We start from the raw sequence: 230,686 nt of genomic DNA, 5'->3' as shown, positions 1-230,686 counted from the left end.
GTACACCGGGCCGAATACCGAGGACACTCCAGCCATCGTCGAGGCGACGGCTTTCAGCGGCGGCATCGTGATCGCTCAGGTCAACGAGATCGTTGATGTGCTGCCGCGGGTTGATATCCCGGCCGACTGGGTTAGTTTTGTGGTGCCAGCACCGACGCCGCACTATATCGAACCACTATTTACACGCGATCCGGCACAGATTTCGGACATTCAGATTCTGATGGCGATGATGGCGATCAAAGGTATCTACGCCGAATACGAGGTGCAGCGACTCAATCACGGTATCGGTTTTGATACTGCCGCGATCGAGTTGATCCTGCCGACCTATGCCGCGTCGCTCGGTCTGAAAGGGAAGATCTGCAAGCACTGGGCGCTCAATCCGCATCCGGCATTGATACCCGCAATTGAGGCCGGCTTTGTCGAGTCGATCCACTCCTTCGGCTCCGAACTTGGCATGGAAGAGTACATTCGCGCCCGTTCCGACGTGTTCTTTGTCGGCCCTGACGGTTCAATGCGTAGCAATCGTGCGTTCAGCCAGATGGCCGGTCATTACGCCTGTGACATGTTCATCGGTTCGACCCTACAGATCGATTTGCAGGGAAATTCGTCGACCGCTACAGCAGGTCGCATCGCTGGCTTCGGCGGTGCACCTAACATGGGCGCCGATGCCCGTGGTCGGCGCCACGCCAGTCCGGCCTGGTTGAAAGCCGGACGCGAGGCGCGTGACGGAAAAAATTTGATGCCGCGTGGGCAAAAGCTAGTGGTACAGATTGTCGAGACTTTCCGCGAGCATATGCAACCGGCGTTTGTCGAGCGCCTTGATGCCTGGGAACTGGCCGAGCAAGCCGACATGGCGATTCCACCAGTCATGATTTATGGCGAAGACGTCAGCCACATCCTGACGGAAGAGGGGCTGGCCAACCTGTTGTTGTGTCGCACCGACGAAGAGCGGGAGCAGGCAGTGCGCGGCGTTGCCGGTTTTACCCAGATCGGCCTCGGGCGCGATAAGCGCATGGTGGAGAACCTGCGCGACCGCGGCATCATCCAGCGGCCGGAAGATCTCGGTATCGACAAGCGATTGGCGACACGCGATCTGCTGGCAGCAAAAAACATGAAAGACCTGGTGCGCGCTTCGGGTGGTTTGTACGATCCGCCAAAGCGCTTCAGGAACTGGTAAAGGCATGCAATGGAAACCTTGAATTTTCGTTTTGAACACGGCCAGCGCCGCTTGCCAGTCGTACCGCAACTATCGGGCGTGGTCAGCTCCGGCAATCTGGAAGTCCTGGTTGAGTCGGCAGCTTTGAATGGCGCCTGCATGATTGAAATCAGGACTGCGGCGCGCGGTTTTGCGCCGATCTGGGAGGCAGTGTTGGGCGACTTCCAGCAACGCTGGCAACTGACCGATGTGCGTATCGCGATCAACGACATGGGAGCGACGCCGGCGGTGGTCAGCCTGCGACTCGACCAGGCGCTGCAAGCGATGACCGGGAGCGCGCCATGAGCAGCTATCTGGAAGCGAACGCGCGTGAACGATTGCAAGCCTTGCTGGATAGTGGCAGTTTCATTGAGTTTTTGCCGCCAGCACTGCGCATTGTCAGCCCGCATCTGGGCCAGCTGGACGCACCAGTGTCGTTTGATGATGGGGTGGTGATTGGTCGCGGCCGCCTGCATGGCGAGCATGTATTCGTCGCAGCGCAAGAAGGTGGATTCATGGGCGGAGCCGTGGGTGAGGTACATGGCGCCAAGCTGACCGGCTTGCTGCAATTGGCTCTGACGGAACGCCCCTATGCAGTGCTACTGCTACTGGAAACCGGCGGCGTCCGTCTACATGAAGCTAACGCCGGGCTGATTGCGGTATCCGAGGTGATGCGCGCATTGCTGGAAGTGCGCGCCGCCGGTATTCCAGTGATCGTGCTGGTTGGCGGCTCCAATGGCTGCTTCGGCGGCATGGGCATCACCGCCCGTTGCGCCAATGCCATCGTGATGTCGGAAGAAGGACGGTTGGCGATGTCGGGACCGGAAGTGATTGAAACTGCTAATGGCGTTGAGGAGTTCGACGCGCGCGATCGTGCTCTGGTGTGGCGCACCACTGGTGGCAAGCACCGCTATTTGTTGGGGGATTGCCAGATGTTGGTGGCCGATAATGTCGGCGCTTTCCGGCAGACTGCATTCGAACTGGCGCAGCAATGCCATGCCGATGCCGCCACTATTCCATTGACGCTGGCCGCACTGGAAGCGGAACAAAATTTGCTACAGCAGCGTATCAGCTCCTTCGGACAGGCCGCCGATCCGCTTGAGATATGGACGCAGCTCGGCATCGCTGATGCAGCCGGTTTACCGATGATGGAAGCCGACGCGTTCACTGCGGTTGCCGCCGACGTGCGGATGGGAGCATAAACATGGAATGGAAAAATCTGGCGGCGGCGCTATTCCCCGACGGTCACAATATTGTTGAGCAAGATCAGTTTTTATCCGGTAGTGGACAAGTCGATGGTGAAACCGTGGCAGTCATTGGCACCACCGGTCACGCCGCCATCGGCGTCGAGATCGCATTGTTGCAGGCGCAAGCGGTGTTGGCCACTGTGCGCGAGCATCCGCAACGCGCTATCGTGATCCTGGTCGATACCCAAGGGCAGCGTCTACGCCACCGCGATGAAATGCTCGGCATCAACAGCTACATGGCGCATCTGGCGAAGTGTCTCGACCTGGCGCGTCGCCAGCGGCACAAGATTGTCGGTCTAGTCTATGACCAGGCATTGTCTGGTGGCTTCATCACCAGCGGATTGATGGCCGATTCCTGTTACGCGTTGCCCGAGGCGACCATCCGTGTGATGGGTTTGCCGGCAATGGCAAGGATTACCAAAGTGTCGGAAGAACGGCTGACGGAACTGGCAAAAAGCAATCCGGTGTTTGCTCCTGGGGCAATCAATTATCTGCATATGGGCGGCATCGAGGAAATCTGGCATGACGACCTGGCGCAGCGATTGATACAGGCTTTACGGTCGGCCGATTCGCAAGACAATCGCAGTGCGGCTGGGCTGAAACGCGGCGGTCGCACTATGGCCTTCAAGGTGGCGCAAGCAGTAATCGACGATGCTAGCGCGTCATAGTCTGGTTTGGCTCAGCAGTGTCGGTTGGCAGCGCGCTACGGAGGCCGTGGCACCGGCGCAGCGAGCAGCGCTGGAGCAATGGCACCGCGCTGATTGGCCAGTGGTGTTGCGGCGCCAGGAGCCGGATACGATGGTCGATCAGGTTTGTCTCGGATTACCGTTACCGCCTAATGCTGAAGGTGACAAGATACGGATTCCATTCAAGGTTGAGCTGGGCGCGATTCAACGAATTGAACAGCCGCTGGCGTTGCAGGCCGCACTGACGCATGCGCCGTCCAAGTGGCTGACACCCTTACATGCGTTTGCCGAAAGTTGTCATCGGATCGGCATATTGATGCGGATTTATGGTTCCTGGTCTTGGCAGATACTGACGCAGCAAACCTATTTGACTCCGACATCCGATATCGATTTGCTGTTTGTGCCGAGGAACGCGCACGAATTTTCCTGCGGACTGGCCCTGCTGGCGCAATACGCTGCATGCCTGCCATTGGATGGCGAAGTTATTTTCCCCGACGGTCAGGCAGTGGCCTGGAAGGAGTGCCTGCTGGCTTTACCTAAAGCCAGTCAAAACAAGGTGCTGGTTAAGAGCGAGACCACGGTCAGGCTAGTAACTCTATCGACCTTGATCGACAGTCTCGAAGGTGTGGCTTCGGCATGAGCTCTTGCGATCACTCTGATTTGCGAGGACTCGCATCCGTATCTAACTGGCGCCACCAGGACATGCTGCAGCGGCAGAGCATACGCAACCAGCGTGTGTTTTGTCTCGCAGTCGCGCGATTGGCAGTGCGAAGTTTGTATCGCGAATTGCAGCTTTATCCCAAACCTGGCCTGGTGTCGCCGATTGATTCCGGAAGCCACGCCGACATGACCGCCGTCACATTTATGCGCAGCCTGTTTGCGTTGCGCCATTATTTCATTCGCATTACCGACGCAGGTGTCAATGGCGCTGGATTTGCCACGTTGCGGCAACTCGGAATTGAAGCCGAGCAGACTATGCTGCGCGCCACCGCAGGCGTCAATACGCATCGCGGGGCGATTTTCAGCCTCGGCCTGTTATGCGCGGCGACCGGATACTGCCGCGGCCAAGGTACGCCACTGTCGGCGGCGGCGATCCGTTCCGCGCTGCTGAGGCAATGGGGCGATGCACTGAATGGTCACATGCACGGTGCGACAAGTGCTTCGCACGGCAAGCAGGTGGCTGAGCACTACGCGGTTAGCGGTGCTGCCGAGGAGGCGGCTCTTGGTTTTCCATCGCTATTCGAGCTGGCGCTGCCGCGTTTCCTAAAGACGCTGAACACAGGTCGTGACTACGAATCGGCCGCCATCGATACCTTGTTTACGCTGATGGCGCATATCAACGACACCAATACCTATCATCGGGGTGGTCTGAACGGCGCCAAAAAAGTCAAAGAGCGGGCGCGGCAATTCCTGGAAGCCGGTGGCAGCGCTGCAAATAATTGGCGAGAACATGCAATTAGTTGCCATTTGGAATTTATTCAGGATAAGCTGTCGCCCGGTGGCGCAGCCGACCTACTGGCGGCCACTTTTTTATTGCACGAGCTTAGTTACCTGTGGTGATTCGCAGTGCTTATCCAACTGCTCGCTTGTTGTTGCCTATAAACATAATTATGAACAACGTACTTGAATTAACTTAAGTATTGATAAATATCTTTGGAGAGTAAATGAAAGCGCATCAGAAGTTGTCTTTGGTTGTCGGTATCGGGCTGCTCGGTTTATTCATGGTTGGTAGCGCAAATGCAGAGCCGGGCATAACCAGCAATACGATTGTGATTGGTCAATCGGCAGGTTTTACGGGAACTGCCGGGGATGAGGTTAAGCAGGCTACCGCCGGCGCACAACTATATTTTGACACCGTCAACAAGCAGGGTGGCGTGTTTGGTCGCAAAATCGTACTAGAGTCGATGGATGATGGCTTTGAACCAAAGCGGACTATCGAGAATACACACAAGCTGCTGACTGAAAAAAATGCCTTTGCGTTGTTTTTGTACCGCGGCACACCGACCACCGAATCGATACTATCGACCATCACCGACGCCAAGGTGCCGCTGATAGCGCCGGTAACCGGTGCCACTTCATTGCATGAGCCGCTGCAGCATTATGTGTTTAACGTTCGATCGAGATATCGCCAGGAAGTCATCACCGACATTGAACAGCTCAAAGGCATGGGACTGATGAGGTATTCGGTTCTGGTGTCGAACGACTCATTCGGTAACGATGCGCTGGAAGGGGTGAAACAGGCAATCAAGAAGTTTAATCTTCCAGATCCGGTGATCGCCAGTTATGAGCGTAATACCGTAGCGGTGGAAGCGGCCGTGAAGAAGATTTTTGCCTCTAACCCGCAAGCGGTGCTGCTGATTTGCACTGCCAAGCCATGCGCGGCGTTCATCAAGGAATATCGCTTGGCTGGTGGTAATCAGCAATTGGTTACACTATCAAACGTCAGCTCAAAGGCATTCGTGCAAAGCCTGGGTAAGGATGCCCGCGGTATCGGCATGACCCAAGTGTTCCCGAGCCCGGATAGCCCGGTTACTGCCATCTCTAAAGAATTCATAACGGCGGTAAAAAACCACAGTGAATTATCTGATTCGTATCCTGCGATGGAAGGCTACATTTCTGCCAAAGTTCTGGTCGAAGGATTGCGCCGCACCGGCAATAAGCCTACGCGCGAAGGTCTGGTCAGTGCGCTGGAAAGCATGGGCGGATATGATTTGGGTGGCTTGTCGCTGAAATACGGTCCATCCAGCCACGACGGCTTAAATTTCATCGAGCTGACGGTCATCAGCAAGGGTGGCTACGTAATGCGATAAGATTCAATTAAGCAAAGCGAAAGGGGGAGATCAACAATGATGCCGCGTCTGGCAATTCTGTGCCCGGGGCAAGGCGGCCAGCATTCGGCGATGTTCGACCTGCTGCGCGCCGATCCGCGCACTGCTGCGTTGCCGGATCAATGGTTATCGGAGGCCGATCTCGGACAACCACTGACGCGGATCTTGACTGACGACTCCCTATTGTTTTCCAATCGCCTCGCGCAGCCGCTGATTGTGGCGGCGTCGCTGGCGGCCTGGTCGGCGCTCAAAGATTTTGTGCCGATACCTGAATTGGTGGCTGGTTACAGCATAGGCGAGCTCGCTGCCCATGCCATAGCCGGCGTAGTTGCTCCACAGCCGGCTATCAGGTTAGCGGCGTTGCGTGCTAATCTGATGGATGTCTGTGCGCAGCAATCGCCGCGCCAGGTACTATTTGCCGTCAGCGGTATCGAGGTCTGCGCCGTGGCCACCTTGGTCGCGCCGTTGCAGCTTTATGTGGCGATCGAGATCGATGTCGATAGCTGTATCGTCGGTGGTTATTATCACGATCTCCGCATTATCACCGACGACATTATTCGGCTCGGCGGCCGGATAAACGTGCTGCCGGTAACGGTGGCGTCACACACGCCACTGATGAACGCAGCAGTCGCGCCATTTGCGGAAGAACTGCGAACGCAGTTATGCTGCGATCCGCAGCTGCCCGTACTGTCAGGTTTGTCCGGCGAAATCGTGACAAAAAAGGAGCAAGCCGTATCTGTTTTGTCTAGTCAAATAGCGCAAACGATACATTGGAACGCGTGCATGGATGCCTGCGCCGAACATCGGATTACGGCGGCGCTGGAACTGGGCCCCGGCGCGGCGCTTTCGCGCATGCTGCAGGCACGTCATCCACACATCGCGTGTCGTTCCGTGAGTGAATTTCGGACTTTGCAAGGCGTGCTCAACTGGCTGGAACGTTTATGAGCTTCCAAAGGATTAACATTTCTGCGATGCGATGCGGATCAAACGTTTATTTTTACTGGATAACTATTCGCTTGACGACCAATTGTTAAGTGCTCTCTACTTGCGGCACCGCAAGTCGTTTGTAGCGAAAAAATGCTCCATTTATCGGAGCATTTTTGTTTTATAAATACACTTTCTTTTGTTCGAAAAGATCTAGATCGAGGTCAAGTTTTTCTTAACGCCTTTTCAATTTTTTGATCCGTCTTGTATTGGCTTAAAGCATATACAGCCCAGATTGTTGCTGGAATCCAGCCTACTAATGTGATTTGCAAGATGAGGCAAAAAATGCCGGCAAAAGGCCGGCCTATGGTGAAGAACGTTAGCCAAGGCAAGATAAAAGCAATTAGTAATCTCATATTTAATATCCAGATTTAACGAAGATTTAGGTTGGTAATAAAGAGCCGCACGACTAAGGGCGATTCGCATTTTACTTGGCTTTTTTCATGCCCGGCCAGTTGTGATCCATCTCGCCCAGCTTTCTGATCCATTTCGTTTTGCTGTTGCAGCTGCTTTTTCATGCGCGTAAGTAACGCAACGATGTTGAATATCCCAGCTATTTTTGTTTTGTTCGCAGATCGCATATCGTGCATGTGGGCTGCCATTTTCAATGGTGTGGTAATAGGGGTGATCGTCATCGTAAGCTTGCAGGCCTACACTGCCCGGATTAACCACGAGTCTTTCATTGGAAAGTGCATGAGTGCGTGGTTTATGGGAGTGCCCGCAAATGATTAAACTGTGTTGTATTCCCTCAGCAAAAAACGCAATTCTATTCGCACTCGCGAGGCGACTGCCATGTTCATCTACTTCCTCTAGAAAATAAGTGTGATCGGAGGAGGGCGTTCCGTGGCACATGAAAATATCAGTAGTAATTTCTAATGTCGGCGGTAGTAAGCTTAACCAGGTTTGATGCGTTGAAGTCGTATGATCGAAGGCAAATTGATCGGCGTTTTTTTGTTCGTCGGCAGTTGTTACATGATGGCACCTGGCGAGCAATTGTCGTTCGTGATTACCTGCAATGGTAGGTAAATTCAACGAAATTAATACATCAGCGGTGGCGGCAGGCTCTAAACAACCGGAGAGAATATCGCCAGCATTAACGATTAAATCGACACCTTGTTTTTTGATATCAGCAAGCACAGCCTCCAATGCCCAGATATTGCCGTGTATGTCCGAAAGCACTGCGATTTTCATTTGTATTGTCCAAAATACTTTTGATCGTCGAAAAAAAATAAGCGTGATCCAATTATATTGAATCACGCTTACTCCGTGTATTTAAGGCAAATTTACAAAAAAATTACATAATATTAATGCGGATAATCAGCATAAAAATCAAAGCACATCGCTAGCATGATCTGCCAATCGTGAACGCTCGCCACGTGCCAACGTCACATGACCACTATGCGACCAGCCTTTGAAACGGTCGACCACATAAGTTAATCCGCTTGATCCTTCAGTCAGGTAAGGCGTATCAATCTGCGCGATGTTTCCTAAGCAAATGATTTTGGTTCCAGGGCCAGCACGAGTAACCAGAGTTTTCATTTGTTTCGGCGTCAAGTTTTGTGCTTCGTCGATGATCAAAAATTTATTGACGAAAGTACGGCCGCGCATGAAGTTGAGCGACTTGATCTTGATGCGAGAACGGATCAGATCTTGCGTTGCAGCACGTCCCCATTCACCAGCATCAGAATCGGATTTGTTCAACACTTCCAGATTGTCGTCGAAGGCACCCATCCATGGTCCCATTTTTTCTTCTTCCGTACCTGGCAAGAAGCCGATATCTTCGCCGACCGGTACGGTGACACGGGTGACGATGATTTCGTTATAGGTTTTGGTTTCCAAGACTTGTGCCAATCCTGCTGCCAATGCCAGCAAAGTTTTACCAGTGCCTGCTTGCCCCAGCAAAGTGACAAAGTCACAGTCCGGATTCATTAACAGATTCAAGGCAAAATTTTGCTCGCGATTGCGTGCGGTAACTCCCCATACACTGTTTTTGGTATGGGCATAATCACGCAGCGTTTGTAGTACTGCAGTCTTGCCATTGATTTGCGCTACTTGGCCATAGAATGCAGGTTCACCATTTTTAGGTTCGATGAAAACGAACTGGTTCACCAGTAGTGAAGGCACTAATGGTCCGGTCAGGCGGTAAAACGTATAACCTGTACCAAATTTATTTTCTTGCCAGGATTCGATGCCTTTGCCGTGTTTGACCCAGAAGTCATCCGGTAATTGCTGTATGCCTGAATACAGCAAATCGGTATCTTCCAGCACATGGTCATTGAAATAATCTTCTGCTGGCAAGCCCATTGCGCGGGCCTTGATCCGCATGTTGATGTCTTTGGACACCAGCACCACAGGGCGATCCGGTGTCTCAATTTCGAGCCCGCGAACGACACCTAGAATTTGATTGTCCGCTTTACCGACCGGCAGGCCTTCAGGTAATGCCGCATTTTGCAGTTTGGTCTGGAAGAACAAGCGGCCTTTAGCATCTTTGTTGCCGAGCTTGGACAACAGGATGCCTTGATCGATTTCATGATCTGCAACGTTGCTCACTAATGCATCCAGTGAACGTGATACTTGACGCGCATTGCGCGCCACTTCTGACATTCCTTTTTTATGGTTGTCGAGTTCCTCCAACGTCACCATAGGCAAATAAATATCGTGTTCTTCAAAGCGGAACAGCGATGTTGGGTCGTGCATCAATACATTGGTGTCGAGTACAAATAATTTGGTGACCCCCGATTTGTCAGCAGCACGACTGGTACTGGATTTAGAGCGTGTTTCGGTTGGTTTGCTGGCTTGTTCTGCCGCAGTTTTCGATTTGGACTTGGATGTTTTGTCCGTTTGACGCGCTTCAACTATGCGCGCAACAACGGGCAATGGTGTGGCTTCAACGGGTTTAATTTTATTCCGCGCTTGTGGAGCCGCGCTAATGGATGTAACACGAGCGATGGGTTCGACTGCGGCGATATGGGGTTTAACGGCTTTGCCAGCCTCTGCTTTTGGGTAATCCGCAACGGATAATAGGGCAGCGGGTTTGGTTGGTACTTTTGGTAATGGCATAAAAACCTCGCTTTAGTGGTGACGCTTCAGTGATTAAAAATAGTCCGTTTTGATAATGGCACGAACCAGTCCATCCGTGATCAGTCTAGCGTGAAAATGAAGCGTAAAAAAATAAAAAAGATTTATATCAATTTAATCATTGAAAATCCTCCAACACTGATCAAATTACAAATTGAAAAGTAAAAAGCCGCTTGAGAAGGCCTAAGGCCTTGTTCTCAAACGGCTTTGCTAAGAGTGCGTTATTCAATTCAGGTTGCTATCCAAGGGTTAAGCAAGGAATTTAAGTAAATCAAGTAAATCGTTAAGCAAGTGTTTTCACAAATTCCAGCACATCAGCAACGTGTCCAGGGACTTTCACTCCACGCCATTCTTTCACCAATTTACCATTGCCGTCAATCACAAATGTGCTGCGTTCTATACCGCGCACTTGCTTACCATACATATTTTTCATCTTCATGACATTGAACATGTTGCATAGCGTTTCGTCAGGATCGGAAATTAAATCGAAAGGCATTTCTAGCTTGGCCTTGAAATTCTCATGCGAACGCAAGCTATCACGGCTAATGCCGAACAAATGGGTATTGTGCTGTTGAAATTCTGGATACAAATCGCGAAATTGAATGCCTTCGGTAGTGCAGCCTGGCGTATTGTCTTTAGGGTAAAAGTAGAGCACCAGATTTTTACCTTGATAATTTGATAGGGTAAACGTCTGATCGCCAGTCATTGCAGCGGAAAACTCAGGTACTGTCTTATTAAGTATGGATGGTTGTTCTGCCACTTTATTATCCTGTTCTTGGAAAATGCTGACGCAATTATTCATGTATTGCTAGTGCAGAAAAATGTTAAGTAAGACCAAGCAGCTGCTTGATCACACCTATAGAGCAATCAGTAACTCAGGAACCACAAGTCGAGTTATTGATAGGTTGCATTATCATTTCCCCAGAACGCCCTGGCAATTCAGCCCATGTCAGCGGTAAGGTTGGTAAGGTCTGATTTTTTACCTGTTGGTAGTAATCTTCCATTGATACCAGATCGTAGCCTTGAGCACGCCAACCTTGTAGCAACTGCTCGAATATGGGGGCAAGTTTTTGACCTTCAAGCTCGGCATGCAAGGTAAATACGTGATCCCGTGGCTCGGCGGTCAGCTTCAATATATGCGCAGCGATGTTGGATGCATCTAATTCCGTACCATTGAAGCTGCGGCCAAGTAACTCATCCAAAGTCGGTAACGTGGTTGGCAACTGTATGCACTGCAGGGTTTTGCCATTGACACTTAAACGATGCGGGCCAGCAGCAGGATCGGCCAAATCACCCGCATCTGTCAACATGGCACGGCCATCGGACGAGTAGGCGATGTTGAACGTTTCTAGCTGTTCAAATGCAAAAGGATTCATTTGCCAGCCAGCTGCGCCGTGAGTTCTTGGGGCTACGCCAAAGACATGTTTGAAGCGGTCAAATGCGCGTTGCATGGTGGCTTGCGTCCATGCCGCATCTCGTTGTCTGACGTGATCCTGCCAGACACGATGATCCCAGGTGTGGATGCCGCACTCAAAGCCCGCCGTTTGCACCGCTTGCATGTAACTGGCGCAGGTTTTTCCTATATCGGGCGCCGGCAATAAAACACCGTACATCAAGGTTTTGAGACCGTAATGTTCGACTACAGAAGTGCGGGAAACTTTACTGAAGAAGCCGGGGCGAAACACTTGTTTCAATGCCCAGCCGGTGTGGTCAGGTCCGAGCGAAAATAAAAATGTCGCACGTGCTTGATATTTTGTCAGAAGACGTACCAGATTAGGTACGCCTTCACGTGTGCCGCGATAAGTGTCGGCATCGATTTTAAGAGTTAATAGAGGCAAGTTAGTTTTAATCCATCAATCCACGTGCTTCCGCTACATGGGTACGGTAAGCATCAAAGATATTGCGCAAGGTTTCGCCCATAGTAGTGGTCGGTTTCCAATTGAGTTCATCACAGGTATTGGTGATTTTTGGAACGCGATTTTGCACGTCTTGATAGCCTTTACCGTAATACGCGGTAGAAGTCGTTTCGACGATTTGTACTTTTTTCGCAGAATCAGCATATTCCGGATAAGTCGCAGCCAATTTCAACATCATATCGGCCAAGTCACGGATCGAATAATTATTGACTGGATTACCAATGTTGTAGATTTTGCCGCTTGCGACACCGTCTTTGTTGTCGATGATTTTCATCAGAGCATCAATGCCATCGCCGATGTGTGTGAAGGCGCGCTTTTGTTGACCGCCATCGACTAACGAAATGTTTTCGCCGCGAACAATGTGACCAAAGAATTGTGTCACAACGCGTGAACTACCTTCTTTTGGCGTATGGATAGAATCCAGGCCAGCGCCAATCCAGTTAAACGGACGGAATAAGGTAAAGTTGAGTTTATCTTTTTCTTCCATGCCATAACCCCAGATCACGCGATCCATCAGTTGTTTGGCGCAAGAATAAATCCAGCGTGGTTTGTTGATTGGGCCGCAGATCAATTCGGATTCTTCAGAATCAAATTCTTCGTCGTGACACATGCCATAGACTTCAGATGTCGACGGGAAAACCAAATGTTTGCCATATTTTGCGGCTGAGCGCACGATAGGCAGATTGGCTTCAAAGTCCAGCTCAAATACGCGCAGCGGATTGGTGACGTAAGTCGATGGCGTCGCAATTGCTACCAGCGGCAAAATCACATCACATTTTTTAACATGATATTCGACCCATTCTTTATTGATGGTGATATCACCTTCAAAGAAATGCATGCGTGATTTGTATTCTTCATTTTCTAACAAATCAGTGATGCGATCAGTCATCATGTCCATGCCGTAGACGTGCCAATCGGTGGTTTCCAGAATCCGTTTGGATAAATGATGACCGATGAAACCGTTAACGCCGAGGATGAGGACTTTTTTCATATGTATTCTTCTTGGTAAGTATTGCTAAATATTATTTAATGAATATTATTTACTGTTTTTGCTGGAGAATCGCTTGCAGCATCGCTGCAGAAACAGATTTTCCATCAGATGTAAGTTGGTGAATCAACAGCGCGTGACCGTCGCCGCAAACGCCGAAAATGCAATTATCCACTACTGCTAAGCCGATAGGCAAATTTGATAGCAGATTTAATGTATCACTATTTAGCAAACGCGCATTTTCAATCACGAATGTTTGTTGGTTGATAACAGTCCATGCGCCCGGGTAGGGCGGCGCGACGGCGCGATATAGGTTATATACCTGTTGTGCCGATTGTTGCCAATTGATTTGTCCATCCTCTGGCTTGCGGCCTCCAAAATAACTACCTTGTGAAAGGTCATTGGGAAGTTGTGGCGTTTGCCCAGCCAGCATCGCCGGTAATACGCGCCAAAGCGTCTGTTCTGCCGCCACCACTACTTTGCCAAATACTTCATGCGCAGTATCGTCGGGCAAAATCGGCACTGATGTTTGGGCAACGATGGCACCGGCATCTGGTTTAGCGGCCATTTCATGCAAAGTTGCGCCGGTTTCTGTTTCACCATGCAGTACCGCCCAATTGATAGGTACGCGACCGCGGTATTTAGGCAGTAAGGAACCATGCATGTTGTAAGCGCCATGTTTAGCTAGCGCCAGCAAATTGACCGGCAGCATATGACGGTAATAGAAGCTGAAAATAAAGTCGGGCTGCAGCGTTGCAACTTGCGATAACAATTCGGGTATGCGCGGATCGTTTGGCGCTATCGTCGGAATGCCATGCTCAAGGCAAAGCGCAGCTACCGACTCGAACCAAATCGTTTCTTGCGGATTGTCTTCATGGGTAATCACCAATTTGACATCAACTCCACGCGCCAGCAGGACTTTCAGACAGCGCACACCAACATTGTGATAAGCGAATACGACGGCGGTTTTGATTGTGTCACTCATAACATGATTCTCACGATGCATCTTTATCTTCGGCAGATGACTGCTCTAATGTCGCTTGGACCACATAGCGCGGACGTGCGCGTACTTGCTGATAAATGCGACCAACATATTCGCCGACTAAACCGATTCCAAATAGTAGTACGCCAATCAAGAAAAAATTGATCGCAAACAGTGTGAAAACACCTTGTACCTCTGCACCCACTATAAAGCGACGTATTAACATCCCGATAAATAATGCGGCAGAAGCGAAGGCTAACAAGCCGCCCGCAAGCGAAAAAATCTGTAATGGGACCAAGGAGAAGCCGGTTATCAGATCGAAATTGAGACGGATCAAGCTATAAAATGAATACTTGGATTCGCCTGCAGAGCGCTCTTCATGCTCCACAATAATCTCAGTTGGTTTGCGTGAAAAAGTGTAGGCCAACGCCGGCACGAAGGTATTCACTTCTTTGCATTGATTAATCATATCAACCACATTGCGGCTATAAGCGCGCAACATATTGCCTTGGTCGGTCATCTTGATATGGGTAACTTTTTCGCGCAAAAGATTCATTGCTTTAGAAGCAATAGTGCGCCAGGCAGAATCTTGTCGTTCGCGGCGAATGGAGCCAACGTAATCGTAACCTTCATGCACTTTGGCGATGAGATTGCCGATTTCTTCCGGTGGATTCTGTAAGTCAGCGTCCAGTGTTACGACGATATCCCCACGGCTAGCTTCAAAGCCGGCCAGGATAGCCATGTGTTGGCCAAAATTCCCGCTAAATAACACTACACGCGTAACGTCCGGGCGGAGTCGAAATTGATCCGCAAGAATCGCAGCCGAGGCATCACGGCTGCCATCATTGACGAATACGATTTCATACGTCTTGCCCAATGCATCCAATGCCGGATACAGGCGCGCGAATAATTTGGCGAGACCGGATTCTTCGTTATAAACCGGGATAACAACGCTCAGTTCTGGTTTCATGAGTCTTAGAAAAATATAATTGTTGTTGCGGTTTTAGTGCGCGAGTACCGATTTTACCGCGTCTACAGCACGCTCGACATCGCTGGTGGTCATTACATTAAACATCGGCAATGTAACAATCAAGCGTCCTACTTTTTCTGCAATCGGGAACATGCCTTCTTTGAAGCCGCGTTCACGATACATTTTCAGCAAATGGATAGCGGGATAATGATAACCAATGCCGATGCCGCGTTCTTGCATTTGTTCCATGAATGTGGCGCGGGCAGGGCGACCATCTTTGCGTTCAGGCAGTACCAATTGGAACATATGCCAGTTACTATTTTCAAAATCAGGCACTGGCAATTGCGCGCCATATTTTTGTTCAAAATCACTGCCTAAACAAGCAAAATAATGTTGCGCCAGTTTTTTGCGATGTGCGGTAATGGCTTCTATGTGCGCAAATTGTCCAAGGCCGATGGCGGCTGCTACATCGGTCATGTTAAATTTTCCACCTAAGACATCAACATCCAGCCCATCAAATCCGGTGCGAGTGACACCTTGGAGGCGATATTTTTCTGCTAATCGCGCTTCATCAGCATTGTTCAACACCAGGCAACCGCCTTCGGAGCAGGTGATGTTTTTATTGGCTTGAAAACTAAATGAGCCAAAATCGCCAAAAGCACCAATGCGTTGGTTTTTCCAGGTAGAGCCAATTGCTTGCGCCGCATCTTCGACGATGCGTAAATTATGCTTTTTGGCGATGGCGTATAACCTGTCCATGTCGACCGGTAAGCCAGACAAGTACACCGGAATAATCGCTTTCGTGCGTGGCGTAATCGCTGCCTCTACTTTATCCAGATCGATATTGCGGGTAACCGGATCAATGTCAGCAAATACTGGTGTAGCACCGGTTTCGATGATGACATTGGCGGTGGCGACCCATGAAATGGGTGTGGTGATCACTTCATCGCCAACACCGATGCCGGCTATGCGCAAGGCAATTTCCATCGTGCAGGTGCCGGAGTTAAAAGTACGTACCGGACGACCGCCAAAGTACTCTGATAACTGCTGTTCAAAGGCCTGTACTTTAGGACCGCTGGTAATCCAGCCGGAACGTAATACATCACTTACAGCGGCAATGGTGGCTTCGTCAATGGTAGGTTTGGAAAATGGTAAAAATGGTAGTTGGCTCATGAGATCTTGTCCAAAAAATATCGTAAGTAAAGCGGAGTCTAAAGCGCAATTAGACTCGCCGCATTGAGTGATTAGCTACGCGCCAATAATGCTACACCAACAATAATGATCGCTATCGCGAGCAAACGTTGTAGCGATACCGCTTCACCCAGAAAATACCAGGCGCCGACAGCGCTGATAATGTAGCCCAGCGACAGCATTGGATAAGCAATCGTTACATCTACGCGCGACAGACCAATGATCCAGACGATGAGTGAAATTGCATAACAGGCCAGACCGGCAAGTATCGGCAATTGGCTCACCAGTTTGATGCCAGTGGCAAACCAGTTTTGCGGCGTCAGACTGATAACGCCAACGGCATTGGTTCCGGCTTTCAAAAACAACTGTGCGGCTGCGTTTAAACAAATACCTGTAAAAAGAAAAATAAAAGCGGTGATGTTCATGTGTCCTCAATAAGCTGACGGTGCTGGTGCAGGGGTAGCTTCGTCGGTAGAGGCTGTTCCTGGTGCTTCAGTGGCTTTGTTTGTGTTGGCTGGCACAACAGGCGTGATGTTGTTATTCACCACCACCACACGGCGTGGGTCTTGTGCAATCACTCGCATAGGCACACCTTGCTGTTTTAACTCCGCGTAATTTTCCGGGCGGATGATGGCCATGTCTTTTTTACCGGCAGCCTGATCCTCAGTCCATTTTGTGACGAACCCAGCTATGGTAGGAATCCACAATTGCGGCTCTTGCTTGAGACCGAATTCCAGTTCATCCATATGCTGCACCATGGTCATGGTCCGGCGTAGATAAAATGGCAATGATTGTTCATATTTGCCGACCACGAATAATTGCGTATCCGGTGTCAACTCTGCTTTGATGGCAGGGAGGAGGTCAACACCAGCAGAGTAGCGTCCTTGCGCGTCATGGCCATACATCAGGGCCTGACCACCAATGAAGCCGCTGACAGCAAGGGCAACGATCGCCCATTCTTTTTGACGGCGCGACAACATCAATGCCGCAATTGCGCCAATAGTGGCAATCACTGAGGCTGCAAATACCCAAGGTACATGCGCTTCCATCAATGGTTTTGAAAATGCATCTTTGGCTAGTGTTGGGATTTTCCATGCCAGCGCCATGCCGATTACGCCCGGAATTAAGAGTAACCAGGCAGAAGCATTAATCGCTTTGTTCGATGCTTTGTCCAAGTGGCAAGCGATCAGCAATGCCAGTGATGGAAAAATCGGCAAAATGTATGACGGCAGTTTGGAGTCAGAAATGCTGAAAAAGAAGAAGATGAACAACGTCCAGATCAACAGCATCTTTTTCGGCTGAAAGCCGGAGTCGGCACTGCGTTCATGCGCGCCATTCCACAAACTTTGGACCAATACGCCCAGCCAAGGAATGATGCCCAGCACCAAAAGAGGCACGAAATAATAAGGCGGACCGTAACGGTGATGGATTTTACTAGTGAAGCGTTCGAAGTGTTCGTGGATGAAAAAGAAATAAGGAAATTCCGGATTCTTAAGCGAAATGAGGACAAACCAAGGCGTCGCGATAACAAAGAAAAGTATCAATCCTTTGATCAAGTGCAAACGCTTCCAGATACCCCAGTCGCGCGAAAATAGCGTGTAGAGCACCAGTACAGCGCCCGGTAAGACAATGCCAATCAAGCCTTTTGACAAGACCGCCAGCGCCATCCCAGCCCAGCACAACAGCATGTAATTGCGCTGCTCTGTTTTGGTTGCATCGCTACGCTGTGCCAGCAACAATCCGGCCAGCGAGATCGTCATCATGCCAGACAGGCCCATATCGAGCGTATTGATATGGCCCAGGCCAGCCCAAAAAAAGCTCGAACCAAGTACTAGAGCTGCGAAGAAGCCGACGCGCTCAGAAAATACTTTGCGACCAGTAAATGCAACCAGCACCACGCCCAATAGGCCACATAAGCCCGTCCATAGGCGGGCTTGCCACTCACCCAGACCAAAAACCTCGAATGTGAGTGCATTCATCCACGTTTGCAGTGGCGGTTTCTCAAAATATTTGATACCGTTTAAGCGCAAAGTAATCCAGTCGCCTGTAGCGACCATTTCCCTTGCCATTTCGGCATAACGTCCTTCGTCGGTCGGCACCAGAGTGCGCGCACCCAGCATATAGAACCAGATTATGCAAAATAAGAGAAAAAGCAGCCAGACAAAGGTTTTGGATTTATGCAGTTCACGCATCTTTTGAGTTTTCCTCTGATTGTGTGTTTGAGGCGTCAACATCGCTGTTAACATCGGTGTTAAAAATGAGTGCCAGTGCAACCTTGCGACCTTCTGCCATCAAGATATTGTAAGTGCGACAAGCAGCTTGATTGTCCATGCATTCAACCCCAATACGGCGATCGGTCAGCACGGTGGTGAGCTTAGGGTGGACGAAGCGCTGTTTTAATCCAGTGCCCAATATCACGACGTCGGGATTGGTACTGGCGATGTGCGCGAAATGTTCTGCATGCAAGCGTTCAAAGCCAGGCACAGGCCACGCCACGGGAGCGGTTTCCGGCAGCACCAGCAAACTAAATGTAAAGCGCTGTGCGTTGATTTCCACACCATGATCGTCATAGGCGGTCACAGTTTGGTATTGTTGGGTGGCGGTGTGGTGAAGTTTCATAGGTTCTTCATCTGATTGCGAGCATGCCTGCTTATTGAATGTGTTAATAACAATAGCTTATGACAACAATCAGCGCGGCAGTTTCCGTAAAATGACAAATAAAGTGCTGCATTGTAGCGTTTTCCGCATGCTCAGAAGTGTGTTTACATAAATATCTGAATAGAAATTAAGTGTAGACGAAATTTATTAGCGTTTTGCCTGAGAGATACAAAACTGGGCATACGACGCGCTTGCATGCAACTTGCACGACAATTAGTCGATAATTTGGTTGATAAAGCTCTATGCTTTCGGCAGAATGACTGGTTCTGCCCATTATTTAAGAAACGCCCCTAACAGCTAAGGATTGCATTGTGCGCCCGATTCAGAAATCGAAAAAACTAGATGACGTATGTTATGACATCCGTGGCCCTGTGCTTGAAAAAGCGCGCCAGATGGAAGAAGAGGGTCATAAGATCATCAAGCTGAACATTGGCAATCTGGCTGTGTTCGGTTTCGAGCCGCCGGATGAAATCGTGCAGGATATGATCCGTAACATGGGCAACGCTTCTGGCTATACCGACTCCAAAGGCATGTTTGCGCCACGTAAATCGGTGATGCATTACACCCAGCAAAAGAACATCAAAGGCGTCAAGATTGAGGATATCTACCTCGGTAATGGCGCGTCGGAACTGATCGTAATGAGCATGAATGCCTTGCTCAATACCGGCGATGAAGTATTGGTGCCGTGGCCGGATTATCCGTTGTGGACAGCGGCGGTCAGCCTTTCCGGCGGCACACCGCGTCATTACATCTGTGACGAGCAGAACGATTGGTTCCCAGATATCGAAGATATCAAAAGCAAGATCAACGCCAACACACGTGCAATAGTTGTCATTAATCCGAACAATCCTACCGGCGCTTTATATCCGGATGCGTTGTTGCAGCAAATTGTTGATTTGGCGCGCGAGCATCAATTGATTGTTTTTGCCGATGAAATTTACGACAAAGTCCTATACGACGGCCAAACGCATACCTCAATTGCCTCTCTGGCGGATGATGTATTGTTTGTTACCTTCAATGGCTTGTCGAAAAACTACCGTTCTTGCGGTTATCGTGCTGGCTGGATGGTGGTGTCGGGCGAGAAGAAACATGCTAAAGGCTATATTGAAGGTTTGAATATATTGGCCTCTATGCGCCTGTGTGCCAATGCGCCAGGTCAGTTTGCGATTCAAACTGCGTTGGGCGGCTATCAAAGTATTAATGATCTGGTTGCGCCTGGCGGCCGTTTAACCCGACAACGCGATATTGCACATAAATTGTTGACCGATATTCCTGGCGTGACTTGCGTCAAACCTAAGGCTGCGCTTTATATGTTCCCGCGTCTGGATCCACAGATGTATCCGATCGCAGACGATCAGGATTTTGCTTATCAATTGCTGTCGGAAGAGAAAGTGTTAATCGTACAAGGTACAGGATTTAACTGCCCGACCCCGGATCACTTCCGTTTAGTGTTTTTGCCTAATCCTGAAGACTTGACGGTAGCAGTCGGTCGCATTGCGCACTTCCTGGAAGGTTATCGCAAGCGGCACGGTAAGATTTAGTTCATATAGCATGTTGCCTCTCCTGCTTGCCGGTGAAGGGCGTTAACTTTAGTTGTTATTCATTTACGGATAGTAAAGATCATGAAATCCATCAAAGTAGGTTTGCTTGGCATAGGCACTGTCGGTTCCGGCACGTTTAACGTATTAAAGCGTAACCAGCAAGAAATTGCTGCGCGCGCTGGCCGTGGCATTGAAATTACGATGGTGGCTGATCTCAACACCGAGCGCGCCAAAGAATTGACCAACAATGAAGTAGAAGTGGTCAGTGATGCCAACCTCGTCGTCAATAATCCAGACATCGACATCGTCATCGAATTGATAGGTGGATATGGTATCGCCAAGGATTTAGTTTTGAAGGCAATTGCCAATGGCAAGCACGTAGTCACTGCGAACAAAGCGCTGATCGCTACCCACGGCAATGAAATTTTTAAAGCGGCACAAGAAAAAAACGTGATGGTCGCTTTTGAGGCTGCGGTCGCTGGTGGCATTCCCATCATCAAAGCGCTGCGCGAAGGCTTGACCGCAAATAGCATCGAATGGATTGCCGGCATCATTAATGGCACCACCAATTTCATCTTGTCCGAAATGCGTGACAAGGGTTTGGACTTTGACATTGTGCTGAAAGAAGCACAGCGTTTGGGCTATGCCGAAGCTGATCCGACTTTCGATATTGAAGGTGTCGACGCCGCACATAAATTGACGATCATGGCTTCTATTGCATTCGGTATTCCGGTGCAGTTCGACAAAGCGCATGTGGAAGGTATTACTAAATTGCAGGCAACCGATATTCGCTACGCCGAGCAACTCGGCTATCGTATCAAGCTGCTCGGTATTACCAAGCGCACTGATGCCGGGATTGAATTGCGTGTGCATCCAACGTTGATTCCAGCTAGCCGTTTGATTGCCAATGTAGAAGGTGCAATGAACGCCGTACTGGTGCGCGGTGACGCGGTGGGTGAGACGCTGTATTACGGCAAAGGTGCAGGCGCAGAGCCAACCGCCTCGGCAGTGATCGCTGATTTGGTCGATATCACACGCTTGGCAACTGCTGATCCAGAACATCGCGTACCGCATTTGGCATTCCAACCAGATGCCATGGCCGACACCAAAATTTTACCGATGGCTGAGATCACCACCAGCTATTATTTACGTATGCATGTCACTGACCAGGCTGGTGTGCTGGCGGATGTCACGCGTATCTTGGCCGATTCATCGATATCTATTGACGCTATGCTGCAAAAAGAGCCGGCAGACGGCGAAACTCAGACCGATATCATTATGCTGACGCATAAAACGCAAGAAAAGAACGTCGAAACTGCCATCGCTAAAATTGAAAATTTAGCGACAGTAGTAGGTAAGGTTACTAAAATTCGTTTAGAAGAGCTGAACTAACGAACGTTAAACCAGTTCTTTCGACGTGCTTTGATTGAAAAAAGAGGTTGGCGCAAGTCGACCTCTTTTGCTAAGTAAAATGGCTGAAATTAGAAGGGAAATTTATGCGTAATCCTATGTGTAAAGTTATGCTCGCTGTATGTTTGTTCTGCCCGATCTTTGCTTTCGCAGATGCCTCGTCAGAGACTCAACCCAAGCCAGCTATGCAAGACGATCAGCAGCTAGCATTGCCGTCGCGCGAGCAAGTGCAGGCGCAATTGGAAGATCCCTGCGTCACGCAACGTAACACTGGCGAAATGGAACAATGTTCGAAGACACAGTTTGCGCAGGCCGAAAAAGAATTGAATCTGGCGTATCAAGTGCTGTTGAAAAAATTGTCACTCCCTGATGAGGCTGATCTTAAATATTCACTCGTCAAAAAACAGCTGGTGACGGCACAAAGAGCGTGGCTGACTTTCCGTGAAAATGATTGCAGGGCACTGGAAACGTACAACGCTGGCGGCTCGATACGCTCCATTGCCTATCTAAATTGTATGGTGAGCCATACTGAAGAACGCACTAAGGATTTACAAGAATTTATTCCGGGCGGATTATAATTTTTGTCAGCAACTCTTCTCACTCTTTGCCAATATCGCGAAGAAATTCGTAAAAGTCGCTTCCTGGCCCAAGCTGCGCCAATTAGCAGTGCGGAGGAGGCGCAAGCCTTTATCTCGCAGTACAGTGACCTTACTGCTTCGCATAATTGCTGGGCATGGAAATGCGGTCAACAATATCGCTTCAGCGATGCGGGCGAACCCAGTGGCACGGCAGGGCGGCCGATTTTGGCCGCCATAGAAACGCAAGACTGGGATCAGTGCGTCATCGTCGTTACTCGCTGGTATGGCGGCATACAACTAGGCACAGGTGGGTTGGCGCGTGCATATGGTGGCAGTGCTGCCAAGTGTTTGCAGTTGGCTGAGCGCTGCGAAATCATCCAACGGCAACGCGTCACTTTTCATTGCAGCTTTGCGTTATTACCAGTGCTCAAAGCGCGCGTGATGGAATTGAACGCGCTAATTGAGTCTGAAACCTTTGATGCGCACGGCGCGCAAATGATCTTGGCTGTGCCCGATGACGTACTGCCAGCTTTACAACAAATGCTGGCGGATCTCAGTCGTGGGCAAATCCAATTCAGCAAGTTGTGATGCGGGATGCATCACCTCATTAGCAAAAACACATAAAAACATTAAAAATCGTTCAAATGCATGGCTTTTGGCGACTAACTGTCTGTTTTATGTAGCAGTCGGAAATAGTATGCTTGATTTTTGATTGATTTTGGGAAACTATGGCAAGGTCTCAATAATGCTTTATTTGTGTGGATACCTTGTTTTTAAACGTTACTCAAGGAATGATCATAATGAAGATAAATAAATTGAATCTTGCTCTATTGGCCTTGTTCTGTACTTTGGCCTTGAACGCTTCAGCACAAAGCTCCACCATGACGTACAACCCATCCTGGTATGTAGAGGGGCAAGCAACATTGCTTGATGCCTATACCGGTTTCCTGAATGGCCAAGATAAGAATGCTCCAGGTGTTGGTTTGAGCGTTGGCCGAGCATTATCCCCAGACTGGGATGTGCAACTTGGCACCACTTACTCGCGCTACAGCAAAGACGGCGGCACCTATAAACAAAATACCTTGGGCGTCGATGCCTTGTACCTGTTTTCGCGTAGCGCCTGGCAACCCTATTTACTAGTTGGTGGTGGGGCTGAATATGATAAAAGCAATTATTATAGTTACGAAGCATCCAAAACTTCGCCGTACTTGAACGCTGGTCTTGGCTTGCGTTATGCATTCAGTGACCAATGGGCCGTGGATGCAAACATCCACGCTGCACATGCATTTTTAAGCAGCAATAACAATTTCAACACGCGTGACAGCGGTGGAGCTAACACACTGAAGTTGGGCATAGGCTTGATGTACACCTTTGGCAGAATGCCTGCCGCTGCGCCTGTCGTAGCAGCGGCGCCAGTAATGGCCCCGATGGCACCACCACCGCCTCCGGCGCCGCGCTTCGAAAAAATCACGTTGTCGTCGACTAGTTTGTTCGCTTTTGATAGTGACAAGTTACGCTTGCCACAACCGGAACTGGATAAATTTGCCAGTGTGATGGCATCGAATAATCAAATCGGCAATGTCAGTATTACTGGCTACACTGATCGTCTTGGCTCTGATCAATATAATCTAAGATTGTCACAGCGCCGTGCAGAGACTGTGAAAGCTTATCTGGTTAGTCACGGTGTTGATGCATCTCGTTTGACCGCGATTGGCAAAGGAAAAAGCAATCCAGTAGTTCAGTGTAATCAGAAAAATAAAGCAGAACTCATTAAGTGTCTGGAGCCAAACCGCCGAGTTGAATTGGAAGATATTACGATTGAAAGACAGGTGAATTAAGCAGCTGCGCAATTTTACAAAGTAACGATGCCCGATGTAGTTTGTCGGGCATTTTGTTTTTATAGATTGATGTGAAATAAACTATAAGTCTTGATGGTTGCGGATTACTTCTTAGGAAGCCATTGTTTAAATGGCGCAATATCCAATCCGGGCTTCACCCACCAGACTTTGCGCGCCACATCCCATTGTGCGCCTAATGCTTTAACGATATCTCTATCCGCATAGGCAACCGCCAGATCAATACGCGTTGGTTGCACGATGGCGCGCGACTGATTTTGTTCGACCGCTGCATCGGCCTGTGTTTTAGAAGACGGCAATGCCATGCGTTGAATGAATGCGCTGCGGTTGTTGCCATCGCTGGGTGAAATCAACGTCAGACGTAGTTGTGCTCGTGTGATGCCAACATAGAACAGATTTTCTTCTTCCTTATGGTCTTTCATCAAATTGGGAAACTCACCGTTTTCCAGGAATGGCAAAATAACGTGATTGAATTCCTTGCCCTTGGCATTGGTTACGCAGTCAAGTACGACCAAATCTTTGCTTTTTCTTGATGTGAAAAAACTATCCACGAGCGTGATCCATTCGGAAAATTCCCGCAAACTTTTTTTCGATTGTTGCGCCGCTTCGATGAAACCATCAATGGATTTTGAAACGATGGCGGCATCGTAAGGGTTAATGTAGATACGCTTGGCGACTGCTTTTAAATCCATGCGATTACACACCTCGGCAAGGGCAATCGCGGCAGATGTTACTGGCGGGAGTTCTTTCATGTAGTTGACTGCATCAACTATCGCTGCCTTTTTTCCGGTTGCGTCTCGTTCAAATCTGCCGCTGAAGAAACCGCGCAACAGGCTAGGTACCTCTGATACATCACGTATGTCGTAGCCCATTTCCGCGGGGACGTATTCAAGCTCGCCAAAAAGTATCAGTGAGTCGATGATTTCTTTGCGCACCGCCATTGATTTTACGGTGGATAGATTGTCTAGCGCGATGGCGATCATGCCGCGCAAGAAAAGAATTTCGTCGCACTGAAGATAGCTCTGCATGCTAAGCGTTCGATAACCTATCTTTGCATGTACTAATGCGTTTTCGATGGCGATAGCCTGATGTCGATCGCGTAGCAAAATCGCACAAGTGTCTAATGGATATTTCTCAGATTTCCATTTGTTAATGGCATCCACAACGCGATCAGCACAGCTGCTGTCATTTTCTGCACTATCGTTGGCGCCGTAATGAAGTTGTTTGATTTCTGTATGCAACGGCAGATTGGAATCTACTTTTTTATTTTTAAACTCGCCTGTGGCATAGGCCAAATGTGGGCCATGACGATATGTCATGGTGAGTGGTAAACGCACGGTGCCGGGAAAAAGGTCATTGAAGCGGTGGCGCAAAAACATGGCATCTGCACCAAGCTTTGAATAGATGACCTGATCCTTATCGCCGGCACCGACGAAATAGAGTTTATCCATGCCGAGCAGGGCGACTAAAATTTGAAACGATGCTTCATTCAAATCGTGCAATTCATCACAAACGACTAGGCCAAAATGCGGCAGGGCATTTTGAGTTTCAGGGTTGAGCACCAAATTGCGTGCAAGATCGTACGTTGCATCAAACGCGCCTCTAAACAAAATTTCGTCGCTATTTCCCAAGCGAATATTTTCATATTCCAGAGTTGTTAAGTAATCAGTCAATGGCACATCGAGTTGCCGGGCTATTTCCTCTAAGCCCATATCCTGAACATCAATTTCTAGCGACAACGTCGCTTTCAGTTGCAACTGACATGCAATGAATTGGCTAATAGCGATGTTATGGGTGCGGATATCTAAAAAGTCGACTTGCCCCAGGTAATGTTGACTGACGCGGCGAATCGCTTCTAGGACAACCAGCTTTTGATCTTTCTCCGAAATGTGCGGGGGAATATCCTCTTCCAGGTTGCGCAGTACTGTTTCCGCAAATTCTTCAAACGTGTGCACGCGCAGCAGCGCGATTGTTGCTTGTGGGATGCCCAGGTCCAGCAACCGCGTTTTCATGACATCTTTCGCTTCCGGCGTAAACGTGAGAGCCAGAATCTTTTCAGGCGGCAGGCCACGCGCAATCGCCTCACCGATTCTGAGCGCTAAAGTGGTCGTTTTAGCCGCACCAGCATTTGCCTCAATCAACGTCACCTTGCGTTGAGATAATTGAATGGCGAGTTGTTCTTCTGTGGGAATCAAGCCATGCGGTGTGAAGCGCACGGGGTTGGTGTTGTTCATTATTACCAGGTCCGGTGGTGTTACAGGGCTGTTCAACGCCAAAATCAAGAAACCCGTCAAGAAATCCGTCGTCCTCGCGAACGCGGGGATCCAAATTACGTTTTCAATTTCAATTGCAACATGGATTCCCGCGTTCGCGGGAACGACGAATTGACATTAAGGGAGCATTGAACAGCCCTGGATGGTGTTAGGTGAGGTGGTCGGTGGTTCCGTGTTTAGTTCTGCGGCGATTGTCACCGCAAATTTCACTCTAAATTCTGCACCTGCTCCCGCATCTGATCTATCAATAACTTCAATTCCATAGACGCGTCAGCCAATTCCTTAATCGCAGCTTTGGAGCCGACGGTGTTGGCTTCGCGGTTCAGTTCTTGCATCATGAAATCGAGACGTTTGCCAACTTGGCCACCTTTTTTCAGGATGTGGCGAGTTTCACTCAAGTGTGCCGCCAGGCGTGACAGTTCTTCGGCGATGTCGATGCGGATGCCATAGAGGGTTACCTCCTGACGAATTCTATCCAGCACTTCTTCTCGTGACGCTACCGGGCTTGCATTCTCTGCGCTTGTTTGTTGCGCCAATCCCAGCGCTTCTTGCATGCGGGTGATGGCTTTTTGCTGGAATTGGGCGATCACTTGCGGCACTAGCGGTGTAATGCGTTGAACGATCGCTTCCATGGTGTCGATACGGCTGACAATGGCCGCGCTCAATGCTGCGCCTTCACGGGCACGGGACTCAACAAAGGCATCCAGTGTTGTCGCCAATGTGGCGATCACGTCAGCTTGTAGGCTTTCCTGGCTAATGTTGGCTTCTTCGATGACACCTGGCCAGCGTAATATTTCGCCAACAGATAGCGGTTTGGCATCGGTGAACTGTTTTTCTATGGTCTTTTGTAAATCCATTAAGTTGGCCAAGACGGTGCTGTTCAGAGCCTGGCTGTTACCGGTATCGGCTTTACGGCCAAAACTCAGGCGGCACTCTACTTTGCCGCGATTTACCCGTGCCATGATTGCCTCGCGCAGCGCCGGCTCTACCGAGCGCAAGTCATCGTTGAGGCGAAATTGCAGGTCGAGGAAGCGCGAATTGACGCTTTTCAGTTCGACTGTAATCGTACCAAAGGCGCTTTCACGTGTATTGACGGCATAGCCAGTCATACTGAAGGGGGTCAGAGAGTTGTTCAAAATGCGATCCTTTTTTGTTTCTTCTTTACAATTTTATGAATAATCAAGACAATCTCACACTAATTGAAGTGTGCAAAACAAAAAGCAAAACCTAACTAGAGGAATAGTATGGCTGCACAAAATAATGCCCCATTGCCCGATGGGCTCAAAATTGCGGGATATCGCATTGTAAAGAAGATTGCATCCGGTGGCTTCAGTATTGTGTACCTCGCGTATGACGAAGATGGCAATGCGGTTGCGATTAAAGAATATTTGCCAAGTTCATTGGCATTACGTCAATGGGGCGAGCTGGCACCTGCGATTCCTCCGGAAAATCTGCCGACTTTTCGCATCGGTCTGAAGTGTTTTTTTGAAGAGGGCCGTGCATTAGCCAATATTACGCATCCCAATGTGGTCAGCGTCTTGAATTTCTTTCGCGCTAATGAAACAGTCTACATGGTGATGGCGTATGAGTCTGGTCGCTCACTACAAGAACATATTGTGCGACGCCGTGAGAAGGGCGAGAAGCCGCTGGTATCCGAGAAATTTATCCGCAAGATGTTTCGCCATGTGATGAACGGCTTGCGCGAAGTGCATACGCATAAGTTGCTACATCTGGATTTGAAGCCAGCGAATATTTATTTGCGTGCTGACGGCACGCCGATTTTGCTCGACTTCGGTGCTGCCAGACAGACTTTGCGCACTGATGCACCTAAGCTTTATCCCATGTATACGCCGGGCTTCGCGCCGATCGAGCTGTATGAAAGAAATGGCAATCTGGGGCCGTGGACAGACATTTACAGTATAGGTGCATCGATTTTTGCCTGTATGGTGGGCGCACCTCCGCAACCAGCGGATCAGCGTAAAACCAGTGACAAGATGGAAGGGCATTTGCGTAAATTAGAGGGTATCTATTCTGCCGAATTAATTCAGGTAGTGCGTTGGAGTCTGATGTTAGACCCGATGCAGCGCCCGCAAAGTGTGTTTGCCTTGCAAAGAGCATTAGCGATGCCAGTGGTAGAAGAAAAGGTCACGCTGACTGATCAAGTGAAACGCAAAGTGCGTGGCATGTTTTTTACCCATTTAGATTTCCGCTCCATGCTTCGCAAGCAAGAAGCGCCGTTGAATACGATGATTCAAGAGAACACCCAGTAGACTTCTTTTGTAACCTACTGCGAGAATCAAGATTGCGTCTGTGATGCTCACCGTACCTGGGTACGGCTGCAAGGTTTTAACATCGTCGGCATAATCTTGACCCGCTCGCTACGGTTTCGAAAGGAGTCTGGTAAGCGCCGATTAATATATCAACTAAAGAATTTGCATGCGATTTTCTGTTTATCAAGAAAGCCACATTGGCGGCCGTAAAGTCAATCAAGATCGAATGGGTTATAGCTTTACACGCGATGCGTTGTTATTGTTATTAACGGATGGCATGGGCGGTCATTTGCATGGGGAAATCGCGGCAAATATTGCGATGCAAACCATCGGTGCGTTATTCCAAAAAAATGCTCAGCCTTATATCAAAAAACCAGAACGGTTTTTGGAGGACAGTTTTATTGCTGCTCATATGGAAATTCATCGTTTCCACGAAGTGCATAAACTGGCCGAAACGCCAAGGACCACGGTAGTTGCCTGTCTGATTCAGCACAACAGTGCGTTTTGGGCGCACTGCGGCGATTCGCGTTTGTACTGGATGCGACAGGGGCAGATTTTGGCGCGTACGCGTGATCACTCGCGGATAGAAACCTTAATTGCGCAGGGCAAAGTCGATCCATCGGAACGCGCGACGCATCCTGATCGGAATAAGTTATTTAATTGTCTGGGCGCGACCAATATGCCAATGGTCGAACTCTCGCGCCGTGTCAGCCTGCAGGCCGGTGACGTGATGTTACTGTGTTCGGACGGACTGTGGTCGATGTTGCCAGATCATTTGATGGCGCAACGTTTGCAAAGCAATACGATAGTACGTGCGGTCCCTGATTTGATTTCGAGTGCGGTTGGTATTGCCGGCAAACACAGCGATAATGTCACTGCATTGGCATTGGCGTGGGGCAGCAATGGCAATATAGATGATCCTTTGACATCAATAGCGACACACACCTTGCCAATTGGCAGTTTAACCACGACAATTCAGGCCCCGCGCATTTCGGCCACCGACGAGACTGATGCATTTGACGATGTGGATATAGAGAAGGCGATAGAAGAGATTCGCGGCGCGATTGAAAAATCCAATAACGTCACTATGCCGAGCGGCGCAGCGTTGAAATCAAGCGATGCGCAAGACTACACAAAAAAATAGCTGAAGATAGGTGAAATGGGCTTCGTGTATTTCATCCATCATTAAGCTCAGATTGTCGGCTCTGTTCATTGAGCAGGCCTGACGATTAAACAAACAAGGAACTAATGATGTCATCTATTACACGCCCCAGCGGACGCTCTGCTGACTCGTTGCGCGAAGTGCGTCTGACACGCAACTATACCAAGCACGCTGAAGGTTCAGTATTGGTCGAATTCGGTGATACCAAAGTGATTTGCACAGCTAGCCTGGAAGATAAAGTACCTGGATTCTTGAAGGGTAAAGGGCAGGGCTGGCTGACCGCGGAATATGGCATGCTGCCACGCTCGACCAATACCAGAATGGACAGAGAAGCTGCACGCGGCAAACAATCGGGCCGCACTCAGGAAATTCAACGTTTAATCGGCCGCTCTTTGCGTGCTGCGTTTGATCTGGAAGCTTTCGGCGAACGCACTCTGCATCTTGATTGTGACGTGATTCAAGCTGATGGCGGTACCCGTACTGCCGCGATTACCGGTGCCATGGTGGCGGCATATGATGCATTTTCCACGTTGGTGGAAAGCAAAGCAATCAGCGCAATGCCGCTCAAGCATTTTGTGGCAGCGATTTCGGTCGGGGTATATCAAGGCTCACCAGTACTGGATTTGGATTATCTGGAAGATTCCGGTTGTGATACCGATATGAATGTTGTGATGACCGATGCCGGTCACTTTATTGAAGTGCAGGGTACGGCAGAAGGTGCAGCATTTGATCGGGCAACGTTGAATAGTTTGCTGGAGTTGGCGCAAGCGGGGATTACTGATTTGATTGCCTTACAACGAAAAACTCTGGGTTTGAGATAATACCGTAAGGGCGTAACGGGCAAGACTCGGCCACGCCCGTGGTATTTCGTATCTATCGTATCTATTAACCTCATCTCAACAGTCGTTGATAATTTCCAGGACACGCCAAACCGTGCCCGACCACTCCCTCTATGAACACTCTGATTTTGGCGTCGAATAACGCTGGCAAATTAAAAGAATTCGGGCAGCTACTGGCCACCGTCGGTTTCGACGTCCATCCACAAGGTGAATTTAACGTCCCCGAAGCAGATGAACCTTACCTGACGTTTGTTGAAAATGCGCTGACCAAAGCGCGCCATGCCGCGCGTCTGACTGGTAAGCCCGCTTTAGCAGATGATTCCGGCGTTTGCGTGAATGCTTTGCACGGCGCACCAGGTGTATTGTCAGCACGTTATGCTGGCGAACCGAAATCAGACGCAGCAAATAATCGCAAATTGATCGCTGATCTGGCGCAGCACACCGATAAATCGGCTTACTATTATTGCGTTCTGGTCTTTGTTCGTCATGCCGACGATCCGCAGCCGGTGATTGCCGATGGGTGCTGGCACGGCCAGATGATCGCGGAGCCACGCGGCGAAGGTGGTTTTGGTTATGATGCGCATTTTTTCTTGCCGGCATTGGGGAAAACAGCAGCGGAACTAAGCGCCATTGAAAAAAATGCAATATCGCATCGCGGCCAGGCTTTGCGTGCGTTGGTCGAGAAATTACGATGATTCCTATTAAACCAATTGGTAACGTCGGTAAGTTAGCCGATAAGCCAAACGCAATAAAGACTGAGGGTAAATTAGACGGTGCAGCGCAAGCTGCGCTGGCCTATTTGCAGCCGGGCGCGTTGCATCTGAGTGCTTTGCCGCCGTTGTCGCTCTACGTACACTTCCCGTGGTGCGTTAAAAAATGTCCTTATTGCGATTTCAATTCGCATGAGGCGCAGGGTGGAATCGGATTCCCCGAGGAAGAATATCTGGCGGCATTACGTGCTGATTTAGAAAGTGCCTTGCCGCTGATTTGGGGACGCAAGATTTACTCCATTTTTATCGGTGGCGGCACGCCCAGCCTGATGTCAGCTGCGGGTTTGGACAAGTTGATGTCGGATATCCGTTCCTTGCTGCCATTGGATGGCGCAGCAGAGATCACGATGGAAGCCAATCCAGGCACCTTTGAGGTCGAAAAATTCAAATCATATCGGCAGAGCGGCATCAACCGTTTGTCGATTGGCATTCAAAGTTTTAATGGCCGTCATCTGCAAGCATTGGGTCGGATTCACGATGACGGCGAAGCGCGTCGTGCGGTAGAAATAGCGCAAAAAACTTTCGATAATTTTAATCTTGATCTGATGTACGCCTTGCCATCGCAGACCTTGGCAGAAGCGCAGCAAGACGTCAGTACCGCGATTAACTTCGCACCGCCGCATTTGTCTTTGTACCATCTGACATTGGAACCGAATACGTATTTTGCCAAATATCCACCGGTCGTCCCCGATGATGATGCCAGCGCTGAAATGCAAGACATGATCGCAGAACTCACCACAAATGCCGGTTATGGGCATTACGAGGTTTCGGCTTATGCGCAAGCTGGCCGTCAGGCGCGTCACAATTTGAATTACTGGCAGTTTGGTGATTATCTGGGTATTGGCGCAGGCGCTCATTCCAAGCTATCTTTCCCGCATCGCGTGATTCGGCAAATGCGTTATAAGCAGCCGAAAACCTATCTTGAGCAAACGCGTTTGGGGAATGTGATTCAGGAAGAAACCGAAATCGCTCGTGGCGAACTTGGCTTCGAATTCATGCTCAATGCATTGCGCCTGAATGCTGGCTTCGAGCCGAATTTATTCGCCGAACGCACTGGCATGTCTATCAATGTGATTGAAAAAGCATTAAATGACGCAGAGGCCAAAGGTCTGCTCTATCGCGATCATCAGGTTATCAAGCCAACTGCTTTGGGTGAGCGTTTCCTCAACGATCTGCAACAAATGTTTTTGCAAGACTAGATTCTTCCCTCCTATTGGCTTTCTGCCAGTTCCCATCGAATTGTAAGAGTAACGGCAATACGGTTATGCATGCTGACCGTATTGCTGTTGTAAATTTTCAACTAATTTGCCCTTCGCGCCTGTTGTCAGCATTTTGTCAGCTTTCCATCAGGTTGCTGACAGGATTCATTGTTAATCTGCTGTTGTTCCATGCTGTTGTCATAATGACCGATTAGCATGAACATTCTCTATCCCTTCTATTTCACTGTGTTGTCCGATGGCGGATGGCGTTAACCCGCGATGCTTACTTTGCAAAAAAAGCAAAAGTTTGCATTTTTACGTAGCTCCGAATTTAAAAGTCTCATCATGCAAAATAATTTCTCCCAGCATAAAAAGAACCTCCTGATATTCGCCGTGATTGTTTTAGCAATTATTGGTGTCGCGTGGATGCTGTTTGGCGGCGCACGTAAAAATGCGCATGCGTCAGCGGACAACGGTCCTGTGGAGATGATGATCCGCAAAGGCGATCAGATCGTTATTCCGGCCAATTCACCATTGCGCACCAGAGTCAAGGTGCAAGATGTGGCGGTATCGGATGCCGCGCACGTGCTGGAAATACCAGCACAAGTTGAAGCAGATCCGGCGCGCACAATTAATATCTTGCCGCCGGTTGCGGGTAAAGTGCTCGAGCTAAAAGTGGGTTTGGGCGATCACGTACAAAAAGGGCAATTGCTGTTGGTGTTGGCTTCCGGCGATTTTGCGCAGGCAACGTCGGATGTACAAAAAGCACGCGATGCTTTGCAACTGGCAAAAAAAACCTTGGATCGTCAACGTGGTGTGCAGGATGCTGGCGGTGGTGCAGTTAAAGATTTGGAAGGTGCGCAAAGTAGCTATGTGCAAGCGGAGTCCGAGTTTACGCGTGCCGATACCCGGCTGAAATCGTTGAGTACTGCCGGTGCAGTAGCCGTCGGCAGCGGACCGCGGCTCAATATCGTGGCACCGGAATCCGGCACTATCTCTGCGTTATCGATAGGCGTGGGGCAAAGTGCAAATGATCCGACCGCAAGCATGATGACGATCGCCAATCTGGACAAAGTGTGGATTACTGCGAATGTGCCAGAGAACATGATCTCGGCGGTACGCAAAGGGCAAACGGTTGACATGAGCTTGCCAGCCTATCCAGGTCAAAAATTCCAGGGTCAGGTGGCTTTCATCAGTGATATTTTGCAGCCAGATACACGCCGCACTCTGGTACGCATTAGCGTTTCCAACACGGACAAAAAATTCAAGTCGAACATGTTTGCCAATGCCGCATTTTCGGTAACGCAGAATGCTGAGCCGATAGTGCCGACTTCAGCATTATTGATGAATAACGATGACACGACCGTGTTTGTCGAAACTGCGCCGTGGACGTTTGTGCGTCATGCGGTGGTGACCGGCCACGAAGAAAACGGGCAAATACGCATTCAAAGCGGTGTGAATGCCGGTGATCGCGTTGTGGTGGCAGGCGGAGTTTTGCTAAATGATTAACAATATTGTCCGCTACTGCCTGCAAAAGCGTTATGCAGTGATTTTGGTGACGGTGTTGGTGGCACTGTTTGGTTATTACTCCTGGACTCGGATGGCGGTTGAAGCGTATCCGGAATTGGCCGATGTTACGGCGCAAGTGACAACGCAAGCCCCGGGTTTGGCTGCTGAAGAAATCGAGCAGCAGATCACTATTCCATTAGAGCGCCAATTAAGCGGCACGCCGGGATTAGTTCATATGCGCTCATCAAGCACGTTTGGCTTATCGCTGATTACGCTGACATTTAAAGATGGCGCTGAAGACTATTGGGAACGTCAACGTGTCACAGAGCGTATGACGCAAGCAACGCTGCCTGCTGGAATTACTCCCAGTCTGGATGCGGTGACAGGCCCTGCTGGCGAAATTTATCGTTATACCTTGGAATCAGATACCAAAAATTTGATGGAGTTGTCCGAGATTCAGCGTTGGATTGTGATACCGGAGTTGCAGCAGGTACCTGGTATTGCGGGTGTCAATAATTTCGGTGGCATGACGATGGAATATCAGCTGGAAGTCGACCCCAAACAATTGCAACATTACGGTGTCGCGCTGGCGGATGTGACGACGGCGATTAATAACAATAATGCTAATGCAGGCGGCAGTCGGATTTCGCGTGGCGAACAGGGCTATGTCGTACGCGGTATAGGCTTGATGCGCAGCCTGACTGATCTGGGTAATGTGGTGGTGAAGCAGGTCAATGGCGTACCAGTATTGGTACGTGATCTCGGCAAACTACAATACAGTCATCAAGAGCGTCAAGGCATTCTGGGCAAGAATAATAATCCCGATACGATAGAAGGTATTGTCCAGTTATTGAAGTATCAAAATGCATCTGAGGTGATCAAGGATGTGCATGCCAAAGTGGCTGAACTGCAGAAGCGCCTGACACCGATGGGTGTCAAGATAGTGCCCTACATTGATCGCAGCGACATGATCGATTTGACTGTCCAGAAAGTTAGTCACACGGTGATGGAGGGTATCGGTCTGGTTTGTATTGTATTGATCCTGTTTCTCGGTAGTCCACGCAGTGCCCTGGTTGCGGCAGTGACGATACCGTTGGCTTTGGTGGCTGTGTTCATCATGATGTATATCACCAAGATGCCGGCGAATTTATTCTCGTTAGGCGCGATTGACTTCGGGATTATCGTGGACGGTGCAATCGTGGTGACGGAGGCGATCTTGCGGCGCCGTGAAGCCAAGCCGACCGAAGAGTTGACGGAAGTCGATGTGCGTGATGCGACCACTGAAGTAATACGGCCGATTTTCTTTGCAACCTTGATCATTATTGCCGCCTATTTGCCGCTATTTGCGTTCGAACGGGCTGAAGGAAAGTTATTGTCGCCGATTGCGCTGACGGTGAGTTATGCCTTGATTGGTGCCTTGTTGTCCAGTCTGGTGTTGGTACCGGGTTTAGCCTATATGGCATTGCGTAAGCCACGTAAGATTTTTCATAACAAGCCATTGGAATGGCTGACCGCAGGTTATAGAAAAACCTTAGCAGCTTTGTTGAATAACCCCGTTATTTCGTTCGGCATTGGCGGTGTGGCACTGGCGGCTGTGATCGCTTTGGGTTCGACAATTGGGCATGAATTCATGCCGAATATGGATGAAGGAACGCTTTGGCTGCAAGTGCAAATGCCATCGGGTTTGTCTTTGGAGAAAAGCAGCGAAATGGCAGGTGAATTGCGTCGCACTTTATTGGCGTTTCCAGAGGTGTCATATGCCATCACGCAAATGGGGCGTAGCGATGACGGTACGGATCCATGGACGCCATCACATATCGAAGTACCTGTTGGATTGACGCCGTATGACACTTGGGCGAATGGTGAGACCAAGGACGAATTTGTACATCGCTTGAATAAACGCCTGCAACAATTGCCGGGTTTTTCCATAGGTATCAGTCAACCGATTAGCGATGGTGTCAACGATGCTGTCGGGGGTGCGCATAGCCCGTTGGTGATCCGTATTTATGGCGATGATTTCAAAGAATTGCGCCGCATCGGTGGTCAGATTGTGGATGTTTTGCATGGCGTAAAAGGCACGGCCAATGCCGCCATATTCCAGGAACCGCCGGTGCCGCAGATAGCGATTGATATTGACAGAGCTGCCGCTGCGCGGTTGGGAATTAATGTGGCCGATATTGCCAATTTAATTCAGAACGGTATTGGTGGTGCGCCGATATCGCAGATGTACGTAGCAGATCGCGTGCATAACATCACAGTGCGCTTTCCTAAGGATACTCGTAATAGTCCCGAGGCATTGGGCAATTTACTATTGACCTCATCCGGTGGGGCACAGATCCCGCTATCACAAGTGGCGAATATTCATACCACCACGGGAGAAAGCACGATTGCGCACGAAAGTACGCACAGACAGTTAACCATCAGTTTGGATTATGCGGATAGAGATTTGCTGTCGTACTACAAAGACGCCAAGGCGCAGGTGGAGCAAAAAGTGCATTTCGATAAAAATCAATATCGACTGGAGTGGGCGGGACAATTCGAAAATCAGGAAAGAGCACAAGCGCGCCTAGAGTTGGTATTTGGTCTGGTGTTGGCGCTGATGGCGGTGATTCTTTATGCCGGTTTTGGCAAATTGCGGCAGGCATTGCTGATTTTGGGTGTGGTGCCATTGGCCGCTTTAGGCGGGTTAATTGCGTTGCATGTAACTGGCAATACCATCAACGTCGCTACGGGGGTCGGATTCATCGCCTTGTTTGGTGTCGCTGTACAGAACGGCATCATCATGGTGTCGAACATTAATCGTGTGCGTACTCAAGGAACGCCGTTGAGGGAAGCCGTGCTGGCCGGCGCATTTGAACGTTTCCGTCCGGTGTTAATGACCGCTACCGTCGCTTCCCTAGGCATGCTGCCAGCAGCGATGGCCACCGGCGTTGGTACTGATGTGCAACGCGGCTTGGCGACAGTGGTGGTAGGTGGTTTGGTGGTGGCGACTTTGCTGACTTTATTTATTTTGCCGGCGTTTTATTACACGCTAGAACGATGGGTAGAAAGCCGTCGCGGCACCAGTGCAGCCGTTGATGGTCGTTAAGAGAGGATAGAAAAATGAACAAAATAAAACATCGTCCACTCGTTGCTGCTGTCGTGTTGGCATTGTCCGCATTGTCAGGTTGTGCCGTCGGCCCCGATTTTAAACAACCGGATGCGCCAGCAGTGCAGGGCTATACCAAGGAACCGTTGGTGACTAAAACTGCTGCAGCCGATACGCAAGCCGGAGAGGCGCAGCAGTTTGTTGAAGGCAAAGATATTCCGGCACAGTGGTGGACTTTATTTGAATCTGCGCCATTGAATGCGGTAATAGAACAAGCGATTAAAAACAGTCCTACTCTGGAAGCAGCAAAAGCCGCTTTGCGTGCTGCACAAGAGCAGGTTGCCGTGCAAAATGGCGCGTTCTATCCTAGTGTGAATGCCAGCCTGACACCAAGTCGTCAGAGAGTGACGACCGCTGTTGCAGCAGGAACGCCGCCACTATTCAATCTGCAGACTGCGCAGGTCAGTGTGGCGTATACCTTTGATGCCTTTGGTGCGAATCGTCGCCAGGTTGAAGGGTTGGAAGCGCAAGCCGCGCAGCAACGGATGGAATTGGAGGCCGCTTATCTGACGCTCACTTCAAACGTGGCGGCGGCAGCGGTGCAGGAAGCGGCGCTACGTGCGCAAATTTCAGCGACGCGGAAAATCATTACATCGCAGGAAAAATTGCTAGTTATATTGCAACGTCAATATAAGCTTGGTGATGTGGCGCAAGCCGATGTGCTGGCACAGGAGGCTGCGTTGGCGCAAACGAAGGCGACTTTGCCACCGTTACAAAAATCGCTGGCGCAGCAACGCGATTTATTGACGGCCTTGGCCGGGCGTTTCCCCAGCGATGAGCTAGATGAGAAATTTGAGCTGTCGCAATTGCATTTGCCGCAACAGTTGCCAGTAAGCTTGCCATCAAATCTGGTGCGTCAGCGACCTGATATTCGTGCTGCCGAGGAGCAATTGCATGCTGCCAGTGCAGCAGTCGGTGTAGCAACGGCGAATATGTTGCCGCAACTAACCTTGAGTGCCAACATCGGCAGCGCCGCTGCAACATTGGGAAGCTTATTTACTTCCGGTACGGGGTTGTGGAGTGTAGCAGGTGGTTTGACACAACCGCTATTTGCTGGCGGTGAGTTATTGCATAAAAAACGCGCGGCAGTCGCATTGTTAGAGCAGGCGGATGCACAGTATCGCAGTACGGTAATTCAGGCGTTTCAAAATGTAGCCGATAGCTTGCGTGCGTTGCAATACGATGCGGACGCATTGCAAACGCAGGCTGTTGCAGAGCGTGCTGCAGCGAAAAGTTTGACGATTGCACAGCGTTCTGTAGAGCTGGGTGCGACCACACCGCAGACTTTGTTGCAGGCTCAACAAACTTACCAGCAAACAGTGATTAATCTGGCGCAAGCACAAGCGGCGCGGTATGCCGATACGGTGGCGTTGTTTCAAGCATTAGGTGGTGGTTGGTGGAATCAGAGTGTTGATCGCCCTGACCATGTCGCTACCGCAGCTCCATGAAAATATAGGAGTCAAATTAAGTAAGATCAAACGATCATTTTGAAAACACCCCCGTCATTCCCGCGAATGCGGGAATCCACGCTACGCAATTTGGATCCCCGCGTTCGCGAGGATGACGGCCATTTTTTCTAATTGGTTGTATTTAATATTACTCGCCGTCGGAGGTCTCGGGAGCATTCGGCTTTTGCGATAGTGCTGACAGTCTACTTGCCATTCAGGCGATGATCATATCGCCGAGCATCACTGGGCGTCAGCACAATTCTATCTATTTCAATGTTGCTAAATGAGAAATGTGGCAAATGTGCGCTACAGGAATTTATAATTGCTTCGAAAAGTGGCCGACGGAATTGCGGCTAGTTCTCTTAAATTTTTGCTGGCGACTTCTGTTCATCTTATAAAATTCTGGTATCATCAACAGAGGTTTATAGTAATGTTAACTATCATCTGTAAGAGCGAGAAAGGCATCCTGGTTATGACACCGCGAACTACCACCACAATCTGTGCGCGACACTAGTCGAGGTCTTTTTCATCTTATTAGTTTGAAAAATACGCGCGGCTAGCCCGCGTTTTTTTTCGTCTGCGTTTTTGTAACGCTTCCCAATTTTGCATTTCAATTTATAGCTAGCCATTAATTAGTGGCTACGTGGAGTTAAAAAATGATTTCAGTTCAACTTCCTGATGGTTCGCAGCGTCAATTTGAAGCACCAGTGACCGTTGCGCAAGTCGCAGCCTCTATTGGCGCAGGCCTGGCAAAAGCAGCTTTGGCAGGTAAGGTCGACGGTGTGGTGGTCGATACTTCATATTTGATCGATCACGATATTAAGCTGGCCATCATTACTGACAAAGATCCAGAGGGATTGGATGTCATTCGCCATTCGACTGCGCATTTGTTGGCGTATGCAGTGAAAGAATTGTTTCCTGATGCGCAAGTAACTATCGGGCCAGTGATTGAAAATGGCTTCTACTACGACTTTGCGTACAAACGCCCGTTCACACCAGAAGACTTGGTGGCGATTGAAAAGAAGATGGGCGAATTGGCGAAAAAAGATGAACCGGTAACACGTAAAGTTTTGCCGCGCGATGAGGCGGTCGCGTATTTCAAATCTATCGGTGAAGCGTATAAAGCAGAGATTATTGAATCGATTCCCGCTGATCAAGATGTTTCTTTGTACACAGAGGGTGCTTTTACTGATTTGTGCCGCGGACCACACGTTCCATCAACTGGCAAGTTGAAAGTATTCAAGCTGATGAAGTTGGCAGGTGCGTATTGGCGCGGCGATGCTAAAAATGAAATGTTGCAACGCGTATACGGCACTGCATGGGCTAAAAAGGAAGAGCAAGAGGCCTATCTGCACATGCTGGAAGAGGCGGAAAAACGCGATCATCGCAAGCTAGGTCGCGCGCTGGATTTATTCCACTTTCAGGATGAAGCGCCTGGCATGATTTTCTGGCATCCAAAAGGCTGGACTATATGGCAGCAAGTTGAGCAGTACATGCGTCGTGTGTATCAGGATAGTGGTTATCAGGAAGTGAAAGCGCCGCAGATTCTCGATCGTACTTTGTGGGAAAAGACCGGTCATTGGGAAAATTATCGTGACAATATGTTCACTACCGATTCGGAAAATCGCAGTTATGCGTTGAAGCCGATGAATTGCCCGGGTCATGTACAAATTTTCAATGCAAATTTGCATAGTTATCGTGATTTGCCGCTGCGCTTCGGCGAATTCGGCCAATGTCATCGTAATGAGCCTTCAGGCGCCTTGCACGGCATGATGCGGGTGCGTGGCTTTACGCAGGATGATGGTCATATTTTCTGCACAGAAGAACAAGTGCAAGATGAGGTCGCGGCTTTCGATAAAGTCGTGCGCGATGTGTACTCTAAATTCGGTTTTACTGATATCGCCGTCAAACTGGCTTTGCGTCCTGAAAAACGGGTTGGTGAAGATGCGGTCTGGGATAAGGCCGAAAATGCACTGCGCGAAGCGATTCGTGCTTCAGGTACTGAATGGGAAGAGTTGCCAGGTGAGGGCGCATTTTACGGCCCGAAAATTGAATACCACCTGAAGGATTCGATTGGGCGTTCTTGGCAATGCGGCACGATGCAGGTTGATTTCTCGATGCCAGGGCGTTTAGGTGCGGAATATGTCACTGAAGACAATGGCCGCAAAGTGCCGGTGATGTTGCATCGCGCGATTGTGGGTTCATTGGAGCGCTTTATCGGTATGTTGATAGAAAATCATGCTGGTGCGATGCCATTGTGGCTGGCGCCAGTGCAAGTTGTCGTTTTGAATATTTCCGAATCGCAAGCCGAATATGTGCAAAATGTTGTACAAACACTGAAAAAACAAGGGTTTAGAGTAGAGTCTGATTTGCGTAATGAGAAGATTACCTATAAAATACGCCAGCATTCTTTGCAGAAACCGCCTTATATCCTTGTCGTAGGTGATAAAGAGCGTGATGCAAATACAGTGGCCGTGCGTGCGCGAGGCAACGTCGATCTGGGTGTCATGCCGATTGATGTACTGGTTGAGCGTCTCAAAACTGAGATTGAAACCAAAGCCTAAGCGAGTTCTCCTAACGGGGCTCGCAGCGTGGGAGCACGGCTTATTCATTTGATTTTTAAAGGAAATTGCAATAGCTACGGACAAATCACAACATCGCATCAATGGTGAAGTTACTGCGCCAGAATTGCGTTTAAGCGGAGTAGATAACGAACCACTCGGTATCGTCTCTTCGGCAGAAGCCCTGCGTTTAGCAGAAGAAGCGAACGTTGATCTGGTGGAGATCGCGCCAAATGCGGTGCCTCCGGTAGCGCGTCTGATGGATTATGGTAAGTTTAAATACCAAGAGCAGAAGAAAGCGCACGAAGTCAAACTGAAGCAAAAAGTGGTTGTGGTGAAGGAAGTTAAATTCCGTCCCGGCACTGATGATGGCGATTACAACATCAAATTGCGTAATTTGACTAAGTTTCTGGAAGATGGCGACAAAACCAAAATCACACTACGCTTCCGCGGTCGTGAAATGGCTCACCAAGAAATTGGTATGCGTATGCTAGAACGTCTGAAAGCTGATCTGGAACCATTTGGCCAAGTTGAGCAGTGGCCAAAAATGGAAGGTCGTCAGATGGTGATGATGCTAGGTCCTAAGAAGAAGAAATAAATTTTGTGATGGCTTGAAAGAGAATTCAATCAAGTTATCCAAAAAGCGTCAGTTCGGTATGCATATACCGTTCTGTTGCGAAATCTGATGACGGAACAAAGTCATTGGGTTTAAACAAGTGAGAGCAGGCATCCAAGTGCAGCGAATTGTTGCCACCTGCAATCATGTTAAAAGAGGACTGTCATAAAAGACAGTGAATGTTATGCCAAAAATGAAAACGAAAAGCAGTGCTAAAAAGCGCTTTCGTGTCCGTCCGGGTGGTACTGTTAAACGCGGTCAAGCGTTCAAACGTCACATCTTGACTAAGAAAACTACCAAGAACAAACGTCAGTTGCGCGGTTCCGTCGGTGTCCATGATACAAACATGGCTTCCGTTACCCGCATGATGCCAACCGCTTAACCTCACACTATTAAGGAGTTATTATGCCTAGAGTAAAACGTGGGGTTACAGCTCGTGCCCGTCATAAAAAAGTTCTTGCCCTTGCTAAGGGTTACCGCGGCCGCCGCAGTAAGGTTTATCGTGTTGCCAAGCAAGCAGTTATGCGCGCTGGTCAATACGCTTACCGTGATCGTCGTAACAAGAAACGCGTATTCCGTGCATTGTGGATCGCCCGTATCAACGCCGCTTCACGTGAGCATGGCGTTACATACAGCGTATTCATGAACGGTTTGAAGCGCGCTTCAATCGAACTGGATCGTAAAGTTCTGGCCGATATGGCAGTGATGGACAAGCCAGCGTTTGCTGCGATTGTCAATCAAGTCAAAGCCAAAATCGCTGCGTAATTATTATTTAATTATGTAGTTTTGCCGGTGTGAATTATGCTGGCAATCTCTAGCGGGGCTGAGGTCAACACCTTTGCCCCGCTTGTGTTTTCAAGAGCAATTTTTATTCCCTTGTTCTATTTCTAAAGCGCGGTTATTTATTAATATAAATGTGCTTTGAAAATCGAATCAGTTTCCGAGAGGCAGAAGACACTGTATGAACTCCTTAGAACAATTAGTAATTCAAGCACAAACCGATTTTGCAGAGGCGCCGGATGCAGCAGCACTGGAAAATGCAAAAGCCAAATATCTAGGCAAAACCGGTCAAATCACCGAGCAAATGAAAGCGCTCGGCAAGTTAGATCCGGAACAGCGTAAAACGCAAGGCGCGGTCATCAACGTTGCCAAACAACAGATTGAGAACGCACTGACGGCACGCCGTGATGCTTTGGCTAACGCGCAAATGGAAGAGCGCTTAAATGCTGAAGCGATCGACGTCACGTTGCCCGGCCGTGGACGCGGTGTTGGCGGTATTCACCCCGTGATGCGCACCTGGCAACGCGTTGAGGAGATTTTCCGCTCCATCGGTTTTGATGTGGCAGACGGCCCGGAAATTGAAAATGACTGGACCAACTTTACGGCATTGAACAGTCCGGAAAATCATCCTGCACGGTCAATGCAAGACACTTTTTACATTGATGGCAAAGACTCTGACGGCAAGCAGCTATTGCTGCGTACGCATACCAGCCCGATGCAAGTACGTTATGCCCGCATGAACAAGCCACCGATCAAGGTCATCGCGCCAGGTCGTACTTATCGCGTCGATAGCGATGCTACGCATTCGCCGATGTTTCATCAGGTTGAAGGTTTGTGGATTGGCGAAGATATCAGTTTTGCCGATCTGAAAGGCGTGTACCTGAACTTCGTCAAAGCTTTCTTTGAGACAGACGATTTGCAAGTGCGTTTCCGCCCATCTTATTTCCCATTTACTGAGCCGTCAGCTGAGATCGATATCGCTTTTGGCAGCGGTCCGCTAAAAGGACGCTGGCTGGAAGTGTCCGGTGCTGGTCAGGTGCACCCTAACGTGGTGCGTAATATGGGCTTGGATCCTGAACAGTTCATCGGCTTCGCTTTTGGTTCCGGTTTGGAACGTCTGACGATGCTGCGTTATGGTATTAACGATTTGCGCTTGTTTTACGAAGGCGATCTACGCTTCCTCAAGCAATTTAATTAATACTGCATTGTTCCTTTTCCTGCCTACAGGAGAAGGACTTAGACTACATCACTAAAAGTTTTTGAAGGTTTCCTATGCAATTCTCTGAAAGCTGGCTGCGTACCATGGTCGATCCGAAGATGACTTCGGCCGAACTATCCCATTTACTGACCATGTCGGGTCTTGAAGTAGAAGAGGTTGAACCAGTCGCACCACCGTTTACGCATATCGTGGTGGGTCATGTACTGGAGACAGCGAAACATCCGAACGCTGATCGATTGAATGTGTGCCAGGTCGATGTTGGCACTGGTACTACTTTGACCATAGTCTGCGGTGCACCTAACGTGCGCCCGGGCCTTAAAGTCCCTTGTGCGATGGTGGGCGCGGTGTTGCCGCCGGGTGCCGATGGCAAACCGTTTGAAATCAAGCTAGGTCAATTGCGTGGCGTTGAGTCGCAAGGGATGTTGTGTTCAGCGCGTGAGTTAAAACTATCTGAAGACCACGGCGGTTTGTTAGAACTGCCTGACGATGCGCCGGTCGGTCAGAATTTCCGCGATTATTACGAACTCAATGATTTGAAGTTCACGATCAAGTTAACGCCGAATAAGGCCGATTGCTTATCAGTGCTTGGTGTTGCACGTGAAGTTTCTGCGTTGACTGGTATCGAGTTAAAACAGCCGACTTTCAAAAAAGTTGACGTGACGACGACGGAAGTGTTGCCGGTCAAAATTTCAGCCCCTGATTTATGCGGCCGTTTTTCTGGACGTGTCATTCGTGGTCTAAACGCAAAGGCTGAGACGCCACATTGGATGAAGCAGCGTTTGGAGCGCAGCGGTCAGCGTTCGGTGTCGGCATTGGTTGATATTTCGAATTATGTGATGCTGGAATTAGGGCGACCTTCACACGTGTTCGATCTGGATAAAATCCATGGCGGTTTGGATATACGCTGGGGTAAAGCCGGCGAAGAGTTGAAGCTGTTGAATGGTAATACGGTCAAGGTCGATGACTGGATAGGCGTGATTGCTGATGACAAAGAACTCGAATCGTTGGCCGGTATCATGGGTGGTGACGCGACTGCCGTTTCGCTGGAAACCCAAAATATCTATCTGGAAGCCGCTTTCTGGTTTCCGCAAGCGATACAAGGGCGGGCGCGCCGTTTCAATTTCTCAACCGACGCAGCGCATCGCTTTGAGCGCGGCGTTGATTTCGCGACGACGGTGGAACATATCGAGCGTATTACCGCTCTGTTGATCGATATTTGCGGCACAGCCCAGACGCAAGTTGGCCCTATCGATGATCAAAGTCCTAATTTGCCGAAGCGTGCGCCAGTTAGTGTGCGGACTGCTCGCGCAGTCAAAGTGATAGGCGTGCCATTAACCGATGCATTGATTGCAGATATTTTCACGCGCCTGGGATTGAGCTTCACGCAAGAGCCCGGAGTGTTTTCTGTGACGCCGCCGTCATATCGTTTCGATATCGAAATCGAAGAAGATTTGATCGAGGAAATCGTCCGCGTTTACGGCTTTGAAAATATTCCTGCGTTGCCGCCAGTGGCCGCAAGTGCGATGTTGGCCGATCCGGAAAATACGCGCTCGCTGTTTGCGATCAGCCATAAATTGGCGGCATTGGATTACCAGGAAGTGATTAATTTCAGTTTTGTTGAGGAAGCATGGGAGGCTGATTTTGCGGCTAACTTGCAACCGATCAAATTGCTTAACCCGATTGCAAGTCAGCTAAGTGTGATGCGTTCGACGCTGATTGCCAATCTGGTTGCCAATGTTAAATACAATCTGAATCGCAAAGTTAGCCGTGTACGGGTTTTTGAAACCGGCACGATATTTTTACGCAGCAAAGAAACACAGGATGGCCCTCTATCGGTTGCCGGTTTTGATCAGCCTAAACGCGTTGCTGCACTGGCATATGGTGCGCAAGTGGAGGAGCAGTGGGGCCAGGCTACACGTGCGATTGACTTCTTTGACGTTAAAGCAGATTTGGAAGCGTTATTCGCGCCGACGGTTTTGCATTTTACTAAAATCGATCATCCAGCCTTGCATCCAGGCCGCTCAGCGCAAGTGCAGTGTGGCGATAAGGTTGTGGGCTTCATCGGTGAATTGCACCCGCGTCTGCAGCAAAAATATGAGTTGCCATTAGCGCCAGTATTGTTCGAAGTTGATGCCAGCGCTTTGCAGCAACGCGTAGTGCCAAGCTATCGCGAGATTTCCAAGTTCCCGGCTGTGGTTCGTGACTTGGCCGTGGTAGTCAAACAAGCAATTCCTGCGCAGGATTTACTAGATATTTTCGCTCGTGAGCAAAAAAACAATGCAGCATGCAAAATCTTGCAAGCCTTTGTTTTATTTGATGAATATCATGGGAAAGGGTTGGAAAATGACGAAAAAAGTCTTGCTTTCCGGTTTACCTTGCAAGATACTGAAAACACCCTGCAAGACGATGCTGTTGACGCTGCGATGAATGTTTTGATCACAGCCATCAGCAAGCTTGATGGTGCAAAATTACGCACTTGATATCGTAATTAAAATGATACTGAAGTGAAAGCCATGTTGAAAAACCATGGTTTTCGTATAAAAATAACATTGGCAATGTGTGCTTAATGCTGAGACTGAAAGTGTTGAGGCAGAGAGCGCACAGAAGATCAAAAACGACAGGGTGAGAATAACTGAATGAACGATATGCCAGCAGTCGAATTTGAGTCCATATTGGATGCCGATCTGAATCGGGCAATGCGGGAAGCTCAAGCCCGCTCACAGGCCGAAAAAGATCTACCAACCTTAACTAAGGCAGAATTGGCAGAACTTTTGTTCGAACAAGTTGGTCTGAACAAACGTGAAGCCAAGGACATGGTCGAAACTTTTTTCGATGAAATCCGTAAAACCTTGGAACGTGGCGAAGCGGTCAAATTGTCTGGTTTTGGTAATTTTCAGTTACGCGATAAACCGCAGCGCCCTGGTCGTAATCCTAAAACGGGCGAAGAAATACCGATTACCGCACGACGGGTCGTTACTTTTCATGCCAGCCAAAAATTAAAAGGCATGGTGGATGAGGCTGCAGTTGGCGTTACTCCAGCAACGCAGACGTTTTCATCTACCCTTTAAACTAATCTTTAATGTTGGTTAATTTATTCCACTAATCCATGACCGATCGAATTAGTAAGTCTGAACTTATCGTTTTACCGCCGATTCCGACTAAACGCTATTTCACCATTGGTGAAGTGAGCGATTTGTGTGGCGTCAAACCGCATGTGCTGCGCTATTGGGAACAAGAATTTACGCAACTGAAACCTGTAAAGCGCCGCGGCAATCGCCGTTATTATCAGCATCATGAAGTGCTACTGATACGCCATATTCGGGAGCTGTTGTACGAACAAGGTTTTACCATTAGCGGTGCGCGCAACAAACTTGACGACCGTTTAGGTCAAGCAGAAAAAGATTCAATCGCGGCTTCGCAAGAAGCGGCGCAAAATAAAATAAATCTGATCGAAGTTCATCACGAACTCGAACAAATTTTGGAATTGCTAACGGTGCCGTCAGTGCCTGAGGTGCGTCCGTAAATTAAAATAACACTACCAAGGATGACATCGTCTCAGTCATCCTTGCTTCCTCAGATTGCCCGCCATGCTACATGATCCACGTTTCCCCAATCTCTTCATTCTTGATCATCCATTGATTCAGCATAAGCTGACGCATATGCGCATGAAAGATACCTCGACGCGCACTTTCCGTCAGTTGCTGCGTGAAATTACGCAATTGATGGGATATGAAATTACACGTGATTTACCCCTTACCACTCAGCGCATAGAGACGCCTATACAAAGTATGGACGCACCTATCATTGCCGGTCGTAAGTTAGCGATCGTGCCGGTTTTACGTGCCGGGATTGGTATGAGTGACGGCTTGCTTGATTTGATTCCCTCGGCGCGTGTTGGCCATATTGGTGTTTATCGGGATCCAGAGACATTGGAGCCTGTAGAGTATTTGGTGCGCCTGCCCGATCTGGCCGAGCGTACATTTATACTCTGTGATCCTATGGTGGCAACCGGCAATTCGGCGGTATATGCGGTTAATGTGTTGAAGCAGCGCGGCGTGACTGATGCACAAATTATTTTTCTGGCGTTGGTGGCTGCACCGGAAGGCGTCAAGGTTTTTCAAGATGCGCATCCGCACGTTAAGTTATATGTCGCTGGCTTGGATAATCGTCTGGACGAACATGCGTACATCGTTCCGGGCTTGGGTGATGCAGGGGACCGAATATTCGGCACCAAGTAAAAATGGTGGGGAAAAAAACAAGGGCACGGTATATCCATGCCCTTATTTTTTGCTGTATCAGCATATCTTAAGTAATAGCAAATAATCGATTTAAAAATTATCGCCGTCATCCTCGCGAACGCGGGGATCCAAGTTACGTAAGATGGATTCCCGCGTTCGCGAGGATGACGAGGGTATTTTTGAAATAATTATTTGGCCTTAGTTAATTAAGCAGATTTCAATAACTTCAAGACTTCCTGTGCGACAGCCACCGATGAGCCAGGATTTTGTCCTGTCACCAAATTACCATCAACCTGTACATAGCTGCTCCAGTCGGGGCCTTTGCTATATATTCCACCGAGTTTTTTAAATTCAGCTTCAACTAAAAATGGCACGACATCAGTCAATCCGACAGCCGCTTCTTCACTGTCAGAAAAACCAGTGACATGCTTTCCCTTTACTAGTGGAGTACCGTCGCTAGCTTGGACATGACGTAATACACCAGGTGCGTGGCATACAGCCGATACTGGTTTGCCAGCGGCGTACATGGTTTCAATTAACGCTTTTGAATCTTTGTCTTCGGCCAAATCCCATAGCGGACCATGACCGCCAGGGTAAAACACGGCATCGTATGCATCCGCTTTTACCGTTGATAACTTGATGGTTGTTGCCAATGCTGTTTTGGCGGCGTCATCTTTACGGAAGCGTTCAGTTGCTTCTGTCTGCGCATCAGGTTCATCACTCTTAGGATCAAGCGGAGGCTGGCCACCCTTTGGTGAGGCCAGCGTAATAGTACTGCCAGCATCCAAAAATGCGTAGTAGGGTGCCGCGAATTCCTCTAGCCAGAAACCGGTTTTTTTACCGGTATTGCCGAGTTGGTCGTGTGAGGTTAATACCATTAGTATTTTCATGAGGTTTTCCTGTTTCAAAATGGTTGGGAGTGCCAATTAGCCTGCGACATTAACAATAACCTTGCCGAAATTTTTGCCTTCCAGCAGGCCAAGGAAAGCTTGCGGTGCATTTTCCAAGCCAGTGACAATATCTTCACGAAACTTGATTTTTCCTTCTTTGAGCCACGTGCTCATATCGCTTAAAAATGCACTCTGGCGTGTTGCATAGTGATCAAAAATAATCAGGCCCTGCATTTTGATACGTTTGGTCAGTATGGCACGCATCAACAATGGCAATTGATCGGGGCCATCGCCCACGTCTGTAGCATTGTATTGTGCGATTAATCCACACACGGTTACGCGCGCAGCGACATTCAATAAAGGCAGCACTGCTGCGAATACCGGGCCACCAACATTTTCAAAATAAACATCGATTCCCTTGGCGCAGGCCTTCGCTAATTGTTGCGGAAAGTCAGCGCTGCGATGGTCTATACAGGCATCAAAACCAAGCTCTTCAACCGCATAACGGCATTTGTCCGCGCCACCGGCAATGCCGACTACGCGGCAGCCCTTTAGTTTGGCAATTTGCCCGACGACCGAACCGACCGCGCCAGTTGCTGCAGCGACCACGACTGTTTCTCCCGCTTTTGGTTGGCCAATGTCAAGCAAACCAACGTACGCCGTGAAACCTGGCATGCCAAGTACGCCTAGAGCGTAAGATGGCTTTTCCATGTTTGGATCTAGCTTGGTCAGGCCTGTGCCATCGGAGAGTGCATAGTCTTGCCAGCCACTTTGGCTTAGCACGAGGTCGCCAGCTTTAAAGTCAGGATGCTGCGACGCTTCGACGCGTGCGACGGTTCCTGCGCCCATTACCTCGTCGATCGCAACTGGTGCAACATATGACGGGCCATCGCTCATACGGCCGCGCATGTAGGGATCTAAGGAAAGATACGTAACGCGCAACAAAACTTGGCCAGTGGCTGGAGTAGGGATGGCCGTTTCTTCTAAGCGAAAATTACTTAAGGTTGGCGTGCCGTGAGGGCGGGAGGCGAGAACAACGCGACGATTGATAGTGTTGTTTTGTGTCATGGCTAATTCCTTTTGGTTAAATAAGGTAACGAACTATTAAATTAGACCGGTCGTCTAATTTGAGTTTAAAAGAAAGTCACGTGATACTTGCTACTTAATTAAGTTACTTGCATTACGTTGATTGCGGGTACTGCTTAATTATGAATTTGAAGGAGGTTTTAGAATTTCAGTGGTACACAACATTGCATTTTCCATTGCAATGCTATTTCGTTGCAATTTCGCCAGCAAACTAGCGCCTAACCACATTTGATAGAGCATTTGTGCCGTCTTATCAGGATCAAGATGCGCCGACAGAGATCCGTCATTAATGCCTTCAGTAATTACTTCCGCTAATTGTGTCATTATTTCTTGCGTACCATCGCGCAATATCTGGCGCATATCATCGGATAAGTCGGCAACCTCTGCACTTAACTTGACAACCAGACATTTTTCTTTGGCGCTGCAACTTACTTGCATGGCTTGCCAGCCGCGCCAATACTTCATCAGACGTTCGCGTGCAGTGTGGGGGGGATTTGACGATGCGTGATCTGAATTTGGTCGAAAGAGCGTTTCTAAGGCCAAAAAATAATCGTCAAAATATTGCTGTATTAGGGCGCAGCCGTATTGTTCTTTAGAGCCAAAGTAATGATAAAACGACCCTTTGGGAATATCCGCGGCAGTGAGAATTTCGCTCAAACCAACACCGGCAAAGCCTTTGACGGCAATGATCTGTTGGCCTGCATCAAGGATATGACGCTTAGTTGTATCGTAGTCTGGTCGCATGACAAGTATATTATTTTAAATTAGACCAGTCGTCTAGTGATTTTTAAAATGATCTCCTATGAAATATAAAGCTTATACGCAATACTTGCGTATAAATATGCTTATATCCGTTATCCTATAAGTGTTTATCTTGTACTTATTATCCTCAATGACATCACGCGCTAACCATCATCTTGATACTTACTTGTTACGTGTTCTACACACTTTGCTGGTTGAAAAGAGTGTGTCGCGTACTGCCATCAAATTAGGCCAGTCACAACCGACTATCAGCAACACGCTGAAACGTCTGCGTGAATTGACGGGTGACGCCATTCTGGTACGCGGTAAAACCGGCATGGTGCCGACCGAGCGTGGTGAAGAGTTGTTGGCGCTCGCTAAGCAAGGCTTGGATGTCTTTGAAAAGATAGGCGCTCCGATTGCCGCTTTTGCGCCGGGAAGTACTGCGCGCGTATTTCATATCGGTACGCCAGACTATCTCAATGTCCTGCTGATTCCATCCATCATCGAGCAGGTGAGGCGCCGTGCACCGGGCGCTAGCCTGATGGTGCATGCTTTGGATGCCGGACTTGATTATGCGAATGCTTTGGAGGCAGGTCGTCTTGACCTGGTGATTGGTAACTGGCCGGACCCACCAGAGCATTTGCACTTGTCGCAGCTATTTGAGGATGAAGTGGTGTGCATGATGCATCGTGATCATCCGGTGGCAAAAAAGGGGCTGACACTCAAATATTATGTGGAAATGCCGCATCTGGCGCCAACCCCGTATATTGAAGGTCATCGCAGCAGTATTGATGCAGCACTGGCTGAACAAGGATTAAAGCGAAATATCCAGGTAGCGATTCCTTATTTTGCTTTGGTCCCGCACGTGTTGGCTAAATCGGATTTGATCTTTACTACTGGGCGTCAGTTTGCCAATCAATTCATTGAAGACTGGCCTGTGAGCGTTTTTCCATTGCCATTCGAGATGCCAAAAATGCGCTTCTACATGCTATGGCATGCGCGTTCTCATGTAGCGCCGGACGTCGTGTGGTTACGCCGGTTAATTTCTGAAGTGGCAGTTGGATTGGGGATGGCCGCAGCTTAATGTCGGATGTTGCGGACAGCAATAATCCAACCAACGTCATTCCCGCGAACGCGGGAATCCATATTGCTCAAGTAATGTGGCGTAATTGTTTTCAAATTCTATGATGCGTCGCCCTAGCGAAAACAGGGTATCCATCGTCCGTTTAAGTAGTTTTGCATTGTGTAAAATGGATTCCCGCGTTCGCGGGAATGACTGCGGTGTGTGCGTTACATTATTTGGTATTTCGAAATTTCAAGTTAAATGTCGGTCCACATCCGCAACAGATTATGATAACTGCCAGTCAACTGCACTAAAGCAGCAGTATCCGCGCCGCTCTGTGTCAAGCGTTGAATCGCGCTGTCAAGATCGAACAACAGCGTGCGCTGAGCGTCATCCCTGATCATGCTTTGAATCCAGAAAAAGGATGCCAGTCGTGTGCCGCGTGTAATAGGATTAACTTGGTGCAGGCTGGTTGCCGGATACAGAATCATATGACCAGCGGCCAGCTTGACCGGGTGCACGCCATAGGTATCTTCGATCATCAACTCACCGCCATCATAGTCGGCTGGATCAGTCAAAAATAAAGTGGCTGAAATGTCCGTGCGAATCTTGGCGCGACTGCCTGGTATCAGGCGGATCGCACCATCCACATGACTGCCAAATTGCATGCCGCCCCGATATTGATTGAACATCGGAGGATAGACGTGATTGGGCAGGGCGGCGCTGATAAATTGCGGATGACGCTCCAGCGCTTCAAGAATGACATCGCCCAACTCGACTGCTACTGCCGAATGCTCATCAATTTGCAAATTATGTTTAACTTGTGCGCCCTGATGACCAGCTGTCACACGGCCGTCCACCCATGCGTCGCCGGCATGATGTAATTTGTCTCGAACCAAGCGAAGTTGTTCGGCATTTAATACATGGGGAATGTGTAGCAACATAATTTATTCGATAGCTTTAAATCTGATGCAAATCGTAGGATGGATTACGTACAACGGTACCCATCCTACTTTATTTTCTGGTTAAAAACGATAAGTAACGGTGACCATGCCAGTACGTCCGATACCAGGCACTGCGCGACCACCATCGGACGGTATCAATGCATCGTAATACTGTTTGTTAGTCAGATTGAGCAAGTTTACACGCACATCGTATTTAGGCTGATGATAAGCCACGGTTGCATCCCAGCGGGTATAACCGCCAGCGGAAACCACGTTGGTATTGCTGGCATAGCGTTGCGACATATAGACCATCCCACCGCCGTATTCCCATTCTTTGTTGACGTTGTACGTGCTCCATAAGGTGACATTGTGGCGTGGCGTATTGGCCAACACTTTGCCCTGTGAACCATCCAATGCTGAGGCCTTAATAATGAAAGGATTGAGTTTGGTATAGCCACCCATCACTTGCCATTTTTTAGTCAGATGACCAACCAGGCCTAATTCATAACCCGTTACCCGGACATTCCCATCCAGCGTGTACACACCAGTGGAAACCTGAGTACGCGCATTATCTTGTTCGATATTAAAGGCCGCAGCGGTGAGCGAAAGGTTATCGTCCAGCACATTCCATTTGGCGCCGACTTCATATGTTTTGTTTGTTACCGGGGCCAGATTTTGTTGGCCCGAGGTGACAGTCAATTGTTCCAGCGATGGATCGAATGACGTGCCGTAGGAAACATAGTATGACTGCCAATCAGTCGGTTGATAAATAATCCCACCGCGCACACTGGTAAAGTCAACGGTTTGATCGACATGGGCTGGCAAGCTAATGGAGTTGCTTAAGCTAGCTTGATAACGATCCCAGCGCACACCACCGACCAATTTCCATTGCTTGGTTAGCTCAACAGTGTCATTGACATAGGCACCGAATGAGTTAGCGGTGGACTCAACCAAATTGCCGATGCTGGTGGTAACGCTGGACGGGGTCGACATATAAACCGGATCAATCAGCGACACCACAGGCATGTTATTGCGGGTGTAGCCTTGATTATTGTAGGTGTCGCGGCTTAATTCGACACCAGCGATCATGGTGTGCTTGATGCTGCCAGTATCGAATTTGGCAATCAGGTCAGTTTGGTTATCTAGCGATTGATCATGAATATTCCGGTCATGACTTTGCAATTGCACTGACAGCTGACTCATCGGCAGGTTGGTGTAATTGCCGGTGGTTGCTGTTGGCAGCGGCGTAAATACGCTGCCAACCAATGTGCCGACTTTTTGTGCCGCAGTTTCACGTGCATCGGTGATGTAATTGCTAAATTGTGTTTGATTGCGCAAGGTCAGGTTGTCATTAATCTTGTGCTCAATACGTGCGCTGACGATGGCAACATCTTGCACCGTTTTATCATCTGTCAGGCCGTAATAAGTATTTCTCGGTACATTCACCGGATGACCATTAAGTGATTGCACACCGTAATCAGGCATGTCGGAATTGTGCGAAATCATGGCTGATAAGGTGACTTCCGTCGGCGTGCCGATCCCAAAACGCAATGATGGTGCGATACCGAAATCTTGATTAGTCATCTCATCGCGGGTGGTCTTGACATCTTGCGCCATCATTTCAACACGGAATGCAGAGGTGTCCGATAATTGGCGATTAAAGTCGCCAGTAGTGCGAACGCCGCCATTGGTGTCGACGGTTGCCGTGATTTGATTGGCGTCATTCAGCATTGGCTTTTTGCTGACTTGATTGATGACGCCACCAGTTGAGCCACGGCCAAAGAGCATTGATGATGGGCCTTTTAACACCTCGACAGAATCCAGGTAATAAGTGTCGCGATAATACTGACCGCGATCACGTGCGCCATCCAGATACATATCGGTACGCGCAGTAAAACCGCGCAAATTAATGTTATTGCCGATCTGACCACCTTCAGCACCGCCGATGGTAATCCCCGGAACATTGCGCAATGCCTCTTGCAAAGAAGCCACGCCTTGTGCATCCAGCACCGCGCGGTTGACTACATTGACCGTTTGCGCAATATCACGCGTAGCAGTCGGCGTTTTCCCACCGATCGTACTTTTCCCTGCTTCGTAATCGTTAATCGGCTTGCTATCTTTAATAATGATTTGTGGCAGCACTTCAACGGCTGGACTTGTCTGGGCTAAGGCAATTTGCGGGAGAGTGAATGGCGCTGCAAAAAGTGTGACGATGGTCGCGGCTAACGGGGTGAGGCGGTGATTCATTACTATCCTTATTGAGCCTATTTGCGCTGTATTCGATGCGCATGATAGGGGAATTTATTTTGTTGGGACGACAAGAATGGCCGCGAACAGAAGCAGTTATCTGCAATCTGCGTAGCCAAAGCACGAATATAAATAATAATGATTCTCATTGCAATAAAAGATTTCTTGAAATCAATGAAAACTGATGATGCCGTTGCTTATTACCGACGCTTGGCGCATTTTTTAAAGAAGAAATAAATAGATCTTGCGCAACGGAGAAGATGAAGGTCCTGCTTTTGTGCTTGCTCGCCAACTTCAAGAAGTGAAAAAAGAAAATTTCTGATCGGATGGGTTGATAGATTAATTGTCCAAAATAAGCACAAATCTTAGGGTTTTTCTGTTCTGAAGAGTCGTCACAACGTGAGTATTAATTTGCTAGAGCATCCTCAAACTCTCCTTTCGAAAAATAGCGATTGACAAGGAGATTCCCAGATCCTATGATTAACCCATAAAAGAAACGTTGTTTTATATATGGAACAAATCATGTGGAAAAACATTTGTAAGGCGAGTGAGTTAGATCAAGATCAAGGCGTCTCGGTCACCGTTGAGGGTAAAGAGATCGGTGTATTCCTGGTCGATGAAAAACCTTACGCTATCGCCGATATTTGCCCTCACGCTTATGCGCGATTGAGCCAGGGTTTTGTGGATGGGGATACGGTCGAATGTCCGTTGCATGAGGCGGTTTTTGAAATTAAAACCGGAAAATGCACAAAAGGACCGGGTAGCGATGTGACCATCTATCCGATTCAAATCGTGGATGGTCAGGTTCAGATTCAGCTCTAGCATCAGATTTGCAAGCGGTAGCGCACGAATAATAAAAATCGCGCACCAAAATCGGTATTTCACAATCATCCTGTCAGGAGACAAATATGGACTTCAATCCCAACCTTCGCCCGTGGAGCGCGCCGCAACCAAATAACGTTGCCGGCAAGGGGCAAATCGAAAAGCCAGGCACAGCCACCAATCTGGTTTGGCAGCATCGCGCCGCGTTGCCAACGGATTACGAAAATGCTCTTGGTGATGCTTTGCTGAAGTGTTTTGAGTCAGGTGCAGAAACCTTGCCAGCAGTCGTCGACCATTTGAATGTACAGGGTATTCGTACGATGGACGGCCAGCAGTGGACTGAAGTATCACTGGCCGCTCAGTTGCACAGTCTTGCAGCATAACTAACAAGCACACCAAGTATCCCAAGCATCCGAAAAAGTTGGAGGACACAGCATGAGTGAAGTAACGACAACAACACAATCCGCAGCGCAAGCACTGGTTAATCGCGGCCTGAAAAATTACTGGTATCCGGTTGCCGCAAGCTGGCAAGTCAATAGTGCGCCTATCGGCGTCACACGTCTGAGCGAAAATATCGTGCTTTGGCGCGATGGCAAAAATCAAGTGCACGCATTGGAAGATCGCTGTCCGCATCGCGGCGCACGTTTGTCATTAGGTTGGAATTTAGGTGAGCGTATTGCTTGCTGGTATCACGGTATTGAAATCAACAGCAAGGGTACCGTCGAAAAGGTGCCGGCGGTAAATGCGTGCCCGCTTGAAGGCAAAACTTGCATCAAATCGTATCCGGTGGAAGAGCGCAACGGCGCGATTTTTCTCTGGTTTGGCGATGAGCTGCATCCAGAGCCTACACCATTGAACTTGCCTGAAGAAATGGCTTCTGACGAATGGTCATCCTTCCTTTGCTTGTCTAACTGGAAGTGCAATTATCGCTACGCGATCGACAATGTGATGGATCCTATGCATGGCGCTTATTTGCACGCGACATCACATTCGATGGCAGAGGGCGACAAACAAGCCGACATGCGTGTTCGTAAAACTGATACCGGCATCATGTTTGAAAAAGTCAATCAACGTGACATGAATTTCGATTGGGTTGAGCTGGGCGAAACCGGCACGATGTGGCTGCGTTTGAGTATCCCTTACAAGAAGAAATTCGGCCCCGGTGGCAGCTTCTACATCATCGGTTTTGCTGTGCCAGTGGATGAAGAAAATTGTCAGGTCTATTTCTGGCGCTGCCGTAAAGTGCAAGGCTGGCAGCGTGATGCATGGCGTTTCCTGTACAAAAATCGTCTGGAAGGTTTGCATTGGGACGTGCTGGAACAAGATCGTGCCGTGTTGGAAAATATGATTCCTGATGCGCGCAACAACGAATTTTTGTACCAGCATGATATCGGTGTGACACGTACACGCCGCATGCTGGAACAAAAGGCCAGTGCGCAGTTAGAGGCTTTGGCGGCACACCGTGAACTTAGTGCCCAACAAAAATCTGAAGAAACACAACAAAATAATGCTTGATCATTCATCTGCACAGCTTGCTGGAAAACGCATTCTCATTACCGGCGCAGCCCGCGGTTTGGGTGCTGAATTTGCGCGTGCCGCAGGCAAAGCCGGTGCTCAAATTGTATTAGCTGATATCTTGACAGAACAAGGTGAGGCAACTGCAGCGCGGTTGCGTGAAGAAGGAATTACAGCGCACTTTGTCGCGCTGGATTTGAATTCGCCCGATTCTGTTATTGCTTGTGCTGATCGCGCAGCAACGTTATTAGGCGGCTTGGATGGCCTGATTAACAATGGCGCGATTACGAATTCCGGTGGCAAAACACTGGAGCAGCTGGAAGTTGACATGTGGGATCGTGTGATGCAAGTCAACGTGCGAGGCACTTGGCTGATGACACGCGCGGTGTTACCACATTTACGCAAAACCGGTGGCGGCAACGTCATCAATATTGCTTCCGATACCGCAATGTGGGGTGCGCCTAATTTACTGGCGTATGTTGCCAGCAAAGGTGCGGTGATCGCTATGACACGCTCTCTGGCGCGCGAATTGGGTGCCGATCATGTTGTTGTCAATGCTATCGCGCCCGGCTTAACCGATGTAGAAGCGACTGCCTATGTTCCTGCGGAACGCCATCAATATTATCTGCAGGGACGCGCAATTCAACGGCCACAAGTGCCAGAAGATGTGAGTGGCACGGTATTGTTTTTATTGTCTGACGCCGCACGCTTTGTCACTGGGCAGTTGTTGCCGGTCAATGGCGGTTTTGTGATGAATTAATGGTGTTCCTGTCTATTAGTATGTTCAAGAGTTGTTGCAAAAATTAGGAGATGAAAATGGCTGAAATGGATCAAAAACTACCATCGTGGGAAAAGAAACCTGAACACAGTTTTCAACAATGGATGGAATCACGTGTAGCTAGTCACTCAACCCGCCGTTATGACTGGGATGCGTTGAAGTTTCAAGCAGATTACGACCCTAAATATCGTCGCGCACAAATGCGTTATGTCGGCACCGGCGGTACAGGCGTGGCAAAAGATACGAATGTGATTCCTTCAGAGCATTTCACGTTTTCCACCATGATCATCCCGGCCGGGAACGAAGGCCCGATGCACTTACATACGGACGTGGAAGAAATTTTCTTCGTCCTGCGCGGGAAAATCAAAGTCATGTGCGAAAAAGACGGCGAGACTTGGGAAACAATTATTACAGATCGCGATGTGATCTCGATTCCTCCAGGCGTCTATCGTGGTGAAATCAATATAGGCGAGGAAGATGCATTGATGTGCGTGATGCTGGGTTCGCCTGCACCAATACGCCCAACATACCCGGCTGATCATCCGCTGGCGCAAATCAAGCGTGATTAATTGTAGTGACCGAGCGCAATAACTGAGTGTAGATAAACGATCATCATGAGCATCTTTCACGACTTACTCGACCGCTTTCCGGAGCAGCGATGCATCACTAAACTTGGTGTCGTTGGCTATCGTGAAGCTGGCACAGCCAACAATCGCCTGCCGATAGTGCTGTTGCACGGTATCGGTTCGGGTGCGGCATCGTGGGTGTGTCAGTTAGATGTTCTTGGTCGTGATCATCATGTGCTGGCATGGGATGCGCCGGGTTACGGCGCAACTACACCGGTCGACGCAGCACAGCCACAAGCCGACGATTACGGCCAGAAATTGGCAGCGTGGCTGGATGCAATGAACATCGAACGTTGCATTTTGGTTGCCCATTCTCTTGGCGCGATCATGGCAAGTGCATTTGCGGGTCGTTTTCCGCAACAAGTACAGGGTTTGTTATTGCTATCGCCAGCGATTGGATATGGCAAAGACTTAGCGTTGGTCCGCTCAGAAAAGCGGGATAGCCGTTTGCGCATGGCGGCCGAATTAGGAATGGAAGGCATGGCAGAAAAGCGTTCCGCCAACTTGCTGTCGGCAAACGCCGGCGTGGCCGAGCGGGAGTGGATCCGCTGGAACATGGCGCGCATTCCCGCAGCAGGTTATGCACAGGCGACACATCTTTTGGCGAATGCTGACGTACCGGAAAGTATCGCTACGTATGATGGCCCGCTCAGCATTGCCGTAGGCAGCGCCGACGCGATTACGCCGCCTGAAAAATGTCAGCAGCTGGCGGCACAGTTGCAAGGAGCAGAACGCTCAGTACCTTTTTATATTTTCGATAATGCCGGTCATGCCTGCTATGTCGAAGATGCAAAAGCAGTCACACAATTTATAAACGAATTTGCAGCAACAGTGATTTCAATATTACGCAATGAAAGTCATGCATGACCATGCAAAACACAAAACCGGCGGACTCAGAAACTGACGCCGACCGCAAATATACCGTCCCAGGTTTGGAGCGCGGCTTGCGCATCTTGATGGAATTTTCAGCACGTGAACCAGTATTGAGTGCGCCTGAAATTGCGCGACGTCTGGATATCCCACGCTCAACTGTATTTCGTATTTTACAAACTCTGGAATCACTAGGTTTTCTCGAGCGCGGACAAGACGAACGCTATTTCCGTTTGGGCGTTGCGGTGTTGCGTTTGGGTTTTGACTATCTCAATTCTTTAGAGTTGACGGATCTGGGCTTACCTATCATCACGCGTTTGCGTGACAGTTCTGGATATTCCAGTCAGATCGTGATTCGCGATGATCGTCATGTTGTGTTTGTTGCCAAAGCCGCCAGTCACGATTCGTATTTTAGTACTGTCAACGTAGGAACGCGATTGCCTGCGCACGCTACCGTGCTTGGACGTGTGCTGTTGGGGGATCTGAGCCTGGAAGAACTTAAGACGGTATTCCCAGAAAAACACTTACAGCGCTTTACCGAATTTACACCTGACACCGTTGAGGAACTATACCAACGCGTGCAGGAAGATGCGCAGCGCGGTTATGCGATTAGTCAGTCCTTTTTTGAAAAAGGCATTTCGGTTATCACTGCGCCTGTACGCAATGACAGCGGCAAGATAGTCGCCGCAATTAGTCTGACCTTGCCAGTGCCGATGATAGATCAGGAGCGTTTGGCCCAACAACATTTAGTGGATGATCTGGTCGCAGCAGCGATGGAGTTATCGCGTCAATTGAATTATCGCGGTGACGCTAAAAAAACGACGCATCCGTTTGAAAAAGCATTGGGACTTAGGTGAGCAAAAAATGATGAATAGCAATATGCAAGGCAAAACTGTTGTCATTACCGGCGGCTCTTCTGGCATCGGTTTAGCCACAGTTGAATGTTTTATCGCCGCGGGCGCGAACGTTGCCTTTTGTGGTCGTGATGAAACGCGTTTGCGCAGTGCAGAAAAGCAGTTGCGTGAAAAATTTCCAGATGCAGCCTTGTTTGCTGCGTCATGTGATGTCTTAAAAGCCGATCAGATCAATGCATTTGCAGAACAAGTTCAGCAACACTTTGGCGGTGTTGCGATGCTGGTCAACAATGCCGGTCAAGGTCGCGTCTCGACATTCGCCAACACCACTGATGATGCCTGGCGTGAAGAACTGGAATTGAAGTATTTCAGCATCATTAATCCAACCCGCGCTTTCTTGCCATTGCTGGAGCAAGCGTCACAAGCATCCATTGTTTGTGTCAACTCGTTGTTGGCACTGCAGCCAGAGCCGCACATGGTGGCCACTTCTTCAGCGCGCGCCGGCGTGTTGAGTCTGGTGCATTCGATGGCGGTAGAGTTTGCGCCAAAAAAAATCAGAGTTAATTCTATCCTGGTGGGCTTGGTGGAGTCTGGTCAATGGCGTCGACGTTATGCCTCGGAAGCCGCACCCGGCCAAAGCTGGGAAGACTGGACCGCTGAACTGGCGCATAAAAAACATATACACCTTGGACGTCTCGGCAAGCCTGAAGAAGCCGCGTCTGCAATTTTTTTCCTGGCCAGTCCGATGTCTTCGTACACGACCGGCAGTCATATTGATGTTTCTGGAGGCTTAGCGCGACATGTCTGATTTATCTACAATTAAAAATACAACGACAGTTGGCGATCAAATCGCAGCATTTCTTGAACAATGCGATGTCAAGGTCGCTTTCGGTGTGATCTCTATCCACAACATGCCGATCCTTGATGCGATTGGTCGTCGTGAAAAAATCCGTTATGTGCCTGCCCGCGGCGAAGCCGGTAGCGTCAACATGGCAGATGCTTGCGCTCGCGTTACTGGCAACATCGGTGTTGCGTTTACTAGCACCGGCACGGCCGCAGGCAATGCCGCTGGCGCAATGGTGGAAGCACTGACAGCAGGTTCGCCTGTGTTGCATATCACCGGACAAATTGAAACACCTTATCTGGACCAGGATTTGGCTTACATTCACGAAGCGCCGGATCAATTGACGATGCTCAAAGCGATCTCAAAAGCAGCATTTCGTGTCCGTACGGTAGATACCGCATTGGCGACAGTGCGTGAAGCGGTCCGTGTTGCGTTGACTGCACCTACCGGTCCGGTCAGCGTTGAAATTCCTATCGATATCCAAGCTGCCTTGGTTGAAATGCCTACCGATCTGGCACCACGATTGAGCGGCACTTACGCCTTAGATGATGCGCGTGTGCAGCAATTGGCGGACATTTTGGCAAGTGCAAAACGCCCTTTGTTATGGTTGGGCGGCGGTGCGCGAGGTGCTGGGAAAGCGGTAGAGCGCCTGATGAAATTAGGCTTTGGTGTGGTCAGCAGCGTGCAAGGTCGCGGTATCGTTCCAGAAGATCACGCGATGACATTGGGCGCCTACAACGTGCAATCGAATGTTGAAAAATTCTATCAAAGCTGTGATGCGATGGTGGTGGTAGGTTCACGTTTGCGCGGCAATGAGACACTGAAGTATCAACTGAAGTTGCCACAAAATCTATATCGTATCGATGCTGATGGACGTGCAGACAATCGCGGGTATCGCAATCAGTTATTCATTCATGGCGATGCGCAAGCGACGCTTAATGCGCTGGCCGATAAGTTGGAGGGCAAGCTTAAGGTTGATAGTGCATTTCCATCCGATTTAGCTGCTGTCAAAGTTGTTGCGGTTGAAAATTTAGCAGAAGGCCTGGGTCCTTATCGTGTGTTGATGTCGGCTTTGCAAAAGGCGGTTGGCCGTGATTATCAATGGGTGCGTGATGTAACGATTTCCAACAGTACTTGGGGTAACCGCGGTTTGCAAATTTTCCAACCTCGTGATGGTGTACATGCGCTTGGCGGCGGTATTGGGCAAGGCGTGCAAATGGGTATTGGCGCGGCCCTGGCAAATCCATCCCGTAAAACGGTTTGTATCGTTGGCGATGGTGGTTTACAGGTGAATATCGGCGAACTATGCACTGCTGTGCAAGAGCAAGCCAACATGACCATTTTATTGATGAACGATGGTGGCTATGGCGTCATCAAAAATATTCAAGATACGACATACGGCGGTCGTCGCCATTGTGTAGAAATCGGCCAACCAGAGTTCACTCAATATTGTGCGAGTCTGCAATTGCCACATGTGAAGGTGAGCGATCTTGCCAATATTGATGCTGCGTTGAAAACCGCCCTGGCGCATAACGGCCCTTATGTGATTGAGGTTGATATGTTGTCCATTGGTGGATTTGCCAGCAAGTTTGCCGGGCCACCGATCCGTAAAGATTGATTTCACCAACTTCATTTTCGAACGAAAAACATAAGGATTTACCATGTTAAATGTGACGATGATAGGTTTCGGTGCGATCGGTTGCACGGTATTTAAAGTGATAAAAAATGATGCCGAAGTGCGCATTTCACAAATCGTTGTTCATAACGAGGAAATGCGTGCCGAAGTGCAAGCCAAAGTTGGTGACAACGTAGTGGTCGTGAGCCGCATTAGCGATTTGCCGCAGCGTCCCGAATTTGTTTTGGAGTGCGCAGGCCATGCCGCATTGACCGCTTGTGTGCTGCCCTTGCTGGCATCAGGTGTGGATTGTGCTTTGGTCTCGATCGGGGCGCTGGCATCCGACGGCATGCAGGAAAAGTTGGAAGCGGCGGCACGTCAGGGTAAGGCAACTATTACGTTAATGTCTGGCGCGATTGGCGGTATTGACGCGATATCGGCTGCCAAATTTGGCGGTCTGGATGAAGTGCTCTATACCGGACGTAAGCCAGCGTTAAGCTGGATCGGCACGCCAGCGGAAGAGTTGTTCAAGTTGGCAGAACTATCAGAAGCTACCGTTATTTTTCGCGGTAACGCACGTGAAGCGGCGCAGCTTTATCCTAAAAATGCCAACGTTGCGGCCACTTTGGCGATCGCAGGCCTTGGTTTAGATCATACCAAGGTGACTTTGATTGCCGATCCTGCTGCTACGCAAAATATCCACACCATTGAAGCACGTGGCGTGTTTGGCCAAATGAAGATGGAAATACAAGGCAATCCGCTGCCGGAGAATCCTAAAACTTCAGCATTGACGGCTTATAGCATTATTCGCGCTATAAAAAATCGGGTGCGGCCGGTCGTAATCTAATCCGGAGCGATGCCTCTCGCCCGTTAGAGGGAGAGAGGAAAAAAGCGCGGGACATGTCGTAAAAAGAAAGAGACAAACAAATGAAAACCTTACCCATCTTTATCGGCGGTGAATGGAAACTCGGCCGTGGCGCAATTTACACGTCGATTTATCCTGCCGATCAAAGCGTCAACGCTGATGTCGCTGGCGCAGATTTGAACGATGTGGAAGAGGCCATTCAAGCCGCTGATGCCGCCTGGCGTCGCGACAACTGGCGTGGTTTAAAGCCGCATGAACGTGCCGCAGTTCTATACCGTATTGCAGCTGGCATTCGCGCACGACACGAAGAGCTGGCACAATTACAGCGCCGCGATAACGGCAAGCCTATAAATGAAACGCGCGTATTGGTTACCAGTGCTGCGAATACGTTTCAGTACTTTGCGGCGTGTCTGGAAACGCTGGAAGATGCGCTCACGCCTAGTCGTGGTGACTATTTGACCATGAGCACGCACGAGCCGATTGGCGTGGTGGTAGCAATTACGCCATGGAATTCACCGATTGCCAGCGAAGCGCAAAAACTTGCTCCGGCATTGGCAGCGGGTAATGCGGTCGTACTTAAACCGGCTGAAATGACGCCGCTGTTAGCGTTGGAGTTGGCCAAAATTTGCGAAGCCGCCGGTGTGCCAAAAGGCGTGCTGAGTGTCTTGCCGGGCAAAGGTTCTGTGATAGGTGATGCGCTGGTCAATCATCCATTAGTCAAAAAAGTATCGTTCACCGGTGGTACCAATGTCGGGCGTGGTATTGCTCGTCTGGCGGCAGAAAAGCTGATGCCTGTTTCGCTGGAATTGGGTGGAAAATCACCGACCATGGTGTTTGCAGACGCTGATCTTGATCATGCTGTAAACGGTGTGTTATATGGCATTTTTAGTTCATCAGGCGAGGCGTGCATTGCTGGTTCGCGCCTGTTCGTGGAGCGTCCTATCTATCAGGAGTTTATGCAGCGCTTGGTCGCCGGAGCAGAGAAGCTGCGCGTCGGCAACCCTGAGAGCGAAAGCACGCAGATGGGGCCGTTGATCAGTGCCGCACACAGACAAAGTATAGAGCGATACGTCGATATTGGTCAGAGTGAAGGCGGTAAGTTGTTGACCGGCGGTAAACGCCCACAAGGTGCAGAATTTGATCGGGGATTTTTCTATAGTCCTACCATCATAGAAGGTCTTACTAATCAGTCGCAAATGTGCCAGGAAGAGATTTTTGGCCCGGTCTTGGCTGCTATGCCGTTCGATGATGAAGCGACTTTATTGACTGAGGCGAACGATAGTGTGTTTGGTTTGGCTGCCGGCATTTGGACCCAGGATTACAAGCGAGCGTGGCGTGTTGGCCGTGCGGTGGATGCGGGCACGGTGTGGATAAATACGTATAAATTATTTTCGATCACGACGCCTTTCACAGGGCGTAAAGAAAGTGGTATGGGACGTGAAAAAGGACATCGCGGGATTCTTGAATACAGCCAGCAAAAAAGTATGTATTGGGGTTTGAACGAAGCGCCCATGGCTTGGGCTAATTGATTTTGCGGTTGTGATGCAGGGGTAGGGTAGGCACGTTTGTCTGCCCACGCGGTATTAATCCGAGGAACCTATGACAGACGCAGGCCTGCGCTGTTATCTCTGACGTTAATGCCTTTCCTCCCTGGAGTCTCCGGATGGACAGAACAGCGTGCCTACCCAACTTTTGGAACAGCTGTTGCAGATATTTTGAAAGAAAAAAATGAGCATATTGGGTATTGAGCAAATTACTTACGGTGTGGAAGATCACGCCGCGTGTCAGAAATTCTTTGCAGATTGGGGTTTGAAGCCTGTTGAGAAGAGTGCTGACGGTGCAATCTTTGAAACGCTCAATGGCTGTCGCGTTGTGCTGTCCGATATCAATGACCCAACTCTTCCCCCGGCTTTTGAAGCTGGTCCAACCTTGCGTGAAGTGGTGTGGGGCGTAGCAAATAAAGCCGATCTTGATCTCGTTCGCGCAAAGTTAGTTGGTCAACCTGGATACGTCAGTACTGAAAATAGCGTGAGCTGCCTGGACCCAAGCGGTATGGCGATTCGGGTGCAAGTGACGCAAAAGCGCGCGATTGATGTAAAGGGTTCGCCAAGTAATACTTGGGATGCCAACAATCGAATTGATACGCCGGCAGCAATTTATGAAAGAGCTGAACCGGTCGAAGTCGGTCATGTAGTGTTTTTTACCAATTGTATCGCTGCCCAAGAAAAGTTTTATCACGACTTATTGGGTTTTGAGACTTCGGATCGCTATCCAGATCGTGGTGTGTTTATGCGCTGCGCTCCACACGGTGGTCATCACGATCTCTTCTTGTTGCAACTTCCAAATGGCAAAGTCGGCTTGAATCACGTTGCCTTTACCGTTCGCGATATTCATGAAGTATTTGGTGGTGGTTTGCATATCAGCCGCTGCGGCTGGGATACGCAATTGGGACCGGGCCGTCATCCGATTTCATCTGCTTATTTTTGGTATTTCAACAATCCTGCTGGCGGTTTGATCGAATATTACGCGGACGAAGATATCTTGACGCCAGCTTGGCAAGCGCGCGAATTTGAACCGGGCCCGACCAGATTTGCAGAGTGGGCGATTGATGGCGGTATTGATGGTAATACGCGTCGCCAGCACAACGTAAAAGCGGTTGACGGTAAGTTTATGACGGATACCAAGAAGGGTTAAGGCGATGGAAAAGCCAAACACAATTGTTGTCATTGGCGGTGGCCAGGCAGCTGGCTGGGTGTTGAAAACCTTGCGGGCAGAAGGCTTTGCCGGTCGTTTGCTGATGATCGCAGCCGAACCGCATGCGCCTTATGAGCGGCCGCCGCTATCGAAAGCGGTATTAGCTGGCACGGCATCGCTGAGCTCCGTTCAGCTGATTTCTGACGAAGAATTTCAAGCACTTAACGTTGAATGCATCCAGCCAGACGAAGCTATCAGCATAGATCGGATTACACGTACCGTGCATTGTCGCAGTAGCCGCAGCGTGAACTACGATCAATTGGTGCTGGCCACCGGCGGTGAGGCACGCAGATTATCTGAAGGTGTCACGAACAATGCTCATGTTCATTATCTGCGCACACTGAGTGACGCAAGCGCATTGCGGGTGGCATTGGACGGCAAGCGCCAATTGGTAGTGATTGGTGGTGGCTGGATTGGCTTGGAAGTGGCTGCCACTGCGCGCAAGTTGGGATTGGAGGTCACGGTTGTCGAGGCATTTGAACGACTATGCGCACGCGCTGCGCCATTACAGATTTCCGCTGTGCTGCAAGCCCTGCACGAAAAAAATGGCGTAAAGATTCTGCTTAACTCGCAACTGGAAAACTTATCCGACCTTGATGGAACGATTTCGGTGCAATTAAAAGACGGTAGCGTTTTGACAGCTGATGTCGTCGTTGCTGGTATCGGTCAAACACCCAACGTTGACCTGGCGTTGACATGTGGCCTGGAGGTGGATAACGGCATAGTGGTGGATAACCAAGGCCGTACGTCCGATTCACTGATTTTCTCTTGTGGCGATGTTGCTAACCAACCGCATCATTTGTCAGATGGTCGTTTGCGTCTGGAGTCTTGGGCGAACGCCCAAAATCAGGCAGTCGTCGTTGCTAAAGCGATGCTTGGCAGTGATGAGATTCATGCCGAGGCACCGTGGTTTTGGTCGGATCAATATGATTTGAATCTGCAAATTTTAGGATTCGCACCAGCAGATGCAGAAGTGGTCGTGCGAGGCGATCTTGACGCTGCAAATGCCACGTTATTTTTCTTCAAAGATGATGTGTTGTGTAGCGCGATTGCTTTGAATAACGGCCGCGATATCAAAGTCGCCAAGCGTTGGATGGCACAGGGCAAAATAATTGACAGGGAAATTTTGCAAGATGTGTCAAAACCACTTAAGCCTTAGTTAAAAAAGGTGTGGATTGATTTTAATAAAAGTAGCCTGATTAGCCTCAGGCGCATAGGAGAAGTTGTATGAGTGAGCAGCGTCAGATCGATGTGCAGAATTTCATCGACGAAAAGTCTTTTTCAGGCTATCAAATTTTAATTTTCATTTTTTGCTTTTTGATCGTTGCTGCTGACGGTCTTGATACGGTGATTTTGGGGCCTTTGGTTCCGGCGCTGATGCACGATTGGGGCGTAACACGGATGGAATTGGCACCAGTGTTTACTGCGGCATTGATTGGCTTGGCGATTGGTTCAATGGGCGGGGGAATATTGGCTGATAAATTTGGCCGTCGTAAAGTGTTGATTGTTTCGGTATTTATGTTCAGCATTTTCTCCCTAGCTTCCGCGTTTGCTGGTGGCGTTGTCGAAATGACGCTGTTGCGGTTTTTGACCGGTATCGGCTTAGGTGCAGCGATGTCGAATGCGGTGACATTGATGTCTGAATACACGCCGCAGCGCATCCGATCACGTATCGTCAATACCGTGTTCATGGGTTTTGTAGTCGGCGCCTGGGCCGGCGGTTATCTGGCTGCGTGGTTAGTGCCGCATTTCGGTTGGCATAGTTTGTTTTATGTCGGAGGTTTGGTGCCTCTGGCCCTGAGCTTTGCAATGTTCCTACTACCTGAGTCGCCGCGCTTTATGGTGGTACAAAACTGGCCTCAGAAAAAAATTGCTCGTGTTCTGAACAAAATTTCCCCAAATTCGGTCACCGTAAACGATAAATTTACGATTGTTTTGCCGCCGCAAGTGGATGGCAAGTCGGCACTGTCAGTGATTTTTTCTGAAAAATATCTGTTCGGGACCATTTGTTTATGGATCACGCTGTTCATGGGGATGGTGATTTTTTACTTTGTCACGAGCTGGATGCCGGTGATCGTTAAAGATGCCGGGTTTACTTTGGCTGACGGTGCCAAAATCATGGCGCTATATCCATTAGGCGGCCTGATCGGAGGCATTGTTGTTGGTTATTTTATGGATAAATTTAATCCCCATAAAGCCATTGCCGCTTCCTATTTACTCGGTGCGATTTTCATAGGCGCGATAGGTTTTGGATTCCATGACCTGACTGTATTGAGTTCATTGGTCTTTGTTGCCGGTATGTTCATGAGCAGCGCCCAAGGTTCAATGCCAACGCTCGCAGCCGCTTTTTATCCGACAGTAGGACGCGCAACCGGTGTTTCATGGATGCTTGGGATCAGCAGACTTGGTTCGATTCTCGGCGCAGCTGGCGGCAGTTTGGTACTCGGCCTTGGTTTAAGTTTGAACGTTGTGTTTATCTTATTGGCGATTCCCGGAGTGATTGCTGCAATTGCTTTGATGTTCAAGGGAGGTCATATGCACCGCCAGCAAGAATTACTAAAACAACAGACTCAAGCAGCCTGAGACCATGAATTTGGTTGTGAGCCGCGGTTAACGCCGTGGCGATTTAAATAGGACTTTCGTCCGCATTATAAAAATATTGGAGATAGTAAATGAAACAAGTGACTTGGCTGAAATTATCAGCCATTGCGGGTGCTGCTGCGTCTTTGGTTTGCATGTCGTCAGCGTATGCTGATGTGAATGTGACGAGTAACGTAACAATCTACGGTAGTCTGGATGCCGGGCCAACCTACGTCAGCAACGCGGGTGCCGGAGCAAAAACCATACTTGATTACGGTGGATTGCAACCTGATCGTATCGGTTTTCGTGGCATAGAAAATCTTGGCGATGGATATTCTGCGGTATTTAAATTGGAAAATGGTTTTTCCACTAGTACGGGAGCGATGATACGTCCCGGCGTACTTTTCAATCGTATGTCGTATGTGGGTATTGCCAATCAACAGGTCGGAACGCTGACTTTGGGGCATCAAACTACTATCATGTTTGACATGCTTGATCCATTGAGTACAGGTTATATATTGGGAAGTTTTTATGCTTTCCATCCTGGCAATTTGGATGACCTGGCTAATATCGGTACACCTGATAATGTCATTAAATTTACCAGCGCTAACTTTAGTGGATTGACTGCTGCCGCAATGATCGGTTTGGGTGGACAAGCGGGGGATAGCTCTACAAATCGGGTGCTCGGTTTTGGTGCCAATTATGTTAACGGTCCGTTGAAAATTGGTGCTGCCTATAACAGTGCCAATAACAAGGTACTGACTCTTGAATCTTCAATGGGTTTAACTTCATTGGCCGGTCAGGATTTTGCGGCAACTGGCGGGACTATGCCGACTAATAACGTCCGTAATATGGGCTTAGGTGCGAGTTATGACACTGGGCCAGTATTGTTGCATACGCTGTTTACGCAAACCAGAATTGAAGGTTTGGTGGGGTCAGCAAAAATGAATAATGCTGAGTTGGGTGCGAATTTCCGTATTACGCCGGTGTATTCGTTTAACTTGGGTTATACCTATTCCAAGCTGGATGATATGAAGTGGAATCAATTCAACTTGAATAACGTGTATTCCTTATCCAAGCGTACCGAGGTGTATTTGCAAGGGACGTTGCAGAAGGCTTCTGGTCAAACTGATACTGGGGAAAGTACTTTGGCTGCGATTAATACGGCGGGGATTTCTTCTAATCAGAATCAGGCTACTTTGAGGTTGGGTGTGCATCATTCGTTTTGATTGACTGATGATGTAGCTTCTGCGGTGGTCACTCCGTGGTTCCGGCAATGTCGGGGGGGAGCCCGACAGCCACTTGCTTTCTTTGCTTCGCCAAAAAAATAAGCACAGAAAGGGCGGGAGCACTGCTCCTGCCAGAGTCGTCACTCGTCTTTGACGAGTGGTCCCCAAATATGTCTTCCCTCATTCGGGAGGAAAGACCAACTCGCCTTCGGCTCAGACATGTCTTCCCTCTTTATCCGAATGAGGGGCAGCATATTTGGCAACGTCCAATGCGGGGTACTTCAAAATCAGCTTCAACGTCACAAGCAACAGTCTTGTTGCTTGTGACGTTGATGATTTTCTCGTTTATTCCTTAGAAAAATCCACGTCAGGTCTTATCGGCATTTTGCGTGAGGTCGCACGCGCGTATTGTGGGGGCCAGGATGTCAGGTCGTTGAGTTCATTTGCTGCGTGTAGTGGCCAGTATGGATCACGTAATAGCTCACGTGCCAGCAATACTAAATCGGCTTGCCCTGTATGCAGAATATGTTCCGCTTGAATCGCGGAGGTGATCATGCCGACCGCGCCACTTGGGATGTCAGCTTCTTTTCTGACGCGTTCTGCAAATTGTGTTTGATAGCCGGGGCCGACGGGGATGTTGGCCAGGATGTTGCCGCCACTTGATACATCCACCAGATCGACGCCGGCAGTGCGTAGCAGACGACTCAGAGCCACGGTTTCATCTGCGTTCCAGCCGCCTTCTACCCAGTCGGTTGCCGACAGACGAACGAATAGCGGTAAATCTTGCGGCCATACGGCGCGTACTGCGGTGGTTACTTCCATCACTAAACGAATGCGATTGTCGAAGCTGCCGCCGTATTGGTCGGTACGCGTGTTGCTGATTGGGGATAAAAATTGGTGTAGCAGATAGCCATGTGCGGCATGGATCTCTACTATTTTAAAACCTGCGGTGAGCGCGCGTTTTGCTGCCGCGACGAAGGCTTGCACCACGCCTTGAATTTCTTCTGCGGTTAATGCATGCGGCGTGTCATAGGTTGGGTCAAATGCTAATGCAGATGGCCCTACTGTCGGCCAGCCGCCTGAAGTAGTTGGTACGTAACCTTGCTGTTCTTCCCATGGACGATACACACTGGCTTTGCGGCCGGCATGAGCCAGTTGAATCCCTGCAACAGTGCCTTGCTGTTCCAGAAAGTGGGTAATGCGACGCAATGGGGCGATGTGTTCATCTTTCCAGATTCCCAAATCTTGCGGTGATATGCGTCCTTCTGGAACGATGGCTGCAGCTTCAGTAATGATCAATCCGGCACCACCGACAGCGCGGGAACCCAGATGCACTAAATGCCAATCATTGGCAAATCCATCTTTTGAAGAATATTGGCACATCGGTGCCACTGCAATGCGATTTGGCAGGCTGACGCTACGTAAGGTCAACGGGGAAAAAAGTTTGCTCATTTATAGCTCCTAAAAATCATGTGTGAGGGATTTTTCTCCCGCTTTCGCAAGCGGGAGAAGGGAGTGATCAGGAATTAGCGGATTGATGGTTGACTATCAGTATTAAATTGCAGTGCGGCCAGGCTGGCATATAAACCACCTTGTGCAACCAGCGATGCATGCGTACCGGTCTCTACGATATGGCCATGTTCCAGCACGATGATACGATCGGCTCGTTGTACGGTGGCTAAACGGTGGGCAATGACCAGCGTGGTGCGGCCAACCATGGCCGCTTCCAGCGCGCCTTGGACTACGCGTTCCGACTCAGCGTCAAGTGCGCTAGTGGCTTCATCTAGCAATAGTAACGGCGGATTTTTCAACAATGCGCGAGCAATGGCAATGCGTTGACGCTGGCCGCCGGATAAGCGCACACCGCGCTCACCTAAGAATGATTGGTAGCCATTTGGCAGACGTTGGATGAATTCGTCTGCTGCGGCCATTTTTGCGGCAGCGATAACTTCGTCGTCACTAGCGCCAACGCGACCATAGCGAATGTTATCCATTGCATTGGCAGAAAAAATCACCGTATCTTGCGGCACGATGCCGATAGCATTGCGCAAGGTGTGCAGACTGAGCGATTTAATATCAACGCCATCAAGTTTGATGGTTCCTTGTTGCGGATCGTAAAAGCGCATCAACAATTGGAATAACGTGGTTTTCCCCGCACCTGAAGGGCCAACAATGGCAATGGTTTCGCCCGGATTGATACTCAGAGAAAAATGCGTCAACGATAAGGTGTCTGGGCGAGAAGGGTAATGGAACGCCACATCGTCAAGTATTAATGCCGCGCCTTGCGCAGTCCGTGGCGGCAACGCCGCTGGATGTGATGCCGATTGCACTGGCGATTTGGCTGCCAACAATTCCAACAGACGTTCGGCAGCACCGGCAGCACGTTGGGTGTCGCCCATGACTTCCGATAATGCGCCGATGGAGCTGGCAACCAGTGCCGCATATAGAATGAATTGGCCCAGTTCGCCACCGCTCATGCGCCCCTGAATCACTGCATGCGCGCCTAACCATAAGACGAACACAATCGCGCCAAAGGTCAATAAAATCGCCATCATGGTCAGTAATGAACGTGCACGTATGCGTTGCAGGGCGGTCTGAAATGAATGTTCAATCGCACCACTGAAGCGCTGCGATTCGATGGTTTCATGGGTATATGCCTGGACGGTCGGCATCGCATTCAAAATTTCGCCCGCCATCGCTGAAGCATCGGCGACACGGTCTTGCGAAGCCCGTGATAATTTGCGTACACGACGGCCAAACATAATAATCGGCAGTACCACCAAGGCCAGCATGACGATAATGATGACGCTCAGTTTGGCGCTACTGACGAACAGCATGATCAAGCCACCGGCAAACAACAAGCCATTGCGTAAAGCCATCGAAATGCTGGTGCCGACTAATGTCTGAATCAATGTGGTGTCGGCTGTGAGGCGCGATAACACTTCACCGGTTTTGGTGGTTTCAAAAAATTGCGGGCTTTGTGTCACCACATGCGAATACACCGCGCTGCGTAAATCAGCGGTAACCCGCTCACCCAACCAAGACACCATATAAAACCGCGCTGCAGCGGCAACCCCCATTACACAGGCAACGCCGAACAAGGCAAGAAAATACAGATCAATATGCGTAGGGTTGCTGATACCTTTACCACCGAAACCCAAATCTATCATTTGCCGAAAAGCATATGGAATCGCCAATGTCGCACCGGCCGCAACGATCAATGCCAGACCTGCCAAGACAAACTGACGCTTGTAGGGAGAAAGAAAAGGGATCAAGCCAGCTAGTGTCGCCAAGCTACGCTTTTGTGGTTCTTTGATAGTTGTGGTGTCGGTCATGTTTTGCAAAGGTTGATGCTGATGGATGACGATTGCTAATCGTTGAGTTGATTAGATAGACTCTAAAGACAGCCGCTAGTGTAGTGGATGTTGCGACGCAATGTTCAATTGCAAGTGGATTTGTCAGAACTAAGTCTGCAGCGATAATGACCTTTTCCCCCAATATTAGATATGATGGCAATCTTGCAGTATGTTTCTAGAAAAAAATTTATTCCTACATTTGGAGCGGTTAATGGCTATTACTTCCAGCACTTTTAGCGTTTCTCGTTGTTTGCGAAATATTACTTTTATGTTTGGTTTGCTAGGTTTATTGATGGTATCCAACGTTGCCAGGGCTTCATTATTCGGGAACGATATCAAGGGTTCCGGTAACATTAAGGAGCAAACGCGCGAAGTCGGTCATTTCAACGCGCTTAGCCTGGGGCTGCCTGCAGATGTACAACTGCGTCAGGGCAATACGGAGCGCGTGACCATTTCGACGGATGACAACATATTGCCGCTGGTTGAAACCGTGGTTGAGCATGGTGTGCTGAAAATTCAGCCGGCCCACGAACACACCAGTTTTTCATCCACCAAACTCATCGTGATCGTCGAAGCAAAGGATATTAATAATATTTCCATTGGTGGCTCTGGCACCATTGTTGCCGACAAACTGAATGCGCCGCGGTTAAGCGTCGCGATAGGTGGCTCCGGTATCGTGCAAATTAGTGGATTGAATAGTGATGCGCTCTCAATTTCTCTTGGTGGAAGTGGTGGCTTTAAGGCGTCAGGTATCGCCAATTCGATAGCTGCCACTATTGGCGGCTCTGGTAGCGTACTCATGGGACATCTGGAGGCGAAGACCGTGGAAGTCACCTTAGGTGGTTCCGGCCATGCAATTGTGTGGGCGAAGAGTGCGCTCAGACTCATGATCGCTGGCTCAGGGAGTGTTGACTACTATGGCGATCCTGCAGTTTCCAGATCGGTATTCGGTTCCGGTCAGGTGACGCAATTGGGTGCGTCGCCGGAATAATCTAATGTAAATGAAGGTGAGTGCAACTTGGCATAGATACTAGAAGTTTCTATACGATTTTTATACGCGCTCACCTAAATGCTCACTTAGAAAATCAACAAAAACGCGAACTGCGGGGATTAAGCCGCGTTGCGTTGGATAAACCACTTGTACACTGCCGGAGGGCAGAGACCATGCGGGAAGTACATGTACTAATGTACCTAGTTCAAATTCTTTAAGGCAGTATTCGCCAGGCAGCGTAGTGATGCCTAAACCATGTAACGCGACTTCTTTGCGGACATTAAAATCTTCGATTGCTAATCTTGGTTCAACAACGATAGCGGCATGCGCGTTGTCCGGTCCGGTGAACGAGAGGCGCATGCGCCGATCTTGATCGACAGCACCTAGTATTGGGAGTTTTGAGAGATCTTTGGGGTGCGCCAAGGCACCGGATTGTGCCATCAGCGCCGGCGCTGCCACCAGATAATCGCTGGTAGTACGCAAGCGACGTGTTGCAAGATTCGGATCTTCATCTCCTGTTATGCGTGCTCGGACGGCGACGTCTATTCCTTCTTCCAATAAATTGATACGTCGGTTGCTCAGGATAAAGTCCAGTCTGACTTTGGGGTACTTTTCCAAAAATAGTATTACCAGCGTTTCCAGGCCCATTTTCGCGATTGCTGTCGGACAACTAACACGTACCAGACCGTTGGGTTCGGCGAGTGAACTGGTAATGGTAAGTTGTGCGGCTTCAGCCGCAGCAATGACTTCCTGACAATGTTGATAGAAGCGCTGACCAAGATCTGTGAGAGTGATGGAACGCGTATTTCTCTGCAGCAGACGAGCATTCAAACGTTGTTCTAATTCCGCGACGCGGCGTGATAAGCGTGATTTAGGCACCCCCAAAGCACGGCTGGCGGCGCTAAATCCACCGTGTTCAACAACGCTGGCGAAAAAAAATAAGTCGTTTAAATCTTGCATGATAATTACTTATTTCCTTTATTGTCCTATGTGTAGAACAATATATCCTAATTTCGATGGCTAGTTCTATTTGTGCTTCATGTGTAGTCTTTCACTTAGACCAACGCAACATTGACGAATATAAAGGAACTCATCATGAAATTACTCCATATCGACTCCAGCATCCTCGGCGATGCATCAGCTTCACGCCAATTATCACGTGAGGTGGCGGATGCAATAAAAGCTTCAGAATCGGCAGCTAATGTGACTTATCGCGATTTAAGCAAAGACCTCACTGCGCATCTTTCAGGCGCAACATTCGCGGCCAAAGGTACGCCAGCGGATCAGCGTGATGCAGCGCAGGCACGCGAAGTGGCATTGAGCGAAACAATACTGCGGGAGTTTATGGACGCCGACGTAATCGTGCTTGGCGCACCAATGTATAACTTCACCATACCGACACAGCTCAAATCCTGGATAGATCAAATCAGTGTGGCTGGCGTGACTTTCCGTTATACCGAAAACGGTCCAGAAGGTTTGGCCAAGGGAAAACGCGTTGTGATTGTCGCGACTTCAGGCGGTATCCATGCAGGCAAACCTACCGGGATTGCGCATGTAGATTATCTTAAATTGGTGCTCAATTTCTTGGGAATTACCGACATTGAGGTAGTAAATGCTGAAGGCTTGAATTACGGCGAAGAAATGAAAGCGAATGGCTTGGCAGCTGCGCGCACTGAGATAGAGCGGTTAGCAAACCTTTCCCCTGCGCTGGCTTAATCTTCATCCAGGCAGTCAACATAAAGCGTGCATCAGCTTTTGTCTGGTGCACGCTTGGCTTTATGTCAGCCACATATATGACGGTAATCGTATGCGGCTGTTTTATTCAGTGGGCGCTATGGATCGCAAAGGCCGCTGATGAAAAACGCTGGTTGAAAATCATGCGACAGCTTTACTGACTACACCATCTTGATTCGCCGCATGGCTGGCGATTTCTATTTGCCGATTTACTGCGCTGAAGACAGCTTTGAATGACGCTGTCAGGATGTTGGCATCAATCCCAACGCCGAAGCCGGTCGGCGCGTCGTTGAGGCGCAGTTCTATATAGCTGGCCGCTTGCGCATCGGCGCCGGCGCTGATCGCGTGTTCATGAAAATCCATGACTTTGATGTTCAGCCCCAAAGCGTTGACGAATGCAGCGATTGGCCCATTACCGCTGCCAGTTACGGTTTGCGCCTGCCCATCACACAAGATATCGACGGCGATCTGAATCGTTTCGGAAGCACTCGTATCTTCCTTGATACGATGTCCGACGTAGCTGTAAGGCGCATGTTGGTCCAAATATTCTTGTTTGAAAATGCGGTAAATATCTCCGCCAGTAATTTCTTTACCTGTTTCATCTGCCGCTTTTTGGATAGCGCGGCTAAATTCAATTTGCAATCGTCGTGGCATAGCCAAGCCATGCTCTTGCTCCAACAAATACGCCATGCCGCCTTTACCTGATTGACTATTGATGCGAATTACCGCGTCGTAGCTACGGCCAAGATCGGCCGGATCAATTGGCAAGTAAGGAATTTCCCAAATGGCATCGGCTTGTTGTGCGGCGAAACCCTTTTTAATAGCGTCCTGGTGTGAACCAGAAAATGCCGTAAAGACCAGATCGCCAACATAAGGATGACGCGGGTGTACCGGGATTTGATTACAGTCTTCAACGCAATGACGGATGGAGTCGATGTCAGAAAAATCTAAACCGGGATTGACGCCTTGCGTGTACAAATTTAATGCCACCGTAACCAAATCGACATTGCCTGTGCGTTCGCCATTACCGAATAAGCAGCCCTCGACCCGATCTGCACCAGCCATTACGGCCAATTCTGCAGCCGCAACACCAGTGCCACGGTCATTGTGTGGATGGACGCTGATGATAGTGGCGTCGCGGCGGGCCAAATTGCGATGCATCCATTCGATTTGATCTGCAAATACATTCGGCGTACTGCACTCGACTGTGGTTGGTAAGTTGAGGATGATCTTGCGGGTTGGTGAAGCTTCCCAGGCATCGACTACGGCATCGCAGACTTCTTTGGAGAAATCTAATTCGGCCAAGCTGAAGGTTTCTGGTGAGTATTCATAGCGCCATTCGGTTTCAGGGCGGGCGTCGGTTAACTCTTTGATCAAACGGGTTCCGGAGACGGCGATTTCTTTGACTTCTTCGCGGCTTTTATTAAAAACAATACGACGCCATGCCGGTGCAATCGGATTGTAGAGATGGACTATCGCTTGTTTGGCACCTTGCAATGATTCAACTGTGCGGCGAATCAAGTCTTCACGCGATTGCGTCAAGACGATGATGGTGACGTCGTCAGGAATATGTTTTTCTTCGATCAATTGGCGAACAAAGTCGAAATCTGTTTGCGAGCCGGAAGGAAAGCCCACTTCGATTTCTTTGAGGCCGACTTTAACCAAGAGCTGGAAGAAACGCAGCTTACGATCAGCATCCATCGGTTCAATCAAAGCTTGATTGCCATCGCGCAAATCGGTACTCATCCAGATCGGCGGTGTGCTAATGACTTGATTCGGCCAAGTGCGGTCGGTCAATGGAATAGGCGGAAACGGGCGATATTTCGCCGCAGGATTTTGCAACATCATGGAGCACCTCTGGTAATGAGATAAATGAATAGGGAAATACGGAAGTGCGAGAGTGGCGGCTGGCTGCCTGACTGCCACTCGAAAATTAACGCGAGGCCAGGCAACCGATCGGTAGCGGTAGTAGTAGTGCTAGTAGGGTATTAATGCGGAGTGAGGTGAATTGCATAATGAAGTCCGTAGTTCCTGCTGTTTGTTCTACAAGTGATTTATTTTTTGCTGCTGACGGTGTTTTGTCAGAATGTCCCGTTGTTCAGGGAAGAAAAATCAGGGTGCGCTTACTTAGTTTAGTAGAGCTAGTAGCGACGACCCTAGCAGCATTGCTGGTAGGGAACCAGTAATGTGTAGTAGAGAGCAGGATAGGGATTTTGCGGAGTTCATTGAGCCAATATAGAGGAATTACTCAAAGTCTGTCAAGTTTTCTTCGTTTTTATTTAAGGCCAAATATGCCAATTAATCCAATGATAATCAGATAAAGCGCAATCACAGTACTCAGCAGACGCGGCACGCAAAGGATCAAAACGCCAGCGATGAGCGAAACAACAGGGGTGAGGTGAAGATGGAGATTCATGACGGTCCTTGAAAAAAAACGGCTTGGCGATGCAAAAAAGAATGTGCATTGGCTAATGCCGATAAAGACACTCAGCCAACATACGCAATAATTTAGCATTATTTTTCAGTTGATCACAAATCGATGTGAATTAAAAAATGTGCAAAAAGCTATTACGTACATAGATGGCCGGACATTCCCTTCCCGGGGAATTCAGTTAAGCGATCGTACTTACTCGATCGCCATAGATTAAACGCGCAATAAAGGAGGGCCGGGACGAGGAGGGAATTGCTTTGCCCGACGTTGTGGTGTGTTCGGCAACCTGTTCAGCAATGTGCGTCCACTGCTCGGATAATTGCTGACATGTTGCGCGTAGCACAGGTGTTAGGCAAGGTAGCTCGGAAAGGGCATGCAAATGATGTTCTATCATTTCCGCCGCTTGCGTTTGAGCAGAGGTTGTTCCGGCAGCTTGTTGATTTACTGTGATGTAGCGCGATATACGCTGTAATACGGCGGATAACAGCATTTCCGGCGGCGTGTCGATGGCGTTGATATCAATCAGGATTGCATTTTGGGCTATAGAAGCAGGGGTGGATGTCAGATGGGTACTCAACATAGACTCCTTGGTTTTCAGGTTTCATTGGGGGCGATTCTTAGCACGCTGACCGAGCCGGGTATTTTGCCTGTAATACTCACTGCTTTCCCACAGCTGCGCATCGTGACGATCCGCTTGTCTGGATAGCTTTAGCCGAGTTTGTGCGTATTAGAGCAGCCCGCCGATCCAACTTTTAAATAATAATGATTCTCATTTATATTATTGAGCTTTAAAATACAAAAAGCAAGTTTTTTTGGTTTGTATCGCTCTAGGGCGTCTAACAATCTGCATGTAAATATTTGTGAGAATCATTGCCGATAATTCCCTTCGGCACGTCTATCCGCTACAATCAAATATTATTCTTTTCGTATATACGCACTTCATCATGATTATTCAGGGCAGCATAGTTGCAATCGTTACTCCCATGCATCCAAACGGCGATCTCGATTTGCCGAGTTTACGAAAGCTGGTTGATTGGCACATAGCGGAAGGTACTGATGCGATTTGCATCGTCGGCACGACTGGTGAATCGCCAACGGTCACGGTGGAAGAGCATGTTAAGTTAATCGAAGTTGCTGTTGAACATGCGGCTAAGCGCATCCCTATTATTGCGGGCGCCGGTGGCAACTCCACAGTAGAGGCCATCAATTTATCGCAACGCGCCAAAGAAGTTGGCGCCGATGCAATCCTGCAAGTAGTCCCTTATTACAATAAGCCGACGCAAGAAGGCATGTATCAGCACTTTAAGAAAATTGCTGAAGCTGTTGATTTGCCCATTATTTTGTACAATGTTCCGGGCCGTACCGTTGCTGACATGAGCAATGAGACTATTTTGCGTTTGGCGCAAATACCTAACATCATTGGCGTGAAAGATGCCACCGGAAATATTGCGCGTGGTTTTGACTTAATCCGTTTGGCGCCTGCTGATTTTGCGGTGTTTTCTGGTGACGATGCTACTGCAATGGCGCTGATGTTTGCTGGCGGTAAAGGTAATATTTCGGTAACTGCCAACGTTGCACCGCGCGAAATGCATCTATTGTGCGTTGCTGCAATGAAGGGCGATGTGCCTGAAGCGGTTAAAATCAATAACAAGATGTTACCATTACATAACAAATTGTTCATTGAACCCAATCCAATTCCAGTTAAGTGGGCGTTGGCTGAAATGGGCTTGATTTCTTCTGGCATGCGTTTGCCACTGGTACAATTGTCGGCTGAATTTGAGCCCGCAGTGCGTGCCGCCATGAGTGAATCTGGTATTTTAAAGTAAGCTCACAGTAAACCCGGACAACCTTAAGCGGTCAGTAAGGTTGTAAATAAGTGCGCTGACAGGCGCTTTTAGATTTTTTTCGTTCCACTTATACTGTATTCACATGACTATTCGTAAGAACATCCCTTCCGTTTTTCGTACAAACAGCTTTACTCAACGCAGTCTTGTCATTGGATTGGCGCTTGCCGGTTTAGCAGGATGCAGTTCACTCACTACGGTATTGGAACCAGATCGTATCGATTATAAAAGCGCTGGCAAAGTCCAGGCGCCAAAACTCGATATTCCACCTGATTTGACCCAATTGCAGCGTGAAAATCGTTATGCGGTTCCTGAAGCTAATTCAGGTACGGCAACTGCTTCGGGTTATAACCTGGAGCAAGGTACCAAGGTAGCCGCTCCGGTTGACGTGGTTGCGCCAAATACAGCGCCTGAAGCGAAAATTGTGCGTGATGGTTCTGAGCGTTGGCTGGTAGTCAACGAATCTCCAGAAAAACTATGGCCGCAAGTTAAAGATTTTTGGCAGGATTCAGGTTTCTTGATCAATACAGAAAATGCTGAAACCGGCGTTATGGAAACTGACTGGGCTGAAAATCGTGCAAAAATCCCGCAGGATTTTGTTCGTAATACACTTGGTAAGGTATTCGATTCACTTTACTCCACGGGTGAGCGCGATAAATTCCGTACCCGTTTAGAGCGTGGTCCAAACGGCACGACCGAAATTTTCATCAGCCATCGTGGTGCTGAAGAAGTACTGACTGGAACGGCGAAAGAAACCAGCGTGTGGACAGCCCGTCCAGCGGATCCGCAACTGGAAGCTGAGTTCTTGTCACGTTTGATGGCACGCCTGAGCGCAGTCGACGTAGCTAAAGCTAAAGCTGCAGTGGTCGATGCCCCAATGATGCAAGCGCGCTCGGTCTTTAACAAAGCTCCTGCCGGAGCAAGTAATGTCGTGATTGCTGAAAGCTTTGACCGCGCATGGCGTCGTGTCGGTTTGGCGTTGGATCGTGTCGGCTTTACGGTAGAAGATCGTAATCGTGACCAGGGTATTTATTTTGTCCGTTACGTTGATCAGGCAAAAGATGCTAAGGATAAAAAGCCAGAAGGTTTCTTTGCGAAAATATTTACCAGTTCGTCAAAACCAGATGATAAAGCAGAGCGTTATCGCGTAGTGATCAAAGGCGTTGGCGATAATAGTCAGGTAACGGTAGAGAATAACGACGGTCAACCAGAAACTTCTCCAGCAGGCGATAAGATCCTGAACTTGCTGAATGAAGAATTGAAGTAATCTTCTGTGATTAAGTAGAAAATAAGTACAAAAAACCCACAACCTTGGTTGTGGGTTTTTTTATATGTAATACCAAATAATCGATTCGAAAAATACCTCCGTCATCCTCGCGAACGCGGGGATCCAAGTTGCGCAACATGGATTCCCGCGTCCGCGGGAACGACGAGGTCATTTTTAAATTATAAAAGATGCAAAGCTTATGAAATACGACCATCCCGGACTTCAAAAACCTCTTCCCCAAATGCCTTCACATCTGCAGGATCATGGGTGATGATAAGCATAGGCACATTCAATTGCAGCTGGAGTTGACTCAGCTCATTGCGCATACGCTCTCGCAAGCTTGAGTCGAGGGCCGAAAATGGTTCGTCCAATAATAAGATATCTGGTTCTGATACCAAGGCACGCGCCAGCGCAACGCGCTGACGCTGGCCGCCGGAGAGTTGATGTGGGTAGCTGTTGATTGTTACTTGCAACTCAAACAGTTTTAACCACTTCAGCACGACAGGATGATTATTTGCAAAATGACGAAGCGGGTTTAGCCAATTTTTGCGCAAGCCAAAAGCAATATTTTGCGCTACCGTCAGGTGTGGGAATAGTGCGTAATCTTGAAATAAATAAGCTACGTTACGCTGTTGTGGCGGCAAACAAATAGCTTTGTCGTGATCGAACAGCGTACGCTGATGCAATGTAATGTTGCCCTGGTCTGGTTTCAATAAACCAGCGACTGCCAGCAAGGTAAGGCTTTTTCCGGCGCCGGACGGGCCAAATAAAACGATACGATTGCTATTCGCCGTAAAGCGGATATCGAGATGAAAGTGACGCTCATCTGCTTGCAAATGCTTTTGAATATTGATGCTGAGCGTCATAGAGGTATTATTTCGATCTAAAATTTTCGACGATGGCTTTTAGGCAGTAAGCGACCAGCGATCAGCAACAACAGTACGCAAGTAACTGAAGTAATGAGAACCATGATAGCGGCGGTATTGTCGTCACCAGCTTGTACCGCCTCATAAATCGCGATTGATAGAGTTTGGGTACGTCCTGGTAGATTACCAGCGATCATCAACGTCGCACCAAATTCACCGAATGCTCTGGCAAATGACAGTAAAACGCCGGCCATAATACCTTTTGATGCCAACGGCAGTGTGACGCGGAAAAATACGGCAACTTCGGAAATACCTAATACACGTGCCGCATTTTGCAACTGAGGGTCAATATCTTCGAAGGCAGCACGGGCCGATTTTAATACCAGAGGAAAGGCTACTATGGTGGAGGCGATAACTGCGCCTTGCCAGGTGAAGACCAGCTCTATTCCCCATTTTTGCAGCCACTCGCCAACGATGCCACGGCGTCCAAAAACCACCAATAAGTAATAACCAAGTACGGTTGGCGGCAACACCAGCGGCAACGTCAAAATCGAATCGACCAAGTCTCTTGCAGGAGAGCGCCAACGTGCCAACCCATAAGCCGCAGCAACGCCAAAAAACAGATTCAGTAGCGTGGCCCAACCTGCGACTTTGAGAGATAGCGCTAGTGGTATCCACACGTTATCCATGTTGCATCGGTCCTGTCTTACTGAAATCTGTTTTGCTTGGCGCATGCCAGGCGGCGCTGCATTGCGCTTCGATCACAAACGACATCAAGGGGCTAAGAATCCATATTTAGCCAATGTTGCCTGGCCTGTGCTGGATAAAACATAGTCTACAAACTGCTTTGCAGTTTCTGCTTGCTTAGTGTCTTTAGTGATAGCAATCGGATAGCTAATCGGTGTAGTCAATGGAATTTGAAGCGCTACCTTGACTTTGTCTTTCATGATTGCGGCATCGGTTGAAAATACAAAACCCGCATCAACCTCGCCACGCGCTACATAGTCCAGGCATTGCCGTACGTTTTGAGCGGGAATACCTTTGGCCGTCACAGCGTCCCATAACTTTGCATTTTCCAACGCTGCCTTGGCATAACGACCGACCGGAACCGACGCCGGGTTGCCGTAAGCGATGCGTTTAATGGCTGGCTGGTTTAAATCTTGTAGCGTTTTGATGGATTGCTGGCTATCTGTCGGCACAATCAGAACCAATTGATTATTGGCGAAATTTTTGCGACTGTTTTCTTGTATGGCCTTTTCAGTTACGGCTTTGTCCATTGCTTCCTGATCGGCAGAGGCGAACACATCGGCAGGAGCGCCCTTAACAATTTGTTGTAGCAGGACGTCTGAAGCAGCAAAATTCAGAACAACTTTCGTTTTTGGGTGCTTTGCCTCAAAATCTGTGGCAATTTCTTTGAAAGCATTCGTTAAACTAGAAGCAGCCGATACGACCAAATCATCAGCATGCGCCGCAGTCATTGATGTCAACAATAAGCCACCGGCCATAACGACGAGAGCGCGTTTGAATTTTGATAGCATGAAATTTCCCGAATGATGAGTTTTAGCGAATGATGTGAGCCAACGATTTGTGCCTATATAAGTGCTAGTGAGCATAGCGAAAAGACAGCAATTACACAATGCCTGGTTGAATATAAGAATCATTTCGTTTTTGAGGTTTCTCCAATGAGATAATGAAAAATTGAAAGCGTTTTAGCCGAAGTCTCTATGTCCATCATAAAAAACAAGCCGTTTTACTATTCTCATTATTTCAAATTCAGTTATTTCTTTGCATTGATGCTGTTGCTCAGTGCATGCCAGCATATTCAGCAGAGTCAATCACTTTCTGAAGGACAGATCAGTGCTAGCGAAAGTCAGAAAATTGATCATTTATTGATGTTGATCAATCAACGTCTGGAAGTGGCAGTGGTGGTGGCGAAGGCAAAATGGCATTCTGGCGCGGCGATTGATGATCCTCTACGCGAAGCAAGTATTCTCAATGCTGTCGCTGCGCAGGCGCGTGCGACCAGTGATCTTGATAGTGTATTTGTACGTGGTTTTTTTCAAGATCAATTCGATGCAGGCAAAATTATTCAACAGCATTTGATTTCAGGTTGGCGGCAAAATCCACCATCAACGCCGTTTGATGTACCTGATCTGGCGCGCGATGTACGTCCGGTTCTCGATCAACTCAATCCGCAATTGATAACAGCACTTCAGGATAGTCGGCCACTACTCAAAAATCCCCGAGTGCAAGCTATACTCGCAGAGCACGCGCAAATTTTTATACATGCTGATGCTGAAATCAGGCAGCAAGTAATCCAGAAGGCGCTTCAAACACTCTTAAGCAATCCCGCATAAGTATTTATAGCTTGTTGTCCCGCCTTGTCGTACTGCAGTACTGCCTGCGGCTGGGACGCCTAGTCTACATACTTATGCGGAATTACTTAGCCGAGTAAAATAAATATAAAGAGAGACAGGATTTGCGATGACACAGACAGCGACAGAGAAAACAGCGGCGCATGCAACAACGCAGACAGGGCATTATTCACTGAATGAACGTCAGCAAAAAATATTGCAGTACGTTCAACGTGAAAGTTTCGTCACTGTAGAAAATCTGGCAAATCGTTTTCAGATCACTCAGCAAACCATACGTCGCGATATTAATATGCTGTCCGATTTGAATTTGCTGCAACGTTATCATGGTGGCGTAGGTTTGCCTTCCAGCGCAGAAAATATTGCCTATGGTACGCGCCAAGGTTTGCAATCAGAGGAAAAACGCCGTATAGCAGCATTGGTCGCCGAGCATATTCCAGATCAGGCAACGCTATTCATCAATATTGGCACTACGACTGAAGAAGTCGCCAAAGCCTTAAGTCGGCGCCGTAATTTGCGTGTTATCACGAATAATCTCAACGTTGCCGCGATCATGAGTGGATATCCCGGATGCGAAGTCATTATTGCCGGTGGCGTGGTGCGTGCCCGCGATTTAGGCGTTACCGGGGAGGAAACCATCGACTTTATCCAACGTTTCAAAGTCGATTTTGGCATCATCGGCATTTCCAGCATAGATGCAGACGGCACATTGCGCGATTTCGACTATCGAGAAGTGCGGGTGGCGGAGGCCATCATTGCTCATTCGCGCACCGTTTTTTTGGTGGCGGATCATTCAAAATTTATGCGTCCGGCGCTGGTGCGTTTGGGAGAGCTATCTAAAGTCGATGCTCTATTTACAGACCGTCCAGTTCCGGCTGAAATGATCGATGTATTTAATGCAGCAAAAATTGATGTGTTTGTGGCCGATAAAACGGCATAGTGACACCGTATGCTGCGCAGCAATTGAATAATCGTAATTTCGGATACAATCGACGACCTTCATTTTCTTCTCAAGACATACAGCAATGATGCTTCGCTAAGTGTCTTTATCCCATGAATTTACAATCCAAGTTGCCGATTTCTTCACGCTATATTCTTGCCGTTCTGATGCTATTGCCGATGGCCGCCTGTAAAACAGTGCCGCCAGCCGCAGTAGTGCCTGTACCTGTGGTGCAAAAAGAAGCGCCGCGTCATATTAAGGTAGGTTTAGCATTGGGTGGTGGTGCCGCGCGCGGTTTTGCCCATATCGGCGTGATTAAAGTGCTGGAAGCAAATGGCATCGTTCCTGATGTTGTGGTCGGCACTAGTGCGGGTAGTGTGGTTGGTGCCTTATACGCAGCTGGTAACGATGGCTTCGCTTTGCAAAAAATGGCATTGAAAATGGATGAATCGGCGTTTACCGATTGGTCTATTCCTTTGTTTTCCAAACTGAGCGGCGTGCTAAAAGGTGAGGGTGTACAAAATTACGTAAATAGAGCGGTCAACAATACACCCATAGAAAAACTGAAAATTCCGTTTGGTGCCGTTGCGACTGACCTCAATTCAGGCGCCCCGATCTTATTTCGACGCGGCAATACTGGCCTGGCGGTACGCGCCTCATCTTCAGTGCCGGGTGTTTTCCAGCCGGTCAAAATCTCAGGCCATGAATATGTCGATGGTGGTTTGGTCGCGCCAGTGCCGGTGCGCTATGCAAAAGAAATGGGTGCTGACTTTGTGATTGCCGTCAATATTTCTGCTGCGCCAGAGGCGCAAAGTGGTTCGAGCTCGTTGGGCGTGCTGCTACAAACTTTCGCCATTATGGGAAAAACCATTAATGAGAAAGAGTTGAAGAATGCTGATGTCGTGATTACTCCAGCTTTAAATGGTATGAAGGGCAATGATTTCGCTTCACGCAACACGGCGATTATGGCGGGAGAACAAGCTGCAATCGCAGCGATGCCGATGATTAAAAAGAAATTACAAGAGATGCGCGGCGGGTGAGTTTTGCCCGAGTCCTAGGAAGTTCTGATGAAATAAAAAAATCCACATTGAATGTGGATTTTTTTATGGGGAAAGCATTGATATAGCGCTTATTCCTGAACCTTCGCATTGTTGAACTGCGCCGTCGTAATCCCTGTTACCGACTCAGAATCCAGATCGCTAATGCGGCGCGCACCATTAAAGCGGCTTTTCCAGTAACTGATATCCATATCCTCGATGCGTACTGCAGCACCTGTGCGCGGTGCATGGATAAATTTGTTGTTGCCCAGGTAGATGCCGACATGCGAGAAGCTGCGTCGCAGAGTGTTATAAAACACCAAATCGCCTGGCTTTAAATCTTGTTGTGAAACTTTTGCACCTTCGCGGCTCAATTCGGCGGCGGTGCGCGGCAAATCAATGCCGAGCGCTTCTTTGAATACATAACGGACCAAGCCGCTGCAATCAAGACCTGTTTGAGGTGTATTGCCACCATATTTGTAATGAATGCCAATTAAATTCATGGCACTTTGACCCAGCTCAGAGGCGCGGTCTGTGAATTGCTGGAGGCGATTACGAGGGGCTGGAGGAGGCGTGTCCAAGTCAGTGATGTCGCTTGCCCAAACTGGGCTGGCAATTGCGCAACTGGCGACTAATGAACCCATCAGTACAAGGCGAGAAACTAACTGCGGAAAAACTGGTTTAATCGTCATTATCTTTTGAGGCAGGATCAATTAATCTAAAGCTATGTTAGTGTGAAGAGTTCCTTATTAGTTCATACCAACGTTAAGTTCGGTTTAAACAAAATAGCAAAGGTAAAACTCAAGATGCATAACAAGACGACAATTATGACTGCAAGTTCTAAAATAACGTACAAAAAACTGAATGTTTTACATTGTTCCACACTTTAATTTCTTTGTGGAATTATTTTTCCGATCTTTTCTATCATTGAGATAGATAGGATGTATCTCACTCCTTACTCAAGTACAATTCTCTCCGCGAGTAATAGCACGCTAAGTATTCATTTTATTTACAGACACAAAGCAAGATTAGGAGAGAAGTATGAAATCGAAACAAATTCTGACGTTGGACGACATTAAAAAAATTGCCGGTGCAGCAGAAGCGGAAGCTAAAGCGAATAACTGGGCGGTTACTATTTCTATCGTCGATGATGGTGGTCATTTGTTATGGTTGCAACGCTTAGATGGCGCAGCGCCAATTTCAGCCCACATTGCGCCGGCAAAAGCAAAGACTGCTGCTTTGGGTCAACGCGAATCAAAAATTTATGAAGATATGATCAACAATGGTCGTTTCTCATTCATCACCGCACCGAATCTGGAAGGCTTGTTAGAAGGCGGCGTTCCTATCGTAGTCAATGGTGAATACCTGGGCGCAGTCGGCGTGTCTGGCGTTAAATCGACAGAAGATGTACAGATTGCTAAAGCTGGGATTGCGGCCTTAGCGGCGTAATTGCCAGTTTATTTTGTAAATGAATAAGTAAATGAGTAAATAAATACGTAATTTCCAAACTTCACTTGCATCGACCTACTGCAGAAATGAGGCGCGAATCTGCCGTAGGTCTGAAATCCTCATCTTTCTTCATGCGCCGCTTCTTTCTGCCCACCCCTGTTTTTACTCGTATTAGGCTCACTTCATGACCTCAGGCATTATTGCGTTGGTATTGTGCGCGGCGTTATTGCACGCTTCCTGGAATGCCATGCTGAAAAGCAGCGGCGATCGACTTTGGTCCATTACCTTGATGACAGTGGGAGCGGCTTTGGGCGCGTTGCCTCTGGTGTTGTGGTTACCTTTGCCTGCGGTAGCAAGTTGGCCTTACATCGCCATGTCGGTAGGGCTGCACGTAGGCTATAACTTGTTTCTGGTACGGGCTTATCGCGCTGGTGATTTTGGACAGTCTTATCCGATTGCGCGTGGCTCATCTCCTTTGTTGGTGTCGCTCGGGGCGGCGCTGTTCGCCGGGGAGAGTTTAGGAATATTGACCTTGCTTGGGGTTGTACTTATCTCACTTGGCATCATCAGTTTATCCAACATTAGCTTTAGAAAAAAAGTGACTGGTGATGCGACCGTAAATCTGCAACTTAAGCAAAGCGGTAGCAAAATAGAAGGACCGTTGGCCGCATTTGCGACTGGTGTATTTATTGCCGCATATACAGTAGTCGATGGCTTGGGCTCACGCGCTGCCGGTCATGTTGGCGCATATACAGGCTGGATGTTTCTGCTGGATGGAATACCGTTGGTGGTGATCTATACCTATTTACATAGGCGCTTTCCGATTTCATTACGTACTCGGGAAACGTGGAATGCGCTTGGCGGCGGCGTCATGTCTTTGTTTGCTTACGGTATTGTCATTTGGGCGATTACATTGGCCCCTATGGGGCCGGTTTCAGCATTGCGTGAAACCTCAGTATTATTTGCTGCGTTAATTGCCCGTTTCTTTTTAGGAGAGGCATTGACAGTGCGTCGCATGTTGGCCTGCAGCGTGATTGCTTTTGGCGCGGTGATTTTGGGGTGGAGTGCATGATTTGTCACCCGGTAGTGAAGCACGGCGAAATAATCACTTTGAAAATATCCGCGTCATTCCCCGATTCGCAGGCTTAAAATCACCGTCATCCTCGCGAACGCGGGGATCCAAGTTACGATCTCAATAAAGTAAAGGACAAATCTCTTCCATTTTTGCCTTTCGTAAAATGGATCCCCGCGTTCGCGAGGATGACGGGGGTGTTTTTCAAATCAATTGTTGGTATTGCGAGCTCAATAAAAAACGGCCACTGGAATTTCCAGTGGCCGTTTTCACATTGCATCGAATTACGTTAGCTGTCGATTAACGGTCGCCAAACGAGCGACGTGCACCACCAGCGCCTTCACTAGAGCGGTTACCTTTGTAACCACCACCAGTACCACCAGCGCCATCTCTGCGCGGAGCGCCTGGCTTACTGAAGGTGCGACCGCCGCCACCGCCTGGTTTGCGGTTATCGCCAGGTTTCCAGCCACCTGGTTTATGAGCGCTACGTGATGGCGCTGCGCTGCGTTTAGGTTCGAAACCTACAACGACATCAACAGGGATCACTTGCTTGGTAAAGCGCTCAATACGCTTAACGTTCATGCCTTCGGCATGATTAACCAACGATACCGCAACACCATTACGACCAGCTCGGCCAGTACGACCGATACGATGAACGTAATCTTCCGGGAATTTTGGTAAATCGTAGTTGAATACGTGCGTGATTGCTGGAACATCGATACCGCGTGCAGCAACGTCAGTGGCAACCAGCACACGAACTTGTCCGCGGCGCAGACTGTCCAAAGTGCGGTTACGCGCACCTTGATGCATGTCGCCATGCAAGGCCGCAGCAGCGAAACCAGCGATGTTTAAACGATCTGCGATCGTGTCTGCATCACGTTTAGTCGCGGTGAACACGACTGCCTGATCCATGGTTTCATCGCGCAATAAATGATCCAGCAAACGATTTTTGTGCGACAGATCGTCGACAAAGTGGACCTTTTGTTGAATGTTTTCATGTTTGGTAGCTGAACCAGCAACCTGAATGACCATCGGATCTTTGGTGATGCGTTTGGCCATGTTACCAACCACGCCATCAAGCGTCGCTGAGAACAACATGGTTTGACGAGTAGCAGGCGTGTTATCAACGATTTTTTCGATATCGTCGATGAAACCCATGTCCAGCATGCGATCAGCTTCGTCCAATACCAGAATTTCCAGTTGGGAGAAATCGATCTTGCCTGATTCCATGTGATCGATCAAACGACCTGGTGTAGCAACCAGGATTTCCGGGTTTTTTGCCAGCAATTGCATTTGCTTAGGGTAAGGCATACCACCAAGAATAGAAATTGCACGGACATTTCTCATGAAAGAGCCGTATTTTGTGGTAGCAGTCGTTACTTGCAATGCCAATTCACGCGTTGGCGTCAGCACCAGCATTTTCGGCTGAGCTGCTTTGAAACGTGGACGCTCGCCGCGGGCGCGCGATGCTTGCATTTCTTGATTAGGTGTTTTGCCAGCGCCGCCAGTTTGTTGTGCTGATGCAAATTTATGCAGTGAAGGCAACATGAAAGCTGCGGTTTTGCCGGAGCCAGTTTGTGAGGAAACCATCAGATCGCGACCGGCGATGGCTGCTGGGATTGCTTGTTCTTGGACATTTGTCGGTTTAGTGTAGCCAGCTTCATTCAAAGCCTGGATAACGGACGCGTGTAAGCCTAGTGATTCAAAAGTCATTATTTTCTTTCGTAAAGATCAGTGTCTCTCTGCTATGCATTTATAAATTAATTGCATAAACGAATTGCATCAATACAGAGAGCGCAAGAAAGCAACGCCAACCAACGAAATGACTCAGAAAAATACAAAGAAATTTCGGCACAAAAGCTTTGCGCCGGGACGGTGTCAACGAAACGACGACACACAAGGCGGGAGGGCTTTTACAATGCTATGTTCCGACTAATTGATATCATTAGGGCCAGAACATGCTTAGGCTTGCGAAGCTACTTATTTTTATTGCAATCAACTCCAGCGAAATTACATCGTTCACGCTTAGAGGATTGTTGTTTGCGCCCGATATTGCAACGCAGCAGCGAATGATACAGTATTTTTAACCTTGACGCACGTATTGAGATACATTGTTAATGAATAAGGATACACATCCCGAGGTAGAGTTGTTTTGTATGGAGATTTTTTGCTCTTCGGCTACAATTTGATTTTTTATAATTTTGCCATCACCGAGAGGGGAATTTATATGGACGACAATAACAGCGAACAAAAAGCAGCACTGGGTATTATTTGGGCCATCGTTGGCATTGTGGTCATATGCATACTTGGTTTGGCTGCCTACTTCGGCATCAATGGCGCACCAAAGGGGACTGTTCGCGCGGATGTCGCCAATTCTATGGCCAGTGCAGTGTCAAGTACTGCTAATGCGGCACCTGCCACTGCTGAAGCTGCTGTTGCGAATGCTGTTGGTGCAAACGGCGCAAATGGCGCAAGTGCATCAGCAACAGCAGTGACTAATGGCAGCGGTAACGCGACAGCAGTGGCAGTCGGTGCCGACGGTGCGCCGGGCGCACCGGCCCAAGTTGTTGCTGTAACTATTGAAGTCGTTAGAATTTTCTTTGCTGAAGGTAAGTCTGCGGTGCCGACGGCGGCCGCAACTGATTTATCTTCAATTGCCACTTACATGAAAGAGCATCCGGAAGCCAAGGCAAGCATCTCCGGCTTTAATGACGCCAGCGGCAATGCTGACGTGAATGCTGAAGTGTCTAAAAATCGTGCCAAGGCTGTGCGTGACACATTGAGTGCCGCAGGCGTTTCAACAGATCGTATCGAATTGGAAAAGCCGCAAGCAACAACGGCTGGCGATACCGCGGCAGCGCGCCGAGTGGAAGTGACTGTGCATAATTAAAGCGTGAAACTAAGATCGAGCAACAAAAAAACCTCTGACCTGGACAGGTTCAGAGGTTTTTTTATGGAAAGCGTATTTACTCAGGCACTTACTCAGCTTCGGCAATCCCGCCGACTACATGTGAAAAGCCACCATCTACATAGGTGATTTCACCTGTAATGCCACTGGAAAGATCTGAGAGCAAGAATGCAGACGCATTGCCGACATCTTCCAGTGTGACATTGCGACGCAAAGGCGCGTGATCAGCAACAAAACCCAGGATTTTACCGAAGCCTTTGATGCCACTGGCCGCCAATGTCTTGATTGGGCCAGCAGAAATGCCGTTTACTCGCACGCCCTTTGGTCCTAAAGAGTCGGCCAGATAGCGGACGGAGGCTTCCAGTGACGCTTTGGCCAGTCCCATGGTGTTGTAGTTGGGAACCACGCGCTCAGAACCCAGATAGGTCAATGTCAGTAGCGCAGAGTTCGGGCGCAACATAGGCAACGCCGCTTTAGCCATCGCCGGGAAGCTATACGCGGAAATGTCATGCGCAATCTTGAAGCCTTCGCGTGAGAAGCCTTCAAGGAAATCGCCGGCAATCGCTTCTGCAGGCGCATAACCAATCGCATGCACCAAGCCATCCAGATGATCCCAGGATTTGCCGAGATCAGCGAATAGGGCATTGATTTGTTCATCACTGCCAACGTCGCAATCAAAAATCAATTCGCTGCCGAATTCCGCTGCAAATTTTGTAATGCGATCTTTGAAACGATCACCAACGTAGGTAAATGCCAATTCCGCACCTTCGCGTTTGCATGCCTGGGCAATGCCATAAGCGATAGAGCGGTTGGACAGCAGACCAGTGATGAGAATTTTTTTTCCTTGCAGGAATGCCATGTTGACTCCAGATATGCGCACCAATACTTCTTCATCAACTTAGTAAACAGTTTAGCTGAGTACTAGTTTATTGACGCAAGCTGGTGGCGCGGGTTGCAATGAGGCGCGTTTTAGCGCGAGCAGGGCAAGATTGTAGAGGGGATTGCCGCAACTGGCAATTTGCTTGAGAGGTGCAGTCGGCACATAGAATGCGTCGACTGCACATCATTCATTACTTGCGCGAGCCTTTTGCGTCAGCTAACACCACTGTCTTGCCTTTTTTGTTGCTGGTAGCCGCGACTTTTTTATTGCCGGTTTTAGCAGTGGTTTTAGCAGTACTAGCAACAACTTTGGTTTTGCTAGTGTTACGTTCCTTGCGACTGCTGGCAACAACCTCTTTGCGCTCTTTAGCGGAATGCTTGCTATTGCTTCCTTTGCTGCTTTCTTTATAGGTCATGCTGACCTTGCGTATGCTGCCTTTATCCTCGTTGTCGCTGGAAGCAATTGTGTTGGCGAACCGATTAGGCACTTGCAAATGCAAGCTTTGACCGCGATTGACGCTGTTGTGGCGCAGGTTATTCCATGATTTAACTTGGTTGATACTGACGCCATAGCGGCTTGCGATTGAGCCTAAAGTGTCGTGCTTGCCGACCTTGACGTAAATCCGGCGTGTTTCCGGAACATCGGGAGTCACTGCCATCGTGGCGTTATCTGCCACTTCAGCGGTGATGTCGCTATTTGAGTTTTCAGTCTTGGGCACCAAAATCGTGGAGCCTGCTTTCAATACCATGCGCGGAGGGATGTGATTGACTTCGCGGATGACTTCCGGGGTGGTATCAAACTTTGCTGCAATCGCTTCAATGCGCTCTCTGGCGTTGCCTACCGTATGCGCCGTCCAGGATGAAAACGATTGTGTCCATTTCAACATGTTTTTCTTAAATTTTTCTGCATTACTTTGTGGCAGCAAAATTTTGGTATCAGCACTGCCGATAATGACGGGGCGTTTAAATTGCGGATTGAGGGCCTTAAAATCGTCTAGCGGCAACTCCGCCAGCTGCGCGGCGACGGTAACGTCAATGTCGCGGGTTTTGCCGATGGTCACAAAATAAGGTTCATTGTCGATCTTCGGCAGGACAATGTTGTAACTTTCTGGTGACGCAATAATATTTTTAACCGCTTGCAGCTTTGGCACATAGTTGCGCGTTTCTGCTGGCATCAAAGGCGACAGGCTGGCGAAGTCGGTCGGCAGCCCAGCCGCTTGGTTTTTGTCGATAGCGCGCTGGACTGAGCCTTGGCCCCAGTTGTATGCAGCAAGCGCCAATTGCCAATCGCCAAACATGGCATACAGCGATTGCAGATAAGTCAGTGCTGCGTCGGTGGAGGCCAACACATCGCGACGCTCGTCCTTAAACATATCTTGTTTAAGATTGAAATCGCGCCCGGTCGCAGGCATAAACTGCCACAAGCCAACGGCTTTGGCGCTGGAAGAAGCTTGTGGATTAAACGAAGACTCAATAAATGGCAGCAGTGCCAATTCGGTCGGCATGCCACGCTTTTCCAACTCTTGTACTACGTGAAACAGATAAGGCGAGGCGCGGATGGTGGTGCGTTGAAAATAATCCGGACGATCACTGTAATATTGGGTTTGTTTGGCAACCAGATCGTTATCTAAGTCTGGGATGCTGAAGCCTTTACGAATACGTGCCCAAACATCAACTTGTTGCATTCCCAATACGCCGGAATCCGGGTTATTGGGATCAATCATGCTATAACTTGGGGTGTAAATGGAAATGTCGTTGGCGTGAACCAAAAGTGGGGTGCCGAAAAATGCAAAAGCGGCAAGCGCCAGGGTCTTAATTTTGAATTGCATGGGATTTTGTTCGTATTTTGTACATAATCGTACCTAAGCGGCTGTCATCAACCGGTAATGAAAGAGTTAAAGCGCAGTGTACGTAACTGGCTTTTGTCGCGTCAAGCAAAAATTGCACTAATTTTAAGCACAAAATCGGTTGCCTCGATAGTTTCATAAGTGTTTGATTTATAGAGTTATTGCTCCAGGAGTTCTGATATAGGTAGGCTATTGCTCAACGCCTGCATTGAGTGCTGTAATTTGGTCATGTTTTCTTTGTTATTTTCAGGAAATTGTTGCTTTATTTGCTTGAAATCAGTCGCAGTATCCCAACTTGCTATTCATTAGATTAATTTGGAGAGAACTATGCGTTTTGACAAACTTACAACGAAATTGCAGGAAGCGATTGCTGATGCCCAAAGCCAGGCGGTTGGCAATGACAATCAATATATCGAACCATTACATGCGCTGATCGCCTTGCTCAATCAAGATGACGGTAGTGCACGTTCGCTGTTGCAGCGAGCCGGTGTGAACGTTGCTGCTTTATCGACTGCCCTAAAAGCAGCGCTGGAACGTTTGCCTAAAGTGTCAGGCAACGCTGGCGAAATGCAAATAGGCCGCGATCTGTTGGCTTTGCTCAATCTGGCAGATAAAGAAGCGCAGAAACGCGGCGATCAATTCATCGCCAGCGAGATGCTGTTACTTGGCTTGCTAGACGATAAATCCGACGCTGGCAAACTGGCGCGTGAAAACGGCTTAACCCGCAAAGCGTTGGAAGCGGCGATTAATGCAGTACGCGGTGGCGACAATGTGGCTTCACAAGATGGCGAAGGTCAACGGGAAGCGTTGAAAAAATATACGTTAGATCTGACTGAGCGTGCGCGCTTAGGTAAGCTTGATCCAGTGATTGGCCGCGATGACGAAATTCGTCGGGCGATACAAATATTACAGCGTCGCAGCAAAAATAACCCAGTCCTGATTGGCGAACCTGGCGTCGGTAAAACTGCCATCGTCGAAGGTTTGGCGCAGCGTATCGTCAATGGTGAAGTGCCGGACAGCCTGAAGTCGAAACGCGTTTTGTCGTTAGACATGGCGTCATTGCTGGCCGGTGCAAAATTCCGTGGTGAATTTGAAGAGCGCCTGAAAGCCGTACTGAAAGAAATCTCGTTAGACGAAGGGCAAACCATCGTTTTCATCGATGAGCTGCACACCATGGTCGGCGCCGGTAAAGCTGAAGGCGCAATGGATGCCGGGAATATGCTGAAACCCGCTTTAGCGCGTGGTGAATTGCATTGCGTTGGCGCGACCACGTTGGATGAATATCGTAAATACATTGAAAAAGACGCCGCACTGGAACGTCGTTTTCAGAAAGTTATCGTTGGCGAACCTAGCGTTGAAGCGACGATTGCGATTCTGCGCGGCTTACAGGAAAAATACGAAGTCCATCATGGCGTTGATATCACGGATCCCGCTATTGTCGCCGCGGCCGAGCTGTCGCATCGCTACATCACGGACCGCTTTTTACCGGATAAGGCGATTGATTTGATCGATGAAGCGGCCGCTAAAATCAAGATTGAAATTGACTCCAAGCCCGAAGTGATGGACAAGCTGGATCGACGCGTGATTCAACTGAAAATCGAACGTGAAGCCATTAAGAAAGAAAAAGACGAAGCATCGCAAAAACGCCTGGCTCTGATCGAGGAAGAAATCGAAAAGCTGGAACGCGAATACGCTGATCTGGAAGAAATCTGGAAGTCAGAAAAAGCCAGCGCGCAGGGCAGTCAGCATCTGAGAGAAGAGATCGAAAAATTGCGCCTTCAAATTGAAGACGCAACCCGTAATAGCGATTGGCAAAAAGTGTCTGAGTTGAAATACGGCAAACTTAATGAGCTAGAAAAAGCATTGGAAGCCCAGTCTAAACAAGACGAGTTTGCGAATGCGCACCCAGAAAGCAATCCAAAGCCAACCTTGGTGCGCACGCAGGTGGGCGCGGAGGAAATTGCTGAGATCGTTTCGCGCGCCACTGGTATTCCCGTATCAAAAATGATGCAAGGTGACCGCGATAAATTGTTGCGCATGGAAGATGAATTGCATCGACGCGTAGTTGGTCAGGATGAGGCGATAGCTGCGGTGTCGGATGCCATTCGTCGGTCACGCGCGGGTTTGAGCGATCCGGATAAACCATATGGTTCCTTCATGTTTTTAGGCCCGACTGGTGTCGGTAAAACTGAATTGTGCAAGGCGTTGGCGGGATTTTTGTTTGATACCCAAGATGCCATGATACGTATCGACATGAGCGAATTCATGGAGAAGCATTCCGTGGCGCGTTTGATCGGCGCACCACCTGGCTATGTTGGCTATGAGGAGGGCGGCTACCTGACTGAATTGGTACGGCGCAAACCTTATAGCGTGATTTTGCTCGATGAAATCGAGAAGGCGCATCCGGATGTCTTTAATGTGTTGCTACAAGTATTAGACGATGGACGTATGACCGATGGGCAAGGCCGTACAGTGGATTTCAAAAATACGGTGATCGTTATGACATCGAATTTAGGATCACATCGTATTCAGGCAATGGAAGGCAGCGATCCATCGGTAGTCAAGATGGAAGTGATGGGTGAAGTGCGTAGCCATTTCCGTCCAGAGTTCATCAATCGTATCGATGAAATCGTTGTATTCCATGCTTTGGATGAGAAAAACATTGGAGCTATCGCCAAGATACAGTTAAGCATTTTGGAGCAACGACTGGCAAAAATGGATATCACTATGGATATCTCAGAAGCTGGTTTGCAAAAAATTGCAGAAGCTGGATTTGATCCGGTGTACGGTGCACGCCCATTGAAACGGGCGATCCAACAGCAGATCGAAAATCCTTTGTCCAAACAAATGTTGGAAGGGAAATTCGGTCCGAAAGATACCGTGCATATCCATGTTCATAACGGCGAACTTGTTTTTGATAAAGGCGAGCCGAGCGCATAAGAGACTGAATTAAACAACAATCTCGTATGCTATTGTCTGGGCTGAAATGATGGATGAGCAATCCATCATTCCAGCCCAATTTTTATTAAGGACCTTCAAATGTTTACAACGTGTGATATCTGTGACGACAACGAGTCCAAATTAAGCACTGGCAATCTCAGCGTCTTACCACCAATTTTCCAGCGCTTCGGCCAGCAAGTGAAATTTTGCGGTCCAGCCCGCACCGTGAAAGTATTTGAAGACAACGTTTTGGTGCGCGCCGCACTGGAAACCCAAGGCAATGGACAAGTTTTGGTGGTCGATGGCGGCGGTAGTTTACGCTGCGCACTGGTCGGGGGAAAGCTGGGCAAGTTAGCCGAAGAAAACGGCTGGGCAGGGATAGTCGTCAATGGTTGCGTTCGTGACTCGGTTGAGTTGGATGCATGTAATGTGGGCATACGCGCACTTGCTACGCATCCAAAGCGCAGCGTTCGATTAGGTGCCGGTGAAAAGGATCTGCAGGTATCCATTGCGAATATCGCAATCAATTCTGGTGACTGGATCTATGTCGACGCTGATGGCGTGGTGGTGAGTCGTGAAAAGCTACATGGCTGACAACAAATGATCACTCTTTGATTGGCTCTGACCAACATTTTCATCGTAGTCATGTCTAAGGTGGAGTTTTCGCATGCGCGGCGATGTCGCTGATTGTCTCTCTGATCATGACGGATATCAAAGTAAGCTCGTGCATTGTGCAGAACTAACCGACACCTTTCGGTGAAAGTATCGATTCGGTTGCTGCAATCGACCCGCTAAAAGCAATAGGTGCGCCGCTGACGAAATGCAGGCGCATGTCAACTACAAGTTCAGCTTGGTTGACACGCCGCTGACGGATATTGATCTGTGTATGCAATCGGTGCGCAATACCGTGCGAACGCTGCGTAACGAAACCACTATCGCAGCGAAAACTATCGAAGCAGAAAACCGGTGACTGCCCAGTCTGTCGGACAGGCCAGAGGGTTCATAAAGCTATATAGGTACTAGTGGAAATGCTTCGCAACATATGGTGTTTCACATTTTATGCGCCTAAAAAGACCAATGTGCGATTCTTACTCTTATTCCTCTCGTTTCAGCTGTGGGGCTTGCCTGACGTCTATGGCCAGAGCATGCGTGGCTGCGATCCGAGCCGCATGCTCGTAAATCCCGGTCATAAAGGCCATCGTACGCGTCGCGTTTTTAAGTTGTTCGTCGGAGTCGGCCATTGTGCTGGTTAGTGAGATCAGTAACGCGCGTCGATTCTCGGCGAAATTCTCCGTGACCTTGCGACCATGCTCGGTTACCTGATAGCGCACCCCGCGACGCAGCCCTTTTGTACTAACTTCCTTTTCGATTAACTTTTGTGACTGCAATTTGCGCAGCGAATACTGTAAGGCCGATAAATCGTCCCGATTCAGCACGCGTGCTATCTCGGTAACGGATTTCGGTCGATCTTTCATTCTAAGAACATGTAGAACGGCATTATCGAAGCCGCTCCATTCCTGAGCGGTACCGGCAGCCAGGCACTCGGATTGCCATCTCTGGAACGCCTCTTCCATTCGCAATACACAGAATTCAAATTCCGTGACGGCGATTTCGTGGTCGGTGGTTGCAAGATGCCAATGTAGATCAAAATCTGAAGCGGCAGGACGTGCCATTAATTACTCCGAGAACGTTATGTCCGATGATTCTATGGCAAGACATGTCGCTTTTCCAGAACTATCTATATTGCCGCCAGCATATACAGTAGATAGGAGTCTCTCGAAAATCTGAGAGCAAGGCAACGCCGCCCGAGCCCTCCCGTTGACAGACATCGTCGTCAATGACCACCAAATTTTTATCGATACGGACCTTGGTTGCGCTCGGCAAGCAGGGCTACGAGTGGTAATTGCATATTCAATACTTCTCCGAAGGAATGCTGCGTCGCAATATCAAAAGGGCTTGCAGCTAAAAATTTTTAGGTTTAAATTAAAGCGTAAATTAAATTGCAAATTAAAGTGTAATTTACATTTTAAATTAAAAAATATGGAGACTAAATAATGAATGTTCAACAATCAGTTAACAGCATGTTTCGGCGCGATCAATTTCTTTTGGGAACGTTTGCGTCTAATTGTTCGAGTGGGATGTCGGTCACCAAGGTGCCTGAGCGCTGGAACAATTCCTGGGACAACAATTTACAGCTGGCACGTATGCTGGACGACGCCGGGATCGACTTCATGTTGCCGATTGCGCGCTGGATCGGTTATGGCGGCGAAACCAATTTCCACGGTAATGTACTGGAAACAATTACATGGGCTGCCGGTTTGCTAAGCCAGACACGGCAAATCACAGTCTTTGCGACCGTGCATACGGCAGCCAACAATCCGGTTGTCGTAGCGAAACAGATTGCAACACTGGACCAGATCAGTGGCGGGCGGGCGGGCTTAAATATTGTCGCCGGTTGGAACCAGCCAGAGTACGAAGCATTGGGATTGGATCTGCCTAGCGGTCATGAAGCGCGGTACGCTTACGCGCAAGATTGGTACGACGTGATTCAGAAATTGTGGAGCGATTCCGGTACTTTCGATTGGGATAGTTCGTTTTTCAACTTGAAAAAAGTACACGCAGACCCGAAGCCCTATGCTGGCACGCCGCCAATTCTTAACGCCGCCGGTTCCGGCGAAGGGCGCGCCTTTGCGATGCAAAACGCCAATTTCCTTTTCACTCCAGCGATTGATCTGAATCGTTCACGTGATGAAATCAAGCAACTCAAGAACGAGGCCCTCAACAAGGGGAAAAATATCGATGTACTGACTTTTTCGCATGTCGTGTGCCGTCCGACAGAGGCAGAGGCCAAAGAGTACCTTGAGCATTTTGGTAGAAACAACGTCGATTGGCCTGCAGTCGACAATCTGATGAACCTCCAGTTTGCTCATGCGTATTCCTTCCCGCATGACCTACTTGCCCAGATTCGAGACCGAATGGCGATCGGACACGGCGGTTTCCCGCTGGTTGGCACGCCCGAGCAAGTCGCCGATGGCATCATTTCATTGCATGAAGCGGGTTTTCGCGGGACTACGTTGTCATTTGTCGATTACGTGAAAGAGTTTCCTTACTTCCGCGATAACGTTTTACCAATTTTGGTTAAACGCGGATTGCGCCAGGACGCTGTTCGTGTGGCTACATGAGCCGAGGTCAATATGAAATCCAATAATTGCACTAGCGTTGGGGATCAGGCAGCGACCGCAACCGCCGATCTTTTTCGCTCAGCAATGCGACATATGGCGGGCGCAGTATGCGTGGTGACGGTTGGTAAGGGCGAGGATCGTTCCGGCTTGACCGCGACCTCCGTCGTCTCGTTGTCCGTCGATCCGCCCTCCTTGATGGTGTGTGTCAACCGCGATTCGTCGTCATGGCCGCTACTAAGTCGCTATCCGCATTTCGGGGTCAGCGTGCTGGCTCCGAATCAGCGCTATCTTGCCGACCAGTTTGCCGGCAAGGGCGGTATGACGGGGGCTGCCCGATATGCCAAGGGGGACTGGGTAACTCTGGCTACCGGTGCATTGGTGTTGAAAGATGCGCAAATCGCGTTCGATTGCAGTGTTGACGAAATGATCGACCGGAATACGCATTCAATTGTGATTGGCCGAGTTCAAGCGGTGATTGCCGCTCCGGAACCGGACGACGCGCTGGTCTATTGGCGGGGCCGCTACGGAACGGTACAGCCCTGCTGAACCGGACTTGCGAGTCGTGTCGAAATCTTAGTTTGAGCAAGTCTTTGTAACCGGCTCGACTCGCGCGATGTGCCTCACTCTTTGTTGTTGCCGCCCGGGTTTGGTCCGTCATGGCCATTCAGAGTTGAGGAAATCTCCAAGTACGGCAGTCGCGGTCCGGTGTGGTATTGGAGTAACTTTTTTTGCGATGAGCACACAGGAACCTGTTTTGATGCTCCGGTCGCATTGCCCTTCCGGGCACGCACTTCTGTATAACTCAAGACTGCACCATAGCGTTTGCCGCCACCATTGCACGCTTATCAGATTGTTTGAATGATCAAAATGTAATAGGTTATTGATATCTGTTACATATGGTAATCGATGGTCGCACAGCTGTGCTCCGGTTGTCAGCGCACCTCCAAATCCAAGAATCGTCGCATACCTGTTTTAACTTGCTTATCGTGATGCCTGTTAGACTCTCGCAATTCATCGCTACTAAGTTCTAATACATCATTGTGACTACTCCTCCATTTTCGACACTTTCCCTTCTTTCCCCAGCCATGCTGAGCAATCTCAGCAACCTTGGCTATCACAACATGACTGCAATTCAAGCGCAGAGCTTGCCGGTGATACTTGATCGACACGATCTGATTGCACAAGCTAAAACCGGCAGCGGTAAAACTGCGGCTTTTGGAATTGGCATTTTGCATAAACTTAATCCGTCGTATTTTGCGATTCAAGGTTTGGTGCTGTGTCCAACCCGCGAACTGGCCGATCAGGTCGGACAAGAGTTGCGACGTTTGGCGCGCTTTACCGACAATGTCAAAATTTTGACTTTGTGCGGTGGTTCACCGATGGGCCCGCAAATCGGTTCGTTGGAGCACGGCGCGCACATTGTAGTCGGCACACCGGGACGGATTCGTGATCATATCGGTCGTGGCAGCATCGATCTTTCCAAGGTCCAGACGCTGGTGCTAGATGAAGCCGATCGCATGGTCGATATGGGCTTTTACGAGGAAATTTCCGGCATCGTCAGCGCTTGCCCGGCGCGCCGCCAAACCTTGTTGTTCTCAGCGACTTATCCAGATGATATTCGTAAAGCCAGCGCGGAATTTTTGCGCAATCCGGTCGAAGTAAAAATTGAGGCGCAACATAGCGCCAATCAAATTGAACAACGTTTTTATCCGGTGACTGCGGATGGCCGCAATGCGGCTGTAGCAGCTTTGCTGCATCATTTCAAACCGGTTTCAACCATCGCGTTTTGCAATACCAAAATTCATTGTCGTGAGTTGGCAGAACAATTACGCGATCAGGGATTTAGCGCAGTTGCTTTGTACGGTGATTTGGAACAGCGTGAGCGCGATGAAATTTTGCTGCAATTTGCCAATCAGAGTTGTTCAGTCCTGGTCGCTACGGATGTTGCTGCGCGCGGTTTGGATATTCAAAGCCTGGATGCTGTGATCAATGTGGATGTTTCCAAAGATACCGAAGTTCATATTCACCGCATTGGACGTACCGGCCGCGGCCATGCTCAAGGCCTGGCATTGAATTTATGTGCGCCGAATGAGAAAAAATGGGTCAGGCTGATTGAGGAATATCAAAACGGACCAGTAACCTGGTTTGATCTGGAGGCATTAACACCGGCCGATGGCGAAGCGTTACCTGCGCCGATGGTCACACTTTGCATCATGGGCGGTAAAAAAGACAAGCTGCGTCCGGGCGATTTGTTGGGCGCATTGACTGGCGATGTCGGTTTGAAAAAAGAACAAGTCGGCAAGATTAATGTCTTTGAATTCATGACCTATGTGGCGTTGGAACGGAGTATTGCGCAACACGCTTTTCGTCGCTTGAGTAGCGGTAATATCAAAGGCCGCCAGTTTAAGATGCGCTTTCTGTCCGAGTGATGAATGGGTAATGCATTTGTCATGACTACGTAAGAACTACAGCAGAAAATAGATAGACAAATGGCATGATATTAAATAGCATGCCCGCAATTAAATTCAATGTTGTCAATTGTAGATTGAGCAAGTATTGGACGTAAATAAGGAGATTGCGGTATGAGTTTTATCATTGTTCTTTTGGCTTTGCTGTTTTTGATGTTTGTTGCGTATCGCGGCTACAGCGTTATTTTGTTTGCACCAGTTGCGGCATTGGGCGCTGTTTTACTGACCGATCCTTCCATGGTGGCGCCGATGTTTACCGGCGTCTTTATGGACAAAATGGTGGGTTTCGTCAAACTTTACTTCCCGGTGTTTTTGCTGGGTGCAGTGTTTGGCAAGGTGATTGAGTTATCAGGCTTCTCCAAAGCCATCGTCTCCAGCGTGATCAAGTTGGTTGGACGGCAACGGGCCATGCTGTCGATTGTGCTGGTGTGTGCCTTGCTTACTTACGGTGGCGTTTCCTTGTTTGTAGTGGTGTTTGCGGTTTATCCATTTGCTGCAGAGATGTTCCGTCAAGGTAATATCCCCAAGCGTCTGATACCAGGCACGATTGCGTTGGGCGCATTCACTTTTACGATGGATTCTTTGCCCGGCACACCACAGATTCAAAACATTATTCCCACTACTTTTTTCGGCACTAACACTTGGGCAGCGCCATGGTTAGGTGTGATCGGTGCGGTCTTTATTTTGGTGGTCGGGCTGATCTATCTGGAGTGGTGCCGCCGTCGTGCTGCTGCTAATGATGAAGGTTATGGCACCAATTTGCTGAATGAACCAGAGCAAATTGCAGATGATAAATTGGTGAATCCTTTGATTGCATTGCTACCGTTAGTGGTGGTTGGAGTGATGAACAAAGTATTCACGGTCTGGATTCCAATCTGGTACGGTCCTACGCACGAAATGACATTGGCAGGGACCACTAAACCGATCACCACCCAAGTCTCAAGCGTGGTGGCGATCTGGGCTGTGGAAGCAGCGTTGTTGCTGGGGATTTTGACGGTGTTTCTTTTTGCTTTTAAAGCAGTTAAGGCGAAATTTGCGGAAGGCAGCAAAGCAGCGGTTAGTGGCGCTTTGTTAGCATCGATGAATACCGCATCTGAATACGGTTTTGGAGCAGTGATAGCTGGCTTGCCAGGCTTTATCGTGATCGCCAATGCCTTGAAATCTATTCCGAATCCGCTGGTGAATGAAGCCGTGACGGTGACGGCTTTGGCAGGGATAACTGGCTCCGCATCCGGTGGTTTGAGTATCGCTTTGGCAGCGATGTCGCATACGTTTATTGAAAATGCACAAGCGGCGGGTATCCCGTTAGAAGTATTCCACCGCGTCGCGGCGATGGCCAGTGGCGGGATGGATACCTTACCGCACAACGGTGCTGTCATTACCTTGTTGGCGGTTACCGGGTTGTCGCACCGACAGTCATATAAAGATATTTTTGTGATTACTATGATCAAGACGATTGCGGTGTTTGTAGTGATTGCGACTTATTATTTAACCGGAATCGTGTAAAACAAAGATTTGCCGATTTTTTAGCGGTTGACGATCTTAAAATTGCATTAGAAAAAGCAAAGCCGAAAAGTATTAATATTACTTTTCGGCTTTTTGCATTTTTAAAAGGTTTTGATGAGTATTATTATTAAATGGATATAAAATAAACAATTAATTTCATTGCGAGTATAACCATGACGACACTCACCATCAACGGCAAACAGCATGATGTCGCATTGCCCGACGACACGCCGATTCTCTGGACCTTACGCGACAATATCGGTTTAACGGGGACAAAATTTGGTTGTGGTATGGCTTTATGCGGTGCCTGTACAGTGCATCTTGATGGAGAGCCGATACGATCATGTGTCACACCGATTAGTGCAGCGGCAGGCAAAAAAATCACCACCATTGAAGCCATGAGTGACGACAGCGTTGGTTATGCAGTGCAGCAAGCGTGGATTGCCTTAGGCGTGCCGCAATGCGGATATTGTCAGGCCGGTCAAATTATGTCAGCCACGGCTTTACTTAAAACGAATGCCAAACCGACAGACAAAGATATTGATGACGCGATGAGCGGCAACATCTGTCGTTGCGGAACTTACACTCGCATCAAAGCGGCTATTAAGCAGGCCGCTGCTACACATACCGCAAGCAAAGGAGGCGCAAAATGAGCGCCGCCTTCGATCTTGAATCTACAGAAAGTCTTCCTTTAAATGGCATCAGTCGCCGTGACTGGCTTAAAGGTGTCGGTGCATTATCTGGCCTGGCGTTGACGGTTGGTGTGACAGGTATTGTTCGTGCTGCAGACGTTGCGATGCCAGAAAAGAAATATGGTGGCGCTGCGATGCCGGGTGGCACAGTCGATAACCCCTTGGTGTTTGTTTCCATTGCCGCCGACGGTATTGTCACCATCATCGCCCATCGTTCGGAAATGGGGCAAGGGATACGGACTAGTTTGCCATTGGTGGTGGCCGATGAACTGGAAGCCGATTGGAGCCGCGTACGCGTGATACAAGCCGTGGCTGATGAAAGCCGCTACGGCAATCAAAATACCGATGGTTCGCGCAGTATGCGTCACTTCTTTATGCCTATGCGCCGGGTCGGCGCTACTGCACGCGTGATGCTGGAAACGGCAGCGGCAACGCGTTGGAATGTGCCCGTTTCAGAAGTCGCCGCGAAAAATCATGTTGTGCATCATGCGAAAACCGGGCGTCAGTTGGGCTATGGCGAATTGGCAATGGAAGCAGCCAAGCTAGGGTTGCCCGCACCTGCTGTAGTCCACTTAAAAGATGCTGCAGAATTCCGTTATATCGGTAAAGTAAAATTTGATAGCATCGATTTTCATAACATTGTCACTGGCAACACCCAATACGGTATCGACACTCGCCTGGACGGTATGGTGTATGCGGTGATTGCGCGTCCGCCAGTGTTTGGCGGAAAGGTTGCGAGTTTTGATGCAACCGAGGCGAAAAAAGTGCCGGGCGTACTACGCGTGATAGAGCTGAAGGGGAGTCCACCGCCGGCCCTATTTAATCCTTTGGGCGGTATAGCTGTTATTGCCAGCAACACCTGGGCTGCAATCAAGGGAAGGGACGCATTAAAGATCACTTGGGATAATAAAGACGCTGGCAATAATGCAAATTACGACTCAGCGACTTTCAAAGCGACCTTGCAAGATGCTGCTCGCAAGAGCGCCAAAGTGATGCGCAATGATGGCGATGTGATGGCAGTATTGGATAAAGCCAAGAATGCAAATAAGCTGATCGCTGCGGAATACTATATTCCTCATTTGGCGCATGCCACGATGGAGCCGCCTGCTGCAACAGCGCGCATCGCCAATGGCAAATGCGAAGTGTGGGCCTGTGTTCAGGATCCGCAAGCGGCTCGTGAAACAGTGGCCAAGCGACTAGGCTGGAAGGCAGAGAATGTCCAGGTCAACGTTACTTTGCTGGGCGGCGGTTTCGGCCGTAAGTCGAAACCGGATTATGCGGCAGAAGCAGCATTGTTATCACAAGCAATGGACGGTAAGCCAGTCAAAGTGACATGGACACGCGAAGATGATTTGCGTCACGATTATTACCATACGGTCTCGCTAGAACATTTGGAAAGCACAATGGACGCGAACGGAAAACCGCAGGCGTGGTTACATCGTTCTGCCGCGCCAACGATCGCTTCGACGTTTGTAGCTGGCGCAAAAGGGGAGTCGGCATCGGAACTAGGGATGGGTGCTATCAACATTCCGTTTGTCATTCCGAATATTCGTATCGAAGCGCCAGAAGTTGAAGCGCATACCCGAATTGGCTGGTTTCGGTCGGTATACAACATTCCTCATGCGTTTGCAGTCCAATCATTCGTCGCAGAATTGGCGGCCGCAGCAAAGCGCGATCACAAAGATTTTTTGCTAGAGTTGATCGGCCCGGCACGCAAAATCAATCCGGCGGAAATGTCTGATAAGACTAACTATGGTGAGTCACCAACGTTATATCCATTAGACGCTGGCCGTATGCGACAAGTGGTTGAGCGCGCAACCAAGGAAGCTGGCTGGGGCAAGAAAATGGCAAAAGGCAGCGGTCAAGGTTTAGCCGTGACTTATAGTTTCATGAGTTACGCCGCCGCAGTGGTGGAAGTGGTGGTTAGTGACAATGGCGACATCAGCATTCCACGGGTTGATGTGGCGATTGATTGCGGCCCTGCGATTACGCCAGATCGAATTCGCTCTCAGGTTGAAGGTGCTTGCATCATGGGTTTGAGCTTGGCATTGTCTGGTGAAATCACATTCAAAGACGGCGCAGCGGTTCAGGGGAATTTCCATGAGTACGATGTGATGCGCGCATTCTCAGCACCAAAAGAAATTCATGTGCATATCATTGAGCATCCGTTTGATCTGCCTTTGGGAGGTGTCGGTGAACCAGCAACACCACCGATTGCACCAGCTTTATGCAATGCGATTTTTGCAGCAGTTGGCAAGCGGATACGTGATTTGCCGATTCGGGATCAAGCGAAAAAAGCAGTGTGAGGCGAGCGTGATGTAGCGTGAACGGGGTTTGTGCTACATCATATGTATTAGCTTGCTTTACCACATATGATGTGACGGATCTTATCGAGACTTGCTCTCCATTGAATGACCGGAATCGGTGGCGGAAGCTGACAGTCGCGAATCTGAGTAATAGGTTATCGCCCGCTTTCAGACAGGCGATAACCAATACTCAATACTACTTGGACGCCGCCGCAGCGCTGCCCATTTTTTCGTGTGCCTGTTCGATAGTAAAGCTCGCCGCTTTTTGTCTCGGCGGGAATTCCTTGAATGTCGACATGAACGCGCCAACAATAGCCTGTGCTGCGAAAAGGCGGTAGCCCTTTGTCATGAACCAGTCGTAGTAGGTATTGGAAGTGATATCAGCGCGTTCCAATGGGTCAGTGCGCAGGTTGAAGGCTTTGGGCGTCCGCAGGACGACAAAGGGCTCCATCCAAATTTTGAGAGTTCCCTCGACGCGTTGCTCCATGAATACGAACTTCCAGTTGTTCATCCGGATTGCGACCAGATTGCCATCATCGTCGAAGTACATGAACTCTTCGCGCGGACTCTTCACGCCCTCTGTGGTCAGGAAAGGCAAGAGGTTGTAGCCGTCGATGTGCACCTTGAACTTCTTGTCGCCGGCAGTGTGCCCCTTTTTGCACTTTTCAATGATGTCCGGCTCACCGGCAATGGCCAGGAAGGTTGGAAGCCAGTCGTGATGCTGAACGATTTCATTAGATATGAAACCTGCAGGAACCTTGCCAGGCCAGCGTATAAGCTTAGGAATGCGAAATGCGCCTTCCCAGTTCGTATCTTTTTCGCTGCGGAACGGTGTCATACCAGCATCTGGCCAAGAGTTCATGTGCGGGCCGTTGTCGGTCGAGTACATAACGAAGGTATCTTCGGCAATTCCGAGTTCGTCCAGCAGATCGAGCAACTCGCCGACGTGTCTGTCGTGGTCGATCATTGTGTCGTGGTACGGTGACTGACTTTCCCCAGCTTGACCCACGTGTTCGGGTTTCGGATGTGTACGGAAATGCATGTGGGTGGTATTAACCCAGCAAAAGAACGGGTTTTCGTCATTCGCATGACGTGTGATGAAGTCCTTTGCACCACCGATGATTTCGTCGTCGATGGTTTCCATGCGCTTTTTCGTGAGAGGGCCTGTGTCCTCGATAATCTGTTTGCCGACGCGGCCCCAGCGTGGCTCTTCGGTGGCATCGTCTTTATCTGTTGCCTTGCACTTGAGAACGCCTCGCGGCAGAAACTTGGCACGGAATTTCGGATCTTTCGGATAGTCCGGATCTTCTGGGTCTTCCTCCGCATTCAGGTGATAGAGGTTGCCAAAAAATTCATCGAATCCGTGCACGGTCGGCAGGTATTTGTTCATGTCGCCAAGATGATTCTTGCCGAACTGTCCGGTTGAATAGCCCAGCGGCTTCAGAAGCTCGGCAATTGTCGCGTCTTCCGGCTGCAGTCCGCTGTCGGCGCCCGGCATACCGACCTTTGACAGCCCGGTGCGGTGTACGCTCTGACCGGTGATGAACGAAGATCGGCCGGCGGTACAACTCTGTTCACCATACGAATCCGTGAACATCATGCCTTCCTTGGCTATGCGATCAATGTTGGGCGTTTTGTAGCCCATCACGCCATGGCTGTAACAAGACAGGTTGTAGATGCCGATATCATCGCCCCAGATCACGAGAATGTTGGGTTTCTTGCCGCCAGCCTTTTTTTTCGATTTTGATTCCATCAGACACTCCTTACGTGTTTGGATTTCGATTGTGTTTTGATAACCGTACCAAGAGGCGAGCGCAAGCCACCGTGAGGAACTATGCACGTCGAAAATCTGCATGTCATTTGTACAAACGTGCAGTGTCTGCTGCCCTTCGGTGCAGGTAAGCTGGCCTGTCGCGGCTGACATCCCAAAAGAAATATTTAAACAATGAACGTCTGGTTGTCGATAGTCTGAACGTTCGCACAGGGTCGTAATCCGACATTAAACCGTCGGCCAATTGGATCGATGCAGGCACCCGGCGCCTGCGTAGCCAAACATGGGGGTTTGCACGGAGAGATGAGTAAACAAAGCATGCACCTGCAGTCACGGCGGCGCTGGTTAGATTGAATCTTTAATATGACAGAAATATCGTACAACTCGGTTCAGTCGTTGGATAGTCAGGGGGGATAGGGTGCTCGAAGAGACGGCCGCCCAATTACACAACTGATTGGGATGAGCTGCCGAAGAAGAGGAAGAGTGGGAGTAACTACGCTTCCGTTCTGTGTCAGAAAGTCAGAAGCAAAAAATACGCCGCTTGTTGCGCAATGCAATCGCACAACAAGCTTGTTTCTCATGCAAATCGAAATTACATCTCGGTGCCAAGTGCACGCAGATAGCAAATATCCCACTCACTTTCGCCGGTTTCAACAAAACCATGCGACTGATAAAAGTGATTGGAGCGGCTACCCTTGAGCGCGCTTACTTGTATCGGCAATCCCAATGCGTCGGCTTGCGCGATGATGTTGATCATCGTCATTGCGCCTATTCCTTGGCCTTGATAATCCGGATGGATATATAAGTGATCCAGCAGCATCACTTGGCCTGAAGGCTTCAACACAAAAAATCCAGCATGCGCTCCATTAAATAAAATATGGCGGGCGTATTCCGCCTTAAAGCCGCTTTTTAATCTTTCACGTGCACGCACCGGATCAAAACGCCCGACTCGTTCGAGGCTGTCACGCATAGCAGCAATGCGCAGCGCAACCAAGCTCTCGAAATCTTGTTTTGTAACACTTGCAAAAGTAATATCACAAGCCTGCTCTACACTGCTTTTATTCACTATCGCCATGCAGCATATCTCCTAAAATTGTCTTTTTTCTATGTCTGAGGTGTGCACATCTTGTAAATGAGCACTACATCAGCGCGGCTGGCTTCCTAACGCCGGCCGTAGGCCATAGTCACGATGGCCTTAAAATGGGGTCACTCTTCACTATTTCAATCGTTAAATGAGGAAACTGGTGTTGAGTGGTTGTTTAAAAAGCAAAAACAACGATCATTTGTTGCTTTTTAGAGTTTTTAGAAGGGTGGAAGTTCAGATAAATGCAAACTGCCAATATTTACATACACTCAATGCTTCCTATGTTTTATGTTTCGGTATGCGTAGACTGCAGCAATTTCAAAACGCGCATATTTTACATCACATTAATCACAGTACGTTCCTGACTAAACTGACGCACAAGCATCGCGTACTTTTGGATTAATCACGAGAGGCAAAAATTTTATACATGGAATCTAGCCGTTCTCGCAAGAACCTGATAGAATGCGCCCCTGCCTAGATTTAGAAAAAATGTTTTTCGACATTTTTATTTACGCTTTTATTTAGTTAAGTGCGTACACTGCCCGAGTGGTGAAATCGGTAGACACAAGAGACTTAAAATCTCTCGCCTTATGGGTGTGCCGGTTCAAGTCCGGCCTCGGGCACCAATGAATATGCGGCTCTCAGCGATGAGAGCCGTTTTCATTTGTTCCTTAATATCTGCATTCTGCGAATATTAAATGGCTCGCAGCGTTAATCCTGCATCTCCATTTGTGCACGAATTCGATCTTCTTCCTCCTGGCGCGCCAATGCAATTTCATGAATCACTGCACCCACATTGACTGGCGCCGTCGGCAGCGCAACACGACCAGTAAGTGGCGCATCCGGTGTCAATAATCCGGCCTGGTACAAGGCCCAAATTTCTTTGCCATACTGACTGCCGATGAGTTCAGGGGCAAAAGCGCCGAAGAAATTGGCTAGGTTGGTTACATCACGTTCCAGCATAGTGGCTGCAACGCTGCTGCCAGCGGCATCGATTGCCTGAGGTAAGTCAATGATCACAGGGCCGTGTGCATCGACCAGAATGTTGTATTCCGACAGATCACCGTGAATCACGCCAGCGCAGAGCATTAGTACTACTTCGCGCAATAACATCGCATGAAACTCCAACGCTTTCTCATGGCTTAATTCGACGTCGTTTAAGCGGGGAGCAGCATTACCTTCGGCATTTGTTACCAGCTCCATTAACAACACGCCTTCGAAGCAAGTATACGGTGTTGGTACCCGCACGCCGGCAGCCGCTAAGCGATACAAGGCATCGACTTCGGCATTTTGCCAAACTTCTTCTGCCATTTTGCGTCCATACCGTGTCCCTTTTTCCATGGCGCGCGCTTGTCGGCTATTTTTTACCCGTCGACCTTCCTGATAGGCAACCGCCTGATGAAAGCTGCGCTGGGTCGCTTCTTTGTACACCTTGGCGCAACGGATATCGTCGCCGCAACGGACGACATAGACAGTGGCTTCCTTGCCACTCATCAACTGACGCATCACTTCGTCGATCAGACCTTCTTCTACCAAGGGCTGGATTCTTTTGGGAGTTTTCATATTAATTGTTGCTTTTGCATTACTTTTTATACTTCAAGAAAGGGCGAGTTTAGCCGAGTTATGCAAAATCATAGGGAGTGATTGTAAAAAACATCACAAAATTTGTACCGAAGTATGCACAAATCGTGGGTGATGGCGGTCATAAGGGGCAAAATACTGTCAAGGCGGGATTGGCTTGAAACTAGTCTGCTTTGTCATAAATGGGTCACATTTTCACCGTATGATTCCACTGTCTCCTCCAAATCTCCCTAAAGTTTGGATTCAACCCACTACGCTTGCTAAGCTCAGTGGGTTTTTTTTTTGAGAGTCACTTCGGAAAAACGCCAATAAATCAATGATATAGCGTGATGTTAGCTTAGTTATCAACAGGTCTGTTCACAGATTCTGTTGATAACTTTGGGGCTGATGCAAAACCGTCTCAGCAGCGTTATAACTCGTGGCTGTACTCAATACTGCTTTCATCGTTATGCCTTGTCGGAACGATTTTGCGTCAGTCCTGAATGTATTCAATGCGCTACTGATTTTGAAAATACATTCAACACAACGACACCAGAGATAATCAAGCCGATGCCGATGAGGGCAGCACTGTCGAGCGTCTGTTTGAATAGTATCCAGCCTATGATCGCGATCAATGCGATGCCGACACCGGACCACATCGCGTAGACAATTGCTACGGGCAGTGTGCGTAGGGTGAGCGACAAAAAATAAAACGCAATGAGGTAACCGATAACCACCGTGATGGATGGAATTAAGCGAGTGAATTCATTGCTGGCTTTCAAAGCGCTGGTAGCGATGACTTCGGCAACGATGGCGATCGCTAGATAGATCCAATGCATGATTTCTCCTGGCAAAAATAAAAGGTAGAAAAATGAAATGTCGAAACGCTAGTCTATAGCGGCAAACAACTCTGTAACGAAATCGACAAATACGCGTACCTTGGCGGACAACTGATGGCTCTGGTGATACACCACCGAGACCGGCGGCCCGGGCGTTGCCCAGTCTGCCAGCACGGGCGTCAAATAGCCATCGCGGATTTGCGGGTTGAGTGAGAGCGTCAACAGCTGGACGATGCCGGTGCCACAGCTGGCTGCATGGATCAGCGTTTCAGCGTGATTGATGGCAATATTGCCGGGTGGTGCCCAGCTTAGTTCTTGCTTGCCTTTGCTAAAGGTCCAAGGGACATTCTGACCGCTGTTAGGGTGAATGAAAGCCAGGCAACGGAAGTTGCTTAGTTCCTGCGGCGTCTGCGGAGTTCCATAGCGGGTCAGGAAATCCGGCGATGCGCAACATAGATTGCGGGTTTGGTAGATGCGGCGCGCTATCATGCTGGAGTCTTTCAGTTCGCCGATTCGTATCCAGACGTCGCCGCGCCCCTCCACCATATCAACCATGCGGTCGCCGACGTTCAGCCTGATCGAGAGCTCCGGATACAGCGCGGCAAAGCGCTCCAGCGCTGGTGCCAGATAAATGCGGGCAATCACAGTAGGCACATCGACACGCAAGATGCCCTGTGGTGTCACGCGCCGACCTTGAAATGCATCCTCCAGCTCGGTCATGTCGCCCAACAAACGTTGCGCACGCTGATAGCAGCTATGACCATCGTCGGTCAGGGAAATTTTGCGAGTAGTGCGGTTAAGCAGGCGTACGCCGAAATGCCGCTCAAGGGCGGCGATATGATTGGTGATGGTGGCGTTCGACATCTCCAGCTGCTCAGCGGCGCGGCTGAAGCTGTTCAGCTCTACCACCTGGCAAAAAACGCGTAGCGATTCCAATCTGTCCATGATGGTGATTTTATATTGTTTAAGTTAATTAAAAAATGATTTTAATTATTGCCTATTTTTCTGATTATTAAAAAGGATGATAATGCAAAAAAACAGATCGCATTGACGCGGCGCCAACATCTACCCGGAGACACGCATGAGCATTGCGGCAACGAGCACGAATAGCATCCCTATAGATATTCCCGCCCTGATTGATCGCAGTCGCATCGGCGGCTTCCAGATCGTTATGCTGACCCTGTGCGCCATCTGCCTGATCATCGACGGTTTCGATGTCCAGGCCATGGGGTATGTCGCGCCAGCTATCATTCAGGAATGGGGCATTGCCAAGGCCAATCTCGGGCCGGTATTTGGCGCTGGCCTATTCGGCATGCTGATAGGTTCGCTCTGTTTCAGTATCTTGGCTGATCGCATCGGTCGCCGCCCAGTGTTGATTGCCGCCACTTTGTTTTTTTCTGCCTGTATGTTGGTGACGCCTCTAGCCAGCACGATAGGGCAACTCTTCGTACTGCGCTTCGTGACTGGCCTTGGACTGGGCGCGATCATGCCGAATGCGATGGCGCTGGCAGGCGAATACAGCCCCGTGCGCAAACGGGTCACTTTGATGATGCTGGTGTCGTGCGGCTTTACCCTGGGTGCAGTGCTAGGCGGTTTGTTATCGGCAGCATTGATCCCACGCTTCGGTTGGCAGTCGGTATTCCATGTCGGCGGCGTCGTGCCGCTAGTGATTGGCTTGCTGATGATTTTCCTGCTGCCGGAATCGATGCAGTTTCTGGTGTTGCGCGGTAAGCGGCTTGAGCAGGTCGGCAAGTGGCTGCATCGCATCGATCCTGCGGTCGTGATTAATCAAGACACCCGTTACGTCGTCAACGAAAAAGCCGGTAAGGGCGCGCCAGTGCTGCAATTGTTTCAGGAGGGCAGAGCCAAGGTCACGATCCTGTTGTGGATCATCAATTTCATGAACCTGGTGAATCTCTATTTCCTATCGAATTGGTTGCCGACCATTGCCAAGGACGCTGGCTTGTCCACTGCCACCGCAGTAATGGCCGGTACCACGTTGCAGATTGGCGGCACTTTGGGCACCTTGATCATGGGCCAACTGATTGACCGCTCCAGCTTCCGCCGCGTGTTGATTCCGGTATTCCTGATAGCCGGCGTGGCGGTAGCGTTGATAGGACGTCCGGAAATTTCGTTGCTGTTCCTGTTTTCCAGCATCTTCGTTGCCGGTTTTTGCATCGTTGGCGGTCAGCCCGCAGTAAATGCATTGGCAGGTACTTATTACCCGACTACATTGCGCTCCACCGGTATTGGCTGGAGTCTTGGAATAGGCCGCATCGGTTCCATCGTCGGACCTGTGCTGGGCGGTGAGCTGATCCGCCTGAACTGGCCGAGCAGCAGCATCTTCATCTTACTGGCAGTACCGGCGCTCGTTTCGGCGGTGATGTTGATGTTGATGCAGGAGACTTCACAACGCAAGACGGCGAATGCTGTCGTTGCACATTAAAATCAGATATTGAATCAAGCGAGGATAAAACCGATGGAAAACATATCGCAAAGCGTGCTTCGTTACCAATCCGGATTTTGCAATGACTTCGCCAGCGAAGCCTTGCCCGGTGCTTTGCCTGCAGCGCAGAATTCACCGCAAAAAGTATCTTACGGCTTGTATGCTGAGCAATTATCCGGCACAGCTTTTACGGCACCGCGCGCGCATAATCGCCGTACATGGTTATATCGAATTCGTCCAGCAGCCATGCACCACGCATTTGAGTCATTGGCGCAGCCAACATTGCGCAGCGCACCTTTTCATCAAGTTGCAGTATCACCGAATCAGCTGCGCTGGGATCCGTTGAGCATACCGACCGAACCAACTGACTTTGTTGACGGTTTGACGACAATGGCAGGCAATGGAGATGCTGCGATGCAGGCTGGCATAGCCATTCATTTATATGTCGCCAATCGCAGCATGCACGACAGATTTTTTTATGACGCCGATGGTGAGTTGTTAATCGTGCCGCAACAAGGGCGTTTGTTGGCGCATACGGAAATGGGCGCACTTGACGTCAAGCCGGGAGAAATAATCGTGATACCACGCGGTGTACGGTTTCGCATCGAGTTACCCGATGGTGAGGCGCGTGGTTATGTTTGCGAGAATTATGGTGCGCCATTTCAACTGCCAGAACTAGGTCCAATAGGCTCCAACGGCCTTGCCAATGCACGTGATTTTTTGGCGCCGGTTGCTGCCTATGAAGAACGTGAAGGCGATTTTCAATTAGTGGCGAAATTTGGCGGTAAATTGTGGACCGCGGCAATCGATCATTCACCGTTGGATGTGGTCGCCTGGCACGGTAATTACACGCCGTATAAATATGATCTCAGTCGTTTCAATACGATTAACACGGTCAGTTTCGATCACCCCGATCCATCAATTTTTACCGTCCTCACTTCGCCTTCGGATACTGTTGGCACCGCGAATGTCGATTTTGTGATTTTCCCGCCGCGCTGGATGGTGGCTGAAAATACTTTCCGCCCACCATGGTTCCATCGCAATGTGATGAGTGAATATATGGGATTGATACACGGCGCTTACGATGCCAAGGCGGAAGGTTTTGTGCCCGGCGGCGGCAGTTTGCACAATTGCATGAGCGGTCACGGACCAGATGCGGCGACGTTTGAAAAAGCCAGCAATGCAGCGCTAGCACCGCATCGTATCGACAACACGCTCGCGTTTATGTTTGAAAGCCGCTACGTGATTCATCCAACGCAACTTGCGATGGATACACCACTGCTGCAGAGAAATTATCTGGCTTGCTGGCATGGTTTAAAGAAAAATTTTAATGGTCAGCCGTAATACAATTTATACAAATTCGGAGTACACAACATGCATACCAATGACCCATCCCTAAAATCGTTTATCGCGGTTTCACCAGAATCGCATTTTCCGATTCAGAATTTACCTTTCGGTATTTTCAGTACCGTTGCCGATCCCGTACCGCGAGTAGGCGTCGCCATCGGTGATTTCGTGCTGGATTTAGCCGCGTTGGAAGACGCTGATTTATTAGACGTGCCATCTGAAATTTTTCGCAGCGGCAGTTTGAATGCTTTTGTCGCCTTGGGCCATGCCACCTGGCGCGCCACACGTGACACCATTAGCCAGTTATTGCGTCATGATAATCCTGTGTTGCGTGATAACCCGGCTTTGCGTGCTGAAGCCTTGCTGCCACAAGAGCAAGCGACTATGCACTTGCCGATGCAGATTGCCGGCTATACCGATTTTTACTCATCGAAAGAGCATGCGACTAATGTCGGGTGCATGTTCCGCGACCCGGCAAATGCATTGCTGCCAAACTGGTTGCATATCCCGATTGGTTACAATGGCCGCGCCAGTTCGGTGGTGGTGAGCGGTACGGCATTGCATAGGCCGAAAGGGCAATTGAAATTGCCGGAATCGGATAATCCTGTTTTTGGCCCATGCCGTAAGCTGGATTTCGAATTGGAAACCGGCTTCTTGATCGGCCAGCCAAATGCGCTGGGTGAAGCGATTGATATCAACGTAGCGGACCAACATATCTTCGGTATGGTGCTGCTCAACGACTGGAGCGCGCGCGATTTGCAACAGTGGGAATATGTGCCACTGGGCCCATTCAATAGTAAATCGTTTGGTACGTCGATCTCGGCTTGGGTGGTGACGATGGAAGCATTGGAGCCATTCCGCGTTGCTAGTCCGGAGCAGCAACCGGCACCGCTGCCTTATTTACAGCAACAGACCGATAACGGTTACGACATTGCGTTGGAAGTGACGCTCAAGACGGCAGACTCATCCGCGGAAAACATACTGTGTAAAACCAATTTCAAAGCCATGTATTGGACCATGGCGCAGCAGCTCGCGCATCACACGGTTTCTGGCTGCAATACGCAAGTAGGCGATTTGATGGGCTCCGGTACGATCAGCGGCAGCACGCCTGACGCATACGGTAGCTTATTGGAACTGACCTGGAATGGACAAAAGCCGATAACGCTGGTCGATGGCACACAGCGAACTTTTATTCAGGATGGGGATGAAATCAATATGACAGGATGGTGCCAGGGTGACGGTTATCGCATCGGTTTTGGCTGTGTAACCGGGAAAATATTGCCAGCTAAAGGGTAAGTTTATAGAGGGCAGGGCAGGCCTTGCCCTCTATACTTAACGCTCGCTTAAAACGAACTTTATACGCGCACCAGCAATTTACCGAGATTTTTTCCTTCAAACAGACTATTGAGTGCTTCGGGCAATTGATCGAAGCCGTCTACGTAAGTCTCCTGGAAAACGATTTCGCCGTTTTTCACCCATGGTGCAACCTTGGCCAGCATTTCATCCATGCGATTGGTAAAGTCGCGCGCCAGAATGCCCTGAATGGTCGCGCGCTGAAATAGCATGTGCTGCAAAAAGCGCGGGCCGACATCAGGTTTATCCAGGCCGCCGTCATACTGACTAATAGCGCCGCAGATGATGATGCGAGCACGACGTTTAATCAGGGGAATGACGGCATCGGTAATTGGGCCACCGACATTATCAAAATAAATATCGACGCCGCCGGTCGCGTCGGCAATTGCCGCGCTCAAGGCTTCAGGCGTTGTATGTGCGCGATAATCAACGGCACCGTCAAGCTTCAGTGTTTCGCTCAGGAAGCGACATTTCTCAGCGCCACCTGCGATGCCGATAACGCGACATCCAGCGCGCTTGCCGAACTGTGCAACCAGAGATCCGACCGCACCAGCTGCCCCTGAAACTAGCAAGGTGTCACCGGGACGTGGGCGACCCGCTTCGGTCAAACCGAACCAGGCTGTTCTGCCGGGCATGCCGAGTACGCCAAGTGCAGTGGAAACTGGCGCTGCACTCGGGTCAAGTTTGGTCAGTTCACTGTGATGACAACGCGCGTAAAGTTGCCAGCCACTGTAAGCAGATACCCAGTCGCCCACCTGAAAAAGTGGACTCGCCGAAGCAACAACTTCGCCAACCACACCGGCGCGCTGCACGATGCCCAGCGGATGCGGAACATCATAGGTGTTACGCTCATGCTGTTGGATGCGGATATACGGGTCAACACTGATGAATTTTGCGCGCAGGATGACTTCGTTCGTGGACAGGTTTCCATCTAGCTCGGTTTCACGCAATTCATAGTGATCATTACTAACGCGGCCATCGGGCCGTTTAACGTAAAACCATTGCTGATTTTGGTAATTGTTTTGCATATTTAGTATTCTTTTGTAATGTTCGGTCTACGTGTCTGCTTGGTATTACAGCCAAATAATCGCTGCCACCACACCAATAATCAGTCCAAACTTAATCACATAATATAAAGGGCGACTGAATTTCTTTAATGCGCGACGATATTGGCCTATCGCCCAGACAAAGCGGAACACCTTATTAATACCGCCGGTTTCGTCGCCGGTTTCGTTCGGTGATGCTGCGGCGCTCATCATATGGCGACCCAGCCAGCGGTTGATCGCTTGCGCCCAGCGATATTTCATAGGGCGTTCGATATCGCAAAAAATAATGATGCGATTTATATCAGTATCGTTATGTGCCCAGTGAATAAATGTTTCGTCAAACACTACGCCCTTACCATCGCGCCAGCTATAACGTTCACCATTGACTTCGATAAAGCAGCGATCGTCGTTAGGCGTCACCAGGCCCAGGTGATAGCGCATGGAACCGGCGAATGGATCGCGGTGGGGATTGAGTTTGCCGCCCGGCGCCAGTTCAGCGAACATCGCCGCTTTGACGCTCGGTGTTCTGCGTAATAGTTCTACGGTTTTAGGGCAAAATTGTTCAGCAGAAGGGTGGCTGGCGTCATACCACTTTAAATAGAAACGTTTCCAGCCCGCTTTAAAGAAAGAATTAAAGCCTGCATCGTCATTTTTTTCGGCAGCGCGAATTTTCTCCAGACCGGTTAACGCCATCGCCTCATCACGTATGGTTTCCCAATTGTCTTCCAATATTTTCAAATCGGCGAAAGTGCTGGTCGGCAGATAAGGAGTATTGGTTGGCACCTTGGAGAACATGTACATGAAAATATTCAGCGGTGCCATGATCGACGAATGGTCGAATATTTGACGGAAAAAGGGCAAGCGCGCCTTACCACGGAAGTGGACGTATAGCACCGACAATAGAAATATACTAATTACTACCCATTTCATGAGGTTGTACTCCATTCATCATATCTAATCAAAACTGCATGCAGCCGCCATTTTAGCCTTTTGTGAGCAATTGCTTCATTTAGTTACTTTTTGTGAGTAAGGAGGTGAGTGGGGTTAAAAGTTGATAAAATCCGGCCATGGTTCACTCATTTGAATTAATTGGTATTTCGTCACTTTGTGACACACTAATTTGATAAGTGTTGCTTCCATACAAATCCTTACTAAAAAACAAACCTGCAATGTCATAATTGACAAAATCCGCTATAATCAAAGGCTGGAAAGTTTTTGTTGTATCGCGATGCACGCAGTTTGTGCAAAGTCTTGCAAAGACATCCTGTAGAGCGATAATTACCGGTAATTATTCATCGCAGAAACATTTGAAAAATTTTTGATTACTACTGAAGGAATACTCATGAAAAAAACACTGTTGATCGCTGCCCTGTTGGCTGTTGCTTTGGCTGCTTGCGGTAAAAAAGAAGACGCTCCTGCTGCTGACGCTGCTGCTGTTGTTGCTCCTGCTGCTGACGCTGCTGCTTCTGCTGCTGCAACTGCTGCTTCGACAGCAACTGATGCTGCTGCAACTGCTGCTTCGACAGCAACTGACGCTGCTGCAACTGCTGCTTCGACAGCTGTTGACGCTGCTAAAGACGCTGCTTCGACAGCTGTTGATGCAACTAAAGACGCTGCTGCCGCTGCTGCTGCACCTGCTGCTTCTAAGTAATCGTACTGCGAGCAACGGCTGATTTTTATAATCAGTCATTGCTGTAAAAAAGCCGACCTAGTGTCGGCTTTTTTATTGGATTTTTTCTGAACCACCTACACAAATCAAAACCGTGCTTGCGATGCTCATTACAAGTGCACGGCTGCGCCTCCCAGCATTCTTCTTGCTCACCGGCTTTAGCCGGGCGAAGGTTCCGGGAGAAGTCTATTGCTCATATTTTTTCTATCCGGAATACATTCGCATTCCACATGGTGTGGCAAATATCTCGCCAGTTGTCATAACCATCCTCCCTTTTTTAATAAATTAAGTAACTGTGCGATCTCTTCTTGGAGCCAATCGACTGTTTTTGGCCAGATCATGATCGGATAAATTCTGCATAAGCATGATCAATTCACTTTGATAACAAATCTATAAAGTGGTTTAGAATGTTTCTATCTTGCAAATTCCAAGCAGGGTATACGTGTGATTGTTCCAGGATTGGCGCCGGCTTATAACAAATCGCGCAAAAGCGAGTCAAGCCAGCACTTTATAAAAACCAAAGCGGAGACCAACATGAAGACGACAACAGCGCCAGTAAAAGCCGCGAATGGCATCGCGAAAGGCATGACGAGGGAGGAGAAGAAGGTCATTTTTGCTTCTTCACTTGGCACTGTGTTTGAATGGTATGACTTTTATCTTTATGGTTCATTGGCAGCGATTATTGCCAAGCAATTCTTTTCAGGCACCGATACAAATACCGGTTTTATTTTTGCGCTGTTAGCTTTTGCTGCAGGGTTTATTGTTCGTCCTTTCGGCGCATTGATATTTGGCCGTCTGGGTGACATGATCGGCCGTAAATATACTTTTTTGATTACCATCCTGATTATGGGGGCATCTACCTTCATCGTCGGCCTTTTGCCTAACTACGCCACCATCGGCATCACGGCTCCAATCATTTTGATCTCCTTACGTATTTTGCAGGGCCTGGCGCTTGGCGGTGAATATGGAGGGGCTGCGACTTATGTGGCAGAGCATGCCCCGGATGACAAGCGCGGTGCCTTCACATCATGGATACAAACCACAGCAACCTTGGGTTTATTCTTGTCACTGCTGGTGATTTTAGGAGTGCGTACTACTGTCGGTGAAGAAGCATTTGCCGCATGGGGATGGCGTATTCCGTTTTTGGTTTCTATCGTTTTGCTAGGCGTTTCAGTCTGGATTCGTTTGTCGATGAATGAATCGCCAGCCTTTGCAAAAATGAAGGCGGAAGGCAAGGTCTCCAAGGCACCATTGACGGAAGCATTTGGCCAATGGAAAAATTTGAAATTGGTGATTTTGGCCTTGGTTGGGCTAACGGCAGGACAAGCTGTGGTGTGGTACACCGGGCAGTTCTATGCATTATTCTTTTTGACGCAAACGTTGAAAGTCGATGGTGCGACTGCGAATATTTTGATAGCGCTGGCCTTGTTGATCGCAACGCCGTTCTTTGTTATTTTCGGTGCATTGTCTGACAAAATTGGCCGAAAACCGATCATCATGGCGGGTTGTTTGATTGCCGCATTAACGTACTTCCCGATTTTTTCCGGGTTGACGCATTATGGTAATCCGGCATTGGAAGCGGCGCAGAAAAACTCCCCTGTGATCGTCACTGCCGATCCTAATACTTGCCAATTCCAATTTAATCCGACTGGCACCAAAAAATTCACATCATCTTGCGATATCGCCAAGGCAAAGCTAGCCTCGATGTCCGTCAATTATGAAAATGTTGCGGGTGAATCAGGGTCTGTAGCCAGTATTAAAATCGGCGATAAAATTTTGACTTCGTATGATGCCAAAGGCCTGTCGAAAGAAGATGCTGCAGCCAAAGACAAAGCCTTTTCTGCAGAATTAGCCGCTGATATCAAAGGCGCCGGCTATCCAAGCAAAGCTGATCCAGCGCAGATGAATAAACCTATGGTGCTGCTATTACTGTTTATCTTGGTACTTTACGTGACCATGGTGTATGGACCAATCGCGGCAATGCTGGTGGAAATGTTCCCAACCCGGATTCGTTATACCTCCATGTCTATGCCATATCACATCGGAAATGGCTGGTTTGGTGGTTTGTTACCAACGATGGCGTTTGCGATGGTGGCGTTGAAAGGGGATATTTATTATGGTCTTTGGTACCCGATCGTGATTGCGTTAGTGACTTTTGTGATCGGTATGCTGTTTGTAAAAGAGACTAAGGACAACGATATTTACGCGACTGAACGCTAAGTCGCAACAGTTCAGTATAAGAGTCGTCAGCCGTCAGATAATCTCTGACGGCTTTTTTATTGGCTTCGCGACAAACGGATAAACAATATCAAGTACCATTACGGATCTAGAACATTGCATGTAGACATGTATTTAAGATTTAGTCCAGAGCATCTCTTCATTTCATTGACATCAAATTAGCAAAATTGCTTTTATCCTCATTATGAAAAAAATCACCCGCATCGGTACACCTCTTTCTCCTTCGGCTACTAAAGTTATGTTGTTGGGCTCTGGCGAGCTTGGTAAAGAAGTCATTATTTCTCTACAACGTTTGGGCGTAGAAGTCATTGCCGTAGACCGTTATCCGAACGCTCCGGGTCATCAGGTTGCGCATCGTTCGCATGTTATCAATATGGCCGATGGTTCCGCACTGGAAGCATTAATTGAGAAAGAAAAGCCAGATTTGATCGTGCCGGAAATTGAAGCGATTGCTACCGAAACGCTGGTCGCGATGGAGGCTGCGGGGAAAGTGACTGTCATTCCAACCGCGCGGGCCACCTGGCTCACCATGAACCGTGAAGGCATACGTCGCCTGGCTGGCGAGACACTGGGTCTGGCAACATCGCCATATCGCTTTGCTAATAACATCGATGAATTGAAAGCGGCTTGCGCCGTGATTGGTTTTCCTTGCGTAGTTAAACCGGTGATGTCTTCTTCTGGCAAAGGCCAGTCTAAGCTCGACAGCGCCGCAGATATCGAAGCAGCGTGGGCTCATGCTGCAGCAGGTAGCCGGGTGGATGCCGGTCGTGTAATCGTCGAAGGATTTATCGACTTTGATTATGAAATCACCTTGTTAACGGTGCGTGCATTGGAAGCTGATGGCAGCATCAAAACACATTTCTGCGAGCCCATCGGTCACGTCCAGGTGCAGGGCGATTACGTCGAATCCTGGCAGCCTTGCGCGATGGATTCAGAGGCATTGATGCGCGCGCGCGATATCGCCAAAAAAGTTACGGACAATCTCGGGGGATTGGGTTTGTTCGGCGTTGAGTTATTCGTTAAAAACGAAATGGTCTGGTTCTCTGAAGTCAGCCCGCGTCCGCATGATACCGGTATGGTAACCATGGCCAGTCAGGTACAAAGCGAATTTGAATTGCACGCGAAAGCCATCCTCGGTTTGCCTGTCAACGTCGCCCTCAATAGTCCGGCTGCATCGGCTGTCATCTATGGAAAACACGACGCCAAAGCGATCGCTTTTGAAGGCGTTGCTGACGCGTTGCGTGAGCCCGGTATCGACATCCGTTTGTTCGGTAAACCAGAGTCGTTTGCTCGCCGTCGTATGGGGGTGGCGCTGGCTACTGGTAACGATGTGGAAAGTGCACGGATACGCGCCAAGCAGGCAGCGGCTAAAGTGAAGCCGGTTATTTCCAACTAATTTAACTGATGTTACGCGTCCATAAGCACATCAGTAACTTATTCTAAAACTCGGATAAAAACACCATCATGAAATTCGACGTCGCCATCATCGGCAGTGGTCTTGCAGGTTTATCGGTTGCCTTGCATCTGGCGGAGCATCGCCAGGTTGTGATTATTTCTAAACGCGCTTTACGCGATGGTGCCAGCGATTGGGCGCAGGGCGGTATCGCGGCGGTGCTCGATTCTGGCGATAGTATTGAGCAGCACGTATCCGATACTTTGATTGCCGGTGGTGGTTTATGCGATGAAGCTGCCACCCGTACCATCGTCGAACAAGGTCGTGCAGCGATCGAGTGGTTGATCGCGCAAGGTGTTCCTTTTACACCGGATGTAAATGCAGAACTCGGTTTTCATTTAACCCGCGAAGGCGGCCATAGTCAGCGTCGCATCATTCACGCTGCCGATGCGACCGGCCATGCAGTGCAAGTGACGCTAGAACAAAAAGTGCGCGCACATCCGAATATCACGCTGCTCGAAGATCACTATGCGATAGATTTGATTACGTCTAAAAAAATGGATCCTGCCAGTGTGACACCGCATTGTCTAGGCTTATATGCGCAGGACGTGAAGACCGGAAAAGTGATTACGATAGCCGCAGATCACACAGTACTAGCGACAGGTGGCGCAGGTAAAGTTTATCTGTACACCACCAATCCCGACACCGCCACTGGCGACGGGATTGCGATGGCTTGGCGTGCGGGCTGCCGCGTCGCCAATATGGAATTCATCCAGTTCCATCCGACTTGCTTGTACCATCCTTATGCAAAATCCTTCTTGATTACTGAAGCTATTCGCGGCGAAGGTGGTTTGCTGAAACTGCCAGAGGCGGCGGGTGCTGATGCTGACACGCGTTTCATGCCAGCGCATGATGCACGCGGAGAATTGGCGCCACGTGACATCGTTGCGCGTGCAATTGATTTCGAGATGAAAAAACGCGGTCTGGATTATGTCAATCTGGACATCAGTCACAAGTCGCCGGAATTCTTAAAGGAACATTTTCCTACCATTTATGCACGTTGTTTAGAGCTTGGCATTGATATCACCACGCAAGCCATTCCGGTCGTGCCAGCAGTACATTTCACGTGCGGTGGCGTGGTTACTGATCTGGAAGGACGGACCGATATGCTGGGCCTATATGCCGTTGGTGAAACTGCCTACACCGGCTTGCATGGGGCTAATCGACTGGCAAGCAATTCATTGCTGGAGTGTGTCGTCGTCGGTCGTGCCACGGCTAACTATATAGAACAGCAAACGACATCACATAATGTGACGTTACCGGAGTGGGATGAAAGTCGGGTCACCAATGCGGATGAGGAAGTTGTCATCGCCCATAACTGGGATGAATTACGGCGCTTCATGTGGAATTACGTCGGCATCGTTCGTACCAATAAACGTCTGGAACGCGCACAGCATAGGCTGCGCTTGTTGAAAGAAGAGGTTGACGAGTATTACGCAAATTTCCGCATTACCCGCGATTTGTTGGAGCTACGGAATTTGATGCAAGTCGCTTCGTTGATTGTAGAGAGCGCCTTATCGCGACGTGAAAGCCGTGGATTGCACTTCAGTCAGGATTATCCGGAGACATTGGCGAAAGCGCTGCCAACGGTATTGACGCCTAAGCGGAGGTAAGGAATAGCCACTCTCCCGCACGCGGGAGAGTGGCTTGAACATCAGCCTAGATTAACCCAGCCATCTTCATACCAGGTGTACAAAGCCTCCAGTACATCGGTAGAAACTTGAGCCGCTGCCTCGCCGTCCAGGCGACGCTGATCAGCCAACACGCATAGCGACACCTTATCTTCTGCACCTGCAGCGAAAGATTCCCCATTAATAAACACATGCTTGCCGCGATACAGCATTTGCGTTTTGCGCGACAAACTCACGCCGCGTTTGGCAATGGAGGCGGTAAAACGTGCCAGTGTCAATGGTTTTGCTGGTGATTCGAAAAATACCTGCGCTTTAGGTTCGGATAAATATTCACCAACAAAGATGGTGATGTCATCCTCTGTAAAGCGCACTTTATTTAATTCATCCGAAATCTGTGACAACATGTTTCGGCTGATTTCTGCAGGATGCTTAGTCGGTGTCAGATCTGGATCAGCGTAGCGGCCAGGCAGGGCGATGGAGTCGCTCATGAACTGTAAAAATGCTTCGCCTAATTCTTGAAACGGTGGCGCACGAAATCCTATCGAATACGTCATGCATTCACCAATTGCAACGCCATCGTGGGCATATTGCGGTGGCAGATACAGCATATCGCCCGGTTCTAAAACGAACTCTTCATCCGGCGTGAAATTCTTCAGGATTTTTAATGCGCTGCCTTTTACCAGGGTTAAATCTTGTCCAGCGCCGATTTTCCAGCGACGCTGTCCATGGGCCTGCAATAAAAAGACATCATAAGAGTCGAAGTGCGGCCCAACGCCGCCGCCATCAGTTGCGAAACTGATCATCAAATCATCCAGACGCGCATCGGGAATAAAGCGGAACTGTCGCAGTAAAGCATCAGTTGCATCATCATGCAGATTCACCCCTTGCACTAAAAGCGTCCATTCTTTTTGACTAAGAGTTGGCAACTTAATATCTTGTCCGTGTGTAACTTGCCATTCTTTTTTGACATGTGTGATCAGCCGCGATTCGACATCCTCTCTGGCCGCCATCTCAAATAACGCTTCAGGAGACAGTGGTGCGGTGAATCCGGGGAAAGCTTGACGAATTAACAGTGGTTTTTTGTGCCAGTAATCGCGCAAAAATTGCGCTGGGGACAGGCCGCCCAAGAGAGTAAAATTTTTCATGACGCCATTATATCTGGGGTGAGCCAAAGATTCGCCGGGTATAATCTCAGCAAATATTTTTTTATTGGGATTTCCGCAAAACTGCCCCATCGGCATTGCGCCTGCTTGCCGTACTATCGTACAGTCTGGGTACGGCAAGGGTGACAAGTTCGTTGCTGGAACAATTTTGCGGAAGTCCTATATTTATGAGGGAAGTACGATGAAAATTGCTAAAGATACCGTAGTAACTGTGGAATACATTTTGTCCGATGCGCAGGGCACTGTGATCGAAGAAGGCAAAGAGCCGATGGTGTATCTGCATGGCGACTATGAAGGCACTTTGCCGAAAATCGAAGAAGCATTAGACGGCAAGCAAGTGGGCGACAAAATCGAATTGCAAGTAGAGCCAGAAGATGCTTTCGGTGAGTACGACAATGAATTGGTCAAAATTGAGCCGCGTGATCGTCTGCCGACGCCATTAGAAGTCGGGATGCAGTTTGAAGGTTCGCCTGACGGTGACGATGAAGAAGAGTACCCAGTGATTTTCACTGTCACTGATATCGCCGATGGCAAAGTTGTATTGGATGGTAACCATCCGCTGGCCGGCATGGCATTGCGTTTTGCCTTGACGGTTAAAGAAGTAAGAGCAGCTACCGAAGAAGAAATCACGCATCAACACGTGCATGGCGCGCATGGCCATCACCATGGTGATGATGAGGGTGATGAAGGTGACCATTTCCGTAGTCATCCTATTCACTAAAATACAGCAGGAAATATGTTATTCCCTCTCCCGCCAGTGGAGAGGGAAACACTATTGTGGCAAAGCTTTAATGCGCTCGTTACGCTTTTTTCCTAGTGCGAACAATGTCTTATTGTGCTCATCAACAGTGATTTTGACCCACGATGACGCCACGTCCAAATCCCCCAGATTTTTTTGCCAGATAATTGTCGGCACGGTCGACGCAAGCGCTGAGCCATCCGTTGAAGATGCGCTATGCACTATAAGTACTTTTCCCCGGAATTTAGCAGCCGAGGCGTAGATCACTTTACGAATTTCCGCAAAGCCGTCTCGTTTGGTGTTGAAATCAAACACTTTATGGCGTGGCAAAGCCAAAGGATCGCCATCAGCAAACAGAACGATACCGTCAGCTTTGTTTTGCGCTGCCATGAAAAAAATCCGCTGCAGCCATTCACGGTTTGCTATTGAACGATCTTCAAATTCACTATTGCGACCGCCGTCAGACAAATAGTGATTATTCTTCGCCGGTAGATTGATCGTGGCAAACACTACATTGCTGATATCCCAACGCGCATTTTCAACGTAGCTGGAAAATTTGGGCGAGGTCGACTGGCGGGTGAGGGGAATCCGGCTTGCGCCAAATGAAAAGTCATCAGAGAAGAACACGTCACGGATACGGTTGAGCCTGTCTATCGCGGCGGAACGCCCATTGCTGTGTTTGCATTCGCTCCAGTCGCTCCCGGCCAGTGACAGGATTAGTCCATTTTTTGCGCTATTGATGAGATTCTTACGTGCGTCCAGCAACGTGTCTGAGCACGGCTCTTGTGCAGATTTGATCCCGTTAGTGACAACAAAGGCCAGATTGTCGCTATCAGTTTCTTTGATCGCATTACGTAAAATTTGCTCGCCAAATGGCGTGTGAAATGGATGACCAATGACGCCAAAGCTGAACCTCTCGACCTCAGGTGCTATTTCAGTATTTTCATTTTCTGCGTGCGCAGAAAGCGAAAACAGAACAGCGCTTAGTAAAACCAAAGCGCATAGCGCAGATGGTAGTCGGCCTGTTTTTGTTCTATTGAGACGTAGTGGCATTATCTGGCATCACTTCATAGAGAGTTATTCATCACCAACACTTGGCAGATTACTTAAATTCTTTAAGCGATATAACTGTTCTAACGCTTCACGAGGCGTCAACGCATCAGGATCGATTAACGCTAACGCTTCGGTTAAAGCGTGGTTGGGCATAACCGTCGAAATTGGCATTGAAGCGCTAGTTGTCTCTTCCTCGGCTTCCTCTTCAATCTCGATCAACGGTGCAGAAAATAAGTCAAACTGGGGCGTTGCCTGCACCGATTGTGATTCTAATAAGGCCAGATGTTTGCGCGCTGCGCGTATCACTTGCGCCGGCACACCAGCCAATTGCGCTACTTGCAAGCCATAACTTTGCGATGCCGGTCCAGGCTGTACTGCATGTAAAAATACAATACTATCCTTATGCTCGACTGCCGACAAATGCACGTTGGCAGCGCTAGGGTGAATTTCCGGTAACTGCGTCAGCTCAAAATAATGCGTGGCAAACAAGGTAAAGCAGCGGGTGACGTCGATTAACTGTTTAGCAATCGCCCAGGCTAATGCTAAACCATCAAAAGTGGACGTGCCGCGACCAACTTCGTCCATTAGCACCAGAGAGCTTTCGCTGGCACCGTTTAAAATTGCCGCCGATTCTGTCATCTCCACCATGAAAGTAGAGCGTCCGCCCGCCAGATCATCAGCAGCGCCAATGCGCGTAAAGATGCGATCTATCGGTCCAATGACGGCGCTGCTGGCGGGGACATAACTGCCAATGTAGGCCAGCAAGGTAATCAGCGCCACTTGCCGCATGTAGGTCGATTTACCGCCCATGTTGGGCCCCGTAATCAGCAGCAACTTGTGTTCCGCAGAGAGCAGGCAATCGTTGGCGATGAATCGCTCTATCTGTTTCTCTACGACCGGATGACGACCTTGTGTGATCTGTATCGCGGGGTGATTGACCAGTTGTGGCGCACACCAATCATGACGTGTTGCGTGATCAGCCAATGCCACCAGCGTATCCAATTGCGCAATCGCATGGGCGATGGTTTGCAGGGTGGCGATGTGCGGCGCCAAATCTTGCAACAACTGCTCGTAGAGTACTTTCTCGCGCACCAGCGCACGCTCTTGCGCAGACAAGGCTTTGTCTTCAAACGCTTTTAGTTCTGGCGTGATGTAACGTTCGGCATTTTTTAAAGTTTGACGACGCCGATAATCATCTGGCACTTTATCGGTTTGGCCGTGCGTGACTTCAATATAGAAGCCGTGTACTTTGTTGTATTCCACCCGCAAATTTGCAATCCCGGTACGTGCACGTTCACGGGTTTCCAAATCAATTAAAAATTGCCCTGCGTTTTCCGATAAGCCGCGCAGCTCGTCTAGTTCGGCATCAAAGCCAGTCGCGATCACGCCACCATCGCGTACCATCGCAGCCGGTTCGCTGGCGATTGCGCTTTGTACCAGCGACAGGCAATCGACCGGCGTCGCCAAGTCTTGAAACAAATTGCTTAATAAGACGGAGCTGCCATTAGCGGTTGTCAGATGGATGCGCAGCACATCTAGTTGCTGCAATCCGTCGCGCATGCCAGCCAAGTCGCGTGGACGTGCCGATAATAAAGCGATGCGGGTGGTGATGCGTTCTATATCTGGTACTGCAGCTAAAGCCATTGATAGGCCGCTATTGACGTCGGCTTGCAGCAACGCTGCAATCGCAGCATGCCGTTCCTGGGCGACAAGTTGATCACGTTTTGCATGGTGTAACCAATGGCGTAATAAACGCGAACCCATGGTGGTGCGGCAGTGATCCAATAAAGAAAACAGCGTCGGTGCGCCAGCGTCTTCGCCGCGTATGGTTTCGGTCAATTCCAGATTACGGCGAGTGGCGCTATCTATGCCGATGTATTCGTTTTCTGTTTCGACTGCCAAGGCGTTGACGTGTTGCAGTCCTTTGCCTTGCGTGGCTTGCGCATAACGCAGCAAAGCACCTGCAGCACCAATTGCAGCACTCAGATTTTCGGCACCAAAGCCGCTTAAAGTGTTGACGGCTAGCTGTTCTAACAGCGCTTTCTCACCATTGGGAATATCGAAATGCCATTCAGGAACCGTGGTGGTTTTTTTGTCTGTAATGTTGGAAGCGCCAAGATCGGCCACCAAAATTTCGGCAGGATTAATACGTTCGATCTCTTGTTTTAAACGCAGATCCAGCGTAGTCATGTCGCCGGAAAATTCCATCACTTTCAATGCGCCGCTAGCCAAGGATAACCACGCCAAGCCAGCGGTGGCCGTTTTGCGTTGTTTGTGCGGCGTAATCGTGAAGGCTAATAAAGCCTGTTCCGATTTTTCCGGCAATAAATTGGAGTCAGTCAGGGTGCCGGGCGTGATGACACGCAGCACTTTACGTTCAACAACTCCTTTGCTGGTGGCGGGATCGCCGATCTGCTCGCACAGCGCGACCGACTCACCGATTTTTACTAGCTTTGCCAAATACTGATCTGCTGCGTGAAACGGCACACCGCACATTTTGATGGGGGCACCGTTGTAGGTACCGCGCGCGGTTAAGGTAATGCCGAGTAAGCGCGAAGCTTTTTCTGCGTCTTCAAAAAATAATTCGTAAAAATCACCCATCCGAAAAAATACCAACGTAGTCGGATAGTCGGACTTGATACCCAGGTATTGCGCCATGCCGGGTGAAACTTTAGTTTTTTCTACACTCATGCAAAGACCATTTGTGCGTTATTGACAGTATTTAACATGTTTATTACTTAATCCTGAAATTGCTTGAAATTCAACCATTATTTTTACTTGGCGAAATTGTACTGCATTCAGTATCCAGACTGATGCAAAACCGCAGCGAACGTGCTTGCTTACGTCAATTTCGCCTCAGACTGTTAAAATCCATGCATCAATGAAAATGCATTCTATTCAACGCATTCCTCTCAGTGCACTTCTCCTAGCTTTTATATATGCCAAAAAATCAAGAATCGCCTCCGCAACCTATCAGTAAATTTAAAAGTAAAGGCGGCTTCAAACGCATTTTTTCTGCTTTCCATTATTCGTATGAAGGATTAAAGTCCGCGTGGCGGGGCGAACATGCTTTTCGCCAGGAGTTGATGGTCATTATTCCGGCTTGTTTGATTGCGCTGTTTTTGCCAGTCTCAGCGCTGGACAAATTATTGCTGATAGCAGTATTGGTCGCGATTATTATCGTTGAACTGATCAACTCAGCGATTGAAGCCGTGGTTGATCGTGTTTCTCTTGAGCGCAATCCATTATCGAAAAATGCCAAGGATTATGGTAGCGCCGCAGTGTTGTTGACCAGCATGTTGGCGGTAGCAACGTGGTGTGTGATTCTTTTTCCACTGTTGAAATTCTGATTTTCAGCATTTAGCACGCCGTATATAACGTAACGGCCGGTGGGTGGAGCGTGGCGATACCCATCAATATCCTTACGGTCTCTATATACCAATTCAAGTAGCAAATCCCACCTCCTTATTCTGCTCACCTTTCCATGCATATCTGTTTTCTGCATAAGGAGAGAAGAAAGAATTCGTTCTTTTTTTTACGTCTGATGATTATTCTGATCTCTCCAAAAAGCAAAGTCACTAAGGGGAAATCGGATCATGCAACATAAGATTAAGAGCGTTCGTAGCGTTATCAAAGACGTAGTCGTAGGCAGTACCTTGTTATTCGCCCTGGCTGGCGTAGTTGCGCATTCAACGGCGCAAGCGGCTGATTTTTCGCTGCTCAATGTTTCGTACGATCCGACTCGCGAACTTTATCAGGAGTACAACAAAGCCTTCGCCAAATACTGGAAAGAGAAAACCGGCGATAACGTGACGGTTAAAGCCTCTCATGGCGGCTCCGGCAAGCAAGGTCGTTCCGTGATCGATGGGTTGGAAGCGGATGTGGTGACGCTGGCTTTGGCTTACGACATCGACGAAATTTCTGAAAAAGCCAAATTATTGCCAGCCGACTGGCAAAAGCGCCTGCCGCATAACAGCACGCCTTATACCTCGACCATCGTGCTATTGGTACGCAAAGGAAATCCGAAAGGCATCAAGGATTGGGATGATGTTGCCAAGCCAGGTGTGTCTGTAATCGTGGCGAATCCTAAAACTTCGGGTGGCGCGCGTTGGGCATATTTGGCTGCGTACGGTTATGCGCTGGAAAAAAACAATAACGACGATGCCAAGGCGCGCGACTATATTCGCCGCGTTTATAAAAATGTACCGGTACTGGATTCCGGTGCGCGTGGTGCCACAGTGACATTTGCTGAGCGCGGCGTCGGTGATGTTTTGCTGGCTTGGGAAAATGAAGCCTATTTGGTACAAAAAGAATTCGGTGCAGATAAATTCGATATTGTTTTTCCATCAGTCAGTGTGCTGGCTGAGCCGCCGGTAGCGGTGGTTGATAAAGTGGTCGATAAGCATGGCACACGCAAAGTCGCTGAAGGTTATCTGCAATATTTGTATTCCCCTGAAGGGCAAGCCATCGCTGCGCGTAACTTCTACCGTCCAACTGATCCGAAAGTCGCCGCTCAGTATGCGAGCAAATTTCCTAAGTTGAGTTTGTTCACGATAGATAAGGTATTCGGCGGCTGGCAAAAAGCGCAGAAAACCCATTTCAGTGACGGTGGTGTGTTTGATCAGATTTACCAGCCGCAAAGCAAGTGATTCCACAGTAGCGCTCTCTCCCTGCTGCGGGAGAGAGATCGTATTAAATAGACCCAATACGGACTTGTCATGAATATTTTTTGGTTTGCTCCTACCCACGGCGATAGTCGTTATCTCGGTACGACACAAGGTGCCCGCGCTGTCAATTATGATTATTTGAAACAGATCGCTGTTGCTGCTGACACGCTCGGTTACGACGGGATGTTATTGCCGACCGGACGTTCTTGCGAAGATGCCTGGGTGGTCGCTTCCAGTTTGATTGGCGTCACGCAAAAATTAAAATTTCTGGTGGCAATTCGGCCTGGATTGAGTACACCAGGTTTAGCGGTGCGGATGGCATCGACGTTTGATCGTTTATCAAATGGCCGTTTGTTAATCAATATTGTCACCGGTGGCGATCAGGGCGAGTTGGAGGCCGATGGCGTGTTTGCTGATCACGCCGAGCGTTATGAGGTTTCGTCCGAATTCTTACGAGTCTGGCGCGCGGCAATGTCAGGTGAGGGCGGTGAAATTGGCTACAACTTCATCGGCAAACACATCAAAGTAAAAGGTGCAAAAACGTTATTCCCTCCTGTGCAAAAACCCTATCCACCATTGTACTTCGGCGGCTCGTCCGCGCCTGCGCATGAATTGGCAGCAGAGCAAGTGGACGTGTATCTGACCTGGGGAGAACCACCGGCTGCAGTGGCTGAGAAAATCGCCGATATCCGTAGTCGCGCTGCCAAACATGGCCGCACTTTGCGCTTTGGGATTCGTTTGCATGTGATTGTGCGGGAAACCAATGAGGCAGCATGGAAAGCGGCGGAAGAATTAATTAGCCACGTGGATGATGAAGTGATTGCGCGCGCGCAGGTTGCCTTCGCCAAAATGGATTCGGAAGGTCAGCGCCGAATGAATGCGTTACACGGCGGCCGTCGCGACAAGTTGGAAGTCTCCCCGAATTTGTGGGCTGGAGTTGGCTTGGTACGTGGTGGCGCAGGGACGGCGCTAGTCGGTGATGCCGAAACGGTGACGGCAAGAATACGTGAATATGAAGCTCTGGGTATTGAGACCTTTATCTTTTCTGGGTATCCGCATCTGGAAGAATCGTATCGCTTTGCTGAATTGGTCTTTCCCTTATTGGGTAAGGGGCGCACGGCGGATCACGATGTATCGTTGAGCGGGCCATTTGGTGAAGTGATGGCGCATGGCTTGTTGCCTAAGGTTTCACAGAGCTGAATTTTCGAGTTTTTCTGACTTTTCTGTGGCCCACTATCGTTGAGGTCTTCTTCGCTGTATAGCCGTTGGTGAAAGTTGAAACTGTTGTCAATATCACGACCGTCATCCTCGCGTTTGCGGGAATGACAGCGATTTTTATAGTTGAGGAATCTATGTCTGCCGTCTTTCCTGCTACTGCAGCGGTGCAAGCTGCGCATGTTGATGCGCCACCAGCACGAAAAAAAACTTACTCCAATAGTTACGTCATTGCGCAAAAATTTTTGCCGTGGTTAGTACCGTTCCTATTGCTTGTGTTGTGGGAGACAGCCGCCAAAGTCGACTGGTTATCTAGCCGCATTCTGCCGGAACCGTTGGCGATAGCCCAGGCTGCCTGGGCATTGACGGTTTCTGGCGAATTGTTGCATCACGTATGGATCAGCACATGGCGTGCGATTTCCGGTTTTATTGTGGGCGGCGGCTTGGGTTTGCTGTTGGGTTTATTGACCGGATCGTTTAAAACAGCCGAAACATTGTTAGACACCAGCATCCAAATGATACGCAATATTCCCGCATTGGCCTTGATTCCTTTAGTGATTCTATGGTTTGGTATTGATGAGTCGGCCAAATTGTTTTTGGTAGCGATTGGTGTGTTCTTCCCCATGTATCTCAATACTTTTCATGGGATTCGTTCGGTCGATAAAAAATTGATAGAGATGGCCAAGAGCTATGGTTTATCTGGCTGGCCTTTATATCGCGATGTGATTTTACCGGGCGCATTGCCATCAATTTTGGTGGGAGTACGGTTTTCTTTAGGTTTGGTGTGGGTATTGCTCATTGTTGCAGAGACAATTTCCGCACAGGCAGGAATAGGATATATGACGATGAATGCGCGCGAATTTCTTCAAACCGATGTGGTGTTGGTGGGTATCTTGTTGTACGCCTTGCTGGGGAAATTAGCTGATGTATTTGCACGTGCACTAGAACGGTATTGGTTGCGTTGGCATCCTGCCTATCAGGACTGATGGAGTAAATCATGAAAATTGATGCGATTGAAAATACGGAGTTGGAAGCGGCAGAGCAGAACAGCCTTTATGCGTTATCTAATGTTGCTGCAAACGGCGTCGACATCAGCATCGAATCTTTATCGAAATCGTATGCCGACAGAGATGTTTTGCAATCGTTGAATCTACAGATAGCGGCAGGTGAATTTGTGGCGATAGTAGGGCGCAGCGGCTGTGGCAAAAGTACCTTGTTGCGTTTGATTGCGGGATTGGAAACGGCCAGCACTGGCGAAATCAACTTTAATCGCGATCCCGACATTCGCATCATGTTTCAGGATGCCCGATTACTTCCATGGAAAAGTGTGCAGCACAACGTGATGCTCGGTGTGCCCACAAATTCGTCGAGTGCTTCAAACCAGATTGCACACAACGCTTTGCAGCAAGTCGGTTTGGCAAGCCGGGCCAAGGAATGGCCGGCAGTGCTATCTGGAGGTCAGGCGCAACGAGTGGCACTGGCGCGAGCTTTGGTGCATGAGCCAGAACTTCTATTGTTGGATGAACCTTTGGGCGCACTCGATGCACTGACGCGTGCGGAGATGCAGCGTTTGATCGAAACAGTGTGGCAAGCGCGCGGTTTTACTGCGGTGCTGGTGACGCACGATGTGCAAGAAGCGGTGGCTTTGGCAGATCGGGTGTTGTTGATTGAGGACGGTGAAATCACGCTCGATGAGAGGATTGCATTGCCCCGTCCGCGTTCACGTAGCAATCCGGTGTTTGCGCAATTGGAAGAAAAAATACTGGCGCGCGTATTGCGGCACACAACATATTTGTAGGAGGTTTCATGTCATTTCCCGCCTTAGAACAATATTTGGCACGCCTGCATCATTTGCAAGATAACGCGGCGCATACATTAAATTCTGTCGGTGAAGATCATGGCAGTCGTGTGTGGTTAGATGCTGCCGGGCGGGCGCAAGGGCGTTATTTTAACGCTACGCTAACCAGCGTTTTTCAACCGATACGGAAGATCAGCGTGACAGGGGAATCTGCCGTAAGCAACCATGCCATTGTCGCTTACGAAGGTTTTGCACATAGTTATTCGGCGACTGACAATGGTCTGTATTTATCGAAATTACTCGATAAAGCCGCTAGTGATGATGAATCGATTGAACTTGATCGTTTATGCCGCATGCTGCATGCGATCAATTTTTATCGTCAGGCAAACGCTTTCGCGCTGCCGCATGCCGACCTTTATCTAAGCATTCATGAACGTTTGTTAGCCGGAGTTGACAGCAATCATGGAATGGCATTTCGGCGAATATTAAAGTTATTGGATTTGCCGCATGAGCGTATTGTGCTGCAACTGCCTAGCATTGCGCCTTCTCAAGATAGTTATCTGAACTATGTCATCGATAATTATCGACGCAATCACTTCAGATTGGCAGTGCAGGCTAGCAGTATTTCTGAAGCGTATAGTTTGCTGGAGCGCGTGCGGCCAGATGTGCTCAAGCTGAGCAATCGCAATCTAAGTAGCTCGGAAAATGATGCGCAAATTCTACGGTTGTTGAAACTCACACAAGAACGCAATATTCAGCTGGTGTTTACACGCATAGAAAAGCAGCATGATGTGGATCATTTGCAGAGAGTCGGACGCAAGGCTTTGCAAGAAACCGGTGCACAACTTGTTGGACAAGGCTATTTCTGGGATTTGCCGCAAGCTGCTTTACATGCGTTTTCTGCAACGCCAAATACCGCATCGTCAGAAGAGCTTGCTATCGATGTTAATGAAGTTAATAACGCTCCACCTCACAAAGTGGCATGACCATGGGCAGCCTATCCTTATCAGATTTTCGTGTGTTGATAGTGCCGGGCTTGAACAATAGCGGACCGCAGCATTGGCAATCGCGTTGGCAACGGTTGTATCCACATTTCGAAAGAGTGGAGCAAGATCGTTGGGATGCGCCAGCCATTGCCGTATGGTCGCAACGTTTACGGCAAGTGCTGCATCAGCCCAAATTAACTGACAAACCAGTCTTGCTGGTAGCGCACAGTTTCGGTTGTTTGACGACAGTGCACAGTGCCTTGGCTGATACGCCATTGTTGCGTGACCTGGTTGCAGGTGCGTTGCTGGTTGCTCCGGCAGATCCTGATAAATTCAGCGTCAGCGACGAGGTATATACATCATTACCTTTTCCCACTTTACTAGTTGCCAGCATGAATGACCCGTGGATGGAAATTAATCACGCCTTGAAATGGTCAAAAATATGGGGCGCTGAAATGATTAATGTCGGCACCTTGGGACATGTTAATGCCGAGTCGAATTTGGGTGATTGGTTATATGGACAAGCCTTGTTGCAGCGCCTGGTGCAGCGGATAAATGCTGAATCAGCGGCAAGCCCATACTTTGCGGGTGGAGGAGAGGTCAATCCGTCATCCGCAAAAAGATATCGAACAGAATTTACATCTGCTTAAATAAATGAATGAAACTGCGACTGACTTCCAGTTTTGTCGAATTGTTTTTGATCAGTACTAAATGTCGCCCACGGATATCTCGGGTAACACCATCTATCGCATTGACATTGACGAGGGTCGACCGGTGAATTTGCCAAAATAATTCCGGGTTGAGTTCTTCTGCCAGATCGCGCACCGGCTTGCGTATCAAGGCTTCATATTGCGCAGTTTGTACGCTGGTGTATTTTTCATCCGATTTGAAAAACAGAATTTCCTCCACCGGGATCAAGCGTATTTGCTGACCTACGCTAGCTTGTATCCATTTCAAATATTGCGTCGCCGGCGCAGCAATACCCATTTTTTGTGCTATTTGCGACAACATCGCGCTCATGTCGTTAGGCGTATTGTTTGTATTTTGGTTTGCATTCAGGCGTTTTTTCAAGCGTTCAACGGTGAGTGATAGCCGTGCCGGTTCGGCCGGTTTCAACACATAATCGACTGCGCCTTGTTCGAATGCTTCAACCGCATATTGGTCATAAGCGGTAATGAATACAATGTGACTCTGTGTGCCGATGACTTGTGCTGCTTCGATCCCGTTTTTACCTGGCATACGGATGTCGAGGAAAGTGAAATCAGGCTCATGTTGCTGCACCAATTCTATCGCCTCGTCGCCATTTTTTGCTTCCCCGACAATATCAAGCTCCGGCCAGATTTGTTCTAAGCGCAAGCGCAGTTGGTCACGCATTAATCGTTCGTCGTCGGCGATGATGGCGGTTGGCATAGGGCGGGTGAATTGTAGAATGTGAAGCTAACAATATTATTCTATTTTTGGGTTTTGGAATATGGGAATGTGTGCGCCGAAATGACAGAAACCGAGCTTAAAGTTAGACTCAAATCTGAGTGCCAGCATACTGCAACTTAACTCTTAGCCATCTTGATCCTCAGTTGCTCCATTCGTCAGATGATTAGCCGCAAAATAAAACCCAAAAGCGACAGCGATTGACAGCATCGCCAGCAGATAGGCATGCCACTTTCCTTGCCCCAGGCCGACTAGCCAGCGATTAAATCGATCCAGGATAACGGCGGTTGTGCCACCATAAAGTTCCATATTACGAAGATAGCCTTTGGACTCATCGGTGGTGAGTGCATATACATGCCCGCCCGCAATGACATAGCCGACGGCTTCGCTATTGTCATTGGTAGAAGAGTGATAAACGAAACCAGCCCCCGCTAAGCCTGCAAGCAGGATGATGGTGCCTATCAGATAGAGGCACATTTGCAGCGGTGAATGCTTCTTGTGCATAATTCGTTACGAAAAAACGCATGCAATGAGAAGCCACGGACGATTTGGCATGCTGAAAATCGCACATGGAATCAAGTGGCACTAACGCTAATTAGCGCTACTAATTCTGATACCGTTATGGTATTCCAAAAAGGCGCGATGAGCTTGACTGCTAGTCAGGATACGCCGAGATATAAAAAAGTCCTGAGTAGATAAAAACATCTATTCAGGACGAACAGGGATACTTGAGATGGCTATGTCAGTGCATTTTAGTTGCCGCTAGTCTGACCGTTGCCATTGCCGTTACTTGCAGTAGCCAACTGATATGGCACTTCTATGCAGGCACAGACACCACTAGGGCTATTAGGAGTAATGATCAGTTGTGCCAGATCACCGTGTAATAGTTTCAGTCGGTCACGAATGCTTTGCAGTCCAAGGCCAGTGCTGTTGCTTGGTACAACACCAAAGCCCATGCCGTTGTCGGCGACGCTGACACGCAGTTTGTTGTGGCTGACTTCAGCAAATACCCGCAGTGTGCCGCCTTCCGGTTTGCATTCCAGACCGTGTTTGATGGCGTTTTCTACCAGCGATTGCAACATCATCGGCGGGAACGCTGCGCTGCGTAAGCCATCTGGTACGGCGAAATCAACTATCAATCGTTCTTCCATCCGCATTTTTAACAAGTCCAGATAGGCCTTTGCGATATCCGCTTCACGTCCTAAATTGGTGATGGTGGCCGTTTCACGCATTTGCGGCAACACGGCGCGTAAATACTGGATCAAGCGGTTTTGCATCTTGAAAGCACGTGGCGGATCGGTTTCAATTAAATGCGCGACTGAGGCTAATGTATTGAACAAGAAATGCGGTTCCACTTGGGCTTGCATCATTTGCATTTTTGCTTCTGATACTTCGCGCTGCAGGTTGGCGTGCTCGGCGGCGGCAGTTGCTACTTGTGCTTTGACCTCTGCCCGTTTTTTGCCGCCCATCAGGAGCTTGGTGCCGAATAACGCCAGCAATAGCAGCCAGATAAAATTCATGAACCAGTTTGAGGATTGGATGTGGTAGCTGAACTCCGGCCCATCATCGTCTTCGCCTGTTAATTTGGATTTTGCTTCGGCCATTTTTTCCTTGGCATCGGCAATTTTCGCTTTGGCATCAGCGACTTTAGATATCACGTCCTCATCCGCATTGCTCTCATCAGGGCTTGCTTCCTTTACAGAAGGGGGAGCTGGTGGAGCTGGTGGCACAGATGCGTCTGCAGATGCCGATGCGTCCGATGGTGGAGGTGCCATGCCAACATGGACGCCACTATCATCGATAGAAATGCCGCCTGGCGAACCTGGTTTGCCAATACGCACACCGTTATCGTCTATGGAGATGCTTCTTTCACGTTCAATCGCTTTTGCAATATCTTTGTGGCTGGCACCTGTTTTCACTACTACCGATTTTGTGCTGGAAGTGAAAAGGGTGCTGTCAACGATTGCACCGGCAATCAGAAACAAGATGCCGAACAAGAAAAACTTCCACCATGATAATTGCGTCACCCAGGTTGCAATGCGATCACTAGCTTGTAACAACCATCGGCCAATGTCGTGCGAAGTAAGTTTCAGCGAGGTAGGTGAGTTCTTGTCCATTTTATTTTTATAGAAAGTAATAACGGTTTTAATAATTTTGTTTAACAATTTCTTTTGACTATCTTACATGACAGATTTATGTGCAACCTAGCGTTGTGCTAATTGTATTTGTTGATCTTTTTCAAGACGTTTCGCGACCACAACCACTGCAGGCAAATTGGTAACGCGTTTGCCAACAATGGTCACGATAGGGAGTGGATGGTCTTGATTTGCCAACATCACTTTTTGTTGTGGAGTTAAACGTTTTGCAACGATAGTCACTGGTGGCAAAGTTGTAAATTGCTGGGTTGTTGAGGCGCTGTTCGCTGCGCTTGTTGTATTTGGTGCAGATGTTTCTGCGGCAGACAAACCTGAAGCTAAAACTAAGCTGACCATGAGAACACCAGTAACAGCAAAGAGGATAGTTTCTAAGCGGCCCAAGGATTTAAGTGATGTGTTCATTTTGCTTCCTTTCAGTTGAGATTGTTATTGCGTGATCTCACTTTAGGGAAGATGGCGGGCATGCACCATGTGATTGCGATAGTGTGCAGAAATGATGGGATGAATGGAAGAAAAATGGGATGAGCGGTAGGTGCGCGGCGCAGAATGATGAGCTTTTTAATACTTATGGATAGTCTTTAATTGCCTCAACGACAATATGCAAGGTCACCGCATCACTCACAAAAGGGGCATAACGTCCGAGGTTATAGTCGCTACGCAAAATCTCTGCCGCACCATTGGCACCACAAGCTTGTTTGCCATAAATGAACATGAAGCGGCAACTGTAATGATCGATTTCCAGCGTAACCGGATGTGTGACGCCTTTGACGGTCAGATTGCCCTCGACCTGTTTTAAGACGTCGCCATCGAATACTAAGCGGGATGAAATGAAGTGGATATCGGGATGATGTTCCGCATCGAAAAAATCACTCGAACGCAGGGTTTGATTGAATGCATCGCTGCCTGTGTTGACGGAAGCGGTGTCGATGTTGATGTCAATAGTGCCAGTTTTGGCATCAGGATCAATCGCGATAGAACCGCTGATGTTGTCAAAGCGGCCGCGCTGTACCGACAAGCCCCAATGACTGTACTCAAAGGACGTGAAGGTGTGATCAGGGTCGATTTTGTAATGGTCGACGGCGAAGCTGGGGCCGCTCAATGCCGTAAGTAGCATTGCTGATAATAGCCCGCGCTTCCAATTTTTTGTATACATAAGAGTTTCTTCTCCCAGATTTTCCTCGCCCTGCCACAACTGGGTTAGGGAAGCCTTCTTTATGGAGAGTCTTTTATTGCCGCAACGACAATGCTAAAGGTCACTGCATCGCTCAAAAAAGGAACATAACGACCGAGGTTGTAATCACTCCGTAAAATCTTAAGCGCTCCATTGGCACCGCAAGTTCGTTTGCCATTAATGAGTATGGAGCCACAATTGAAATGATCTACTCCCAGCGTAACCGGATGTGTAATACCTTTGATGGTCAGATTGCCCTCGACTTGTTTCAAAACGTCGCCATCGAATATTAAGCGGGATGAGATAAAGCGAATATCAGGATGACGTTTCGAATCGAAAAAAACGCTTGAGCGCAGGGTTCGATTGACCGCATCGCTACCGGTGTTGACGGAAGCGGTGCTGATATCTATATCGATAGTACCAGTTTTGGTATCAGGATCAATCTCGATGAAGCCGCTGGTATTATCAAAGCTACCATGCTGCATCGAGAAACCCCAACGACTATATTGAAAGGACGTGGCAGTGTGATCGGCATCGATTTTGTAATGATCGACGGCAAAACTGGAGGCGTTCAATGCGGTAAGTAGCATTGTTGATAATAGCCTGCGCTTCCAGTTTTTTGTATGCATAAGCGTTTTTGGGCCCAGATTTTCTTCCCTCTCCCACATTTCGGGCAGGGAAGCCTTCAATTAATCACGTGTCGGTGCTGCAGGGCATCCACGCCAGCTAGATCCTGCCGGAATGTGCTCACCTTTCATGATCAGGGTTAGCGCACCCAGTTTGGCATTGTCTTCCACCTCTGCGCCATATAAGACAAAGCAGCGAGGCCCCATATAAACGCGGCTGCCGATAGTGACGTGATCGACCTTCATGACGCGATCTTCAAATAAATGCGTTTGTGGACAGGATGATGCATTTAATTCGCTGTGATCTCCGATGGTGACGCAATCGAATTCGGTAATGTCTGTGGTGTTGAGATAGACCCCGCGCCCAATTTTTGATCCTAGCAAATTGAAAGCGATAGGCAGCCACGGCGTACCGCGTAAATAGCTGGAGAGATTCGGAACGGCAATACCTTCATACAAAGTAGTCACTGCTTCGGATACCCAGACAAATGGCGTCCACATTGGGATGCTGTGTTTTTTATAACGTCCGATTAACAGCCATTTGAGTGCTGCGACAAAGAAGAATGTCCCAACACCGTACAACAAACCAGCCAGTGTCAATAACTCAACGACTTCATCCCAATTGCCTGCGCCAGCGAGCGGCATTAAATCCAGCACGACGGTATAACCAACAGCAATGACGATGGCATGCGGCGCAATAATGCGGAAGGCTTCGACCAATCCGCGGCCCAGGCGGCGTCGTTTGGATGGACGGAAAGTGAGGTGTTCAGGGAAGCCACTGGTTTCTTCGCGTGCCGGTAAATTGATAGGCGGCGAGCCTAACCAGGTATCGCCACTGCGCATTTTGTCGTTATCAGGTACGCGTGAATAGACGCCGATCAGTACATTTTCTGGCAAGATTGTGCCATCAGGAACGTAGGCACCGTTACCGACAAAACTGCGGCGGGAAATCACCGTTTGTTGCATGCGCATCCAACCGCCGTCAATTTGCTCATCGCCCAACAGCACCGCGTCGGCGATAAAGGTTTCGTCGCCCAAGGTCAGCATGTCAGGTACCACGCCCAACGCGGTGGAGATTTCTGCGCCGCGTCCGACTTTGGCGCCGAGCAAACGGTACCAATAAGGTGCAAAGACGGTGGCATATACACCATGCAGAACACTTAAGCTTGATTCCTGGATTTGATTGACTAGCCATTTACGACAATATGTATTGCTATGTACAGGCCAGCTTCCGGGTTTCAGGCGCGGTAAAAATACCCAACGAATTCCGGCAGAAAGTAACGCGGTACAAACGATCAATATTGCCGTCGCAGGGAAGGCCATGACGAAATATTTGGTCAACTGAAAAATAGGGTCATTACTTTGCAACCATGGAAATTTGTCGTAATCATCCAACCAGTCGATCAAAATAAAGCTAGGAAAGACTGGCATGAAGAACAAGGTGGTTATCAGCAAAGCACCAAAAAAGAAAAAGATCGCTTCACCAATCTGGCGTTTGCGCGTGAGCGCCGGGCGTGCTGGCATACTGCTTGAATCAAAAGCACCGATATCGCGCGCTGGCGATCCGGTCCAGATACGGCCGGCAGGCACGTGTTGGCCATCGCTTAAAGCTGACTGGCCTTCCAAATGGCCAAACGCAGCTATGCTGGTATTGCCTTCAAGGACGGCGTAAGAACCGATATTAGACTCGTGTGCTAACGTAATGCTGCCGACGCGCAGCTCACCGTGCTCTACCCGGACATTTTCCAGATTGACGGCATTACCAATGCTGACGCCGTCTGCAATGTGTAATAAATCATGTGCGCGTATCGTGATCGAACCGATTAACGCTTCAGCGCCAATACGGGCGCCCAGTGCCCGTAACCACCAGGTGTATAGGGAGGATCCACTCAGGAGATAGGCGGGTGCTGCTTCAACCAGGCGATCTGTCAGCCACCAGCGATAGTAGGTGAGGCCCCACAATGGATAACGTCCGGGTTTGAGTCGACCCAGGATGATCCATTTGGCGGCAATGGCCACCGCAAACTCCAATAGTGTTGCCAGCAAAAATACCCCAGTCGATAGCATAATCGCACGTGGGATAGATTGCCCCGGATCACCCGTGAAGAAGTGATAAGTGAAAAATGGGGCCAGCCATTGCATCATGCGCAAAGCCACTAGCCAAGGCACTGTAGCTAATTGCGCAGCACCACATATCCAGCGTTTCCAGGTCGGCGGGGTAACCCAACTCGTATCGACAGCGGCAGCCGCGGCAGGTGTTTCTGCCAATACGTCAGCGATGCGAGCAATAACCCGATTCATATAAATGTCGCGGACAGTGATGTGGGCGAAGCGCGGATCGCTACGTAAAGCCGATGCCAGACGGGCGGCTAATAAAGAGTGACCGCCGAGATCGCTAAAGAAATCGGCATCGCGCAAAATTGCTTGTCCCGGAAATAGTTTGGCGACAGCTGCAAACAGGGCTTCTTCGGCTGGGGTTTCCGGAATATCAGAACCAACCATATCCGCGGCGTGGGCAACGGTCAACGGTCGGGCTTTGAGCGCTTTACGATCGATTTTTCCGGAGGTTAAGCGCGGCATTTCCGTCATGCTCTCAAAATGTCCAGGCACCATGTATGGCGGCAAACGTTCGCCGAGCGCCGCTCGCAGAGTGGCGGGAACAATGGTCGTGCCGGTTTCCGGAACGATGAACGCGATCAACTGGTCGATGCCATCGTCATTACGCAACACCACGGCGACGGTGCCGACACCGGGTTGTCGTGCTAACACTTCTTCGATTTCGCCTAACTCGACGCGAAATCCACGGATTTTGACTTGATCGTCAGTGCGACCCAGGCACTGAACACGGCCATCGGTTTCGATCCGCGCTAAATCGCCGGTACGGTATAAACGGCTATCGTGCTCTCCCGACGCCCACGGATTGGTCAAGAATTTTTCGGCAGTCAAATCCGGACGACCCAAATAACCAGCGGCGACACCAGGGCCGGTGATGCATAACTCACCGACTTCACCGCGCGGCATTAAGCTCAGTCCATTCTCTATCGCGGTGCTGATCACCAACATGCCATAGTTCGGCAACGGCGAACCGATGGTGACCGGTTCATTGGCATGCAACTCGGCCAGACTGGCAGACACCGTGGCTTCAGTCGGGCCGTAAGTGTTAAACACCTGTATCCCCGGCTTCGCCCAGCGATTAACCAGCGCTTCAGGGCACATCTCACCGCCGAGATTGATTAAACGCAAACTCGGAATATCCTGATTGAACAAGGCTAATAATGTGGGCACTGCATGTAATACGGTGACATGGTTATCTGCCAAAGCGCGTGGCAAGGCTTCGGGATCGGATGCCAGTTCTTTGGGAGCAATCCACAAGGTCGCGCCAACCAGATAACTGATCCAGATTTCCTCGAAGGACATGTCGAAGGCTACTGAGAAGCCTTGATACACGCGATCTGTGCTGCGTATGCCAAGCACGGCATTTTCACTGCGCAGGAAATGGCAAATGCTGCCTTGGGTGATTTCGATCCCTTTCGGCTTGCCAGTTGAACCGGAGGTGTAAATCACATATGCAGGGTGATCGCCACGGACGCCGCTACGTCTTTGTAATGAAATCTGCGGTGAGTCCGGGGAGTCTTGTAATAAGTCCTGTAGCAGATGTTCTGCCGTCCACACGCTACGACCAAGCTCTGCCAGGCGCGGAGCAAATTGTTCACAGCTGACGATGCCTGGAGAATTAGCATCCTCCAGACAAACCGCGATACGTTCGACTGGCGTATCTGCATCCAGTGGCAGCCACGCTGCGCCAGCTTTGGCGATGGCGGCTTGCATGATTAATAAATCTATTCCGCGCGGTAACCAAAGGCCAACAATATGGCCTGGACGTACACCTGCGGCAATCAGTCGCGATGCTGCAAAATCGGCAGTTTGATTAAGTTCTTGATAACTAACCTGACGTTCGCCAAAAATTAAGGCAATCTGGTGCGGTGCGCGCATTGCGCTGGCTTCGAGTAAATCGGCAAGTACTTCATTGCGTATTAATTCAGGTTGTGATGCGCCAAAAAGAATATTGCTTTGCGTCGCATTTCCAATTGTTCCTGTCGCAATATCGGTAAGCATGGGTTGTGTCATGTATAAAATCGCTGGCTCTGCTATGAAGAATGCTTGATGTTAACACGCGAGTATGTGCCTAGGTGGCGACTTGGTATGATTGCAAAGGTTTCACATATTAGTGTCGTCAATTTAACAACGTCGTACAGTGTTTGATATGTAATTATTTGACAATATTCATTTTTGTTGCGTGAAAAAATAAAGAATAAAGAAATGGATACTTGTTTGGATACTCGGCGGTGGCAAGATTAAAGCGATATTGGCGGAGTTTTCTGATGCGTTCATCGAAGACAGCATTGCCGGAACAGATATCTTTGAAAAAGATACGGTATTTTTAGATTTAAAAAATCATTTAAGGTCGCTTCGATCAGTGTCATGATCGCATAAAAAAATGCCCTGAAAATTCAGGGCATTTTTTATACTTGCTTATTTCTTCTGAACCGCTATCTGATCCAAAATATGCTTAGGCACCGCCGCATAATGTTTAAACTCCATCGTGTACGTCGCCCGTCCTTGGGATAAGGAACGCAAAGTAGTGGAATACCCAAACATTTCCGACAGCGGGATTTCAGCGCGTATGGTTTTGCCGCCGCCACCGGCTATATCAGCGGTACCTTGCACCATGCCGCGCCGGGATGACAAGTCGCCCATCACGTTGCCCATATACTCTTCAGGCGTTTCCACTTCGACTTGCATCATCGGTTCCAGCAATACCGGACTGGCTTTACGCATGCCTTCTTTGAAAGCGATTGAGCCTGCCATGCGGAAGGCATTTTCGTTGGAATCGACATCATGATACGAACCAAAGGTCAGCGTAACTTTGACGTCGACCACCGGATAGCCCGCCAGCACACCGCTTTTCAGGGTTTCTTGAATACCTTTGTCGACGGCCGGTATAAATTCACGCGGCACTACGCCGCCTTTAATTGCATCGACAAACTCATAGCCTTTGCCGGGTTCTAATGGTTCCAGTTTCAATACCACGTGCCCATATTGGCCGCGTCCGCCGGATTGCTTGACGAATTTACCTTCCACATCATCGACTTCCTTGGTAATCGTTTCGCGATAGGCAACTTGCGGTTTGCCGACCGTGGCTTCGACATTGAATTCGCGACGCATGCGATCAACCAGAATTTCCAGATGCAATTCACCCATGCCGGAAATGATGGTTTGACCGGATTCTTCATCGGTGTGGACGCGGAAAGAGGGGTCTTCCTGCGCCAGACGATTGAGTGCAATCCCCATCTTTTCTTGATCGGGTTTGGTTTTCGGTTCCACCGCTTGCGAAATCACCGGCTCAGGAAAAACCATGCGTTCCAGGATAATCACGTGTTCTGGATCGGACAAAGTATCGCCCGTAGTGACATCTTTTAAACCCACCGCAGCGGCAATGTCGCCCGTATAGACTTCTTTGATTTCCTTGCGCTCGTTGGCGTGCATTTGCAATATACGGCCCAGGCGTTCTTTCTTGCCTTTGGTCGGGATGTAGACCTGATCGCCAGAATTGACCACGCCGGAATAGACGCGGAAAAAAGTCAATTGGCCGACAAACGGATCCGTCATGATTTTGAAGGCGAGGGCGGAGAAGGGTTCGTCATCGCTTGGATGGCGTTCTATCTCTTGATTGTTTTCATCATGTCCTTTAATGGATGGAACGTCTAACGGCGAGGGCAGATATTGCACCACCGCGTCCAGCATCGCTTGCACGCCTTTATTTTTAAAAGCACTGCCGCACAGCATCGGAACGATTTCATTCTTGATGGTACGCAGTCGCAGACCATGGATGATTTCTTCTTCCGTCAGAGTGCCGCCGTTCAAATATTTCTCGGTCATTTCTTCCGTTGCTTCGGCGGCTTGCTCTACCATCTTGTCATGCCATTCTTGTGCTTGCGCGGCCATTTCTGTCGGAATTTCACGATAAAAAAACACCACGCCCTGACTGGCTTCATCCCAGATAACGGCTTTCATTTTGACCAGATCGATCACGCCCTGGAAATTATCCTCTGCACCGATAGGCAGTTGAATAGGTACGGGCAGACCTTTGAGCCGTTCAATAATCTGCTCACGCACGCGTAAAAAATTGGCCCCGACCCGGTCCATCTTGTTGATGAAAGCGATCCGTGGCACCGCATATTTATTGGCTTGTCGCCAGACTGTTTCCGATTGTGGCTGCACGCCACCAACAGCGTCGTACACCATCACCACGCCATCAAGCACACGCATAGAACGTTCGACTTCAATCGTGAAGTCGACATGGCCTGGCGTATCAATGATATTGATGCGGTGTTCGACAAAGTTATTTGCCATACCTTTCCAGAAGGCGGTGGTGGCAGCAGAGGTAATGGTGATGCCGCGTTCTTGTTCTTGTTCCATCCAGTCCATGGTCGCAGCGCCATCGTGGACTTCGCCAATTTTATGTTTGACGCCGGTGTAGAACAGAATGCGTTCAGTAGTGGTAGTTTTGCCCGCATCGATATGCGCGCTGATGCCTATATTGCGATAGAGGGCAATCGGAGTTTTACGTGTCATGACAGTGCCTTTTAAAGTGTGATTAGAAGGCTTGCTAGAGGACGGTTTTGGCTACATTTATTTCAATGAGTCAGAGCTGTCCACAGCATGGTCAAAGGAGCGTAGCAAGCCACCAGTCCTTTGACCGACACGAATTCTATTAATCAACTTGTCATAGGTACGCATGATGGTTCCTTGAAATCTGATTGCCTATATGTGGATAGCTATACGTAAAACAAGAGCATTATTTTTAATTATTGCGCGCATCCTCTCCCGCTTTTGGGAGAGGAAAAAACGCGCAATTAAGCAATTAATCCACGCTTCGCCAACATTGGCTCTACCTTAGGATCGCGCCCACGGAAAGCACGGTAAGCGGCTGCCGGTTCTTGCTTGTTCCCAGCACTGTATACGTATTTGTATAAACGTTCAGCCGTGGCCGGATCGAACGGATCACCGGCTTCTATGAAGGCATTGTAGCCATCGGCATCCAATACTTCTGCCCACATATAGACGTAATAGCCAGCGGCGTAGCTAGGTCCCGCGAACAGATGCTTGAAATGAGACAAATAATGACGCTGGCCGATATCTTCTGGTATGCCCAATAGTTTGCATTGTTCAGCTTCAAATGCCGCGATATCGACGGCGGTGCCATTTGGTAGCGAATGTAGCGCCATATCAATTAGTGCTGGCCCGGCGTACATGATGGTGGACCAGGCTTGATTGAATTGACGCGCTTTTTTCAGTTTTTCCAGCAAGGCAGCTGGCATGGCTTCACCCGTTTGATAGTGACGCGCAAAACGGTTCAGCACGCTTTCTTCTTCAGCCCAGTTTTCGAAAATCTGTGAAGGCAGCTCTACGTAATCTTGCAATACACGCGGGCCAGCCAATCGTTCATATTTCACTTGTGATAACAAGCCATGCAGGCCGTGACCGAATTCGTGAAATAAGGTGGTGACATCGTTAAAACTGAGCAGAGCAGGGTCGGCTTTGGCAAAGTTGTTGTTATTAATGATGATAGGCAGCGTGCCGCGATTGTCTGGTGATTGATAACCGGACTGGGCGCGGAATTCATTCATCCAGGCTCCGCTGCGTTTAGTAGCACGGGCAAAATTATCACCGATGAATATGCCAATCAAAACGTCATCACGATTGCGTACCTCCCATAAACGCGCATCAGGGTGGTACAGCGGGATTCCCTTTTTCTCGACAAACGAAATGCCAAATAAGCGGTGGGCGCAATCGAACATGGCGCTGATCATGTTGTTTAGCTCAAAGTAAGGCTTGATCTCGGCATCATCAAGATCGTAACGTGCCTGGCGGACTTTCTCAGCCAGATATGGCCAATCCCATGCAGCGATCGGTGTCGGCTCACCCAAAGATTGCGCCATTTCTGTCAGCGCTTTTCGGTCTTCTGCAGCCTTGGCTTTGGCTGGCTCCCATGCCTTGACTAGCAGTTCAAGCACCGCTTCCGGGTTATCCGCCATCCGATCGATTAATTGATAGTCGGCGTACGTTGGATAGCCGTGCAATTGCGCTTGTTCTTGACGCAGAGCGATGATTTGCGCGGCGATAGGGAGGTTGTTATGCTTGCCGGCATGTGCGCCGCGTGCCAGGCGCGCGCGCCATACTGCTTCACGTAAATCGCGTCGGGCGGAGAAGGCCAAAAATGGCTCTGTCAGCGAAGGAGACAATGTCATAGCATAACTTCCTTCAGCTAGCTTATGCTGCTGCGCTGCAGATTTTGCCGATGCTCGAAGAAAATCAGGTAGGCCAGCTAAATCCGCTTCACCTTTTAATTCCAGCACGAAGCCGGCTTCATCCGCCAAGACGTTTTGGGTGAATTGTGTATAGAGCGCAGCCAATTGCTCCATGATTTCGCCATAACGCGCTCTTGTTGCGACAGGCAATTTTGCTCCGGCCAGCACAAAATCCAGATGGACGCGTTCTAACAAACGCAATTGTTCAGGATGAAGATCCAGTGAAGAGCGTTGCGCGTGCAACGCATCTATACACGCAAATAATCCTGCGTGCATATAGATGGCATTATTGTGTGCTGCCAGACGTGGGGCTAGTTCTAATTCAGCAGCTTGTAGAGCTGGTGAAGTTTCGCTGGCGGCTAAATTTTCAAATAAATAACTAATGCGATTGAATGCGCGTCCTGACGCGTCAAAAGCGGCCAGCGTATTTTCAAAATTCGGGGCGTCAACATTACTGGCAATATCATCAATTTCAGCCAGATGTTCAGGTAAGGCGACTTCAAGCGCAGGGACAAAATCTTCCGCATTTACTAAGTCAAACGGCGGCAAGTTATACGGGGTATTCCAGTCTTGCAAAAGCGGATTCGCTACAAGGGTATTGAGCATGACGTTAGGCATCCAAGTGTATTTTGGGATGCCTATTCTAATACGCTAGCGGAAATAGTTTCTTGCGATATACAAAAATAAAACTGCGCCAACATACAGTGATGTCGTTGTGGCTTCAATACTATTTGATGAGTATTGCAAGTTCCAACTTATCAAGTCTCGAAATGACATCTTCAAAGCGCTCTTCATATTCCCAGTAAATTAATCGATCCGCATAAGTCGTGAGGATAAATTTCTCGCTAATTGATTGGATACGATCAATCGCAATGAGCTTGGTGATTGGATTTTCGACGCTAACGGTTTCTATTATTTCTTTATTGTCCTGGTCGAAGCCATGCATGATTTGATGATTTCCTACTGTCAGCTTTAGAAATTTCATTTTGCGCCACCTCGTTTGGCTTTGTCCGTCTGGTTATTCGTTATCGCTGTCTGACTACGCATTTGATACCGCAATAGTAGTGCCGCGCTTGTCATCATCAATGTACCTAGTATTATCATGAAGTAAGCCAGATAAAGATCTTCTAGCGTTCTGATCTTGTGATATCGGCGCGTCTGGCTGTAAGCGACCAGTATTTTCCCATTCACTTCGATCTGATAAATTTCGTTTTCATTATCCAAATTGATCCACGCTTTTACAGATGTGCCAATGAGGCTATTGACAACATTTTGATCGATTGTCGAGGAATCAATACGCCACACAACCGCCGCGCCGTTTTGTTCGGCGGTCAATTCAAACCATTCGTGGACGACACTACGTTTGCGTCTTTCAACCACGTCAACGACTTTGGTGACAGTAGCATTTTGTACCTGTAGTGCTTGTAGCGGCAGGGCTTTTTCTCCAGCCAGCCCCATGTAAAGTGCGACCAGTCCGGCGATCAGGACGATGATGCCGGACTTGAATAACCAGGATTCCTTGAGTAGTTGTCTCAACATCGTTTTTCCTAGCTAAAAATTATGAATTGCGGGAGCATTGTTATTAAGTTGTTGCTCAAGTGTCAATCGTCTCTGCATATCTGTTGATTTATTAGACTCACCACTACGCCGTAGATATCGAAAATTGGCAAAAAATGCAATCAAACGACGCTGATGCTATTTGAATGTTGTGACCGTGCGCATATTTTGTACATAATCGCGCATAATTCTGCTTTTGCAATTTTCGAGAAAGAGCTGTGATGGCTAAATATGATCGTATTCCCGATGCAGTGACTCTACCGGAACTGACGTTTCGTGGTGTGATTCTCGGCGCTTTAATCACTATTGTTTTTACTGCTTCAAATGTCTATTTAGGTTTAAAAGTCGGTTTGACTTTTTCGTCGGCGATTCCAGCCGCAGTGATTTCCATGGCGATATTGCGTGCGTTTAAGGACGCCAATATTCTTGAGAATAATATGGTGCAAACGCAAGCATCGGCTGCCGGAACTTTATCGGCGATTATTTTCATTTTGCCGGGGCTGGTGATGATGGGGCATTGGCAAGGGTTCCCGTTCTGGCAAACACTGGGTATCTGTGCAGCTGGCGGTATGCTGGGCGTGATGTTCACCATTCCGTTGCGTCATGCGATGGTGGTGCAGGGTAATTTGCCGTATCCGGAAGGCGTTGCTGCTGCAGAGATTTTGCGTGTGGGTAGTGCTAACGCTGTCGTCGATGAGATTGCCAACGGTGAAAAATCTTCCAGGGTGGCGGCAACTGGTATGGCGGACATCATGGCTGGCGGGATTGTCGCAGCGGTGGTGAGCTTTGCATCCAGCGGTTTACGGGTTCTTGGCGATGGTATTAATTTATGGTTCTCGGCCGGCGCCGCGGTGGTGCGTCTGCCGATGGGATTTTCGTTAGCTTTATTGGGGGCTGGTTACCTGATCGGCATCGTTGCCGGTATTGCAATGCTGATAGGATTATTAATTGCATGGGGTGTTGCGGTTCCTGTGCTGACATCCATGCACAGTATTCCCGATGGAATGGCAATAGCTAAATATGCGACCGGGATCTGGAGTAAAGAGGTACGTTTCATCGGCGCCGGGACTATTGGTGTCGCGGCCATCTGGACCTTGGCGACATTGTTCAAGCCTATGGTCGAAGGTGTCAAAACTTCTTTCAAAGCGATCAGCAGCAGCGTAGATCGCATCGATATTCCACGCACCGAACGCGATATGTCGCCGAAATGGATCATCGCTATTACCTTGGTGTTGGTGGCGATTTTGGCGGCGACATTCGGCGCATTTTTAAGCCCTGAACCATTAACTGCTGCCACGATGTGGGGTTTGGTAGCTTATGGTGTCATTTTTGCTTTTATCTTTGGCTTTTTGATTGCTGCTGCATGCGGTTATATGGCCGGTTTGATTGGCTCTTCCGCGAGCCCGATTTCGGGTGTTGGTATTGTCGCCGTGGTGATGGTGTCTCTGCTGCTGTTGGTCATTTCTAGCGGGGATGGCTTATTGGCGACGGAATCAGGCAGGCAGTTGGGTATAGCGTTGGCTATTTTTACTACCTCAGCGGTGGTGGCAGTGGCGGCGATTGCTAACGATAATTTGCAGGATTTAAAAACCGGCTGGCTGGTTGGTGCGACGCCGTGGAAACAGCAGGTTGCCTTGCTGATCGGGTGCGTTGCCGGTGCATTAGTGATTCCTCCGGTATTGGAGTTGCTGTATAACGCCTACGGTTTTGCCGGTGCCATGCCACGTGCAAGCATGGATGTTGGTCAAGCCTTATCGGCCCCACAAGCGACGTTAATGACTGCGATTGCGACCGGGATTTTTACCCATCAGTTGAACTGGAACATGATTGTAGTTGGTGCCGCATTGGGTATCGTGATGATCATCATTGATGGCATCTTGAAGCGTCGCGGTGGTGTAGCACGCCTGCCAGTGATGGCGGTCGGTATTGGTATTTATTTGCCGCCAACGGTGGCTTCAGTATTAGTGGTGGGTGCTGTGTTGGCGTGGATTATTGAACGCATCTTGAAAAAACGCGCAGCCCAACGCGGCATACCGTATGCAGAGTATTCAGAAGCAGCAAACCAGCGTGGCGTATTGATTGCATCGGGTTTGATTGTCGGTGAAAGTTTGATCGGCGTTCTGATGGCGGGTATCATCGGTTTTAGTGGCAAAGAAGCGCCACTAGCGTTGGTTGGCGATAGCTTTGAAACAAACGCGCAATGGTTGGGATTGATCGTGTTTGTGCTGGTGGCGTTTGCTTTTGCGCGACGCGTATTGGCTGCACGTACGGCGTAATGTAAAGTTGACCGTGAAATGAAAAGAGCCGGACTGTTAATCACAGTCTGGCTCTTTTTTTGTGCTTTATTAATTAATTCGTTGCCGTATTTTTTCCTTTAGCAACCATCCAACCGCCGCCAAGTATGCCGACCATGCCGACAATTTGCACAACATAACTCAACCACGGGAAGTTTGCCCAAAATCCGGCAATCACTGGTTCTTTTACGATCATCTGCATCGCCGTGTACACCAAAATCGCCGCACCGATATAGATCGTCACCGGGAATTTTTCGATTAATTTCAACGCCACCGTTGATCCCCACACCATGATTGGTACTGAAATCAACAAACCGGCGATGACCAAAAACATGCTGCCGTGCGCTGCACCAGCGACCGCCAGCACATTATCAATGCCCATGACAGTATCGGCGATGATAATGGTTTTTAACGCCGCTGCCATGGTGGTGACGCCGCCGCCATGACTTTCTTTTTCTCCTGATTGTGTCAGCAAGCGATAAGCAATCCACAATAAAGCAACGCCACCTATCAATAGCAGGCCTGGAATTTTCAATAACCAGACCACTGCGATGGTCATCAATATGCGCATGATAACGGCACCCGCCGTACCCCATAAAATTGCTTTTTTTCGCAAGTGTTCGGGCAAATTGCGGGCTGCCATGGCAATCACGATCGCGTTGTCACCGGCGAGTACCAGATCAATCACCACAATGGAAAGTAATGCGGTGAAAAAAGTCGCCATGCTCAATTCAGCTAAGCCTAGCGTCGTTAAAATCGTTGTGAAATCCATATAAGTTCCATCCATAAAAGGTCAAAAAAGCCCCAACAGCATGGAAACAACAGGATAGCGAGGAGAACAGTCGACGCAATGCCTGCATGGATACCATGCTGACAAAGGTCTTGCTCAACAATCTGGCGATTGCCAAGGTAACCGGGTGCAAGTGTGATGTTTTACGCTTGATCCGTGATGACGACTACCTTGCAAAACGTTGCGACATGCACAATTAATGTGCTTGCAACGTTTAGGAGCTACTCCCCTTTGGAGGGTTTGTATTGAGTGTGTTCAATACGAAAGAACGTTATTTTACTACAGCAACGCCGCATACTGGGTGGTTTTATCAACTTATCCATTGCGCCAGTAATCGGCTTGCGCATAAGTGCGGCGCAAAAAATCAACAAACACCCGTATTCTCAAAGGCAAATGTTGTCGCTGTGCGAACACCGCGTATATATCATTGCCGGGCGCGGCGAATTCGTCTAACACGCTGACAAGTTTCCCAGACTCAATCGCGCTACCGACTTCCCACATGGAACGCCATGCCAAGCCTTTGCCGCTAAGCGCCCAATCATGCAAAACCTGTCCATCATTGCAGATCATATTGCCCGCGATTTTGAGCGTAGTGATTTTGCCATGTTGACGAAAGGTCCAGCCGCGCTGATTACTTTCACTGCTCATGGCAAGGCAGTTGTGTTTTTGTAAATCGGCCAGAGTCTCCGGCTTGCCATGTCGCTTGAGATAGGCGGGCGAGGCGACAACCACACGCTGGTTATCGGCCAGTTTGGTGCTGATCAGATTGGAATCGGATAGGGATGCAATGCGGATGGCGACATCGACACCTTCGCCGATCAGGTCCACCAGACGATCATTCAAATTCAACGTGATGGTGACATCCCGATGTTCTGCTAAAAAGGATGGCATTAATGGCGCCACGTGTTGTCGACCAAAGCCTGCTGGTGCCGAAATCATTAAATGACCGCTGGCATGCGTGCTGCGCTCTGATACCGCTGATTCGGCGTCTTCCAGCTCTGCCAGTATGCGCTGGCAATCCTCCAGAAAAGAGGCACCTTCATTGGTCAAGGCGATTTTACGTGTGGTTCGCTGTAATAGCTTGACGCCTAAACGCTCCTCCAACGCATCCAGCCGCCTTCCTATCATGGCCGGAGCGATTCCTTCGGCCCGCGCTGCTGCGGACAAACTACCTTTGGAGGTGACTTCGACAAAGGTTGAAATTTGTTTGAATTGGTCCATGGCGATGGTTGGTAGAAGTAAAATAGAGGTAATTCACTTGTGACTAAAACGCATAGATCAAATGATAAATCATCTCACCTACGATGATTTAGTTTAAATATACTATATAGCGTAAAAGTTAGATAAAGCCATTCGGTTTTTGCCATAATGAGTATGCTGCTGTGCAAAATGTGAACCGATTAGCTTGAGTAGAACGAGTTTGCAATACCTGAATTTGACGTACCAGAGATAAATATAAAGACTATTGGAGCATCTATGACGCAACCTACAACACAACTGACCCTGCCTGCAGGAATGGAAATCACAGGCGCGATTGCGCCGGGATACGAACAAATTTTGACCCCCGATGCGTTGACATTGGTGGCTAAATTAAGCCGCGCATTTGAAACGCGTCGCCAGGAATTGCTGGGCGTGCGAGTGGAGCGCGCTAAGCGCCTCGATGCCGGTGAACGCCCTGATTTTTTAGCCGACACTGCGCATATCCGCAATGGTGACTGGAAAATCGCTCCGCTTCCAGCTGCATTGGAATGTCGTCGCGTTGAAATCACTGGCCCGGTTGATCGCAAGATGGTGATCAATGCATTGAATTCTGGCGCCGATAGTTACATGACCGATTTTGAAGATTCCAATGCTCCTACATGGAGCAATCAAATCGTTGGTCAGATTAACATGCGCGACGCTGTGCGTAAAACGATTGCATTGGAACAGAACGGCAAGTCGTACAAACTTAATGATAAAGTTGCTACTTTAATCGTGCGTCCACGTGGCTGGCATTTGGATGAAAAGCATGTTCTGGTTGATGGTAAACGCATCTCTGGCGGGATTTTCGATTTTGCTTTATTCATGTTCCATAACGCGAAAGAGCAATTAGCTCGCGGCGCTGGTCCTTATTTCTATCTGCCTAAGATGGAATCGCATTTGGAAGCGCGTTTGTGGAACGATATTTTTGTCATGACGCAAACAGAACTCGGTCTGCCACAAGGCACTATCAAAGCAACGGTGTTGATCGAAACGATTTTGGCCGCGTTTGAGATGGACGAAATTTTGTATGAACTGCGTGAACATAGTTCAGGTCTGAACGCAGGTCGCTGGGACTACATTTTCTCTTGCATCAAAAAATTCAAACTCGACAAAGATTTCTGTTTGGCTGATCGCGCCAAAGTAACAATGACGGCACCGTTCATGCGTTCATACGCTTTGTTGTTGCTGAAGACCTGCCACAAACGTAACGCGCCAGCGATTGGCGGTATGGCAGCATTGATTCCTATCAAAAACGATCCGGCTAAAAACGAGATCGCTATGGGCGGCGTGCGTACGGATAAAGCGCGTGACGCGACCGACGGTTACGATGGTGGTTGGGTCGCTCATCCAGGTTTAGTTGAGTTGGCAATGACTGAATTCACCAAAGTATTGGGCGATAAACTAAATCAAATCGACAAACAACGTCCTGACGTTAATGTCACCGCTACAGAATTGCTCGATTTCAAACCGGAAGCACCGATCACAGAAGCTGGCCTGCGCTACAACATCAATGTCGGCATTCACTATCTAGGTGCCTGGCTGGATGGTAACGGTTGCGTACCGATTCATAATTTGATGGAAGATGCGGCGACTGCAGAAATCAGCCGTGCACAAGTCTGGCAATGGATACGCTCGACTAAAGGTGTGCTGGACGATGGTAGAAAAGTCACCGCTGAGATGGTATTGGCCATGATTCCGGAAGAATTGGTGAAGGTGAAGGGCTTGGTTGGTGATGGTGCTACATATGACCGTGCGGCGACGATATTTGCAGAAATGTCGACTTCCGCATCATTTGCTGAATTCTTGACTTTGCCGCTGTACGAAGAAATTTGATTTTTTAAGGACACGGCGTGCTGTGTCTTTAATGTATGAAAAAACAGCCGGTCTTTCGATCGGCTGTTTTTGTTTGTGTCGTTATTTTTAGTAGGTAATCGTCACTGTCAAGGTGTCACTATAGGTACCAGCTGGCTTATTTTGGCCACCGGGAATGCTGCCATAGGCAGGGTAATTGCGTACAACGCTACCCAAAGAAAGTATATAACTGTCGCTTATTGTCGATGTACCTGATGTCCCATCGCCCCATATTTGGGTGTAGGTTGAATTGGAATAAACATTGTAAGTGATAGTATTGCTACCTAATTTGAGCAGGCGATTCGCAAAGGTGCCATTACCGGCACTAAGCGTGATGGTATAGCTGACTAACAGCCCCAAGCCGTTACAGGTGACCGCCACATTGCCTCCAGGATTGGTGATCCCCGTAGTTCCGGGCGATGCATAAGGACCAAAGCTGATGCCGGTTGCTGCTACGGAGCAGTCTGCAAGCAATGCATGCGCGCTTAAAGGTGCGGTCAGCGCAAAAATTACGGTAAACCATTTCAAATGTTTTTTCATATTGATTCTGCATGGCATACATACGGACCTAAAACGGGGAAGTCCTGATTGGGTGGTGCAGCATCGATGTGAATCTCGCAACTGTGCTGCTTACCAATATCAATGACAACGGTGGCAGGGAAGCTCATCTCAGTAATGAAGACCTCACCATGCAAAGCCACTTCCTGCACGGCGCTATGGCCTTTGAGATGCACCTGAGTGCCGATAGGGAGTGGTTCACCATCTTCATCTTTCAAAATCAACGTAGCGCTCTTGTTTTGTTCCACCTCAAACTTTAGCAAGCTGCCTGAACGCGGTATTGGGACAATTGTTTGCGGTGCGAGATCCAGGGACATGGAAATGGGCAAGTTGGCGTCATCCAGATTCACCTTATTATCGACGTAAGGAATCAGTCGAGGAATAACGGCAACGCCAGCACTGTCGGTTGTACCCACTTTGATGTTGTTGGAATAGATATCAATGCCTGGCATTGTTTGAAAAGTCGGTACCACTACCATCGCAAAGCTGGTGTCTAGTCAGCGTGTGGGGCGCACATATCCACCCATCATGACGATCCCGCCGCGTGCCTCGGCCAGCAGATTGGTATCTCCATTTTGTTGGCTGGCGGCGACGGTATATTCACCTATGTCGTTCAGATAATTGGCACCAATATCTTCGCCAGCATTGGTTTCCAGCGTTTTGCGCAAGCGATAACCCCAGCCGCCTTCTTGCGGCGCAGTTTGCTGAAATTGCGCATCATACGAATTATTATTTTTTTGAAGATTAGCCGATAACGAGAGCAATCGCTGATTATCCAGTGGGAGTATCCAGGTGATGTTGGTGGAAAGGGTATTGCCATCTCCCATGGATTTGAATACGCCTAAACTGACTGTTCCCGCTTGCCGTAAATTGAAATTGATCCCTGCGTTAATCGCGCGAAAATTGGTGGGGGCGTTGGTGTTGATCAAGGGAGTATCGAGGTAACTTGCTTGTGGCGCGCGTTGATCCAGATAGCCCAAAGAAATATTGGTGTTGGCATTTAATGTGACGCTAGCTTGTGCTTGTATTTGTCGTGATGGAACCGGCGTATTGGCATCCGTGCCTAATTGCCAAAAACGCGCGCTGGCGGTTTGTGCTCTGACGGTCAATGCGTATAGACTGTTTTGGCGATCAAATTGCAGATACTGCAAAGTGCCGTTTCCCATGTTGGAATTACTCACCCCAACGCCACCGCTGATCACGCCAACATTATGGATGGTGACAGCGGCGCCTGTGCCAACTGATTGATGGCCGGCCATTATTTCGCCATGTGTTTCAGATGTCAGGTTATTGCTGACGCCATAGCGTACGGTAGCTGAGCTAAAAGCAGAACCGTAATAGCTATTTTGCAATCCAAAGTTATTCCGTAAAGCGCCAATTTCATAGGACACATTTTTGAGGCCCGCTTGTAATAATTGTGCGCTCGCGATGTAGCTTTGTGTGTAGATTTGCTGTCGTCCCAACACGTCATTGACGACCATCTGGACATTGCCTTGCCCTGTCGTCAGCGGCACATTATTGATGGTAAATGGCCCGGCATCGACCGCTTGCCGCATCCGCAGAATATTGTCGACGTAAATATCTACCGTCGATGGTACTGCCGCAGAACCGCTCATAGAAGGTAAAGGAATGGGCTGATATCCCGGTACCGTTGCAAAATTGGTTTTCCATTGCAATCCACCAAAATACACTTGCCGAGAAAAATTACTCGCGCCAGAAATACTGTCTCCCACCACCAGTGTCGCCATTTGCGATGGAAAATCACGAGTGTATTGAGTGTCTAAACGGAAAGCGGAATTTGCGTTAGTGTTCGGGTATGTATTTGCGACATCGCTGCCACTATGCTCAATGGCGACAAAGCGACTGGTAAAAGTACCATGGCCATCGAATACACCGGCTTCAGCCAATCCAGAAACGGCATTGACATCAGCATTTCGGCTGTAATTAATATCATAATTTACGAAAGCGCCGACAGCGCTGGGATGCAATGGCGCTTGACTATTATCACTGTTGAGATGATATTCCGATTCGATAAATGCGCTCGCCGGTACCTGAATGTCGAGTGTTTGCGTCAGCGAATCGATGTGTGTTTCCATGCCTGTGATAGCGCTGACTGGATAGTAATTTTCATCGTGAAAACGGTATGCCGGGATAGTGGGCAGCCGTATCCTTGCATCAGAAAGCAATTGCGCTGGCAGCATGATGTCGCTATTACTTTTGATTTGCAAAATCAATGCCCCATCACTCAATGTTCTGCCATTGAGCGTTACTGCTAAATTGTTTAGCTGATAGTCTTTATTGTTGGATGTAGACTGCGCTACATCATCTACTGCCATCGCATGCAAAGAGTGACAAATAAAGAAGCTGGCTAATGCGCACTTAACAACATACCTATTCAGTTTCAAGGGTGAGATTTTCTTCAACATTGCCCTTATCGGTTTGAACCAGCAGATGCACTTTGTCTGTCCGGATTTTTTGATTGACGATGAGCCATCGTTTGTCCTGACCCGGAAGTACATAAGTTGGCGTGTTGAAAATGATGTCGCTACCCTCGCTATTTTTGTCACTGTTCTTATCGTTGATAGCAGTGACTGTTAAATGTGTAATTTTTGTATGGATATTGCCGCTATTTAACAGGCTTAATATCAATCCATTATTACCTTTCAATAGCTGCCATTTGAGCTTCTCTTCTTGCTTTTCCGGCGCAATGAAAACCGGAATGCTGACATGAAGTAGCGTTTTCAAACCGGACTCATTTTGACCACTCGGCACTTCTTCCACTAGCAAACGATAGGTGTTTTCATGACTACTATCAATTTGGTTACGCACACCAAAACGGACGTATTGTGTTTGTCCGGGCGCGATAGTAAAAATGGGCGGATTTAATAGCAGTGGATTTGACTCTTGCAATACTTCTTCATGGCCGTCAGCATGCCAATCGACAGAGATCACTTGCAAACGAACTGGCGCATCATCCGTATTCGTTATCCGAAGTACCGATGAAGGACGTTGCGGTGTCAGGGTAAAACCGATTGGATTGACATTAAATGAAGCCGCACTGCTATTTTCTGTGAGCCCAATTAATCCAAAAAATAGGCTAAAAGAGAGTAATGATGTAAATACGAAAGAGCTAGTTTTGATGTGTGTAGGCATAACTTGAAATTTGCTCTTTGTGAAGAGTAAGACTTACACAAACAATTTTTTTCCCGTTTACCCGTCAGCATGATCAGAGCAAACGGCACGGTATTTTGTGTAAGTTCTTATTAATATTAATAAGTCACTGTGGCAATCACGGTATCCGTATAAGTACCAGCAGCGCCATTTTGACCAGCTGGAAGTTGCGCGTAAATGACTAACGGTACAGCAGAGCCTGTACCCGTACCACTGACACCTGTTGCCGGAGTATTGCCCCAAGTTGTGGTGTAAGTAGCATTGGAGAAGAGCCCATAATTTAAAAATGTTGTGCCGTTCGTTACGCGCCGTAGTGGTGCTGCCGGAGTAGAGGTTGATGCCGGGTTTGTACCTTGGTCTAATGTAACAACAGTGGTATCACCAGCCGTGCAGGTGGTTGTGACGCTTGCAGTTGTGGATTGAGCAGTGCTGGCATTGGCAACAACAGGATCGTACGTAGTCGTAAAACCGGTTGCGGCAATGGTGCAATCATCGGCGATGGTAACGGTGTTGATCATGTTGCCTGTTGCTGTTGCGGCAAATACACTGCAGGAACCAGTAGCCAAAACAATTGAAGTAGCGGCGAGAATAATTTTTTTCATTTTCAACTCCTCATGAAGTCATTGAGTGCGAACGAGTTTTTTGAAGTAATGCGAACAGCGATCAGACTTGTGTATAACGAGGGTGCTTGCACCATCTGAAAAATCAGAGCAAGCGACACGGCATTTTGTGTAAGTTCTTATGAATATTAATAAGTCACTGTGGCAATCACGGTATCGGTATAAGTGCCAGCAGCGCCTGCCTGACCAGCGGGAAGTTGTGCGTAAATGGGTAACGCTACAGGAAGCCCGGTACCCGTACCGGAAACACCGGTGCTACCCCAAGTCACGGTGTGGCCAGTATCGGAGTAGAGCCCGTAATTTAAATATGTTGTGCCGTTTTTCACGCGTCGTAGTGGTGCTGCCGCAGTTGAGCCTGATGCCGCATTTGCACCTTGGTCTAAAGTAACAGTCGTGGCATCACCAAGCGTGCAGGTGGTTGTAACGGTGGCAGTAGCGTTTTGAACAGTGCTGGCATTGGCAACAATAGGATCGTACGTAGTAGTAAAACCGGTTGCGGCTATGGTGCAATTGTTGGAGATGGTAACGGTGTTGGTCATGGTGCTTGTTGCTGTTGCTGCATTTGCTGAAGCAGAACCTGTCATCAAAACTACTGCAGTTGTGATAAGAATAACTTTTTTCATTTCCAACCCCTGGTTTGATTTTTATTTGAATTTTTTGACCACAAAATTCAGCGTTACTTTTCACCATCATTCACATTGTCAGCAACGCTGAATATGTAAATGATTGTTTGTATTATTGATATCGCGAGAAGTTTCCGTCAAGCATATATGTGTTTTTTATCGTTTGTTAACATTCTTGACTATTGCAATTCCGACGTGTCACAAATTATCATTTGTTAATTGTCTAAGTGGTACATTTCCAATATGTGAAAAAAGTTGCTGAACATTGGTGTAAAAATAACTATATGTGAAAAAGTTGCCGAAAATTGTTGTAAAAACAACCATAATTATAGAGAATAGAGTATTCTCACAAAATTGAGCTCCCCCTTGTATGGATTGAGGATGCTATGCCATCACTGTTAAAAATCAAGCGCAGCGCCATGAGATTGTTGGGGCTGCTTTTTTTTGTCTGCACCATCGGATTAAGTTGGCTGCAACTCCCTCATGCACTGGCTTACGCGGCTTCGGGCTCGCAGACCAATGCCAACACCATCGCCAGTTTTTCTCCTCAAGGGGAAGTTACGCAAGTACGGCAAATTCGCGTGAAATTTTCTGGCGCTGCGGTTAAATTTGGTGATCCCAATGCCGCCACTCCTTTTAACATTAGCTGTAGCGAAGCAGGCAGTGGTCGTTGGGCCGATGAGCAGAACTGGGTCTATGATTTTGTGCGTGATGTGCCGCCTGGTACGCGTTGCGAATTTACGTTGAAACCGGGTTTCAAACTACTGGCTGGTAGAGCCATCACCGGAAAATCGGTTTTCCAGTTCAATACTGGTGGTCCCGCGATCATCCGTGTCTATCCATCTGAAGGCAGTGACGACATTGACGAAGAGCAAGTCTTTATCCTGGAACAAAACGGCACGGCGACCAACGACAGCGTGTTAAAACATGTGTATTGCGAAGCGGAGGGTGTGCACGAGCGTATTCCCGTCAAATGGATAGCCGGTGCCGATCGCAAAGCATTATTGGAGCATTTCACCGAAAAGGCTAATCCAGAACGCATCAGCACTGTGCAATGTCAGCAACGATTACCTAACGGTAGTGCAGTACGCTTAACGTGGGATAAAGGCATCAGCACGCCATCGGGCATTGTCACCAGTCAGGCGCAGATTTTTAAATTCAAAGTACGCCCGACTTTTACCGCCAGCATCACTTGCGAGCGCGAAAATGCCAACGCAGCATGCGCGCCAATACAACCGCTACGCATACTGTTGACTTCTCCCATATCGCGCAAGGTAGCTGAAGGCGTTACTTTGCACGGCACAGCTGCTGGTACAGCACATCCATTTTTTGAAAAAAATGATCAGTCGGAAAGTATCATTCAACTGACATACAAACCGCCATTTGCAGAAAAATCCAATCTGACTATTGAGCTGCCGGGTGACTTTAAGGATGAAAGCGGTCGTGCTTTGTCCAACGTCACGGCATTTCCGATGAAAGTGCCGATGGCGGCATATCCGCCTTTGGTTAAATTCCCTGCCGCGCCGTTTGGCATCATAGAACTTAATGGCGACGCCACTTTACCCGTGACTTTGCGCAGCGTTGAAAACAATTTGATAGCGCGTGGTGCTGACGGCAAAATGGTGCCCGGCAAGGTGAATAGTTTGAACGTCGTTACCGACCAGAATATCATCGCCTGGATGGCCAAATTAAATCGTTATCACGAGAGCGCGATTACAGTAAACAAAAAATCCGTAGAAACGCGCAGTCTCAGTTTATTGGCATCTCAACCCGGCGTAAAAACGCTGACATTGCCAGCTTCGCCAGAGGCCAAGGACGGTGTGCGCCCGTTTGAAGTCATCGGTATCCCACTCAAAGCGCCAGGTTTTTACGTGGTTGAGTTGGAGTCTCCCAAGCTTGGTGCCGCTTTGCTGGGCAAAGTTGCGCCCATGTATGTTCGTACCAGCGCGTTGGTGACGAACTTATCGGTGCACGTTAAGGTGGGGCGTACCAATGGTGCGGTGTGGGTCACGCGCTTGGACAATGCCCAGCCGGTCAGTGACGCCGATGTGCGGATTTCAGATTGCCGCGGCACCGAACTATGGCACGGCAAGACGGACAAAACCGGCATCGCGATGGTGCCGGAATTTCCTGATAATCCGTGCAATGACGTTACGCGAAAAGATCAGCAGGAAGGGGAAATACAGGGTTTCTTTGTCAGCGCTCGCAAAACCGATGAGCAAGGTCTTGCCGACATGGCTTTTGCGTTGACATCATGGAATAACGGGATTGAGTCATGGCGCTTTAATTTGCCACAAGATAGCGACAGGACAGCGACGGTACGTGCACACACGGTTTTCGATCGGACTTTATTCCGTGCTGGCGAAACTGCGTCCATGAAACATGTGATTCGGACTGAAACCATGCAAGGTTTTGGTCTATTGGCGCAAAACCAATTACCCACTCGCGTACGTATTACGCATCAAGGCAGTGGACAGGAATATCAGTTCCCACTGACATGGCGTGATCGCAATAGCGCCGAAACTGTTTTTGCTATTCCGAAAGAAGCCAAACTGGGACGTTATGAGGTGGTACTCGATAGCGGTAAAGTTAGCAGCACAGCGAGTAGTGCAAACGACCAAAATGATGATGAACAGGATCAGCAAGAACAACAGCGTAGTTATAGTACTGGCAGTTTCAGAGTTGAGGAATTCCGTCTGCCGTTGTTACAAGGGCATATCACGCCACCAAAAATATTGATCGCACCAAAAGAAGTGCCTTTGAATGTGGGATTAAATTATTTGAATGGCGGCGGGGCTTCTGGATTGCCTGTTCATATTACAAGTTTATTGCGGGCGAAAGCCATCAGCTTTCCGGCTTATAGTGATTTTTCCTTCATGGCAATTGCCGATGAAGCCGCGACTGACAATGATAACGGCGCTGCAACGGATGAAGAAGGTAACAATGACGATCAAAAAATCGTCGCCGATAAATTATTGGTTAAATTAGATAAAAACGGTGTTGGACAAACCGTCATCAAAGACATGCCGACTGTTACCGCGGCTAAAGAATTGGTGACAGAGATGACTTACGCCGACCCTAATGGCGAAATTCAAACAGTTTCTAATGTGGCGCCAGTATGGTCGTCAGCGGTGGTGATCGGCGTGAAAACCAGTGATTGGATATCGGTCAAGAAAAAGCTGACGATCTCCGCAGTAGCATTGAACCCGGCGGGGCAGGCGCAAGCAGGTGTACCGATAGAAATTAGTGGCGTAATGAAGCAAACCAATTCGTATCGCAAGCGGATGGTGGGTGGTTTTTATGCTTACGAAAATACCAAAACGTCGACTAGTTTAGGCAAACTTTGTTCAGGGAAAACTGATGCCCGGGGTTTGCTGATTTGTACGATTGAATTGGCAGAATCAGGCAATGTCGAATTAACCGCAAAAGGTTTGGATAACAGCGGAAAAACCTCTGCTGCGACGACTTCTGTATGGGTTACTAAACAAGGCGAGATGTGGTTTGACGGTCAAAATCTGGATCGTATTGATATTTTGCCTGAGAAAAAATTCTATCAGGCTGGTGATACTGCCAAATTTCAGGTGCGTATGCCATTTCGTTTTGCTACGGCCTTGGTCGCGATTGAGCGAGAAGGTGTGATGGAAACACAGGTGATTCAACTTAATGGGAAAGATCCATCCTTTAGCTTACCGATAAAATCAAGTTACGGCCCTAATGTATACGTTTCGGTGTTGGCAGTGCGGGGACGGTTACGCGATGTACCCTGGTATTCGTTTTTTACCTGGGGTTGGAAAGAGCCGCTGAATTGGTTCGCAGAGTTTAAAGAATATCAATTGCCGACAGCAACTGTAGATTTGGCCAAGCCAGCTTACAAATTTGGTATTGCCGAAATCATGGTCGATACCAAGGCGCATCAGATTAACGTCAGCGTAAAGGCAGATAAACCAAGTTACGCAATACGTACCACCGCAAAAATTACGATACATGCAACGCTGCCGAACGGGCAGCCTGCAGCCGGCGCAGAAATTGCGCTGGCCGCGGTGGATGAAGCCTTACTGGAGTTAGAGCCGAATCGCAGCTGGAATTTGTTGGAAGCGATGTTGCAACGACGCAGTTATGGCGTCGAAACCGCGACTGCACAAATGCAAGTGGTAGGACGACGGCATTATGGTCGCAAAGCGATTCCGGCCGGCGGAGGCGGCGGGAAGGCGCCAACCCGCGAGTTGCTCGATACGCTGTTGTTGTGGAAGCCGGTCATCATCTTGGATAAAGACGGGCGGGCAGAAGTTGATGTGCCGTTAAACGATGCGCTAACCAGCTTCAAAATTGTCGCTGTCGCAGAAAGTGGCGCCAATTTGTTCGGTACTGGTGCGATCAGCATTCACTCAACGCAAGATTTGCAATTGATTTCTGGCCTGCCGCCGTTAGTGCGTGAAGGTGATGTTTTCAATGCGATGGTCACTGTACGCAATACAACGACACGACCTATGCAAGTTCACGCCACGGCACAAGCGCAAGGACTATCTGATTTGGCACCAAAGGATATTCAGATACCGGCTGGTGAAGCGCGAGAATTGATATGGGATGTGGCCGCGCCAGAAAGTGCTCAGCCCCTGATATGGGAAATCAATGCGCAAGAACAGGGCGGCGAAAAGGTTAAGGATGCGATCAAATTTACCCAACGTGTGATTCCGGCGATTCCGGTTACGGTACAGCAGGCCACCTTGTTTCAGTTGGATAAACCGTTTTCCATGAGTGTGGCACCACCAGCGAATAGTGTGCCGGGGCAGGGTGGTATCGCAGTTTCTTTGATGCCGTCATTGGCTGGAAATCAGGCCGGAATCGAGCGCTTTTTCAAAGACTATCCTTATTCATGTTTGGAACAAAGGGCCTCTCGTGCGATCGGTTTGCATGATGAAACACAGTGGCAAAAAGTCTTGGCCGATTTGCCTACTTATCTTGATAGTGATGGTCTGGCGTATTACTACCCGCCAAATGAAAGCATGGCGAGGCGGGGTAGTGATGTGTTGACTTCCTATTTGTTGGCAGTCACGGATGAATCCGGTTATGCGATACCTCAACAAAGCCGCAACAAAATGTTGAACGGTCTGGAAGCTTTTGTGGAAGGCAAAATCACACGTGACTTTTGGGCGCCGAAAAAAGATTTGGATGTGCGTAAACTGGCGGCGTTAGAAGCCTTGTCACGCTATGACCGTGTACGTCCTGATATGTTGGGCTCGATTCAAATTACCCCCAATCTCTGGCCGACTTCAGCGGTGTTGGATTGGATGGCCATTTTACAGCGGGTATCGCGAATCCCGAATCGCGAACAACGTTTGTCCGAAGCCGATCAAATCATCCGTGCACGCTTGAACTATCAAGGTACACGTATGGGCTTTTCAACTGAAAAAGACGATTACTGGTGGTGGTTAATGAGCAGCGGTGACGCCAATGCGACACGTTTGATCTTGGTCATGTTGAATATGCCAGACTGGCAAGCCGATATGCCGAAACTGATCAATGGCGCGATCGCCCGTCAATCGCACGGTAGCTGGAGCACCACTACAGCGAATTTGTGGGGATCGTTCGCCTTACAAAGATTCGCGAAAAAATTTGAAAATGAAAAAGTCTCCGGCACTACAAAAATTACCTTCGACCATAAGGGCGAGTTGAGCCTGGGGAAAAATTATCAATGGCCAGCTGGTGCAAATGCAGAGGTCAGTACGGCAGTTGAAACGGCGACGAATGCCAACACTGTGGCAAGCACGAACTCTGCCTCCATGCAATTTCCTTGGCCGAAATCGGATCTGCCCACGGGCGAGATCACATTCCAGCATGACGGCAAAGGCGCGCCGTGGGTCAGCATGCAAAGCTTGGCGGCCGTCCCACTGAAAAAGCCATTTTCCAGCGGTTATCGCATCGTCAAGACTTTGGTGCCAGTCGAACAGAAAGTAGCTGGTGCATACAGTCGTGGCGATATTTTCCGGGTCAATATTGACGTTGATGCGCAAACCGATATGACATGGGTGGTGGTCACGGATCCTATACCCGGTGGCGCAACGGTACTGGGCTCCGGCTTAGGCCGCGACTCGGCAATTTCCACCACGGGCGAACGCGCTAAGGGTGACGCATGGCTGGCATACGAAGAGCGTAGTTTCGAGGCGTTTCGTAGTTATTACGAGTATGTTCCAAAAGGAAAATTCACCATGACGTATACCGTTCGTCTCAACAATGTGGGAACGTTCAATTTGCCGCCGACACGCGTGGAAGCAATGTATGCACCGGAAATGTTTGGCGAAATGCCAAACGCAAAATGGGTGGTGAAGTAGTAGTTTGGTTTCCTCTCCCGGAAGTGGGAGAGGACTACGGCAGTCGCAAAACGACCGTAGTCATTTATCCCAAGAATGGTGGCACAGTTGGTATTGCATAAATTTATTGGAAAGCCTGCGCTTGGCGTTCACCCCAACCCTCTTCTGTTGACGGAAGAGGCAATACGCCGTTTGTGTATTAAAAATGTGCTACTTGGGTTATTGTTATTTTTTAGTATCAACGCTGCGTTAGCCATTCAGACGTTTACCCAAGTCCAGCAGGAATATCGCTCATCGGAAGCAAGTTTGTATGATCGCAAAGGCGAGTTAATCCAGCAATTTCGCATCAATCCTAATGAGCGCCGTTTACCCTGGGTGAGTCTGGAAGATGTTTCTCCGGCATTACGCAATGCTTTAATCGCCTCGGAAGATCAGCGCTTTTATCAGCATAGTGGCGTGGATTGGAGCGCCGTAGCGGCGGCTGCCTGGGGTAATTTATGGAATAGCAAAACGCGCGGCGCATCGACGATTACGATGCAACTGGCTGGCTTGTTAGAGGATGATTTACGTCGTAAAACTGCGCCGCGTACAATCGGACAAAAAATTTCGCAAGTCGTGATCGCACAATTACTGGAAAAAAATTGGCGTAAAGATCAGATACTCGAAGCGTATTTGAATTTAGTGAGTTTTCGTGGTGAGTTGGTTGGTATACATGCATTGTCTCGAGTGCTGTTTGATAAGCATCCCAGTGGTTTAAACCAACGTGAGGCGGCGATCGCCGTGGCGCTGATACGTGCACCAAATGCTAGTCCTGCCAAGGTGGCGGAGCGCGCTTGCCGTATTCTCAAGGATCAGCAAACGCCGCAGGAATGTGTCGGTTTGTCAGGTTTTACGCTGCTGGCATTGGCGCGTAGCGGATCAAATTCGGAAGTCATCATTACGACTAGCGCACCGCAGTTAGCACCGCATTTGGCAAGAAAATTATTAAAAACCCCGGGGCAAGCAGTGCGTTCAACTGTGGATGCTGGCGTGCAGCGTTTTGCAAATGATGCATTGCGCCGACAATTGGCCGCGCTGACTGAACGCAATATAGAAGATGGTGCAGTGATTGTGTTGGACAATGCCAGTGGCGATGTGCTGGCTTGGGTGGGTTCCAGTGGCTCATTTTCCAGTGCTGCGGATGTTGATGGAGTGATGGCATTAAGGCAGGCAGGCTCGACTTTAAAACCATTCTTATATGAATTGGCGATAGAAAAAAAATGGATGACTGCAGCCTCTCTGTTAAATGATGCGCCCATCAATTTACCTACGGCGAGCGGTTTATATATTCCGCAAAATTACGATAACCAATTTAAAGGTTTGGTCAGCCTGCGTACTGCGCTCGGGTCATCGTTGAATATTCCCGCCGTACGCACTTTGGTGACGGTGACGCCAACGGCTTTATTTCAGCGGATGCAGGCAATAGGTTTTGGCTTGCGCGAGTCAGGTGACTATTACGGTTATAGCCTGGCATTGGGCAGTGCGGATGTCAGTTTGCTGGCGTTAGCTAATGCTTATCGTACTTTGGCTAATCAGGGAAAATATAGCGGTATCCGGACTACACTCAATGATCCTGCTGTGAAAATGCGGCAAGTCATGGATCCTGGTGCAGCATTTATCGTCGCTGATATTCTGGCTGATCGCAGCGCACGTGGTCGCACCTTCGGTTTAGATAATGTGTTGGGTACACGCTTCTGGACGGCGGTAAAAACCGGAACATCGAAAGACATGCGAGATAACTGGTGCGTCGGTTTTTCCGAACGTTACACAGTTGGCGTATGGGTTGGCAATGCATCAGGCTTGCCGATGTGGGATGTTTCTGGCGTGACTGGCGCAGCACCCGTGTGGCAAGACGTAATGACGTATCTTCAAGCACACACTCCCGGTGGTCCACATTCACCATTTTCAGCTTTACAGCCAAGTAACGTGGTCACCAAAACGATTAGCTATAAAGACCGTATCGAGCCAACTCGAACCGAATATTTTATTGCCGGCACCGAGCAAACAGTGATTTCCACTGCTGCATCGGACGACATAATTCCCGCTATTCGGTATCCGACCCCGGGTATGCTGATTGCACTCGATCCGGATATACCACCGGCACGTCAACGCGTACGTTTTACAGCCGATGGGGTGCAACATGCTATTTGGAGGCTGGACGGGAAATTGTTGACTTTAGCCACAACCGGGGTAAAGAAAAATACTGTAATGGACTGGATGCCATGGCCGGGTAAACATAGGCTGGAGCTATTGGATGCAAACGATAGCGTGATTGACCAAGTGCGCTTTGAAGTGCGTGGCGCAGTGGAAAAAACGTTAGTAAAAATGACAAATGACGCCGCGAAAAATGCCGCAAAGAAACCTTCATAAAAAAGGACTTCTTTACGACTCGTTATTTCACCAATGCTACTTTTGCTTCTCGATTACTGAACAAAGGTATTACTTTATCCGGTGACTTTACGCTACTGCGATATTCAGTAGGAGAGACTCCCATATGTTTTCGAAATAATTTAGCCACATGTTCACCGCTAAACAGGCCGCAGCGCCGGGCAATTTTATCGACGGGAAGTTCGGTTTCAATTAATTGCTGCCGCACTGCTTCCAGGCGTAAATTCAATAGAAAATCATGCGGCGTTTGCCCAGTTTTCGTTTTGAACTGACGTACAAAATTGCGCTCACTCATCGATACATAATTTGCTGCATCAACAACGCTGATAGGATCTGCCAAATGTTCGACGAACCACAGTGAGGCTTTGTGTATTTTGCAGTTTTTAACGGGATCACTAAGGCGAGTGGTATGTTCGAGGTGAGGATTGTCACGGCGTCGCTGACACACCACCAGACTTTGCGCTACTCGCTGCGCCACTGTAGGGCCGAGATCCAATTCCAGTAAACGTAATGCCAGATCGGCCGCCATGCCGACATCGCATGAAGTGAAAATATCACCATCCTCGGTGATCAGTGCTTCACGGTCGATTTGAATAAGTGGGAATTCACGCGCCAGCTTGTCCAGCAGTGCCCAATGCGTGGTGGCGCGACGGTTATTCAAAAAACCTGCTGCACCGATCACGAATACGCCAGTGCAGATTGCCGCGATACGGCGAACATTGCAGCGCATTTTTTGTAGCCACGAGAGCAGCTCCGGATCACGATAGGCATCGAAATTGCCCGTGCCACTGGCAATTAAGATGGTGTCGAATCGGGTGTCATTGAATGTGGCAAGTGCAGACGTCATGATCTGCACTGATGCCGACGACATGATCATGCCGCCGGTAATAGACATTACCGATACTTCATAGCGGGTGGTGCCAGGAAAGACAATAGATATTAATTTATCGCCAATACCAAAAACGTCTGCAGCACCAACTACGTCTGCCAGTACAACCCCTTCAAAAACAATAATGCCGATACGCTTGGTTGCACTGCTGTCATTTTTTACTTCAAGTGTCTTAACGCACTCGATATCCATGAGAGCCCCCTTGCTTTACTGCCAATTATTGTTATCTATTTTTATGCACCCCTAATTTCGACGAATACGCCATCTAATAATTGTTTTCTTGATGGTGCCACGCAGAAACAAATTTGCCTATGTATTTTTTGTAGGATCTGTTAAATATTGTTAAATGCGATTAAATTCGCACAGTAAAATATTGCGACGACAATGTTGAAAAGCAAATGTAGAGTGTAAAAAACATCTTCACACAGATGTGCTGTACAAATCGTAACTTCCTTTTCTGTTATCTAGCGCATCCTTCAACCGTGAATTTTCCAGCGTTAACTCTGCAACTATTTGTTTTAATTTTGCGTTTTCTTGTTGTAAACATTTCAAATCGTGTGGATAACCTGGCAAGCCACCATATTGTTTTTTCCAATTGAGAAAAGTGCGCTCTGTGACACCAATTTGTCTAATCACATCAGCTAATGGCATTCCTAGTTCCTCTTGTTTTAGTGCTGCGGCAATTTGCTCGCTGGAGAATAGCGTGCGCTTCATATTCGCCTCTCGCGTATGGGTTAGCGGACTTTATTTAGATGCAGACTGATCAGGTAAAGCCTCTAAACCAAGACGAGAACGTACGATAGGGTCCTTGTACTGCGCATCTGTGTTTTGGCCAACTTCTGCTGACGGTGTTGGGGCTGCACCAACTCCAGTTCCAACCATGGCTGGTTTCTCCATGCCAGGGCAAAATTTTCCAGTAGATTCAACTGCTTTTCTATTCGCTTCACTTTGGCACAATAGAGCAAGAGCGACATCATTCATTCCCATAGAACGAAATTCTCTGGCGTCAAGTCGACGTACGCAGGCTTGATCGACCATGGTACTGCCGCCGGTTGCACCAAAACCGGTAAAGGACAAACCAAACGATACCGATCCCATGCAAGTGTCGGACAGGGTGGTTGTCAATGTCGGAGCGACGATACTTGGCGCTGATTTGACGGTATAGGTACCACCATAGTCAACTGTGGCTTTGGTATTGTTGGGGCTGCTGCCTGGATCACCAGCCGCTGCCGTTCCATTTACACCAGTTCCACTTGTACCAGTGCCAGAAGTACCGCTATTAGTACTAGCACCAACACCAGAAGTACTTGGCAAATTAACTGTTACTGTTGTGGTTGCGCTTCCACCTGTGGCCAAACCGCCGTTACCGCCAGCACCGCCCATCCCGCCGCTGGTGGCAGTCGATGTCCCGCCCGTTGCAGTACCGCCAGCTGCTGATCCCCCTTGGCCGCCACCGCCACCAACCGCAGTTGCGGTTGCGGTGTCAGAAGGAGACGTTTGCGCAATTGCTAGAGTTGGTAGTGCGAAGGCTGAGGTAACTAGCATACCGATAAGTAGGCGTTTCATGTCTTCTCCATCCAGATGATTGATCTGATAATTGAGAGGGGGAAAGTATCTCCCCTCTCATATTTCACCAATGAGGCTATGGTTTATTTTTGTGATTAGTGTGATACGGCAATCGCACCTGAGTCACCGCCATTACCACCATTACCACCGGTTGCCGAACCAGAGCTACCGCCGCCAGCTATGGCAACGCTACCTGCTGAGCCGCCAGTGCTAGTGTTGCCACCGCTATTGGCGCCCGCATTGCCCGTACCGGAACTTGCTGTACCACCGCCGGCGAATGCATTACCGTTGCCTGCCACCAAACTACCGGCACCAGCAAGACCACCAGAGTGGTGACTCCCACCGGCCCCAGCTGCTGTCACGACTGTAGTAGCACCACCAGTTGCTTTGCCACCACCTGCGCCAGTGACGTTACCGCCAGAGTTTGCAGTGCCGCCGGTACTGATAATTCCAGAGTCACCGCCTGTAGCAGTCCCACTTTTTGCGCTGCCGCCAGTGGCATTGCCGGATGTGCCAGCAGCACCAGCACCGCCAGCACCACCAACAGATACTGCAACTGCAGTTTTATTGGCTGGAGCTGGATTCCAATTATGTGCGAATGCTGACACCGCAAACAGTGAAACAATCGATGCGGCAATTATTTGCTTTTTCATTTGTGTTTCTCCTAAGGGGTGGGGCTGATTACAAAATATCTCGCCTATATGCCCCAAACAATAGACAAGTGTTACCTACGGTAACGGCCATACCGACGTGCGTTATGCACCTCACCAAATCAGAACGAAAATGTTTTATGCAACTTTGCAAGACCTGATTGGATGATGAGTCCGGGGAAGGAATCAGCGTCTAGTTCATTGCGTAAAACATTTGCGTTGATCTGATAATAGGATGCCTAGCTGCAATGTTTGCGACAAAACCTTGTCGGTATCGGACAGCTACGTTGGCGTGTATGGATAGGGTAAAAAAGAACAAAAATACTAAGAAGGCAATGCATTTTTGATTTTTTTGAAATTACAACGAATATTTTGTGATTTTTTACCACACCTGCAACTAGCGCCTGTAAAAATTAACATTTTTAAACAATGAGGCGTAGCTTGACGTAGCAGTGAATTGCGCCAAATTAGGAGGGAATTTCTATTTGCGATTAGAAATCGTATAAACTTATTTTGAAATCAGCTGTTTTCGTATAGCACAATTACTGGTAACCTAAATTTATGTTGAGCAATATGTGGGATTAATTGTGAACAAACTTTTAAGTTTTCCGGAACCATCGCCTGTGTCGGTAGCATCAAATACTAAACCTATGCTTTTTCATGATCCGCGTTCGTCTGCGTTACTTAAGCAGGTGGAGCGTATCGCGCGTAGTGATGCGACAGTATTAGTTACCGGTGATACCGGCACTGGTAAAGAACTGATTGCCAGGCATATCCATGAAAAAAGTGCTCGGCCGGGTCCTTTTATTGCGGTTAATTGTGGCGCTTTCTGTGAAACGTTGGTTGATGCCGAATTATTCGGTCATGAGACCGGCGCGTTTACGGGGGCAACGCATGCACGTTCAGGATGGTTTGAGGCAGCCAATGGCGGCACGTTATTTTTAGATGAAATTGGCGAATTATCACTAGGGCTGCAAGTCAAGTTGCTGCGCGTCCTGCAGGAACGCCAAGTGGTGCGTCTGGGATCTCGTCGCTCGATTCCTTTAGACGTCCGTTTGGTGGCTGCCACCAACGTCGATCTGCAACAAGCGATCTTGCACAATCGATTCCGCTCTGATCTGTTTTACCGTTTGAGCGTAGCCACGGTTGATTTACCGCCACTATGTGAACGCACTGGCGATATTTTGCCCTTGGCACGTCATTTTATTGACGTGTATAGCGAACGCCTGCAGATGCAAAATGTGACCTTAAGCGTCGTTGTGCAACAAATGTTGGAAGCTTACGATTGGCCAGGGAACATCCGTGAATTGGAAAATGTGATCCACTACGCGTTGATAGTTTGCGATGGCAATGTGATCGTCAAAGATGACCTGAAGCTGGCGGGCACTGCGCAGACTTCGGGCGCGACGGCATCTATTGCGCCGCTGGAGTTTGATCCTCCCGGACAACTATCAGATCGTTTGGGATTGCCGATTGGATTGCCTGTTGCACCGCAGTTGCGCCTGGAAACTTTAATTTCCGAGTGCATCAAAAACGCGCAACCTAATTTGTTTGAAACGGTTGAGAAGGCAGTCATACACACGGCTTTTAGCGGTTGTAATCAAAATCAGGTGCAAACGGCTAAAGTATTGGGTGTGAGCCGCAATATGCTGCGAACGCATTTAAAGCGATTTGGCTTAATCGGCTAAATGCTTGGCAAAAAGAGACAAATTGGCTCTTAGCATACGAGAATAAACGGGAATAATTCGAACGAATTATTCCCGTTTTTGCTTTGGCACTAGTTACTGCACAGTTTAAGTGGCATCGACAGACAACAATAACTTGGGTGAATTATCAATATTTATCATGCAAAATTTTGCATAAGGTGGCTGGGGTGGGCAAATCGTGTTGCATGATCAGAACGATTTAAAATTTGGTTAGCTTGTCCAAAACTACCATTCGGTATTTTTTAGCAGGTTCCTATTTTTCAGGAGAGAATTGTCAGAATTCCCGTTTTTATTTATCGCACTATCATGTCAAGTAACGTCATTGCGTAATCAAATGCCTGCTTAGTCGTCTGAATTATTCTAATGGCGTAATAGTTAAACTATTTCTCGCTTATCGACTTCAGCAAAAATTTCTTTGGCTGCAAACATGGCATTGAGTGCAGCAGGAAAACCCGCATACAGCGCCATCTGCAAAATTGTTTCGGTAATTTCCGTGCGTGACAGACCAACGTTGAGACCGGCATGCAAATGCACTTTTAATTGTGGTTGCGCTGTGCCCATTGCGGTCAATGCGGCAATGGTTGCCAATTCACGTTGCTGCAAACTCAAACCGGAGCGGCTGTAGATGTCGCCGAAACCAAACTCGATAATGTAGCGGCCAAGATCGGGCGAAATATCGGACAAACTCGTAATGACGTTTTCGCCAGCAATATCATCTACTTCTTTTAGGCGTTGAACACCTCTTTCGTAGCGGTTCTGTTCCATTTTCATCTTTCAATAAAATTGCATTAATCATAATTGACGGGTTTTTAGCTCGGATTCCATGCTGCTGTATAGCGTCACTTTGTTGCGCAGGATTGTTACCGTTTCCTGTATGGCCAAAATCTCCGCTTCTAACGCATGCATGTGCTGTTCCAGCATCACTTTGCGTTCTGACACACTCTCAAGCCGCGTCCCCATTCTGCGTAACTCGGCATAGCGCAACATTGCCTGGATATTCATTCCGGTAGCACGTAAGCGCAATAGAAAATCTATCCAGACCATATCCTCCATGCGATACATGCGATGCGAATTATGGTGTCGAGGAATGGCATCAATCAATCCTATACGTTCGTAGTAGCGCAGAGTATGGATGCTGAGGCCAGTTGCTGCCGCAGCCTGTTGTATCGTCAAGGTAGTCGTCATGGGCGTAAGCTTAAAAGTTAGAGTGCACTCTAGGTCAAGTAATTTTATGCGCTATATGACAGATTTTGTTGAGTAGATGTAATGCAAACAAGCATGACAGATTAGAATGAGGAGTTACGCAAAACAGGGCGGATATGACGTTTTTTTGCCCACGGTCCTATGCCGTAGATATCAATGACAGAGTCATTCTTGAGCAATAGTCTTCGGAGTCAACGACTTCCGTTCTGCACTTTGCCTTTTCTGAGCACAAAAATGTCACACCGAACCCTGTTTTGTGTAAGTCAAAATTATTAAAAAATTCAAAAAATTATGCACATACTTTTGGTAGAAGACGATTCAGTGCTGGCAGATGGGATTTTGCGCATTTTTAAAGGTCAAGGCATGGCCGTTGATGTGGTGCGTAACGGCATTGATGCCGATGCTTTGTTACAGCGTGCTGATATTTCCGTCGTGGTGTTAGATATCGGTTTGCCGGGCATCGATGGTTTTGAAGTGGTGCGGCGCCTACGCGCGCGTGGTAACCAGGTCCCAGTATTACTGTTGACTGCGCGCGACTCTGTGCAAGACCGGGTATATGGTTTGGAAATTGGTGCTGATGATTATTTGGTGAAGCCTTTTGCCACGCAAGAATTGGTGGCGCGAGTGCGTGCTTTGTTGCGTCGCAGCGCGCCACAGCCAGTGCAATTGCAATTAGGCGGATTGACCTTGGATACGGCTTCGCGTCGCGCCAAAGTCAACGGGCAACAAATTGAGTTGTCTGTACGGGAATGGGCTGTGCTTGAGTATTTGCTGCAACAATCTGCACGCGTGGTGTCGCGCCAACAAATTATTGATGCGATTTTGCCTTGGGGAGCAGAACTGACCCTGAATGCGGTGGAAGTGTATATCTCGCGTATTCGTTTGAAGATTGCCGACGCCGGGATTGAGATTCGCACCATACGTGGTTTTGGCTACATGCTAGAAAAAGTAACGGCATGATGACGGCTTATTGTGACAAGACTTCGTGCAATCAAAAGGCTGCGGCATGAACAGTATTCGCCTGAATCTGCTGAAATGGCTGATCGTGCCATTACTGATCATTAATCTGGTTGGGGCAGGGGTAACGTATTGGCTGGCGTGGATTCCGGCGCAAACCGCTTTCGACCAAAGTCTGGCAGATACCGGTTGGGCCTTAGTGCCGCGCTTGCATGAGCATAATGGCGAAGTCGGGATTGATTTATCAGAGCAGGCAGAACAAGTTTTACGCGTAGATCACCTTGGAGCCACTTATTTTGTGGTGCGCAATCATGATGGAAAATTACTGGCTGGTGATGCAGACTTTCCCCCTTTGCAATATTCCGGCTCAGATAAAGCGATCAATAAGCCGACTCCTTATGACGGCGTTATGCGGAGCGAACCTATGCGATTTGTATCGTTGAAAGCAGAGGTTGGCCAGCAGGTGGTTTTTATCGGTGTTGCGGAAACGTTACGCAAACGTACGCATATTCGTTCTGAGATCTTATTCTCGCTGGCGATGTTAGAAATCCTGCTAGCGGCAGTATTGACGACAACGATTTGGGTCGCGGTCAGTCGCGGACTATGGCCGTTGCAAAAAATGCAGCAAGATTTGGATGCGCGCAATACACCTCCATATGACGACTTGTCACCGTTGCCGGAAGCCGGCGTGCAACAGGAGTTGCTCCCCGTCGTCAGGGCGGTGAATGGTTTGCTCGGTCGTTTGCAAATTGACGCCAAAGCGCAGCAAAATTTTCTTGCCAATGTCGCGCATCAATTGCGGACACCGTTAGCGGGATTCAGGACGCAGTTGGAATGGCTGCTGCAGAAGCATGCACAAGAACCGGAGACCGCGCATTCCATCGCGTTAATGGCGAGTTCAACCGAACGCATGATACGTCAGACTAATCAATTATTAACGTTGGCGCGTGCGGAACCGAATAAGTTTGAAAAAGATAGCTTGAAAGTCGTGGAGCTGAATAAATTGGTTGAGGAGTCCATCCAGCATTTTGTTGAAGAAGCGGATAAAAAGGATATCGATATCGGTTTTAATTTGCAGACAACGCGCGTAATGGGTGAGCAGTTTTTGTTGCGTGATTTGATTGATAATTTGATCGACAATGCGATCCGTTACTCGCCATCTAAAGGCACTGTCACGGTGCATGCAATACAAGGTAAAGATGGCGGGATTTTTTCCGTGGAGGACTCCGGTCCCGGAATTGCGGCATCCGAACAAGAATTCATTTTCAATCGCCATTATCGGCTCGACGACAAAAGCGCTGGTAACGGGTTGGGCCTGGCGATTGTGCGTGATATTACCAAAGATCATGGTGCCAGAATCACCGTTGAGCCTAGAGTAGGTGGTGGTACGATTTTTTCGGTTTATTTTCCGTTTGCAATTTTGGGTGCGCCATCGAAATTGCCCGGGTCTTGATTTCAATGGTTTGTTTTCATTTTGTCCGATTGAGCCGGTTGCCCATGTTTCATTTTGAGCGAGGCAGCAGAGGCGGTTGTGCTTTTACAACGCGAACCGACGATTGTCGGTTCTTTGGCGTTTGTCATCTTGCCGTCATACGAACTGTAGAAGATATATCTCACGGTATCTGATGTGTTCAATCATTCGATTGCATCATTTTCCTTTTGATAACGAGAATCCTGACATGAGAACTTTTTTATATTTATATATCCATTATCGGAAAAGCGGCTACGACGTCCTTACAGCGATGCAACGTGCCAGTCGCGCCTGGAATCAAGGGTTTTAGAAATTTTTGTATTCTTGAATCGTCAGTTTGACTGATTCGTTCAGGGTTTTAGCAGCCGTTTCAGTTTTGTGGGAATGGCTGCAAATTGTGGCGGAGTGAACACCGATAAAAGCTATTGGTGCCTTTTGTCTACTTCTTCTCGTAAAACACAATTCATCATAAGCATCGACGATGCCTATGATGGAGATTGGTTTATCTCAAAACACCCCATTACGCGTAATTCCTCCTGTATTTCTCGTCGTTCTTAAGGAAAAACGAAGTGAGAACTATGCGGCGATAGTTCCCAGAAAGTAGTGGGGCATTCATTAAACTCGATTAATAAGCGTAATACGGTCCTGTGCCGGAAGGTGTCGATGCACCGTCGATTGCAAAGTACACGTTGCGGCCGTAAAAGAAGGGCAATCCCCAGTCGAAGCTATTGCCACCTGCGACCCCTGAGGTACCGCCAATTAGTGCAGCCGTGATATTTGAAGCCAGAGCATCGACACTCACTATCGTAAAGTTAACTGTGCTGCTGGCATTGTTGGTGCCGTAATTGATCGCAGATAGTGAGAGCGGGCTGACGGGACAATAAAAATCTTTAGAGACCTTACAGACCGGGATTGTCGTATCCGTGAAAAATAATCCGTTGGAGCCGCTATCAAAAAAGCTTGAAATTCTAGGCGTTGTGCTATTTGGATAGCTAGTAGCGATATTGCCGTTGCTATCGGTTCCATATACCTGGGCATTGCCTATCAGATTGTTACTTTGCGTACCAATGCCAAAAATGAGCGAGCCGCTGACGGTCGTCAGCCCAGCGTTGGGAACCGCGCCTAAACTCAGCATTACGCCGTTGTTATCTGTCGCGAAGTACGTTACCGGATTCGCTACCTGGCTGGTAATCGGTAACATGGTGCCAGCACAAGAAGCAGTGGTGCAACCATAATAAACCGCCGGGCTCGGGATCGAACTGGCGCAAGTGCTGCCACAATCTTGTGGCCACAGGCCGACGCCCAGTATGCCATTCGCCCCTAATGTTGCTACTGTTCCCATATTTGCACCGGTGCTGGTACAAGCAGAAGGAATGGTGGCAAACGCTGCGCTATTGTCTCCAATAATTTGAATCGGCAGTGATGAAGCGGTTTCGCCAGCGACGCTGACATCAGCCTTACGCACTGAACCCCACGTGAAGCCGCTGGCAAACTGCGAGCATTCAGCGACAGGAGTGCCAGCAGCGTTGGTTACCGATGGTAGCACTATCGCTGAGTTAAGTGGGGCGATGACGCGCAGTCCAAACGAGCCGGTATCGACCAAGACGTGATCGATAGTTTGACACACGGTAGTGCCGGGGTTGCAAATCGTGACACTGACATATGGTACGTTGATTGAGCCATTACCACCTGCCGGGCCGTTATCGACTACGATGGCGGCAACATTATTTACTTTCGGCGGCGGTGGAGTCGGTGTTGGCGTTGGCGTTGGCGTTGGCGTCGGAGTTGATCCACCGCCACCACCACCTCCACCACAAGAAGCCAATACCAAACTGAATGCCGTGATACCAGCCAAGGTAGTAAGGCGGCGGAGATTAAATTGTTTAAATCCGGCAAGGGCGCGAGCGGCAAAATTCATAAACGTTTTCTTTGAAAGATTGGTGAATTAGATTACTGAATGCCGGCAGGGTCGAAGCCCGCAGGCAATGCGCTCGGAATCCAGGCGCGGCCTTCGAAGGCACGTGGGTGACCGCCTGAAAATATCACTACATCAGGATGATTAACGGATGTTTGCGGATGTCCTGCTTTAGGCGTTTTGAGCGATTCAGTGGTCAAAGTTGCGAAGTATTGCTCACCTAGTAATTGTTTCAGGTCAGGCAAAAATGGTCCTTTCCAACTTACCGCAAATACGATGCCAGATTGGTTAACGTATTGATGTACTTGTGTGCCGTTTTGGGTGCTGTTAAGCACGGTGTAATTCGCCGGTGCAGCAGTGGTTGCTGCATTTGTTGTTGAATTTTGTGTACTCACCAGCGCTTGTGCCGTGGGCGTTTTGCTATCCGAAGGAAGTGGCGCCGGCGTGCTGCCAAGGCCAGCATAGCAAACACTAGTATAAGTGGCTAAGCAAGCAACCAAAGTGCTTGCCATAAATTGAGTCAGGCGCATCAAATTTCCTTAAAGCGATAGTTGCTAGTGTTGATGTGTAGGTGGAAATGATGAGTCAGAAGCGATCGCCACGCCTCATCTTTAATTTTCAAAAAAGAAAGATTAGACTGTATATAAAAACCACAGCAAATACCAGTATCAAAAACGTCGCAAAATGTCGCTTTGATGTGAACAATTAAAACGAAAAATAAATTTAAATAAAATTGCGTATAACTATCGCCAACTCGATAGTAGATATGTATAATACGCAGCTCTGGAAGCGTGGCCGAGCGGTTGAAGGCTCTAGTCTTGAAAACTAGCGACGGGTCAAACTGTCCGTGAGTTCGAATCTCACCGCTTCCTCCAAATACTTTTATTTCCATTAACCCCTTGAAGTTTAAGGGGTTTTTGTTTGTCTGCTGATTCCGGTGTGCTGCTCAGTATGCCACTTTTATTTTGCTTCACGCAAGCGTAATAGTTACTGCAATACGCCTTCAGCACTGGGCGACCTTTTTAAAGTTCCCGACTCTCCAGTAGCGTATTTCTGCTTCGCTTATAAGCACGTTATTTTCAAATTCAACGCCTAAATATCTTTAGGGCTGCTTCAGCTATCCTTGCTATCCTTGTCGCGGCTTGGGATGCGTCATAACTGACGTCAACTGAAGTCATTTATTGGGTATGCCTAATCGATTGGGTGGGCTCGACAACGTCATGATTGTGCTCTCTTATCCGTTTGATTGCTTAATCGATTTCTCAATGAAGAAAATGACTGTGCGGCGGCTGCAATGTTAATTTATTTCCAAACGGAAACTCAAGCTAACGAGAGAGGATGGCAGAGTCGTAATGGCTCTTTTTACTCACGGCGATGGGCGTTCCTTTAACTTACCATATAGTACTTTTTCGCTCCGCCATTGAGATACAATTCCTCTCTTTTAATCCGCCAGCCTGCTCAGATACGCTTCATCCGATAGGACTACTATGCGCAAGAGGAATTGTTAAATGACGCTTGGCCACATTCCTGAAAGGCGTCTTCAATTGCCGTTGGGCCAGTCTTCATTTGCGTCGGGCATCGTCCATAGTAATTTCAGCGTGCAAGGCGATTCACGTTTGAGCTTCTTGGCGTGGCAAGAACGCATGGATCCGGTCTACCATATACGTCCTCCGGCGACTCACGGCACGGAAACATTCGATGCCTCATTTTATCGTTACTCGATCGATAATTTGACTTTCTTTAACATCCACACAAGTCAGAATGTGGCCGAACGGTCGCTGGGACGCGTGTCGACAGAAAATATTAGTGATATCTCTTTTAGTCTGTTTCTGGAGGGTGCTCCAGCGCAGATGAAGGGCTACAATCATTGGCTCGATACACACTTGCCATCCGCTCCAAGTGTTCTTGCGCAGGATATGAATCAGCCATCGACGGTCCGCAGCTTTGATGGTCGACTACTGGTATTTTTCGTGCCGCGTTTGCTGATGGAGAATGTTTTTCCCGATGCCGCTTCGTTGCATGCGCGCAGGGTTGAAGCGATTACGCCGTTAACCCAACTGATGGTTGCGCACTTGGTGGCGCTCAATCGGCAGATCGGTGATTTGAGTAAAGTCGAGGCTGAAAGTGCTTTTCGTACCGGTGTTCAACTGCTGGCTGCCGCTTTCAGCCAGCAGGCGGGGCTTTCCGGTAGTACCCGTGCGGCGGTGCGTGCAGCCGTATATGGACAAGTGCGCCGTTATGTCGAAGCGCATCTGGACGATCACAATTTATCGGCGAACAGTGTGATGCAGTCGTTGCGGCTATCGCGCGCCAGCGTATATCGTTTATTTGCACACGAAGGCGGTTTGGCTGTTTATATAAGCAATCGCAGGTTGCGTGTAGCGGCCGATCAACTGGTCCGCTTTCCGCATATACCGGTGAAGGATATTGCCTATGGGTTAGGTTTCAATAGTGCGTCGAGCTTTACACGCGCTTTTCGCCGAACCTATGACATGGCTCCACAAGGTCTCCATGAGCATGCTCAGTTGCTTGAGCAACGGCAAGCCGGGTCGAAAAATTAGTCTTCCATACGCCGTTGGCCGAAATTTAGCCCGGTTAATGTAGTCACAGTGCCAAAGCATTGTTACTCAAATCAAAAGCGGCTCCCAGTTAGATGCCTCTGCAAGATACGCAAGCCTATACACGCGTGCTCAAGATTGATATCTTTAATCCACGTGTCAAAAATCAGGAAAAACCCATCATCTAGTGCGTATTTCTGCCTTTTATATGAGAATATACTGTTGCCTGGTTGCAATGCGGGTGTGCAATTCAAGTGCGCAATACAGGTGTGCAATACAAGCGGGCGAAGAAAATACTTATAAGGAGATGGCAATGGATGTGGCAACACGGGAGATTGATGTGCTTCTAAACACTTACGCAGAAAGTCATCGCAATCCCACCAATGAGCTTATTCACGTAATTTGTATTCCCGCGATTATTTTCGCGGCGCTGGGAATGTTTTGGAGTTTGCATCCATTCATTGCTGCGCTGGTCGTGGTGGCGGCGTTGATTTACTACTGCACTTTGTCATGGCGGTTAGCCAGCGGGATGCTGTTGATGTTGGCATTGATGTTGCTGGTGTTGGAAGTCATACCCTCGCATAGCGTATTTTATCTTTCGCTGACAGTGTTTGTGCTGGCGTGGATAGGGCAGTTTGTTGGACATCATATTGAAGGCAAAAAGCCATCGTTTTTCGATGACCTTCGGTTTCTGATGATAGGCCCATTATTTGTATTGCAGATTTTTTATCGCCGTTTGCATTTGGCGTATTGATAGCGCACGTTGATTTCAATTTATGATCGCTGCTTGCGATATAAAACATGCCGTTGTAATGGATGACCCGGCGCTAATTTTGGATGATCAAAATCGTCGTTCGCATTGCGGGTCATGCCTATGCGTTGCATGACTGCTTGTGAACGATGATTGCTGGTGGCGGTAAGGGATACAATTTCTGGTAATTGCAATGTTTCGAAGCCATAAGTTAATGAAAGCTGTGCCGCTTCCGACGCATATCCCTTGCCCCAATACGCGTGTGCCAAGCGCCAGCCAACTTCGACAGCAGGCGTAAATGGCGCATCGAAACGAACCTGATTCAGCCCAACCATGCCAGCAAATGCGGTGACACCAGGGATTTCAAGCGCCCATAATCCATAGCCAAAGTCATCGAACAGCGAACGAATACGTGCCACCATAGCATCGCTTTCAGCGCGGCTTAGCGGGGCTGGGAAATATTCCATCACTTTAGGATCGACATTTAATGCCGCGAATGGTGCCAGATCCTCGTCTCGCCACTCACGTAAAATAATGCGATTACTGGTAAGTTCAGTCATTTTTGTGAATTGGAAGTGGTAAATAAAAATGGGAAGCCAAGGCTTCCCATTTTACATAGATTATTGCTGCTTACTTTGCAGCCAATCCCAACAACATTTCATTTAAACGTTTCACAAAACTTGCCGGATCTACCAACGCGCCGCCTTCCGCCAGCATTGCCTGATCAAATAAAATATTCGACCAGTCATCAAACTTGGCGTCTTCATATTTCAAACGTTGCACCAGCGGGTGATCTGGATTGATTTCCAAAATCGGTTTGGAGTCTGGTGCTTCTTGACCTGCAGCTTTCAACATGCGCAGCAGATTACCGGAGAGTTCATTTTCATCGGCAACCAGGCAAGCAGGTGAGTCGGTCAAGCGGAAAGTGACGCGCACTTCTTTGGCCTTGTCAGCTAATGCCGCCTTCATTTTCTCGACTAGTTCTTTATAATCTGATGCGGTTTCTTCATGCTGTTTTTTCTCCGCTTCATCTTCCAGGCTACCAAGATCAAGACCGCCTTTGGCAACCGATACTAATTCTTTACCTTCAAAATCCTGCATGAAAGACAGCATCCATTCGTCGACACGATCGGTCAACAGCAAAACTTCAACACCTTTTTTACGGAAAATTTCCAGGTGCGGACTATTTTTTGCCGCGACATAAGTTTCGCCAGTCGCGTAATAAATTTTATCCTGACCTTCTTTCATGCGCGCGATGTAATCGGCGAACGAGACGGTCTGAGCATCGCTGTCATTGTGCGTCGAAGCAAAGCGTAATAGTTTGGCGATGCGCTCTTTGTTGCCAGCATCTTCACCCACGCCTTCTTTTAGTACTTGCCCAAACTGGGTCCAGAAGATCGCGTATTTTTCTTTCTGCGCTGTATCGTCACTATTGGCCAATTCCTCCAGGAGGCTCAAGACGCGTTTGGTCGAGCCTTCGCGGATGACTTTAACATCGCGCGATTCTTGCAAAATTTCGCGTGATACATTCAATGGCAAATCAGCAGAGTCAATCACACCTTTGACGAAACGCAAATAAACAGGCATCAGTTGTTCTGCATCGTCCATGATGAAGACGCGCTTGACGTAAAGCTTGATACCGCCGCGCTTGTTGCGATCCCAAAGGTCGAATGGCGCACGCGCTGGTACGTATAGCAATTGCGTATATTCGCTGCGGCCTTCAACGCGGTTGTGGGTGTAAGTCAGCGGTGCTTCGAAATCGTGCGAAACATGCTTATAAAACTCAACGTACTGTTCTTCCGTAATGTCGGATTTGTTACGAGCCCACAGTGCACTAGCCTGATTGACGGTCTCGAATTCGTCCTTGATGACGGTTTCTTTTTTCTCGTCATCCCATTCTTCTTTCTGCATCAGAATAGGCAGAGAGATGTGGTCAGAGTATTTTTGAATGATGGATTTCAATTTCCACGATGACAGATATTCGTCTTCACCTTCGCGCAGGTGCAAGATGATGTCAGTGCCGCGTGTAGCTTTATCGATAGCTTCGATGCTGAAATCGCCAGCACCTTCAGATTCCCAGCAGACGCCCTCAGTAGCAGGAGTGCCGGCGCGGCGAGTATTGACGGTAATTTTGTCCGCAATGATAAAGCCGGAATAAAAGCCGACACCGAATTGACCGATCAACGCTGCATCTTTTTGTTGATCGCCCGACAATTTGGTGAAAAATTCTTTCGTACCTGATTTGGCGATGGTGCCGAGGTGGGCGATTGCTTCGTCCCGGCTCATACCGATGCCATTATCGGAAATGGTGATAGTGCGGGCAGCTTTGTCGAAAGTTACTTTGATTTTCAGATCAGGATCATTTTCCAGCAATGCGCCATTGTTGATCGCTTCAAAGCGCAATTTATCTGCCGCATCAGAGGCGTTTGAAATCAATTCGCGCAGAAAAATTTCTTTGTTCGAATACAGCGAATGAATCATTAGTTGCAGCAGTTGTTTTACTTCTGCTTGAAAACCAAGTGTTTGCTTTTCGGATACGGCCATTTTTTCCTCAGGGATGTAATTGAATCAATTTTTATAAAGTGGGGATAGCGGAATGAATTTCAAGACTAAAAACAGCCTAGTGATATATTAGCAATCACTATGAATCATTGGCATAGTAAGTGAGCTCAAGCAAGCAATTTGAAACCCATCGTCATTCCCGCGAACGCGGGAATCCATGTTAGCGCAAGGTAGATACCCGCGTTCGCGAGGATGACGGTGAGGGTGCTACTTGCGGGGCTTGCATCGGGCGTGCAAATCGATTTTTGCGCTTTGATTGCTAACAAAGCAATGTTAATTTATCCATTTTCTAGTTGTTGTTACCGACTTCATTTTCCAAAAAGCGCCATATTCCCGGATCGGACATTGCCGCAACGTTAATGCGCATGTGCGACGACGGTAATTGATTCGGCGAAAACAAGCTACCGGGAGCGAGCAAAAAGCCTTGCTCCATGGCTTTTTCTGCCAATACATTGGTGTCACAACCCGTGTCCACCCAGAGAAACATGCCAGCCGGCGTCATCATATCGACGGCAATGCCAACGCGCTCTAATTGCCGGACGGTTTTGTCGCGCCCAATTGCTAACTTGCTGCGTAGTCTGTCCGTATGTTTGCGGTAATGACCTTCTGACAGAATTTTATAGACCACCCTTTCGCCGATTTCAGAAGTAGTTAGCGTCAATAACATTTTCCTGTCAGTTAAATGCTGTGCCATGTCGCGCGACGTGGCGATGAAGCCAACCCTGAGATTGGCGGACAAGGTTTTTGAAAAACCGCCCAAGTAGATCACCCGATTCAGTTGATCTAAAGTCGAGAGTCGAGTGGCGGGTTGCACTGCGGAGCCAGGATGCATATCGCAATAAATATCATCTTCGACGATGGTGAAATCGTGCTCTTCTGCCAGTTTGAGTATCTGAAAGGCTTTAGCGGCAGACATCGAGGTTGAGGTCGGATTATGTAACACCGAGACCAATACATATAATTTCGGTTTATGCAGGGCGGCCAACTCAGCCAATTTAGTGATATCAGGTCCATCTGCCAGACGCGGAATGCCAATGACCTTCGCCCCCATGGCGGCAAACGAGCCAAACATCAAGAACCAGGAAGGATCGTCGACAAAAATCACTTCGCCAGGTTGGACAAAATGACTGGCAACTATATTCAATGCGTGCGTGATGCCGGTGGTCGTGACGATTTGATCGGGCGTGACAGCAATTTCTAATTCAGCTAGTTTTAACTGTAATTGCTGGCGTAATGGCAAGAATCCTTGTGCTTCGCCATAACCTATCAGCAAACTCGAATTTTGGCGACTAATGCCACGCAATGCATTCGAGATCAGGTCTCCATCCATCCATTCGGTAGGTAAAGTGCCAGTGCCAGGGCTTTTTTGGGCAGGCATCTGACGAAACATATTACGCACCAGCCACACAACATCCATCAATGGCGGCCATTTTTCGTTTGGCGCCTGCTCGTGATGCGTGATCAGGGCGGCCGGCTCTTTGACATAGAACCCCGAGCCTCGACGTGACTCCAAAAAACCTTTAGCGACCAATCGATCATAAGCGTCGACCACTGTAAATCGCGAGACTTGATGCTGTTCTGCGTACTGCCGAATTGAAGGCATACGCGCGCCGGTACGTAGCAATCGGTCCGCTATTTTTGATTCGACCGAACGCACGATTTGTTCGACCAATGAGGTATCCGCTGCTCGCGAAAGCAGTTGTGGCGTATCTGCAAGAATTTGCCTGATTTTTGCTTTGCGTGGAGCATCTGTATTGGTCATATCACCAGCTCAATGTGAGGAATTATTCTTTAAAGTGTACCGGTACTGTATCGGTTTTGTCGTTTAGCATACTCTTATCTGATTTTTATTGGCAACTATTATTTAGTGAGCTTGGAGCATGCGATGACACTTTTTAGCAAAAATAAACACACTCTTGCAATCGGTCAGGTATTAGCCGGCACCGCCGATAGGCCCACAACGTTACGTGTGATCAATGGCCGGGCATGGATTACCAGCGCCGGGCGCGGTGGCGATCACTGGTTGCATTCAGGACAGCGCTTGTCATTAGAAGCCAGACGACTGATTGTGGTGGAGGCCGATCGCGGCGCTTGTGAATTCGAAATTACGAGTGCAAGCAAAGACGCCGATCGGACTGGCAGATTACGTGCGCTCAAGGAAGACTTGATGACACCATTTCTGCCGACAGAGGATTTCTTGCGATGATGGAGTCTTTGTTTCCATTGGCTCTATTCGCCTTCGTTGCGACGATTACGCCTGGGCCGAACAACATCATGTTGACCTCATCGGGCATCATGTTTGGATTCACTCGGACAATTCCGCATATTTTCGGTATCACTGTCGGTTTTGCAGCGTTGGCTTTATTGTGTGCGCTCGGGGTGGGCAGTTTATTGCTGGCAGTGCCTTCTATGCACTTGCTATTGAAAACCATCAGTTCAGCATATTTGCTCTATCTGGCCTGGAAGCTACGCAATATGTCATTTAATCCCGCTGACGGCCAAAATGCAAAACCGATGTCATTTATCGGCGCAGCCGCGTTTCAGTTTGCTAATCCGAAGGCGTGGGTAATGTGCATTACGAGCGCTTCGGCATTTTTACCGGCTATACAGCCGTTGTGGCAAGCACTGGCCGTATATTGCCTGACCTTTGCGGTGGTCGGTCTGCCTTGCATCGCCTTGTGGGCTGGCACTGGCTCAGTGTTGCGCCGCTATCTGGCGCAAGCAGGGTGGCGCCGTTTGTTTTGCGTAGTTATGGTGTTGCTGACCATTTATACGGCTGTTTCGGTTTGGTTATAGCCGGACTTATGCAGAACCGTTTAGGTGACGTTGTCAGGTACTGCTTTCGCCGTGATGTCTTGCCGGAACTATTTTCCATAAGTTCTAATGTATTAAATACAAATTAAGATTTTCGGCAGAACGTCTATAGATTTGAGATAATCGCATATTGGCCGTCGCTATCCCGATCGTCAGTGTGTTTTCCATCTACCAACAATGGAGTTGTCTGTAATGTCTATTTACGAAAAGCTGAAAGAATTAAATATCACTTTGCCAGCGGTTGCTACACCTGCTGCGGCATACGTGATGTATGCCCAGAGTGGTAAGAATGTGTTTTTGTCCGGCCATTTAGCCAAGAAAGACGGCAAAGTGTGGGTTGGTCAGTTTGGTAAGAATATTAGTGTAGAAGAAGGACAGCAGGCGGCACGCAACACCGCGATTGATTTAATCGGGACCTTGCAAGCGGCATGCGGCGGTGACTTGACCCGCGTTAAACGTATCGTTAAATTGATGAGTCTTGTCAATTCAACCGGTGATTTTACAGAGCAACATTTGGTCACCAACGGTGCCTCTGAATTGTTTGGTGAAATATTTGGCGATGCCGGAAAACACGCGCGTTCAGCTTTCGGCGTGGCACAAATTCCTTTCGGTGCTTGCGTGGAAATCGAATTGATCGCCGAGATTGATTGATTGTTTTTTTTAAATTTTTAGAGCCACATTTTAAACGCAGTTTTAATCGTAGTTTTAAACGCAGTTTTAAATAAGAAGCAGTCAAGCTCGGCCATAAGCTATTAATAGTGAGACTAAGAGAACCCTATGAAACTTGAAAACCCAACAGCAATACAGTGGAATTTTTCACAACGTGCGCAAAAGCTGCAGAGTTCTGCTATCCGCGAAATTCTGAAGGTGACGATGCGCCCGGATATTATTTCTTTTGCCGGTGGTTTACCTTCACCAGCTACTTTCCCAATCGCAGAAATGCAAGCCGCATTTGACAAAGTGCTGTCGCAGCAAGGCAAGATCGCTCTGCAATATGGCCCTACAGATGGCTACGGGCCATTGCGTGAATGGGTGGCAAATCGCTTGTCTACTGCTGACGCCAAAATTGATGCGAATCAAGTCATCATGGTTTCTGGCTCCCAGCAAGGCCTGGACTTGTTGGCAAAAGTTTTGATTGATGAAGGCAGTAAAGTGATGGTCGAAACCCCAAGTTACTTAGGGGCTTTGCAAGCTTTCTCGATGTATGAACCGGAATATGTTTCAATTCCTGGTGACGAAGGTGGCCTGATTCCTGAGCAGGTTGCCGAGCTAGGGCAGGGCGCACGTTTGTTATACGCTTTACCAAATTTTCAAAATCCGACCGGCCGCACTTTGTCGCTAGAGCGTCGAGAGGCATTGGTAGAGATTTGTGCGCGCATGGGAATCCCGCTGATTGAAGATGATCCGTATGGTGCGTTGAGCTATCGTGCAGAGCCATTGCCGAAGATGTTGAACATGAATCCAAATGGCGTGATCTACATGGGTTCGTTTTCAAAAGTACTGACGCCAGGTATTCGTTTAGGCTACGTCGTTGCACCGCGCCCATTGATCGAAAAAATGGAGCAGGCGAAACAAGCGACCGATTTACACACTGCGCAATTGACGCAAATGGTCGTGTACGAAACGGTGAAAGATGGCTTCCTCGATAAGCATATACCAACGATCCGCAAGCTCTATTCGGATCAATGCGATGCGATGTTGGCTGCGTTGCAAGCCTACTTCCCTAGTCAGGCAACCTGGACTAAGCCGGAAGGCGGCATGTTCATCTGGGTAACGTTGCCTAAGCATATCGACAGCGCAAAATTATTAGCGCAAGCGATCGAACATCATGTTGCGTTCGTTCCTGGTGGACCGTTCTATGCGAATACACCAGAAACCAACACGCTACGTTTGAGTTTCGTCACCGTGCCACCAGCGAAGATACGCGAAGGCGTTGAAATCCTGGGTAAATTGATTGCGACAATGTTGTAATCTACCAGTTGATCTACGCCCCGAATTTTGGGCGTAGATCAGCAATAATAAGCAATGACGCCTGAACATTTACAACTGCTAGTCAATCGTGAAATGCCTTTTGGTAAATACAAAGGCCGTTTGATTGCTGACTTGCCCGGACATTATCTCGGCTGGTTTGCGCGTGAGGGTTTTCCATCTGGTGAACTTGGCAAGTTGATCGCGCTGATGTACGAACTGGATCATAATGCGCTGCGACATTTGCTTGATCCTCTGCGTCCGCCGAAGTAAATACTAAAAAAGCCTGCAGCCAGTCCCTTTTTTCTCCGCTAATAAATAAAGCGGTGCCAACAATCCACCGCGCATGCCGTTCGCAACGAAGCAATCAGGACGTCCTGATTTAGCGATGTCGCGCGCCAGCCGGGTTTCTGCTTCCGGTGCATACAGTGGTTTGGTACGCAACTGGCCAACGGCAGTTTGATCTCTTTCTTTATCTATCCCATTTACTATTGCACCCACGCTGCTGCGCAATTGATCGACATCAAGTGACTTATTAGAGTTTGGTGACCCAGCAATATGTTCAGCGGCTGGTGTGTCAGCAGGAGTGCTTGGGGCTATGTTGACCCGAGTATTGCTAGTTGCTGCGTTGGCTTCTGATCGTTTAGATGCCGCTATTGCAGGATTTTTTCTCCTGTTTTTTGGTGCGATATTCGCAGCAGGAGCTGATTTTGGTACGACTAACGCGGCTTGTGGCGGCGTTAGCCGTATGTGAACTTCAAGCGGTGCGAATTGTTCTGTTTCGGGAGATTCAATCTGAGAATCAGGACGATAATCACGGAATAAAAAAATCAGTAAACCATGCAGCATCAGCGACAAAAATACCGCAACAGCGATATAGCTTACGCGGTTGGGAGCAGGGAAGTAGATGCTGTTTGCCGCACTACCTGAAGCTGCTCCCATTCCACACCTCTTTAGGTTATTTTTGCGCGCTCAATGTCAGTGGTTTAACTTTTGATTCTAACGCTTTACCTTTGCGCGCACGTTTTGCGATATGCGGTGCCAGGCCGCTGGCAGAAAGGGCAACTTCTTGCGCCTTGCCGCCGCGACCTATGCCAGAAACCAATACGCCGCGTTGACTGATAGGCTCGGCAGCGATTAATTTTTCACCCGGTTCCAAATCCATCAAAATCACGCCACGACCACCATTGGTCAGTGACTTACATTCATCCAGACCGAACACTAGCAAGCGTCCCTTTTCGGATAAGCATGCAACTGCACTCGCATTGCTGCCGACCGGGCGTGGCAGTAATGGCTGATCGCCGTTATCAAGGGTGATGTACGCTTTACCGGCTTTGACGCGGCTCAGCATATCACCTACTTTGGCTGTAAATCCGTAACCGGCAGATGACGCCAGTAACAAGGTGATATCAGCAGTGCCAGCGAAGTAGTGCAAGATGTTGCTGCCGTTGGCCAGATCGATCAATGTGGTGATTGGCACGCCATCACCACGTGCATTGGGCAAGGCCGCCACTGAGACCGAGTAAATTCGGCCATTTGATCCAAACACCAGCAGGTTATCTACGGTGCGACATTCAAACGCACCATACAAAGCATCGCCGGCCTTAAACGTGAACTGGCCGGCATCATGCGCATGGCCAGTCCGGGCGCGTACCCAACCTTTTTGTGAAACGATGACGGTAACAGGTTCATCGATCAGCTTGGTTTCAGCCACGGCTTTTTCTGCTGCCTGAATCAAGGTACGACGCGCATCGCCGTATTGCTTTTGATCGGTTTCAATTTCTTTGATCAGCAAACGCTTCATGGATGCCGGATTTTCCAGCAAATCTTCGAGCGCTTTCTTTTCATCTCGTAAGCTCGCCAATTCTTGTTGAATTTTAATGGCTTCCAGTCTAGCCAATTGGCGCAACCGAATTTCCAAAATATCTTCAGCCTGACGATCTGACAGTTTGAATGCGGTCATCAGCGCCGGTTTCGGCTCATCTGATTCGCGGATGATTTTGATGACCTTATCAATATTGAGCAGAACCGCTTCACGACCTTCCAAAATGTGGATACGATCTTCCACTTTTTGTAATTTGAATTGGCTGCGACGAGTGATGGTGGTGAAGCGGAAATCTATCCACTCACGCAAGATCATGCCCAACCCTTTTTGACGCGGTCGACCATCGCCGCCTATCATTACCAGATTGATGGACGAGCTGCTTTCCAGAGAGGTATGTGCCAACAGCATGTTGGTAAATTCGGTCTGGTCGATATTCTTGGATTTAGGTTCAAATACTAAGCGTACCGGCGCATTGCGACCAGATTCATCACGCACCGCATCGAGCGACGACAAAATCGTAGCCTTGAGCGTTTGCTGCTCTGCAGACAAGGCTTTTTTGCCGAGCTTGATTTTTGGATTGGTCAGTTCTTCGATTTCTTCCAGTACTTTTTGTGACGACGTACCGGGAGGCAGTTCATTGACCACCACTTGCCATTGGCCGCGTGCCAATTCTTCTATTTTCCAGCAGGCACGCACCTTCAAACTGCCGCGGCCAGTTTCATAGATATCGGCAATTGCGTTAGCAGCCGTGATGATCTGGCCGCCGCCGGGGAAGTCTGGGCCAGGAATGAATTCCATCAATTCAGCATGGCTAAGATTGGGGTTGCGAATTAATGCGACCGCCGCTTTAGCAACTTCAGTCAAGTTATGAGACGGAATTTCTGTCGCCAGGCCTACTGCAATACCGGAAGCACCGTTTAATAAAACGAAAGGCAAGCGTCCCGGGAGCAGAGTTGGTTCTTCAGTGGAACCATCGTAATTCGGTTTGAAGTCGACCGTACCCATGTCGATTTCATCGAGCAGCAACTTTGCGATCGGCGTCAGACGCGCTTCGGTATACCGCATCGCCGCAGCACCGTCACCATCGCGCGAACCGAAGTTACCTTGCCCATCAATCAGGGGATAACGCAATGAAAAATCCTGGGCCATACGCACCATGGCGTCATACACCGATTGATCACCATGCGGATGTAATTTACCCAGTACATCACCGACCACCGTGGCAGATTTGCGCGGCTTGGCTGCCGCATTCAAACCTAATTCATTCATCGAATATAAAATGCGTCGCTGCACCGGTTTCTGGCCGTCAGAGACATCAGGCAGAGCGCGACCTTTGACTACCGAAATGGCGTAATCAAGATAGGCGCGTTCTGCAAATGTAGAGAGGGTGAGTGTCTCACCTGATGGTTCATCGGGTGGCGGGGTATCAAATAAATCGTTTTGTTCTGTCATGAAATTTTAATTGCGAAGCGGTTATTTATATAAATGACTCAAATTTTTCTCGTCGCTCCGGCAGGCAGGCGAAGAGGGTTATTCGTTAATCCAGCAAAGGTTTTGTTCCATCAGGCATATTACGACGACCAGGCAATGTCACGTGAATGCGGTTGGCGTTACCACTCGTCATGCTATCGCTGACAGGTATGATTCCGGCGGGGCGATAAATTTGATAAAACTGACTCACGATCTGCACATAATTGCGTGTTTCAGGATAAGGCGGAATCTGATTGTTGTATTTTTTTATTGAACCTTCACCAGCGTTATAAGAAGCAATCACTAATTCCTGCTTGAGCGGGAACATCAATATCAGGTCGCGCAGATAACGCGCGCCGAGACGGATGTTGGTGCGTGGATCGCTCAGTTTTTCCTGTATGGTTTTTTTCTGATCGCCGACCATGCCATAGCGTTCGGCAGTGTCCGGCATGATTTGCATGAGTCCAATCGCGCCTTTTGCTGAAACCGCGGTTGGATTAAATCCAGACTCAGTGGCCATGACTGCTTTAAGCAGTGCGGGATCTAGTTTGAATTCCTTTGCCGCCTGATTGACGAATATTTCGTACTTTTTTAAGCCAGGATGTTGTGACAAATAGTGATACAGCGGCGTCTTGCTGAAGTTGGGATCAAACTTGATGTTGCTGCTGCCAGTCGATAGTTTTGAAGAGTCGAAGTAAGCGCTGCCGTGCATGAAAAGCTGATATCGCTGATCCAGTTTTTCGGTCGCAAAATGGCTCATGCCTTGATTGTCGATATAGCCATAAATATCCGCACGCGCGTCCATCGTCACAACCGCCGCACCCATACCAAATAGTAGGGGGAGGAGGTAAGTGAAATGACGCAAACGTGTGGAAATACTCATAGTTTCCTGTCGATTAAATGTCAGCCTCTGCTTCGTTACCGTGTTCTTCTATCCACGCGCGACGTGCTGCAGCCTCGCCTTTGCCCATCAACATATTGAAACGGTGTTCGGATGCTGTTAAATCGAAGTCGCCAAGCGTGATGGGTAACAAGCGACGGGTATCCGGATTCATCGTGGTTTCCCACAATTGCTCAGCATTCATTTCACCCAAACCTTTGAAGCGAGATATTGCCCAAGCTCCTTCTTTCACACCTTCTTTACGCAATTTATCTTCAATAGCTTCTAGCTCACCATCGTCCAATGCATAAATTTTTTGCGCAGTTTTTTTGCCACGCGCTGGGGCGTCTACCCGATACAGCGGTGGGCGTGCGACGCAGATATTGCCGCGGTCTATCAGTTGTGGGAAATGACGGAAAAACAAGGTTAGCAATAAGACTTGAATGTGCGAACCATCGACATCGGCATCCGACAGTATACAGATTTTGCCGTAACGCAAAGTGCTGAAGTCAACTGTGTCATTTTTGCTATGAGGATCAACGCCAATGGCAACTGCAATATCGTGGATTTCATTATTGGCGAACAGACGGTCGCGTTCCGTTTCCCATGAGTTCAACACTTTGCCGCGCAGAGGCAAAATCGCCTGGAATTCTTTATCGCGCCCCATTTTTGCTGAACCACCGGCCGAGTCACCTTCGACTAAGAATATTTCATTTCGGCTGATGTCGCTCGATTCGCAATCGGTTAATTTCCCCGGTAAAACGGCGACGCCCGAAGATTTTTTCTTTTCAACTTTTTGTGCCGAACGCAAACGATTTTGAGCTTGTTTGATGACCAGTTCGGCGAGTTTTTTACCGTATTCAACGTGATGATTTAGCCATAATTCCAATGCCGGTTTGGTGTAAGTCGACACTAAACGCACGGCGTCACGCGAGTTCAAGCGCTCTTTAATCTGTCCTTGGAACTGAGGGTCCAACACTTTCGCAGACAAGACAAATGACACCCGAGCGAAAACATCCTCAGGAAGCAGCTTGACGCCTTTTGGCAGTAAAGAATGCATTTCAACGAAGCTTTTTACTGCGCCAAACAAGCCTTCGCGCAAGCCGGATTCGTGTGTGCCGCCAGCTGATGTCGGAATCAGATTGACATACGACTCACGCACAATGGCGCCATCTTCCGTCCACGCGACTACCCAGGCGGCACCTTCGCCTTCAGCAAAACCTTCGGACTCCGCAGTGGCGTATTGTTCGCCTTCAAATAAGGGGATTAGCGGCTCCGCATTTGAAGATTGCGCCAATGTTTCCATTAAATAGCCGCGCAACCCCTGGTCGTATTGCCACGTTTGGCTGTCGCCTGTTTTAGCGTTGAGCAGCGTAACTTTGACGCCTGGCAGCAGTACCGCTTTGGAGCGTAATAGTCGTTGTAATTCCGGCTGCGAAATGACCGCTGAATCAAAATACTTGGGATTTGGCCAAGCGGTCACACGGGTGCCGGATTTTTTGTCATCGCGAGTTTGTGGGCGTGTTGTGAGCTTTTCAATCACATCGCCATCAGCAAAAACCAATTGATGCACGCCCGCTTCTCGCCAGACGGTAATTTCCAAGCGACTCGACAGTGCGTTGGTAACGGAAACGCCGACACCATGCAAGCCACCAGAGAACGCATAAGCGCCGCCACTGCCTTTATCGAATTTACCGCCAGCGTGCAAACGGGTGAAGACGATTTCGACCGTAGGAACGTTTTCTTCCGGATGTAAGCCCACCGGAATCCCGCGGCCATCATCTTCGACGCTGACGCTGCCATCGGCATTGAGTGTGACCAGGATATTTTTGCAATAGCCACCCAAGGCTTCGTCCGAAGCATTGTCGATCACTTCCTGGATGATATGCAGCGGGTTCTCGGTGCGCGTGTACATACCGGGACGTTGCTTGACCGGCTCCAGGCCTTTGAGGACTCGGATGGATGATTCGCTATAGTCAGATGGTTGGTTTTTTTTAGTTGCCATGCAAATGGGAATAAATTTGTTATTTGATATGAAAACGAAAAGTGCTCAGAGTATTCTCTGTGCGCATTCTAATGAAAAAACGGGAAGAGGGTAATTAATGCTGTTGATTTTTAATCAGTAAACGGATGTTAGCCAGAGTCGGGGCAGTGTCGGCATGATGCGCTCACCGACTTATGGCGTGGATATTGGAAAGAGGATTGTGTTTAGATAACGAACTTTGAAGTTAACTTCTTTCTCTATGCATTTCGCCGTATAGCGAGCTTACCGTGCCAGCGCTGCCCCGATTCTGGTTAATATCAGTTATTTACTCAACAACTGCATTCCACGTTCCAAGCCATCTATAGTCAGGCCAAACATACGATTATTCATCAATTTACGGATAATATCGACTGATTGCCGGTATTGCCAGATACCTTCCGGCTCCGGATTGAGCCAGATGAACTTAGGGAAGGCGCTGGTAAAGCGCTGCAGCCATTCGGCACCTGCTTCTGGATTGCTGTATTCCACTGATCCGCCTGGTTGTAAAATCTCATACGGGCTCATGGTGGCGTCGCCAACGAAAATCAGTTTGGTATCCGGTTTGTATTTGCGCAGAATATCCCATGTGTCGAAACGTTCTGCATGACGGCGGTGATTATTTTTCCAAACGTAATCGTAGACGCAATTATGGAAATAAAAAAAATCCATATGTTTGAATTCGGTTTTGGCGGCAGAAAATAATTCTTCAGTACGACTAATGTGATCATCCATGCTGCCACCGACGTCTAGCAACATCAGTACTTTGATATTGTTTTTACGTTCGGCCTGCATCTTGATATCCAGATAGCCAGCGTTATTGGCGGTGGCGCGGATAGTGTCATCTAACGCCAATTCTTCTTGTACGCCTTCACGCGCAAATTTACGTAAGCGACGCAATGCCACTTTAATATTGCGCGTGTTCAGTTCGCGCTCATCGTCGTAGTCACGGTAAGTGCGTGCTTCCCATACTTTCACGGCCGTGCGGTTGCCGCCTTTGCCGCCAATGCGTATTCCCTCAGGATTGGTGCCGCCGTGACCAAACGGGGATGTGCCACCAGTGCCTATCCATTTGTTACCGCCTTCGTGCCGTTCCTTTTGTTCTTCCAGCAACTGCTTAAGCCTATCCATCATTTTGTCGTAGCCGAATTTTTCCAGCTGCGCCAATTGTTCCGGTGACAGATCGCGTTTAATCCGTTGGACTAACCAATCTAACGGAATCTCGGGATTTTTTTCAAAGAGCGTTTGTATTCCTTTGAAATACAAGCCGAAAGCGCGATCAAATTTATCGTAATGCGCTTCATCTTTGACTAAGGTAGTGCGCGCCAGAAAATAAAAATTATCAATCGATGGCGCGATGACTTGCTTTTGCAATGCTTCTAGCAGAAGCAAAAATTCTTTAATCGACACTGGAATTTTTGCATCTTTCAGCACATAGAAAAAATCAATCAGCATAGAGAATACCTTGTAAAACTTATTGTGCTGTCAGCGATTTTTACCTGCCATAAACACCAGACGTTCAAATAAGTGCACATCTTGTTCGTTTTTAAGCAGTGCGCCATGTAACGGCGGCACAATGGCTTTGGCATCAACACTATGCAAAGCTGAGGCCGGTATATCTTCGGCTAACAATAATTTTAACCAATCCAGCAATTCGGATGTGGACGGTTTTTTCTTCAAACCAGCGACTTCGCGCACTTGATAAAACGTTTCTAGTGCTTGCGCCAGTAAATCTTTTTTCAAGTGAGGAAAATGCACGTCAACAATGTCGTGCATGGTTTTTTTGTCGGGGAACTTGATGTAATGAAAGAAGCAGCGGCGCAAGAAAGCATCCGGCAATTCTTTTTCATTGTTCGACGTAATGATGACCAATGGCCGGTGCTTGGCTTTGACCATCTGCCGAGTCTCATACACATAAAATTCCATGCGATCGAGTTCTCGTAACAAATCATTGGGGAACTCTATGTCGGCTTTGTCTATCTCATCAATCAATAAAACTACTTGTTGATCCGCGTTGAAGGCTTGCCACAATACACCTTGCACGATGTAATTGTGGATATCCTTGACGCGTTCATCACCTAATTGTGAATCACGCAAACGCGACACGGCATCGTATTCATATAAACCTTGCTGTGCTTTGGTGGTCGATTTGATATGCCATTGCAATAAAGGCATATCGAGTGCCGCAGCCACTTCTTCGGCCAACATGGTTTTTCCTGTGCCTGGCTCACCCTTGATCAACAATGGTCTTTGCAGAATGAGCGCGGCGTTGACGGCCAGTTTCAGATCGTCTGTTGCAACGTAGTTGCGGGAACCTTCAAAGCGTGTTTCTTGTCGCATAGTGTGATGTCATCTAGAAGAAAAGATACTGCAGTATAAATCTATGAACGTATTTTAAGAGTGCTTTTAGCAGCGAGCCGACAAGGCTACCACTTGCAGCTGTTGCAGATTGTGACTTATAAAGTCGTTGAAAAATCGAAGGGAAGCTCTAATGCTTGAAATAATATCCCCTCTTGTAAAAACAGCATATCCCCTACGCAGGCAATGCAACAATGTTTTTCTGCGTTTCTTTTCCATTGAAAGAAGAATTTTCGTAGTGCCAACCGTATTTAATTGCGATACGTTTGCATCTATTTTTGTTCTTCAGTCTTCAATATTCAATCCACTAATAATAAAAAAATGAAAATATTTCTCCTGCGTTTACGAGTCATGTGGCAACGCTTTCGCAATGGCGATCGTTATCAGCGCAAACAGCACATCCATTATGCAGCACAAGTTGAATCATTGATGCGGCGCGCCAATCCTTTCGCGACCTGGCAAGAGCGTGCCAATTGGGTGGTGGATATTGCAGAGTGGGTTCGACACGAAGCTACGGTATCCCTATTGGAAGATGATGCATGGCGGCGCGTTAAGCAACAGCGTGTTCTGTTTGTGTTGGATTGGCTTGATACGCATAAGGATGTGCGTCGCATCGTACAAACTACGTTGCAAAAAACTTTGCGTGAGGCCGCCGGACCAGAGTTGTTTTGTGCTACTGGTTTGCCGGCCGAGCCCGCTTTCTTTAGCGAATTATCTGAGCACATTTTTAAGCATGTGCTACCGAAGCCACCTTCTGAACCCGATCTGTCCGTGTTGTTTACCGCGATGTTTCCTCATCCGGATGACGTAGATTGGCTGCTCGAACTAGATGCCAATACGCTGAGCCGGATATGGAAATTGACATCAGACGTCAATATCTCACACGTGTACTTACAGCAAATTGATGAAGCCTTGCTGTATCTGATGACTGTTGTGTTGGCCGATGGATTGAGTAAAGCCTTTCGCGACCGGCTTGATCCCAAAATGCCGTTGCAATCGACGCCGTTTTCAGTATTGCGACGCGAGCTGGAAAAATATTTGCAACACAGGGGAAATGCGCCGTCCACACAAGCAGCGCTTCGCAGCGTAAGGATGCTGATCGCGGTATGTCAGGCACAAACTGATCGAATTTATGCGCATCTTGATGAATATGGCGTCTCGGTGAGTCTGGTGTATAGGGTAGAGCGGATGCGTGCGCACTTAAATCGCATCACGCATTTGATTGATTTACGTGCGGCAGCGACGGCACAATCTGCTGCGTTTGTTGCGGATGACGTATTGGTACTATCGCTTCCCGAGTTTGATGACATTACTATTGCGACCAAACAGAGTAACCCTATGGCTGGGCAAATCCAGATGTTATTGGTCGATTTTATTGTGGCACACCATCACCGTGCTTCAATCCGCGGATTGATTGGCCGCAGTTTTTCTTTATTGGCACGCAAGATGGTTGAGCGTAATGCTGATCATGGAGAGCACTATATCGCTCGTGATAATGCAGAGTACCGCTCGATGCTAAAAGCCGCCAGTCGTGGCGGCGTGCTCACCGCTTTCACTGTTCTTGGGAAAACCTTGCTGTCGTCGGTAGGATTCGCACGATTTTTTGAAGGTATATTTGCTTCGCTCAATTATGCCGTGAGCTTTTTGGCGATCTCGGCCATTGGTGGCGCGCTGGCGACCAAACAACCAGCCGTCACGGCGCCAGCTTTGGCAGCCAAGATGGAGCAATTGGATACGATAGAAGGTTTGCGTGGATTATTAGTGGAAATCGCGCAAATATTGCGTTCGCAAGCAGCGGCCGTATTGGGGAATTTGATGGCGGTGGTGCCCACTATGCTGGCGATCTCTCTGGTTATGACATTCATTTTTCACGCGCCTGTGATGGATGCGCAGCATGCGAACGATACTATCCAAGGTCTTTCGATTATTGGGTTAACGCCATTTTTCGCGGCGCTGACAGGCGTTTTATTGTGGTTATCCAGTTTGGCTTCAGGATTTGCGGATAACTGGTTTGCGCTTCGGCGTTTGCGTGAAGCATTGAGTCATCAGCGTCGTTTGGTCTATATTTTGGGCGCGGTGAGGGCTGAACGTTGGGCGACCTGGCTGGATCGCAATGTGGCGCTAATCGTCGGCAATATCTCTCTTGGATTTTTGCTGGGCATGTCGCCGGTAATCGCGCAGTTCTTCGGCTTGCATCTGGATGTCCGTCATGTCACTTTGGCTACTGGATCACTGACCGCCGCGGCGAGCAGTTTGGGATGGCAAAGCTTGTTGACTCCGCAGTTTTGGCTGGCGGTCTGCGGAATTGCGAGTATTGGATTACTCAATGTTGGTGTCTCATTTGCGTGCGCCCTGACTTTAGCGCTGCGCGCCCGGGCGGTTCCGCCACGGATTCGTCGTGTGGTATTTCGTGCGGTGTTGCGACGCTTTACTACCTCGCCACGTTTTTTCATTTTCCCGGACGCGCCGTCTACGGCATCGGCCGCTACTGTAGTAGACGCAGCGCCGATTGAGTCAACACAAGATGAGATTGTGATTGAAAAAAAACACCATTAATTGATGCCGGTCTGCTTGGAATATAGCTTTTAGTAATAATCCATATTGTGAAAATAGTAAGCTCTGATCTCTTTACTGTATTATGATTTCGCACGCTTTGTGCCTTGTGAATGTGAGAGCGAACAGCATTGTGTCTCGGCGGCGACAGACAGATGATGCTGGATTTTTCCGTTGTGTTAACAGCATGGCTGCCACACATTACAAGGTTAATATGCCTTAAAACGAGATTGCATTAAGGCAATTGTTAGACGTGGACTAGCTATTGATCTTGGGTTAGAATTAGTCGGTTTTAGTGTCAGGTACGCAATAAAATTACTACAATACCCTCACTAAATCGCATTAAACCAATGGCAATAAGAAATATAAAAGTACCGGTTCATTTTTTTAAATCTACCCGCTATTTACCCTCAGCTATTATGAAAAAACTAATTGCACTTCTCGCACTTGCGAGTGTTGCTCACATCGCCGCAGCAGCGGACGTTGTAGGCAATGCTAAGGCAGCTGAAAATAAGGTTTCAATGTGCATAGGATGCCATGGCATTCCCGGCTATAAAGCTAGCTTCCCCGAGGTTTTTCCAGTGCCAATGTTAGGCGCGCAATCTGCAAAATACATTGAAGCAGCGCTGAAAGAATACAAAGAGGGAACGCGTAAAAACCCCACCATGCGCGGAATTGCCGCAAGTCTGTCGGAACAAGATATGGCTGATGTAGCAGCTTATTATTCTCAGCAAAAGAAGTGAAAATAAGAGGAAACCACAGATGAAAAAAATTCTTGTTAGCCTGATATTTTTGCTCTCAGCAAGTGCCGCGATGAATAGTATGGCGAGCGGTAATATCGCTGCTGGTGAAGCGGCGGTTAAAAAATATTCTTGCTTTGCCTGCCATGGCGCAGATTTCAATACCCCGATAGATCCGACTTACCCTAAATTAGCTGGGCAGCATGCTGATTATCTGGCGCACGCATTACATGCCTATAAGCGCGGTGCGGATGGTCCAAATGGACGTGGCAATGCCATTATGGTCGGGCAGGTGGCACCGCTCAATGATAAAGATATTGATAACATCGCGGCCTATTTGCATAGTTTGCCGGGCAGTTTAGTATTGCGTAAATAGTCGGCAAGTAGCTGATTGAAAAAAACCACCTGAATTCAGGTGGTTTTTTTATTGGACTTAGCTTTTGAGCAAAACATAATGGCAGGAACAGTGCATCTGTCCTTCTTTTGCTTACTTTTCCTGGCGAAGCAAGAAAAGTGAGTCGCTGTCGGGCCATTTCCCGACATCGCCATCACCGCGCAGTGACGACCCAATCAAGAAAACCGTTATTAGGGCAAGCTATACAATCACATCCCATCCATCTTATGCATCCGTTGCCGATATTCTCCCGGCGACGCCCCCGTCCATTTTTTAAACGCCCGGTGAAATGCACTAGGTTCCGCAAAACCCAATTCCACGGATATATCAATAACACTTTTTGAAGAATGACAAAGTGAATCGATTGCCATATCGCGGCGCAACTGATCTTTAATGGCTTGAAATGATTGCCCTTCCTCCTCCAGGCGCCGGCGCAGAGTCGATCGCGTCATGTTCAAGCCCGCAGAAAATGCATCAAAATCCGGCCATTCCGTGCCCGCTGTCGCTTGCAGTCTGCGCCGGATTTTGGCCGAAAAACTCGAACTGTTCTTATACTTAAGAACAATATTTGCAGGTGCGCCACGGAGAAATTCCTTGGCTGTCAGTTCGTTTTGAATGACCGGAAGTGTCAGGTAGGTTTGATCAAAGGTGAGGGAGGTGGCTATTTCGTTAAATCGTAGCTGAGTTGAATACATTAAACGGTACTCGGCACTATAAACCGGCTCTGGATAAGCGAAGGCTGCAGCCACAATCGGTATGCGCCGTCCGATCAGCCAGCAGGCCAGACCATGCTGCATCATCAATAAAGTCTCGTGCCCGAACACCCTCTGTGGCTGATTGAGAGCACGTTCTTGAATCACAATACGACTATACCGTCCTTCGCTAACCAGGCTGCAGCGATAATCGTCCAGCAACAAATTGAAAAATCGCAGCATGCATAACAACGCGCTTTTTAGTGTTGTGCAATGAATCAGTGTGTGGCACATCATCGCAAAACTTCCAACCTTCATGCGGCGTGAGTCCTGCCCAAATATCTCATCATCCAAAGTACGCGCAACCGCCAACCAAAGCGCACCGTAATGCGTCGCTGAAACACGTGCTTGCGGGGCCTCCAACAAAGCGGGAGCAATACCCACTTCACTTAGCAGTGCAGCTGTGTCTAAGCCGCGTTCATGTATTGAGCGCAGTGCAGACTGAACAAAGTGGATGGATACACTGCCTTTTTCCATATGAAGCATCAATATTTGGCAAAATAGGATGTAGTATAACTGGCCTGACTACCAGATTCCTTTGGTATATTTAACCAAAACCTTTGCATCCATGATGAAGTCAAATCCATTATCCCGTTCCAGATGCTTTTCGCCATCCGCGTGAGAATCTGCCAAAGAACTACTTAGTGCGCGTACGGCCGGAACTGAGATAGTCGGCGATTGAATCCTGAGTAACTTCACCCAGATAACTGTTGTCCTGGTCGATCACGGGCATCCAACTGGTGCTGTGCTTGTACATCTTGGACAGCACCACGCGCAGATTCTCGTCCGGTGCAGCACTGACGGCAAACGGCTTCATTTTGTCTATGCAAGCGCCCAGCGCACCACGCGCATCGCGCCTTGTCACATAACCTAACGCATGATTGTCGGCGTTGGTGACTGTCGCGTAACGGTGGTCGTGCTCATCCATCACGCCATATGCAGTCGCCATACTGGCGTCTTCCCGCACTGTTGCAGAGTTGGCAGCAGCATCGCCGGCGCGCACCAGCAACAGACGTTTCAAGGTTGCGTCCTGGCCGACAAAAGAGCCGACGAATTCATCCTTTGGACGAGCCAATAAAGTATCCGGATGGTCCACCTGAACCAATTTTCCGGCGCGAAAAATCGCTATCTTGTCGCCCAGTTTAATCGCTTCATCGATATCGTGACTGACCATGATGACAGTCTTGTTTAGCTGACGTTGCATCTGGAAAAATTCGTTCTGAATCGATTCGCGGTTAATCGGATCGACCGCGCCGAACGGTTCATCCATCAACAGCACCGGAGGATCGGCCGCCAGTGCGCGAATCACGCCGATGCGCTGCTGCTGACCACCCGACATTTCACGCGGGTAGCGCGCCAGAAAACGTTTGGGATCGAGCGCCACCATTGCCATCAATTCGGTAGCGCGCTCGTGGCAACGTTTCTTGTCCCAGCCGAGCAAGCGCGGCACCACAGTAATGTTTTCTTCAATGGTCATGTTGGGAAACAAACCGACTTGCTGGATCACATAGCCGATTTTCCGACGCAGGCTGACTTCATCGAGATCAGAAGTATCTTCACCATTCAACAGCACACGACCGGAAGTCGGCATAATCAAGCGGTTGATCATTTTTAGAGTGGTAGTTTTGCCGCAGCCTGAGGGGCCCAGGAATACGCAGATTTCACCTTCGGCAACCGTCAGGTTAACCTCATCCACTGCTTTAACTTTACTGCCATTTTTTTGAGTAAATACTTTACTGAGTTGATCGAGTTGAATCATGATTTTTGCATTCCTTTCGGTGTGAGCAGTCGTTGCAGGATTTGCAGCAGCATGTCGGCGACAATCGCCAGCAAGCTAATCAGTACCGCGCCGACTACTAGTTTTTGCATATTGCTTTGGCTGATGGCGTGCAGGATCAAGACACCCAAGCCGCCAGCGCCGATAATCGCAGCGACGGCCATCACGCCGATATTCATTACCACGGCGGTTCGGACGCCACCCAGAATGACCGGTACTGACAAGGGCAAATCGACCAGCCGCAGTCGCTGCCAGAAAGTCATACCAATGCCGATGCCGGCTTCCTTGATGCCGTGATCGATGCCATCCAACGCCAGATAGGTGTTGCGCATGATTGGCAGCAAGGAGTACAGGAACACCGCCGTAATCGCAGGCAATGGTCCAAGTCCCTGACCGAAACGGGAGAATAACGGGATCATCAAGCCAAACAAAGCGATCGACGGCAGCGTCAGAATCACGGTAGCCAGGCCCATCATCGGACTGGCCAGCCAGCGATGGCGAATCATCACAATCCCTAGCGGCACGCCGATCAAAATAGCCAAGCCGACTGCCACCCCCACTAGCATCAGATGCTGAATGGTGAGATGCAGAATTTCAGGCCAGGCGCTTAGTAAATAATTAAAGAGTGTCATCGGGCATCCTTATAGCAAGCCTTCGGTGCGCAGGAAGTCTGCAGCAACCTGCGCTATCGGTAACTGATCAATATCGACCTTCTTATTCATCTCGGTCATCTTGGCGGTATCGATCTTGGCCGATAGCGCATTGAGCTGTTCTGCGAGCTGCGGGTTGGCGTCCAAAATTTCTTTGCGTACTATCGGTACCGCACTATAGAAAGGAAAGAAACCTTTGTCATCCTGCAGAAGCTTGAGATTGAAACCCTGAACCCGACCGTCCGACGAATAGGTCAGCCCGACATTTAACTGATCGTTGTGTAGTGCGGTGTACACCAGGCCTGCATCCATCTGCTTGACCTCGCTACGGTCCAGATTGAATCCGTACAGCGCTTGCAGCGGAGCCAGGCCGTCGGGGCGCGAAGCGAACTCAAAATCGACTCCCAACAGATATTTTTTATCAGGATCTTGCTGATGCATTTGATTGATTTTGTTGGCTAGATCTTCGATGGTATTCAAACCATCTTCATCGGCGCGCTTCTGTGGCACCGCCAGCGCGTAGGTATTGTTCAATGCAGACGGATTGAGCCAGACGAGATTTCGGCGCGCATCCAGTTCCTTGACTCGTTGATAGGATTCATCCTGATCTAATTTTTCATCTATTTTGTTGTACACAATCAAGGCAGTACCCGTGTAGTCCCACACGATATCGATCTGCCCGCTTTCCAGTGCCTGCCGCATGATGGTGGTGCCCAGGCCGTTCTTCAGATCGACCGTATATCCCTTGGCGCTCAAATATTGTTGCGTCATGGACGACAGTATCAACTGCTCGGTAAAGTTCTTGCCGCCGACTATCAGATTGGTCGCGCTTGCTTGCATCGTGCCGAACAGGCTGATCGTAAAGACGAGTAACGCTGTAATGCGTGGATTTCTCATGTGTGTTCCTTTATCAGAATAGGTAGCTATCAGTGCAACAGCCCGCGTTTGCTCAGATAGGCATTGCTGCCAAGCGAAACGATTGCATCTAGGATTAATGCCAGCACAGCGGTAGCAGTCGCGCCGAGCAGCAGTTGCCCGTGGTTGTTCAGATAGATACCTGGGAAAATCAGTCCGCCCAGACTTTCGCCGCCAATCAGAATCGACAACGGTGCGGTCCCGACAATGATTGCCAATGCAGTACGCACACCGCCGACGATGATCGGCAGGGCGTTCGGCAGTTCGACCCGAAACAATACCTGCAGCGGTTTCATGCCTATGCCCTTGGCCGCTTCCTTCATGGACGGGGAAACCTGTTTCAAGCCTTCATAAGTATTGCGCACGATAGGTAGCAACGCTGCCAGCCACAAGGCGATGATGGCTGGCCCGTCGCCGATACCGAACAGGGCCAGTGCCAGTGCGAGTACTGCCATGGAGGGGATGGTGTTGCTGATATTGAATATTTGCATCCACTTCTCGGCGTGCCGCGCAAAATAAGGCCGGCTCAGTAAAACACCGGCAGGTATGCCGCACAGCAGCGCCAGCGACATTGACCAGCCGACCAGAACCAGATGACGTCCGGTGTAATAAATCAAGTCGCCTTGGTATTGGTGGATAACTGCGGGGCCGATCGACCAGGCTATGATGGCCACGATCAGCATAGTGATGGCTGCGCCAACCATAGCGTTGCGATAGCAATTCGTCATGCATACTCCCTTGCACATGTGGCGGTGGTAAAACACAGGCCGCGACATTCAGGCGTTTGCCTGCGAGCGCGCAACCGGATTTTTTCCGCTACGTATTGAATGACCGGCGAGCACGGAACCGCATAGGAATAGCAGGTACCTGTCAGCGCGACATACAACGTCAATTTTTGATGATCTCGTCCGGTCTTCCCGAAGGGAAGAGATTGAACAAGCCGACTACCGCATGGGGCGGTAAAGAATGCGAGAAATTTCTCGACTTTGATGAAACTCCGGCGTTGCCGAAGCGTGAGACAACCCGCTGATACGAGTCACGAAACTCAAAAAATGTGCCGTTGAGGCAGCGCCATGTTGTTAAGTGTTTGCCATTATAGCCGATTTCTTTGATAACGTCCAGTAATGAAATTTTCGAAAGCTATTACCCGAATGTCTTAAGCGCACAATAACATACGATTTATGCAATGAATATCAGAAAAGGATGATTTTTGTAATAATAAAATGCGGAGGACAACGACGAAAGTGCACTGAAAAAATGCAGTAGGAGGAATGCAGCCAGTCAAAGGTGTCGCCAGGCCGATCATATGGCAAATTTTGCCAGGAAAATTGAACCATTCAGGCATATTCTATGGTTCTCAGCTTTGCTAATCTTTCCCAGTCGATCAAACAATTTTGAGGATATTGCAAGCATGAATCAAGCAAAACAGCAGGCGGAATCCAAGAGCATTCCTACCGTCAAATTATTAATCAACGGTGAATTCGTTGACTCCACTTCCACGGAATGGCGCGATATTGTCAATCCAGCGACGCAGCAAGTATTGGCGCGGGTGCCGTTCGCTACGAATGACGAAGTCAATCGTATTGTCGCTTCAGCAAAAGCCGCTTTCCACACTTGGCGCAAAACGCCGATAGGTGCTCGCGCCCGTATTTTTCTCAAGTACCAGCAGCTAATCCGCGAGAACATGAAAGAACTGGCTGCATTGCTGACGGCAGAGCAGGGCAAGACCTTGCCGGATGCGGAAGGCGATATTTTCCGCGGTTTGGAGGTGGTCGAGCATGCGGCCAATATCGGCAATCTGCAGATGGGCGAACTGGCAAACAATGTTGCTAGTGGCGTTGATACATACACGCTGCAGCAAGGGCTGGGCGTCTGTGCCGGTATCACACCATTCAATTTTCCGGCCATGATTCCGCTTTGGATGTTTCCGATGGCGATCGCCTGCGGCAATACCTTTGTGTTGAAACCGTCCGAGCAAGATCCTATGGTCACTATGCGCCTGGTCGAATTGGCGCTGGAGGCGGGCATTCCACCTGGCGTACTTAACGTGGTGCATGGCGGTGAAGCGGTGGTTAATGCGCTGTGCGATCACCCGGATATCAAGGCAATTTCGTTTGTCGGTTCAACCAAAGTCGGTACCCATGTGTATCACCGCGCAACGCTTGCCGGCAAACGCGTGCAATGCATGATGGGCGCGAAAAATCACGCGATCGTGCTGCCAGATGCCAACAAGGAGCAAACCCTCAACAGTATCGCTGGCGCTGCTTTCGGTGCCGCTGGACAGCGCTGCATGGCGCTTTCAGCCATTGTGCTGGTGGGTGAGGCCAATAACTGGATACCCGAACTGGTCGAAAAGGCCAGGTCGCTCAAGATCAATGGCGGTACCGAAGTCAACACCGATATCGGACCGCTCATTTCCTGCGCCGCGCGTGAGCGCGTGGAAGGTTTTATTGCCAGTGGAATTGAAAGCGGCGCCAAGCTCGAACTGGATGGTCGAAATCCTGATGTGCCGGGTTATAAAGACGGCAATTTTGTTGGCTCGACCATTTTCTCCGGCGTTAAGCCGGGTATGAAGATTTACGATCAAGAAATTTTTGGGCCAGTACTGTGCATCGTTTCAGCCGCAACACTGGACGAGGCAATTGAATTTATCAATGACAATCCCAACGGTAACGGCACTGCAATTTTTACGCAGTCAGGAGCGGCGGCGCGCCGGTTCGAAGAAGAAATCGATGTTGGTCAGATTGGTATCAACGTGCCGATTCCAGTGCCGGTTCCACTATTTTCATTCAGCGGTTCACGCGCATCCAAGTTGGGCGATCTCGGACCTTACGGCAAACAAGTCATCCTGTTTTATACCCAGACCAAGACGATTACCGCGCGCTGGTTTGAAGACGGCGCTGTGACGGGTGGCGTGAATACGACTATCTCATTGAAATAATACTAGGGCTGGATTACGTCATGGATTTTGATTTATCAGAAGACCAGCGGGCATTTCAGCAAACTGCCCGCGACTTTGCCGCAGGTGAAATGGCACCGCATGCAGCACAGTGGGATGCGCAAAGCTTTTTCCCTGTAGATGTCATCAAAAAAGCGGGTGCACTTGGGTTTTGTGGCATGTATACGCCAGAAGCAGATGGCGGCATGGGAATGTCGCGACTGGACGCCGAAATCGTGTTTGAGGAGCTGGCCAGCGCTTGTCCATCGACGACAGCCTACATCACTATTCACAATATGGTTTGCTGGATGGTGGCGAGCTGGGCAAATTCAAGCGTGCGCGCACATTGGGGGCCGTTGTTGGCCAGTGGCGATAAGCTGGGTTCATATTGTCTCACCGAACCGGGGGCCGGTTCAGATGCTGCATCACTCAAAACGCGGGCGGCGCTTATTGACGGATATTACTATCTCAACGGTACAAAAGCCTTTATCTCGGGTGCTGGTGCGACCGACTTGTTAGTGGTAATGGCGCGTACCGGTGGCGAAGGTGCTAAAGGTATTTCGGCGTTTGTCGTGCCGACCGATACGCCTGGCATCAGTTATGGTCGTAAGGAAGAAAAAATGGGCTGGAACAGTCAGCCTACACGCACCATTAGCTTCGATAACGTACGGATTCCACTTGATCATCGGTTGGGCGAAGAAGGCGCCGGCTTTAAGATCGCGATGCGCGGGCTTGATGGTGGGCGCATCAATATTGCGGCTTGTTCTATCGGGGCGGCACAAGCGGCGCTCGATGCGGCGAAATACTATATGAGTGAACGACGTCAGTTTGGTCGCAAGCTGGCCGATTTTCAGCATCTGCAATTCAAGCTGGCTGATATGTTGACCGAACTGGTTGCGGCGCGACAGGTGGTGCGTCTGGCGGCGACCAAACTTGATACGCAAACGCCGAACGCATCCGTTTATTGTGCGATGGCCAAACGGCTAGCGACTGATATCGGATTCGCGGTGTGCAACGAAGCTTTGCAAATTCATGGAGGTAATGGCTACATCCGCGAATATCCGTTAGAACGTTACCTGCGCGACGTCCGCGTCCATCAAATTCTGGAAGGCACCAATGAAATTATGCGCATGATCATTGCGCGTCATTTACTCGATAGTGCTGCCACTGAGGAAATCCGATGACAACTTACACCAATTTAAAGCTAGAAATAGTCGATCATAGCGCCATCGTCACTATTGCCAATCCGCCAGCCAACACCTGGACCCGAGATGGTCTGGCCGATCTGACCCGGCTGGTCAATGATCTGAATGCGGATCGAAATATCTACAGTCTGATCATTACTGGCGAAGGGCAAAAATTTTTTTCGGCAGGAGCCGATATTAATGCTTTTGCTGCGGGCGATAAAGCGATGGCACGAGAAATGGCGCGCCGTTTCGGCGAGGCGTTTGAAACTCTGTCGCAATTTCGTGGGGTCTCGATTGCAGCGATTAACGGTTACGCGATGGGCGGCGGGTTGGAATGTGCGCTTGCCTGCGATATCCGGATTGCTGAAGAACAGGTGCAGATGGCCTTGCCGGAAGCGTCGATCGGACTTTTACCCTGTGCGGGTGGTACGCAAATTCTGCCGTGGCTAGTCGGTGAAGGCTGGGCAAAACGCATGATCTTGTGCGGAGAGCGGGTCAATGCAGAAACTGCAATGCGTATTGGTTTGGTCGAAGAGGTAGTCGCACAAGGCGGTGCGAAAGAGCGTGCATTGCAAATGGCCCAACAAGTGGCAAAGCAAAGCCCATCCAGCATCGCTTCTTGCAAGCGTCTGATTGAGGGTGCTCGTCACAACCCATTAGGGCAAGTATTGCCGTTAGAGCGCGAATTGTTCGTTGATCTGTTCAATACCGAAGATCAGCAAGAAGGTGTTAATGCATTCCTGCAGAAGCGCGCGCCGGAATGGCGAAACAAATAAGTTAAATAAGCCAATTCTCGGACCTCGACAATAATGAAGGAGAACACATGAGCAATATCGGATTTATCGGTTTAGGCAATATGGGTGCGCCGATGGCGCACAATCTGTTGAAAGCCGGGCATGCATTGAGCGTATTCGATCTGTCTGCGGTAGCAATGCGGAAACTGGTCGATGCGGGAGCCAGTCAGGCAGCTTCAGCGCAGGATGCGGTATCGCATGCTGAGATTGTGATTTCTATGTTACCTGCCAGCCGTCACGTGGAGGGGCTGTACTTGGGGGATGAAGGTATCCTCGGCCACATCAAGCAGGGCACGCTGATCATTGAATGCAGCACGATTGCAGCGCAGTCAGCAAAAACGGTAGCCGCTGCTGCCAACGCTCGTGGCCTGGCGATGCTTGATGCACCAGTTTCCGGTGGTACCGGCGGTGCGCTAGTCGGTACCCTGACGTTCATCGTCGGTGGTGACGCCGAGGTACTGGAACGGGCACGTCCGATATTGTCGGCGATGGGCAAAAACATTTTCCACGCGGGTACCCATGGTGCCGGTCAGACTGCGAAAATCTGCAACAACATGCTGCTTGGCATTCTGATGGCCGGTACAGCTGAAGCGCTGGCATTGGGCGTGGCCAGCGGACTAGATCCTATTGTGTTGTCCGACATTATGAGTAAAAGCTCCGGTCGTAATTGGGCGCTGGAACTGTATAACCCCTATCCAGGCGTGATGGAAAACGTTCCGGCTGCACGCGGTTACACCGGTGGCTTTGGTGTCGATCTGATGCTGAAAGATCTTGGTTTGGCGACGGAAACCGCGCTCAATGCGCAAGCGTCGATACCTTTGGGTGAACTGGCGCGTAATCTGTACGCATTGCACAGTAAATCAGGTGCGGGAGTACTGGATTTTTCTAGCATAGTGCAAATGCTGCAAAAAGCGGAGTAGCGATTTTTTTGGCGTGAGCGATAAACAGAGTTAATGTTATTTAATTCAAAATAACCGATTGGATAATTATCGTCTTCCCCGCGTTCGCGAGAATGACGAGGTCATTTTCAAATCGATTATTTCGAATGACTTACATCAAAATAATTCAAAATATCTATGAGACAGGATGGGGCAACATGGCCGCTATTGAGAGTTTTCTAGAAGCGCGCGATTTTCTTCAGCAGCATCGCGAAGATTATGAAACGGCGTATCGTGATTTTCGCTCCCCAGCAATGACAACATTCAACTGGGCGCTCGATTTTTTCGATGCGCAAGCGTTCAACAACGATACACCTGCTCTGTGGATTGTTGACGAAGACGGCAGCGAGCAGAAACTATCTTTTCAGGAGATGTCTGAACGTTCGAATCGGGTTGCAAACTACCTGCGATCACTCGGTGTAAGCCGCGGGGATCGCTTACTGTTGATGTTGCCTAACCGTGTTGAATTATGGGATGTAATGCTGGCATGCATAAAGTTAGGCGTTGTGCTGGTGCCGACGACATTGCTGGTTTCTGCAGAAGATCTGATTGACCGTATGCAGCGTGGCGTTATTAATCATGTCGTTGCGGTGGCATCGGAAGGCGAAAAATTTTCTGCGGTTCCTTCTGCGATCGACGGTGACTATACTCGCATTTGCGTCGGTGGTCAGATTGAAGGTTGGCATAACTTGGCAGATAGTCGAGACGCATCGGCCGAATTCAAACCTGACGGACAGACGCAAGTTACTGATCCGCTCATGTTGTATTTCACTTCTGGCACAACATCTAAACCAAAGCTGGTGCTGCATAGTCATCAAAGTTATCCGGTCGGACATCTATCGACAATGTATTGGATAGGTTTGAAAAAAGGAGACATTCATTGGAATATCAGTTCCCCTGGCTGGGCCAAACATGCGTGGAGCTGTTTTTTTGCGCCGTGGAATGCCGGGGCTACTGTATTTGTGTATAACTATGCGCGGTTTAATGCCAAAGCAGCACTTAGTGTAGTCTGCCGTTGTAACGTGACATCCTTGTGCGCTCCGCCAACAGTTTGGCGCATGATGATCCAAGAAGATCTGACAAAGTTCACAGTGCCTTTGCGCGAACTTGTCGGTGCGGGTGAGCCGCTTAATCCGGAGGTCATTGATCAGGTGGAAAGTGCGTGGGGGATTCGCATTCGTGACGGTTTCGGCCAAACGGAAACCACTGCACAAATTGGCAATTCGCCCGGGCAGAAAGTAAAACCGGGATCGATGGGACGACCATTGCCAGGTTACCGGATTGCGCTTCTGGACGTGGATGACGATCCTGCGCAAGAGGGTGAAATTTCAATTGTGCTGGAATCTCGCCCTGTCGGCCTCATGCTCCGCTATGAAAGCGATGCCGATAAAACGGCTGAAGTGATGCGCTCCGGCCATTACCACACAGGTGATATTGCTACGATAGACGACGAAGGTTATTTTTTCTATGTTGGTCGCAATGACGATGTCTTTAAATCGTCTGACTATCGTATCAGTCCATTTGAACTTGAAAGTGTCATGGTGGAGCATGCGGCAGTCATGGAAGCGGCCATCGTGCCTAGTCCTGATTCACTGCGTCTATCTGTACCCAAAGCTTTCGTGACGTTGCGGGAAGGTTTTGAACCAAGCCGCGAGCTCGCCTTGTCGATTTTTCAGCTTTCGCGTGACAAGCTTGCACCCTACAAGCGCATCCGTCGTTTGGAGTTTGCCGATCTGCCGAAAACCATTTCTGGAAAAATTCGCCGAGTTGAATTGCGAAAAAAAGAGGAGAAACGTCAACCAGGCATTCGCGGGGTGAGCGAGTTTTGGGAAGAGGATTTTAGCGCTTGATCGGCCTTAAACTTTCCGTTTTATGCAGTCTATATAAGCGGCGCCATCCGGTGGCAAGCCACTACGCTGCGAATTCCAGATCATCTCGCCGAGACACTCCATGATGCGATGATGGGCCTCGTGTTCAGATTGCAGGCGCTGGGTCAATGCAGTTGCTGCAGCACGAATTCCTGGCGGCTGATCAATGGAAATTTGTTCTGCAATCGAGAGATGCATGGAGAGATGCAGGAAAGGATTGGTGCGACCATTTTCTACCGAATAATCCGCAGTGAGCGCGGTGTTGATGTCCGTAAGGTCATCGGCATATTCAGGGTGCTGTAAGACCCAGTCGCTGGCAATGGCTTCGATAGGCGTTAATATTTCGTTAGCACGATGTTTGCGATACGTCTCGCAAAAAAATTGCCGGACTTCGTTTTGTGACGGATTGAACATGATGATTTCTGATTATTTTAAATATTTTGTTCTTTTAACTAATTAACCTGGCAATACCGAATGCCGCTGCAGCAGCAAGTCCGCCGACCAGCAAGGTTTGCATTCCCGATTTTAATGCGCCGGTTCCAGTCACACTACCTTTGAGATAACCAAATACAAACAGCGCAAATAAGGTTACCACCGTTGATATGGTGAGTGCCGTTGATACTGACTTGCTGACCATGTATGGTGCCAGCGGAATCAACCCGCCAACTAAATAGGATAACGCAATCGTCAAAGCACTTTTTCTGGCCGCAGCTGGTTGCGGCTCTTCCAGCCCCAGTTCAAAACGCATCATGAAATCGCGCCAGGCGATGGGGTTGCGCTCCAAACCAGCCAGCATCGGTTCGCACTCTGATTTGGTGACACCGTATTGCGCCATGATGTCGATCACTTCTTTGCGTTCACGATGAGGAACATTCAAAATTTCTTGCTCTTCACGATCGCGCTCGGCCAAGTAATGTTGACGCTCAGTGCGCGCGGCCAGATAACCGCCTAAACCCATAGCGATTGAGCCTGCAGCGATTTCCGCGACACCGGCGGTGACGATAATATCGATGCCGGCGGCAACGCCACTAATCCCGGCAGCCAGCGCAAAAGGTACCGTCAAGCCATCAGCCATGCCGATGACGATATCGCGTACTGTGTCGCTGGCTTCGAAATGATGCTCAGTGTGAGGATGTGCGTGCGAGGATGAATGAGGCATGAGGTTTATATACCCGGTTGTAATAACTGTTCTGGTAACGGTGTTTTTGATTTGTAATCACATAAATCCGCGATGATGCAGTTCCAGCACTGTGGCTTGCGGGCGATGCAAGTATAACGGCCATGCAAGATTAACCAATGATGTGCATCTAATTGAAATTCTGCAGGGACTAATTTCATCAGCTTGTGTTCGACCACATTAACATCTTTACCGGGAGCGATGCCGGTGCGATTGGAGACGCGAAAAATATGCGTATCAACAGCGATCGTAGGAACGCCGAATGCGGTATTGAGTACGACGTTGGCCGTCTTCCGGCCAACACCGGGCAGGGCTTCCAATTCTTCGCGTGTACGCGGCACTTCGCCGCCATGCAAGTCGATCAACATCTGACAGGTTGCGATGGTGTTTTTAGCTTTGGTGCGGAACAAACCTATGGTTTGGATATACGGAATTAAACCATCAACACCCAGCGCCAGTATTTTTTCGGGCGTATTGGCGACAGGGTAGAGCAGACGCGTGGCTTTGTTGACTGAAACATCGGTCGCTTGCGCTGATAACAGCACTGCAATCAATAACTCAAAAGGTGAGGTGTACTCCAGTTCAGTGGTGGGATGCGGCATGGCATTACGCAGTCGCGTAAAAATCTCACGGCGTTTTTCCGCGTTCATGTTTGATCATCCTTAATTTGCTGTTCTTTTTTTAGCCGTGCGCGCTCAATCGCTGCCTGAATAATGGCTTTTTTACGGGCTTGCTCAGCTTGTTGTTCTGGATTAGCGGCACTTTCGCTCTCTAATACCTTGAGTTTTTCAGCTGCCTTGGCTGCCAGACGGGCATCATTTTCCTGCTTTTCACGCTGCAAACGCAGGGTTCTGAAATCATGGCGGGCACGCGCATCATCGGCCTGTTGTTGTGTCCATGCATCCCAGCCAGTTTTAGTGTCAGTGACATTGACCATGCTGATACAGTCGACCGGACAGGGTGCTACGCATAAATCACAACCAGTACATAAAGCATTTATCACCGTATGCATTTGCTTGGCTGCACCCATGATGGCATCAACCGGGCAAGCTTGAATGCACAGCGTACAGCCTATGCAGACAGCTTCATCAATCAAAGCGACTGGGCGTGGACGTTCTGCGCCGTTATCCGGATTGAGTGGAATAACAGGCTTGCCCAATAACTGAGCTAAACGGACTACACCTTGTTGGCCGCCGGGCGGGCATTGATTGATATTTGCGCGGTCTTCAGCAATTGCTTCTGCATATGGACGGCATGCGGGATAGCCACACTTGCTGCATTGTGTCTGAGGAAGTAACGCTTCTATGCGATCAGCGAGAGATGATACTGTGGAGTTGAGCACGACGGGCGATGTTAACGTAAAGGCATATTATCCAGTAAATCGGCGATGTACCAAATAAAAAAACCGCTCATCGTAAGAGAACGGTTTTTTAATGCTGAAACTCTGCGTGTTATTAATTATTCTCTTTAATGAACTCTGCAATTTTTGGGGCCACCATTTCGCGCCAGCGACGGCCTGAGAATATGCCGTAGTGACCACATTTCTCTGCCATGTAATGACGTTTTTTTGCTTTTGGAATGGATGAGCACAAATCATGGGCCGCTTTGGTTTGACCTATACCAGAGATGTCGTCCAGTTCACCTTCAATCGTGAACAGCGCGACACTCTTAATGTCTTGCGGTTTCACTAACTTTCCTTCTACTTCCCAAGTGCCTAATGGCAGACTGAAATCCTGAAACACCGTTTTAATGGTTTCAAGATAATAGTCTGAGGTCATGTCGAGTACGGCATTGTAGTCATTGTAAAATTTGCGATGATTTTCAGCAGACTCATCATCGCCTTCCCGCAAGTGCATATAAAAATCCCAGTGACTTTGCGCATGACGATTAGGATTCATTGCAATGAATCCTGCATGTTGCAAGAAGCCAGGATAGACTTTCCGCCCAAAGCCAGGGTAGTTTGCCGGAACGCTATAGATCACCGTATTTTCAAACCAGCTATAAGGCTTTTCAGTAGCGAGATTATCTACTTCCGTTGGCGATACGCGCGGGTCAATCGGACCACCCATCATGGTCATACTTTTAGGTAGTTTTGCATCTTTTTCACTGGCCATTAAAGAAATAGCCGCCAATACCGGGACGGTAGGCTGGCAAACTGATATCACATGCAGATCAGGGCCAAGCAAACGAATGAATTCTTGTACATAGTAGATGTAATCATGCAAATGGAAGTCACCAGCTTCCACCGGCACCATACGAGCATCAAGCCAATCGGTGATATAGACGTCGTGATCCGGCAACAAGCCACGTACTGTGTCGCGTAATAAAGTGGCATGGTGACCGGAAAGCGGTGCTACTAACAAGACGGTCGGCTGTTTGAGCGCGCTAATTTCTTTGTCGCTTAAATTCTTTTTGAAATGCAACAGACGGCAAAATGGCTTAGTAACGGAGATTTCTTCGTTGATGGCAACTTCTTTACCGTTGACTAGCGTTGTTTGAATATCGAATGCTGGCTTTTCATAATCTTTACCCAAACGATATAGCAGTTCATAGCCCGCACCGATACGCTGCGCAAAAGGCGTATGAGCCAATGGCGAAATTGGGTTCGTAAACAGTTTGGCGCTAGTTTCAGCGAACTGAATTAGCGGGCCAAACAATGAGCGATTAAGTTCGTGAATTTGATACAGCATGTAAACCTCTTCGATGACTCTTTGCCGGGTTGGCTTAAAAAATGCTAATTGTGCAACGCAGCATTGGTCTTATTCTAACTGATCCACTCGAGTTAAGTGCTATGAATTTGTGCATTTAACATAATTTAATAATTCTAAAACAACCAAGATAGCCGCAAGTCGGGGCTTGGCAGTTGAATGCATGCATTAACTTCAAGTGTTGTTTTGCAATAAAAGTAACAGTAAATTTCAAGTTACAAATGCACTATTGTACGACTGGTATTAAAAATTTCCTATAGGGAAATGTTCAAGCAGTTCGTGGTCGAAGATTAAGAAAATTAGCGGCTATAAGAGTGCTTATCGATTTTTTGAGAACTCAAAAGCGGCGACCCGAGCGGGAGGGAAATTGGCCCAGACTATATCGCTGGCGCGTTCGACGAAGTCGACCAGAACGCGATTATGCATGGCGCGTAAATCGTAGGTGAATTGAATTAATATGCCGCGCGCAGCGAGTGCACGCTGCCATTGCGCAAGGATAGCTTTAGCTTCGTGAGTGGGGAGTGAGCGTAGCGGCAGGCTGGAGACGATGGCGTCGATATGCGTATTGGCGGGTAGCAGATCGGCTAATTGCGCGGCGTCGCCGAGCACGATAGTCACATGCGGGAAGCGCTGACGCAGGTGTTGTACGAAGAGTGGGGAGCGCTCAATAACCAATAAGCGCTCAACTGCGATGCCGCGCTCTAGTAATGCTTTGGTAACGGCACCGGTGCCGCCGCCTAGCTCTATGACTAATCCATGGCCATTTTCTGGTACATGCGCCGCCATGCGCCAGGCAAGGCGATCAGAGCTCGGCCAGACAGCTCCCAAAGCGCGGGGCTTGTTGAAGAATTCTTGTGCGAATAACCATGGTACTGAATTTTTTACGTAACCAGCAATGCGCTGCATATAGCCTGAACTAAGCATCATCATGAAAAGGTATCCCTTAACCGCGGTTAGTCGTGTGTTTTTAAGTCGCTAACAAAATCAATAAGCAATAAGCAACAATGTTCAAGTTCATTACTGCATTGATTTCAGTAAAACACACAGCGATCACTTAGTCATTACTTGGTAATTAAGTCGGGCGTCATGACCGCTTTTAAATAAGTGCTTGCCAGATCACCACGCTCTCGTTGTGCAATCCACCAGACATTACTCTTGCGGATGGACCAGTTTTGCATGGAATCCGCAATCAGTAAAGCAGCGGTTTGCCCCAAGGTCGGTTGATGGCCAATGATGAGGACAGGTTCGCGTCCATCCGGCCAATTGGCAGCGGTCAGTAATTGTTGTGGGGTGCAGTCAGGTGCTAGATCAGTATGAATCTTAAATTTGCGACCTAGCGCTTCAGCGGTTTGTATAGTGCGCTTGGTGGGGCTGCAGAGAATTTTGCAGGTAGTGGGAAGATTATGGTCTAACCAATTGGCCATCTTCCACGCCTGTTTGTGGCCTTTGCTCGTCAAGGCACGACCTTCGTCTGGTTCGCCGATTTCCGCTTCGGCGTGCCGCCATAGAATTAGTTCCATGATTTTCTCTCGTTACTAAGTAAGTCCGCGTAACTGTTGATCGTTTGTTGTGCCTCTAGCTGGCGTCGAAGCGGTTTAAACAGTTTTGTGGGCTTACTTAAACCGGGTGACGGGTTATAAATGCGTTTTTGACTCCGCTCCTAATAATGCCATCAAATGTTGTTGCGCATTAAACGCTGCCTGGCGCGTACGTGGCTTACATTTACGCCAATTTCCGTCAGAATGCAATTCCCAGGCATCAGTATTGTCTTTCATATAGAACGATAGACCTTCTTCAATAACACGCTTTTTAAGGGTTTTATCCAATACCGGGAACGCTACTTCAATCCGCCTGAAAAGATTACGGTTCATCCAATCGGCGCTGGCAAGATACACATCGTTTTGCAATTTATTGCGGAAATAGTAAATGCGCGTGTGTTCCAGAAAGCGGCCAATAATAGAGCGGACTTTGATATTTTCAGATAATCCCGGCACGCCGGGACGCAAAGCGCAAGCACCGCGCACGATTAAATCAATTTTGACACCCTCGGCCGAAGCGGCATACAACGCGCGGATGACCGACTCATCTAAAAGCGCATTCATTTTCGCGATGATATGAGCGGGATGGCCTTGTTTCGCGATCTCGGTTTCATTTTGAATTGCGCGGATGATTTCTTTTTGCAATGCAAATGGCGCAAGCCAGAGATAATCCATCTTTTTCGGTTTGGTCAAACTGGTCAAGTGCATGAATACTTCATTGACTTCCATCGCCAGTTTTTGATTCGCAGTCAACAAACCAAAGTCTGTATATAACTTGGTGGTGTTGGGGTGATAGTTACCGGTCCCCAGATGGGCGTAATAACACAGCATGCCGAGACCGTCTTTATCGCGCTCCCGACGAATCACCAGGGCAAGCTTGGCATGTGTTTTTAAACCAACCACGCCGTATACCACTTGCGCACCAGCGCGTTCTAATTTATCGGCCCAGTTAATATTGGCTTCTTCATCGAAGCGCGCCATTAATTCAACGATGACAGTGACCTCTTTGCCGCGTTTGGCAGCGAAGATCAACGCCTCCATCAAATCAGAGTTCATTCCCGTTCTATAAATGGTCTGTTTGATTGCTAGCACATCAGGGCAGTGCGCGGCGCTGAGAATGAAGTCGACGACCGGTTGAAACGATTGAAACGGATGATGCAGTAGGATGTCTCTTTTTTTCAACTGAGAAAAAATGTCTTCGGCTGTCGACGATGTCAAATAAGCTGGGTGTCCTTGCGCAAAAGGAGGGAAGCGCAAGTTTGGCTGTGAAATCTGGTCAATCATTTCTGATAATCGCACCAAATTGACTGGACCATCTACCGCATATAAACGATTGGGCGCAATCGCAAATTGATTGAGCAGAAAATCGGACAAATGTGCCGGGCTGTTTTTTGCTACTTCCAAACGTACGGCAACCCCAAACTGTCGGCTTTGCAATTCGCTTTGCAGAGCTTGGCGCAGATTTTTGACCTCTTCTTCGTCGACCCATAAATCACTGTTTCTGGTAACCCGAAATTGTGAATAAGAAAGCACTTCGCGGCCACTGAATAACTCATGAATATGCGCATGAATGATAGAGGAGAGCAGGCAAAAGGAAATCCCATGTGGGGATAACGAGTCAGGCATCCGTATTACGCGTGGCAAGACGCGAGGAACCTTGATGATGGCAATGGATGTGTGACGTCCAAATGCATTCTTGCCTGACATTTCGACAATGAAATTAAGACTTTTGTTAACTACCTGAGGGAAAGGGTGGGCAGGGTCAAGGCCGATAGGCGTCAGCAGAGGTCGTATTTCTTGTTCAAAAAAGGATTTAACCCATGACCTTTGCGCTTCACTCCGATTTCCATCGCTCAGCAGATGAATGCCGTTGGCCGATAGCTGCGGCAGCACTTCTTTATTGAGGATGGAATATTGTCGATCAACTAACTGATGGCATTCCACGCTGGTCAATTGCAATGCTTCGATTAAAGCAGGGCTGTCATCGGTAAGGCCATCTGCGCGACCACTGGCAAGCAAGCTGGCAATGCGGACTTCAAAAAACTCATCAAGATTGTTACTGGCGATACATAGATAGCGCAAGCGCTCTAGTAACGGAATATGGTGCTGTTCTGCCTGGGATAACACGCGCCGATTAAATGCAAGCAGCGACAGCTCACGATTCAAATAGACCGGATTAACGTCAAGATTCATTTTCTTGCGAGTCGCCCGCTCTTTGGGTAGTGCAGTTTCGGCAACTTGCTTTAAATGCGCCGGATTAATGTCGAGATTGGCTTTCTTGCGAGTCGTCCGCTCTTTAGGCGGAGTAGCTTCGGCAACTTGCTCAACGGCTTCTTCTGGCTTATTTTTTTTTGTCATAAATCTTGATGGCTATTTATTAATAGCCGTCATAGTAGGTGGCTTATGTGAATCTAATATGACATCTTGGCGATAAAAGTGAAAGTATTTCCATGTTGTTTTATGGTTTTCAGAAATGTTTCAAAGTTTACTTGCCGTCACAAACCTGTCATAAATCTTAGTTACAGTTTCGCCTGTCTTTAAGGAAGTGCAAAATTGCAAATGTCGCCGCCGCCATCATTTACATTTTGCACAGCCCACTTTTCAGTAGTTTTTAATTAGGGAGTAAAGAATGGGAATGAATACTTTGCGTATGAATAAATATTTTTCGGCTGTAGTTCTTGCATTAGGCGCAACTTTTGCAGTATCAGCAGCTCCTGCTGTAAACGCGGCTGAGATTACTGGTGCTGGCGCATCTTTTCCTTATCCAATTTATGCAAAATGGGCTGAAGCCTATAAGGCATCAACTGGCAATAGTCTGAATTATCAGTCCATTGGCTCCGGCGGTGGTATCAAGCAAATCAACGCAAGCACTGTTGATTTTGGCGCCTCAGACATGCCTTTGAAGGTTGAAGATCTGGAAAAAGGCAAGCTCATGCAATTCCCTGCAGTGATGGGCGGCGTTGTACCAGTAGTGAATTTGGAAGGTGTCGCACCAGGCCAATTGAAACTGACTGGCGCTGTCATTGCCGAAATTTATCTTGGTAAAATCAGCAAGTGGAATGCACCGGAAATCGTTGCACTGAATCCAGGCGTGAAACTGCCAGCTAGCGATATCACAGTCGTATATCGTGCTGATGCATCGGGTACTTCATTCGTATTCACTAGCTATTTGTCAAAATCCAGCCCTGACTTCAAAACTGGCGTTGGTGCAGGTACTGCAGTTAAATGGCCTGTCGGTATCGGCGCAAAAGGTAATGAAGGCGTAGCTGCAAACGTGATGAAGATCAAAGGCACGATTGGTTACGTTGAATACGCTTATGCTAAAAAGAACAAACTTTCCCACACTCAGTTGAAAAATCGCGATGGCGGTTTCGTACAACCTGATGACGCAACATTCAAAGCCGCAGCTGCTGGCGCTGATTGGGCGAAAACACCAGGTTTCGCAGTTGACTTCACTGACGCTGCTGGAAAAACAAGCTGGCCTATCACTAGCGCTACTTTCATCTTGTTGCACAAAACGCAAGCTGATGCAGCTAAAGGTAAAGAAGTCTTGAAGTTCTTTGACTGGGCTTATAAAAATGGCGGTGCAGCTGCGACAGAATTGGATTACGTTGCTCTGCCTGAGTCAGTTGTCAAGTTGGTAACTGATGCATGGAAAAAAGAAATTACAGATACAGCTGGTAAAGCTATCTGGTAATGCTATAAAGATAGGATGGGTGGGTTCTAAAGTTCAGCTTTAAACTCGCTCATCCTGTTTTTACGTTTGCTGCAAGAAGATTTTATTGCGAATTTATGACGCAGCTAAAGCTGTCGAATTCGTCTACAGTACAACAGTAGATGCCGCGGTGTAGGAGCATGCATGCATTTTCCAAATACAGCGCGCTCTAGCTCAATTTTTCATCGGATAATAGCTATTCATGAGTGCAAATATTCCTGTTATGGCACAAGCTCCTTCAAGTACAACAAACAACGCAGCCAGCCACAGCGATGCTGAACAGGAAGGTTTGTTGCAGCATGCTTTGCATGCAGTCATGCGTAAACAACGCATGCAGGACTTTTTATTTCACAAAGTAACTTTACTGTTTTCGCTGCTGGTGCTGTTGGTACTGGTCGGCATCATCGTTTCACTCGCCATCGGCGCCTGGCCGGTATTTAAAGAATTTGGTCCGGGATTTATTATCAGCGTTGAATGGGATCCGGTCAACGACCATTACGGTGCCATGATTGCCATTTTTGGCACGCTGGTGACGTCATTCATCGCGCTGTTAATCGCATTTCCTATCAGCTTTGGTATTGCGCTTTTTCTTACCGAGATTTGCCCGACTAATTTACGCCGCGTGCTTGGCTCCGCAGTCGAGCTGCTAGCCGGTGTGCCAAGTATTATTTACGGGATTTGGGGTTTGTTCGTATTTGCGCCTTTATTTGCCGAATATGTGCAACCTGCTCTGGCAAATACCTTGGGTCAGGTTCCTGGAATAGGTTTCTTGTTCGCCGGTCCGCAAATGGGGATTGGCCTTTTGACTGCCGGTTTGATTTTGGCAATCATGATTATTCCGTTCATCGCCTCTGTCATGCGCGATGTATTTGAAGTGGTTCCGGCAGTACTAAAAGAATCTGCATACGGCTTAGGTTGCACCCGCTGGGAAGTGGTGCGCAAAGTAGTGCTGCCTTATGCCAAAACAGGCGTGGTTGGTGGCGTCATGCTGGGCCTTGGTCGCGCTTTGGGCGAAACGATGGCTGTGACTTTTGTGATCGGTAATTCACATCGTTTATCAACCTCCTTATTCGGCGCAGGTAATAGTATTGCATCAACTCTGGCTAACGAAATTGCCGAAGCATCTTCGACGCTGCATGTTTCAGCCTTGTTTGCGCTGGGCTTAATTCTGTTTGTGATTACCTTCCTGGTATTGTCGGCAGCAAAACTTATGTTGATGGGAATGTCTCGTAAGGAAGGTACCAAGTCATGAATTCAAGCATAAATCAACCGGTAAACAAGGTTTATCGCAAACGTCTTTTGATGCACAAGTTCGGCATGTTGCTGTCATTTTTGGCAATGGCATTTGGCTTGCTGGTATTAGCCTGGATTTTGGTAACGCTTTTTACCAAAGGCATCGGCGCCATGAATCTGGCTTTATTCACACACAATACCCCGGCGCCCGGTGATGAAGGCGGCGGTTTGCTTAACCCTATCGTCGGTAGTTTAATGTTGGTAGGTTTGGCGACATTGATTAGTACGCCGATCGGTATTTTGGCCGGGATCTATCTGGCCGAATACGGCGAAGAAAGCAAACTGGCGCAAATCACTCGTTTTGTGACCGACATCATGTTGTCTGCCCCTTCAATTGTGATCGGTTTGTTTGTGTATGCGATTTATGTTGCACGCATAGGGCATTTCTCCGGTTGGGCAGGAACAATTGCATTGTCATTGATTGCAGTACCAGTGGTCGTGCGAACCACCGATAACATGTTGAAATTGGTACCGGGCAGTTTGCGTGAAGCCGCATTCTCACTAGGAGCGCCTCGCTGGAAAGTGGCGCTGATGATACGTTTGCGTGCGGTTAAGGCTGGTGTGGTAACCGGTATTTTGTTGGCAGTGGCACGTATTGCCGGTGAAACTGCACCATTGTTATTCACGGCGCTCAATAATCAATTTTTCAGCACCAACATGAATAAACCGATCGCCAATTTACCGGGTGTGATCAATCAATTTGCCAACAGCCCCTACGATAATTGGGTTTCATTGGCGTGGGCTGGCGCCTTGTTGATTACTTTAGGCGTATTGATCCTGAATATTTTAGCGCGCACGATGTTTAGCCAAAAAGTACCCGGCTAGAAGAAATAAAGACATTATTTTTCGCTTAGAACGACCGAATTAACCAGTTAGTAATCTCGCGTAATTATTTATACGGGGTTACTTACCGAATTACTTACAGTGATTGTCATGATGACTCAAACACACCAAACCATGCATAAACAGCCAACCATAGAAATTGCGAACCTGAATTTTTTCTATGGTCATTTTCAAGGCTTGAAAGACATCAATCTGCATATCAATGAAAAGAAGGTAACCGCTTTCATTGGCCCTTCTGGTTGTGGTAAATCGACTTTGCTGCGCACCTTGAACCGAATGTATGACCTGTATCCGGGGCAACGAGCAGAAGGAAAAATTCTGTACGCCGGACGTAATATTCTGGAAGCCGGACAAGACGTGAATATGTTGCGCGCCAAGGTTGGCATGGTGTTTCAAAAGCCGACGCCATTTCCTATGTCGATCTACGAGAACATCGCTTTCGGTATTCGTCTTTATGAAAATTTGCCTAAAGGCGAAATGGATGAGCGCGTTGAATGGGCATTGACCAAGGCGGCATTGTGGGGCGAAGTGAAAGATA

199 protein-coding genes, 2 tRNA genes and 1 pseudogene (2 of these 202 running past the window's edge) are annotated in these 230,686 nt (G+C 48.8%); 110 read left to right on the top strand and 92 right to left on the bottom strand.

Features of this window, described 5'->3' with window-relative positions; all coding sequences use genetic code 11:
• The 8 genes from mdcA to GEV47_RS03165 all read left to right on the top strand — a co-directional run.
• Positions 1–1,177, top strand: the 3' portion of a protein-coding gene (mdcA, locus tag GEV47_RS03200) for a malonate decarboxylase subunit alpha (protein WP_153233243.1). The gene continues 497 nt to the left of window position 1, outside the view; only the last 1,177 of its 1,674 coding nucleotides appear in the window; its start codon lies beyond the left edge, outside the window; it ends in the stop codon at positions 1,175–1,177.
• Positions 1,178–1,186: 9 nt separating this feature from the next.
• Positions 1,187–1,501 (top strand): malonate decarboxylase acyl carrier protein, encoded by a 315-nt coding sequence (mdcC, locus tag GEV47_RS03195; protein ID WP_153233242.1) that lies wholly within the window; start codon positions 1,187–1,189, stop codon positions 1,499–1,501.
• Positions 1,498–2,397: a biotin-independent malonate decarboxylase subunit beta gene (locus tag GEV47_RS03190; protein WP_153233241.1), complete on the top strand. Its 900-nt coding sequence runs from the start codon at positions 1,498–1,500 to the stop codon at positions 2,395–2,397. The genes mdcC and GEV47_RS03190 overlap by 4 nt, the downstream gene beginning before the upstream one ends.
• A gap of 2 nt (positions 2,398–2,399) precedes the next feature.
• A complete protein-coding gene (mdcE, locus tag GEV47_RS03185) occupies positions 2,400–3,110 on the top strand; it encodes a biotin-independent malonate decarboxylase subunit gamma (protein WP_153233240.1) in 711 nt (236 codons plus the stop codon).
• Complete coding sequence (gene mdcG / locus GEV47_RS03180; protein ID WP_153233239.1) at positions 3,094–3,768, top strand: malonate decarboxylase holo-[acyl-carrier-protein] synthase; 675 nt, start codon at positions 3,094–3,096, stop codon at positions 3,766–3,768. The genes mdcE and mdcG overlap by 17 nt, the downstream gene beginning before the upstream one ends.
• Positions 3,769–3,830: 62 nt before the next feature.
• Positions 3,831–4,688 (top strand): triphosphoribosyl-dephospho-CoA synthase MdcB, encoded by an 858-nt coding sequence (gene mdcB / locus GEV47_RS03175; RefSeq protein WP_153233769.1) that lies wholly within the window; start codon positions 3,831–3,833, stop codon positions 4,686–4,688.
• Positions 4,689–4,792: 104 nt separating this feature from the next.
• Positions 4,793–5,938 (top strand): ABC transporter substrate-binding protein, encoded by a 1,146-nt coding sequence (locus GEV47_RS03170; RefSeq protein ID WP_153233238.1) that lies wholly within the window; start codon positions 4,793–4,795, stop codon positions 5,936–5,938.
• Positions 5,939–5,974: 36 nt separating this feature from the next.
• Positions 5,975–6,901 (top strand): acyltransferase domain-containing protein, encoded by a 927-nt coding sequence (locus tag GEV47_RS03165; RefSeq protein WP_153233237.1) that lies wholly within the window; start codon positions 5,975–5,977, stop codon positions 6,899–6,901.
• Positions 6,902–7,104: 203 nt separating this feature from the next.
• On the opposite strand, the gene GEV47_RS03160 is transcribed toward GEV47_RS03165, so the two are convergent.
• From GEV47_RS03160 to GEV47_RS03105, 12 genes are all read right to left on the bottom strand, one after another.
• Entirely contained in the window at positions 7,105–7,296 is a 192-nt protein-coding gene (locus GEV47_RS03160) for a YqaE/Pmp3 family membrane protein (RefSeq protein ID WP_153233236.1), read from the bottom strand.
• 85 nt (positions 7,297–7,381) lie between these two features.
• Positions 7,382–8,197 (bottom strand): metallophosphoesterase family protein, encoded by an 816-nt coding sequence (locus tag GEV47_RS03155; protein WP_322741528.1) that lies wholly within the window; start codon positions 8,195–8,197, stop codon positions 7,382–7,384.
• 72 nt (positions 8,198–8,269) lie between these two features.
• Positions 8,270–10,000, bottom strand: coding sequence for a PhoH family protein (locus GEV47_RS03150; protein WP_153233235.1), 1,731 nt, complete (start codon positions 9,998–10,000; stop codon positions 8,270–8,272).
• Positions 10,001–10,301: 301 nt separating this feature from the next.
• Positions 10,302–10,820, bottom strand: coding sequence for a peroxiredoxin (locus tag GEV47_RS03145; protein ID WP_153233234.1), 519 nt, complete (start codon positions 10,818–10,820; stop codon positions 10,302–10,304).
• Between the two features lie 73 nt (positions 10,821–10,893).
• Complete coding sequence (locus GEV47_RS03140; protein ID WP_153233233.1) at positions 10,894–11,856, bottom strand: polysaccharide deacetylase family protein; 963 nt, start codon at positions 11,854–11,856, stop codon at positions 10,894–10,896.
• A 7-nt stretch (positions 11,857–11,863) separates the two neighbouring features.
• A complete protein-coding gene (locus GEV47_RS03135; protein WP_153233232.1) occupies positions 11,864–12,925 on the bottom strand; it encodes a bifunctional UDP-4-keto-pentose/UDP-xylose synthase in 1,062 nt (353 codons plus the stop codon).
• Between the two features lie 49 nt (positions 12,926–12,974).
• Complete coding sequence (locus tag GEV47_RS03130) at positions 12,975–13,907, bottom strand: formyltransferase (RefSeq protein ID WP_153233231.1); 933 nt, start codon at positions 13,905–13,907, stop codon at positions 12,975–12,977.
• Between the two features lie 10 nt (positions 13,908–13,917).
• On the bottom strand, positions 13,918–14,874 hold the full coding sequence (locus GEV47_RS03125; protein ID WP_153233230.1) for a glycosyltransferase: 957 nt from the start codon (positions 14,872–14,874) through the stop codon (positions 13,918–13,920).
• A gap of 33 nt (positions 14,875–14,907) precedes the next feature.
• Entirely contained in the window at positions 14,908–16,047 is a 1,140-nt protein-coding gene (locus GEV47_RS03120) for a DegT/DnrJ/EryC1/StrS family aminotransferase (protein WP_153233229.1), read from the bottom strand.
• 71 nt (positions 16,048–16,118) lie between these two features.
• Positions 16,119–16,490: an EamA family transporter gene (locus tag GEV47_RS03115; protein WP_153233228.1), complete on the bottom strand. Its 372-nt coding sequence runs from the start codon at positions 16,488–16,490 to the stop codon at positions 16,119–16,121.
• A 6-nt stretch (positions 16,491–16,496) separates the two neighbouring features.
• Positions 16,497–18,257, bottom strand: coding sequence for a glycosyltransferase family 39 protein (locus tag GEV47_RS03110; protein ID WP_153233227.1), 1,761 nt, complete (start codon positions 18,255–18,257; stop codon positions 16,497–16,499).
• Positions 18,250–18,684, bottom strand: a complete 435-nt coding sequence (locus GEV47_RS03105) for an Mth938-like domain-containing protein (RefSeq protein ID WP_153233226.1) — start codon at positions 18,682–18,684, stop codon at positions 18,250–18,252. The genes GEV47_RS03110 and GEV47_RS03105 overlap by 8 nt, the downstream gene beginning before the upstream one ends.
• 350 nt (positions 18,685–19,034) lie before the next feature.
• Here GEV47_RS03105 and GEV47_RS03100 point away from each other — a divergent pair, with 350 nt between their 5' ends.
• The 5 genes from GEV47_RS03100 (at position 19,035) to GEV47_RS03080 (ending at position 24,090) form a co-directional block, all read left to right on the top strand.
• The gene (locus tag GEV47_RS03100) at positions 19,035–20,264 is read left to right on the top strand and encodes a pyridoxal phosphate-dependent aminotransferase (protein ID WP_322741526.1); all 1,230 of its coding nucleotides are present in this window, start codon (positions 19,035–19,037) and stop codon (positions 20,262–20,264) included.
• Positions 20,265–20,345: 81 nt separating this feature from the next.
• Complete coding sequence (locus GEV47_RS03095) at positions 20,346–21,656, top strand: homoserine dehydrogenase (RefSeq protein WP_153233225.1); 1,311 nt, start codon at positions 20,346–20,348, stop codon at positions 21,654–21,656.
• A 128-nt stretch (positions 21,657–21,784) separates the two neighbouring features.
• Positions 21,785–22,252, top strand: a complete 468-nt coding sequence (locus tag GEV47_RS03090) for a lysozyme inhibitor LprI family protein (protein ID WP_194270560.1) — start codon at positions 21,785–21,787, stop codon at positions 22,250–22,252.
• A 3-nt stretch (positions 22,253–22,255) separates the two neighbouring features.
• A complete protein-coding gene (locus GEV47_RS03085; RefSeq protein WP_153233223.1) occupies positions 22,256–22,840 on the top strand; it encodes an IMPACT family protein in 585 nt (194 codons plus the stop codon).
• Positions 22,841–23,052: 212 nt separating this feature from the next.
• Positions 23,053–24,090, top strand: a complete 1,038-nt coding sequence (locus GEV47_RS03080) for an OmpA family protein (protein WP_153233222.1) — start codon at positions 23,053–23,055, stop codon at positions 24,088–24,090.
• Positions 24,091–24,194: 104 nt separating this feature from the next.
• Here the strand turns inward: GEV47_RS03080 and GEV47_RS03075 are convergent, their stop codons facing one another.
• A complete protein-coding gene (locus tag GEV47_RS03075; RefSeq protein ID WP_153233221.1) occupies positions 24,195–26,342 on the bottom strand; it encodes an ATP-dependent helicase in 2,148 nt (715 codons plus the stop codon).
• Between the two features lie 245 nt (positions 26,343–26,587).
• Positions 26,588–27,490 carry a YicC/YloC family endoribonuclease gene (locus GEV47_RS03070; protein ID WP_153233766.1) on the bottom strand — a complete coding sequence of 301 codons (903 nt, stop codon included), beginning with the start codon at positions 27,488–27,490 and terminating at the stop codon, positions 26,588–26,590.
• A 135-nt stretch (positions 27,491–27,625) separates the two neighbouring features.
• On the opposite strand from GEV47_RS03070, the gene GEV47_RS03065 reads away from it, so the two are divergent.
• The 17 genes from GEV47_RS03065 (at position 27,626) to upp (ending at position 48,140) form a co-directional block, all read left to right on the top strand.
• On the top strand, positions 27,626–28,651 hold the full coding sequence (locus GEV47_RS03065; RefSeq protein WP_153233220.1) for a serine/threonine protein kinase: 1,026 nt from the start codon (positions 27,626–27,628) through the stop codon (positions 28,649–28,651).
• 166 nt (positions 28,652–28,817) lie between these two features.
• Entirely contained in the window at positions 28,818–29,795 is a 978-nt protein-coding gene (locus GEV47_RS03060) for a PP2C family protein-serine/threonine phosphatase (RefSeq protein WP_153233219.1), read from the top strand.
• A 107-nt stretch (positions 29,796–29,902) separates the two neighbouring features.
• Positions 29,903–30,634 (top strand): ribonuclease PH, encoded by a 732-nt coding sequence (gene rph, locus GEV47_RS03055; RefSeq protein ID WP_153233765.1) that lies wholly within the window; start codon positions 29,903–29,905, stop codon positions 30,632–30,634.
• Between the two features lie 131 nt (positions 30,635–30,765).
• The gene (gene rdgB / locus GEV47_RS03050; RefSeq protein WP_153233218.1) at positions 30,766–31,347 is read left to right on the top strand and encodes an RdgB/HAM1 family non-canonical purine NTP pyrophosphatase; all 582 of its coding nucleotides are present in this window, start codon (positions 30,766–30,768) and stop codon (positions 31,345–31,347) included.
• Positions 31,344–32,621 (top strand): radical SAM family heme chaperone HemW, encoded by a 1,278-nt coding sequence (hemW, locus tag GEV47_RS03045; protein ID WP_153233217.1) that lies wholly within the window; start codon positions 31,344–31,346, stop codon positions 32,619–32,621. Before rdgB ends, hemW begins: the two co-directional genes overlap by 4 nt.
• Positions 32,622–32,966: 345 nt before the next feature.
• Positions 32,967–34,130 (top strand): efflux RND transporter periplasmic adaptor subunit, encoded by a 1,164-nt coding sequence (locus GEV47_RS03040; protein ID WP_153233216.1) that lies wholly within the window; start codon positions 32,967–32,969, stop codon positions 34,128–34,130.
• Positions 34,123–37,218, top strand: a complete 3,096-nt coding sequence (locus tag GEV47_RS03035) for an efflux RND transporter permease subunit (RefSeq protein ID WP_153233215.1) — start codon at positions 34,123–34,125, stop codon at positions 37,216–37,218. Before GEV47_RS03040 ends, GEV47_RS03035 begins: the two co-directional genes overlap by 8 nt.
• A 14-nt stretch (positions 37,219–37,232) precedes the next feature.
• Positions 37,233–38,726, top strand: coding sequence for an efflux transporter outer membrane subunit (locus GEV47_RS03030; RefSeq protein WP_153233214.1), 1,494 nt, complete (start codon positions 37,233–37,235; stop codon positions 38,724–38,726).
• Between the two features lie 656 nt (positions 38,727–39,382).
• A complete protein-coding gene (gene thrS / locus GEV47_RS03025; RefSeq protein ID WP_153233213.1) occupies positions 39,383–41,290 on the top strand; it encodes a threonine--tRNA ligase in 1,908 nt (635 codons plus the stop codon).
• A gap of 70 nt (positions 41,291–41,360) precedes the next feature.
• Positions 41,361–41,885 (top strand): translation initiation factor IF-3, encoded by a 525-nt coding sequence (gene infC / locus GEV47_RS03020; RefSeq protein ID WP_322741557.1) that lies wholly within the window; start codon positions 41,361–41,363, stop codon positions 41,883–41,885.
• Between the two features lie 202 nt (positions 41,886–42,087).
• Entirely contained in the window at positions 42,088–42,285 is a 198-nt protein-coding gene (gene rpmI, locus GEV47_RS03015; RefSeq protein WP_153233211.1) for a 50S ribosomal protein L35, read from the top strand.
• 23 nt (positions 42,286–42,308) lie between these two features.
• On the top strand, positions 42,309–42,668 hold the full coding sequence (rplT, locus tag GEV47_RS03010) for a 50S ribosomal protein L20 (protein ID WP_061533855.1): 360 nt from the start codon (positions 42,309–42,311) through the stop codon (positions 42,666–42,668).
• A 196-nt stretch (positions 42,669–42,864) separates the two neighbouring features.
• Positions 42,865–43,881, top strand: a complete 1,017-nt coding sequence (pheS, locus tag GEV47_RS03005; protein ID WP_153233210.1) for a phenylalanine--tRNA ligase subunit alpha — start codon at positions 42,865–42,867, stop codon at positions 43,879–43,881.
• A 74-nt stretch (positions 43,882–43,955) separates the two neighbouring features.
• Positions 43,956–46,382 (top strand): phenylalanine--tRNA ligase subunit beta, encoded by a 2,427-nt coding sequence (gene pheT / locus GEV47_RS03000; protein WP_153233209.1) that lies wholly within the window; start codon positions 43,956–43,958, stop codon positions 46,380–46,382.
• Positions 46,383–46,538: 156 nt separating this feature from the next.
• The gene (locus GEV47_RS02995; protein ID WP_153233208.1) at positions 46,539–46,970 is read left to right on the top strand and encodes an integration host factor subunit alpha; all 432 of its coding nucleotides are present in this window, start codon (positions 46,539–46,541) and stop codon (positions 46,968–46,970) included.
• Positions 46,971–47,008: 38 nt separating this feature from the next.
• Entirely contained in the window at positions 47,009–47,425 is a 417-nt protein-coding gene (locus tag GEV47_RS02990; RefSeq protein ID WP_153233207.1) for a MerR family transcriptional regulator, read from the top strand.
• A gap of 64 nt (positions 47,426–47,489) precedes the next feature.
• Positions 47,490–48,140, top strand: a complete 651-nt coding sequence (gene upp / locus GEV47_RS02985; RefSeq protein WP_153233206.1) for a uracil phosphoribosyltransferase — start codon at positions 47,490–47,492, stop codon at positions 48,138–48,140.
• 206 nt (positions 48,141–48,346) lie between these two features.
• Here the strand turns inward: upp and GEV47_RS02980 are convergent, their stop codons facing one another.
• The 3 genes from GEV47_RS02980 to GEV47_RS02970 form a co-directional block, all read right to left on the bottom strand.
• Entirely contained in the window at positions 48,347–49,030 is a 684-nt protein-coding gene (locus tag GEV47_RS02980) for a type 1 glutamine amidotransferase domain-containing protein (protein WP_153233205.1), read from the bottom strand.
• Positions 49,031–49,066: 36 nt separating this feature from the next.
• The gene (locus tag GEV47_RS02975) at positions 49,067–50,098 is read right to left on the bottom strand and encodes an NADP-dependent oxidoreductase (protein ID WP_153233204.1); all 1,032 of its coding nucleotides are present in this window, start codon (positions 50,096–50,098) and stop codon (positions 49,067–49,069) included.
• A 138-nt stretch (positions 50,099–50,236) separates the two neighbouring features.
• Positions 50,237–50,860, bottom strand: a complete 624-nt coding sequence (locus GEV47_RS02970) for a TetR/AcrR family transcriptional regulator (RefSeq protein WP_153233203.1) — start codon at positions 50,858–50,860, stop codon at positions 50,237–50,239.
• 148 nt (positions 50,861–51,008) lie between these two features.
• Between GEV47_RS02970 and GEV47_RS02965 the strand changes: the two genes are divergently transcribed.
• Positions 51,009–51,944: a LysR family transcriptional regulator gene (locus GEV47_RS02965; RefSeq protein ID WP_153233764.1), complete on the top strand. Its 936-nt coding sequence runs from the start codon at positions 51,009–51,011 to the stop codon at positions 51,942–51,944.
• Between the two features lie 236 nt (positions 51,945–52,180).
• On the opposite strand, the gene GEV47_RS02960 is transcribed toward GEV47_RS02965, so the two are convergent.
• Together GEV47_RS02960 and GEV47_RS02955 are read right to left on the bottom strand one after the other, a co-directional pair.
• Positions 52,181–52,867, bottom strand: coding sequence for a Fe2+-dependent dioxygenase (locus tag GEV47_RS02960; RefSeq protein ID WP_153233202.1), 687 nt, complete (start codon positions 52,865–52,867; stop codon positions 52,181–52,183).
• Positions 52,868–52,948: 81 nt separating this feature from the next.
• On the bottom strand, positions 52,949–55,114 hold the full coding sequence (locus GEV47_RS02955) for a TonB-dependent receptor (RefSeq protein WP_153233201.1): 2,166 nt from the start codon (positions 55,112–55,114) through the stop codon (positions 52,949–52,951).
• Positions 55,115–55,636: 522 nt separating this feature from the next.
• Here GEV47_RS02955 and nirD point away from each other — a divergent pair.
• The 15 genes from nirD to GEV47_RS02880 all read left to right on the top strand — a co-directional run bounded on the left by nirD (position 55,637) and on the right by GEV47_RS02880 (position 70,466).
• Entirely contained in the window at positions 55,637–55,936 is a 300-nt protein-coding gene (nirD, locus tag GEV47_RS02950) for a nitrite reductase small subunit NirD (protein WP_228124538.1), read from the top strand.
• Positions 55,937–56,022: 86 nt separating this feature from the next.
• On the top strand, positions 56,023–56,319 hold the full coding sequence (locus GEV47_RS02945; RefSeq protein ID WP_153233199.1) for a recombinase-like helix-turn-helix domain-containing protein: 297 nt from the start codon (positions 56,023–56,025) through the stop codon (positions 56,317–56,319).
• Positions 56,320–56,371: 52 nt separating this feature from the next.
• On the top strand, positions 56,372–57,451 hold the full coding sequence (locus GEV47_RS02940) for an aromatic ring-hydroxylating oxygenase subunit alpha (RefSeq protein ID WP_153233198.1): 1,080 nt from the start codon (positions 56,372–56,374) through the stop codon (positions 57,449–57,451).
• Positions 57,444–58,211, top strand: coding sequence for an SDR family oxidoreductase (locus GEV47_RS02935; RefSeq protein ID WP_153233197.1), 768 nt, complete (start codon positions 57,444–57,446; stop codon positions 58,209–58,211). The genes GEV47_RS02940 and GEV47_RS02935 overlap by 8 nt, the downstream gene beginning before the upstream one ends.
• Positions 58,212–58,267: 56 nt before the next feature.
• Positions 58,268–58,798, top strand: coding sequence for a cupin domain-containing protein (locus tag GEV47_RS02930; RefSeq protein ID WP_153233196.1), 531 nt, complete (start codon positions 58,268–58,270; stop codon positions 58,796–58,798).
• Positions 58,799–58,843: 45 nt separating this feature from the next.
• A complete protein-coding gene (locus tag GEV47_RS02925) occupies positions 58,844–59,722 on the top strand; it encodes an alpha/beta fold hydrolase (protein WP_153233195.1) in 879 nt (292 codons plus the stop codon).
• Positions 59,719–60,582, top strand: coding sequence for an IclR family transcriptional regulator (locus tag GEV47_RS02920; RefSeq protein ID WP_407646184.1), 864 nt, complete (start codon positions 59,719–59,721; stop codon positions 60,580–60,582). Before GEV47_RS02925 ends, GEV47_RS02920 begins: the two co-directional genes overlap by 4 nt.
• A gap of 7 nt (positions 60,583–60,589) precedes the next feature.
• Positions 60,590–61,387, top strand: coding sequence for an SDR family oxidoreductase (locus GEV47_RS02915; protein WP_153233193.1), 798 nt, complete (start codon positions 60,590–60,592; stop codon positions 61,385–61,387).
• On the top strand, positions 61,380–63,041 hold the full coding sequence (locus GEV47_RS02910; RefSeq protein ID WP_153233192.1) for a thiamine pyrophosphate-binding protein: 1,662 nt from the start codon (positions 61,380–61,382) through the stop codon (positions 63,039–63,041). Before GEV47_RS02915 ends, GEV47_RS02910 begins: the two co-directional genes overlap by 8 nt.
• 43 nt (positions 63,042–63,084) lie before the next feature.
• Entirely contained in the window at positions 63,085–63,885 is an 801-nt protein-coding gene (locus GEV47_RS02905) for an aspartate dehydrogenase (RefSeq protein WP_228124537.1), read from the top strand.
• Between the two features lie 80 nt (positions 63,886–63,965).
• Positions 63,966–65,432: an aldehyde dehydrogenase gene (locus tag GEV47_RS02900; protein WP_153233191.1), complete on the top strand. Its 1,467-nt coding sequence runs from the start codon at positions 63,966–63,968 to the stop codon at positions 65,430–65,432.
• A gap of 199 nt (positions 65,433–65,631) precedes the next feature.
• Complete coding sequence (locus tag GEV47_RS02895) at positions 65,632–66,597, top strand: VOC family protein (RefSeq protein ID WP_153233190.1); 966 nt, start codon at positions 65,632–65,634, stop codon at positions 66,595–66,597.
• Positions 66,598–66,601: 4 nt separating this feature from the next.
• The gene (locus tag GEV47_RS02890) at positions 66,602–67,816 is read left to right on the top strand and encodes an NAD(P)/FAD-dependent oxidoreductase (protein ID WP_153233189.1); all 1,215 of its coding nucleotides are present in this window, start codon (positions 66,602–66,604) and stop codon (positions 67,814–67,816) included.
• A gap of 68 nt (positions 67,817–67,884) precedes the next feature.
• Positions 67,885–69,240, top strand: coding sequence for an MFS transporter (locus GEV47_RS02885; protein WP_153233188.1), 1,356 nt, complete (start codon positions 67,885–67,887; stop codon positions 69,238–69,240).
• 89 nt (positions 69,241–69,329) lie between these two features.
• Positions 69,330–70,466 carry a porin gene (locus GEV47_RS02880; RefSeq protein ID WP_153233187.1) on the top strand — a complete coding sequence of 379 codons (1,137 nt, stop codon included), beginning with the start codon at positions 69,330–69,332 and terminating at the stop codon, positions 70,464–70,466.
• Between the two features lie 345 nt (positions 70,467–70,811).
• Here GEV47_RS02880 and GEV47_RS02875 read toward each other — a convergent pair whose 3' ends face one another.
• Together GEV47_RS02875 and GEV47_RS02870 are read right to left on the bottom strand one after the other, a co-directional pair.
• Positions 70,812–71,918 (bottom strand): NADH:flavin oxidoreductase/NADH oxidase, encoded by a 1,107-nt coding sequence (locus tag GEV47_RS02875; protein ID WP_153233186.1) that lies wholly within the window; start codon positions 71,916–71,918, stop codon positions 70,812–70,814.
• A gap of 74 nt (positions 71,919–71,992) precedes the next feature.
• On the bottom strand, positions 71,993–73,801 hold the full coding sequence (locus tag GEV47_RS02870) for an ABC transporter transmembrane domain-containing protein (RefSeq protein WP_153233185.1): 1,809 nt from the start codon (positions 73,799–73,801) through the stop codon (positions 71,993–71,995).
• 232 nt (positions 73,802–74,033) lie between these two features.
• Between GEV47_RS02870 and GEV47_RS02865 the strand changes: the two genes are divergently transcribed.
• Complete coding sequence (locus tag GEV47_RS02865) at positions 74,034–74,813, top strand: head GIN domain-containing protein (protein WP_194270559.1); 780 nt, start codon at positions 74,034–74,036, stop codon at positions 74,811–74,813.
• 60 nt (positions 74,814–74,873) lie between these two features.
• On the opposite strand, the gene GEV47_RS02860 is transcribed toward GEV47_RS02865, so the two are convergent.
• Complete coding sequence (locus GEV47_RS02860; RefSeq protein WP_153233183.1) at positions 74,874–75,773, bottom strand: LysR substrate-binding domain-containing protein; 900 nt, start codon at positions 75,771–75,773, stop codon at positions 74,874–74,876.
• A gap of 135 nt (positions 75,774–75,908) precedes the next feature.
• On the opposite strand from GEV47_RS02860, the gene GEV47_RS02855 reads away from it, so the two are divergent.
• Complete coding sequence (locus GEV47_RS02855; protein ID WP_153233182.1) at positions 75,909–76,529, top strand: FMN-dependent NADH-azoreductase; 621 nt, start codon at positions 75,909–75,911, stop codon at positions 76,527–76,529.
• A gap of 159 nt (positions 76,530–76,688) precedes the next feature.
• On the opposite strand, the gene leuA is transcribed toward GEV47_RS02855, so the two are convergent.
• From leuA to GEV47_RS02840, 3 genes are all read right to left on the bottom strand, one after another.
• Positions 76,689–78,395, bottom strand: coding sequence for a 2-isopropylmalate synthase (gene leuA, locus GEV47_RS02850; RefSeq protein WP_153233181.1), 1,707 nt, complete (start codon positions 78,393–78,395; stop codon positions 76,689–76,691).
• A gap of 427 nt (positions 78,396–78,822) precedes the next feature.
• Positions 78,823–78,963: a DUF3096 domain-containing protein gene (locus tag GEV47_RS02845; protein ID WP_153233180.1), complete on the bottom strand. Its 141-nt coding sequence runs from the start codon at positions 78,961–78,963 to the stop codon at positions 78,823–78,825.
• A 196-nt stretch (positions 78,964–79,159) separates the two neighbouring features.
• Positions 79,160–79,558, bottom strand: a complete 399-nt coding sequence (locus GEV47_RS02840) for a hypothetical protein (protein WP_228124536.1) — start codon at positions 79,556–79,558, stop codon at positions 79,160–79,162.
• A gap of 367 nt (positions 79,559–79,925) precedes the next feature.
• On the opposite strand from GEV47_RS02840, the gene dapA reads away from it, so the two are divergent.
• A complete protein-coding gene (dapA, locus tag GEV47_RS02835; RefSeq protein ID WP_322741556.1) occupies positions 79,926–80,804 on the top strand; it encodes a 4-hydroxy-tetrahydrodipicolinate synthase in 879 nt (292 codons plus the stop codon).
• 103 nt (positions 80,805–80,907) lie between these two features.
• Positions 80,908–82,089 (top strand): outer membrane protein assembly factor BamC, encoded by a 1,182-nt coding sequence (bamC, locus tag GEV47_RS02830; protein ID WP_153233178.1) that lies wholly within the window; start codon positions 80,908–80,910, stop codon positions 82,087–82,089.
• A 197-nt stretch (positions 82,090–82,286) separates the two neighbouring features.
• Here the strand turns inward: bamC and GEV47_RS02825 are convergent, their stop codons facing one another.
• The 3 genes from GEV47_RS02825 to modA all read right to left on the bottom strand — a co-directional run bounded on the left by GEV47_RS02825 (position 82,287) and on the right by modA (position 84,493).
• Positions 82,287–82,955: an ATP-binding cassette domain-containing protein gene (locus tag GEV47_RS02825; protein ID WP_153233177.1), complete on the bottom strand. Its 669-nt coding sequence runs from the start codon at positions 82,953–82,955 to the stop codon at positions 82,287–82,289.
• 17 nt (positions 82,956–82,972) lie between these two features.
• On the bottom strand, positions 82,973–83,644 hold the full coding sequence (modB, locus tag GEV47_RS02820; protein WP_153233176.1) for a molybdate ABC transporter permease subunit: 672 nt from the start codon (positions 83,642–83,644) through the stop codon (positions 82,973–82,975).
• An 84-nt stretch (positions 83,645–83,728) separates the two neighbouring features.
• On the bottom strand, positions 83,729–84,493 hold the full coding sequence (gene modA, locus GEV47_RS02815) for a molybdate ABC transporter substrate-binding protein (RefSeq protein ID WP_153233175.1): 765 nt from the start codon (positions 84,491–84,493) through the stop codon (positions 83,729–83,731).
• A gap of 186 nt (positions 84,494–84,679) precedes the next feature.
• Here modA and aroQ point away from each other — a divergent pair, with 186 nt between their 5' ends.
• From aroQ to GEV47_RS02800, 3 genes are all read left to right on the top strand, one after another.
• Complete coding sequence (gene aroQ / locus GEV47_RS02810) at positions 84,680–85,312, top strand: gamma subclass chorismate mutase AroQ (RefSeq protein ID WP_153233174.1); 633 nt, start codon at positions 84,680–84,682, stop codon at positions 85,310–85,312.
• A gap of 127 nt (positions 85,313–85,439) precedes the next feature.
• A complete protein-coding gene (locus GEV47_RS02805) occupies positions 85,440–86,267 on the top strand; it encodes a DeoR/GlpR family DNA-binding transcription regulator (RefSeq protein ID WP_153233173.1) in 828 nt (275 codons plus the stop codon).
• A gap of 167 nt (positions 86,268–86,434) precedes the next feature.
• Complete coding sequence (locus GEV47_RS02800) at positions 86,435–87,307, top strand: patatin-like phospholipase family protein (protein ID WP_407646201.1); 873 nt, start codon at positions 86,435–86,437, stop codon at positions 87,305–87,307.
• Positions 87,308–87,396: 89 nt separating this feature from the next.
• Here GEV47_RS02800 and GEV47_RS02795 read toward each other — a convergent pair whose 3' ends face one another.
• Entirely contained in the window at positions 87,397–87,996 is a 600-nt protein-coding gene (locus tag GEV47_RS02795; protein ID WP_153233171.1) for a C40 family peptidase, read from the bottom strand.
• 349 nt (positions 87,997–88,345) lie between these two features.
• On the opposite strand from GEV47_RS02795, the gene GEV47_RS02790 reads away from it, so the two are divergent.
• Together GEV47_RS02790 and GEV47_RS02785 are read left to right on the top strand one after the other, a co-directional pair.
• On the top strand, positions 88,346–88,753 hold the full coding sequence (locus GEV47_RS02790) for a heme-binding protein (RefSeq protein WP_153233170.1): 408 nt from the start codon (positions 88,346–88,348) through the stop codon (positions 88,751–88,753).
• 184 nt (positions 88,754–88,937) lie between these two features.
• The gene (locus GEV47_RS02785) at positions 88,938–89,825 is read left to right on the top strand and encodes a DMT family transporter (RefSeq protein ID WP_153233169.1); all 888 of its coding nucleotides are present in this window, start codon (positions 88,938–88,940) and stop codon (positions 89,823–89,825) included.
• A gap of 300 nt (positions 89,826–90,125) precedes the next feature.
• Here the strand turns inward: GEV47_RS02785 and GEV47_RS02780 are convergent, their stop codons facing one another.
• A complete protein-coding gene (locus GEV47_RS02780) occupies positions 90,126–91,538 on the bottom strand; it encodes a DEAD/DEAH box helicase (protein ID WP_153233168.1) in 1,413 nt (470 codons plus the stop codon).
• A 514-nt stretch (positions 91,539–92,052) separates the two neighbouring features.
• Between GEV47_RS02780 and GEV47_RS02775 the strand changes: the two genes are divergently transcribed.
• Entirely contained in the window at positions 92,053–92,715 is a 663-nt protein-coding gene (locus GEV47_RS02775) for an OmpA family protein (protein WP_228124535.1), read from the top strand.
• Between the two features lie 88 nt (positions 92,716–92,803).
• Here GEV47_RS02775 and fabI read toward each other — a convergent pair whose 3' ends face one another.
• Positions 92,804–93,592, bottom strand: coding sequence for an enoyl-ACP reductase FabI (gene fabI / locus GEV47_RS02770; RefSeq protein ID WP_153233167.1), 789 nt, complete (start codon positions 93,590–93,592; stop codon positions 92,804–92,806).
• A gap of 211 nt (positions 93,593–93,803) precedes the next feature.
• The gene (locus GEV47_RS02765; RefSeq protein WP_153233166.1) at positions 93,804–95,441 is read right to left on the bottom strand and encodes a transglycosylase SLT domain-containing protein; all 1,638 of its coding nucleotides are present in this window, start codon (positions 95,439–95,441) and stop codon (positions 93,804–93,806) included.
• A gap of 345 nt (positions 95,442–95,786) precedes the next feature.
• Here GEV47_RS02765 and clpB point away from each other — a divergent pair, with 345 nt between their 5' ends.
• From clpB to GEV47_RS02750, 3 genes are all read left to right on the top strand, one after another.
• Positions 95,787–98,399 carry an ATP-dependent chaperone ClpB gene (gene clpB, locus GEV47_RS02760; RefSeq protein WP_153233165.1) on the top strand — a complete coding sequence of 871 codons (2,613 nt, stop codon included), beginning with the start codon at positions 95,787–95,789 and terminating at the stop codon, positions 98,397–98,399.
• Positions 98,400–98,498: 99 nt separating this feature from the next.
• Positions 98,499–98,993 (top strand): ribonuclease E activity regulator RraA, encoded by a 495-nt coding sequence (gene rraA / locus GEV47_RS02755; RefSeq protein WP_153233164.1) that lies wholly within the window; start codon positions 98,499–98,501, stop codon positions 98,991–98,993.
• 226 nt (positions 98,994–99,219) lie between these two features.
• Positions 99,220–99,369: a hypothetical protein gene (locus GEV47_RS02750; RefSeq protein ID WP_153233163.1), complete on the top strand. Its 150-nt coding sequence runs from the start codon at positions 99,220–99,222 to the stop codon at positions 99,367–99,369.
• A gap of 124 nt (positions 99,370–99,493) precedes the next feature.
• Here the strand turns inward: GEV47_RS02750 and GEV47_RS02745 are convergent, their stop codons facing one another.
• Positions 99,494–100,072: a winged helix DNA-binding protein gene (locus GEV47_RS02745; RefSeq protein ID WP_153233162.1), complete on the bottom strand. Its 579-nt coding sequence runs from the start codon at positions 100,070–100,072 to the stop codon at positions 99,494–99,496.
• A gap of 381 nt (positions 100,073–100,453) precedes the next feature.
• On the opposite strand from GEV47_RS02745, the gene GEV47_RS02740 reads away from it, so the two are divergent.
• The 7 genes and pseudogenes from GEV47_RS02740 (at position 100,454) to GEV47_RS02715 (ending at position 108,553) form a co-directional block, all read left to right on the top strand.
• A complete protein-coding gene (locus GEV47_RS02740; protein WP_228124534.1) occupies positions 100,454–101,581 on the top strand; it encodes an LLM class flavin-dependent oxidoreductase in 1,128 nt (375 codons plus the stop codon).
• Positions 101,582–101,593: 12 nt separating this feature from the next.
• The gene (locus tag GEV47_RS02735; RefSeq protein WP_153233161.1) at positions 101,594–102,127 is read left to right on the top strand and encodes a flavin reductase family protein; all 534 of its coding nucleotides are present in this window, start codon (positions 101,594–101,596) and stop codon (positions 102,125–102,127) included.
• 78 nt (positions 102,128–102,205) lie between these two features.
• A pseudogene (locus GEV47_RS19450) lies at positions 102,206–102,349 on the top strand (cyclase family protein); the annotation flags it as partial.
• Between the two features lie 272 nt (positions 102,350–102,621).
• On the top strand, positions 102,622–104,010 hold the full coding sequence (dbpA, locus tag GEV47_RS02730; protein ID WP_322741525.1) for an ATP-dependent RNA helicase DbpA: 1,389 nt from the start codon (positions 102,622–102,624) through the stop codon (positions 104,008–104,010).
• A 153-nt stretch (positions 104,011–104,163) separates the two neighbouring features.
• Complete coding sequence (locus tag GEV47_RS02725; RefSeq protein ID WP_153233160.1) at positions 104,164–105,555, top strand: GntP family permease; 1,392 nt, start codon at positions 104,164–104,166, stop codon at positions 105,553–105,555.
• Positions 105,556–105,728: 173 nt separating this feature from the next.
• The gene (locus GEV47_RS02720; protein WP_153233159.1) at positions 105,729–106,208 is read left to right on the top strand and encodes a (2Fe-2S)-binding protein; all 480 of its coding nucleotides are present in this window, start codon (positions 105,729–105,731) and stop codon (positions 106,206–106,208) included.
• Entirely contained in the window at positions 106,205–108,553 is a 2,349-nt protein-coding gene (locus tag GEV47_RS02715; protein ID WP_153233158.1) for a xanthine dehydrogenase family protein molybdopterin-binding subunit, read from the top strand. The genes GEV47_RS02720 and GEV47_RS02715 overlap by 4 nt, the downstream gene beginning before the upstream one ends.
• 196 nt (positions 108,554–108,749) lie before the next feature.
• Here the strand turns inward: GEV47_RS02715 and GEV47_RS02710 are convergent, their stop codons facing one another.
• Entirely contained in the window at positions 108,750–110,306 is a 1,557-nt protein-coding gene (locus tag GEV47_RS02710; RefSeq protein ID WP_153233157.1) for an arylsulfatase, read from the bottom strand.
• 610 nt (positions 110,307–110,916) lie between these two features.
• Positions 110,917–111,399: a GNAT family N-acetyltransferase gene (locus GEV47_RS02705; protein ID WP_153233156.1), complete on the bottom strand. Its 483-nt coding sequence runs from the start codon at positions 111,397–111,399 to the stop codon at positions 110,917–110,919.
• 549 nt (positions 111,400–111,948) lie between these two features.
• On the opposite strand from GEV47_RS02705, the gene GEV47_RS02700 reads away from it, so the two are divergent.
• Positions 111,949–112,034 (top strand) — tRNA-Leu (locus GEV47_RS02700).
• Positions 112,035–112,119: 85 nt separating this feature from the next.
• Here GEV47_RS02700 and GEV47_RS02695 read toward each other — a convergent pair.
• The 3 genes from GEV47_RS02695 to GEV47_RS02685 all read right to left on the bottom strand — a co-directional run bounded on the left by GEV47_RS02695 (position 112,120) and on the right by GEV47_RS02685 (position 114,752).
• Positions 112,120–112,971: a PA4780 family RIO1-like protein kinase gene (locus tag GEV47_RS02695; protein ID WP_153233155.1), complete on the bottom strand. Its 852-nt coding sequence runs from the start codon at positions 112,969–112,971 to the stop codon at positions 112,120–112,122.
• A 506-nt stretch (positions 112,972–113,477) separates the two neighbouring features.
• The gene (locus tag GEV47_RS02690) at positions 113,478–113,807 is read right to left on the bottom strand and encodes a DMT family transporter (protein WP_153233154.1); all 330 of its coding nucleotides are present in this window, start codon (positions 113,805–113,807) and stop codon (positions 113,478–113,480) included.
• A gap of 48 nt (positions 113,808–113,855) precedes the next feature.
• Positions 113,856–114,752, bottom strand: a complete 897-nt coding sequence (locus tag GEV47_RS02685; protein ID WP_153233153.1) for a LysR family transcriptional regulator — start codon at positions 114,750–114,752, stop codon at positions 113,856–113,858.
• Between the two features lie 136 nt (positions 114,753–114,888).
• Here GEV47_RS02685 and GEV47_RS02680 point away from each other — a divergent pair, with 136 nt between their 5' ends.
• Genes GEV47_RS02680 through fahA form a run of 3 tightly spaced genes read left to right on the top strand, consistent with a single transcriptional unit; the run spans position 114,889 to position 118,896 of the window.
• Entirely contained in the window at positions 114,889–116,253 is a 1,365-nt protein-coding gene (locus GEV47_RS02680) for an MFS transporter (protein ID WP_153233152.1), read from the top strand.
• Positions 116,254–116,286: 33 nt separating this feature from the next.
• Positions 116,287–117,597, top strand: a complete 1,311-nt coding sequence (gene hmgA / locus GEV47_RS02675; protein ID WP_153233151.1) for a homogentisate 1,2-dioxygenase — start codon at positions 116,287–116,289, stop codon at positions 117,595–117,597.
• Between the two features lie 30 nt (positions 117,598–117,627).
• Positions 117,628–118,896 carry a fumarylacetoacetase gene (gene fahA, locus GEV47_RS02670; protein WP_153233150.1) on the top strand — a complete coding sequence of 423 codons (1,269 nt, stop codon included), beginning with the start codon at positions 117,628–117,630 and terminating at the stop codon, positions 118,894–118,896.
• A gap of 59 nt (positions 118,897–118,955) precedes the next feature.
• Here the strand turns inward: fahA and GEV47_RS02665 are convergent, their stop codons facing one another.
• Both GEV47_RS02665 and lpxO read right to left on the bottom strand, forming a co-directional pair.
• Positions 118,956–119,981 (bottom strand): NADP-dependent oxidoreductase, encoded by a 1,026-nt coding sequence (locus GEV47_RS02665; protein WP_153233149.1) that lies wholly within the window; start codon positions 119,979–119,981, stop codon positions 118,956–118,958.
• A 45-nt stretch (positions 119,982–120,026) separates the two neighbouring features.
• Positions 120,027–120,929 carry a lipid A hydroxylase LpxO gene (gene lpxO, locus GEV47_RS02660; protein ID WP_153233148.1) on the bottom strand — a complete coding sequence of 301 codons (903 nt, stop codon included), beginning with the start codon at positions 120,927–120,929 and terminating at the stop codon, positions 120,027–120,029.
• Between the two features lie 412 nt (positions 120,930–121,341).
• Between lpxO and GEV47_RS02655 the strand changes: the two genes are divergently transcribed.
• From GEV47_RS02655 to nadB, 4 genes are all read left to right on the top strand, one after another.
• Positions 121,342–121,650, top strand: a complete 309-nt coding sequence (locus GEV47_RS02655; RefSeq protein WP_153233147.1) for a hypothetical protein — start codon at positions 121,342–121,344, stop codon at positions 121,648–121,650.
• Between the two features lie 552 nt (positions 121,651–122,202).
• Positions 122,203–123,888 carry an MFS transporter gene (locus tag GEV47_RS02650; RefSeq protein WP_153233146.1) on the top strand — a complete coding sequence of 562 codons (1,686 nt, stop codon included), beginning with the start codon at positions 122,203–122,205 and terminating at the stop codon, positions 123,886–123,888.
• A 202-nt stretch (positions 123,889–124,090) separates the two neighbouring features.
• Positions 124,091–125,302: a formate-dependent phosphoribosylglycinamide formyltransferase gene (purT, locus tag GEV47_RS02645; protein ID WP_153233145.1), complete on the top strand. Its 1,212-nt coding sequence runs from the start codon at positions 124,091–124,093 to the stop codon at positions 125,300–125,302.
• Positions 125,303–125,370: 68 nt separating this feature from the next.
• Entirely contained in the window at positions 125,371–126,972 is a 1,602-nt protein-coding gene (gene nadB, locus GEV47_RS02640; RefSeq protein ID WP_153233144.1) for an L-aspartate oxidase, read from the top strand.
• 41 nt (positions 126,973–127,013) lie between these two features.
• On the opposite strand, the gene GEV47_RS02635 is transcribed toward nadB, so the two are convergent.
• Complete coding sequence (locus GEV47_RS02635; protein WP_153233143.1) at positions 127,014–128,135, bottom strand: cupin domain-containing protein; 1,122 nt, start codon at positions 128,133–128,135, stop codon at positions 127,014–127,016.
• 199 nt (positions 128,136–128,334) lie between these two features.
• Here GEV47_RS02635 and GEV47_RS02630 point away from each other — a divergent pair, with 199 nt between their 5' ends.
• On the top strand, positions 128,335–128,874 hold the full coding sequence (locus GEV47_RS02630; RefSeq protein ID WP_153233142.1) for an FKBP-type peptidyl-prolyl cis-trans isomerase: 540 nt from the start codon (positions 128,335–128,337) through the stop codon (positions 128,872–128,874).
• Between the two features lie 51 nt (positions 128,875–128,925).
• Here GEV47_RS02630 and GEV47_RS02625 read toward each other — a convergent pair whose 3' ends face one another.
• Positions 128,926–129,945 carry a hypothetical protein gene (locus tag GEV47_RS02625; RefSeq protein ID WP_194270558.1) on the bottom strand — a complete coding sequence of 340 codons (1,020 nt, stop codon included), beginning with the start codon at positions 129,943–129,945 and terminating at the stop codon, positions 128,926–128,928.
• Between the two features lie 24 nt (positions 129,946–129,969).
• Positions 129,970–132,636 (bottom strand): DNA mismatch repair protein MutS, encoded by a 2,667-nt coding sequence (mutS, locus tag GEV47_RS02620; protein ID WP_153233141.1) that lies wholly within the window; start codon positions 132,634–132,636, stop codon positions 129,970–129,972.
• Positions 132,637–132,884: 248 nt separating this feature from the next.
• Here mutS and GEV47_RS02615 point away from each other — a divergent pair, with 248 nt between their 5' ends.
• The 7 genes from GEV47_RS02615 to GEV47_RS02585 all read left to right on the top strand — a co-directional run bounded on the left by GEV47_RS02615 (position 132,885) and on the right by GEV47_RS02585 (position 139,261).
• On the top strand, positions 132,885–133,295 hold the full coding sequence (locus tag GEV47_RS02615; RefSeq protein WP_153233140.1) for a diacylglycerol kinase: 411 nt from the start codon (positions 132,885–132,887) through the stop codon (positions 133,293–133,295).
• A 246-nt stretch (positions 133,296–133,541) separates the two neighbouring features.
• The gene (locus tag GEV47_RS02610; protein WP_153233139.1) at positions 133,542–134,594 is read left to right on the top strand and encodes a sulfate ABC transporter substrate-binding protein; all 1,053 of its coding nucleotides are present in this window, start codon (positions 133,542–133,544) and stop codon (positions 134,592–134,594) included.
• Between the two features lie 69 nt (positions 134,595–134,663).
• Positions 134,664–135,812, top strand: a complete 1,149-nt coding sequence (gene ssuD, locus GEV47_RS02605) for an FMNH2-dependent alkanesulfonate monooxygenase (protein ID WP_153233138.1) — start codon at positions 134,664–134,666, stop codon at positions 135,810–135,812.
• Between the two features lie 152 nt (positions 135,813–135,964).
• Complete coding sequence (ssuC, locus tag GEV47_RS02600; protein WP_153233137.1) at positions 135,965–136,813, top strand: aliphatic sulfonate ABC transporter permease SsuC; 849 nt, start codon at positions 135,965–135,967, stop codon at positions 136,811–136,813.
• Positions 136,814–136,824: 11 nt separating this feature from the next.
• Positions 136,825–137,625 (top strand): ATP-binding cassette domain-containing protein, encoded by an 801-nt coding sequence (locus GEV47_RS02595; RefSeq protein ID WP_153233136.1) that lies wholly within the window; start codon positions 136,825–136,827, stop codon positions 137,623–137,625.
• Positions 137,626–137,633: 8 nt separating this feature from the next.
• Positions 137,634–138,611 (top strand): EAL domain-containing protein, encoded by a 978-nt coding sequence (locus tag GEV47_RS02590; RefSeq protein ID WP_153233135.1) that lies wholly within the window; start codon positions 137,634–137,636, stop codon positions 138,609–138,611.
• Between the two features lie 2 nt (positions 138,612–138,613).
• Entirely contained in the window at positions 138,614–139,261 is a 648-nt protein-coding gene (locus tag GEV47_RS02585) for an RBBP9/YdeN family alpha/beta hydrolase (RefSeq protein WP_153233134.1), read from the top strand.
• Here GEV47_RS02585 and GEV47_RS02580 read toward each other — a convergent pair.
• The 11 genes from GEV47_RS02580 to GEV47_RS02530 form a co-directional block, all read right to left on the bottom strand.
• Positions 139,248–140,021 (bottom strand): LytR/AlgR family response regulator transcription factor, encoded by a 774-nt coding sequence (locus tag GEV47_RS02580; RefSeq protein ID WP_153233133.1) that lies wholly within the window; start codon positions 140,019–140,021, stop codon positions 139,248–139,250. The two genes, GEV47_RS02585 and GEV47_RS02580, sit on opposite strands and share 14 nt — an antisense overlap.
• A gap of 144 nt (positions 140,022–140,165) precedes the next feature.
• A complete protein-coding gene (locus tag GEV47_RS02575; RefSeq protein ID WP_153233132.1) occupies positions 140,166–140,543 on the bottom strand; it encodes a hypothetical protein in 378 nt (125 codons plus the stop codon).
• 248 nt (positions 140,544–140,791) lie between these two features.
• Positions 140,792–142,156, bottom strand: a complete 1,365-nt coding sequence (locus GEV47_RS02570; RefSeq protein ID WP_153233131.1) for a sensor histidine kinase — start codon at positions 142,154–142,156, stop codon at positions 140,792–140,794.
• 87 nt (positions 142,157–142,243) lie between these two features.
• Positions 142,244–142,597 (bottom strand): hypothetical protein, encoded by a 354-nt coding sequence (locus GEV47_RS02565; RefSeq protein ID WP_153233130.1) that lies wholly within the window; start codon positions 142,595–142,597, stop codon positions 142,244–142,246.
• 163 nt (positions 142,598–142,760) lie between these two features.
• Positions 142,761–143,348 carry a YceI family protein gene (locus GEV47_RS02560; protein WP_228124533.1) on the bottom strand — a complete coding sequence of 196 codons (588 nt, stop codon included), beginning with the start codon at positions 143,346–143,348 and terminating at the stop codon, positions 142,761–142,763.
• A gap of 59 nt (positions 143,349–143,407) precedes the next feature.
• Complete coding sequence (locus GEV47_RS02555) at positions 143,408–143,956, bottom strand: YceI family protein (RefSeq protein WP_194270557.1); 549 nt, start codon at positions 143,954–143,956, stop codon at positions 143,408–143,410.
• 99 nt (positions 143,957–144,055) lie between these two features.
• The gene (locus GEV47_RS02550) at positions 144,056–148,120 is read right to left on the bottom strand and encodes a Pls/PosA family non-ribosomal peptide synthetase (protein WP_153233128.1); all 4,065 of its coding nucleotides are present in this window, start codon (positions 148,118–148,120) and stop codon (positions 144,056–144,058) included.
• Between the two features lie 405 nt (positions 148,121–148,525).
• A complete protein-coding gene (gene fusA, locus GEV47_RS02545; RefSeq protein WP_153233127.1) occupies positions 148,526–150,628 on the bottom strand; it encodes an elongation factor G in 2,103 nt (700 codons plus the stop codon).
• 281 nt (positions 150,629–150,909) lie between these two features.
• Positions 150,910–152,970: a M3 family metallopeptidase gene (locus GEV47_RS02540; protein ID WP_228124532.1), complete on the bottom strand. Its 2,061-nt coding sequence runs from the start codon at positions 152,968–152,970 to the stop codon at positions 150,910–150,912.
• 121 nt (positions 152,971–153,091) lie between these two features.
• Entirely contained in the window at positions 153,092–153,349 is a 258-nt protein-coding gene (locus GEV47_RS02535; RefSeq protein ID WP_153233125.1) for a hypothetical protein, read from the bottom strand.
• Positions 153,346–153,903, bottom strand: coding sequence for a hypothetical protein (locus tag GEV47_RS02530; RefSeq protein WP_153233124.1), 558 nt, complete (start codon positions 153,901–153,903; stop codon positions 153,346–153,348). Before GEV47_RS02530 ends, GEV47_RS02535 begins: the two co-directional genes overlap by 4 nt.
• A gap of 239 nt (positions 153,904–154,142) precedes the next feature.
• Here GEV47_RS02530 and GEV47_RS02525 point away from each other — a divergent pair, with 239 nt between their 5' ends.
• On the top strand, positions 154,143–156,197 hold the full coding sequence (locus GEV47_RS02525; RefSeq protein WP_153233123.1) for an OPT family oligopeptide transporter: 2,055 nt from the start codon (positions 154,143–154,145) through the stop codon (positions 156,195–156,197).
• A 73-nt stretch (positions 156,198–156,270) separates the two neighbouring features.
• Here GEV47_RS02525 and GEV47_RS02520 read toward each other — a convergent pair whose 3' ends face one another.
• The gene (locus GEV47_RS02520; protein ID WP_407646183.1) at positions 156,271–156,987 is read right to left on the bottom strand and encodes a TerC family protein; all 717 of its coding nucleotides are present in this window, start codon (positions 156,985–156,987) and stop codon (positions 156,271–156,273) included.
• 95 nt (positions 156,988–157,082) lie between these two features.
• Between GEV47_RS02520 and GEV47_RS19680 the strand changes: the two genes are divergently transcribed.
• Positions 157,083–157,205, top strand: coding sequence for a hypothetical protein (locus GEV47_RS19680; RefSeq protein WP_265588496.1), 123 nt, complete (start codon positions 157,083–157,085; stop codon positions 157,203–157,205).
• 115 nt (positions 157,206–157,320) lie between these two features.
• On the opposite strand, the gene GEV47_RS02515 is transcribed toward GEV47_RS19680, so the two are convergent.
• Positions 157,321–158,226, bottom strand: a complete 906-nt coding sequence (locus GEV47_RS02515; RefSeq protein WP_153233122.1) for a LysR family transcriptional regulator — start codon at positions 158,224–158,226, stop codon at positions 157,321–157,323.
• Between the two features lie 255 nt (positions 158,227–158,481).
• Here GEV47_RS02515 and aceB point away from each other — a divergent pair, with 255 nt between their 5' ends.
• Complete coding sequence (gene aceB, locus GEV47_RS02510; RefSeq protein WP_153233121.1) at positions 158,482–160,080, top strand: malate synthase A; 1,599 nt, start codon at positions 158,482–158,484, stop codon at positions 160,078–160,080.
• Positions 160,081–160,167: 87 nt separating this feature from the next.
• Here the strand turns inward: aceB and GEV47_RS02505 are convergent, their stop codons facing one another.
• From GEV47_RS02505 to GEV47_RS02480, 6 genes are all read right to left on the bottom strand, one after another.
• On the bottom strand, positions 160,168–160,638 hold the full coding sequence (locus GEV47_RS02505) for a Csu type fimbrial protein (protein ID WP_194270556.1): 471 nt from the start codon (positions 160,636–160,638) through the stop codon (positions 160,168–160,170).
• Positions 160,635–161,108, bottom strand: coding sequence for a FimD/PapC C-terminal domain-containing protein (locus GEV47_RS02500; RefSeq protein WP_228124531.1), 474 nt, complete (start codon positions 161,106–161,108; stop codon positions 160,635–160,637). Before GEV47_RS02500 ends, GEV47_RS02505 begins: the two co-directional genes overlap by 4 nt.
• 45 nt (positions 161,109–161,153) lie before the next feature.
• A complete protein-coding gene (locus GEV47_RS02495) occupies positions 161,154–163,061 on the bottom strand; it encodes a fimbria/pilus outer membrane usher protein (RefSeq protein WP_194270555.1) in 1,908 nt (635 codons plus the stop codon).
• Complete coding sequence (locus tag GEV47_RS02490) at positions 163,048–163,809, bottom strand: fimbrial biogenesis chaperone (RefSeq protein ID WP_153233117.1); 762 nt, start codon at positions 163,807–163,809, stop codon at positions 163,048–163,050. The genes GEV47_RS02495 and GEV47_RS02490 overlap by 14 nt, the downstream gene beginning before the upstream one ends.
• A gap of 116 nt (positions 163,810–163,925) precedes the next feature.
• Positions 163,926–164,429, bottom strand: coding sequence for a Csu type fimbrial protein (locus tag GEV47_RS02485; RefSeq protein ID WP_153233116.1), 504 nt, complete (start codon positions 164,427–164,429; stop codon positions 163,926–163,928).
• Between the two features lie 146 nt (positions 164,430–164,575).
• A complete protein-coding gene (locus GEV47_RS02480) occupies positions 164,576–165,070 on the bottom strand; it encodes a spore coat protein U domain-containing protein (RefSeq protein WP_153233115.1) in 495 nt (164 codons plus the stop codon).
• Between the two features lie 419 nt (positions 165,071–165,489).
• On the opposite strand from GEV47_RS02480, the gene GEV47_RS02475 reads away from it, so the two are divergent.
• Positions 165,490–171,399, top strand: a complete 5,910-nt coding sequence (locus GEV47_RS02475) for an alpha-2-macroglobulin family protein (RefSeq protein ID WP_456071357.1) — start codon at positions 165,490–165,492, stop codon at positions 171,397–171,399.
• 216 nt (positions 171,400–171,615) lie between these two features.
• Positions 171,616–173,787, top strand: coding sequence for a penicillin-binding protein 1C (pbpC, locus tag GEV47_RS02470; protein WP_407646200.1), 2,172 nt, complete (start codon positions 171,616–171,618; stop codon positions 173,785–173,787).
• Positions 173,788–173,809: 22 nt separating this feature from the next.
• Here pbpC and GEV47_RS02465 read toward each other — a convergent pair whose 3' ends face one another.
• The 4 genes from GEV47_RS02465 to GEV47_RS02450 form a co-directional block, all read right to left on the bottom strand.
• Positions 173,810–174,886 (bottom strand): GlxA family transcriptional regulator, encoded by a 1,077-nt coding sequence (locus tag GEV47_RS02465; RefSeq protein ID WP_153233112.1) that lies wholly within the window; start codon positions 174,884–174,886, stop codon positions 173,810–173,812.
• 228 nt (positions 174,887–175,114) lie between these two features.
• Positions 175,115–175,408, bottom strand: coding sequence for a transposase (locus tag GEV47_RS02460; RefSeq protein WP_153233111.1), 294 nt, complete (start codon positions 175,406–175,408; stop codon positions 175,115–175,117).
• Positions 175,409–175,438: 30 nt separating this feature from the next.
• Positions 175,439–176,260, bottom strand: coding sequence for a hypothetical protein (locus GEV47_RS02455; protein ID WP_153233110.1), 822 nt, complete (start codon positions 176,258–176,260; stop codon positions 175,439–175,441).
• A gap of 95 nt (positions 176,261–176,355) precedes the next feature.
• The gene (locus GEV47_RS02450; protein WP_153233109.1) at positions 176,356–176,913 is read right to left on the bottom strand and encodes a hypothetical protein; all 558 of its coding nucleotides are present in this window, start codon (positions 176,911–176,913) and stop codon (positions 176,356–176,358) included.
• Positions 176,914–177,497: 584 nt separating this feature from the next.
• On the opposite strand from GEV47_RS02450, the gene GEV47_RS02445 reads away from it, so the two are divergent.
• Positions 177,498–178,598, top strand: a complete 1,101-nt coding sequence (locus GEV47_RS02445; RefSeq protein ID WP_322741522.1) for a sigma-54 interaction domain-containing protein — start codon at positions 177,498–177,500, stop codon at positions 178,596–178,598.
• Positions 178,599–178,991: 393 nt separating this feature from the next.
• Here GEV47_RS02445 and GEV47_RS02440 read toward each other — a convergent pair whose 3' ends face one another.
• Both GEV47_RS02440 and GEV47_RS02435 read right to left on the bottom strand, forming a co-directional pair.
• Complete coding sequence (locus tag GEV47_RS02440; RefSeq protein WP_153233108.1) at positions 178,992–179,381, bottom strand: carboxymuconolactone decarboxylase family protein; 390 nt, start codon at positions 179,379–179,381, stop codon at positions 178,992–178,994.
• A 27-nt stretch (positions 179,382–179,408) separates the two neighbouring features.
• Positions 179,409–179,801, bottom strand: a complete 393-nt coding sequence (locus GEV47_RS02435) for a MerR family transcriptional regulator (protein WP_153233107.1) — start codon at positions 179,799–179,801, stop codon at positions 179,409–179,411.
• A 309-nt stretch (positions 179,802–180,110) separates the two neighbouring features.
• Between GEV47_RS02435 and GEV47_RS02430 the strand changes: the two genes are divergently transcribed.
• Positions 180,111–180,779, top strand: a complete 669-nt coding sequence (locus GEV47_RS02430) for a response regulator transcription factor (protein ID WP_153233106.1) — start codon at positions 180,111–180,113, stop codon at positions 180,777–180,779.
• Between the two features lie 46 nt (positions 180,780–180,825).
• Entirely contained in the window at positions 180,826–182,229 is a 1,404-nt protein-coding gene (locus GEV47_RS02425; RefSeq protein WP_153233105.1) for a sensor histidine kinase, read from the top strand.
• 643 nt (positions 182,230–182,872) lie between these two features.
• On the opposite strand, the gene GEV47_RS02420 is transcribed toward GEV47_RS02425, so the two are convergent.
• Both GEV47_RS02420 and GEV47_RS02415 read right to left on the bottom strand, forming a co-directional pair.
• Positions 182,873–184,165, bottom strand: a complete 1,293-nt coding sequence (locus GEV47_RS02420; protein ID WP_153233104.1) for a DUF3443 domain-containing protein — start codon at positions 184,163–184,165, stop codon at positions 182,873–182,875.
• 32 nt (positions 184,166–184,197) lie between these two features.
• Positions 184,198–184,692, bottom strand: a complete 495-nt coding sequence (locus tag GEV47_RS02415; RefSeq protein ID WP_153233103.1) for a DUF2844 domain-containing protein — start codon at positions 184,690–184,692, stop codon at positions 184,198–184,200.
• Between the two features lie 255 nt (positions 184,693–184,947).
• Between GEV47_RS02415 and GEV47_RS02410 the strand changes: the two genes are divergently transcribed.
• The 3 genes from GEV47_RS02410 (at position 184,948) to GEV47_RS02400 (ending at position 187,474) form a co-directional block, all read left to right on the top strand.
• Positions 184,948–185,037, top strand: a tRNA-Ser gene (locus tag GEV47_RS02410).
• A 633-nt stretch (positions 185,038–185,670) separates the two neighbouring features.
• On the top strand, positions 185,671–186,723 hold the full coding sequence (locus GEV47_RS02405) for an AraC family transcriptional regulator (protein ID WP_153233102.1): 1,053 nt from the start codon (positions 185,671–185,673) through the stop codon (positions 186,721–186,723).
• 304 nt (positions 186,724–187,027) lie between these two features.
• Complete coding sequence (locus tag GEV47_RS02400) at positions 187,028–187,474, top strand: Mpo1 family 2-hydroxy fatty acid dioxygenase (RefSeq protein WP_407646182.1); 447 nt, start codon at positions 187,028–187,030, stop codon at positions 187,472–187,474.
• A gap of 20 nt (positions 187,475–187,494) precedes the next feature.
• On the opposite strand, the gene GEV47_RS02395 is transcribed toward GEV47_RS02400, so the two are convergent.
• The 3 genes from GEV47_RS02395 to GEV47_RS02385 all read right to left on the bottom strand — a co-directional run bounded on the left by GEV47_RS02395 (position 187,495) and on the right by GEV47_RS02385 (position 191,795).
• A complete protein-coding gene (locus GEV47_RS02395; protein WP_153233100.1) occupies positions 187,495–188,031 on the bottom strand; it encodes a GNAT family N-acetyltransferase in 537 nt (178 codons plus the stop codon).
• Positions 188,032–188,101: 70 nt separating this feature from the next.
• A complete protein-coding gene (gene htpG / locus GEV47_RS02390) occupies positions 188,102–190,015 on the bottom strand; it encodes a molecular chaperone HtpG (RefSeq protein WP_153233099.1) in 1,914 nt (637 codons plus the stop codon).
• Between the two features lie 307 nt (positions 190,016–190,322).
• Positions 190,323–191,795: an aminotransferase-like domain-containing protein gene (locus GEV47_RS02385; RefSeq protein ID WP_153233098.1), complete on the bottom strand. Its 1,473-nt coding sequence runs from the start codon at positions 191,793–191,795 to the stop codon at positions 190,323–190,325.
• A gap of 123 nt (positions 191,796–191,918) precedes the next feature.
• Between GEV47_RS02385 and GEV47_RS02380 the strand changes: the two genes are divergently transcribed.
• The 5 genes from GEV47_RS02380 to GEV47_RS02360 all read left to right on the top strand — a co-directional run bounded on the left by GEV47_RS02380 (position 191,919) and on the right by GEV47_RS02360 (position 195,088).
• Positions 191,919–192,239, top strand: coding sequence for a DUF2917 domain-containing protein (locus tag GEV47_RS02380; RefSeq protein WP_153233097.1), 321 nt, complete (start codon positions 191,919–191,921; stop codon positions 192,237–192,239).
• Positions 192,239–192,829 carry a LysE family translocator gene (locus GEV47_RS02375; RefSeq protein WP_194270581.1) on the top strand — a complete coding sequence of 197 codons (591 nt, stop codon included), beginning with the start codon at positions 192,239–192,241 and terminating at the stop codon, positions 192,827–192,829. Before GEV47_RS02380 ends, GEV47_RS02375 begins: the two co-directional genes overlap by 1 nt.
• A 210-nt stretch (positions 192,830–193,039) precedes the next feature.
• Complete coding sequence (locus GEV47_RS02370) at positions 193,040–193,498, top strand: RidA family protein (RefSeq protein ID WP_153233095.1); 459 nt, start codon at positions 193,040–193,042, stop codon at positions 193,496–193,498.
• Positions 193,499–193,624: 126 nt separating this feature from the next.
• Positions 193,625–194,818 (top strand): aminotransferase-like domain-containing protein, encoded by a 1,194-nt coding sequence (locus tag GEV47_RS02365; RefSeq protein WP_153233094.1) that lies wholly within the window; start codon positions 193,625–193,627, stop codon positions 194,816–194,818.
• A gap of 54 nt (positions 194,819–194,872) precedes the next feature.
• On the top strand, positions 194,873–195,088 hold the full coding sequence (locus GEV47_RS02360; RefSeq protein ID WP_153233093.1) for a DUF3820 family protein: 216 nt from the start codon (positions 194,873–194,875) through the stop codon (positions 195,086–195,088).
• A 3-nt stretch (positions 195,089–195,091) separates the two neighbouring features.
• Here the strand turns inward: GEV47_RS02360 and GEV47_RS02355 are convergent, their stop codons facing one another.
• From GEV47_RS02355 to GEV47_RS02330, 6 genes are all read right to left on the bottom strand, one after another.
• Positions 195,092–195,757 (bottom strand): hypothetical protein, encoded by a 666-nt coding sequence (locus tag GEV47_RS02355; RefSeq protein WP_153233092.1) that lies wholly within the window; start codon positions 195,755–195,757, stop codon positions 195,092–195,094.
• A 16-nt stretch (positions 195,758–195,773) separates the two neighbouring features.
• The gene (gene parC / locus GEV47_RS02350) at positions 195,774–198,092 is read right to left on the bottom strand and encodes a DNA topoisomerase IV subunit A (protein ID WP_153233091.1); all 2,319 of its coding nucleotides are present in this window, start codon (positions 198,090–198,092) and stop codon (positions 195,774–195,776) included.
• 85 nt (positions 198,093–198,177) lie between these two features.
• A complete protein-coding gene (locus GEV47_RS02345) occupies positions 198,178–198,993 on the bottom strand; it encodes a lytic transglycosylase domain-containing protein (RefSeq protein WP_228124529.1) in 816 nt (271 codons plus the stop codon).
• 13 nt (positions 198,994–199,006) lie between these two features.
• On the bottom strand, positions 199,007–200,995 hold the full coding sequence (locus tag GEV47_RS02340) for a DNA topoisomerase IV subunit B (protein WP_153233090.1): 1,989 nt from the start codon (positions 200,993–200,995) through the stop codon (positions 199,007–199,009).
• 300 nt (positions 200,996–201,295) lie between these two features.
• Complete coding sequence (locus GEV47_RS02335) at positions 201,296–202,465, bottom strand: vWA domain-containing protein (RefSeq protein WP_153233089.1); 1,170 nt, start codon at positions 202,463–202,465, stop codon at positions 201,296–201,298.
• 30 nt (positions 202,466–202,495) lie between these two features.
• On the bottom strand, positions 202,496–203,350 hold the full coding sequence (locus GEV47_RS02330) for an AAA family ATPase (RefSeq protein WP_153233088.1): 855 nt from the start codon (positions 203,348–203,350) through the stop codon (positions 202,496–202,498).
• Between the two features lie 339 nt (positions 203,351–203,689).
• Here GEV47_RS02330 and GEV47_RS02325 point away from each other — a divergent pair, with 339 nt between their 5' ends.
• From GEV47_RS02325 to GEV47_RS02315, 3 genes are all read left to right on the top strand, one after another.
• The gene (locus GEV47_RS02325) at positions 203,690–205,924 is read left to right on the top strand and encodes a site-specific recombinase (protein WP_153233087.1); all 2,235 of its coding nucleotides are present in this window, start codon (positions 203,690–203,692) and stop codon (positions 205,922–205,924) included.
• 416 nt (positions 205,925–206,340) lie between these two features.
• On the top strand, positions 206,341–206,664 hold the full coding sequence (locus GEV47_RS02320; RefSeq protein WP_153233754.1) for a c-type cytochrome: 324 nt from the start codon (positions 206,341–206,343) through the stop codon (positions 206,662–206,664).
• 19 nt (positions 206,665–206,683) lie between these two features.
• Entirely contained in the window at positions 206,684–207,037 is a 354-nt protein-coding gene (locus tag GEV47_RS02315; RefSeq protein ID WP_153233086.1) for a c-type cytochrome, read from the top strand.
• A 227-nt stretch (positions 207,038–207,264) separates the two neighbouring features.
• Here GEV47_RS02315 and GEV47_RS02310 read toward each other — a convergent pair whose 3' ends face one another.
• The 5 genes from GEV47_RS02310 to GEV47_RS02290 form a co-directional block, all read right to left on the bottom strand.
• Positions 207,265–208,284: an AraC family transcriptional regulator gene (locus GEV47_RS02310; RefSeq protein WP_153233085.1), complete on the bottom strand. Its 1,020-nt coding sequence runs from the start codon at positions 208,282–208,284 to the stop codon at positions 207,265–207,267.
• A gap of 160 nt (positions 208,285–208,444) precedes the next feature.
• Positions 208,445–209,566, bottom strand: a complete 1,122-nt coding sequence (locus tag GEV47_RS02305; RefSeq protein ID WP_153233084.1) for an osmoprotectant ABC transporter ATP-binding protein OsmV — start codon at positions 209,564–209,566, stop codon at positions 208,445–208,447.
• Positions 209,563–210,216 (bottom strand): ABC transporter permease, encoded by a 654-nt coding sequence (locus GEV47_RS02300; protein ID WP_153233083.1) that lies wholly within the window; start codon positions 210,214–210,216, stop codon positions 209,563–209,565. The genes GEV47_RS02305 and GEV47_RS02300 overlap by 4 nt, the downstream gene beginning before the upstream one ends.
• A gap of 9 nt (positions 210,217–210,225) precedes the next feature.
• Entirely contained in the window at positions 210,226–211,131 is a 906-nt protein-coding gene (locus tag GEV47_RS02295) for a glycine betaine ABC transporter substrate-binding protein (protein WP_153233082.1), read from the bottom strand.
• A gap of 29 nt (positions 211,132–211,160) precedes the next feature.
• The gene (locus tag GEV47_RS02290; RefSeq protein ID WP_153233081.1) at positions 211,161–211,877 is read right to left on the bottom strand and encodes an ABC transporter permease; all 717 of its coding nucleotides are present in this window, start codon (positions 211,875–211,877) and stop codon (positions 211,161–211,163) included.
• A gap of 683 nt (positions 211,878–212,560) precedes the next feature.
• Between GEV47_RS02290 and GEV47_RS02285 the strand changes: the two genes are divergently transcribed.
• The 5 genes from GEV47_RS02285 (at position 212,561) to GEV47_RS02265 (ending at position 218,856) form a co-directional block, all read left to right on the top strand.
• The gene (locus GEV47_RS02285; RefSeq protein ID WP_153233080.1) at positions 212,561–214,090 is read left to right on the top strand and encodes a CoA-acylating methylmalonate-semialdehyde dehydrogenase; all 1,530 of its coding nucleotides are present in this window, start codon (positions 212,561–212,563) and stop codon (positions 214,088–214,090) included.
• Between the two features lie 20 nt (positions 214,091–214,110).
• Positions 214,111–215,271 carry an acyl-CoA dehydrogenase family protein gene (locus GEV47_RS02280; RefSeq protein WP_153233079.1) on the top strand — a complete coding sequence of 387 codons (1,161 nt, stop codon included), beginning with the start codon at positions 214,111–214,113 and terminating at the stop codon, positions 215,269–215,271.
• Positions 215,268–216,050, top strand: coding sequence for an enoyl-CoA hydratase (locus tag GEV47_RS02275; RefSeq protein ID WP_153233078.1), 783 nt, complete (start codon positions 215,268–215,270; stop codon positions 216,048–216,050). The genes GEV47_RS02280 and GEV47_RS02275 overlap by 4 nt, the downstream gene beginning before the upstream one ends.
• Before the next feature lie 47 nt (positions 216,051–216,097).
• Positions 216,098–216,988: a 3-hydroxyisobutyrate dehydrogenase gene (gene mmsB / locus GEV47_RS02270; protein WP_153233077.1), complete on the top strand. Its 891-nt coding sequence runs from the start codon at positions 216,098–216,100 to the stop codon at positions 216,986–216,988.
• A 176-nt stretch (positions 216,989–217,164) separates the two neighbouring features.
• Positions 217,165–218,856 (top strand): AMP-binding protein, encoded by a 1,692-nt coding sequence (locus GEV47_RS02265; RefSeq protein WP_153233076.1) that lies wholly within the window; start codon positions 217,165–217,167, stop codon positions 218,854–218,856.
• 6 nt (positions 218,857–218,862) lie between these two features.
• On the opposite strand, the gene GEV47_RS02260 is transcribed toward GEV47_RS02265, so the two are convergent.
• The 8 genes from GEV47_RS02260 to ppk1 all read right to left on the bottom strand — a co-directional run bounded on the left by GEV47_RS02260 (position 218,863) and on the right by ppk1 (position 226,490).
• Positions 218,863–219,288 (bottom strand): DUF1841 family protein, encoded by a 426-nt coding sequence (locus GEV47_RS02260; RefSeq protein WP_153233075.1) that lies wholly within the window; start codon positions 219,286–219,288, stop codon positions 218,863–218,865.
• Positions 219,289–219,322: 34 nt separating this feature from the next.
• Positions 219,323–220,033 (bottom strand): VIT1/CCC1 transporter family protein, encoded by a 711-nt coding sequence (locus tag GEV47_RS02255; RefSeq protein WP_153233074.1) that lies wholly within the window; start codon positions 220,031–220,033, stop codon positions 219,323–219,325.
• Between the two features lie 5 nt (positions 220,034–220,038).
• Positions 220,039–220,701, bottom strand: a complete 663-nt coding sequence (gene nth / locus GEV47_RS02250; protein ID WP_153233073.1) for an endonuclease III — start codon at positions 220,699–220,701, stop codon at positions 220,039–220,041.
• The gene (gene rsxB / locus GEV47_RS02245) at positions 220,698–221,393 is read right to left on the bottom strand and encodes an electron transport complex subunit RsxB (RefSeq protein ID WP_322741520.1); all 696 of its coding nucleotides are present in this window, start codon (positions 221,391–221,393) and stop codon (positions 220,698–220,700) included. Before rsxB ends, nth begins: the two co-directional genes overlap by 4 nt.
• Positions 221,394–221,505: 112 nt before the next feature.
• Entirely contained in the window at positions 221,506–222,741 is a 1,236-nt protein-coding gene (locus GEV47_RS02240; RefSeq protein WP_153233072.1) for a polyhydroxyalkanoate depolymerase, read from the bottom strand.
• A gap of 336 nt (positions 222,742–223,077) precedes the next feature.
• The gene (locus GEV47_RS02235) at positions 223,078–223,683 is read right to left on the bottom strand and encodes a class I SAM-dependent methyltransferase (protein WP_228124582.1); all 606 of its coding nucleotides are present in this window, start codon (positions 223,681–223,683) and stop codon (positions 223,078–223,080) included.
• 137 nt (positions 223,684–223,820) lie between these two features.
• Positions 223,821–224,279 (bottom strand): SixA phosphatase family protein, encoded by a 459-nt coding sequence (locus tag GEV47_RS02230; RefSeq protein ID WP_153233071.1) that lies wholly within the window; start codon positions 224,277–224,279, stop codon positions 223,821–223,823.
• Positions 224,280–224,393: 114 nt separating this feature from the next.
• The gene (ppk1, locus tag GEV47_RS02225) at positions 224,394–226,490 is read right to left on the bottom strand and encodes a polyphosphate kinase 1 (RefSeq protein ID WP_407646199.1); all 2,097 of its coding nucleotides are present in this window, start codon (positions 226,488–226,490) and stop codon (positions 224,394–224,396) included.
• A 442-nt stretch (positions 226,491–226,932) separates the two neighbouring features.
• On the opposite strand from ppk1, the gene pstS reads away from it, so the two are divergent.
• From pstS to pstB, 4 genes are all read left to right on the top strand, one after another.
• Complete coding sequence (pstS, locus tag GEV47_RS02220; RefSeq protein ID WP_407646198.1) at positions 226,933–227,994, top strand: phosphate ABC transporter substrate-binding protein PstS; 1,062 nt, start codon at positions 226,933–226,935, stop codon at positions 227,992–227,994.
• 334 nt (positions 227,995–228,328) lie between these two features.
• Positions 228,329–229,264: a phosphate ABC transporter permease subunit PstC gene (gene pstC, locus GEV47_RS02215; protein WP_228124581.1), complete on the top strand. Its 936-nt coding sequence runs from the start codon at positions 228,329–228,331 to the stop codon at positions 229,262–229,264.
• A complete protein-coding gene (pstA, locus tag GEV47_RS02210) occupies positions 229,261–230,130 on the top strand; it encodes a phosphate ABC transporter permease PstA (RefSeq protein WP_153233069.1) in 870 nt (289 codons plus the stop codon). Before pstC ends, pstA begins: the two co-directional genes overlap by 4 nt.
• Before the next feature lie 108 nt (positions 230,131–230,238).
• Positions 230,239–230,686: the 5' portion of a phosphate ABC transporter ATP-binding protein PstB gene (pstB, locus tag GEV47_RS02205; RefSeq protein WP_153233068.1), read on the top strand. The gene runs 338 nt beyond the window's last position; 448 of the gene's 786 nt are visible here — the first part of the coding sequence; it begins with the start codon at positions 230,239–230,241; its stop codon lies beyond the right edge, outside the window.

This window comes from Glaciimonas soli, assembly GCF_009497155.1.
GTDB classification, from domain to species: Bacteria; Pseudomonadota; Gammaproteobacteria; order Burkholderiales; family Burkholderiaceae_D; genus Glaciimonas; species Glaciimonas soli.
Note: the sequence above shows the minus strand (reverse complement) of the source record. Positions and strands in the feature narration are given on the sequence as shown.

Excerpts from the sequence above, each read along its gene's own strand:
- nirD (WP_228124538.1), top strand. The coding sequence starts at position 55,637 with ATGTGGAAAAACATTTGTAAGGCGAGTGAGTTAGATCAAGATCAAGGC.
- ppk1 (WP_407646199.1), bottom strand. The coding sequence starts at position 226,490 with ATGAATCTTGACGTTAATCCGGTCTATTTGAATCGTGAGCTGTCGCTG.
- GEV47_RS02915 (WP_153233193.1), top strand. The coding sequence starts at position 60,590 with ATGATGAATAGCAATATGCAAGGCAAAACTGTTGTCATTACCGGCGGC.
- GEV47_RS02325 (WP_153233087.1), top strand. The coding sequence starts at position 203,690 with ATGAAAATATTTCTCCTGCGTTTACGAGTCATGTGGCAACGCTTTCGC.
- GEV47_RS02465 (WP_153233112.1), bottom strand. The coding sequence starts at position 174,886 with ATGGATATCGAGTGCGTTAAGACACTTGAAGTAAAAAATGACAGCAGT.
- GEV47_RS03170 (WP_153233238.1), top strand. The coding sequence starts at position 4,793 with ATGAAAGCGCATCAGAAGTTGTCTTTGGTTGTCGGTATCGGGCTGCTC.
- GEV47_RS02845 (WP_153233180.1), bottom strand. The coding sequence starts at position 78,963 with ATGAATCTCCATCTTCACCTCACCCCTGTTGTTTCGCTCATCGCTGGC.
- GEV47_RS03065 (WP_153233220.1), top strand. The coding sequence starts at position 27,626 with ATGGCTGCACAAAATAATGCCCCATTGCCCGATGGGCTCAAAATTGCG.
- GEV47_RS02945 (WP_153233199.1), top strand. The coding sequence starts at position 56,023 with ATGGACTTCAATCCCAACCTTCGCCCGTGGAGCGCGCCGCAACCAAAT.
- GEV47_RS02635 (WP_153233143.1), bottom strand. The coding sequence starts at position 128,135 with ATGAAAAATTTTACTCTCTTGGGCGGCCTGTCCCCAGCGCAATTTTTG.
- GEV47_RS02680 (WP_153233152.1), top strand. The coding sequence starts at position 114,889 with ATGAGCATTGCGGCAACGAGCACGAATAGCATCCCTATAGATATTCCC.
- GEV47_RS02485 (WP_153233116.1), bottom strand. The coding sequence starts at position 164,429 with ATGAAAAAAATTATTCTCGCCGCTACTTCAATTGTTTTGGCTACTGGT.
- GEV47_RS02335 (WP_153233089.1), bottom strand. The coding sequence starts at position 202,465 with ATGCTGATTGATTTTTTCTATGTGCTGAAAGATGCAAAAATTCCAGTG.
- GEV47_RS02785 (WP_153233169.1), top strand. The coding sequence starts at position 88,938 with ATGACCTCAGGCATTATTGCGTTGGTATTGTGCGCGGCGTTATTGCAC.
- clpB (WP_153233165.1), top strand. The coding sequence starts at position 95,787 with ATGCGTTTTGACAAACTTACAACGAAATTGCAGGAAGCGATTGCTGAT.
- GEV47_RS03190 (WP_153233241.1), top strand. The coding sequence starts at position 1,498 with ATGAGCAGCTATCTGGAAGCGAACGCGCGTGAACGATTGCAAGCCTTG.
- GEV47_RS02790 (WP_153233170.1), top strand. The coding sequence starts at position 88,346 with ATGAAATCGAAACAAATTCTGACGTTGGACGACATTAAAAAAATTGCC.
- GEV47_RS02500 (WP_228124531.1), bottom strand. The coding sequence starts at position 161,108 with ATGCCAGGCATTGATATCTATTCCAACAACATCAAAGTGGGTACAACC.
- GEV47_RS02300 (WP_153233083.1), bottom strand. The coding sequence starts at position 210,216 with ATGACACTCTTTAATTATTTACTAAGCGCCTGGCCTGAAATTCTGCAT.
- GEV47_RS02370 (WP_153233095.1), top strand. The coding sequence starts at position 193,040 with ATGTCTATTTACGAAAAGCTGAAAGAATTAAATATCACTTTGCCAGCG.
- GEV47_RS02805 (WP_153233173.1), top strand. The coding sequence starts at position 85,440 with ATGACACAGACAGCGACAGAGAAAACAGCGGCGCATGCAACAACGCAG.
- GEV47_RS02940 (WP_153233198.1), top strand. The coding sequence starts at position 56,372 with ATGAGTGAAGTAACGACAACAACACAATCCGCAGCGCAAGCACTGGTT.
- GEV47_RS02920 (WP_407646184.1), top strand. The coding sequence starts at position 59,719 with ATGACCATGCAAAACACAAAACCGGCGGACTCAGAAACTGACGCCGAC.
- pheS (WP_153233210.1), top strand. The coding sequence starts at position 42,865 with ATGAACTCCTTAGAACAATTAGTAATTCAAGCACAAACCGATTTTGCA.
- GEV47_RS02230 (WP_153233071.1), bottom strand. The coding sequence starts at position 224,279 with ATGGAACTAATTCTATGGCGGCACGCCGAAGCGGAAATCGGCGAACCA.
- GEV47_RS02725 (WP_153233160.1), top strand. The coding sequence starts at position 104,164 with ATGAGTTTTATCATTGTTCTTTTGGCTTTGCTGTTTTTGATGTTTGTT.
- GEV47_RS03145 (WP_153233234.1), bottom strand. The coding sequence starts at position 10,820 with ATGAATAATTGCGTCAGCATTTTCCAAGAACAGGATAATAAAGTGGCA.
- GEV47_RS02650 (WP_153233146.1), top strand. The coding sequence starts at position 122,203 with ATGAAGACGACAACAGCGCCAGTAAAAGCCGCGAATGGCATCGCGAAA.
- GEV47_RS02795 (WP_153233171.1), bottom strand. The coding sequence starts at position 87,996 with ATGACGATTAAACCAGTTTTTCCGCAGTTAGTTTCTCGCCTTGTACTG.
- GEV47_RS02925 (WP_153233195.1), top strand. The coding sequence starts at position 58,844 with ATGAGCATCTTTCACGACTTACTCGACCGCTTTCCGGAGCAGCGATGC.
- GEV47_RS02530 (WP_153233124.1), bottom strand. The coding sequence starts at position 153,903 with ATGTTGAGACAACTACTCAAGGAATCCTGGTTATTCAAGTCCGGCATC.
- GEV47_RS02365 (WP_153233094.1), top strand. The coding sequence starts at position 193,625 with ATGAAACTTGAAAACCCAACAGCAATACAGTGGAATTTTTCACAACGT.
- GEV47_RS02995 (WP_153233208.1), top strand. The coding sequence starts at position 46,539 with ATGAACGATATGCCAGCAGTCGAATTTGAGTCCATATTGGATGCCGAT.
- GEV47_RS02315 (WP_153233086.1), top strand. The coding sequence starts at position 206,684 with ATGAAAAAAATTCTTGTTAGCCTGATATTTTTGCTCTCAGCAAGTGCC.
- fabI (WP_153233167.1), bottom strand. The coding sequence starts at position 93,592 with ATGGCATTCCTGCAAGGAAAAAAAATTCTCATCACTGGTCTGCTGTCC.
- GEV47_RS02575 (WP_153233132.1), bottom strand. The coding sequence starts at position 140,543 with ATGCACAAGAAGCATTCACCGCTGCAAATGTGCCTCTATCTGATAGGC.
- leuA (WP_153233181.1), bottom strand. The coding sequence starts at position 78,395 with ATGATGTTGCAAAATCCTGCGGCGAAATATCGCCCGTTTCCGCCTATT.
- GEV47_RS03165 (WP_153233237.1), top strand. The coding sequence starts at position 5,975 with ATGATGCCGCGTCTGGCAATTCTGTGCCCGGGGCAAGGCGGCCAGCAT.
- GEV47_RS02525 (WP_153233123.1), top strand. The coding sequence starts at position 154,143 with ATGGCTAAATATGATCGTATTCCCGATGCAGTGACTCTACCGGAACTG.
- lpxO (WP_153233148.1), bottom strand. The coding sequence starts at position 120,929 with ATGAAATGGGTAGTAATTAGTATATTTCTATTGTCGGTGCTATACGTC.
- GEV47_RS02360 (WP_153233093.1), top strand. The coding sequence starts at position 194,873 with ATGACGCCTGAACATTTACAACTGCTAGTCAATCGTGAAATGCCTTTT.
- GEV47_RS03115 (WP_153233228.1), bottom strand. The coding sequence starts at position 16,490 with ATGAACATCACCGCTTTTATTTTTCTTTTTACAGGTATTTGTTTAAAC.
- GEV47_RS02535 (WP_153233125.1), bottom strand. The coding sequence starts at position 153,349 with ATGAAATTTCTAAAGCTGACAGTAGGAAATCATCAAATCATGCATGGC.
- GEV47_RS02870 (WP_153233185.1), bottom strand. The coding sequence starts at position 73,801 with ATGACCGACACCACAACTATCAAAGAACCACAAAAGCGTAGCTTGGCG.
- modB (WP_153233176.1), bottom strand. The coding sequence starts at position 83,644 with ATGGATAACGTGTGGATACCACTAGCGCTATCTCTCAAAGTCGCAGGT.
- GEV47_RS02655 (WP_153233147.1), top strand. The coding sequence starts at position 121,342 with ATGAAAAAAACACTGTTGATCGCTGCCCTGTTGGCTGTTGCTTTGGCT.
- GEV47_RS02775 (WP_228124535.1), top strand. The coding sequence starts at position 92,053 with ATGGACGACAATAACAGCGAACAAAAAGCAGCACTGGGTATTATTTGG.
- GEV47_RS02910 (WP_153233192.1), top strand. The coding sequence starts at position 61,380 with ATGTCTGATTTATCTACAATTAAAAATACAACGACAGTTGGCGATCAA.
- GEV47_RS02355 (WP_153233092.1), bottom strand. The coding sequence starts at position 195,757 with ATGGGAGCAGCTTCAGGTAGTGCGGCAAACAGCATCTACTTCCCTGCT.
- GEV47_RS02405 (WP_153233102.1), top strand. The coding sequence starts at position 185,671 with ATGACGCTTGGCCACATTCCTGAAAGGCGTCTTCAATTGCCGTTGGGC.
- fusA (WP_153233127.1), bottom strand. The coding sequence starts at position 150,628 with ATGACACGTAAAACTCCGATTGCCCTCTATCGCAATATAGGCATCAGC.
- pstC (WP_228124581.1), top strand. The coding sequence starts at position 228,329 with ATGCGTAAACAACGCATGCAGGACTTTTTATTTCACAAAGTAACTTTA.
- GEV47_RS02305 (WP_153233084.1), bottom strand. The coding sequence starts at position 209,566 with ATGATTCAACTCGATCAACTCAGTAAAGTATTTACTCAAAAAAATGGC.
- GEV47_RS02720 (WP_153233159.1), top strand. The coding sequence starts at position 105,729 with ATGACGACACTCACCATCAACGGCAAACAGCATGATGTCGCATTGCCC.
- GEV47_RS02565 (WP_153233130.1), bottom strand. The coding sequence starts at position 142,597 with ATGAACACATCACTTAAATCCTTGGGCCGCTTAGAAACTATCCTCTTT.
- GEV47_RS02235 (WP_228124582.1), bottom strand. The coding sequence starts at position 223,683 with ATGCTTAGTTCAGGCTATATGCAGCGCATTGCTGGTTACGTAAAAAAT.
- hemW (WP_153233217.1), top strand. The coding sequence starts at position 31,344 with ATGATTCCTATTAAACCAATTGGTAACGTCGGTAAGTTAGCCGATAAG.
- GEV47_RS02855 (WP_153233182.1), top strand. The coding sequence starts at position 75,909 with ATGAAATTACTCCATATCGACTCCAGCATCCTCGGCGATGCATCAGCT.
- GEV47_RS02665 (WP_153233149.1), bottom strand. The coding sequence starts at position 119,981 with ATGCAAAACAATTACCAAAATCAGCAATGGTTTTACGTTAAACGGCCC.
- GEV47_RS02520 (WP_407646183.1), bottom strand. The coding sequence starts at position 156,987 with ATGGATTTCACAACGATTTTAACGACGCTAGGCTTAGCTGAATTGAGC.
- htpG (WP_153233099.1), bottom strand. The coding sequence starts at position 190,015 with ATGGCCGTATCCGAAAAGCAAACACTTGGTTTTCAAGCAGAAGTAAAA.
- GEV47_RS02320 (WP_153233754.1), top strand. The coding sequence starts at position 206,341 with ATGAAAAAACTAATTGCACTTCTCGCACTTGCGAGTGTTGCTCACATC.
- GEV47_RS02415 (WP_153233103.1), bottom strand. The coding sequence starts at position 184,692 with ATGCGCCTGACTCAATTTATGGCAAGCACTTTGGTTGCTTGCTTAGCC.
- GEV47_RS02800 (WP_407646201.1), top strand. The coding sequence starts at position 86,435 with ATGCTATTGCCGATGGCCGCCTGTAAAACAGTGCCGCCAGCCGCAGTA.
- GEV47_RS03130 (WP_153233231.1), bottom strand. The coding sequence starts at position 13,907 with ATGAGTGACACAATCAAAACCGCCGTCGTATTCGCTTATCACAATGTT.
- aceB (WP_153233121.1), top strand. The coding sequence starts at position 158,482 with ATGACGCAACCTACAACACAACTGACCCTGCCTGCAGGAATGGAAATC.
- GEV47_RS02505 (WP_194270556.1), bottom strand. The coding sequence starts at position 160,638 with ATGAAAAAACATTTGAAATGGTTTACCGTAATTTTTGCGCTGACCGCA.
- GEV47_RS02255 (WP_153233074.1), bottom strand. The coding sequence starts at position 220,033 with ATGCCTCATTCATCCTCGCACGCACATCCTCACACTGAGCATCATTTC.
- GEV47_RS02905 (WP_228124537.1), top strand. The coding sequence starts at position 63,085 with ATGTTAAATGTGACGATGATAGGTTTCGGTGCGATCGGTTGCACGGTA.
- GEV47_RS02825 (WP_153233177.1), bottom strand. The coding sequence starts at position 82,955 with ATGACGCTCAGCATCAATATTCAAAAGCATTTGCAAGCAGATGAGCGT.
- GEV47_RS02990 (WP_153233207.1), top strand. The coding sequence starts at position 47,009 with ATGACCGATCGAATTAGTAAGTCTGAACTTATCGTTTTACCGCCGATT.
- aroQ (WP_153233174.1), top strand. The coding sequence starts at position 84,680 with ATGTCCATCATAAAAAACAAGCCGTTTTACTATTCTCATTATTTCAAA.
- GEV47_RS02955 (WP_153233201.1), bottom strand. The coding sequence starts at position 55,114 with ATGAATCACCGCCTCACCCCGTTAGCCGCGACCATCGTCACACTTTTT.
- GEV47_RS02860 (WP_153233183.1), bottom strand. The coding sequence starts at position 75,773 with ATGCAAGATTTAAACGACTTATTTTTTTTCGCCAGCGTTGTTGAACAC.
- GEV47_RS03160 (WP_153233236.1), bottom strand. The coding sequence starts at position 7,296 with ATGAGATTACTAATTGCTTTTATCTTGCCTTGGCTAACGTTCTTCACC.
- rpmI (WP_153233211.1), top strand. The coding sequence starts at position 42,088 with ATGCCAAAAATGAAAACGAAAAGCAGTGCTAAAAAGCGCTTTCGTGTC.
- pheT (WP_153233209.1), top strand. The coding sequence starts at position 43,956 with ATGCAATTCTCTGAAAGCTGGCTGCGTACCATGGTCGATCCGAAGATG.
- modA (WP_153233175.1), bottom strand. The coding sequence starts at position 84,493 with ATGCTATCAAAATTCAAACGCGCTCTCGTCGTTATGGCCGGTGGCTTA.
- GEV47_RS02490 (WP_153233117.1), bottom strand. The coding sequence starts at position 163,809 with ATGCCTACACACATCAAAACTAGCTCTTTCGTATTTACATCATTACTC.
- GEV47_RS02400 (WP_407646182.1), top strand. The coding sequence starts at position 187,028 with ATGGCAATGGATGTGGCAACACGGGAGATTGATGTGCTTCTAAACACT.
- GEV47_RS02440 (WP_153233108.1), bottom strand. The coding sequence starts at position 179,381 with ATGGAACAGAACCGCTACGAAAGAGGTGTTCAACGCCTAAAAGAAGTA.
- GEV47_RS02425 (WP_153233105.1), top strand. The coding sequence starts at position 180,826 with ATGAACAGTATTCGCCTGAATCTGCTGAAATGGCTGATCGTGCCATTA.
- GEV47_RS02455 (WP_153233110.1), bottom strand. The coding sequence starts at position 176,260 with ATGAAACGCCTACTTATCGGTATGCTAGTTACCTCAGCCTTCGCACTA.
- GEV47_RS02430 (WP_153233106.1), top strand. The coding sequence starts at position 180,111 with ATGCACATACTTTTGGTAGAAGACGATTCAGTGCTGGCAGATGGGATT.
- GEV47_RS02580 (WP_153233133.1), bottom strand. The coding sequence starts at position 140,021 with ATGCCAACCGCCATCATCGCCGACGACGAACGATTAATGCGTGACCAA.
- GEV47_RS02735 (WP_153233161.1), top strand. The coding sequence starts at position 101,594 with ATGAAATCCAATAATTGCACTAGCGTTGGGGATCAGGCAGCGACCGCA.
- GEV47_RS02840 (WP_228124536.1), bottom strand. The coding sequence starts at position 79,558 with ATGTTGAGTACCCATCTGACATCCACCCCTGCTTCTATAGCCCAAAAT.
- pstS (WP_407646198.1), top strand. The coding sequence starts at position 226,933 with ATGAATACTTTGCGTATGAATAAATATTTTTCGGCTGTAGTTCTTGCA.
- rph (WP_153233765.1), top strand. The coding sequence starts at position 29,903 with ATGTCATCTATTACACGCCCCAGCGGACGCTCTGCTGACTCGTTGCGC.
- GEV47_RS02450 (WP_153233109.1), bottom strand. The coding sequence starts at position 176,913 with ATGAAAAAGCAAATAATTGCCGCATCGATTGTTTCACTGTTTGCGGTG.
- GEV47_RS02715 (WP_153233158.1), top strand. The coding sequence starts at position 106,205 with ATGAGCGCCGCCTTCGATCTTGAATCTACAGAAAGTCTTCCTTTAAAT.
- GEV47_RS02695 (WP_153233155.1), bottom strand. The coding sequence starts at position 112,971 with ATGAAAACTCCCAAAAGAATCCAGCCCTTGGTAGAAGAAGGTCTGATC.
- GEV47_RS03120 (WP_153233229.1), bottom strand. The coding sequence starts at position 16,047 with ATGAGCCAACTACCATTTTTACCATTTTCCAAACCTACCATTGACGAA.
- GEV47_RS02385 (WP_153233098.1), bottom strand. The coding sequence starts at position 191,795 with ATGACCAATACAGATGCTCCACGCAAAGCAAAAATCAGGCAAATTCTT.
- GEV47_RS03030 (WP_153233214.1), top strand. The coding sequence starts at position 37,233 with ATGAACAAAATAAAACATCGTCCACTCGTTGCTGCTGTCGTGTTGGCA.
- purT (WP_153233145.1), top strand. The coding sequence starts at position 124,091 with ATGAAAAAAATCACCCGCATCGGTACACCTCTTTCTCCTTCGGCTACT.
- GEV47_RS02260 (WP_153233075.1), bottom strand. The coding sequence starts at position 219,288 with ATGTTCAATCCGTCACAAAACGAAGTCCGGCAATTTTTTTGCGAGACG.
- GEV47_RS03080 (WP_153233222.1), top strand. The coding sequence starts at position 23,053 with ATGAAGATAAATAAATTGAATCTTGCTCTATTGGCCTTGTTCTGTACT.
- GEV47_RS02765 (WP_153233166.1), bottom strand. The coding sequence starts at position 95,441 with ATGCAATTCAAAATTAAGACCCTGGCGCTTGCCGCTTTTGCATTTTTC.
- GEV47_RS02705 (WP_153233156.1), bottom strand. The coding sequence starts at position 111,399 with ATGGCGATAGTGAATAAAAGCAGTGTAGAGCAGGCTTGTGATATTACT.
- parC (WP_153233091.1), bottom strand. The coding sequence starts at position 198,092 with ATGACAGAACAAAACGATTTATTTGATACCCCGCCACCCGATGAACCA.
- GEV47_RS02280 (WP_153233079.1), top strand. The coding sequence starts at position 214,111 with ATGGATTTTGATTTATCAGAAGACCAGCGGGCATTTCAGCAAACTGCC.
- hmgA (WP_153233151.1), top strand. The coding sequence starts at position 116,287 with ATGGAAAACATATCGCAAAGCGTGCTTCGTTACCAATCCGGATTTTGC.
- GEV47_RS02935 (WP_153233197.1), top strand. The coding sequence starts at position 57,444 with ATGCTTGATCATTCATCTGCACAGCTTGCTGGAAAACGCATTCTCATT.
- rraA (WP_153233164.1), top strand. The coding sequence starts at position 98,499 with ATGTTTACAACGTGTGATATCTGTGACGACAACGAGTCCAAATTAAGC.
- mdcC (WP_153233242.1), top strand. The coding sequence starts at position 1,187 with ATGGAAACCTTGAATTTTCGTTTTGAACACGGCCAGCGCCGCTTGCCA.
- GEV47_RS02740 (WP_228124534.1), top strand. The coding sequence starts at position 100,454 with ATGAATGTTCAACAATCAGTTAACAGCATGTTTCGGCGCGATCAATTT.
- GEV47_RS03135 (WP_153233232.1), bottom strand. The coding sequence starts at position 12,925 with ATGAAAAAAGTCCTCATCCTCGGCGTTAACGGTTTCATCGGTCATCAT.
- GEV47_RS02610 (WP_153233139.1), top strand. The coding sequence starts at position 133,542 with ATGCAACATAAGATTAAGAGCGTTCGTAGCGTTATCAAAGACGTAGTC.
- GEV47_RS02395 (WP_153233100.1), bottom strand. The coding sequence starts at position 188,031 with ATGACTGAACTTACCAGTAATCGCATTATTTTACGTGAGTGGCGAGAC.
- ssuC (WP_153233137.1), top strand. The coding sequence starts at position 135,965 with ATGTCTGCCGTCTTTCCTGCTACTGCAGCGGTGCAAGCTGCGCATGTT.
- GEV47_RS02240 (WP_153233072.1), bottom strand. The coding sequence starts at position 222,741 with ATGCTGTATCAAATTCACGAACTTAATCGCTCATTGTTTGGCCCGCTA.
- GEV47_RS02275 (WP_153233078.1), top strand. The coding sequence starts at position 215,268 with ATGACAACTTACACCAATTTAAAGCTAGAAATAGTCGATCATAGCGCC.
- GEV47_RS02515 (WP_153233122.1), bottom strand. The coding sequence starts at position 158,226 with ATGGACCAATTCAAACAAATTTCAACCTTTGTCGAAGTCACCTCCAAA.
- GEV47_RS03105 (WP_153233226.1), bottom strand. The coding sequence starts at position 18,684 with ATGAAACTTCACCACACCGCCACCCAACAATACCAAACTGTGACCGCC.
- mutS (WP_153233141.1), bottom strand. The coding sequence starts at position 132,636 with ATGAGTGTAGAAAAAACTAAAGTTTCACCCGGCATGGCGCAATACCTG.
- GEV47_RS02960 (WP_153233202.1), bottom strand. The coding sequence starts at position 52,867 with ATGTTGCTACACATTCCCCATGTATTAAATGCCGAACAACTTCGCTTG.
- GEV47_RS02295 (WP_153233082.1), bottom strand. The coding sequence starts at position 211,131 with ATGAGAAATCCACGCATTACAGCGTTACTCGTCTTTACGATCAGCCTG.
- GEV47_RS02330 (WP_153233088.1), bottom strand. The coding sequence starts at position 203,350 with ATGCGACAAGAAACACGCTTTGAAGGTTCCCGCAACTACGTTGCAACA.
- mdcB (WP_153233769.1), top strand. The coding sequence starts at position 3,831 with ATGCTGCAGCGGCAGAGCATACGCAACCAGCGTGTGTTTTGTCTCGCA.
- GEV47_RS02980 (WP_153233205.1), bottom strand. The coding sequence starts at position 49,030 with ATGAAAATACTAATGGTATTAACCTCACACGACCAACTCGGCAATACC.
- GEV47_RS02435 (WP_153233107.1), bottom strand. The coding sequence starts at position 179,801 with ATGACGACTACCTTGACGATACAACAGGCTGCGGCAGCAACTGGCCTC.
- GEV47_RS03125 (WP_153233230.1), bottom strand. The coding sequence starts at position 14,874 with ATGAAACCAGAACTGAGCGTTGTTATCCCGGTTTATAACGAAGAATCC.
- GEV47_RS02975 (WP_153233204.1), bottom strand. The coding sequence starts at position 50,098 with ATGACACAAAACAACACTATCAATCGTCGCGTTGTTCTCGCCTCCCGC.
- GEV47_RS02340 (WP_153233090.1), bottom strand. The coding sequence starts at position 200,995 with ATGGCAACTAAAAAAAACCAACCATCTGACTATAGCGAATCATCCATC.
- GEV47_RS03070 (WP_153233766.1), bottom strand. The coding sequence starts at position 27,490 with ATGACTGGCTATGCCGTCAATACACGTGAAAGCGCCTTTGGTACGATT.
- GEV47_RS02380 (WP_153233097.1), top strand. The coding sequence starts at position 191,919 with ATGACACTTTTTAGCAAAAATAAACACACTCTTGCAATCGGTCAGGTA.
- GEV47_RS02475 (WP_456071357.1), top strand. The coding sequence starts at position 165,490 with ATGAGATTGTTGGGGCTGCTTTTTTTTGTCTGCACCATCGGATTAAGT.
- GEV47_RS02630 (WP_153233142.1), top strand. The coding sequence starts at position 128,335 with ATGAAAATTGCTAAAGATACCGTAGTAACTGTGGAATACATTTTGTCC.
- GEV47_RS02875 (WP_153233186.1), bottom strand. The coding sequence starts at position 71,918 with ATGAGCAAACTTTTTTCCCCGTTGACCTTACGTAGCGTCAGCCTGCCA.
- fahA (WP_153233150.1), top strand. The coding sequence starts at position 117,628 with ATGCATACCAATGACCCATCCCTAAAATCGTTTATCGCGGTTTCACCA.
- GEV47_RS02560 (WP_228124533.1), bottom strand. The coding sequence starts at position 143,348 with ATGTATACAAAAAATTGGAAGCGCGGGCTATTATCAGCAATGCTACTT.
- GEV47_RS03110 (WP_153233227.1), bottom strand. The coding sequence starts at position 18,257 with ATGCGTGAACTGCATAAATCCAAAACCTTTGTCTGGCTGCTTTTTCTC.
- upp (WP_153233206.1), top strand. The coding sequence starts at position 47,490 with ATGCTACATGATCCACGTTTCCCCAATCTCTTCATTCTTGATCATCCA.
- GEV47_RS03040 (WP_153233216.1), top strand. The coding sequence starts at position 32,967 with ATGCAAAATAATTTCTCCCAGCATAAAAAGAACCTCCTGATATTCGCC.
- thrS (WP_153233213.1), top strand. The coding sequence starts at position 39,383 with ATGATTTCAGTTCAACTTCCTGATGGTTCGCAGCGTCAATTTGAAGCA.
- bamC (WP_153233178.1), top strand. The coding sequence starts at position 80,908 with ATGACTATTCGTAAGAACATCCCTTCCGTTTTTCGTACAAACAGCTTT.
- GEV47_RS02970 (WP_153233203.1), bottom strand. The coding sequence starts at position 50,860 with ATGCGACCAGACTACGATACAACTAAGCGTCATATCCTTGATGCAGGC.
- GEV47_RS02895 (WP_153233190.1), top strand. The coding sequence starts at position 65,632 with ATGAGCATATTGGGTATTGAGCAAATTACTTACGGTGTGGAAGATCAC.
- GEV47_RS02570 (WP_153233131.1), bottom strand. The coding sequence starts at position 142,156 with ATGGACAAGAACTCACCTACCTCGCTGAAACTTACTTCGCACGACATT.
- GEV47_RS02595 (WP_153233136.1), top strand. The coding sequence starts at position 136,825 with ATGAAAATTGATGCGATTGAAAATACGGAGTTGGAAGCGGCAGAGCAG.
- GEV47_RS02590 (WP_153233135.1), top strand. The coding sequence starts at position 137,634 with ATGTCATTTCCCGCCTTAGAACAATATTTGGCACGCCTGCATCATTTG.
- GEV47_RS02615 (WP_153233140.1), top strand. The coding sequence starts at position 132,885 with ATGCCAAAAAATCAAGAATCGCCTCCGCAACCTATCAGTAAATTTAAA.
- mdcG (WP_153233239.1), top strand. The coding sequence starts at position 3,094 with ATGCTAGCGCGTCATAGTCTGGTTTGGCTCAGCAGTGTCGGTTGGCAG.
- GEV47_RS02930 (WP_153233196.1), top strand. The coding sequence starts at position 58,268 with ATGGCTGAAATGGATCAAAAACTACCATCGTGGGAAAAGAAACCTGAA.
- GEV47_RS03095 (WP_153233225.1), top strand. The coding sequence starts at position 20,346 with ATGAAATCCATCAAAGTAGGTTTGCTTGGCATAGGCACTGTCGGTTCC.
- GEV47_RS02885 (WP_153233188.1), top strand. The coding sequence starts at position 67,885 with ATGAGTGAGCAGCGTCAGATCGATGTGCAGAATTTCATCGACGAAAAG.
- nth (WP_153233073.1), bottom strand. The coding sequence starts at position 220,701 with ATGAACGCGGAAAAACGCCGTGAGATTTTTACGCGACTGCGTAATGCC.
- GEV47_RS02585 (WP_153233134.1), top strand. The coding sequence starts at position 138,614 with ATGGGCAGCCTATCCTTATCAGATTTTCGTGTGTTGATAGTGCCGGGC.
- GEV47_RS02290 (WP_153233081.1), bottom strand. The coding sequence starts at position 211,877 with ATGACGAATTGCTATCGCAACGCTATGGTTGGCGCAGCCATCACTATG.
- rdgB (WP_153233218.1), top strand. The coding sequence starts at position 30,766 with ATGAACACTCTGATTTTGGCGTCGAATAACGCTGGCAAATTAAAAGAA.
- GEV47_RS03060 (WP_153233219.1), top strand. The coding sequence starts at position 28,818 with ATGCGATTTTCTGTTTATCAAGAAAGCCACATTGGCGGCCGTAAAGTC.
- GEV47_RS02460 (WP_153233111.1), bottom strand. The coding sequence starts at position 175,408 with ATGAAGCGCACGCTATTCTCCAGCGAGCAAATTGCCGCAGCACTAAAA.
- mmsB (WP_153233077.1), top strand. The coding sequence starts at position 216,098 with ATGAGCAATATCGGATTTATCGGTTTAGGCAATATGGGTGCGCCGATG.
- GEV47_RS02540 (WP_228124532.1), bottom strand. The coding sequence starts at position 152,970 with ATGCTCAATACCCTTGTAGCGAATCCGCTTTTGCAAGACTGGAATACC.
- GEV47_RS02865 (WP_194270559.1), top strand. The coding sequence starts at position 74,034 with ATGGCTATTACTTCCAGCACTTTTAGCGTTTCTCGTTGTTTGCGAAAT.
- GEV47_RS19680 (WP_265588496.1), top strand. The coding sequence starts at position 157,083 with ATGCTGACAAAGGTCTTGCTCAACAATCTGGCGATTGCCAAGGTAACC.
- GEV47_RS02685 (WP_153233153.1), bottom strand. The coding sequence starts at position 114,752 with ATGGACAGATTGGAATCGCTACGCGTTTTTTGCCAGGTGGTAGAGCTG.
- GEV47_RS03150 (WP_153233235.1), bottom strand. The coding sequence starts at position 10,000 with ATGCCATTACCAAAAGTACCAACCAAACCCGCTGCCCTATTATCCGTT.
- mdcE (WP_153233240.1), top strand. The coding sequence starts at position 2,400 with ATGGAATGGAAAAATCTGGCGGCGGCGCTATTCCCCGACGGTCACAAT.
- nadB (WP_153233144.1), top strand. The coding sequence starts at position 125,371 with ATGAAATTCGACGTCGCCATCATCGGCAGTGGTCTTGCAGGTTTATCG.
- GEV47_RS02690 (WP_153233154.1), bottom strand. The coding sequence starts at position 113,807 with ATGCATTGGATCTATCTAGCGATCGCCATCGTTGCCGAAGTCATCGCT.
- GEV47_RS02345 (WP_228124529.1), bottom strand. The coding sequence starts at position 198,993 with ATGAGTATTTCCACACGTTTGCGTCATTTCACTTACCTCCTCCCCCTA.
- GEV47_RS03090 (WP_194270560.1), top strand. The coding sequence starts at position 21,785 with ATGCTCGCTGTATGTTTGTTCTGCCCGATCTTTGCTTTCGCAGATGCC.
- pstA (WP_153233069.1), top strand. The coding sequence starts at position 229,261 with ATGAATTCAAGCATAAATCAACCGGTAAACAAGGTTTATCGCAAACGT.
- GEV47_RS02285 (WP_153233080.1), top strand. The coding sequence starts at position 212,561 with ATGAATCAAGCAAAACAGCAGGCGGAATCCAAGAGCATTCCTACCGTC.
- GEV47_RS02890 (WP_153233189.1), top strand. The coding sequence starts at position 66,602 with ATGGAAAAGCCAAACACAATTGTTGTCATTGGCGGTGGCCAGGCAGCT.
- GEV47_RS02420 (WP_153233104.1), bottom strand. The coding sequence starts at position 184,165 with ATGAATTTTGCCGCTCGCGCCCTTGCCGGATTTAAACAATTTAATCTC.
- GEV47_RS02625 (WP_194270558.1), bottom strand. The coding sequence starts at position 129,945 with ATGCCACTACGTCTCAATAGAACAAAAACAGGCCGACTACCATCTGCG.
- GEV47_RS02710 (WP_153233157.1), bottom strand. The coding sequence starts at position 110,306 with ATGGAATCAAAATCGAAAAAAAAGGCTGGCGGCAAGAAACCCAACATT.
- GEV47_RS03035 (WP_153233215.1), top strand. The coding sequence starts at position 34,123 with ATGATTAACAATATTGTCCGCTACTGCCTGCAAAAGCGTTATGCAGTG.
- GEV47_RS02265 (WP_153233076.1), top strand. The coding sequence starts at position 217,165 with ATGGCCGCTATTGAGAGTTTTCTAGAAGCGCGCGATTTTCTTCAGCAG.
- GEV47_RS02480 (WP_153233115.1), bottom strand. The coding sequence starts at position 165,070 with ATGAAAAAAGTTATTCTTATCACAACTGCAGTAGTTTTGATGACAGGT.
- rplT (WP_061533855.1), top strand. The coding sequence starts at position 42,309 with ATGCCTAGAGTAAAACGTGGGGTTACAGCTCGTGCCCGTCATAAAAAA.
- GEV47_RS02550 (WP_153233128.1), bottom strand. The coding sequence starts at position 148,120 with ATGACACAACCCATGCTTACCGATATTGCGACAGGAACAATTGGAAAT.
- GEV47_RS02965 (WP_153233764.1), top strand. The coding sequence starts at position 51,009 with ATGACATCACGCGCTAACCATCATCTTGATACTTACTTGTTACGTGTT.
- ssuD (WP_153233138.1), top strand. The coding sequence starts at position 134,664 with ATGAATATTTTTTGGTTTGCTCCTACCCACGGCGATAGTCGTTATCTC.
- GEV47_RS02310 (WP_153233085.1), bottom strand. The coding sequence starts at position 208,284 with ATGGAAAAAGGCAGTGTATCCATCCACTTTGTTCAGTCTGCACTGCGC.
- GEV47_RS02900 (WP_153233191.1), top strand. The coding sequence starts at position 63,966 with ATGAAAACCTTACCCATCTTTATCGGCGGTGAATGGAAACTCGGCCGT.
- GEV47_RS02745 (WP_153233162.1), bottom strand. The coding sequence starts at position 100,072 with ATGGCACGTCCTGCCGCTTCAGATTTTGATCTACATTGGCATCTTGCA.
- GEV47_RS02880 (WP_153233187.1), top strand. The coding sequence starts at position 69,330 with ATGAAACAAGTGACTTGGCTGAAATTATCAGCCATTGCGGGTGCTGCT.
- GEV47_RS02750 (WP_153233163.1), top strand. The coding sequence starts at position 99,220 with ATGCAGGCGCATGTCAACTACAAGTTCAGCTTGGTTGACACGCCGCTG.
- GEV47_RS02375 (WP_194270581.1), top strand. The coding sequence starts at position 192,239 with ATGGAGTCTTTGTTTCCATTGGCTCTATTCGCCTTCGTTGCGACGATT.
- GEV47_RS02555 (WP_194270557.1), bottom strand. The coding sequence starts at position 143,956 with ATGCTACTTACCGCATTGAACGCCTCCAGTTTTGCCGTCGATCATTAC.
- GEV47_RS02780 (WP_153233168.1), bottom strand. The coding sequence starts at position 91,538 with ATGACTTTTGAATCACTAGGCTTACACGCGTCCGTTATCCAGGCTTTG.
- GEV47_RS03075 (WP_153233221.1), bottom strand. The coding sequence starts at position 26,342 with ATGAACAACACCAACCCCGTGCGCTTCACACCGCATGGCTTGATTCCC.